The sequence below is a fragment of the Sulfitobacter sp. F26204 genome (assembly GCF_026410305.1).
Lineage (GTDB): Bacteria > Pseudomonadota > Alphaproteobacteria > Rhodobacterales > Rhodobacteraceae > Sulfitobacter.
Genome location: NZ_JAPMLQ010000006.1, coordinates 1 through 226,829 on the forward strand (window position 1 = coordinate 1; position 226,829 = coordinate 226,829).

Consider the following 226,829-nt stretch of genomic DNA (forward strand, 5'->3'; position numbering starts at 1 on the left):
CCAGCGTTGGTCGTTGGATTTTGTCTCCGACGCCTTCGAAGATGGGCAGCGGTTCCGTGTGTTATGCATTGTAGATGACTGCACCCGTGAGGCGCTGGCAACTGTCGTGGATCGTTCTTTGCCCGGGGATGAGGCATCTGATATACCCAAAGACCTTGCTCAACCCGCCATACATGTCTGACCGGTAGCGCCAAAAATTCCTGCAATCACGCCATTGGCCGCGGCTTCAATGTCGGCGTCTTCGAATACGATGTTCGGTGATTTTCCACCCAGCTCCAGTGTCACACGCGTGAAATTTTCAGCGCCAGCTTGCATCACACGTTTGCCAGTTTCGTCCGATCCGGTGAACGCGAGTTTATTGATGCCCGGATGTTTGGAGAGAGCTGCCCCGGCCTCGGCACCGCCAGTCACGATGTTGATCACGCCGGGGGGAAAGCCAGCTTCTTCGAACAGTTGAGCAAACCGGAGGGTCGAGGCTGGCGTGTGCTCGGATGGCTTCACGACAAGCGTGCAACCCGCAGCCAGTGCAGGGGCCAGTTTAAACCCCAACAGCAGAACCGGTGAATTCCAAGGGGTAATTGCACCGACTACACCAATCGGTTCATGGCGCGTGTAAATGTGAAAGTTAGGACGCTCAGAAGGGATGAACTCGCCGCCGATTTTGTCCGCTGCTCCCGCGAAATAGTACAACCACTCTGGAAGATACTTTGCCTGTGCAAGCATTTCCTTATAAAGTTTGCCGTTGTCGGTGCTTTCAACTTGGGCAATTTCTTCTGCGTTCTCTGCAATAAGGTCTCCGAGGCGGCGCATCAGTTTGCCGCGCGCCTGTGCACTCATCGAACCCCATTCGCCATCAAACGCGGATCTGGCTGCCGTCACAGCCGCATCAATATCTTGCGCACCACCATCAGGCACATTGGCCCAAACCTGGCCAACATATGGGTTTTCGGATGGGAGCACTTTTCCAGATTGAGCCCCAACCCACTCACCACCAATGAGCATTTTTAATTCTTCAACTGCGCCTGATCGCTTATCCAGCATCGCATTTCCTCCCGTGAAACATCATTTGCGGCAATGTGGCGAAACCAGTTGTTTTGGTGTCGCGGTTCTTGCCTATTCGAGGTTCATGTTGAGTTTTGCGAAATCAGAAAGAAATAGGTTAATGTGGAAGTTGGATTTTCAATATCGGAAAATGATGGCCAAAATTTCCCAAAACTTATTGATTTTTGAAACCTTAGGGGGCGGTCTTGATCAGGCCTTGCAATTGATCTGAGTGGCGGTTGATGACTGCAACGACATGGTCTGCAACCACCTTTACGCGCCGAGAAGCGGCAAGGTCACTATGAACCACCAGCCAAATCGGTTGGTCAAGTCCGACATCTTTCTTGACCGCTTTCAGCCCAGCGTCCGCTGCAATGAAATGTGGCAGAACCGAAAGCCCTAGCCCTGCTTTTGCTGCAGAAACCTGTCCAAGCAGCGAGGTTGTCACAATCGCCGGAGCATCGCCTTTTAGTTGGCGTTCGATCCATTGGGCAGCAGGTAACATCTGTTGCCGCTCTGACCAGCCGACATATCGATCGCGAGATATTGGGTTGCCAGGCATTTGAGTTGCCTCCGCATTCGCTTTGGGAGCTTGAGGAAAAGACCGTGATCCATAAAGGCCGTATCCAAGAATACCTATCTGACGCACTGTCAGGTTGCCACGCTCGGGCCTGACCATGCGCACTGCCAGATCGGCGTCGCGTCGGTGTAGGTTAGACGTCGCAATATCAGTTAGGACTTCAATGCTCAGCCCCGGATTGGCTTCCAGCAATTCCGGCAAACTCGGAATGATGAACTGGTTTGCTAGGTTTTCAGCCGTTGCCAGTCTGACATGGCCTGTTGCCTCTGCCTCGAATGCGGCATCGGCACGGAAACTTTGCGCTGCTTCTTCCAAGGCTTCAGCACGCGGCAGCAATGCCTGTCCTTCGTCGGTCAGTTTGTAGCCAGATTGGTGACGCACAAACAAGGGCACACTCAAAGCGTGCTCAAGCCGCTCTATCCGTCGTGAGATTGTGGCAATGCCCACGCCCAGCAGCTTGGCCGCTGCCGTCAACGTGCCGGTGCGAGCGATGGCTAAAAATGCCGGGGCGTCATCAAGGTTCAAGCGGTCCATAGGGGTTCCATATACGGAAACCAGACTTCCACATCCAGCCATTTATCTTTCGTTTGCGGAAATGCGAGTTAGGTCTTTGAAATGGAGAACAAAATGCAGAACAGAACTCTTTCGCCAGACCTGACGGTAAGCGCCATTGGCCTTGGCTGTATGGGCATGAGTGAATTCTATGGCCCGCGCAACGATGACGAATCTCTAGAAGTTTTGCACCGAGCTGTTGATTTGGGCATCACCTTTTTCGATTCCGCTGACATGTATGGATCGGGTCACAACGAAGAGCTATTGGCAAGGTTTTTGGGACAAACCGATGCCAAACCCACAATCGCGACCAAATTCGGCATCAGACGCGATCCGGGCGAATATGCCCGTTCATTGGACAATAGCCCGACTTACGCGCGCGCTGCCTGTGAGGCTTCGCTGAAGCGATTGAAGCTGGATCACATTGATCTTTATTATGTACACCGCCTTGATCAGAGCCGACCGGTCGAAGATGTGATGGGAGAGCTTTCGCGTTTGGTTGAAGAAGGGAAGATTGGCCATATCGGCCTGTGCGAGGTGAGTGCAGAAACCTTGCAGCGCGCCCATGCGGTTCACCCTGTATCTGCCCTGCAAACCGAGTATTCATTGTGGAGCAGAGATGTCGAAGACAGCATCCTGCCGATGTGCAAAAAACTCGGGATTGGGTTTGTCCCTTACTCTCCACTCGGGCGCGGTTTCTTGACCGGGACATTTGATAAATCGACCGAATTTGAGGGTGGTGACTTCAGGGTCGGGCTGCCACGGTTCGCACCAAACAATATAGAACAGAATCGTGGGATGGTTCAGGTCCTGCGAGAAATGGCGCGAGACAAAGATTGCACACTGGCACAGCTCGCGCTCGCTTGGGTTTTGTCAAAAGGTGACAATATCATACCCATCCCAGGCACGCGACGTGTAAAGTATCTAGAAGAGAACGCGGCATCGATCAGTGTTAACCTATCCCAGACTGAGATTAGGCGATTGGAAGACACATTGGAGAATGTCGAAGTGCACGGGCAACGTTATACCGAAGAAGGTATGAAGGGCGTAAACGCATGAACCATTCCGTTGGGTCTACGCGCCGCACGGCTGCTTTGCAGGTTCTCGAACAACTTGAAGCTGGGGCACCGGATAAAGTTGCGCAAAACCTGGATGAAGTCGCACCAGAGTTGGTCGAAATTGTCCTGGGTTTTGCTTTCGCTGATGTCCTGTCGCGGCCTGACTTGGACCTTGCGTCGCGCGAAATGTGTACTGTCGCAGCGCTAACCGCTATGGGAACAGCCAGCGGGCAGTTGGAGTTTCACATTCGTGCTGCGATGAATGTGGGGGTGACAAAAGAACAAATCATCGAAATCATTCTCCAAATGGCAGTTTACGCGGGAGTCCCGGCATGCATGAACGGAATTGCAGCCGCCAAGCGCGCATTTGCTATCGTAGACAATAAAACACAGGCCTAGCAATCTTCTAGTCTGTTGATCAAAAAAACCTGTGGAACATGTGATTGCAGCGCCAATGATATAGAACTGAGCGACTTTAGCGGAAAATACCCAACAAAATATCACTGGACGATCACTAGACTTGATTATTCGGCCGTGAACACCGCACTTATCAATATTATAACCTTGATGGGCGCGGAGGTCCAATTGGGATCTGCAGTTAATAGAAACGGTGGTGGAATACTCTTTGCTGCTCTAATTGCTCTATTTTCGCCGCAAATGGCGAAAGCCTATCAGGTCGACTGCGCCATTCTGCTTTGCCTGGCTGGTGGGTGGCCTGCGTCAGTAGAATGCGCTCATGCCCGTGCCGTGTTCATCCGTCGGATCACGCCCTGGCCGATTGAGCCGCCGTTGCAAATCTGGCGTTGTCCGATGGGTGTTTCTCAGCGTGCGCCTTTACAAAGTACGGCCCCGAAAATTTTGGAGGCCAGCAACCAAACAGGTCAGGCGCTAGGCCAAGTCATTTTGGCACAGGTGGTCGAAGGCGGAGCCGATATCGACATCAGTGGCTTGGAATTCGACTTCGTACGCTCGATCCGCGTTTGGGATGTGCGGCATTACAGCCACCGTGAACGCGGTCGCGACGATGATTGCTCTGAAAGTTACAACATGCGCCTCGGGACCTACGGCACGCAGGGCGAATTCGGCTGGCAGCGCACGACACCAGCGGCCGCTCCTCAATGGGTCCTGCCGTCACGGCGCTGTTCGTCATCGAATTGGCGGCGTGGAGTAGGTGTCGAATGGGTAGATCATGAGGGCAACCACGGATATGAGTGGGTGGCCTACTAAGGCTATTCGCCGATGTCCTTCATACGTTCCGCGATATCGCCCGCAATGCGCTCATACAGGGCGGCCTGCTTGTCTCGAGGTGTCCCAGGCTTTGGGTTTCTCCGGCGGATGCGCTTGGCGAGCCAGAAGAGCAACCGCGCGGCGGGATCTTCTAATTTTTCCGGCACAGGGGCTGGATAGTTTTCTTCGAGGAGGGCAACGACCTCAGCATTCATGCTGCGGTGGTTGGCTTCGGCCGCGAGGCGAATCCGATCGCGCAGGCCGTCGGGGAGCCGCACGATGAATTTCTCCTGATTTTGAGAGCTTTGTTCTGGCATAGTGGCACTGTGCCATAAATTTGAATTGACGCAATAATGGCTAAATGCCACTATTGGGGTGTGATTTCAATCTGGAGGCGTTTCATGAACAATCGTAAACCAATGCAGCTTCGGCTTCCACAAGAGCTAAAGGAGTGGATCAAGGCGGAGTCCGATCGAAATGGTAACTCTCAAAACTCTGAAGTAATCCGCGCAATTCGAGCGGCGAAGGACAGGCGTTCCGGCCCTGGTGTGATTGGAAATATCACTATGGATCAGGGCGATAATGCGCGTTGTTAACTGTGTGAGAGGGGTGTCGATACCATGACCAAAACAAGTGTGCAGACGAAGGCAAAGCAAGCGGCCTCGGCTTTTATCCGCGAGGCGCGGGAGGCAGGATGGCAGCGTGCGAAGTTCGAGATCAAGCCCGATGGCAGCGTCATCGTCGATGCCAACATGGTCGCGCCGGAGGCAGCTGACGACTTCCTCAATGGTGATTTGAGAATGGGCGAATGACTCGCAAGAGCCTGCCAAAATACGTCTACAATGACAGGGGTTACCTACGGTTCATCCGGCGATCGCGCGGCATCTCCGTTATGATGCACGAGGAAGCGGGCACGCCGGAATTTTGGGATCACTACAATCGCCTGTTGAAGGGAAAACCAGCGCCAGCGCCGGTGAAGCGAAATTTCGAAGCACTGATCCTCAGCTATTATGAGAGCGATGCCTACAAGAAGTTGAAGCCCCGCACGAGATCCGACTATCGGAGGTACATCAGCCACATTCGTGAAATCTGGGCCGAGAAAGACCCAGCGAGGATCGAAACCCATCACATTTATGAATTGCACCGGGCAAATGCGGATCATTGGCGGCAAGCCAACTATCTTGTCCAGGTCATGGTCGTCTTGATGAATCACGCCCGGTTGATCGGCTTCATCAAGAAAGAGCACGGCAATCCGGCGAAGGGTATTCCGCTTTTCAAGCAGCAAAGCGAAGGTTGGGAACCGTGGCCAGACGATGTTCGCGCTGAGTTCGAAGCGCTGGCTTCAAAACGGGCACGGCTGATCTACGAGCTTTGCGTTGGCACAGGCCAACGTATTGGCGATGTCGTGAAGATGAAGTGGGAGCACTTTTCCGATGAAGGTTTCGATTTCACACAGGGCAAGACCGACAAACCGCTTTGGATCCCTTTGACAGACCGGCTCAGAGAGCATCTGAACGTCAGCGAGCGTGGTGAGGGCACGGTCGTAACCAATACCAAAGGGCAGCCCATCAGTTATCGTATCGTTGCCGAAGAAATGCGTGCGATCAAAAGGAAGATGAAACACGAAAAGGCTGGTTATTACAAAACCCACGGTCTGCGGAAGAATGCGACGATCGAGCTCTACTTGGCAGGGTGTGATGACGAAATGGTCAAGGCTGTCACCGGTCACTCAGGCGTTGAGATGCTCAAAAATTACGGTGGGCCGATCCGGCAAAGGGAACTGGCGAAGCGCGCTCAAGAGGCAAGAAATCAAATGGAAAGAAGCAAGACCGAAACGTGAAAGTTTCAACGGTTGTTTCAAAAATGGCAGTGAAGGAGAGGAAGGATGACGCAAGTCATTGAAAATATTGGAGGCGAGTACCGGAATCGAACCGGTGTACACGGATTTGCAATCCGCTGCGTAACCACTCCGCCAACTCGCCGACCGGTGGTTTTTGCTTGCTATATGATCCCCTTTCCCGCTGCAAGCCGGATGATGCGATAAACTGCACCAAGAGGGCGTTGCTGAGGGTCGCGTGATGTGGCACATCTGGGGGATTAGAATCTGAACGGATGAGTCTAGCCAAATGAATGATTTCACCGCCCGACGCATAATGATGGTTGATACGCAGGTGCGCCCGTCCGATGTGACCAAATTTCCGATCATCGATGCAATGCTTACCGTACCGCGCGAAGAATTCGTGCCCGCGGCCAAACGCGAAACGGCGTATATGGGCGAAAACATTGATCTGGGGCAGGGGCGCATTTTGCTTGAGCCGCGCACATTGGCAAAGATGCTCGACGTTTTGGCCATTTCAAATACCGAACTGGTGCTCGATATCGGCTGTGCCATGGGCTACTCTGCCGCGGTGATCGCCCATATGGCAGAGGCGGTCGTCGCCGTCGAGGAAGACGAGGCCATGGCCGTAGAAGCGCAGGAAGCCCTGGTGCATGCAGGCGCAGACAATGTTGTGGTGCATACCGGTCCTCTGGCCGAAGGTGCGCCCGAACATGGTCCCTATGATGTGATCGTGATCGAAGGGGGCGTCAGCGAGGTACCGGAAAAGGTTGTGGACCAGCTCAAGGATGGGGGCAGGATCGCGGCACTCTTTATGCAGGGAGAACTGGGCGAAGTCCGTGTCGGTTATAAACGCGGTGGGGAGGTCAGTTGGCGCATGGCCTTTAATGCGGCGGCACCGGTTCTGGAGGGGTTCCAGCGCGAGAGTGCTTTTGTCCTTTGACGTTTTGAGGTCTGCGCGACGCAGGCAGTGGTGTAATAACAAAGAGGTCACGAGACCCATGCGGATCGACAAAATACAATTCGGAAAGCATCTGTTGGCCGGTGTCTGTGCCCTTGGTCTGGCGGTCTTGGCACCTCGAGGGGCCGCGGCTGAAACGCTGGCCGATGCCCTGGTCGGAGCTTATAATCATTCGGGGTTGCTGGAACAGAACCGCGCCTTGTTGCGCGCCGCGGATGAGGATGTCGCGATTGCAGCGGCCACGCTGAAACCCGTCCTGCGCTGGTCTGCCAGTCTGACGCAGGCATTCGGGCGTGTGCGCACCTCATCGTCACCGGTAACCATCGACAATGATAACCTGACCGCCGCGGTCAACCTTGTCGGTGAATTGGTGCTTTATGATTTCGGATCTCGCCAGTTACGGGTCGAAGCATCCAAAGAAAGCGTTCTGGCCACCCGCGAAGCACTGATCGAAATCGAACAACAGGTTTTGTTCCGCGCGGTGCGGGCCTATATGGGCGTCATCGAAGCATCAGAATTCGTAGCGCTCCGCCAGAACAACCTGCGGCTGTTGACCCAGGAATTACGTGCCGCCCAGGACCGATTCGAAGTCGGCGAAGTGACGCGCACTGACGTCGCGTTGGCACAGGCCCAACTGGCACAAGCCCGCAGCGGTTTGGCCCAGGCAGAGGGTAACCTGCTTTCTGCAACCGAAGAATACCGCAATGTCATCGGGCGCAAACCCGGTCGTCTGCAACAGCCTCCCGGATTGCCCAAAATCGAATCCAGCGTGGACAAGGCCAAGGCGATTGCCGTACGCCGGCATCCCTCCTTGTTGGGGGCACAACATCAGGTTGCTGCGGCTGATCTGCTGGTCCGCGCAACCGAAGCAGATATGAAACCGACCGTCAATCTCACGGGTCGTCTGGGCCTGACCGAAAACCTGAATGCCAGGGATTTCAATCGTGGTGGATCAATCGGGATCGAAGCGGGTCAGACAATCTATCAGGGTGGATCATTGTCGGCGACAGCCCGCCAGGCACGCGCACGCGCGGATGCGCAGCGCGGCAACCTGCATGTGGTGCGTCACGATGTTCAGCAAACCGTTGGAGATTCCTATGCCCAGTTGACCACGGTAAAGGCTCAACTGGAGGCATCGGAACGTCAGGTGCGGGCAGCAAGCATCGCTTTTCGCGGGATCCGCGAAGAGGCCACATTGGGAGCGCGGACAACGCTGGATGTCCTGGACGCCGAACAGGCGCTGCTGAATGCACGCTCATCACAGGTTTCCGCGCGCGTCAGCGTCTATGTCGCCGCCTATGGAATATTGGTCAGCACAGGCCGTCTGACAGCCAAGCAGCTGGGCTTGCCGGTCCAGATCTACGATCCCGCAGCCTATTACAATCTGGTCAAAGACAGCCCAGCGAAGAAGTCCAAGGAAGGGCAGAAACTGGACCGTGTGTTGCGGGCGCTGCAAAAAGACTGACAATTTTGCGCGCCCCATTGTGTGAAAAACAATCCGAGGTTAGTTTGATCACGAGAAAAGAGTGGTAAAAACTATGTCCGACCCAGTCACAAATGCTGAGGTAGAGGATGTGCTATCTTCGATCCGCCGTCTGGTGTCCGAAGACAAGCGTCCTGTACAGGTACCTTTGAACGAGGCCAAGAGCGCCGCAGTCAAGCCTGCTGTGGAACCGAGAAAGGATCGTTTGGTTCTGACACCGGCGCTGCGTGTCACTGATGCGCCGCGAGATACCGCCACCCCAGACAACAGCACCGCAGCCTCGCAAGAGACTGATACCGAAGAATCCCTTTTTGAGGCACCTCGTGACGGCGAAAACCGACTGGGTGCGACCGACAGAAATGATGGAATTGAAATCAACAGCCTGGTCAGCGATGATTCCCCGCTCGACCTGCCGGGTGGCTTGTCCTCAACTCAACAGGCCACAGACAAAGCCGATGTCTCGGCGGATGAAGACGATCAATTTTTCGATGATCTGTCGCAGGATTATTCTACTGATCCATATAACTTTGACGACGATTCTGACAACGATGGCGACAGCGATGATGATTTCAACCTGCGCCATTCAACGGATCAACAGAGACCGCCCGAAGGACCCGAAGACGATCAGGACGACGACGTAACTCTGGTTTCCGAGACTGAGATTCTGAAAGCGGACAAGGCAGAGGTCGCTGAGTCCAATCAGAGGGCGCAAAACGAACGGCTGGACGAAACCGGATCAGAGATGGAAAAGGCGGAATCAGCGCCGGGAGAGCAGTCGACGACCGATACGTCCATGGCCCAGTCACCGCAGGCTGCGCAAAAGGCCGCTACCTTGACGGCAAAGATCGCCGCGCTGGAAACGGCGATCGGTCAGATTTCCGAGACATGGGAACCCGACGACGCAGGCGAAAGCGATTACGCTGGCAGCGAACCGGAGGCGATGGCCTGGGAAGACGATGAACAGGAGGTGTCGCTGCGACGCAAAGACCGCGCCAGTGCCGACTTGGCTGCCGACGATGCCGGTTCTGCCGGTCCAGAAACCACGCAATCATCTGCCGAAGAGTTTTTCGCCAAGAAGCAACCGGATGCGCAAAGCCCGGCAAAGGCCGATATGCTTCATGAGCATATGACAGACGCCGGAGAACGGCAGGACACTGATGCCCAGCCAGAACCGGATGCTGGGCAATCTGCAGATGAAGACCCGGAATTTACGGCCGCACCGCTTGAAGACCGTTTGGGATATTCCGATGAAGATCAACTGATCGACGAAGAAGCGCTGCGTGATCTGGTGTCAGATATTGTCCGTCAGGAATTGCAGGGTGCCTTGGGCGAACGCATCACCCGCAATGTGCGCAAATTGGTGCGCCGCGAGATTCACCGCGCCTTGACCGCGCAGGAGCTTGAGTAAGAGAATACTCCCGGTTGGCGATCATACCTCGCCAGCCATTTCCAACATCAGGTCTATATCAAAATACTCTTCTATATGTGCCGCAAGGGCGTCGAGGGTTGCCTCAACGCCTGTTTCAAACGCCACCGACGAAGCAACGCCGAATTGCGCCAGATAGGCGGCGCGAAAGCTGTCCGAACTGAAAAGCCCGTGCATGTAACATCCTTGAACCAGACCATTCAGGCTGGTGGCACCTTCGTCCTTGCCGTCAAACGTCAACCATGACGCTGCAGTGTCTGGTCCGGTTGTTTCACCGATATGAATCTCATACCCTGACAGGGATGTACCGCTAGCGGGGTGATTGCCCTGCTTGAGCGACAAATGTTTGATCGGTGCCATCACGGTTTCAACGTCCAGATGTCCCAATCCCTCGACGCTACAGGGTGGGCCTTCGATCCCTTGGGGATCCGCGATGCGTTTACCCAGCATTTGATAACCGCCGCAGAGACCCAATACACGACCACCCCGCCGGATATGGGCGGCAAGATCGGTATCCCATCCCTCGGCCCGCAGCGCAGCGAGGTCGGCAATTGTCGCCTTGCTACCAGCGAGTATGACAAGATCGGCATCTCCAGGCAGCGGGCTGCCGGGCATGATGATACGCAGATCAACGCCAGATTCCGCTGCCAAAGGATCCAGATCATCGAAATTGGAAATCCGGGGCAAGCGCGGCACCGCAATGACACATCCCGCGCCGCCTGAACGCGACCGCGCGGGGAGGTCCATGACGTCTTCTGCGGGCAACCGATGTGCGCCGTCAAACCATGGGATCACGCCCAAGCAGGGCCAACCGGTTCTTTTGGCAATGTCATCGCGACCGGCATCAAACAGGCTTCGGTCTCCGCGAAATTTGTTTACGGCAAAGCCGCGCACCTGCGCATTGTCAGCGCTTTGCATCACTGCCTGGGTGCCGACGATCTGGGCAATGACACCACCGCGATCAATGTCACCCATCAGGATCACCGGCACATCCGCTGCAGTGGCAAAACCCATGTTTGCGATGTCGCCGCTGCGCAGGTTTGTTTCCGCAGGGCTGCCTGCGCCTTCGATCACAATCAAATCGCATTGTGTGGCCAGCCTGTTGAATGAGTCCAGAACCCGTGGCATCAGGGCTGCCTTGTTCCTGCCAAAGGCTGTGGCCTCCTGATGGCCGGCAATCTGCCCTTGAACGATGACTTGTGCCCCGGTAGCGGATTGAGGTTTCAGCAGGACAGGATTCATGTCCGTATGTGGTGCAACCTCGGCGGCGCGCGCCTGCAACGCCTGGGCGCGGCCGATCTCACCACCGTTCGACGTGACGGCTGCGTTGTTGGACATGTTTTGCGGCTTGAAAGGGCGCACCTTCATGCCACGGCGCACACAGGCGCGGATGATCCCAGCCACGATCATTGATTTTCCGACATTGCTGCCGGTGCCTTGAATCATGATGGCTTTGGTCATGTGGAAGCCTATTCAGTTTGGCAGCAGGCTGGTGATCATGTCCTGCCCACAAACGAAAAACACAGCCCCAAAGGGCTGCGTCTTTTCTCCCGTACTGGGATACCTATTAAGCGGCTTCTGCCTGTTGGGCAGCGTGGCGACGTTCCGATTCTTCGCGTGAAAGAGCAACGGATGTACGGACGCCTTTGCCGACAAAATCCATCAGTCCGGCCACAACGCGCTCGTTCGGGTCAATGCCCGCACAGCTCAATACTTCGCGGCCATCGCGGGAGCGTGCCCAGCGGGCGATCTGCTCTGGGCCGTTGCCATATTTCTTGTCATCAGCGATTGCATCATCCAGTGCTGCCAGTACAACAGCGGCGAAAAGCTTGCGAGCGCGATTGCCTTGCTCATTATTGAAAGCGGTGCCGTCAACGAAATCTCTCAACTCGTCGTCCTTTCGATTATTCTTGCTCTTGTCATTCGGGCGTGACGCTTCTTATGACCGATATACATCGATTCGGATACATCTTATTCGCATAGCAGCCATGCGGAGAGCGCATGCCCGATGATGAAGTCCGACAATATATCGCGAGCTTGCAGGGTTCCTTAACGCCAGATATAGGGTGCGTTATAATTTCATCAACCTTTTGCCTAGGTTTTGCCACATGCCCAAAATTAACGGAAACGAGATTCGCCCCGGTAACGTGCTGGAACACAACGGAGGCCTCTGGGCCGCGGTCAAAGTGGACCACGTTAAGCCCGGCAAGGGCGGTGCCTTTGCTCAGGTAGAGCTGCGCAATTTGCGCAACGGCTCCAAACTGAACGAACGTTTCCGCTCCGCGGACAAGGTCGAAAAAGTGCGTCTGGAACAAAAGGATCAGCAATTTCTCTATGAAGACAATGGGATGCTGGTTCTGATGGATACAGATACCTATGATCAGGTTCAGCTGCCTTCGGATCTGCTGGGCGAACGCCGTCCCTTCCTGCAAGACGGGATGATGGTTGTGGTAGAGTATAACGGAGATGAGCCGTTGAACGCCTCATTGCCGCAAAAAGTGGTCTGCAAGATCGCTGAAACAGAACCTGTGGTCAAAGGTCAAACAGCGGCGAATTCCTTCAAACCGGCGGTTTTGGACAATGGTGTTAAGGTTTCAGTGCCGCCTTTCGTAGGTCAGGACGAAGAAATCGTGGTAAATACAGAGACAATGGAATACGTCGAACGCGCCTGATATATGCCCAAGCTGGCGGATTTTGCTGACGCGACGTAAATCATATTAACGTTAAAAAAGCGTCACGGATCGAGGTTGGAAAGACGCTTTTCATGAAATCCTATACATTTTACGGGACATCGGCACGCGTAACCACGGCATCTCCTGCCTGCATCTGGCCGGTTGCGCGGTCAAATCGCAAATAGGCAATGCCCATTCCCCGGGCTTGTGTGAACAGGGTTCCTGCGGTTTTGCCCGCGCTTGTCAGTTCGGTTCCCACGGGCGCGCTGCCCTGCACATCGACCTGCGCCAACCCCTTGCGCAGCTCGGTCTTGTGTTTCATCCGTGCTGTAACCTCCTGACCGACATAACATCCCTTGCGAAAATCGACACCGTTCAACCGTTCAAACCCGGCTTCAAGGATGAAGGTGTCCGGAGTCAGTTCGATCCCGGTTTCCGGCACCAGATGGGCGACACGCAAAGCATCCCAGTCAGTACTGTCGTCAGTTTGGGGTGCGGCCCGATAGCTGCGCCAACCCAATGCTTCGCACCGAGGATCGGCAAATCCATCGGCAGGGCGCGCGCCCAGTCCACGGTGCAGATGCAGTTCCGTCGTGTCGATTTCGACAGCGGCACGCAGTTTATACATCGACAACCGCTGAACCAGCATGTCAGCCAGACTCTCAGCCACATCCAACAGGACATCATCGGCACTGGATACCAAAAAGAAATCTGCAAGGTATTTCCCCTGCGGCGTCAACATCGCTGCATAGACGATTCCTTGCGTTAGTTTGGCGATGTCGTTTGTGATCAAGCCCTGCAGGAAATCATGTGTGTCTGGCCCGCTTAGACGTAGGATACGGCGCTTGGTCATGGGCTGTCCTTTCAAGGTTCAGATCGCATATAGTGTTCCCACGTCACGTCAAAAGGGGCAAGCATGCGCGCGCCAATCTCTGTCATCATTCCAACGCTGAACGCCGAGAAGACATTGTCCAAATGCCTGGAAGGCTTGATGGAAGGGGTAGAAGCCGGGCTGATCCGTGAATTGATTGTCGCGGACGGGGGGTCATGTGATGCCACCGGTGCCATCGCTCAGGCATGGGGGGCCGAGATCCTGCAAGGCGTCGCATCCCGTGGCGGGCAATTGCGGCTTGGTTGTGCCGCGGCACAGGCGGAGTGGATGTTGGTGATTCACGCAGACTCGGTGTTGCAGCATGGATGGTGCAAAACAGTGCGTCTTCATCTGACAGATCCCGATCGCGCAGGTTGGTTCCGCCTTGCCTTTGAACATGCCGGTGTCGCCGGAAGGTTGGTTGCGGGATGGGCCAATCTTCGCAGCCGGCTGGGTTTGCCTTACGGTGATCAGGGGCTGCTGATTTCGGCGGAGCTATACGCCCGGATTGGTGGCTTTCCCGACCAGCCGTTGATGGAGGACGTTGCAATGGCGCGCCAACTCTCCGGGAAATTGACACCTCTCGAGGGCGTTGCCCGTACCAGTGCAGACAAATACATCGCGCAAGGCTGGATCAAGCGCGGGTCGCGAAACCTCTGGACCTTGATCCGGTATTTTGCAGGTGTCGATGTTGAAAAGCTCGCCGCTGGTTATCGACCCTAGCCAAAGAGCCTGCGCCACAGACTGAGTTTTGCAGCAGGTTTGCCCTGTTGCGAGCCTTGAATGCGCATCCGGCTTTTGGGCGCAGCTTCTGGCTGTGCCCCGTCCCGAAACTGCAAACGGTACAGATCTGCATAGAGGCCGCCGCGTTCCAGCAGTTCCTCATGTGTGCCCTCGTCCACGGTGCGGCCTTTGTCGAGCACGACAATTCGGTCCGCGCTGCGGATTGTCGCCAGACGGTGGGCGATTACAAGGGTTGTGCGCCCCTTTGAAAGTCGATCAAGCGCCGCCTGAACAACTTGTTCGGATTGCGCATCCAGAGCGCTGGTTGCCTCGTCCAGCAACAAGATCGGCGTATCGCGCAACAGGGCGCGGGCAATGACGACACGCTGGCGCTGACCGCCTGACAGGGCGGAGCCACGCGGGCCGACAAGGGTTTCCAGCCCCTTTTCCAGTTTGGGCAGAAAATCGGCAACATGTGCGGCGTCCAACACTTCTTGCAATCGTGCCTCGCTGACTCCCTTGTGATCCAGAACGATGTTTTCGCGCAGGGTCGCATCAAACAAGAGCGCCTCTTGCGTGACGACAGAGAACAACCCGCGCAGGGCGTTCAGCGACAGGTCCGTCGTGGGCACACCGCCGAGCGTGGCGGTACCGGCCTGTGGGTCGATCAAGCGTGTCAGGACATTGAAAACCGTCGATTTCCCCGCACCTGACGCCCCGACAAGCGCGGTGGTTTCTCCGGCTCTTGCGGTAAAGCTGAGCTGGTTCAAGACTCTGCTCTCGCCATAGGATAAAACGATATTGTCCAATACGATTTCCGGTGTTCCTGTCGGGGCTGCAATCGGGGTGGCCGGGTCCTGCAACAGCACCGGCGCGTCCAGCAGTTCACGAATGCGTTCCAGCGCGGCAGCAGCAATCTGCCAAAGGCCGGCGATGCCCCCCAACCGGCGCAACGGGCTAAAGGCGAACCCCATCGCGGTAAAAAAGGTCATGAACTGCCCGATGGTTTTATCGCCCGAGATGATCTCGGATCCGCCATAGAGGATCACGGCCATGAACCCGATCCCCGACAGAATATCGACCATGCCCGGAATCGCGGAATTGCCAAAAGCAGCGCGGACTTCGGTGTCAATGAACCGTGCAGTGAGGCTGCGATACTGTCGCGTCTGGTAGGCTTCAAGTGCGTTGAGTTTCACCTGAACGATCCCATGAAAAACCTCGTCCAGCCGTGTGGCAAGATCGGCACCGAGGTCGCGCGCTTCGCGCGCACGCTTGCGGACAAACCGCTGCGCCATAGCGGCGGGCAACACCATCACCGGAATGCCGATACAGGCCATCAGCGCCCAGATCGGATCAATTGAAACCGCCACGCCCAATAGGACCATCAGGCCGATGAAGTCCCGGCCTGCACCGGTGATCACGGCGCGCCAGACATCACCAACCGCATTTACGTCCGATTGAACCCGCTGGATCAGAAAACCGGGTGGATGGCTTTGATGAAAGGCACCATCCTGACGCATCATCCGTTCCAGCAGATCAATGCGCAAATCAGCCGCCGTGTGCTGCGCCACCTTGCTCAGCAATACTTTCTGGCTGACCCCGGCAATTGCGCGCAAGACAAAAATCCCGATCAAGGTCAGTCCGACCCAGATCAACGCATCTTCCTGCCCTGCGACAAACACCCTGTCGAACATCGGTTCCATCAAACGCGCGAGGGCACCCAGGCTACTGCCTTCGATCACCATGAACACCAGCGCAAGTGCCATCATGCCAACGTGCTTTTTCAAGTAGTCCCGCCACAGCCAGCTCAGCAACTCTTTGGAGGTATAGCTCTGATCATTCATAGGGAAACACACCACCCGGTTCGAAAAAACTGTCCCAACCTCTAGTCCCGTGACCGCTTCGGGGCAAGCAAAGCGTTCTGGTGTTGACGCTAGCCCGCGCAGGCCTAAGGTCGCCCTGATTGATGTTGCCAGAAGGCCTTGTTATGAAACCTCCCTCGCTTGCACATGGTCGGTCCTACCTGGCCATTCCCGGTCCTTCCGTCATCCCGGATGTCGTGTTGCAATCCATGCACCGCGCCGCGCCGAATATCTACGCCGGTGAACTTGTCAACATGATGCCAGGCTTGACTGCCGATCTGAAAAGGGTCGCCGGCACAAAGCATCATGTTGCGATGTATACCGGCAACGGCCACGCCGCATGGGAAGCATCGCTTGCCAATATCCTGGCACCGGGTGACAAGGTGCTGGTCCCGGCCACGGGCCGTTTCGGCGTTGGTTGGGGGGAAACAGCGGCAAGCCTTGGGGCCGAGGTCGAAACCATCGACTTTGGCAAGAGATCCCCGATGGACATGGGCCGCATCGAAGAATTGCTTCGTGCGGATCGGGCGCATCAGATCAAAGCAGTGCTGGCCGTGCATGTGGATACCTCAACCTCGATCCGCAACGATATTGCCGCCCTGCGCCGGGCCATCGACGCCGCCGGACACCCGGCGCTCTTGATGGCTGATTGCATTGCGTCTCTGGGCTGTGACCGTTTCGAGATGGATGCCTGGGGCGTCGATGTGATGGTGAGCGGGTGCCAGAAAGGCTTGATGGTGCCACCGGGGATGAGTTTCGTCTTTTTCAACGACAGGGCAGAGGCCGCACGCGCCAGATTGCCCCGCGTCAGTTGGTATTGGAATTGGACCCCGCGCGCCCATGCCGAGGAGTTTTTTCAATATCACGCGGGCACAGCGCCGACGCACCATCTCTATGGCCTGCGCACAGCACTTGATCTGATCCACGCCGAAGGCATTGAAAACGTTTGGTCCCGCCACGCCGTACTTGCCCGGGCCGTTTGGGCCGCCTGCGAAGCATGGAGCACGGTCGGGAGTTTCGCCATGAACGTCAGCGATCCGGCACATCGCAGCAACGCGGTGACCTCCCTGCGGCTGCAATCACCCGATGCCACGGCCCTGCGTGACTGGGTAGAAAGCCAGCTTGGCCTGACGCTGGGCATCGGTCTTGGCATGGCGACACCAGGTGATCCGGCATGGCACGGCTTTTTCCGGTTGGGTCACATGGGGCATGTGAACGGGCAGATGATCATGGGGATGCTGGGCGGGATCGAAGCCGGCATGCAGGCACTCAAGATCGCACATGGACCCGGCGCACTGGATGCCGCAGCAACGCAGATTGCGCAGGCCCAAGTCGTCAGTCCCGCAAGATCGCAATCCGCGTAATCAGCTTGTTGAGAAGCCAGCCGGTGGCAGCAACGGCAGGTATGCCCCAGATGGCCCAGATCACGATGAAAACCCAGGTGATGTTCACACCGAACATGACCACGCAGGCATGGGTAAAATTGGGGGCGGCAGGGCGGTCAAAAGTATTGCGCATTGAAATCTCACCTTCACTATACGGCCAACTATAGCTTGATTACTTTGCAGGTCAGCTTCTTGTTGCTTCGGCAAGGGCATCAGGCAGGGCGTTGGCGACTTGATCCAGTTGAGCAGGTGTGCCGCAACTGATCCGGATGCATCGATTCTGCGGGGCGACAAATGGCATGCGCACGAAAACACCCCGCGCGACAAGACCATCCAGAACAGCCTTGGCAAAATGGCCATCCCGCCCGCAATCTATCGTAACGAAATTGGCTGCCGAAGGCAAAGGGTCCAGCCCGTTGCGACGCGCAATACCGGCAATGCCTTCGCGGGCGTTCTTGATTTCGCCCAAGACCTTTGCCAGCCAGCCCTGGTCTTCCAGCGCGGCCAGCGCCCCGGCCTGCGCTGCACGATTCATGCCAAAATGATTGCGTACCTTGTGAAAGGCGGTGATCAGTTCCGGCGCTGCAATGGCATAACCCACCCGCGCCCCGGCCAATCCGTAAGCCTTTGAAAAGGTACGCATCCTGATGACTCTCGGGTCTCTCCATGCCAATGGCAAGGCAGTGCCTTCCGGCGCAGTTTCAACATAGGCCTCATCCAGGACCAAAACTGTCTGTTCCGGCAACCCTTGCAGGGCTGACATGATGTCGCTGCCCCGGTGCCAGGATCCCATCGGATTATCGGGATTGGCCAGATAGACCAGTTTGGCATCCACCTCGGCGGCCTTCGCGAACAAGGCCTCCGGATCTTCATGATCGTCGCGGTAGGGCACTTTGTGCAGCGCGCCGCCAAAGCCTGCAACGTGGTAGTTAAAGGTCGGATAGGCCCCGTCAGAAGTGACAACTGCATCTCCCGGCGCAACGAACAACCGCGTGACATAGCCCAGCAATCCGTCAATGCCTTCGCCCACGATGATATGATCAATCGTTGTGTCGTGATGGGCGGCAAGAGCACAGCGTAGATCATGGCTTTCGGGATCGCCATACATCCAGTGCCCCGCCTCGGCGATTGCCCGGAGCGCATGCGGCGAAGGGCCAAAGACGTTTTCATTCGCGCCAAGGCGTGCATCAAAGCGACGGTTGCGGGCACGTTCCTGGGTCTCAGGCCCGACAAAGGGGACAGTGGCAGGCAGGGAACGGGCAAGCGGGGTAAGGCGATACTGGGTCATACCGCTGTGTTAAGCGGCCCGTCGCATTTGGGCAAGGGCTTGGAAAAACGGGGTGCGCACCTATAAGGGGGCAAGCTGTATCTCGGAAGGATCCCGGAACATGACCAGGCTCACCCGCCGTGGCTTTATCGCCTCGACCCTTGCCGCCGGTGCCCTGCGGAGCGTGCCTGTGACGCTTGGCAAACCGCCTGCACGGCGTATCCTGACATTGGTTTATGACAAAAGCCTTGGCATGATGCGTGCGATCGACCGCCTGGTACCCTGATATGCCGTCACGTTTCGCTGGCCTGTCCCGGTTTGATCGGCTCAGATAACTCCGACCAAACCGGAGGATTCCATGGCCCGCGTTACCGTAACCTATGACAACCATATCGCTTTTGTTCGCTTGACCCGCGCGGACAAGATGAATGCCGTTGATCCCGAAATGATCGACGGAATTATCGCGGCAGGACAAGAGGTTGCCGCCTCCGATGCGCGTTGCGTCGTGCTCTCGGGCGAGGGCAAGGCCTTTTGTGCCGGCATCGACCTTACCAGCCTTGCAGGCATGATGGGCAAAGACCCCGCTGACGTCATCATGCCCCGCACCCATGGTGCGGGTACGACCAACCAATGGCAAGAAGTCGCAATGATATGGCACCGAATGGAGATTCCCGTCATTGCTGCGATCCATGGGGTTTGCTTTGGGGCAGGCATGCAGCTTGCCCTCGGGGCGGACATTCGCATCGCTGCGCCGGGGACACGATTTGCAGTGATGGAAATGAAATGGGGTATCGTCCCGGACATGGGCGGGATGGTTCTGTTGCCACAACTGGTGCGTTCGGACGTTTTGCGCCGCATGACCTATACTGCCGAACAGATAGATACCGACCAGGCGCTCGTCTGGGGGCTGATCACCGAAGCGGCGGCTGATCCGCTGGCAGCGGCAACTGAACTTGCCACGACCATCGCGGGCAAAAGCCCCTCGGCCATCCGCGCAGCCAAGCGTCTGATTGCAATTGCGGAATCCAATGATGCCGCATCGGTTCTCGAAGCAGAATCGCGCCTTCAATCCGAGCTCATCGGCAAGCCGCACCAAATGGAAGTCATCGCTGCCGAGATGGCAAAGCGCCCGGCGGTTTTCAAATAGCCCAAGGCCAGACCCGCCTGACGCCTTTCAAAGAGGCAGCAGGCGCGGGCTTCATCTTGCCCTTAAACTCATTTCCGACCTCTGCGCAGGGACGACGCTGTGCAGGGGGCAGCCGGCCTGCATCAGTCGATCTCGGCCAGACGGTCCAATGCGGCCTGCAATTGGTCGGCCTCTTCCTGGCGCGCATCCAGATTGGCGCGGGCTTCGGCGACCACGTCTTCGGGGGCGGAGGCAGCGAATTTAGGGTTGTTCAAACGCCCCTTGAGACCGCCTATTTCCTTGGCCAGTTTATCAAGTGATTTTTGCAGACGCGCCTTCTCTTCACCGATGTCGATCAGCCCGGCGAGGGGGAGTCCAAAGCTCGCACCCGGGGCCGGGATAGAGACACAACCCTTGGGAAAACTTTCCGCTTTTTCAAGGCTTTCTACCCGTGCAAGGCGCTTGATCATGGTTTCATTGCCATCCCATGCAGCCTGGGCCGAGGCGTCCATTTCAGTGACGATCATCGGTACCTTGAGGCCGGCGGGGACGTGCATCTGGGCGCGGGCGGATCGGATACCTTCGATCAGACCGATCACCCAGTTCAGTTCGCGGTCCGCCTCGGCATCCAACAGGTCAGCGGTGGTGTAGGTCGGCCAGTCGGCGTGGACCAGCATCTTGTCCCGCGCGACGGTGGTTTGCCAGAGTTCCTCGGTGATGAAAGGCATGATCGGATGCAGCAGGATCAGGCATTGGTCAAGCACCCAACCCATTGTTTTTCTTGTCTCCTCTGCTTCCGGTGCGCCGTCCTGTAACAGGGGTTTGGACAGTTCCACATACCAGTCGCAGACCTTGCCCCAGACAAAGGCATAAAGTGTGTTGGCGGCATCGTTAAAGCGGTAATTGGCGAGGGCGGCATCGACCTCTTCACGCACGCGGGCGGTTTCGCCGATGATCCATTTGTTGAGTGTGGCTTGGGGTTGCGTCGGGCGTACACCCCCTGTGCACCCCCCATGCACCCCTTGGTGCATCTCGAATACGCCATTCATTTCGGCAAAACGGTGGGCGTTCCACAGTTTTGTGCCGAAGTTGCGGTAGCCGGTGATGCGGGCTGTGGACAATTTCAAATCGCGCCCCATGGCGGCCATGGAGGTCACGGTGAAACGCACCGCATCCGCGCCGAATTCGTCGATCAGTTCCAGCGGGTCAAGGACGTTGCCGAGGGACTTCGACATCTTCTTGCCCTTCTCGTCGCGCACCAGCGCGTGGACATATACGGTGTCGAAAGGTTTCTGATCAACCACGGCATATTGCATCATCATCATGCGGGCGACCCAGAAGAAGATGATGTCAAAGCCTGTGACAAGGACGGAGGTGGGGAAGTATTTCTTGAGCTCTTCGGTTTCTTCGGGCCAGCCAAGCGTCCCGATAGGCCAGAGACCGGAGGAGAACCATGTGTCAAGCACGTCGGGGTCGCGCCAGACGGGATAAACAACATCGGTCGGATCCTGACTGCCAGTGTAAACCGCAAGGCTTTCGGCCAGAACATGCATGGCTTCGCTGCGCGAGGCGACTTCGACAACGCGGGCATGGTTCAACGGGGTTGGCAGCTTGACCAATACATCGGCAAAGCTGTCAGTGACCGCATCAAAATCGGCGGCGCAGTGATGGTGATCGCTGCTTTCCGGCAGGGATTGCTGCAATAAGAGGCGGGACAATTCGACCATGTCCAATGCGCCGTCGCCCTCGTCATCGGTAAAGCCGCGCCCTTTCAGGTCAAGCCCGTACCAAACCGGTATCTGATGCCCCCACCACAATTGGCGTGAGATACACCATGGTTCGATGTTCTCCAGCCAGTGGAAATATACCTTCTTGTCCTGCTCGGGCAGAATTTTCACATCGCCATTGCGCACGGCGTCAATCGCGGGCTGCACGATCTTGTCGGTGGCAACGAACCATTGGTCGGTGAGCATCGGCTCGATCACGACTTTGGAGCGGTCGCCGAAGGGTTGCATGATCTTTTTGGCCTCGACCAGCGGGACGGGGGCCGTATCAACGATTTCTTCTTCATCGCCCTTCTTCTTTTTCTTCGCAGGTTTGCCCAAACGCGGATCGTCATGGGCTGTCATCACGGCCAGCCCTTCGGCGGTGATGTCTGCGATCACCTTTTCACGGGCATCGAAGCGGTCAAGGCCACGGTAGTCTTCGGGCACAAGGTTGATTTCGGTGGCATCAAAGGGGGCTTCTTCGCGGCCTTCTGCGATGGCCTGGGCACGGGAGGCGGCAGCGTCATAAGGCAGACCATCGCTGCGCATCGCGCCACGGGTGTCCATCAGCGCGTAAAGCGGGATGTTGTTACGCTTGGCGACTTCGTAGTCATTGAAATCATGGGCACCGGTGATCTTGACCGCGCCGGACCCGAATGTCGGATCAGGGTATTCATCGGTGATGATCGGGATCAAACGGCGGTGTTCTTTGGGTCCAACCGGAATTTCGCAGAGTTTGCCGACGATGGAGGCATAGCGTTCGTCCGAGGGATGTACCGCAACCGCGCCGTCGCCCAACATGGTTTCAGGGCGCGTGGTGGCGATGGAGATATAGTCGCGTTCCTCGGAGAGCGTGACATTGCCGTCTTCGTCTTTCTCGACATAGGTATAGGTGGCGCGTTCTCCATTTTCTTTGGCCGCGAGCGGGTATTTGAAGTGCCACATGTGGCCGTCAACTTCGGTGCTTTCAACTTCGAGATCGGAAATGGCGGTCTCAAAATGCGGGTCCCAATTGACGAGGCGTTTGCCGCGATAGATCAGGCCCTTGTTGTACATGTCGACAAAGACTTTGATCACGGCGTCGTGGAAGTTGCCTTCTTCACCTGCTGGCGCATTTGGGGCACCGGACATGGTGAACGCGTTGCGGTCCCAGTCACAGGAGGCACCGAGGCGTTTGAGTTGGTCGATGATCGTGCCGCCGGATTTAGCTTTCCATTTCCAGATTTCAGCCGTGAAGTCCTCGCGGGACCACTCGCGGCGCGGCGGTTTGCCGTCCGCGGCCAGCTGGCGTTCCACAACCATTTGCGTCGCGATGCCCGCGTGATCCTGGCCAGGCTGCCAAAGCGTGTCAAAGCCGCGCATGCGATGCCAGCGGGTCAGGATGTCCTGAAGCGTGTTGTTGAAGGCATGGCCCATGTGCAAGACGCCCGTCACATTGGGCGGCGGGATCATGATGGAGAAGGTTTCATCGCGGGAGGCATTGGCACCAGCCTTGAAGGCACCGGCCTTTTCCCAAGCGGCGTAAAGGCGGGCTTCGGCCTCACCAGAGTCAAAATTCTTTTCCAGAGCCATGGTCATTGATCCTCAATCACGTTTGAGGGTTGATCTAACGGAGGTTGCGACCGAGGGAAAGGGCGGGCTGGACAACACGGTCTGGGCGGTTAAGTCTCTGTTCTCGTACCCCACCCAGAAAGAGGCAGTTTTCATGGAAAAATTCGGGAAGAGCCAATCGGTTGTTCGAACGGAAGATTTGCGGTTCCTGACCGGTGAGGGGCGTTATGTGGATGATATTGCGCCGACCGAGGCCTTGCATGGCTATTTCTTTCGCTCATCTGTCGCCCATGGTGTGATTACATCCTTGGATGTGAGCGATGCCGCGGCGGCCGAAGGGGTGCATCTGGTATTGACCTGTGCCGATCTGGAGGCGGCGGGCATGGATATTGCGATGGCGGGGGCGGTGGTCAAGAACCGGGACGGTTCTGACGGGGCACAACCCTTGCGCCCGATGCTGGCACGGGAGCGCGTCCGCTATGTGGGAGAGCCAGTGGCGATGATCGTAGCCGATACGCTGGCTGCGGCACGAGATGCTGCGGAATTGATCATGTTTGAGGTGGATGATCTGCCCGCCAAGGTGGATCGCGCGGTTGGCGGTGAGGCCCTGCATGCAGAAGCGCCGGACAACAAGGCGTTTGACTGGGGCATGGGCGACGAAGCCGCGACCGAGGCCGCCTTTGCCGCTGCGGCAAAAACCGTCGTGCTGGATGTGGAGGACAACCGGATCATCGTGAACTCGATGGAGCCGCGAGGCTGTTATGCGGAATGGCACGACGGGCGTGTGCATGTGGCCAACAACGGGCAGGGTGTCTGGGTTCACAAGGGATATATTGCAAAGGCTTTTGGGCTCGATCCTGAACTGGTGCATGTGACCAACCCTGATACCGGCGGTGCCTTTGGCATGAAGTCGATGACCTATAACGAATATTTCTGTGTTGCGCAGGCGGCGCGTGTCCTGGCGCGTCCGGTGCGCTGGATGTCCGAGCGCACAGAGGCGATGCTGACCGACAATGGCGGGCGTGACCTGACCTCTCTGGCGGAATTGGCCTTTGATGCCGATCACAGAATTACGGCCTATCGCGTCCGAACGATATGTAACCTTGGCGCGTATAATTCGCAGTTTGCCCAGTTCATTCAGACCCAGTTGTTCAGCCGGGTCCTGATGGGGGTCTATGATGTGCAGACCACATGGCTTCAGGTGGACGGTGTTTATACCAATACCGTGCCGGTGGATGCCTATCGCGGGGCCGGGCGTCCCGAGGCGATTTATGTGCTGGAGCGTCTGATGGACCGTGCCGCCCGCGAACTGGGGGTTGATCCATGGGAATTGCGTCGGATCAACTTTATCAAGCCGGAGCAGTTCCCCTACAAGGCGGCCACAGGGGAAACCTATGACGTGGGGGATTTCGAGCGACTGTTGCAGAGGGTCGCAGAAGAGGCTGACCATGCGGGGTTTGCGGCGCGCAAGGCCGCCGATGCCAGGCGCGGATTATTACGCGGTATGGGTCTGTGCTATTACATCGAAAGCATTCTGGGCGATCCATCTGAGGGGGCCAAGGTGGTATTCGAGGCAGAAGGCCATGTCACGATTTACGTGGGGACGCAATCGGGGGGACAGGGGCACGAAACCGTCTATGCCCAGTTCCTGAGCGATCAGACCGGCATACCGGCAGACCGGATACGTGTCGTGCAGGGGGATTCCGACCTGATCAAAACAGGCGGCGGTACCGGGGGGTCGCGTTCTGTCACGACACAGACCAATGCGACACTGGCGACAGTTGCCAAGATCACGGAGGTCTTCAGCGCTTTCCTTGCTGATGAACTTGGCGTGCCGGCGCGCGAGATCATGTTCGATGATGAAAGGTTCCGCGCCGAGGGCTCGAATCTGACGCCCACGATGCTGGAAGTGGCCGAAATGGCACGGGAAAAGGGCCGTGGTGACCTGCTGGAGCATCACGAACGCGATACGCTGCCGGCCCGTAGTTTTCCCAATGGTGCCCATGTTGCCGAAGTCGTGATTGACCCGGAAACCGGGATTGTCACGACAGAGCGTTATACGGTCGTTGACGATTTCGGCAATCTGATCAACCCGATGCTTGCCGAAGGGCAGGTGCATGGCGGCGTCGCCCAGGGTGTGGGACAAGCGGTGCAAGAGCGCGTTGTCTATGATGAAGACGGGCAGCTGCTCACGGCCTCGTTTATGGATTATGCCATGCCACGCGCCGCTGACCTTCCGTATATTTCCTTTACCTCGGAACCTGTGCCCTCGACTGCCAATGTCATGGGGATGAAAGGATGCGGCGAGGCAGGCACTGTTGGCGCTTTGGCAGCCGTTGCTAACGCGGTGCAGGATGCATTGTGGGAACATGGCGTGCGCCAGGCGGATATGCCGTTCACGCCGCACCGGGTCTGGGAGATGCTGAATGAGGGACGCCTCGCCGCAGAATAATGAGTCGACGACAGGCGGGCCAGCGACCCGCCCGCCCGTCAGCCATGTCATCGTGCTGGACGGCACATTGTCTTCGCTTGAGCCACTCTACCAGACCAACGCCGGGCGCACATATATGTTGTTGCGCGAAATGGGGGCGGCGGTTTCCCTTTATTACGAACCGGGGCTTCAGTGGGATAACTGGAGCACGATCTGGGATGTGGCCTCAGGGAAGGGGATCAACCGGCAAATCCGCCGCGCCTATGGGTGGCTTGCCTCACGGTATCGCACGGGGGATCGGATTTTCCTGTTCGGCTACTCCCGTGGTGCCTATGCTGTCCGGTCCCTTGCCGGTGTGATTGATCTGGTCGGTTTGTTGCGCAATGACTGTGCGACAGAACGCAACATCCGCGCCGCCTATCGCCATTATGAAAGAGCGCCCGACAGCGACGTGGCCAAGGTATTCAGCTCCCTGCATTGCCACGCTGAGATCGAGATCGAGATGATCGGTGTCTGGGATACGGTAAAATCCCTGGGACTTAATGCGCCGGTCCTGTGGCGTTTTTCGGAGCATCTGCACGCCTTTCACAATCATGATCTGGGGCAAAGCGTAAAGCACGGGTTTCATGCTCTGGCGCATGATGAAACGCGTGCGGCATTCGCGCCGGTGTTATGGCACACTGACACGGACCACGCCGCAAAGGTCGAACAGGTCTGGTTTCCCGGTGCCCATGGCGACGTTGGCGGCCAGTTGGGAGGGTTCGAGGCGGCGCGTCCGCTTGCCAATATCCCGTTGGTCTGGATGCTGGAACAGGCGGAAAAAACAGGTCTTCCCCTGCCGAAGGGATGGCGGGACCGCTATAAACAGGATGCCCTTGCGCCTGCACGCGGCACCTGGCGGGGCCATGGCAGAGTTCTGATGTCGCGCAAGAAGCGCATCATCGGCCGCGACCCGTCAGAGCGGCTGCATGAAAGTGTGCTGGCGCGACAGGGTGAGGCGAAAACCGAAGGTTTGAAAAATCCTGACCGCGGAAGTTGAGTTTCCGCCTCTGGCGGCTGGGTCAGGCAATCTTCATCACGATACAGGTAGTGGAGCCTGTGGCATAAAGTTTGCCGTCTTGGACACCTCTGATTTCACCATGTGCCACGCCTGTTGAGCGACCCACATGATCGGTGACGCCGATGCAATCAATCTGCGTCCCCAGGGGCAGGGCGCGCAGGATGTTGATCTTGTATTCCAGAGTTGTATAGACCGATCCCCGTGGCACCTTTGTCATCACGGCACAGGCCATCGCACTGTCAAGAAGCGTGCCGTACCAGCCCCCATGCACGGTGCCCATCGGGTTGGTGACGTTAAATTCCGGTGTACCGCGAAACACTGCGCGCCCCTCTTCAACGGCCTGCAGGGTATAGCCCATGGTGGCACCAATCGGCGGACCGGGATTGGTGCCGTCCAGGATGGATTGCATGAATTCCAGACCCGAGAGCGCCAGGGCCTCGGACTGGCTCAGCAGGTCTTGCGGTTTGGTGGCAATGCGGGGCATGTGCGTGGTCTCCGGTTGGGTGTCACCGGATGCTAGGGGGCATAGACCCGACTTGCCAAGCGGTTACGCCACGTCCCGTACGGCAATCTCTGGTGTAACGCCCAATGCGCGGCAGACATTTCGCGTCAACTCGGCACGGTTGAGCGTGTAGAAATGCAGGTTCTCGACGCCCTCGTTGATCAGCGTGTCGCACATTTCGGTGCACATTGCGGTGGCCAGCAGATCATGGCGGTCGTCGCGGATTGCCGCTTCGAAGGCGTCGTCCACCCATTTGGGGACCGGCGTGCCGCAACGCGTAGCGAAGTTGCGGGCGGATTTCCAGTTCAGGACAGGCATGATGCCGGGGGTGATCGGTTTGTCGATGCCGACCTTGGCGCAGGCGTCACGGAAGCGCAGGAAACTTTCGGGTTCAAAGAAGAACTGCGTGATCGCCTCGTCAGCGCCGGCTTCGAATTTGCGCTTCAGCCATTGCACATTGGCGTTCATGTCCGCAGCTTCGGGGTGGCTGTCGGGGTAGGCACCGACGCGGATGTTAAAGGTGCCTTTCTCTGCCAGAGCTTCGATCAGGGCGCAGCTGTCAGCAAAGCCTTCGGGGTGCGGAGTAAAGGTTTTAGCTCCATCCTGTGGGTCGCCACGCAGAGCGACGATGTCGGTCACGCCGATTTTGGCAAATGTTTCCGCAACCTCAAGTGTTTCGGTCTTGCTTGCCCCGACGCAAGTGAGATGCGCCGCAACCGGAAGGCCAGATGTCCGGCGCAATACATGGGCAGCGTCATGGGTGAGGTCGCGCGTGCTGCCGCCTGCACCGTAGGTCACAGAAAAGAAACGTGGGTTCAGGGGCGCCAAGGTCTGTGCCGTATCCCAGAGGTTGAACCCTGCATCGACATTGCGGGGCGGGAATACTTCGAAAGATACTTGAGGCGTGGTCATTGGTGTTGTCCTTTGCTGCGCGTTCTCTCTTGTTTCACACCTTGAGCTGTGAAACAAACTCATAACTTTCATCTTCAACATGAGGAAAGCCTCACGTGCATATTGAGTTCAGACATCTGCGGACCATTCAGGCCATCCACGAGGCCGGTGGGTTGGCGCGCGCAGCAGAGCAGATGAACATCACGCAATCCGCCTTGTCCCATCAGGTCAAAGGCCTGGAAGATCAGGCGGGGGTTGAGCTTTTTGTGCGGCGCTCAAAACCGTTGAAGCTGTCGCCTGCGGGGCAACGTCTTTTGAAACTGGCGCATCAGGTGTTGCCGCAGGTGCAGGCCTTGCAGGACGAATTCAGCGGATTGCGGGCCGGTAGCACGGGGCGCATGCATATTGCGATCGAGTGTCACGCCTGTTTCGAGTGGCTGTTCCCGGTGCTGGAACATTTCCGCCGGTCATGGCCGGATGTCGATGTGGATATTCGACCCGGTTTGGCCTTTGATGCCTTGCCCGCTTTGCTGCGCGAGGAGGTTGATCTGGTCGTGTCCTCGGACCCGGAAGATCTGGCAGGGGTGACTTTTGTGGAACTGTTTGATTACAAAGCAGTTTTCGTCGCGGCAAGCACGCATCCACTGGCTGCGAAACCCTTTGTCGAAGCTGGCGATTTTCGCGGTGAGACCTTGATTACCTATCCGGTGGAACGCTCGCGGCTGGATGTCTTCAGCCAGTTGCTGATTCCTGCCAAAGTGGACCCTGCTGCAATCCGGCAGGTGGAATTGACGGCGGTGATCCTGTTGCTGGTGGCATCAAATCGCGGTGTTGCTGTACTGCCTGATTGGGTGGTGCGCGAAGTACAGTATTCTTCGGATTATGTCACCCGCCCGCTGACGGCTGAGGGGGTGACACGGCGGCTTTATGCGGCGGTGCGCACGGATGATCTGGGCAAGCCGTTCATGGATCAGTTGTTGCAACTGGCAGGGGACGAGGCGCGGAAGCTGCAGGCGGTTTGAGGGGGAAGGCTGGTTTGAGCCGGCCTTGACCAAACAACACAGCGCGCGACGGATCAGCGCCTGCTCCGGGAAGGCGATCAGAGGCCTGTTCTCTGCCACTTTGTGGTGCGGCCTTGGGGTGTCCTGCCGATGCACCACCCGGCCTCTCGAAATCGCCTGCCCAAGCGGGGGGCAGGCGATGGCCCGGCGGCTACGCCTTGATTCCGGGCTGGTGTGGTGTCGTCGAGGGTTTGGCTGTGAGCCCAACCTACCGAATTCTGCATGATGACGAATGGCAGCTATTCCTTCACTTAGGCTTTTTCCTAAATATCTTGATCGTATACTCCCGAAGCATTACTTAGGGATATGTCTAAGTATGATTCGAACCTCGATCTCTGTTTCTCAGCGCTCGGTGATCCGACACGGCGTATGATCCTTCAACGTCTTGCTCGCGGCGAGGCGACTGTGAGCGAACTGGCGGAGCCCCATGACATGGCGCTGCCGTCGTTCATGGAGCATCTGAAGAAACTGGAAGCGGCCAGCCTCGTCACGTCGAAAAAGGAAGGGCGGACGCGGATATGCGAATTGGCCCCTGATGCCTTCACGCCTGCGAAGGACTGGCTGACCGAACAAAATGCAATCTGGGAAGGACGGCTCGACCGCTTTGACGATTACATCAAGAACCTCATGCAGGAGCGCAGCAAATGAAACTCAACCCGGAAACTGACCTGACCTTCACTCGCACAATAAACGCACCGCGTGCGCTTCTGTGGGAATGCTGGACAACACCGGAGCATATCAAGCACTTCTTTGTGCCCAAGCCGCACGGGATCGACACCTGCGAGATCGACCTTCGGGTCGGCGGCAAGTTCAACACGACGATGAACGTCGAAGGCAACACGATGGAAAACGAAGGCGTCTATCTCGAAGTCGTCGAAGGCGAACGCCTGGTTTTCACTGACACCTATAGCGAAGAATGGAAGCCCGCCGCCGATCCGTTCATGACGGCGATCATCGAGTTCGCTGACGATGGGAATGGTGGCACGACCTACACTGCTACTGCCAGACATCGTTCGCCCGAAGCCCGTCAAAGCCATGAGGACATGGGCTTCTATGATGGGTGGGGCACGGTCGCTACTCAGCTTGAGGAATACGCGCAATCACTCAAATAAACTGAAAGCGGACATTGCGCCGAAGTCGGCTTTGTCCGCACACCCGGCATTCGGCACCAAGTCGGCCATCCCAGGTCGCCCAGCCCCACGCGTTCCGTAGGGCGGGGTTGATCCCGCCCCCGTTGGGTCAGCCCACCTTCACAATCGCCTTGCCGGTATTGCCACCCGTCAGCAGGTCGATGAACGCTTGTGGCGCGTTCTCAAGCCCTTCGGTGATGTCTTCCTGTACGGCGATCTCGCCGCTGGCGACCTTTGGGGCGACCTCCTTGAGGAAGTCGGGGAAACGGTCCCAGTGGTTGGAGATGATAAACCCGTTAACGGAGAGGAAATTTACCAGAATTGTGCGCCAGAGTTTCGGGGCGGTAAGGCCTGCGCCGCCAGCGTTTTCGCCAAGGCCGCCTGCATTGTACCAGGCGATCATGCCGCAGATCGGGATGCGGCCATGGGGACGCATGAGTGGCAGTACCGCCTCCAGAACCTTGCCCCCGACATTCTCGAAATAGATGTCGATGCCTTTGGGGCATTCATCCTGGAGCGCCGCGCGCAGGGATTTGGCGTCTTCATAGGCGCGGTGGTCAAGGCAAGCGTCAAAGCCAAAGTGATCTACAGCGGTTTTACATTTGTCCGCGCCGCCGGCGATGCCCACGACCCGCAGGCCCAAGGATTTGGCGATTTGTCCGACCATGGAGCCCACTGGCCCCGTGGCGGCGGCAACCATCAGCGTTTCACCCGCCTTGGGTTTGCCATAGGCCATCAGGCCGTGCCACCCGGTCAGACCCGGCATGCCCAGAACACCCAGCGATGTAGTGATATGCGCCTGGTCGGGGTCCAGCTTGCGGCACATCTTGGCATTTGCAACGGCATGGGTTGCCCAGCCAAAGGGGCCAAAGACCATGTCGCCTTCCTTGAGGTGGGATGAATTGGAAGCAATGACCTTGCCCGCGCTACCGCCCTCCATCTTGCCACCAATCGGCACCGGTTCAGCATAGGATTTCGCGTCATCCATGCGCCCGCGCATGTAGGGGTCAAGCGACATGTAGTGGACTTCGACCAGGACTTCGCCTTCGCCGGGGGTGGGCATATCGGCCGTTTCCAGGCGGAAATTCTCAGATGTGGGCGCGCCGTCGGGACGGCTTGCCAGAACGATCTGTTGCATTTGGGTGCTCATGTTCATTTCCTTTGATGAAAGATGTTGGCGCTACCGTGACCTGTGTGTTCGAAATGACAAGGGATAAGGCAAATGACGTTGCGCTCTGGGTTGGGCGAAATGGCCTTGCCGCGATCTTGCCCTTGGCATTCGGCGGTCTGCGGCCTAAAGGAACATCTGAAAGACAAAGGGACTTACCATGGTTGGCAGCGCAAATCTCAATGTAATGATGAAAGCGGCACGCAGGGCGGGCCGCGCGCTGGTCAAGGACTTCCGCGAGGTTGAGCAATTGCAGGTCTCGGTCAAGGGGGCGGGTGATTTTGTAACCAAGGCGGATATTGGCGCGGAAAAGATCCTCAAGGATGATTTGATGGGCGCCCGCCCGACCTATGGTTGGCTGGCCGAGGAGGGTGGCTTTGAAGAAGGGCAGGACCCGACACGCCGCTGGATTGTCGATCCGCTGGATGGCACGACGAATTTTCTGCATGGTTTGGCGCATTGGGCGGTGTCCATCGCATTGGAACACAAGGGCGAAATCGTCGCAGGTGTTGTTTATGACCCGTCAAAGGACGAGATGTTCTTTGCCGAAAAGGGTGCCGGTGCCTGGTTGAATGAGACCCGTTTGCGGGTGTCGGGCCGCCACAAGTTGATCGAAAGCATCTTTGCCACGGGATTGCCCTTTGCAGGGCGCGCCGATCTGCCCGAGACACTCAAGGACCTGGCGCGCATACTGCCGGTATGCGCGGGCGTGCGCCGCTTCGGGGCGGCTTCGCTTGATTTGGCCTATGTCGGTGCCGGACGTTATGACGGTTTCTGGGAACGCCGGTTGAAGCCGTGGGATCTGGCGGCGGGTCTGGTGATCGTGCGCGAAGCCGGTGGCCTGGTCGAACCGCTGGACAAAGGGCGCGATATTCTGGCGGATGGTCAGGTGATCTGTGCCAACGAGCCGATCTTTTCAGGGTTTGCCAAGGCCCTGCGCGGGTAATCAACCGGCGTCAGATGGGTGGTTGATGCCGTCCGTCCATTGGATCGGCTCATAGTCCCAGGGCTTTGCCTGAGCGATGCATCCCAGGTTGATGCCGCATTCTGCGGGGTCTGATCTGCGTTGGTGGTGCGTGTAAATGCCACAGGTTTTGCAAAAGTAATGTTTGGCTGTTTTTGTACCCCAGCAATAAAGTGACAGGTTGTCCGCGCCTTTGGTCACCACCAGCGATGCGGTTGTCGCTGTGACGGCGGCTGCCTGTCTTCGGGCGCAGAACGAGCAGGTACAGCGGCTGATGCGAGAGAAGCCGAAAGGCAGTGTTGCCGTGAGTGTCACTGCACCGCAGTGGCAGGAGGCGGTGATGTCGCAGGAAGCGTTCATTTGCGTCTGACCTTTGGAATACGGCTGTTGTTGATCTCGGGGTAGGTCGCCTCTGGATGCGGAGGATGACCGTCGGTGCGCCGCCAGAAAGCCGGGCCGCCACGGTTGAACCAGACCGGTAGTGCACCCAACAGCCCGGCCACAAAGCCACCGGCATGGGCCCAGAAGGCAACGCCGCCGGCATCTGGATCAGCGCCGAGTCCTCCCAGGAACTGCATGCCGAACCACAGGGTCAGGATGATCCAGGCGGGGATCGGGAAAATGCGGAAAAACACGATGAAGATGATCAGGATGTCGATCTTGGCCTTGGGAAACAGCAGCAGATAAGCGCCCATCACCCCTGCAATGGCCCCCGAAGCCCCGACCATTGGCACGGTCGACGAGGGTTCAAAGGCGACCTGTGTCAGGGCCGCGACCACCCCCGCGGCAAGGTAGAATACCAGATAGGGAAGATGCCCCATCTCTTCTTCTATATTATCGCCGTAAATGTATAGGAACAGCATGTTACCCGCCAGGTGCATCCAGCCGCCATGCAGGAACTGGGAGGTCAGCAGGCTATGAAAACCGTATCCGTTGCTGATGCGGAGAGGCACCATGGCGTAGGAGTCATAAAAGGCATAAAGCGCAGGATCGTTTGGCAACAGGGGCACATAACTGAGGAAAAGGCCGATGTTGAACGCCATCAGGATATAAGTGACATAGGGTACCCGCCCGGACGGGTTATGATCGCGTATCGGAAACATTTTGCCACGCTGGGTGATTGCGCGGGCGGGGTCAAGAGCCTCCGCCTGCGCTGCTGCGCTTTTAGCTGGCTGCCCCCAAAAGGGCGGCATTTCCGCCCGAGGCCGTCGTGTCGACGCAGACATGGCGTTCCGCGCGCACGCGAGCAGGATCAGGCAGGCCCGGGATCAGCGGGATGATCGGGCCTGACCGTTTGGCCAGAGCCTGTTCGATGGCGCGACCGGTATCCGCATCACCCCACCAGAAGACGCCGCCAAAATTTGCTCCGCTGCTGAGGGTGGCCGGGTCGATCTGCCCGCTTGCGCGGATTGCAGTGCCGCCCAGTGCCTCGACGGCACGGGCCTGTGCCTCGGTCGCTTCCTGACCCGGTCCCATGCACAGGAGGGCCGCACGCGGCAGGGTGGTCAGGCGGTTGGATTCGCCTGTCGGGCCGGGCATCGACAGGGTTTCGATGGACGCGTTATGGGTGGTCTTGGGCAAGGGGGGAAGGACGGACTGGCGCGCGCTCCAGGCCTCTTTGGTCTGTTGACGGTCCGGTGCCGCAAAGCGGGTCAGGTAGTGCGGGCCGCCGGCCTTGGGTCCGGTGCCTGACAGGCCTTCTCCGCCAAAAGGTTGGCTGCCGACAATGGCACCGATCTGATTGCGATTGATGTAGATGTTACCTGCCTCGATCCTTTCGGACACATGCTGGACCCTGTCGTCAATGCGGGTGTGCAGACCAAAGGTCAGCCCGTAGCCAGTCGCATTGATCGCGTCGATCACGGTATCGAGTTCATGGGATTTGAAGGTGGCGATGTGCAGGATCGGTCCGAAGATTTCCTGTTTCATGTCGGCTATGCCCTGTACGCGCAGGATGGCCGGAGCCACGAAAGTGCCGGTTGCCGGTGCTTGCAGTTGCGCGACCAGACGACCCTGGGCGCGGGCGGTCTGGACGTGGTTCAAGATGGACTTGCGGGCAAGGTCATCAATAACGGGACCGACATCTGTACTCAGCTCCCAGGGATCACCCATTTTGAGGCATTCCATCGCCCCGATCAGCATCTTTATCAGGTCTTCGGCGATGTCTTCCTGAACATAGAGACAGCGCAGCGCCGAGCAACGCTGGCCAGCCGATTGGAATGCGGATTCAATTATGGCCTGAACCGCCTGTTCGGGCAGGGCGGTGCTGTCCACAATCATTGCGTTCAACCCCCCGGTTTCCGCAATAAACGGAGTGCCGGGCGCGCAGTGGTCGGCCATGTTGGCGCGAATGCGCTGGGCGGTTGCCGTTGATCCGGTAAAGGCCACGCCGTTGATGCGTTTGTCGCCCGTCAGGGCGGCGCCGATGTCCCCGCAACCGGGCAGAAGTTGCAGTGCTGAAACCGGGATTCCAGCCTTGTGCATCAGCGACACGGTGACATAGGCGATCAGGGGGGTCTGCTCTGCGGGTTTGGCGAGCACCGCATTGCCCGCGGCAAGGGCCGCCGAAATCTGGCCACAGAAAATCGCCATCGGGAAATTCCAGGGCGAGATGCAGGTAAAGAGGCCTGCAGGCGGTTCGTTGGTGGCCTGAGCGGCATAGTACCGCAGGAAATCAACACCTTCACGCAATTCTGCCACGCAGTCTGGCAGGCTTTTGCCGGCTTCGCGGGTCAACAGGGCAAAGATTTCGCCAAAGTTGTCTTCCAGCAGGTCGGCAGCCTTGAGCAGGACAGCGCGCCGTTCTGACAAGGGGGCCAGCCAGGGTGCGGCCTTGTCCAGTGCGGTGGCCACATCCGCCATCGACGCATTGCAGACAGTGCCGGGGGAGGCACCAAGATCGGCAGGGTTGGTCACGGCAACTGCGGCTTGTGGTTTGGCCTTGCCCGCGAGCAGCGGTCGCGCCTGCCATTGATGGTTGGCAAAGGGGGCACGGGCCTTTTCGATCTTGTCCAGCGTCTGGGTATGGGACAATTCGAAGCCTCTTGCATTGGCGCGCACCGGGGCAAAGATCTCGGGGCCTTTGGGGATTACCAGATTTGTCGGCAGCTCAAGCAGTTCAAAGGGATCGGCGGCGACGACTTCCGGGGGTACGTCCTCATCGACGATCTGGTTTACAAAGCTGGAGTTTGCACCATTTTCCAGCAAACGGCGCACCAGATAAGCCAGCAGATCCTTGTGTGCCCCGACGGGAGCATAGATCCGGCAACGGGTGGCGTGGTCCTTCATCACCAATGTGTGCAGGGTTTCGCCCATGCCATGCAGGCGCTGGAATTCGAAGGCTTCCTTGTCCGTTGCCATATGCAGGACGGCAGTGACGGTATGCGCATTATGGGTCGCAAATTGCGGGTAGATCCGGTCGGTCATGCCCAGAAGTTTGCGTGCGTTTGAAATATAGCTGACATCTGTCGCTGCTTTTTGAGTGAAAACCGGAAACCCGTCGATGCCTTCGACCTGGGCACGCTTGATTTCGGTGTCCCAATAGGCCCCTTTGACCAGACGTACCATGATCTTGCGATCGTGGCGGGTAGCCATGTCATAAAGCGCATCAATCACGGTGCCGGCGCGAGGGCCAAAGGCCTGAACAACGATGCCGAAACCATCCCAGCCTGCAAGGGCGGGCTCAGACATCACGCGGTCGATCACGTCCAGGGACAGGGCCAAACGGTCCGCTTCCTCGGCGTCAACATTCAGCCCCATGCCAGCGGATTTCGCCAGCAGGCACAATGCACGAAGACGCGGGACAAGATCGGTCATCACCGCTTCTTCCTGGGAGACCTCATAGCGTGGATGCAGGGCAGAAAGTTTGACGGAGATGCCGGGATTCTTGCGAATGTCGCTGTCGGTGCAGGCAAGCGCGATGGCGCTGATCGCGCGGGAGTAGCTGAGGTGATAGCGTTTGGCATCCGCCTCGGTACGGGCAGCTTCGCCCAGCATATCGTAGCTGTAGGTGAATCCCTTCTTCTCCATCCCGGCGGCACGTTCCATCGCCGATGTGATGTCTTCGCCCAGCACGAACTGACGGCCCATTTCCTTCATTGCGCGGCTGACGGCGGTGCGGATTACCGGTTCACCCAGGCGTTTGATCGCAGCGCGCAGATGGCGCACCGGGCCGGGTTGATCGTCGTCCAGAACCCGCCCTGTCAGCATCAATGCCCAGGTCGAAGCATTGACCAGCGAAGAGGTTGAATGGCCCATGTGGCGGCCCCAGTCGGAGGGGGCGATCTTGTCCTCGATCAGCGCATCGATCGTATCGGCATCGGGCACGCGCAGCAGGGCTTCGGCGAGGCACATAAGCGCGACACCTTCGTCAGTGGACAGGCCGTATTCAGCGAGGAAGACCTCCATCAGGCCCGGCTGTGTGGTGCCACGGATGGCGCGTACCAGATCGGCCGAATTTGCGGAAATCTGTGCGCGTGCTTGCGCGCTCAATTCGGCCTCTGCGACGAGGGTTTTCAATACGGTTTCGGGTGCCGCATAGGCGTCGGCATCAATCAGGTGGCGCAGCGTCGGGGTGGTTTTGGTCATGGCGTCCTCCATCAGGCGTTATTATTACATTACACTAGTCAATAAAGGCGTTTTGCCTTAGCTTGGCCTCAAGCGCAGATAAAATGTTATGTTCAGAAAGGTTTTTTGATGCAAAATGCACAATCTGCGCTGGATCGTTTCGATTATGCGATTCTGTCGGTTCTGGCCGAAGACGGCCGGATCAGCATCACCGATCTGGCCAAACGCATCGGTCTGTCCAAGTCGCCAACGCAGGCCCGCCTGCGCCGGTTGGAAGAACAGGGTGTGATCCTGGGCTATCGCGCGATGCTGGATCCGATCCGGCTGGGCCTTGATCATGTGGCCTTTGTCGAGGTGCGACTGACCGACACCCGGGAAAAAGCCCTGCGTGCGTTTAACGCTGCGGTCGTCAAAGTGCCGGAAATTGAACAGGCGCATATGATCGCCAGCCATTTTGATTATCTGCTGAAAGTGCGGACCCGTGACATGACCGCCTATCGCAAGTTTCTGGGCGAAACCATATCTGCACTGCCGCATGTGTCGAATACCTCGACCTATGTTGCGATGGAGGCGGTGAAAGAGACGATGTTGTCTGACGGAAGCTGACGGGCGGCCCTGTCCTCCGGCGGCTGGAAAACCGGGACGCTGACCATTTACATGGGGTGCCGGTTGCGCTTATCTGCGCCGCGATGCGGGCGTGATGGAATGGTAGACATACCAGACTTAAAATCTGTTGGGCCTTGTGCCCGTGTGGGTTCGAGTCCCACCGCCCGCACCATAATCCTTTCACGCAGTGGAACGATAACTCAGCCTACCCGATTGGGCTGAGCTGTAAACGCGCTTTTGGCGCGATAAAGGCCTGGCCGGTTTCAGTTATGTGACACACTTTGAACCTTAAGGCTTTGGCACCAGTTCCATACAATCTTTTCGGCCACGTATCATGGTTGTCGTGCGGCGCAACGGGGGGGGCGGCAACGGCTCTGTACAAACGGTCTTGCAAATTTGTGGGTTCCGGCTAGCCTCGCGCCTCTGGGAGGTACTTACATGAAACTAATGAATTCACTTTTGTCCGGCGTTGCCGTGGCATTCGCTTTTTCGCTGGCCGGGCCGGTTTTCGCGCAGGAATGTCCGCGCGGGGATCTGGATGCGCGGTTTTGCGATGTTGATGGCGATCTGATTGCTGATACGCCCACCGACCCCGCGCAACTGGTCGATCCTGACACATTGGTCTTTGCCTATACACCCGTCGAGGACCCGGCCGTTTACAAGGCGGCCTGGGCGGATTTTCTGACACATCTGGAATCGGAAACGGGCAAATCTGTAGTGTTCTTTCCGGTACAAAACAACGCTGCCCAGATTGAGGCGATGCGATCGGGGCGTTTGCATATTGCCGGTTTCAACACCGGGTCAAACCCGCTGGCGGTGAACTGTGCGGGGTTCAATCCCTTTACCATCATGGCCTCAAAGGACGGCAATTTCGGCTATGAGATGGAAATCATCACCTATCCGGGATCGGGCATCGAAAAGGTCGAAGACATCAAAGGGAAACAACTGGCATTTACCTCGCCGACATCGAATTCGGGGTTCAAGGCACCAAGTGCGATCCTGAAAAGTGATTTCGATCTGCTGCCCGAGCGCGACTTTGAGCCTGTTTATTCCGGCAAGCACGATAACTCGATCCTTGGTGTGGCAAACAAGGATTATCCGGCGGCCTCAATCGCCAATTCGGTCAAGACCCGGATGATCAGCCGCGACGTGATCAAAGAAGAAGACGTCAAGGTGATCTATAAATCGCAGACCTTTCCGACGACCGGTTTTGGGACCGCGCATAACCTGACGCCCGAGCTCAAAGAAAAGATCCGCAATGCGTTCTTTAACTTCGAGTGGGACGGGACCTCGCTGCAGGTTGAATTCGAAAAGTCCAACGAAGGCCAGTTCCTGCCGATCACATACCAGGAATTCTGGGAAGTGATCCGCAAGATCGATGCCGCAAATGGCGTCAGCTATTCTTGCGAGTGAAGACTGATCAGGCAGGCCTTGGGGTCTGCCTGATCCAACGACAACATCAGGGGCGGGGGGGCTTTCATGCTGCGGCTTGAGAAGCTAGTTAAGACATACAAGACCGGTGATCAGGCGCTCAAGGCCGTTGATCTGGAGGTGCCGGAAGGCCAGGTTCTGGCGTTGATCGGCCCCTCGGGAGCGGGTAAATCGACGCTGATCCGTTGTATCAACCGGCTGGTCGAACCGACATCGGGCAAGGTTTGTCTTGGCGATGTCGACCTGACCGGTTTGTCTTCGGGCCATCTGCGCCGCGAGCGTCGCCGGATGGGCATGATCTTTCAGGAATATGCGTTGGTGGAGCGGTTGAGCGTCATGGAAAACGTCCTGTCCGGGCGGTTGGGCTATGTCGGATTCTGGCGCAGCTTTCTTCGACGCTACCCGCAATCGGACGTGGACGAAGCCTTTCGTTTGCTCGACCGTGTCGGTCTGGCCCATATGGCGGACAAACGTGCGGATGAGTTGTCCGGCGGACAGCGCCAGCGGGTCGGTATTTGCCGTGCATTGATCCAGAATCCGGCGCTGTTGTTGGTGGATGAACCCACGGCCTCACTTGACCCCAAGACCTCGCGTCAGATCATGCGTCTGATATGCGAATTGTGCAAGGAGCGGGGCCTGGCGGCAATCATCAACATCCATGATGTCGCACTGGCGCAGATGTTTGTGCAGCGTGTCATCGGCCTGCGCCTGGGCGCGGTTGAATTCGATGGCCCGCCCGAAGGTTTGACGCCTGATGTTCTGACATCGATCTATGGCGAGGAAGACTGGGAAGCGACCATCGCACCTGTCGACGAGGATGACACGCTTGAGGCCGCGCAATGAGCGAGGTTGATACCCTGATCGGGAAAACCTGGCGCAAACCGTCGTTTATCAAAAGGCGCTGGTTGCGCTGGGCGCTGATACTCGGGGCGCTCGCCTATCTTGTTGCGGCCTATATGACGATCGACGTGAACTGGGTGCGGGTCTATGAAGGTCTGGAGCGCGGCAAGAAATTTGTGCTGGCCTTCACCAGCCCCGATTTCACCTCTCGTTCTTCCGATATTTACGATGGGATGCTGGAAAGTATCATCATGACGATCGCCGCATCTGTGGTGGGGATCGCCATTTCCATCCCGATTGCATTGGGTGCCGCGCGCAATATCGCCCCGTTGCCGGTCTATTTGATCTGCCGCGGCATCATTGCAGTAAGCCGCGCATTGCAAGAGATCATTGTGGCAATCCTTTTGGTTGCGATTTTCGGGTTCGGGCCGCTTGCAGGGTTTCTGACGCTGAGTTTTGCCACGATCGGATTCCTTTCCAAACTCCTTGCCGAAGACATCGAAAGCATGGACAAGGTCCAGGCCGAAGCGATCAAGGCCTCGGGAGCGAAGTGGACGCAATGGATCAACTATGGGGTGCAACCGCAGGTCATGCCGCGTCTGATCGGCCTCAGCATCTACCGCCTCGACATCAACTTTCGCGAAAGTGCCATTCTCGGGCTTGTGGGTGCGGGCGGTATTGGTGCCACCTTGAACACGGCCTTCGACCGGTATGAATATGACACGGCAGCGGCAATCCTGATGCTGATCATCCTGATCGTCATGGCGCTGGAATATCTGTCCGGGGTGATCCGGGCGAGGGTACAATAATGCCGGTGCAAGATCTCAAGGGCAGCAAGATATGGCAGCGACGTACAGGCCGCGAAAGTCTGTTCCATTGGGTGCTGTGGCTGATCGGTGTCGCCGTCTTCGCGTATTGCTGGCAGCAGATTTCGGCCTCGACCACATGGTTTTTTGTCTGGGATGCCCCGCGCATTGCCCATGACATCTGGACCCGCGCGACACCGCCGCGCTGGGAGTACATATCCCAATTGGGCAAACCGATCTGGGACACGCTGAACATCGCCACGCTGGGCACGATCTTTTCGCTGGTGCTTGCCGTGCCGGTGGCCTTTCTGGCGGCGCGCAATACCACGCCGTCGCGGTTTCTGATCCGGCCGATCGCATTGCTGATCATCGTGTCGACGCGTTCGATCAATTCGCTGATTTGGGCATTGCTGCTGATCGCCATAATCGGGCCTGGTGTTTTTGCTGGTGTGATCGCAATTGCGATACGCTCTGTCGGGTTTTGTGCCAAGTTGCTTTATGAGGCGATCGAGGAGATCGACCAGACCCAGGTCGAGGCCATCACGGCAACAGGTGCGTCACGTTGGCAGGTGATGGCCTATGGTATCGTTCCTCAGATTTTGCCAGCCTTCGCAGGCATTGCTGTATTCCGCTGGGACATCAATATTCGCGAATCTACGGTATTGGGGTTGGTCGGTGCTGGTGGCATCGGTCTGCAGCTCTCTTCGTCCCTCAACGTGCTGGCCTGGCCGCAAGTTTCCTTGATCCTGCTGGTGATCCTTGCTGCGGTCGTGATTTCGGAATGGGTATCTGCCAAAGTTCGGGGCGCGATCATTTGAACCTTACCGACGCTTTTGCCCGTTATGAGGCCGTGCGCCACCGTTTGCCGATGGTCCAGGCAGGCGTGACCAGCCAAAAGGTTGAAAACCTTGATTTCCTTGCCGAGCACATGGATGTTTTCCTGCTGGATGCCTTTGGGGTTCTGAACATCGGTGAGACCGCGATTGCCGGGGTGCCGGAACGGGTGGCGGCCTTGCAGAAGGCAGGCAAGCGGGTGATGGTCGTTTCTAATGCCGCAGGCTATCCTCATGCCATGTTGATGGAGAAATACAAACGACTTGGCTATGATTTTGCCCCGGAGGATGTCATCACCAGCCGCAAGGCGACACTGCATGCCCTGCATCAGACGGAACCGGGTGCCTGGGGGTTGATGGCCACCGAAAGTTTGGGGCGCGGCGATATAGAGCCGTTTGACATGCGCTATCTGGACGAGGATGCCGCAGCCTATGGCGAGGTTGAGGCCTTTGTTCTTTTGGGCAGTGCCAACTGGACCGAAACGCGCCAATCCCTGCTGGAGGCTGCGTTGAAAAGAGCGCCGCGGCCTGTCTATGTTGGCAACCCCGATATCGTGGCCCCGCGGGAGCACGGCTTTTCAGTCGAGCCGGGTCTTTTTGCGCATCGTCTGGCGGATCAAACCGGTGTCGAGCCGCAGTTTTTCGGCAAACCCTTTGGAAATATCTTTGACTTGGCCTTTGCGCAGCTTGGCACGGTCGACCGGGAACGGACGGTGATGGTTGGCGACAGTCTTCATACCGATATTTTAGGTGGGCAGGCCGCGGGGGTGAGAACCGCCTTGATCGCAGGATACGGCTTCTTTGCTGGTCATGATGTCGATGTGGCCATTGAGGCATCGGGAATTCGGCCTGATTTCATTTTACAACGTCCCTGACCCAAGGGGGGAAGCCGCAGCGTGGTTGGTGCTTAGATGGCGGGTAGGCTTGGGTCGCCGGCCTAGTCTCCCCTGGCATGTATTGCTCGCGGTGCGCCAATTGCCGCTGCGGTGAGTCCGGTCGGGTTATGCGTGATGCCATCAGTGAGGAGGTCAATCAGAAGTTTTGTAGAAACGGCGCAGTTGCCCGGCATACCGGTGAGATGTGGTTCACTGGGCCTGTCTGGTTCATCACGGGCCTGTGGGGCGGGGTGCCTCGGTCTTGTTCAACCGGACAGTGCCTTCCAGCGGTGGCAGGCCACGTTGTGCTCGGGACCGGCGGTTTCCAGTTTTGGTTCTTCGACGCGACAGCGATCAATTGCCATAGGGCAGCGGGTCTGGAACTTGCAGCCCGGTGGCGGGTTGGTGGGCGAGGGGATCTCGCCCTCCAACTTCTGCGCTTTGCCGCGATCGTCAGGATCAAGCGAGGGGATCGCCGACAGCAACGCCTGCGTGTAGGGATGGCGCGGCGTTGAAAACAATGTGCGCGTCGGTGCTGTTTCCACCAGACGGCCCAGATACATCACAGCCACATGATCACAAACATGGGCAACCACGCTAAGATCGTGGCTGATAAAGAGAAACGTCAGCCCCATCTCTTCCTGAATCGCTTTGAGCAGGTTCAAAACATCTGCCTGAATAGAGACATCAAGGGCAGCGACGCTTTCATCCGCAACAATGAAATTGGGACCGGAGACCAAGGCCCGCGCAATCGAAATCCGTTGACGTTGCCCGCCAGAGAACGCATGGGGAAAGCGGCGCAGGTGTTCAATGTTCAAGCGGCATTTTGCAGCAATCTCGCGCACACGTTCGTCGGTTTCGGCCCGCGATCCGGTCAGGTTCATCACGTCGAGCGGTTCGGCTATGATGTCACGGACTGTCATGCGCGGGCTTAAGGCAGCGTAGGGGTCCTGAAAAATCAGCTGCGCCCGTTTGCGGTAATCCTTGAGTTCTTTTTTGCCGAGGCCCTTAAGCGCATAGGACACTTCACCATCGTCAAACAGAACATCCCCTTTGGTGATCGGCGCGGCGCGCAGCATGGCGCGGCCCAGCGTGGTTTTGCCGGACCCGCTTTCGCCCACAAGGCCGAAAAAACTGCCCGGCGCGATTTCGATGGTGACGTTTTCGACCGCACCGACATAGGGCTTCGGTCCGATCAATCCGCCGCGCTGGGGGTAGTGAACGGAAAGGTTCTGCGCTGTGATGAGGGGTTTTTCGCTCATGCCGTTTCCCCTTGCTCGTCATGCAAATGACAGGCGGCGGCGTGGTCGGTATCTACTTGCGAAAACTTCGGAATTTCGTTGGCGCACCGCGCGCCGATCACTTCCTGACAGCGCGTGTGATAGACACAGCCCGAAGGCCGTTCGAGCGGCGACGGAATATCGCCCGGTATCGGCGTGAGCGGTGCGTCGATGTCCTCAAGCGTCGGCAAAGCGGCCAGCAATCCACGGGTATAGGGATGCGCCGGCCGGCGGATCACGTCGCGTACGGTGCCCTGCTCGACCAGCCTGCCCAGATACATTACCGCGACCTTATCCGCCGTTTGGGCAATCACGCCAAGGTCATGGGTGATGAAAATGATGCCCATGCCGAACTCGCTCACGAGGTCTTTCATCAGGTCAATCACCTGCGCCTGAATGGTGACATCCAGCGCCGTTGTCGGTTCATCGGCGATGAGGAGTTTCGGCTTGGTTGATAGCGCCATGGCGATCATGGCGCGTTGGCGCATGCCGCCGGAGAGTTCGAAGGCATATTGGCCAAAGCGCGTCGAGGCGTCGGAAATCCCGACGCGGTCCAGCATCTCGATGGACAACTCCCTGGCCTGCGCTTTGGAGAAATCGGTGTGGATCATAAGTTGTTCCACCATCTGTTCACCGATTGAAATTGCAGGTGCAAAGCTGGCCATGGGTTCCTGAAAGATCAGCGATATGGCTCCGCCGCGCACCACCTTCATCTCGGTATCGGTTTTCAGGGACATTACATCCACCGGCCCATCCTCCAGATGTAGGGTGATCCGGCTGTCAGGGCCGTAGATGGCATTGCCCGCGTTCAGCTTCATCAGCGACTTGGCGGTCACGGATTTGCCAGAGCCGGACTCGCCCACCAACCCCATGACCTCGCCCGCCTCAAGGCTGAAGGACACGTCTTCTACAGCGGTGATGCGCCCCTCGTCAGTGTCAAATTGCAGGGTCAGGTTTTCGACATCAATCAGACGGCTCATTTTTTGGTGTCTCCGTAGGGGTCCGCTGCATCGCGCAGCCCGTCACCGACAAAAACAAAAGCCATGACAAGAACGATAAAAAAGATCACCGGAATGAAATACCATTGATAATTCAACAGAACGTCGGCGCTGGTCACGTTTTGGAGCATCACGCCGAGCGAGTTCACAGGGTCCTTCAGTCCCAGTCCGATAAAGCTGAGTGCGGTTTCGGACAGCACCATATAGGGAAAGGATATGACCAGATCGACAATGATATAGCTGGTGAAACTGGGCAGCAGATGTTTGCGGATGACATGACCCGATGAGGCACCGCAAAGCTGCGCGGCGAGTACATATTCCTGATTTCTTTCGGTCAGCAGATGGGTGCGCACGCGCCGCGCCAATGTCGGCCAGCCGATGAAGCCAAGGATGATCGAGATGAAGAAAAACCTTTCTTCCGCGCTCCAGGTGTCAGGAATGAAAGCGGCCAGCGCCATGAACAGCGGGATAGCGGGAATCGTGCGCACGGCATCGGTGATCATTTGTATGATGGAATCTACCCAGCCGCCGTAAAAACCGGAAACCCCGCCGATAATGAGCGCGAGGACAAAGGCGATGAATACGCCGATCGTGCCCACGGCCAGCGACGTGTTGATGGCATGGAAGGTGCGCGAGAATATATCCTTGCCCGTGGAATCCGTACCGAAAAGATGTACATAGCCTTCATCCAGTCCGAATAGATGCCTATCAAAGGTCATGAAGAACAGCTGATACTCAGCGCCTTGAACGAAGAATTTCAGGTATTGGCGTTTGTCTTTGTTGACGGTTGTGACCCAGCGGAAATTTGTCGCAGCGGATCGTTCCCGTTCCAGTGCATAAACGAACGGTCGCAAGGAGCACCCATTGTCGTCGCAGAACTTCGGGATCGTCGGTGCCCCGTTCAAGTAATCCTTGTCGCGCCCCGCAATCGTCGGATCATAGGGCGTGAGGAACGACGCGAAAATGCCCGATAAGATCAGGATAACCAGCACCCAGGCTCCGACCATCGCGGCCTTTTGTTTCTTGAAGCGGGTCCAGATCAATTGCCCCTGTCCAGCCGTGAAATAGGCGTCCTTGGCGGATTGATCGACGTTCGCATCATAGATATTTGTTTCGGTCATGTAGTTACCCTAGAATGCTGCGGCGGATGCGCGGGTCGACAATGGCCAGCGTAATGTCGGTGATGAAATTGATCGCGACAATGCTGCCCGTGAGGAAGAAAATAATCGCGCCGGCAAGCTGTTGATCGTTGGAACGGGCCAGCGCCTCGATCAGAAGCGAGCCTGCTTCGGTCAGCGTCAGGATCAGCGCCACGATGGGCAGTTCGTTGAAGATGCGGTTCAGGTCAAACCCCAGCGAATTGATGATCGGGCTAAGCGCATGCCGCGCCGGATAGCGCATCAGCAAACGCCGTCCAGAGACCCCTCGTGCAGCGGCCGCGGTGACGTAAAGCTTGCCAATCTCGTCCGACATCAGTGCTCTTACGGTCTGGATCGCAAAGGCGGTTGCCGACCAGCCAAGGATGAACACCGGCAACCATACATGGCTGAGGAAATCCTTGATCCTGGGCCAGTCCCAGGCGGCATCGCGAAATTCGGGTGAGAACAGCCCGGTCAGGCTGTTGCCGAAAACCATCGTGGAAAACAACATGATCATCAGCGCCAGCAGAAAGTTTGGCAATGCAAGGCCAAGGTAGCTGATGATGCGCAGACCGTTGTTGAGGAAGGGATTGCGCGAAGTTGCGGCAATGATGCCGACCGGGATCGCAATGGCATAGGCCAGCAGCAGCGACCCAAGGCAGATGCCGATGCTGAGCCAAACCTTTTGTCCCAGCAATTGATTGATGTTCAGGCGTAAGATGCAGCTGTCGCCGAATTCCCCCTGAAAGGCGTTGAAAATCCATTTCACCCAGCGTTCAAAGAAAGGGCGATCGAGGCCAAGACGCACGCGTTCGGCTTCAATATCGGCGATGGATATTTGTGCTCCCTGTGAATTCTTGAAAGCGAGGTAGCGTTCGGCGCAATCGCCGGGCACCAGCTCCATCAGGGAAAAAACGATAAAAGAGACAAGACAGAGCGTGAAAAAGGCCAGAACCGCGCGGATGGCCGCAAAACGTAGAAATTGAACCATGCCTTCATGCGCCCCGTGGAAACTATGACCCTTGCGGGCCTCGAAATTGGTCATCATTGCGGGCAGCCCAGGCAACCCGCAATATCCTTGCTAGATCAGGGGTTTATTCGTCAAGAAACCACTGAGCTGGACGGTAGGGATAAGTCCGGTAATAGGCATAGGACGCGGTCTTGAACGGTGGTGCGTTCTTGAGCGCGGCGGATTTGTAGATCGGTTTCTGTTCTTTCACAGTACCGATGAACAGCAGATTGCCGGTCATGTTTTCAACCAGTTTCAGGCCAAGCGCGTCGGATTCAGGCGTGCCCACTGGTGATGCCTGAAACGCTTTGATGTCCTCCATCATTTGCTTTGCGAAAGCAGGTGGTTCGACACCGGATGCGCCATCAGAATCGACCCATTCGCCCCAAAGCATCGCGGTGCGCATGTTGAAATAGTTGTCATAGGGCGGGATGAATATCTCACCGTTGCCCAGTACGACTGCCAGCGGTACGGATTTCTCGAACATGGTCACATCAAGCTGGTTGGAGGACTGTGACGAACGGTATTCGTCCGTTGTGACCTCTTTCACCGTGTTGTTGATGCCCACGTCGCGCCAGCTTTGTCCGACCAGTTCGACGATCTTGATCGAGATGCCTTGCGTTGCAACCTGCAGGTTCAGCACCAGCGGCTCTCCGTTTGGTAATTCGCGCATGCCGTCACCATCCGTATCGACAACGCCGATTTCATCAAGCAATTGCTTTGCCAGGTCCGGGTCATATTGCGCAAAATGCTGTTCCCATTCCGGGGTCACAAAATCCGGGGTTGGGGAAAAGCCCACATATTGTTGCGGTGTGCCGAGGCCGAACATTGCCACTTCGTTGATTTCTTCCCGGTTCATGGCAACCGACATGGCCTGACGGAATTTGAGGTCTCCAAAGACCTTGCGCTTTTCAAGATCTTCGGCGGTAACGTTGAATGCAAAGGTCGGCATCGTGATGTCCGGTTTCAGATCAATGACAAATCCGGCCTTTTCCTGATTTTCCATCAGAAGCGGCACATAATCGATCTGCAAGGCCTGAGCTTTGTAATCGACTTCACCGTTGACCAGTTTCAGCAGGCGCACTTCACTTTCACTTACGAAGATCTCGTCCATTTCGTTGATATAGGGTAGCTGGTTTCCCGCCGTGTCGACCTTGAAATAATAGGGGTTGGCGACAAAGGTGCGCCCTTCGGTGGTCTCTGATGTAACGATGTGGCTTTCCAGTGTGGGGGCGGCATCAAGGGGCAGGCCTGCAACCTTGTCGGGATGGGCCAGCATCGGGGTTGGCGTATCCATCCAGTCGGAAGATCCGTAATAAGCCTTGACCAGCGCATAACCGTCCTCAAACCCGAGCGACTGTGCCAAACTGTCCGCATCAGGGTTGATGGCAGGATGGTATTGACCCAGGAAATGTTTGGGCTGGAAACCCTGGGCGTAATGGTTAGCAAAATGTGCAAGGAAGCCAGGCTTGGGCACCGGCATGTTGAAGCGCACGGTCTGTGCGTCGATCACGTCGACCGTCATCGGCTCGCCACCTGCCAGGACATAGTCTTTGGGGCTTTCGATCACATTCGGGTCAAGTTGCAGGTTCTCATACCAGAACTCGACATCTTCGGCGGTGAAGGGCTCGCCGTCGGACCATTTGTGACCCTTGCGCAGAACGAAAGTGAGCTGGGTAAAGTCGTCATTCCAGGACCAGCTTTTGGCGACATTGGGTACGATGGTTGTCAGATCGTCGGCGTAGCGCACAAGATTCACATGGCGCACGGACATGAAATCCGACGTGCCTGCCTCGGTGGCGTTGGACAAGGCATTGAAGGTGCCGCCGTATTTGCCGACCATGTCATAGGGGGCGACAACCAGCGGTTCGCTGGGCAAGCGCTCTGCCAGGGGAGGCATGTCCGGATTGCCGCGGATCTTGGCGTTCATTGCGGCGATGTCGGGATTCTCTGACAGTTCAAGAGTGCAATTGGCGGCGGTTTGGAACTCTGCCAGTTCGTATTGCTGCGGAAAGGCACCGGGTGCAACGCCCATCGGGTCGGCTACGGTGACAGCAGGGCAGGCGGCCAGTGCAGCCCCGCCAAACGCCACCATGGCCGCGCTGGATAATAGGATTTTCTTCATAGGTATCTCCTTGTTGGTTTTCGCGGTTTTTCCACGATTCATTACAGTGGGCATCTTGCCCGATTTGATGCCCCGGCGCGGGGGAATCCTGTCTGGGTTAGCAAAGCTTTGTAAGCCTTTTGTGACAGGCGATAATGTACAATTCCCCGTTGTAGAATGGGGTACACAGGTCCGGCCGTTTCAAAGACACACAACGGTTTCGCCCGAAAAAGGCGCGGCCCTGACAAGGCAGCCGGAGAAGGGATCTGGCATTAATTTTCCCAGCAGATTGGCGCAGTAGCCAATAATAATCCAACTGAGTCAACGGATTCTAAGTTTACGCGGTTTGAATGCGGCGGGTGCAGGGCCTGATTTGGCCGGGTGATACACCTATTGTCCGCCTCGCGGAGGGAGGCTACTGGCGGTTTCGCAAGGCTTCGCGCGGACCGTCTGGTGTGATCGACACCAGCGCAAGCGTATGGTCCATGTTTTTCATTCTGTGGCGCAGCATCAATCTGGACATGCGGGCCAGATCGGCCTGATATTCAGGGCGATCGGCAACATTGACAGAGTCTCCTCCGGCCTCGAAATCGTAGAGGATCGGAGGTAAATCAGCGGCGAATTCGACCAATGTGAACCGCCCATCGCGCAGGATCGACAGAGAGGAATCGCTGGGCCCGGTACGAAGCGCCTGTTCCCAGAGCGTGGGGGCTTGTGGTTCCGAGAAATCCAGTTCCGAAAATGATTGAATGCGCCAGTCTTGCGGCGTTTCGCCCTGCAACAGGGGCAAGAGCGACCTGCCATCCATTGAGTTTGGCACCCCTTGGCCCACCCAATCAAGGATGGTGGGCGTGATGTCTATGGTTTCGACCGGCTGGTTTACCACCGTACCTGCGCGTGCGACATTTCCCGGCTGGCGGATGATCAAGGGTGTATGAAAAGCCGCGTCATGGACGGTGAACTTGCTCCAGCTATGATGGTCCCCCAGCATCTCGCCATGATCTGCTGTTACAATCAGAAGGGTGTCGTCATATTGCCCGCTGTCTTTCAGGAATTGAACAACCCGTCCGATGTGCTGATCCACCTCGGTGATCAATCCCATGTAAATTGCGCGCAGGGCCTGGATGGTGTCATCCGTGGCTGCGAGCTCGGGGAAGCCGACAACATTGTCCGCAGGGGTTTTGGCCGCGATGGTCGGGCCAAAGAACGGATGGTTCGCGATCTCGTCCTCTGGTGTGTCCAGCCGTCGGGGCAGGGGCAGGCTGGCCGGATCATACATATCGTTAAAGGGCGCAGGTGCCACCAGCGGCGGGTGCGGCCGGATATAGGTCAGATGAGCAAACCAGTTGGCGTCGCGATAAGCGGGCATCACCTCTAGAAATCGATCGGTGAGAAAGGCGGTATCGCTGTCCTCTGCGCGGTAGAATGCCGGGTCATTGATGCGGCGGCTGCGCCCTTCGGGTGCAACAGGTTTGTAGACATCCGCATAAGTGTCGAAATCATATCCCCGATTGATCAGATGGGAACGCCATGGAAAGGACATCTCAAAGCGCATTTCGACAACTTCGTGAAAGCCGTTCATCGGGTATTCATAGCTGCGCAGCGCCGGATCGTTTTCATGCCGGACACGCGGGTCCTGCGCCGTGTCTGTATAGCCGAACAGCATTGGTACATAGCCGGCCTTGCGCATTTCGGTCGCCACATTGGGGGTGTCATGGCGCAGCGGGGTTCCGTTGCGCACTGAACGGTGGTTCATCGCATATTGGCCTGTCAACAAGGACGCCCGCGACGGCCCACATGGGTTTACGACAGAGAAATGGCGATCGAAGGTGACCGCATCGGCCATCAATGCGCGCAGGTTCGGGATTTCCATATGACGGGCCAGATCGCCAAAGACGCAATCCGCTCTGAGTTGGTCAATCACGATGAACAGTACATTTTTCCGTGGGCCCATCACGCGAATCCTCTTTGTTGTCGTTCCCAGATAACTCGCAAAGACGGCGCTCTGGAAAGGGTGATTTGAATTCGGGGCAATAGAGGGCATGTAATGGCGAAATAATCTGTTAACACTGTCCCAAGATTACGATTGGTTTCGTGCAGCCCAGTTCAGATTGATCAAGGACGGTCATGGCCCCTTCTATCATCGCGATTATCCTTGCTGCCGCGATGCTGCATGCTGTTTGGAATGCAATCGTGAAAACGGCAGCGGACCGTACGACGACATTGGGTTTGGTCGCCCTTGGACATACCTTGCCAGGCGTGGTGATGGTTATCCTCTTGCCTTTGCCGAACATCGAGAGTTTTGGTTATATCGCGCTTTCGACGGTGATTCATTTCGGTTATTTCTACTTTCTCGGGCGCGCCTATGCCCATGGCGACCTTGGGGTTGTCTATCCGATCGCGCGCGGCATTGTGCCTGCGCTGGTGTCTCTGTGGGCTTCCCTGTTGCTTGGCGAAGTGCTGGCCCCGCTGGTCTGGGCCGGGATCGGGTTGATTGTGGCCGGGATCGTCCTGAGCAACTGGCGCGCACTTAGGTCGGGGATCGGCACTTCTGCGCTTGGATTCGCGCTGTGCACGGGATTGTGTATTTCGCTTTATTCACTGGTGGACGGGATCGGTGTACGCCTGTCGGGCGCTACATTAAGCTATTGGGCATGGGGGGCGTTTTTACATCTGTTCATCGCCGGATTTGCAGGCTGGCGCAAACGTCGGACCCTGGCGCAATTGCCGGCCGGAATCTGGGCTGTTGGTATCGCCGGAGGGGTGGTGTCAATGATGGCGTATGGCCTTGTTCTATATGCGAAAAACTTTGCGCCACTTGGGGTTGTTTCCGCGTTGCGCGAAACGTCGGTGGTTTTTGCGACATTGATTGGGTACTTTCTGCTGAAAGAGGGCAATCTGACCCGTCGATTGTGCGCGGCGGTTCTGATGGCTTTGGGCATCGCCCTGATCGGGTTGAACACCTGAGAAGAAGATAGAATGTTTCGGCGATGTTTTTCCGCTTCCGCTATTGATTGTTTGCGTCGCTCCTCTAGGTCGCGCTAGATAATAGAAACGAGTTTCCAACCCAAGTATCAGCCAAGAATTGCGAAAAATCGCAGCTGCCTGATGCCAAACAAGGGTGTGCGGTGTGTGATGGTTGAGCAGAGAACAAGTAATGCAGTGACAGGGCCCCGCCGTTTGGCCCGGGTTTACATGACCGTTGCCGGTTTGTGTGTGGCATCTGTGGTTCAGGCGGCGGATGTCTCCTTGACGGGTATTCCAAAGGACAGCGACCTATACCAAACCCTTTCCGGCGGGTCGTTGCTTTTTGAACAGGCCGGGCAGGAACATATACCCTCCAGTCAGGAAGTTGTCGCCGCAGCGCAGGCTGATTACGGACGCTTGTTGGCGGTTTTATACGATAATGGATATTTCGGGCCAGTGATCCAGATCACGCTGGACGGGACGGATGCAGCGGCAGTGCCGCCGGTGCAGGCCCCGCGCAGTATCAGTCGCGCCGTGATCCGTGTTGATACTGGGCCGCAATTCCGATTTGGCGAGGCCGAGATTGCGCCACTGGCCGCAGGAACAGAGGTGCCGGAAGGTTTTGCAAGCGGGCAAACAGCAAGCCTGAGTGTGTTGAAAGACACGGTGAGTGCGGGCGTTGACGGCTGGCGCGCCCAGGGACATGCGAAGGCTGAACTGGACTCACAGAGGCTGACGGCGCGGCATGCGGATCGCAGAATCAACGCGCAATTGCGCCTCGCGCCCGGACCGAAACTGCGGTTTGGACCGTTGTCGGTGCAGGGCAATAAAGCTGTGCGGCGTGACCGTATCGTTGATATTGCAGGCTTGCCAGTAGGCGAGGTGTATTCACCGGACGAACTGCGGCTTGCCACCCGACGACTGCGCCGGACAGGGGCATTCAGTGCCGTAGCTCTGCTTGAATCAGAGCGGATCGGCCCTGGCGACAGCTTACCGATCACTGCGCAGGTCACCGAAGCCCTGCCGCGCCGGTTTGGCTTTGGTGCCGAGCTTGGGTCGCTGGAAGGGCTGACACTGAGCGCCTTCTGGTTGCACCGGAACCTTCTGGGCGGCGCAGAGCGGTTGCGGATTGCTGGTGAGATCAGCGGCATTGGCGGCAATTCCGGCGGCGAAGACTACACCCTTTCTGCACGTTTCGAACGGCCGGCGACCTTTAACGAAGACACAAACTTTTATGCGCTTGCGCAGATTGAACAATTGGATGAGGTGAACTTCTTTTCGCGCCAGTTTGATCTGGAAGCGGGAATTGAACGGATCGCAAGCGAAGAACGTACCTATAGACTTGGCCTTGGGCTGCGCCGTGCCAAGACACGCGATGCCTTTGGTGAAAACGACTATACCTTGCTGACATTGCCACTGGGGGCCGAATTTGACTATCGCGATGACCGGCTGGATGCCAAGAACGGCTATTATATCAATGCCAGTCTGACGCCATTTCTGGCAGTCAGCGGCTCGGATAACGGATTGCGCAGTTTTGTTGATGCCCGTGCCTATCGCACCTTTGGAAGCACTCGCCCGGTGACCCTTGCTTTGCGTGGTCAGTTGGGGTCGGTCTACGGGCCTGAACTAAGCGCGACACCGGCGGACTACCTGTTTTACTCCGGTGGTGGCGGAACGGTGCGCGGTCAGCCTTATCAAGCGCTGGGTGTGGATCTGGGTGGTGGCAATGTCACTGGTGGCCGCAGTTTTCTGGCTGTCTCTGCCGAAGCGCGGTTGGCTGTAACCGACAACATCGGGATCGTCGGCTTTGTTGATGGCGGCTACATCGGAGCAGAAGAATTCTATGACGGCTCGGGCGTCTGGCATTCCGGGGCTGGGCTGGGTTTGCGGTATCACACCGGTATCGGGCCGATCCGGCTGGATATTGCCGTGCCCACCTCGGGGCCGGAAACGGACGAGAATTTTCAGGTCTATATCGGTATAGGGCAGTCGTTCTGATGCGTTTTATCTGCTCTTTCCTCCTCACGGCTGCACTGTACCTCTGCACGCTGGTTGCGGCCTCTGCCCAAGAAGATGACAAGGGTTTCCTGACCCGCAAGATTCAGGAAGCTTTGAGTGGCGGCGGGCGGTTCGTCAGCATCGACGGTTTTCGCGGCGCGCTGAGTTCAGAAGCGTCCTTTGACCGGATGACCATCGCGGATGATGACGGCATCTGGCTGACTCTGGAAAATGTGGTGCTGGATTGGAACCGCTCTGCCTTGTTACGCGGGCGGGTCGAGGTCGAAAGTCTGACGGCGGAGCGGCTCGATTTGCCGCGCTTGCCCGTCGCAGAGCCGGATGCCTTGCCCGAAGCGGAGGCCGCGCCATTCCGCTTGCCGGAATTACCTGTGTCGATCCGAATTGAAACATTTTCAATCGGTCAAATCGCTCTGGGTGCGCCCATTCTGGGAGAGGAAGCCGCACTGACGGTTACGGCCTCTGCGCAGTTGAACGACGATCTGGGTAAAGTTGATCTGGAGGCCAGCCGCACCGATGGCAAGCAGGGCGATTTTGAAATCAAAGCGAATTTTGAACGCGACGACACCATTCTTGATGTTCTGCTCCGGTTGAGCGAAGGCGAAAACGGGATAGCGGCACGGCTGCTAAACCTGCCGGGGACACCGTCTGTTGACATGACGGTTGCAGGCAAGGGGCCGGTCGATGAATTCACGGCTGACGTTCAGGTTACAACGGACGGACAGGAACGGCTGGCCGGTGAAGTGGTCCTCAGCGCGCAAACACCTCAGCGCGCCTCTGACAAGCCGGACCGGCGCATCCAGGCCGATATTGGGGGCGATATTACCGCGTTGCTTGCCCCGCGCTACCGGGAGTTTTTCGGCGAAGACGTTGCCTTGAAAATCGATGCACTGGTTCAAGGCAACGGGGCAATTGAAGTCAGTGATTTTGCGCTGCAGGCCCAGGCTGCCAATCTGGCGGGGAAAGTGACACTGAACGCGGCGAAATGGCCGACCCTGATCGACATCTCGGGACGGGTTGCCAATCCAGACGGTACGCCGATCCTGCTGCCTTTGGGGGGCGAGGGGGCAACTGTTGAGACCGTTGATCTGCGGGTTGATTATGACGCAGCAGACGGCGAGGCGATCACAGCGTCCTTCGATATGGCCACCCTGTCGCTGCAGGATATGGAGATCGCGCGCAGCAAACTTGGACTTGAGGGAAAGCTGCAGTCCGATGCAGGGCGTGTCGGGCAGTTTGACGGCGACATTATCTTTGATGTTGCGGGGTTGTCACCGCGTGACGCTGCCTTGGCCGAAGCATTGGGAAGCCTGATCAAGGGGCGTGCCACGATACGTTATGTCGAGGACCAGCCTCTCAGCATTTCCGGTCTGGATCTTTCGGGCACCGATTACGGTCTCACGGGGAATGTGGTCGTCGGTGGCATCGAGACCGGCCTGCTCAGTCAGGTGGATGCCCTTCTGGAGGCTGGAGATCTCAGCCGCTTTTCCGCCCTGGCGGGCCGAGAACTGGATGGTCAGACGCAGCTCGCCCTGAAGGGCGAAGTGGGCCTGCTGAGCGGTCAGTTTGACCTGCAAGCCGCTGGCAGCACGACCGATCTGGCGCTGGGCATCGAACAGGCCGATGCGGTTCTGGCGGGGCGCACTGATCTGACATTGACGGTGAAACGCACCGAAGCGGGCACGCTCTTGCGCAATGTGGTTCTGGAGAATGATGCCTTGAGCCTGACTGGTGCGGCCACCCTGCGCACCAAGGACAGCAGCGCAGGCGCGAAGTTTCTGTTGAAAGACATCTCGTTGGTGGTGCCACAATATGACGGGCCGGTGCAGGTATCGGCCATCGCATCACAAGACAGCCGTGGGTGGACCGTCGATGCGCAGACCGACGGACCCTATGGCGCAGCCCTGACGGCCAGCGGTCTGGTCACTGGCCCGAACGCGACACTGACCTTTTCCGCCGACCTGCCCAATGTCAAACCCTTTGCCGATCAGATCGAGGGCCCCCTGCGCGCCGAGGGCACCCTGCGCAACACTGACGAAGGCTGGCAGATCACGACGGATGCAACCGGCCCCTACCAGACCCACGCCGCCATCGAGGGTTTGGTTGCGCCGGAAATCGATCTTCGGTTTGATCTGTCGATGCCCGATCTGGGCCCAGTTGTCCCCCAGTTAAAGGGTCCATTACGGGCCGCGGGCCGATTGCAACAGACCGACAATGGGTTTGTAGTCGATACGCAGGTCAGCGGCCCATATGGTGCCAGGGCCGCCATCGAAGGGCTGGCGACAGGGCCGAAGATGCAGCTCTCTTTCGATGTGTCGGTACCCAATGTTGCACCCCTCGCGCCCGGTGTAAGCGGACCGCTGGCGGCCAGTGGTGTGATACGCCAAACGTCACAGGGCCTTCAGGTTGAGACCAATGCCAGTGGTCCTTATTCCTCGCGCGCAAGGGTGAATGGTGTGGTCACGGGGCCGCAGGCCAACGTGCAGTTTGATCTGTCGATGCCCAACATCGGCGCGCTTGTGGACAAGATCAACGGCCCTTTGACCGTCGAGGGTTCGGCCCGCAGACAAGGCGATGCCTGGGCCGTCCAGACCGACGCCCGCGGCCCGGCAGGCACCCAGGCACAGGTGGCCGGTACGGTCGCGGCAAACGGACGTCTGAACCTTGATGTCACCGGCAATGCGCCTTTGGGCCTGGCAGGTCCGTTTTTGGGGCCACGTGATCTGCAGGGGCAGGCGCGATTTGATCTTTCAATCAACGGCCCTGCTGCGCTGTCGTCGGTCACCGGAGACATTCAGACCAGCGACGCGACACTTAGCGCGCCGAACCTGCGGGTGGCGCTGGAAGGGATCAATGCCGATATTCGTTTGGCCAATAACCGCGCCCAGATCAATGTGACAGGACAGTCGGTAAACGGGGGGAACCTGCGTGTCGGGGGCTCAGTGGTGTTGACGGGGGCATTGTCTGCGGATCTGGCCATCGCAATTGAGAACCTGGTGCTGATCGACCCCAAACTTTACCGCACCTCCCTGAACGGTGCCTTGCGTCTTGCCGGACCCCTGACCGGTGCGGCGCAGATCTCCGGGCGTGTCGACGTGGGGGAAACCGAAGTCAGTGTACCTTCGACCGGCATTACCAGCATCGGGGACATTCCCCCGATCAACCACATCGGGGCCACGCGCCCGGTGATCGCCACGCGCCGCAAGGCGGGTATTGAAGATGCGGCGGCAGGTGCCGATCCGGCCAGAGACCGTGGTGTCGGGCTTGGTCTGAATGTCCGCGTGAATGCCCCCAGTCGAATCTTTGTGCGTGGACGCGGATTGGATGCGGAACTCGGCGGCGCCCTGACATTGACCGGCACCACCAACCGCATCATCTCTGCCGGGCGGTTCGATTTGCTGCGCGGGCGGTTGGATATTCTGGGTAAGCGGTTTGATCTGGTCGAGGGTGCGATCCAATTCCAGGGGGATCTTGTTCCCTACATCCGCTTTGTTTCCTCTACGACCACAGCGACGGGCGAAGTCCGGGTTGTGGTGCAGGGCCCTGCGGATGCGCCCGAAGTCACCTTTGAGGCGACGCCCGAAGCGCCTCAGGACGAAGTGTTGGCGCAGCTTCTTTTCGGGCGCAACCTGTCCGAGATTTCCCCCATTCAGGCACTGCAACTGGCCAATGCGGTGGCGACCTTGGCAGGACGGGGAGGTACGGGTGTGATTGCGAATCTGCGCAGCAACTTTGGTCTGGATGATCTGGATGTGACCACAACCGACAGCGGTGCGACAGCGGTGCGGGCGGGAAAATACATTTCCGAAAACATCTATACCGACGTGACGGCAGCGTCGGATGGTACCGGCGAAGTGTCGCTGAATCTCGACATAACCACGCATCTCAAGGGCAAGGCGACCCTGGGGTCAGACGGCAATTCGGGAATCGGTATCTTTTTCGAGAAAGATTATTGACCGCAGGGCCGGTCCTACTTCGGGGTGAACGTGCCGAAACGTCCCTGGTCAAACAACAGACCCGCACCTTCCCCGCCGCGTTCTGCCGCATGTTCGATCCTGCCCACGATCATTGAGTGATCACCGGCGGGATGAACGGCGAACCGGGTGCAGTGAAAGGCAGCCAGACAACCTTTGAGCTGGGGTGAGCCTGTTGGCCCTGGAAACCAATCAAATCCGGTAAAATCATGGCCTTGGCTGGCGAAATGGTTCGCAAGCCTGTGCTGATTCTCGGCCAAAATGTGAATGCAGAATGTCGCGGCTTGTGCAAAGGCATCATGGCGTTTGGAGCGCAGTGCCGCCGACCAGAGCACCAGTGGCGGGTCGAGCGAAATAGAGGAAAAGGAATTTGCCGTCATCCCCAGTGGCCCCTGGGCCGTCTGGGTGGTGATAATGGTCACGCCTGTTCCGAAACGCCCGAAGGCGCTGCGCAAAGCCTGCCCATCGGTGGGGGGGAAAGGTGTCATTTCGCTCTTCATCGCGGCCTGCGGTGCCACGGCGGCAGTGATTTGTCCAGAGATGCCCATCTAGCGATCCTTATTTGACGCGTCATGCGCGCATTGCCTGTCTGATAACAGAGAGGCCGACGCATACCCAGGGTCGCAACCTATGACACGACCCGGACCTTTGCAGGCCCGGATCATGGCGATTTTGCGCCGATTTGCCGAAAAGGGCGTTCAGCTTCGGTTCATGCGGTTTTCGATCAGATCGTCCACAACCGCAGGTTCGGCGAGTGTCGAGGTATCGCCCAATGCGCCAAAATCGTCTTCGGCAATCTTGCGCAGGATACGGCGCATGATCTTTCCGGAACGGGTTTTCGGCAGGCCCGGTGCCCATTGGATCAGATCAGGGGATGCGATGGGGCCGATTTCCGTGCGCACCCAGTCGCGCAGTTCCTTGCGCAGCTCTTCAGAGGGTTCCTCGCCGCCCATCAGGGTCACATAGCAATAGATGCCCTGGCCCTTGATGTCGTGGGGATAGCCAACCACAGCGGCTTCGGCCACCTTGGCGTGGGCAACAAGCGCGGATTCGACTTCTGCCGTGCCCATGCGGTGACCGGAAACATTGATGACATCGTCTACACGTCCGGTGATCCAGTAGTCGCCATCTGCGTCGCGTTTTGCGCCGTCACCGGTGAAATAATAGCCGGGATAGTCGGAAAAATAGGTCTTTTCGAACCGTTCATGATCACCCCAGATGGTGCGCATCTGGCCAGGCCAACTGTTTGCGATGACCAAGACACCCTCGACTGGGTCACCTGTGAGCACCTGCGCAGAAGTCGGATCAAGGATCAGCGGTTTGATCCCGAAGAAGGGCTTCATCGCCGAGCCTGGCTTCATCGCATGGGCACCGGGCAGAGGGGTCATCAGGTGGCCACCGGTCTCGGTCTGCCACCATGTATCGACGACCGGGCAGCGCCCGCCACCGACAACTTCGTTGTACCAGTTCCATGCTTCGGGATTGATGGGTTCGCCCACGGTGCCCAAAATCCGCAGACTGGACAGGTCGTTGCCCTCAACAAAGGCATTTCCCTTGCCCATCAATGCGCGCAATGCGGTCGGCGCGGTATAGAACTGGTTGACCTTGTGCTTTTCGCAAACCTGCCAGAACCGGCTGGCATCGGGGTAGGTGGGCACACCCTCGAACATGACGGTGGTCGCACCATTGGCCAAGGGGCCATAGACGATATAGCTGTGTCCGGTGACCCATCCCACATCCGCAGTGCACCAGAAAATATCGCCGTCGTGATAATCAAAGGAAATCTCGTGGGTCATGGCGGCGTAGACAATATAGCCACCGGTGGTATGCACCACGCCTTTCGGTTGTCCGGTGGACCCGGAGGTATAAAGGATGAACAGGGGGTCTTCGGCGTTCATGACCTCGGGTTCACAGGTGTCTGCGGCATCCGCTGCCAGCGCGTTATAGTCAAAGTCGCGTCCGTCCACCCAGCTGATCTTGCCGCCTGTGCGTTTGACCACCAGACATTTGACTGAGTCCTTGCAATTCGCAAGGGCCTGATCCGCATTGCTTTTCAGCGCGGTATTGCGCCCGCCACGCGGAGCTTCGTCAGCGGTGATCACCACCTTGGCATCGGAACCGTTGATCCGAGCGGCAAGGGCATCTGGCGAAAAGCCGGCAAAAACGATGGAATGGATTGCGCCGATGCGAGCACAGGCCAGCATGGCATAGGCCGCTTCGGGGATCATCGGCATATAGATGATGACGCGATCGCCTTTACCGACCCCGAGGTCGCGCAGGATGTTTGCCATCCTGCAGGTATTGGCGTGCAGTTCCTTGTAGGAAATGTACTGGGCGGATTCATCGGGGCTGTCGGGTTCCCAGATGATCGCTGTTTGGTCGCCGCGTTTTTCAAGATGACGGTCGATACAATTGGCGGCGACATTCAACGCGCCGTCGGCGTACCAATTGATATGTACATTGCCGAGGGTGAAATCGACATCCTTGACCTTGGTGAAGGGCTTGATCCAGTCGACACGGGCTGCCTGCTCGCGCCAGAACGTGTCAGGATCCTTGATCGAGGCGTCGTACATGCGTGTGTAGGTCTCGGCGTTCACATGTGCATCTGCGGCCATGGCATCCGATGGTGGATAAGTTTTTGCAGCTGTATCAGACAATGTAGGTCCCTCCCTTGGCAGTCTTTCGGGCCAATGCATGAATTCGGTCATGTCCTTCGCCCGCTCCTCGACGCGATCATAGCGGGCTGTGAACGGAAGGGAATAAGCAACTGGAAAGAGGCGATTCCCTTGTAAAAATTTTTCCGCAGCTTGGTAAATTTTGTAAATTTCCTGCCTGATCGCCGCTGATTTCTTCTTTATTCACGCATTTTTTTTGTCAATTCCTCGCAGGAGGGCGAGCTTTCCCGGTCTTTCAATTTGCGGCCGATGGCGCGAGGCAAAGGCGCTGTTTCCAGCCGGCTCACCTGCATGATCCCGCGAGAAACGGGCGATGCAACCCCTTTTTCAACAGCCATGGCCGGAGAAAGGCGTCAAAGGCGCTGTTCGAAAGTGCGGCGGGGGTTGGCAGCGCTTGCCCCTCGCGGTAGCGTCTTGGCAAGCGCGCCGAGGAGGGTGCGCATTAACGGGAGAATACCAATGACCAAGTTTTTGAGCGGCGCGGCAGTCTGCGCCATCTCTTTCGCGTTTGCATCACAGGCTGCGGCCACAGAATGGAATGTATCCGTCTGGGGCAAGCGCCGCGCCTTTACCGAACATGTTGAAAAGCTGGCCGAACTTGTCAGCGAAAAGACCGGCGGCGAATTCACCATGAACGTCAGCTACGGTGGGCTGTCCAAGAACCGCGAGAACCTTGATGGCATCTCGATCGGGGCTTTCGAGATGGCGCAGTTCTGTGCGGGTTATCATGCAGATAAAAACCGTGTTGTGACCGTGCTGGAATTGCCCTTTCTCGGGGTTGAAAACCTTGAGCAGGAGCGTGCGGTATCTAAAGCGGTCTATTCACACCCCGCTGCCACCGAAGAGATGGCGCAGTGGAATGCCAAGCTATTGATGACCTCGCCCATGCCGCAATACAATATCGTCGGCACTGGCGAACCTCGCAGAACGCTGGATGATTTCAAGGGCATGCGGGTGCGCGCAACTGGGGGGCTGGGTCGTGCCTTTGAAGCTGTCGGAGCGGTGCCAACCTCTGTGACCGCGACCGAAGCCTATCAGGCGATGGAATCCGGTGTGGTTGATACGGTTGCCTTTGCGCAGCACGCCCATCTGTCCTTTGGTACCATCAACCAGGCTGACTGGTGGACTGCGAACCTGAACCCCGGCACTGTGAATTGCCCTGTTGTGGTGAATATCGATGCCTATGAATCCCTGTCGGACAAAGAGCGCGAAGCGCTTGATTCATCCGTAGAAGAAGCTCTGGACCACTATTTGACCAACTATGCCGCATTGCTCAAGCGTTGGGACGATGTGCTGGAAGAAAAAGGTGTCGAAAAGGTCGAGATTGCTCCTGAAGTGATTGAAGAGTTCAGGGCGGCGGCGGCGGTACCAGCACGGGATGCCTGGATTGCCGATATGGCATCCCAAGGCCTGCCGGGTCAGGAACTCTATGATCTGGTTGTAAAGACCCTGGCGGACGCCAAGGCTAACGGCAGCTAAACCGGCCAGTCGAGGCGGGCATGCACCGCCTTGTCGTCAAGCCGTGATATAAGGTGGGCGGTGTCACGCCCACCTTTCCAGAGATTCATTGAGGAGATGTGCGATGGCTGGATCAGCAGCTGTGTTGGAGGATTCCAGCCTACTAAGTAAACTTGATCGCATGTTGCTGCCGCTTGAACGGTTCTGCGCACTTCTATCTGGGCTTGCGATTTTTTCGCTGATGTTTTTAGCCGCCTATTCAGTCACGACGCGCAAATTCCTGGGCACGCCGATGATGGGATATGTCGACTATATCGAAGCGGCGATGCCGATCATCGCGATTATGGGCGTTTCCTATGTCCAGCGTGACGGCACACATATCCGCATGGATATGTTGGTTGGTGCCTTGAAAGGGCGCACATTGTGGCTGTTCGAACTGATCTCGGTCGTGATGATCCTGGTCCTGATGTTCGCGCTGACCTATGGCGCATGGGAGCATTTCAGCCGGTCATTCGATTGTGCGCGCCCGCTGTGCAGCCGGGACAGTTCGATTGATGTCGGCATCCCGATCTGGCCGAGCAAACTGGTCGTACCCATTGCCTTTGCGGTACTGGTGTTACGCTTGCTGTTGCAAGTCTGGGGCTATGGCCGTGCCCTTGTTCTGGGGCTTGAAAGTCCGGTGGCCGTGCCGCTGAACCTGACCGTCGAGGAACAGGCGATGATCGAGGCGCATGCGCTGGAAGGGGCCGATTGATGGAACCTATTGAGATTGGCATATGGGTATCCATCGGGATGCTGGTGTTTGTGGTATTGGGTATGCGCGTGGCTTTTGCCGCTGCAATGGCCGGATTTGTCGGGCTGGTGTGGCTGCGCTGGAACGGATTTGACTACGATCCCGACCGGTTTTGGAAAGCCGTTGAAATCAGCGTAAAAATAGCGGGCCTGACGCCACATTCCAAGGTATCGGCGCAGGTGCTCAGTCTGATCCCGGTTTTCATCATGATCGGGTATCTGGCCTATTACGCCAAGTTGACGACGGCATTGTTCGAGGCTTGCAAACGCTGGTTTGCCTGGGTTCCTGGCGGGCTTGCGGTGTCCACCGTCTTTGCCACCGCGGGCTTTGCCGCTGTCTCTGGTGCTTCTGTAGCAACCGCTGCCGTTTTCGCCCGTATCGCCATCCCAGAGATGTTGAAGATCGGGTACAACAAACAATTTGCTGCTGGCGTTGTTGCAGCAGGCGGGACGCTTGCATCCTTGATCCCGCCCTCGGCGATTCTCGTGATCTATGCGATTATCGTAGAGCAGGACGTCGGCAAGTTGCTCCTTGCGGGGTTCATTCCCGGCGCTTTTTCAGCCGTCGTTTATGCGGCGTTGATCATTGGTATCGCGATGATCTGGAAATCTGTCGGGCCGCCCGTCACGGGCTTTACCTGGCGCGAAAGGTTCGAAGCTTTGCCACCCGCATCGCCCATCGTCTTGGTTGTCGTGATCATCATCTTCTTTGTCTACAACCCTTTCGGGGATGCCTGGGGCACACCCACCGAAGGCGGCGCGGTCGGGGCGTTCATCGTTTTTCTGATGGCTTTGTACAAAGGCATGCGCTGGAATCAGTTGAAGGTCGCCTTGCTGGACACGGCCAAGCTGACTGTGATGATTTTCACGATCATCTGGGGTGTGCTGATTTACGTGCGTTTCCTCGGTTTTGCGGAATTGCCTGATGCATTTGCGACCTGGATCACCGGGTTGGATATGGCACCCCTGACAATCCTGGTCTGTATCCTGCTTGCCTATGCCGTTCTTGGGATGTTCATGGATGCGATCGGCATGCTGCTGCTGACACTGCCTGTGGTTTATCCTGCGGTTATGGCGCTCAACGGCGGTGAAACTGTTGCTGCTGCAGACTCTGCCTTTGGCATGTCGGGTCCGATGTGCGCGATCTGGTTTGGTATTCTGGTGGTCAAGATGGCGGAGTTCTGTCTGATCACGCCGCCCATCGGGCTGAATTGCTTTGTCGTAGCCGGGGTACGTGATGATCTGACCGTGCAGGATGTGTTTCGTGGTGTGACGCCATTTTTTATTGCCGACGGTATTACCATCGCCTTGTTGGTCGCCTTCCCCGGAATCGTCTTGTGGCTGCCCTCTCTCGCAGGCTAGGAGCAGCTGGCAGGTCATATCTGGTTGAGGTAGCGTCCCATGGCGTCAGAGCTGCGCCGGATCATTGGCGATCTCTGACCGGTCGCTGGGCCTGAAACACTGGGGGCTGACCCCAGAAATGGACTCATCCCGCCTCATGCGGCAAAAATAACTGAAAATTGTCTGCGCAGGGCTCCCGAGGCGTGCCACAAGCTGCTACCTGAAGGCAGGCATTTTCGGCGCATGCCGGATCCCTGCAGCAACCGCAGGATATGAAGACAGGCTTCGAGATTGAGGAATTTCGGGTATGAACGTGAAAAGAAAGACAGAAACCGCATCGCGCCTATCTGTCGCCCCCATGATGGACTGGACCGACCGTCATTGCAGATACCTGCATCGGCAGCTCAGCCGCGAGACTTTGTTATATACCGAAATGGTCACGGCACCTGCTTTGGTGCGGGGGGGCGCATTGCATTTGCTGGAGCATCATGATGCGGAGCATCCGGTGGCGTTGCAGCTTGGCGGGGCGGACCCGCGTGAGTTGGCGCAGGCGGCCAAACTTGGTGCCAATGCGGGGTATGACGAAATCAACCTCAATATCGGTTGCCCGTCGGACCGGGTGCAATCGGGTTGCTTTGGCGCGGTGTTGATGGAACGACCCGAACTGGTCGCGGAATGTGTTGCCGAAATGCGTGCTGCTGTTGACGTTGATGTGACGGTGAAATGCCGCATCGGTGTGGATGATCAAAACCCTGAGGAGATTCTGCCGGAATTTCTGGCGCGGATCGTTGCAACAGGATGCACGCGGGTGCAGATCCATGCCCGCAAGGCGTGGCTGCAAGGGCTGAGTCCCAAAGAAAACCGCGACATACCGCCGCTGGATTATCCTCTGGTGCAGCGGATGAAAGGATATTTCCCGAATTTGCACATCTCGATAAATGGCGGGATCACCTCACTGGAGCAGGCTGAAGCCCTGTTGGCAGGCGGTCTGGACGGCGTGATGGTCGGCCGTGCAGCCTATCACCAGCCAGCGGATGTCTTGGGCACGGCGGACAGGCGCATCTTTGGGCAGGGACAGGACACCAGCGCCGAAGAAGCGGTGCATGCGATGCTGCCCTATATTGAGGCGCATCTGACATCGGGGGGCAGGTTGAACCAGATCACGCGCCACATGATGGGGCTGTTCGCAGGTCGCCCCGGTGCCCGGCAGTGGCGTCGAATGTTATCGGAAAAGGCCTCCAAACCCGGTGCCGGACCTGAATTGGTTCTCGAGGCGATGAGGCAGGTTGAGGCATTGGCTTTGACACCGGAAGACGTGTAGCTAGAAGCAAAGTCAAACCGGAGAAAATAATGCCTGACACGTTGCTGTTGATCCAGATGGGTCTGTTTTTGCTGGCCGCTGGAGCCTTTGCCGGTGTCCTGGCCGGATTGTTGGGTGTTGGCGGCGGTATCATATTGGTGCCCGCGTTTGTTTTTGTATTTCAGACACTTGGCTATGACGGGCCGCAGATGATGCAAATGTGTCTGGCGACTTCTCTGGCGACCATCGTGATCACCTCGATCCGGTCGGTCCTGAGCCATCACAAGAAGAATGCGGTCGATTGGGAGATCCTGCGCGGTTGGGCACCGGGGATCGTGATCGGTGCGGTGATTGGTGTGCTTGTGGTGTCAACACTGCGTTCGGATACACTTCAGGTGATTTTTGGACTGCTTGGATTGACTGTTGGCTTCTACCTCGGGCTTGGCCGGACGGATTGGCGGTTGGGTCAGGCAATGCCAAAAGGCGCTGCACGGGCGGCGATGTCCCCGACGGTGGGCTTTTTGTCAGTGCTGTTGGGGATCGGTGGGGGCAGTTTTGGCGTGCCGGTCATGACGCTGTTCAACACGCCGATGCACCGTGCCGTGGCGACTGCTGCGGGCTTTGGCATGTTGATTGCCGTTCCGGCTGTGGTCGGATTTCTGTTGGTTGACATTGAAGGGGCGCCCCCCTTGACCCTTGGCAGCGTCAACCTTGTTGTCTTTGCGATCATCATCACGATGACGTTGATCACGGCTCCATTGGGTGTGAAACTGGCACATGCGATGGACCCGAAACCACTGCGACGCGTATTTGCGGTGTTCCTGATCATGGTTGCCCTGAACATGCTGCGCAAGGTGCTGCTTTGAACCCAAGTACCGCGGGCGATGGGGGCGCGGGTGTTGATCCGGTGCAGCGATTGCTGGCTGCGTGATCTTGGCCATTGCGGATGGCATTGCACCGTGCCTGTGACCGGAATTCAAACAAAGACCGCGTTGCTGCCCCATTGTCGCCATCCAGGCAACGATACTGATGCCTAACAAGAAACAATGTATCAGGACCGAGGCAATGGCAGCACTCATCACCGACGCAACAGGCAGCATCGCATATTGGGAAGGTTCACCCCATTCACTTGGCGGCAAGGCCTTTGATTTACAGGGCAGATTTCGCAAACCCGATGTGACAAGTTTTGCGCGGGTCAGCCTGTTTGCAGATAATAGCAATCACGCCCCGTCGGGGTATGACATCTCAGATTGCTGGGATGCGAGCATTGACCTGCTTTTTAGGATCGCGGGCGCGCGTTAACCGGCAAAGCCACACAGTAGCTTTCACCCTTTGGCAAGCCGTGCCGCGCGCCCGCCGCGCCGCTTGGTGATCTGTCCCGAGCGGTTCGGCAGGTCCGCCAGAATCGCGCGCCGCTCCTGGGGCGACATTTGCGACCAGCGGCCAATTTCATCAATGGAACGCAAACAGCCGGTGCAGAGCCGTGCTTCGGGATGCACCAAACAGATCTTGATGCAGGGGCTTTCGACCTCGTCGCGTTTCCAGACCTCATCGCTCATCTATCCACATCCTGTCTGCGCAGCACCGCCAATCGGTCCAGCACCCCTTGCAGGATATACCCCGCGGCGACATGATCAATCACCTCGGCACGACGTTTTCGGGTCGTATCCGCCTCAAGCAAGGCACGTTCGGCCGCAACGGTAGAGAGGCGTTCGTCCCAAAAGGTGATCGGAAGGGGGGTGAGGCGATCGAAGTTGCGGGCAAAGGCGCGGGTCGACTGGCACCGCGCCCCTTCGGTTCCGTCCATGTTGCGAGGCAACCCCAACACCAGACCTCCGATCTGCCGGTTCTTGATGATCTCGGCCAAACGGGCGGCATCGACGCCAAATTTCTTGCGGCGGATTGTTTCAAGCGGGGTTGCGACACTGAGGAAACTGTCACTGACCGCAACGCCGATGGTTTTTTCACCCAGATCCAACCCGATCAAGGCCCCCATTGGGGGCAGGACCGCAGCAAATTCCTCTATATCATCAAGGATCATTCGGCGACCCCTGCCTGACTCCCGGCAGCGGTAATGATGTCCAAGGCAGCCGCATCGCCTGCAAATACCTCCATCGCATTGTCAAAGATCGCACGTGCCTGATCCGGATCTCCCATCACCGACAGGGATGTTATCAAACGCGCCCAGTCCTGTGGCGGTCCGCCCTCAGTTGCCAATCGGTCTGACAATCCCGCGACCATGCCACCGATCATCGCCATGCGGTCTTCGGCCGTCATTTCAGATGCGGCCTGCATGTCCTCCAACGAAGGGCCAGGTGCCGCTCCGGCACCAATAGCGGGGATGGTATAATCGACACCGGCCAAACGCGAGACATCCTGGATCTGTGCCAGAATCGGCGCGATCCACGCAGCATCTTCCGGCCCCCGGCGCAGCAGCGCATCCCACAGGCGAAAGGCGATGTCAGGTCGCCCTGTCTGTACCATCATCAGGCCAAGATAATAGCGCGCGCGCGCGTCGGTTTCATCCCGGGTAAGGGCGGCGCGAAAGGCTGCTTCGGCCTCGGGCGACACATAGCCGCCTGCCGCCAGGACCAGCAATTCACCGTAATCAGCAATGTCATTGGCGGTCATCTCGTCGCCCTGAAGCCGCAAGGCTTTTTCCTGTGCTTCAGCCGCAGCGACAAAATTACCCATTCGCGCCTCGTTCTGGGCCAGCAAGAGATGACCCTGCAAATCGCCGGGGCGCGCCGCCACCGTTTCGCGCAGCCGTTCCATCAGGGCTCGGAATTCCTCTGTCGTTTCCGTTTCCAGTGCAAAGGGCGGCAAACTGTCGACTGCAGTCTTTTGGTCGGGCCGGTTTTCGCGCACTTCCTTGGCATAGGCGATGCGGTCAGCGAGGGCCAGATCACCATAGCCGGGTTGGCCCAGAGCGGCATAGATGGCCATTGACCCGCCAATCAGCCCGATCACCAGTATCAGGGCAATGACCCGTTGCGGTGCCGCGTCTGTCCCCGTGGTGGCACGTGGTGCGGCGTCAGCCGCAAGGATGCGGCGTGAAATCTCTGTCTGGGCGCGTTTTGCGTCTTCTTTTCCCAGCACGCCACGTGCGACATCGCGGTCCACCTCGGCCAGTTGATCGCGATAGACCTTGAGATCATATGCTACAGCATCCTCGGCACCGCCGGTTTGCGACGCCGTCAGGGCCCGCGCCAACAGAGCGACCACAAGCGCCGACATTGCCCCACAGATAATCCAAAAAATCATGTTTCGCCTGTTCTGTTCCGCTGCGTCGAATATATGCTGTGTATCTATGCCCAGAAGCGACGCGACAAAAGGGTGCAAATGTCGCGGGCACCAGGACATCGACGCCCTATTGCGGCAGATGTCGCAAAACTGATAGCAAATGCCGCGGAGAGTATCCTCTTTTCCGGCGATCCGGCCAGAACAGGGCATATCGCGGGTGCTGCCCGCCCAGAGTGCTGCATTCAAGGATTCGTGACATGAAAAAATATTCAGTCTTTGCCGTGGCCCGCGAGGCGATGCGTCACCACACGGGATGGGAACGTGCCTGGCGTGATGCGCAGCCCAAGGCAAAATATGATGTGATCATCATCGGGGCAGGGGGGCACGGGCTTGCCACTGCCTATTATCTGGGCAAGAATTTCGGCATTACCAATGTGGCGATCCTGGAAAAAGGTTGGCTGGGGGGCGGCAATACCGGGCGCAATACCACCATCATCCGCTCAAACTACCTGCAGGATCCCTCTGCCGCGATATACGAAAAATCGCGCTCGCTTTATGAAACTATGTCCCAGGACCTCAACTACAACGTGATGTTCAGCCCGCGTGGCGTGATCATGCTGGCGCAAACCGAACATGAGGTGCGTGGTTATAAGCGCACCGCCCATGCCAACGCACTGCAAGGGGTCCCGACTGAATGGATCACCCCCGCACGGGTCAAGGAACTTTGCCCGATCATGAACATTGATGGCCCGCGCTATCCAGTGCTGGGCGGCCTGTGGCAGGCCCGCGGCGGCACGGCGCGCCACGATGCCGTCGCCTGGGGCTATGCCCGGGCCTGTTCGGATATGGGCATGGATGTGATCCAGCAATGTGAGGTTACCGGCATACGTCAGACAGCAGGCAAGGTCACCGGCGTCACCACCACCAAGGGCGACATCGCCTGTGACAAGCTCGGCATGGTTGTTGCGGGACATTCCGGTCATCTCGCCGACATGGCAGGGTTTCGTCTGCCCATCGAATCCGTCGCACTGCAGGCACTGGTGTCAGAGCCTATCAAACCGGCGATGGACATCGTGGTGATGGCCAACACGGTCCACGGCTATCTGTCCCAGTCCGATAAGGGCGAGATGGTCATCGGGGGCGGCACGGATGGCTATAACAACTACACCCAGCGTGGATCCTTTCATCATATCGAGGAAACCGTGCGCGCCCTGATCGAGACTTTCCCGATGCTGTCGCGCCTCAAGATGCTGCGCCAATGGGGCGGTATTGTAGACGTGACAGGGGATCGTTCGCCAATCCTGTCGAAAACGCCGGTTGAGGGCATATTCATGAATGCGGGCTGGGGTACAGGCGGTTTCAAGGCCATTCCGGGGTCTGGTTGGGCCATGGCCGAACTGATGGCCAAAGGTCACTCACCGCTGACGGATGCCTTCGGGTTGGAACGGTTTATCGAGGGGCGCTTTATTGATGAAAGCGTTGCGGCTGGGGTGGCACATTGATGTCCTATGCCCCATTCATAATGAAAGCGCGGGCCGCCTGTATGCAGGTGCTTTACGATCGCTTCGGAGCGATTCCTCTCAGCCTTGGTGACTGCCGCTACTTTGCCATCTTGAGGGGCGCGCTGAGCATCATCAAGAATGATGCGAAGCCCCTTGCGACGCTCGTAGATCGCCAGAATGACCGCCCCAGGTGCCATCGCGAGAAGAAAGCACATCATCCATGCCATGCCTTTGACCCAAGGTTGGCCCTGACACTATCCAAGTCTGGAGCCGCTTCATGTTAAACATCCACTGCCCCAACTGCGGCGTCACCGCAGAAGAAACCGAATTTCACGCCCACGGCGAAGCGCATCTGAAACGCTTTGGCCCCGGCTCGACCGATGATCAGTTCGAATCCTACCTGTTCATGCGCAAGAATCCCAAGGGTGTGCATTTCGAACGCTGGCGCCACCAGAACGGCTGCGGCAAATGGTTCCATGTTGCCCGCTGCACCATGACCCTGGAAGTTTTCGGCAGCTATTCGGCCCAAACCTATACACCGCCCCAAGAGATCATCGAGAAAATCCAACACCGCCGTCCAGACTGGTCAGCAGAGGCAGAGGCATCATGAGCTATCCCTTCTTTTTGGCGTTATATACCGTCCGCACTCTCGACCTGCACAGGAAACCGCGTTCATGAGCACCCGCCTTGCCACACCCGGTCGACTTATCGACCGAAACAAACCGCTGAATTTCACCTTTAACGGCAAAAACATGCGCGGCTACGCAGGTGACACGCTGGCCTCCGCGCTTTTGGCCAATGACCAGATGCTGGTTGGTCGTTCCTTCAAGTACCACCGCCCGCGTGGCATCGTCGCTTCGGGAGCGGAAGAGCCGAACGCACTGGTCAATCTTGGCCGCGACGGGCGGTTCGAACCCAACCAGCGGGTCACAACAACCGAGCTTTTCGAGGGTCTTGAAGCGCAAAGCCAGAACCACTGGCCCAGTCTCGAATTCGACGTAGGTGCAATCAACAAACATCTCAGCCGCTTTTTGCCTGCCGGCTTTTATTACAAGATGTTCATGTATCCGCGGGCTTTCTGGAAACATGTTTATGAACCGGTGATCCGGCATTCCGCTGGCCTAGGCAAGGCTCCGAAATCGCGTGATGAAGACAGTTACGAACACTTTTACGCCTTTTGTGATGTGCTGGTTGTCGGCGGTGGTGTAGCGGGCCTTCAAGCGGCCCTGACCGCGGGACGCACGGGCGCGCGGGTCATTCTATTCGAGCAGACCGACCATTGGGGCGGACGTGCACCTGTCGATGGTGGCATGGTCGATGGTGCGCCTGTGGACAACTACGTGGACGAAACCCTGGCGGCGTTGAAATTAATGGACAATGTCCAGATCCGTCTGCGCACCATGGGGGCCGGGGTTTATGATCATGGCTATGTGCTGGGGTATGAACGCCTGAGCGACCATGCACCGGATCAGGCTGGCCCACGCCATCGTTTGTGGCGTGTCCGCGCCGCGCAGGTCATCACCGCAACCGGTGCAATCGAACGTCCGCTCAGCTTTGCGGGCAACGATATTCCCGGGGTCATGCTGGCTTCGGCCCTGCGCGATTATGTGGTGAATTACGGTGTTTCCGTCGGTGACCGGACCGTGGTGGTCACCAATAATGACAATGCTTACCTTACGGCAATTACGCTTAAAAAAGCGGGACTTGACGTACCTGTCATTCTGGATGCGCGTGTTCTGCCGGAAGACCGCGGGCTGGTTGCCCAGGCGCGGGCACTTGGTATTCGCGTGTTGATGGGCCATGCGGTTTCCTCGGTCATGGGGGGCAAGCGGGTGACGGGGGTAAAGATTTGTTCCCAGGCGGGCGAGGGGTCGGTTCTGGAAGAAATCCCCTGCGACGCGATTGCCATGTCGGGCGGCTGGTCTCCGGTTGTGCACCTATGGTCACATTGCGGTGGCAAATTGCGCTGGGACAGTGCGACAGCCTGTTTCGCGCCGGATGTAGATAACCCCCCCAAAGGCGCGGATGGAATGGGATTTGTCACGCCGGCGGGGGCGGCGGCGGGTGTCTTTGCACTGGATGACGTCCTGCATGATGCCCATGCCGCAGCTGAGGGTGCGGCGACCTGTCTTGATTTCAAACTGCCCAGGGATGTGACCTCACCAACTGCCGAACGGCGAGAGGAATCGCCTATGGCACCTGTCTGGATGATGCCGCAGGGCGCATCGGCGAAGCTGCGCGAAAAATCCTGGCTTGATTATCAAAATGACGTCAAGGTTTCGGACGTGCGTCTGGCGGCTCAGGAAGGTTTTGTCTCGGTGGAGCATGCCAAACGCTATACCACGCTGGGTATGGCGACCGATCAGGGCAAGTTGAGCAATATCAACGGTCTGGCAACCCTGGCAGGGGCATTGGACAAGGATATTCCAAGCGTCGGCACCACAACCTTTCGCCCGCCCTATCATCCTATTTCGTTGGCCTCGATCGCGGGTGAGGCCAAGGGGCATATCTTTCAACCGATCCGCCGGACGCCGATGCATGACTGGCACGCGGCAAACGGAGCAGAGTTCGAGCCTGTCGGCCAATGGCGCAGGCCCTATGCTTATAAGCGTGGCCTTGAAAGCACCCATGATGCTGTGATGCGGGAGGTGACCAACACCCGCGAGAAACTGGGGCTGCTGGACGCCTCGACCCTTGGCAAGTTGATCGTCAAGGGGCCGGATGCAGGGCGTTTTCTGGACATGATGTATACCAACATGATGTCGACGCTGAAGATTGGCAAATGCCGGTACGGCCTCATGTGTTCGGAGAATGGATTTCTGATCGACGACGGCGTTGTCGCGCGGATTGATGAGGACACATGGCTCTGTCACACCACCACGGGCGGGGCAGAAACCATCCATGCACATATGGAAGAATGGCTGCAAACCGAATGGTGGGACTGGAACGTCTATGTTGCCAATGTCACCGAACAATATGCACAGGTTGCCGTTGTCGGCCCAAACGCACGCAAAGCCTTGGAAAAGCTGGGGGGCATGGATGTTTCCAAAGAGGCGCTGGGCTTTATGGAATGGGTTGACGGAACGCTGGGCGGTTTCAAGGTGCGCGTCTATCGCATCTCCTTCTCGGGCGAATTGTCTTATGAAATTGCGGTTGATGCCGGTTACGGTCAGGCTTTCTGGGACGCGCTGCTGGCTGTGGGAACGGAGCTTGGCGCGATGCCCTATGGTACTGAGTGCCTGCATATCCTGAGGGCGGAAAAGGGATTTATCATGATCGGGGATGAAACCGATGGCACGGTGATCCCGCAAGATCTTGGGCTGGGCTGGGCGATTTCCAAGAAGAAGACGGATTATCTTGGCAAACGCGCCCAGGAGCGGTCGCATATGACCGACCCGGATCGCTGGAAGCTGGTGGGGCTTGAAACCGTTGATAAATCAACCTTGCCTGACGGGGCCTATGCAGTGGGCGAAGGAACCAATGCCAATGGACAGCGCAATATGATCGGGCGGGTCACATCGACCTATCATTCGCCCACCCTGGGGCGCGGGATTGCCATGGGGCTGGTGTTGAATGGACCGGAACGGATGGGAGAAATCCTGAGCTTTCCCGGCACCGATGGCAAGGACTATGAAGCCAAGATCGTGAACCCTGTGTTCTATGACCTGGAGGGAGAGAAGCAGAATGTCTGAACCAGTGACTGCTCTCAAAGGGGCCAGCGACACCAGTGGTATCGCTGTTGTTACCGAGCTGGGGCCGACAGGGATGATCACCCTGCGCGGCGATCTGTCGGCAAAGCCGGTCATCAAGGCTGCCGTCACGGCGAGCGGCGTCACCATGCCAGAGAAAAACCACTGTGCCACCGAAGGTACAGGTGGGCTGGCCTGGATGTCGCCGGACGAATTGTTGATCCTCTGTGCTTACGAAGAGGTTCACCAGCGGCTTGCCGATATGCAGTCCAGATTGGCCAAAATTCACGCCCTTGCGGTGAATGTGTCGGATGCACGGGCCCTGTTTCAGGTCAACGGGCCAAAGGCACGTGAGGTACTGGCGAAACTTGCACCAGTCGACCTGGCACCGGATCATTTCACACCCGGCATGTTCCGTCGCAGCCGCATTGCCCAGGTTCCTGCGGCATTTTGGATGCCGGATGCGCAATCGGTGCGCATCATCTGTTTCCGTTCAGTTGCGCAATATGTGTTTGACGTGTTGAATGTGGCAGCGCAGGACGGATCCGAAGTTGGGTATTTCAACGCCTGAGGCCCGGTAAACCCTGCATTCAACGGATAACGGGGCCGCAAGCCGGACGGGTCAGGTATAAAGAATCAAGACTTGCCGCTTTCGGGCAGGCTGCTAGGCTTGTGAGATATGTTGTACTGGGGATTTTCATGAAGCGGCTGATTTTTTGTGCGCTGCTGTCTGGTTTGCCTTTTCACTTGGCGGCCCAAACCTATGAATGTAACGTGACCAACCGTGGCGCGGGGGGGTGGATCCCGGAAAAGATATTCATAGAATTCAAGGCCGCCGAACAGAGGGCGTCGGTCTATGATTTTTTTATCAATCAGGTGCACAAAGAACCGATCGACGTCGCGCCGGAGAAGCGAGGCGAAACTTCCTATGAACTGAGCTGGAAAGTGCGCAATGTGAAGATCAGCAATGAAGGCTCGGGCATCCTGAGCCATTCATTGATTCTGAACACGGCCGCCAATACCTATACGATGAAGGGGCGGCTGCACGGGTATGACAACGTCATTCGGGGCAGTGGTACCTGCAAGGTATTGAAAAAATGACGGTCACAAGGGGCATGCGTAGAATTGTGGCGGGTCTGGGTTTGGCGTTGGTCTGTCCGGGGCTGGCGTTTTCGGCACCTGCATTCCTTTATGATTGCGACATGGATGGCACCGAATACGGGCGCGGCTGGCTGTCACCCAAAATCGCGATCGTCCTGCCCGAGGAAGGGGGGGCTACGATTGTCGATGCGATGACGCTGACGTTCTTGAAGGGTCCGGTGGCGGGTACGATCCTGCGCGACAACGACAGCCGGTTTATTGTCAAATGGACGTTGGAAAACGTACGTGCGGATTCGGGGCGCAGTTTCGCGCATTTCGACTATCGTGCATCCATTAGCAAAACCACCGGCAAGATCGATCTGACGGCAGGTCCTCGCACCTTTGATTCCGGCCTGCGCAGCCAGGGAACCTGCGCCAGGCGCACCCATTAGCGCCATTCAGCCGGCTTTTCAGGCTGCTGGCCTTGACGAACCCCCCATCAGCGCTTCATTTGATGGTGAGAACATTCACATAAAGGAGGCCCAGAAATGGCTTTTTCACTTCCCGATCTTCCCTATGCCCACGACGCCCTTGCCAGCAAAGGCATGAGCGCCGAGACGCTGGAGTTTCACCACGACAAGCACCACAATGCCTATGTCGTGAACGGGAACAAGGCGATTGAAGGCACCGAATGGGCGGATAAATCCCTCGAAGAAATCATCAAGGGGACCTATGATGAATCGGCCGTTGCGCAAAACGGAATCTTTAACAACATCAGCCAGTTGTGGAACCACAACCAGTTCTGGGAAATGATGGGGCCCAAAAGCTCGGCAATGCCCGGAGAGCTTGAAAAAGCGATCACCGAGAGTTTCGGATCTGTCGACAAGATGAAGGACGAGTTCAAGGCAGCCGGGGCCGGTCAGTTCGGATCCGGTTGGGCATGGTTGGTGAAAGACACCGATGGCGGTCTGAAAGTAACCAAGACAGAGAACGGCGTGAACCCGCTTTGCTTTGGTCAAACGGCGCTGCTGGGCTGTGATGTATGGGAGCACTCCTATTACATCGATTTCCGGAATGCGCGTCCGGATTATCTGACCAACTTCCTCGACAATCTCGTGAACTGGGAAAACGTCGCCTCCCGCTTGTGAGGATAGCTTTGACCGCCTGTGGTCCTGAGGCTGCCTTTGTGGCCGTGTGGATGAGGCGGCAATTCCTGGCCTTCAGATGCAGTGCAGGCGAGACTGAGGTATGAAACAGCTAAACCCCGCAGGGATTCTGCGGGGTTTTCTGTGACAATAGAGCCACATGGGTATCACGATCCCGAAGACATTGTCTGAGCACGGAAAGGACGGGTTTGAGGTTGGTGTCCGGCCTGCCGGCTATAGCCAATGCGCGGTGCAAGGCTGCGCCATGATTGGTTCGGGGCAGTGTCCGGGAGGTGTTCAGGAAGCCTGTGGTTGCTGCAAGGTCGAATGTCGGCCATGAGGTCAATTAAGCGCAGGTCGGCCGGGCGCGAGCCTGCGTCTGCTTATCCTGCGTCAGGCCAGGCAGTCTTGCAGCGCGGCCAGAGCCGATGGCGCATCGGCCACTTCGGTGATGTAGTCAAGTAGGCTGACATCGGCAAACCCACCTGCTACGACATTATCAAGAAGCCCCAAGAGAGAATCCCAGTACCCGTTTGAATTGACAATGAAAATAGGCTTTTTATGAAGTCCGAGCTGACGCCATGTCAGCACCTCGAACAGTTCATCCAATGACCCTGCGCCACCGGGCAGAACGACAACTGCATCGCAGTTCATGAACATCACCTTTTTTCGTTCGTGCATGGTTTCGGTCACGACATAGGTGGTCAGATCCGTCTTGCCGACTTCCCAATCCACAAGGTGTTGCGGGATCACACCAAAGGTCGCGCCTCCGGCTTGCTGAACCGCGCGCGCCACCGTTCCCATCAAGCCGACATCACCTGCACCATAGACCAGTCTGATGCCTGCCTTGGCCAAACCTGCCCCCAGTGTTTCGGCTGCCTGCGCATGGTCCGGGTCGTTGCCGGGGCGGGAGCCACAGAAGACGCAGACGGATTTGTTGAACATGACGCGGCCTTTTCGATGTAAAATCGCAAAGTTGTGTGGGAGGTGTTTTGACCCGTGTTAGCCTGCTTGCTAATAAGGCTCAACCTTTGGGGATGGTGTGAGATGCGCAATTTTTTTTCGGGACTGGGGAGTGGATCAGGTGCCATTGCTGCGGCTGCGCTCTGCGTGGTGCTGATCGCGGCCGGATTTTATATTCAATCCGCCCGCAAATCTGTAGATGTTTCAACCAAACTGGGGCTTGTCGCCGTGCCGGAAAAGACGGGCAAGACGGTTCCTGCTGCGGGCAAGGCGGTTGAGGAAAAATCGGTCGAGGATTCACCGCAAACACCTGATTCGGTACAGAAAACCGACAAGGATAATGCCTCTGCCGCGCCGGCGGCCAGGCTTAAGGCCGCACCGGAGTTTGACGAGGTGCGCCGCGAGGCCGACGGGGTGACCGTTATTGCGGGGCGCGCGACTCCTGGTGCCGAAGTGAACATCCTGCAGAACGGCAGCGTCATTGCACGCGCCACAGCGGATCCATCGGGAAAATTTGCGACCGTTGCGCTGACGCCACCGGATGGCAAAGGCCATGTCCTGAGCCTGTTGGAAAAGTCTGATGGCAATGAAAGGCTTTCTGATGATGAGATCATCCTTGCTCCGATCCAGCCGCTTGTCGTGGCAAATGCCGGGCCTGCCGTTGTGCCAGACGGAAAGGAAACAGCGGAAGATCTTCCTGCAGCCTTGGGGCAGGACACCGGCAACAGCAGCACCGTGACCCCAGAAGCGATTGCAGATCAAATGGTTGTCACGACCCAGCCAGGTGAAGAAGCCCAGCAGCAGGCGCATCTGGATCAAAAAGAGGCAGTGCAGGTGGGTGAAGGTGCAAGCACGGCAGCAAAGGATACCAATGCGCCCTCTGGTGTTCCGCCACAGAGCGAAGCACCAACCGAACAGGCGCAGACCAAACCGGATGCACCGGCGGCACCTGCGCTGCCCGCTCCGGTCAGCGGCACTGATATTGCCACAGCCGCAGGGCTGGCATCTGACCTGCCGGACGCTGATCCGGAATTGGAGACTGCGCCGGTTGCGGTGTTGAAATCCACAGCGCAAGGAGTTGAACTGCTGAATACACCCTCCCCGCAAGCGATGAGCAATGTCGCCATCGACACCATCAGCTATTCAGAAGTCGGCGAAGTCGAACTTGCGGGGCGCGCTCAAGCCGATACGGCGTCTGTGCGGGTATACCTCGACAATGCATCGGTGACCAATCTGCCTGTGGATGGTGACGGGCGTTGGCGCGGCGAACTGCCGGACATCGACGAGGGAATCTATACCCTGCGGGTTGATGAAATATCCACCAGCGGCAAGATCACGAGCCGTGTCGAAACCCCTTTCAAGCGAGAGTCGAGTCAGGTGCTGGCCGCTGCGGCGGCAACAGCGCAGCAGGATGGTCCACTAAAGGCGATTACGGTGCAGGAAGGGGCGACGCTATGGGCGATTGCCCGTGAACGCTATGGCGATGGGGCGCTTTACGTGCGGGTATTCGAGGCCAACAGCAACGCCATCCGAGATCCCGATCTGATCTATCCCGGGCAGATATTCGACCTGCCGGATTAAGTCTTTTCGCAAGAAGCCTGGGAATTTTGCGCATCCGCTGGCAACGGCTTGCCTGGGGGGGTATGTAGCCTTCAAAGAGACAGGAACCCGCATGCCCGCTGATACGACAAACACCGCAGCCAATGCGGCCCAGACCCCTCAACAGTCAAACACTCCGACGCCAGACCTCGATGAACAGGAACGCCAGTCCGGTTTCCTCGTCCTGCGCAAGGTTGCGCCCTATCTGTGGCCTGCGGAAATGCCCTGGGTCAAACGGCGTGTTGTCTGGGCATTGATCGCGCTTTTTGTGTCCAAGCTGGTATCGGTTGCGACACCGTTGTTTTACCGCGATGCGGTAGATGCCCTTGCTGGGGATGCGGTGCCAATGGTGGCTTTGGGTGCCATCGGCCTGACGGTTGCCTATGGCATGGCGCGTTTGATGACGGTAGGGTTCCAGCAATTGCGCGACGCAATTTTTGCCCGGGTAGGGCAGCGTGCTCTGCGCATGCTTGCGCTTGAAACTTTCCAGCATATTCATCGTCTGTCGATGCGGTATCACATCACCCGCAAGACCGGCGGGTTGAGTCGTATTATCGAGCGCGGGGTCAAGGGCGTCGAATTCCTGTTGCGGTTTCTGTTGTTCAGTATCGGGCCGCTGATCCTTGAACTTGTGATGATCGGTGCGGTCCTGACCTATCTGTTTGATTGGACCTATCTGGTCATCGTTGCTGTCACGATCGGGTTCTATGTCTGGTTCACCTTTTCTGTCACCGAATGGCGGGTACGACAGAGGCGCGAAATGAACGCGGCGGATACAGACGCCAATCAAAAGGCTGTCGACAGTCTTTTGAATTACGAGACTGTCAAATATTTCGGAGCCGAGTCCCGCGAAGCAGGTCGCTATGATGCCGCGATGGGCAACTACGAGGATGCCGCGATCAAGACAAGCCTGTCGCTGGCGTTCCTGAATTTCGGTCAATCCGTGATCATCACCGCCGGCTTGGTGGCGGTGATGGTCATGGCGGCGATCGGGGTGCAGAACGGAACATTGACGGTGGGCGATTTTGTGATGGTAAACGCTTACATGGTGCAGATCACCGTGCCGTTGAATTTTCTGGGAACGGTTTACCGCGAAATCAGGCAGGCTCTGGTGGATATGGGACAGATGTTTGGGTTGCTGGAGCAACCCGCCGAGATTTCCGACAAACCAGATGCGCCCGATCTGGTTGTCACCGGGGGCAAGGTCACGCTGGAATCCGTCGATTTCGGCTATGATCCCGACCGCAAGATCCTGCGTGGTGTCACGCTTGAGGCCAAGCCGGGCGAAACTGTTGCCATTGTCGGTTCCACGGGGTCGGGCAAATCCACCATCGGGCGGTTGTTGTTCAGGTTTTATGATGTCGGAGCCGGAGCGCTAAAGATTGACGGACAGGACGTGCGCGATGTGACGCAACTGAGCCTGCACAAGGCCATCGGTGTGGTACCCCAGGACACTGTGTTGTTCAACGATACCATAGGCTACAACATCGCCTATGGGCGTGACGGTGCCACCCAGGCGGATGTCGAAGCAGCAGCGCGAGATGCACAAATCCATGACTTCATCGTCAGTTTGCCCGATGGTTATGAAACGACGGTGGGGGAGCGCGGGTTGAAGCTTTCGGGGGGCGAAAAGCAGCGTGTCGGCATTGCAAGGACGCTTTTGAAAGACCCGCCGATTCTCTTGCTGGACGAGGCGACATCGGCACTGGACAGCGAAACGGAGCATGAAATTCAGGACGCGCTTCAGCGGGCAGGGCAGGGGCGCACTGTTCTTACCATCGCGCACAGGCTCAGCACCATTGCAGAGGCTGACCGGATTGTCGTGCTTGAGAAGGGTGTCATTGTTGAGCAAGGCACCCATGACGATCTGCTGGCGCGGGATGGCCGTTATGCGCAACTCTGGCAGCGGCAGCAATCAGAGGAAGTCGCCTGATCAAGAGGCCTGCAACGGCGCGGCGCGAGGGTCGTGCCGTCCAAGCATAACCGGTCAATCTTGCGCAATTGCCTTGGATGTGAGTTTGTCCATGGCACCGGTCATCAACTGGATGTATTTAGCGTCCGCAGGCAGCCCATGTGCCGCAGCAAGGCTCTCTGGTGCATGATAGTTGATATGCACCATGCCCTCACTATCGGCAAAGGCCAAGACCCGTAAAGGCAGGTCCAGACCGGCGCTTTGTCCGTCCAGCATAGCGGGTGTTCCCAGTTTGGGGTTGCCAAAAATCAACAGCTCGGTAGGCCGCAGGTCAAGATCGACCGAGCTTGCGCCTGCTGCATGATCAATGCGGGCGAAAATCGTGGCACCCGCGCCCTCAACAGCAGCGGCAAGGCGATCCATGGTGGTGGTTACACTGTGTGGGCTGATCTTTTCAATCAGGTCAGCGGCACAAGCGGGAAGGGTCATCGCAACGCTTACGATGGCGGCGGACAGGGTGGCACGGATCATTGCGGGTTCCTCCTGATGTTTCCGCACCACCTTAGCCGGGGACAGGACGAATGTGAGGGGGCGGCAGCCTCACATTCTCTTGATCGGCGTTATTGTGCTGCCGTGGCGTTGACCGCGGGTGACACTTGGGGGGCGGTCATTGGTGTGACAGCCACGACAGAGTCGTCGTCCCAGATGATTTCATCCGCCGTCTTGCGTCGGGCGTCGCGTTGCAGTGCCCAATCGCGGGCGGCCATGCTGGCGCGTCCCATCGACATTTTGGCCAGCAACCGTGCGATCCAGCGGATGTAGGTCGTGGCCCAGACCCGAATGGCCAGCATCGACGGCGTCACCAACAAGGTCAGAACCGTCGCAATACCCAGGCCAAAAACCACAGCAGTTGCCAGTTGTTTCCACCACAGGGCGGTTGGACTGTCGATGGTATAGCCACCATCCGCAAAGTTCAGGCTAAGGCCGAACATCATTGGGGCCAGCCCTGCCATGGTTGTAATTGTCGTCAGTAAAACGGGGCGGATGCGCGCCTGAGCCGTACGAATGATCGCCTCGATCCGTGGCATATAGCGTTCGTATTCCTGATAGGTATCAATCAGGATGATGTTGTTGTTTACCACGATCCCCGCAAGCGCGACAATCCCCGTGCCGGTCATGATGATGGAAAACGTCTGGTCCATCACCAACATCCCGATGAGAACCCCCGTGGTTGAAAGGACTACTGCCAGCAACACCAGTACCGCATTGTAGAACGAGTTGAACTGCGCCAGCAGGATGATGAACATCAGGCCAAGTGCTGCGGTAAAGGCGGAACTGAGGAACGCCTGTGATTCAGCCTGATCCTCCTGATCGCCGGTCCATTCGGTGGTCACCCCGAAGGGCAGTGGTTTTTCATCCAGCCATTTTGTGATCTCGTCAATCCGTTCGTTGGCATTGATCGGCAGCAGGCGCAGTGAACTGTCTTTCACTCCGCCGCCCAGATCAACATCTTGGGCTGCCTCGGTACGTCGGGTGATTTTATAGGGAACCCCATCAGGCGAGAGAAGATCGGGGTCGTTGCCCGCGGGGCGCAGGGTGGCAAGCGTGGTGTCAACATCCTCACCGTCGACGCGGGTGGTCTTTACCACTTTCATCAATCCCGGTGCCACATCTGCCTTGACGTCCAGATAGCGTTTTTGGTCTATCCGATTGATTTCAGCCAATTTGGGCACTGGTGTGCGGGTGATGAAATTGCTCAGGGGCACAAGCCCGTCCGCCGTGCGTACCTTGAGCGTATCCAATGTGCTGAGCACACGATCTTTTTCGGGAAGCCTTACGCGGATTTCGATCTCTTCATCCGAACTGTCGACTCGCATGTTATCAAGCAGCAAACCGCGCGTGACCAGTTGTACCATGGCACCGACCGTGACCACATCCGCACCATAGCGACCGGCCTTTTCCACATCCACGTCAATCTGCCAGTCAATGCCCGGCAGGGGGCGCGTGTCCTCGATCAGGGTGAGACCCGGCACTTGTTCGTAAAATGCCCGTACCTGTGCGGTCGCGGTCATCAGATCAACAAAGCTGTCGGATTTGATACGCATATGCACGGGCTTGGCCGAGGCTGGCCCCATCGCAAGGGGCAGGATTTCGACCCGAATGCCGGGCAATTCTGACATCTGTTCGGTAAGTTCTGCGATGATCACATCCCCGTCAAATGCCGGATCCTGGATGTCGCGATTCACATCGAAACCAAGCAAGGGGATCGTGAACAATGTGGTCACCTTGTGGGGCCGGTCTTCCCATGGGATTGTCTCGAACTGGATTTGGCCGATGCTGTCCTTGGGCGATTGTGCGCCTCCCGTATTGCTGTTCAGCCCACCTTCGCCGGCGAAGGCAAAGGCGGTCTGTACTCCGGGGTGCTGCAGCACAATGGCTTCGGCGCGCTTGAGCAGTGCGTCCTTTTCGCTCAGGGACAGGTTTCCACGTGCCAGAACATACACGATGGCTTGTTCCGGTTCGGATTCCACAAAGAATTCAACACCCTTGGAGTTATTGCCAAAGAAAATCATCACCGTGCCGACAAAGACAAAGACAAGGCCCGCCATCACCAGCGGCATCGCGGGATTGCCGACAATTGCTGCCATCACACTGCCGAAAGCGTTGCGCCGGTAGCCTGCTTCGATCCGGGCGGGCACGTTTCGAAACAGTTTCGCAGTGAGCCAGCGTCCGCCACGTCCCGCACGGGTAAAGACAGCAAAGAAGGCAAGCAGGGCCATCATGCCACCGGACAGACCGATGGTCAGAAGCGCCGCCAGTGCGAGGATACAAAGAAAGACGGTGGCAAATGTCGGGATCACGGAGCCAAGGACGTTTAATCCGTCCATTCCGGCAAATTGCGCTGAAATCACAGCGAACAGGGGCGCCATCACGGCGAACGGCAGCATGATCATCAGGATCGCCACCGGGAACAGCAGGGAATGAAGATACCAACGCAGGCCTGCAATCGCCTCCATGTTGTCCGCCATCCATCGTTCCAGACGTCCCGTCACGCCACCCATGACGGGCAGGTAGATCAGCGCGACAACCAGTGAAGCCGAAAGCACGAAGATCAGCGTAACCGGCAGCATCCCCATGAACTGCCCCGGCACACCGGGCCAGAATAGCATCGGCAGGAACGCACAAAGCGTGGTGGCGGTGGAGGATATGATCGGCCAGAACATCCGCTTGGCGGCCACGGTATAGGCCTGCATCGGGCCGTCCCCCTGTTGCTGGCGTGCATCGGCGTATTCCACCACGACGATGGCACCATCGACCAGCATCCCCACGGCAAGGATCAGGCCGAACATCACGATGTTGGACACCGAAATGCCCATCAGCGCGAGAAAAGCAAAACAGAGCAGGAAGGATGTCGGGATAGCGAAACCGACCAGCAGGGCCGCACGGATGCCAAGGGCGGCCAGAACCACAATCATCACCAGCGCAATGGCGGTAAAGACCGAACCCAAAAGCTGCTGAACCATTGAATCCACGACGCGACTTTGATCGTTCGAGGTACCCACTGTCACCGCTGCCCGCAGACCCTCAGGCCAGTCGGCGGACCGTTCATCCACGATTTCTTTTACAAGAGTCGATGTATCAATCAGGTTGTACCCTTTGCGTTTGACCACCTGAAGCGCCAGCGTTTTTTCACCGTTGAAACGTGCCGTGCCCTTGCGATCCTCGAATGTCAGGTTGATCTGCGCCAGATCGCCCAGCGTGACCACGCGGTCGCCGTTTGTCTTGACCGGAAGGGCATAGACGTCACGCGGTTCGTCAAAACTTGATGGGATCTTGATCGCAAACGAACCTTGCGCATTTTCGATCTCGCCCGCCGCGATCAGCTGGTTGTTGTTCTGCACCACATTGATCAATTCGCCCGCGGTCACGTTGTAGGCTTCAAGGCGCAGGGGGTCGATGATCACTTCCAGCATCTCGTCGCGGTCCCCGGCAAGGCCCGCTTCAAGCACCGCATCCAGCCCCTCAAGGTCGTCCTGCAAATCGCGCGCGACACGGGCCATCGTGCGTTCCGGCACGGGGCCGGTCAGGTTCACGATGATGATCGGAAATTCGGAAAAGTTGATCTCGTTTATCGAATATTTTTCATAACCATCAGGGAACTGCGATTCGGCTGTCGACATTGCATCGCGCACATCGGCCATGATCTTGGTCTTGTCCCAACCGAATTCGAATTCCAGCACCACGCCTGCATAATTTTCGGCCGCGGTGCCGGACATCTTTTTCAATCCATCCAGATCGGACAATTCGGTTTCCATCGGTTTGACCAGCAGCGTTTCACTGTCAGCCGCTGAAATTCCCGGGAATTGTACGGAAACGAACAGTGCGGGGATTTCGATGTCGGGTTCGCCTTCTTTTGGCAGGGTGGAATAGGCGTATCCCCCGACAACGAGGCTTAACAGAATAAAGGCCAGCACCATTCGGGCGCGGTTGGCGGCCCAGTCGACGATCCCGGTCATTGGACAGCCTCTTCCCAGGTTGGGGCGACCGTGACACCGGCGGTCACATATTCCTGCCCCAGGACAATCACATCCGCCTCCTCGGGCAGGCCCGTGACCCAAACGCCTTCGACCGTGTCGCGCATGATGTTGACGGGGGCAAAGGCGACCATTGACCGCGCATCGACCAACCGCACGCCCAGGGCACCGTCATCATTCAGCGTCAGTGCGGACTGCGGGATCAAATGCGCCTTTACCCCTTCAGAGGAGATGGCAATTTCAGTGGTTTGGCCGTCGCGGATGCCAAGGTCGGAATTATCGACATCAATCTCGACGCGAAATGTCCGGGTTTGAGGGTCTGCAGAGCGTGACAGGAAGGTAACGTTACCCATCACCTCGCGCCCGCCAGCCGCCAGCCGCGCCGCCGCCGTCGCCCCGAGGGTGACGCGATGCACCTCTGTTTCAGGGACGAATCCAACCAGCTTGATCGGATTCAACTGGATAATCGTGCCACATAGCGATCCAGGCTGCATGAGGCTGCCCAGTTCGGCGGTATCGCTTTCAAGCAGTCCGCTGAACGGGGCGGTGATGGTGAGTTGCGCAATTTCCTTTTCTGCCTTGGCCACGGCGGCGGTAGCTGCCTCGATACCCGCCCGTGCCGCACTGAGCCCGGAAGAGGCCGAGGTGATGCCGGCTTTGGCGGCGGCTGCCGCCGCATCCGCACCTGCCACCCGGGTCTGGGTTGCAAAACCATCCTGCCCCAGACGGGACGCTGCATTCTGGTTGATTTCGGCTTCTTCCAGACGGGCGCGGGCTTCTTCGACCCGTGCTTCGGCTTCGGGCACACGCGATTCTGCTTCCGAAAGACGCGCGCGGGCTTCGTCCAATGCGGCACCGCGTGTGCCGGGGTCCAATACGCACAGGGCGTCGCCTGCCTTGACTTCTGTGCCCTTGCGCAGGGGGTCCGAAATCACGATGGCGGAGGTTTCGGAGCGTACGTCCACCTCGCGGGCGGCCTTGGTTTCGCCGCGCAGAATCACGGCGCTGTCGACGTCGCGCCCCTGAACCTTTCGCACCATGACCTTGACAGTGTTTTCTGGGTCGGTCGCCGGTGCGCCGCTTTCTGCCGTTGGGGTAAGGGGCCCGCCATTATCCGCCTCAGTGGACGGGGCACCAAACAAGGCCGCAAGCTGTGGTCGAGCCAGGATTGACATGGCCAGAATAACCGTCACCGCAAGTGCGGCCAGTATGGAGAAAACACGCATGTCTATCCTCGCGTCGTATCCGCTGGATACCTTACCCAACGTCGTTGGGAGCTATGTAAAGTATGACAAGTAAACAGACCAGTTTAGATAAAAAAAATTTTAGCCTGCGACATGTCGGCCAACCCGGCCTCTTTGCCTACTGAATCAGGGCAGGTATCGCTGGGACTTGGCTTGGGCGGTCCTGCACGATAAGAGGGGGCAAACCAGCGGTGCCAGGGGCAGGAATTCATGAGTAATACAGACGGCTTTGTCGAAGAGGTCAACGAAGAGGTCCGCCGTGACCGGCTCTATGGGCTGCTGCGCCGCTACGGCTGGATTGCGGTTCTGGCGATCCTTGGAATCGTGGGCGGGGCTGCCTATACGGAATACAACAAGGCGCAAGCCCGTTCTCAGGCCGAAGAATTGGGGGATGCGATGCTTGCTGCGCTGTCGCTGGACGACCCTTCTCAGCGGGCCGTGACATTGACGGCGATTGATCCCGCAACTCCGACATCAGCCGCGATAGTGCGGATGATGACCGCCGCGGAGCAGGCGCAGGCGGGGGATGAGTCAGCCGCGGCAGAGACTTTGAATGCTCTGGCGATCGACAGCGATGTTCCACAGATCTACCGTCAGTTGGCCGGGTTCAAAGCGCTTACCCTGCAAGGCACCGATGTACCCGCTGGGGAGCGGCGCCAGTCGTTTGAAGCGATGGCCCAACCTGGCAATGCGCTGCGCCTTCTGGCGCAGGAGCAACTGGCGCTGATTGACATCGAGACCGGTGACACGCAGGCTGCCATCGACCGCTATCAAGCGATAATCGACGATGCAGAGGTCAGCACAGACTTGCAACAACGCGCCCTACAGGTGATTGTAGCCTTGGGCGGGGCGCCGGAGGTGCCAGATGCAGGTGATCTGGTGAAAGATGACGCTCTGATCCAGGGAAATTGACAGACCGATTTGGTTGCGAATTAATCGACGACCCGCAGCGGCACAGGCCAAACGGGTAAAAGAGCGACAAAGCAGAAGTGAGCAGGGCCATGATCTATCCGCGTTCTTTTGGAACCAAGGCGTTTGAGTCAAAGTTTTGGATCATACCGCTTTTGGCAGGAGGTTTGCTGCTGGCAGGATGTAACGAACGCGAGACCTATCTGCCCGGACCGCGTGAGGATGTCGGCGCGGTGCTGCAAAATCCGGAACTGGTTACCCCCGAAGACGAAATTGGCGGTGAAAACATCAGCCGCCCTATTTCTTTGGGCGCTGCCAAGAACAACGCCAGCTGGACCCATGCCACAGGCACTGCCAAATATCGCAACGCCCATCCCGCACTGCGTACAAACCCACAACTCGTCTGGTCTGCGGATATTGGCAATGGCGACAGCCGCCGGTTGCGCATCACGGCTGATCCGGTTGCCGATGCGGGGCGGGTGTTCACCCTGGACTCGGGTGCACAAGTGACGGCGACCTCGACCTCTGGTGCAACCCTTTGGACGCGCGATCTGACACCGGCCAGCGACAGGCAGGGTCAGGGGTCGGGCGGCGGTCTCGCGGTTGAGGGCGACACGCTTTATGTTTCCATCGGCTATGGCGTTCTGACTGCGCTGGATGTGGCGACGGGCATGCCGCGCTGGTCACAAGACCTTGACGCCTCCGGGTCGGGCGTGCCGACAGTATTCGGCAATCTGGTCTATCTGACAGCAGGCGATGATACCGGTTGGGCGGTCAACAAGACCGACGGCCGTGTTGAATGGCAGACCAGTGGCAGCACCAGCATCAATAATGTGCTTGGCACGCCTGCGCCCGTCGTCACCAATCAACTGGCGATATTTTCCTATGGCTCGGGCGAGGTGCAGGCGGTATTCCGTCAAGGTGGTCTGTCGCGTTGGACGACCTCTGTTGTGGGCAAGCGTCCCGGCCGCGCCCTGTCGTCGATTTCTGATGTGACTTCCCCCCCCGTTGTGTCGGGGGAACGGATCTTTGTCGGCAACCAGTCGGGACGGTTGTCCGCACTCAATCTTGGCAGTGGTGACCGGATTTGGTCGGCGCGCAGCGGTGCGATCACGCCGGTCTGGCCTGCGGGCGACAGCATCTTCTTGATCTCGGATCTGAACGAATTGCTGCGTCTGGATGCCTCGGACGGTAGCCGTATCTGGGGCGTGCAACTGCCGAATTTTGTCAAGGACCGCCCCCTGCGCCGTGCCGAGGTGTTTGCCCATCATGGTCCGGTGATTGCTGGGGGACGGGTGATCGTGGCCTCCAATGACGGCATGTTGCGCAGTTTCGATCCCGTCAGCGGTGCAGTTACCGGCACCGTTGAAATCCCGGGTGGAGCGACGACAGCACCGATTGTGGTGGGGGGCACCCTCTACGTGGTTTCCCGCAAGGGACAATTGCTCGCTTTCCGTTGAGCGTGAAATGGTCTAAAGCGCGGACTTGACCGGGCCGATTTTGGCCTTTGGAGCCGTGAAATGTCTTTTACTCTCGCCATCGTGGGCCGCCCGAACGTCGGTAAATCCACGTTGTTTAACCGTCTTGTTGGCAAGCGCCTTGCTTTGGTCGATGACCAGCCCGGTGTCACACGCGATCTGCGCGAAGGTGCGGCACGACTGGCCGATCTGCGCTTTACCGTGATTGATACAGCCGGCCTGGAAGAAGTCACCGACGATAGCCTGCAGGGCCGGATGCGCCGTCTGACGGAACGCGCCGTTGATATGGCGGATGTCTGCCTGTTCATGGTGGATGCGCGGGTGGGGATCACGCCCTCTGATCTGGTGTTCGCCGACATCCTGCGCAAGCGGTCCGCAAATGTGATTCTGGCAGCCAACAAGGCTGAAGGCAAAGCGGGCGAAGCGGGCGCACTTGAAGCCTATTCCCTGGGTCTGGGTGAGCCGATCAGCCTGTCCGCAGAGCACGGTGAGGGGTTGAACGACCTCTATGCGATGCTGGTGCCACTGGCCGATAAATACGCCGAACGCGCCGATGATGACGCACCTGAAACCGATGTGGACCTGAGCGAAGATGAAGCCGAAGATCCCGACGCGGTGCGCATGCCCACCAAGGCCAAACCGATGCAGGTTGCCGTTGTCGGACGCCCGAACGCCGGTAAATCCACGCTGATCAACCAGATATTGGGCGAAGACCGCCTGTTGACCGGACCAGAGGCCGGCATCACGCGAGATGCGATTTCCCTGCGCAAAGTGTGGAATGACGTTCCCATGCGTATCTTTGACACAGCAGGTATGCGCAAAAAGGCCAAGGTGCAGGAAAAACTGGAAAAGCTCAGTGTTTCCGATGGTTTGCGGGCGGTAAAGTTTGCCGAGGTCGTGGTGGTATTGCTGGATGCGGAGATTCCATTCGAACAACAGGATCTACGCATTGCCGATCTGGCAGAACGGGAAGGGCGCGCCGTTGTGGTGGCGGTGAACAAATGGGACGTGGAAGAGGACCGTCAAGCAAAGCTGAAGGGCCTAAAGGAAAGTTTCGAGCGTCTGCTGCCGCAACTGCGCGGTGCGCCTCTGATCACGGTAAGCGCCAGGACCGGCCGTGGGCTCGACCGTTTGCATGAGGCGATCATGAGGGCCTATGAAACCTGGAACCGGCGCGTGACAACGGCACAACTGAACCGTTGGCTGGCAGGCATGATGGAGGCACATCCCCCTCCCGCACCGCAAGGCAAACGCATCAAGCTGCGCTACATGACGCAGGCCAAGACCCGCCCACCCGGTTTTGTCGTGATGTGCAGCCATCCTGATAAAGTGCCTGAAAGCTACAGCCGCTATCTGGTGAACAATCTGCGGGTAGATTTCGACATGCCAGGCACGCCGATCCGACTCTGGATGCGCGGACAGAATGACGCCAACCCTTATAAAGGGCGCAAAAAGGCTCCGCCGTCCAAACTGCGCAAGCATACCGCCGGGCGGCGGCGCGACTGAGCTGCGGTTCTTGTCGCTTGCGTTTGGTTCTGCGGTCAACGCTGCACTGGTACTCTGGCTGTGTCATCCGTTGTCATGAAAACATGCCAGGGTTACATTGCTCGGAAGGACCGTAGGGTCGGCACCAACAGGACCAGCGCCCCGCCGCCTGCGACATAGGCGACAAGCGGCGCGCTTTCCATATTTTGTACCACCAGTGCAACCAGTGCCCAGATCACGCCGATGCCGTAGGTAGGCGCGCGGCCCAGAGCCCCTTGGACCAATCCTGCGATGACAATTGCAAGTCCGACAAAGACCAGTGCAGCGGTGGTTTGATCCATATAACCATATCCGGCTGCCAGCAGGCCCAGCGACACACAGGCCGCGGCCGACAACCATCCGGCATAGAGGCCCACAGGCCATGCCGCCCACGTCTGATCGTTTACGGGCGCAAGGAACAGGGCGGCAAGGGCAGCACCCAACATGATCCAGATCAGCAGGCTGGCCCAGACCGGACTGGACACCGCCACCGCAAGCCATGTGGTGCCGACTGCCAGGGACAGGCACAGGGGTTTGCGCATGTCGTGCCATTGCCCGTCAAACCGTGCCATGATCGCTCCCCAGCCGGTTCCGATGATCAGCCAGCCATAGATTACGCCCCAAATCGCAAATGCATAGCCGGCAGGCTGAACCGGCGGGTTTTCCTGCGGGACCGGAAACTGGTCGGGGTCGAATCCCGCAAAGCCACTGACCAGAAAAGGCGCGGCCGCAAAGGCAATGCTAAGAACAAAACAGAGCACTGAAATTGCCGGGCGAGAGCGCTGCATGGGAAAACCTTTCGCTTTGCATCTACGCAAGATAGCTTGCCATTGAAGCGCGTCAATGCAAAGCGATGTCAGTCCCGCAGGCTAAAAGAGCGTGGTTTACGCAAGAGCACCTTCGGTTGTCAGTCTTGTCTTGCCGCCAAGGTATTGGCCAAGTGCCTCGGGCAGAATGACCGAACCATCTGCCTGCTGCCCGTTTTCCAGTACTGCGATGAGGCAACGGCCCACGGCCAGTCCGGATCCGTTCAGGGTATGAACGAATTGCGGTTTGCCACCGTCCCTTGGTTTGAAACGTGCATTCATACGACGGGCCTGAAAATCACCCGTGGTCGAAACACTGGAAATCTCGCGATAGGTGTTCTGCCCCGGCACCCATGCTTCGATGTCAAAGGTGCGCCGCGCCCCGAACCCCATGTCGCCGGTACACAGAATTACGGTGCGATAGGGAATGCCAAGTGCTTCGAGGATGCCCTCGGCACAGCCCAGCATGCGCTTTTGTTCTGCGTCGCTTTCATCAGGATGGGTTACGCTGACCATCTCGACTTTCTCAAATTGGTGCTGACGCAGCATGCCGGAAGTATCGCGTCCGGCACTGCCGGCTTCTGAGCGGAAACACAGCGTATGCGCGGTATAACGCTTGGGCAGATCGCCCTCGTCCAGCACGTCATCCGCTGCCGTATACGTCAGCGGCACCTCGGAGGTCGGCACCAGCCACCAGCCATTGGTGGTCTGGTAGCTGTCCTCGCCAAATTTCGGCAGTTTGTCGGTGCCATACATGGCTTCGTCCTTGACCAGTACGGGGGTGTTCACTTCGGTCAGCCCGTTCTGATCCACATGGGTGTCCAGCATGAATTGCGCCAGAGCACGGTGGATACGAGCCACGGCGCCTTTCAGCATGACAAAGCGTGCACCGGAGGTCTTGGCCGCGGTTTCGAAATCCATCGAGGATGCGACACCTTTGATCTCGAAATGTTCGACCGGTGTGAAATCGAATGAGGGAATGTGGCCCCATTTCTTGACTTCAACATTGTCAGCCTCGTCGGTGCCCTGCGGCACGTCCTCGGCTGGGCTGTTGGGGATGCGGGCCAGCATGTCGGTGAGTTGGGCGTCCAACTCCTTGGCCGCGGCCTGCATTGCGGCGACCTCTGTTTTCTTCTCTCCGACCAAGGCACGCAGACGTTCGAATTCGGTTTCATCACCCTTGGCCTTGGCGGCACCGACCAGTTTCGAGGCCTTGTTCTGTTCGGCCTGCGCCGCCTCTGCCGCGGCGATTTTACCGCGACGTGCTTCGTCAAGTTTCAAGACTTCGGCCGAAGCAGGCGCATCCCCGCGGCGGGCAAGTGCGGCGTCAAAGGCGGCTGGGTTTTCGCGGATGGCGCGGATGTCGTGCATGGGGGCGGTCCTTGAATATGAATCGAGTTGATGCCTTATGCCGGATTGTGGCGAGGAGGGGTAGATGCGCTCTTGCTGTGTTGGGGGCCTTGATGGTGACGCGATGCGGCCGGTTCAGGCCATCGAGCTATCAGCGCCGAAACGGTTTCCCGGTGCGGGGGCCTGGCTGTTAATAGTGAATCACCTTGTTCTGATCTGTCGGCGAGCGCTGCAGGCCAGTGCGCGTGCAACGGGTTTCAAATCGGTCGAAGCAACAAAGCCAAGCTGGATCGCCTGTCATTCCTTGATAGACCGTCCAAAACCGTCCTTTCGACCTTGCGCCCATCCGTATGGGCACATAGGTTCTGCCAAACGCCAAATCAGGGTGCCAGACGGTGCCCAAGCCCACTCAAAAGGACCCATCCGATGGCCGGTATCGAGCAATTCATCCCCCTTATCCTAATCTTTGCGATTATGTATTTCCTGCTGATCCGCCCGCAGCAAAAGAAGGTCAAGGAACATGCTGCTATGGTCGCAGCCCTGCGTCGTGGCGATCAGGTGATCACCCAGGGCGGCGTGATCGGCAAGGTGGTCAAAGTCAAGGACGACGGCGAGATCGAAGTCGAGATCGCTGATGGCGTCAAGGTGCGCGTTGTGCAATCCACCATTGCCACAGTGGTCTCCAAGACCGAGCCGGCGAAGTAAACCGCCTGTCAAAATGACGACATTTCCAGCCTAGGAGAGGGCGCAGATATGCTCCAGATTGATCTGTGGAAACGGATTTTGATCGCGTTGACTTGTGCTTTGGGCATCTGGCTTGCACTGCCGAATGCGTTCTATGCGCCGGTCGAACAGCACAATGATGCCGTCGCCGAGATTGAATTATCCGGCAGCACGGCGGAGCTTGAAGCGCAAAAGGCACTGTGGCCCGAATGGATGCCGTCGTCGTTGGTCAATCTGGGGCTGGACCTGCGCGGTGGTGCACATCTGCTGGCCGAAGTGAAAGTCGAAGATGTCTACGCCAACCGGATGGAAGCACAATGGCCTGAGGTGCGCGATGCACTGCGCAGCCTGACACCGGTGCGCCGCCAACAATCCCCTGCCGACGAATTGCGCGTGCGTCTGAATGACGAAACCAAGATGGCTGAGGCGATGGAAATCGTGCGGGCCAATGCGCGCCCCGTTCAGACCCTGACCGGCGCTGGCGCAACGGACATCGACGTGCGCGGCGAAGACGGTGTGATCATCATCACACTGTCAGAAGCAGAAAAACAAGCGACCAATGAACGTACAATGCAGCAATCGCTGGAGATCATTCGGCGCAGGATCGACGAGGTTGGTACACGCGAACCGACGATCCAGCGTCAGGGGGCAGACCGTATTCTGATCCAGGTACCTGGTATCGGATCTGCGGCGGAGCTAAAGGCGATTATCGGGACGACGGCCCAGCTCAGCTTCAATCCTGTGGTGTCACGCGGGTCCGATGGCAACGCCAATCCGGGCATCGGCAACAAGGTGATCCCGTCAGTTGACGAACCGGGCGCATTCTATGTCGTTGAATCCGCACCGGTTGTAACCGGTGATCAACTGGTTGATGCGCAACCTGCTTATGATTCAAACGGCCGCCCGGCGGTCAATTTCCGGTTCGACACCTCGGGCGCCCGTAAGTTCGGTGACTATACGGCTGCCAACATCGGTGCCCCCTTTGCCATTGTTCTGGACGATGAAGTGATCAGCGCTCCGACCATCCAGAGCCATATTCCCGGTGGATCGGGCATCATCACCGGCAACTTCACGCTGGAAGAGTCAACCAACCTCGCAATTCTGCTGCGCGCCGGTGCGCTGCCTGCGGGCCTCGATTTCCTTGAAGAACGCACCGTCGGTCCAGAACTTGGCCAGGACAGTATTGATGCGGGTAAGGTTGCAACCGTCGTGGCCTTTGTCGCGGTGTTGTTTTTCATGTTTGTGAGTTATGGGCTGTTTGGTGTTTTTGCCAATATTGCCCTGATGATCAACGTCGCGATGATCTTTGGTCTGCTCAGCCTTGTCGGTGCGACGCTGACCTTGCCGGGGATTGCGGGTATCGTATTGACCGTTGGTATGGCGGTGGACGCCAATGTATTGATTTTTGAACGTATTCGCGAAGAACTCAAAACCGCGAAGGGACCGGCACGCGCCATTTCCCTGGGCTATGAAAAGGCACTGAGTGCGATCATTGATGCCAATATCACAACGCTGATCACCGCGGTCATTCTGTTTGCCATAGGCTCTGGCCCTGTTCGCGGTTTTGCGATCACGCTCGGGTTCGGCATCATTACGTCGGTGTTCACAGCCATTTTCGTGACTCGCCTGATGGTGGTCATCTGGTTTGAACGGGCACGTCCCAAAACGATTGAGGTATAATCCATGCGCTTGCGTCTGTTCAATGAAGCGCCGAATTTCGATTTCTTCAAACGCTGGAAAATCTGGCTCGGGATTTCCGCACTGATGATGGTTGTGGCCTTTGCGTCCTTCCTGATTCAGGGGCTGAACTACGGGATTGATTTTCGCGGCGGCACGACGATCCGCAGTGAAAGTCCCCTGGCGGTGGATATTGCGGAATATCGGGGGGCGATTGATGCGCTGGAATTGGGTGATATCAGTATCACAGAGGTATTTGACCCGTCGTTTCGCGACGACCAGAATGTGGCGATGATCCGTATCCAGGCGCAGGACGGTCAGGAAGCGGTGACAACAGATGTCATCGACGCCATAGAAGGGGCGCTGAAGGAAGTGCGCCCCAATATCAAGTTCACGTCGGTTGAATCCGTCGGGCCAAAGGTCTCTGGGGAATTGATCCAGACCGCTGTCATTGCTGTTGCTCTCGCGATTGGTGCGGTGTTGATCTATATCTGGCTACGCTTTGAATGGCAGTTTGCGGCGGGTGCGGTGCTGGCGCTGGTGCATGACGTAATCTTGACCATCGGCATCTTTTCGGAACTGCAGATCCGATTTGACTTGGCCATCATTGCCGCGCTTCTGACCATTGTGGGGTATTCGCTTAACGATACGGTTGTTGTTTTTGACCGGGTTCGGGAAAACCTGCGCAAATACAAGAAGCGCGACCTCAAAGAGGTGTTGAACCTGTCGATAAACGAGACAATGGCGCGTACTTTCATGACCTCTTTCACCACATTGATTGCGCTGATCGCTTTGTTCGTGTTGGGCGGGGATGTTATCCGCGGCTTTGTCTTCGCGATGATCTGGGGGGTGATCGTGGGAACCTATTCGTCGATCTTCGTCGCCTCTGCGATCCTGTTGTATCTGGGTGTCAAACGTGATTGGTCGAAACCGGATGCAAATGCGGGCAACCAATACGCCAATATCGACGCGTAAGCCTTTGCAGCGGCCCTTTGGTCAACAGGGGCGGTGCGTTGTGGTTGCAATGTCGCGCCGCCGGGCGATGTTGCCCCCTAGGCCAGGTAAAGAGCGGTGCGAAGATGATTGCCATGTGTTATTTCGCCCCGAGACCTGTATCGCGATCGTAGCCCCGGTTATCGTCGAGCGATCCCCGTGGAAAGGATGACCCATGCGTCTGAATGAAATCGAGTATAATGATTCGCAACCCGTTGACGGTTATGGACCGGGCTTTTTCCGCATTGGCGGTGACCTGTTTGACGGGCCGGTTATCACGGGACCCACGGGCACCCGTACCTGGGCAGGGTTGGAAGACGTGGATGCACTGCTCTTGTTCAAAGACCTGATCGATGTGTTGTTCGTCGGCACAGGCGCGCAGGTTTCCCATTTGCCCGACGCCCTGCTTGACCCACTGCAATCGGCGGGCATCGGGGTCGAAGCGATGTCATCTCCTGCCGCCTGCCGCACCTATAACGTTCTACTCAGCGAGGGTCGCAGGGTGGCGCTTGCGCTGCTTCCGGTCTGAGCGGCGATGCTGCTGCGCGTCCAGAACCTTACCCTTGCGCGGGGCGGTTTGCCTGTGATTGCAGGCCTGAGTTTCGCGGTGGGGCCGGGGCAGGCGTTGATCCTGCGGGGGCCGAACGGAGCCGGCAAGACGACATTGCTGCGCTGCATTGCCGGGTTGCAGCCACCACTTGCGGGCGACATCTCTGGCGCTGCGGAACGGATCGCCTATGCAGGGCATGCCGATGGCATCAAGGCGATGTTGAGCGTGTCCGAGAACCTGAGGTTCTGGGCGCAGGTGTTTGGGGGAAGCGATATTGCCGAAGCCCTCGATGCCTATGCATTGCATCCTCTGGCAGACCGTCTGGCAGGTACCCTGTCCGCAGGGCAAAAACGCCGCCTGGGACTGGCGCGGTTGTTGGTGACTGGCTGTCCCGTCTGGGTGCTGGATGAACCGACGGTTTCGCTGGACAAGGAGGCAGTCGCGATGTTTGCAGAGGCTATGCGCCACCATTTGCAAGCCGGCGGAACAGCTTTGATGGCAACGCATATAGACCTGGGAATCGAGGCGGAAGTGCTGGACATTTCACCTTTTCGCGTCACCGCCGGTCAGCGCGCCGGTGCCAGTGACGAGGCCTTTCTGTGATCGCCTTGCTGACACGGGATCTGCGTCTTGCCTTGCGGGCGGGAGGCGGGTTTGGCCTTGGGCTGGCGTTTTTCCTGATCGTGACAACTTTGGTGCCCTTCAGTGTCGGTCCGCATACTGACCTGCTGCGTGTCATTGCGCCGGGAATCTTGTGGTTGGGGGCGCTGTTGGCATGTCTGCTGTCGCTCGACCGTCTTCTGGCTCTCGATTATGAAGACGGAACGCTTGACCTGCTGCTGACCGCTCCGCTGCCGCTGGAGGCAGCGGTCAGCATCAAAGCGCTGGCACATTGGTTAACGACAGGCCTGCCATTGGTTCTTGCTGCGCCCGTCCTGGGGGTTTTGTTGAACCTGCAGCCTGCCGGCTATGGCTGGCTTGTGGTGTCTCTGGCGTTTGGAACGCCTGCATTGTCGGTGATTGGCACCTTTGGTGCGGCCTTGACCGTGGGCATCAAGCGGGGTGGGTTGTTGCTGTCGCTGCTGGTGCTGCCCCTGTATGTCCCGACCCTGGTTTTCGGGGCGGAGGTTGCGCGACGCGGTGCCTCGGGCCTGGATGTTTCAACGCCGCTGCTGATGCTTGCAGGGATTACCCTGGGCGTGATTGCATTGATGCCATTTGCCAGTGCCGCGGTCCTGCGCATGGGTTTGAGATAACATGGCGCAGCAATCTGTGATCATTTGCCCATTGAGGCGACGCAGCGGGCGGATTAGATAGCGGTTATGTCTATTTGGTCTTATGCAAATCCTGTCAAGTTTCTCGCCCTCAGCATCCGCGTGCAACCCTTTCTCTGGACCGCCGCCTTGATCTGTCTGGCAACAGGTCTGATTTGGGGATTTTTTGCGACGCCAGATGATTTTCGACAGGGATCGACGGTCAAAATCATCTATCTGCATGTGCCTGCCGCCCTGATGGCGATCAACGCCTGGTTCATGATGCTGATCACGTCATTGATCTGGCTGGTCCGACGTCATCACGTCAGCGCGCTGGCGGCCAAGGCGGCGGCTCCCGTAGGGCTGGTGATGACGCTGATTGCCTTGATCACCGGCGCGATCTGGGGACAGCCGATGTGGGGAACATGGTGGGAATGGGATCCGCGCCTGACCTCCTTTCTGATCCTGTTCCTGTTCTACCTGGGTTATATGGCGCTTTGGGAAGCGATCGAAGACCCTGATACCGCTGCTGATCTGACCTCTGTTCTGTGCCTTGTCGGGTCAGTCTTTGCGGTCCTGTCACGCTATGCGGTTCAATTCTGGAATCAGGGGCTGCATCAAGGCACGTCGATCCCTGTCACCACCGGGGCACGCACGGTATCGGATGTTTTTTTTGTGCCTTTGCTGATCTGCATGATCGGCTTTGGCTTGTTGTTCGCCGCCCTGGTTTTATATCGGACGGGAACTGAAATCAGGCTGCGCCGCATCCGGGCGTTGCGGGCACGAATGGAAAGGACGCTGTGATGCCGGATTTGGGCAAATATGCGGTCGAGGTTGTATCGGCCTATGGCGCATCGCTGCTGTTGTTGGCGCTGTTGCTTGGCCTGAGCCTGAGACGCGGACAAAGGGCACGTGCGGAATTGGCCAAGGCAGAGGCCGAGGCAGCGGATCATGGCTAAGATGCGTCCCCTGATGCTGGCTCCGCCGTTGGTTTTTGCAGGGTTTGTTGCCTTGGCGGCTGTCGGAATGTTTCGCGACGATCCAAACGGGCTTCCCTCGACAATGGTTGGGCGCTTGGCACCGGGGATCAGCGAGGAACAGCTTGAAGGTTTCCCGCAGGCAACCGCCGAGATGCTGGCCTCGGGAGAGGTGTCGCTGGTGAACTTTTGGGCCAGCTGGTGTCCCCCCTGTCGCGCCGAGCACCCGAAGTTATTGGAAATGCAGGCGCAGGGCATTCCAATCATCGGTATCAACATCCGTGATACCCAGGCAAATGCCGGTAAATACCTGCGTGATGACGGCAATCCCTTTATCGGCGTTGGATTTGATCCGCGTGGCCGCACCTCGATCGACTGGGGTGTGACTGCCCCGCCGGAAACCTTTATTCTGGACGGCAAGGGCAAGGTGCTGTTTCGCTTTGCCGGACCCTTGGTCGGCAGTGATTACGAACAGCGGTTTCTTCCGGCCTTGAAGGCAGCGATGGAACCATAACCGGCAGGGGTGCGGGGCGAGAGTGCGGACGGTATATAAGGCCAAAAAGAGGAGAACCCGTTGCCCCCGCTCAAAGCCTGTACCCGCCTGACACGGTGAGGGTTTCGCCGGTGATGAAGCCGGCTGCTTCCGAAGCGAGGAAACGGGCGACCTTTGCGATGTCCTGCGGGACACCGATGCGACCCAATGCTGTCATTTCCACGAAAGCCTTGACCTGACTGGCGGGGCGGGGTGAATCGATGGTTTCGATGGCCCCGGGTGCGATGCCGTTGACGCGAATGCCACGGGGACCAAGTGTTTTAGCGATGCCACTTGTCCATGTATTGAGCGCGGCCTTGCTGGCAGAGTAGGACAGGGCCCCCATTGCCGGGAACACGGCGTTGACGGAAGAAATGTTAATGATGCTGGCACCGCTTGCCAGATGGGGCAGGGCTGCGTCGAGCAGGGCCATGGGCGCGAGAAGATTGATGCTGTGGTTTTCGCCCTGGTCCTGGGCATCGGTCTTTATCGCGCCGGCGTTGTTGATGATGACATCTAACCGGCCAAATCGCGCAATGGTTCTGTCAATGACGGTCCGGGCGGCTTCGGGGAACGACAGGTCGGCCTGGATCATCAGCAGGTCTGCTGTGGCATCCTGTGCATCATCCGGTTCGGTTGTATGGTAGGTGGCGGCAACTGCGTGATCTTTGAGGAATTCCGCAACAATGGCGCGGCCGATGCCACGGGCACCGCCGGTTACGAGCAGGACTGGTTTCATGGCGGGATCCCTTGTTGACTGGCCTTCGGGCGAGGGTGAACGAAACAGGCCCCCACTGCAACATGCAGATGGGGGCCTGATCACCGGTCACGGGGGGGCGGTTTATTCAGCGGCAATTGCGCTGGATTTTGCAAGATCACGCAGCACGTAGTGCAGCACGCCACCATGTTCGATATATTCGATCTCGATTGCGGTATCGATGCGGCATTTCAACGTGATTTCTTTTACGGTGCCATCTGCCATTGTGATGGTACAGGGCACTTCCTGCAGGGGTTTGATGGTGTCGAGACCGGAAATGGATACTGTTTCCTCGCCCGTCAGACCCAGGGTCTTGCGTGTATCGCCATTTGTAAACTCAAAGGGGATCACGCCCATGCCGACAAGGTTGGAGCGGTGAATGCGCTCGAAACTTTCGGCGATGACGGCCTTGACGCCCAGCAACGCCGTGCCCTTTGCAGCCCAGTCGCGGGACGAGCCAGCACCATATTGTTCGCCACCGAAGATAACCAGGGGTGTGCCGGCCTCTTGATGCGCCATTGCAGCGTCAAAGATGGACGTCTGTTTGCCATCCGGACCTTTGGTATAGCCGCCCTCGACACCGTCCAGCATCTCGTTCTTGATGCGGATGTTGGCGAAGGTACCGCGCATCATCACCTCGTGGTTGCCACGGCGCGAGCCGTATGAGTTGAATTCACGCGGAGAAACCTGCCGCTCTGTCAGATACTTGCCGGCCGGAGTTGATTCCTTGAACGAACCAGCAGGCGAAATGTGGTCAGTTGTGATCATGTCACCGAGGAGGGCCAGAACCTTGGCTCCTTCGATGTTGGTAATCACGCCGGGTTCGGGCGACATGTTCTGAAAGTAGGGCGGGTTCTGAACGTAGGTCGAGGTTGGTGGCCAGTCGTAGGTCTTGGCGTCTGTTGTCTCGACACCCTGCCATTTCTCATCGCCTTTGAAGACATCGGCATATTTGGTCTGAAAGGCTTCACGGGTGACGGTCTTTTCGACCAGTTCGGCGATTTCGAGCGTCGTTGGCCAGATATCACGCAGGTAAACGTCATTGCCGTCCTTGTCCTGTCCCAAGGGGCTGTTTGCCAGATCGTGATTCATGTCACCGACCAGGGCATAGGCGACAACAAGCGGTGGCGAGGCCAGATAGTTGGCGCGCACATCAGGAGAAATGCGCCCTTCAAAGTTGCGGTTGCCCGACAGGACGGAAGTGGCGATGAGATCGCCCTCATTGATGGCTTTGCTCAGTTCGGGTGCGATAGGGCCCGAGTTCCCGATGCAGGTTGTGCAGCCATAGCCAACAAGGTTGAACCCGATGGCGTCGAGATCTTCTTGCAACCCGGCAGCTTCGAGATAGGCGGATACCACCTGACTGCCCGGTGCCAGCGATGTCTTGACCCAGGGTTTGCGGTTCAGGCCAAGTTCACGCGCCTTGCGCGCCACCAGACCCGCCCCGATCATCACATAGGGGTTCGACGTATTGGTGCAGGAGGTGATGGAGGCAATCACGATCGAGCCGTCGTTCAGCTTGTAATCCCGACCCTCAACCGGTGCCGAGTTTTGCGGACCGAATTTTCCGGGGATGTCGCCCGGCGAGACAGGCCCGCCTTCGGCTGTCATTTCGTCCTTTTCGGAGGCCGGTACTTTTTTCTGATGACGCTGGCCGTGAATATAGGCTTCGAAGGTTTCGGCCGCCTTGTCGAGTGCGATGAAATCCTGTGGCCGTTTCGGACCGGAAATCGCGGGTACGATGGTGCTCATGTCAAGGCTGAGCGTATCGGTGTAGATTGGCGCATAATCCGGGCCACGCCACATGCCGTTGGCCTTGGCATAGGCTTCGACCAATGCGATGCGGTCTTCGTCGCGGCCCGTGGTGCGCATGTAGCGCAGGGTTTCGCCGTCAATCGGGAAGAAGCCGCAGGTCGCGCCATATTCCGGTGCCATGTTGGCGATTGTGGCGCGGTCTGCCAGTGGCAGATGGTCCAGCCCTTCGCCATAGAATTCGACAAATTTGCTGACCACACCCTTTTCGCGCAGCATTTCAACAACCTTCAGCACAAGGTCGGTGCCTGTGGTGCCTTCCATCATCCGGCCTGTCAGTTCAAAACCGACAACTTCCGGGATCAGCATCGAAATCGGCTGGCCCAGCATGGCGGCTTCGGCCTCGATCCCGCCAACGCCCCAGCCCAGAACAGCCATGCCGTTGACCATTGTGGTGTGGCTGTCGGTGCCGACCAATGTGTCGGGATAGGCGACTTCCTGGCCGTTCTGGTCTTTGTCGGTCCAGACGGTTTGCGCGAGATATTCAAGGTTAACCTGGTGGCAAATACCCGTTCCCGGAGGCACAACGCGGAAGTTGTTAAATGCTTTTTGGCCCCACTTGAGGAAGGTATAGCGTTCCATATTGCGTTCGTATTCGCGGTCAACGTTCATCTGGAAAGCACGGGGATTACCGAATTCGTCGATCATGACGGAGTGGTCGATGACCAGATCCACAGGGTTCAATGGATTGATTTTCTCGGCGTCGCCACCCAGTGCCACCAGACCGTCGCGCATCGCAGCCAGATCAACCACAGCCGGTACACCAGTGAAATCCTGCATCAACACACGGGCCGGACGATAGGCGATTTCGCGTGGGTTCTTGCCACCCTTGGATGCCCATTCGGCAAAGGCCTTGATGTCATCGACGCTCACGGTCTTGCCATCCTCAAACCGCAGCATGTTTTCCAGCACCACTTTCAACGCGGCGGGGAGTTTTGAAAAATCGCCAAGCCCGGCTTCTTGTGCGGCGGGAATGGAATAATAGGCGACCGTCTGATCACCTGCGGTTATCGTTTTACGGGTATTGGCTGTGTCCTGACCTACTTGAATTGTCATGGATGGCTCCCTTTCTGGCTGATGGCGATAGGATGTTGATGCCTAGATGCCACTGTCGGGGGCTCTAATCAACCACTATTCGTGGGGTTTCGGCATTTTTGTACACCATGGTATACAAAAAAACGGCCAAATTTCAACAACTGATTACATTTGGCTCAACAATCCTTGATTGGTTATTTCGCACTGGCCTGTTTAGGTTTGGGAACACATATTTGCTCTGACACCGGAATCACATGAAACATTTTTTTGCTGCCCTTGCCGCTGCTGTAATTGCGTTGTCCTCGCCTGTTGCCGCGCAAGACAATCCAGTGGTTGTCGAACTGTTCACGTCGCAGGGATGTTCAAGTTGCCCGCCCGCGGATGCGATCCTGCATGAACTGGCGGCGCGGGAAGATGTTATCGCATTGGCCCTGCATGTAGATTACTGGGACTATATCGGGTGGAAGGATCCCTTTGCCGATCCGGCCCATGCGACCCGTCAGCGGGCTTATGCGGCTGCGGGCAAACGCCGATCGGTCTATACCCCTGAAATGATCGTTGGCGGCGCAACAGACATCGTAGGCGCAAAGCCAATGAAATTGTCCGAGGCCATTGCGGATCATGCCCGTCGGCCACGGCCTGTAAGTATTACCCTTGGTCGGAGCGGTGATACCTTGACGATTGAATCGCGCATCCTGGCGGCGGTTGGCGGCCCGATGACGGTGCATATGTTGCGCTATACTCCGATCCAGACGACCCAGATCAAACGTGGCGAAAACCGTGGCAAGACGCTGGATTATGCCAATGTGGTCGAGGGCTGGAAAGTGCTGGGGACCTGGGATGGTCACGCACCCCTGTCGATGTCGGTGCCTCTGTCGGGGGAGAAGCCGGTGGTTGTGATCCTGCAGGAAGAAAAGAGCGGCCCGATCGTTGCCGCAGCACGGCTGCGATAAAAGCAGAGCGCGGGCGTGTCAGATTAATCTTCGTCAGCCCGCCAGCGGCGATGTACCCAGAACCATTGTTCCGGCGTCTGCTTGATCCGTTCTGACAGGCTGTCATTCAGGGCCTGGGTCATGGTCATCGGATCGGAATGTGGAATGGGCGCTTCCAGAATGGCCTCAAAGCTCAGCCCGTCTGTCTGGCGAATGCCGTAAAAAGGGATCAGCAACGCATCATACCGCAGGGCAAGTTCAGCGGCGGAAAGCGCAGTGCGCGCCGGTTCGCCCATGAAATCGAGGATCGGCGCATACAACACATGCTGATCGAACAGCAAGACCAACTGTCCACCTTTCCTGAGGTGGCGTACAAAACCGGCGGTTCCCTTGCGCCCCTGCGGGAAGACCGGCCCGCCAAAAGCCTCCATCGTCTTTACATAATGTGCGTTGAAATATGGGTTTTTCATATCCCGGTACAGGCCGCCGATGTCATATCCCCGCGCCACCAATGTGGCGCGTGTCGCCTCGTAATTCCCAAAATGCCCAGAGACAAGGATGACAGGGCGCCCGTCCTGAACGGCCTGTTCCAGGGCACGGGCACCGGGACCTGTGGGCGTGTTTTCTGCCATGCGGGCGGGGAAATCCTGTGCGGAGTAGTTTTCGATAAAACTGCGTCCCAGATTGTTCAGGCATTTGCCGGCGATTTCAGCGTGGCGGGCGCCCGACATGTCCGGCCAGATCATCCTCAGATTTTGCAACGCCCGACGTCGGTAGCCGGCGACAGGCCCGATGACACGTTCCACCAGCCAACCAACAAAGCGGATGCGGGTGGCATAGGGCAACGCCAAGGCCAGCCGGATGATGCCGACGATCAGTGCATTGATGAGAAAGTCCCAAAACCGCTGAACGGGCTGTGCATGCGGGTCGTCGGAAGTGGTCTGGTTTGACATGAGGCTCTGTTGTTTGGGACGAATGGGCCAGACATAGCCTGACGTCGTCCGCGCAACAAGTGAGCTTCACCGCGCCCGGGCATCCTGTGGTTGAACCGGTCCAGTATAGATTGCCTGATTGCGCCATCCAGCGCCGCGAGGCTGGCATTGCCCGCGGCGGGAGTATTGTCAGCGGCGGACGACACATCACGTGAGAATGTGCTTACGCAGAAATACGCCGCTGCCGGAAATGCCGGACAGCGGCGTCAGGAGGCGTTTCAGGTGGTTCGATCTCGCAACAGCCGCGCTGTAGTGGTCTTGCAGCCGGTTGGCGTCACGGGATCAAACCGTGGCGATCTCAATAATCAAAGGTTTTGCCCGTTGCAATCGCGGTACGCAGTGACGCCTCGGCCCAAGTGCCACTGCCGCCCTGTGCACGGATCTCGCGCAACTGCGCCATGGCCTCTTGCATCTTTCCCTGCTCGACCAGGCCTTGTCCCATGTAAGATCGCGCAAGGACATTGGCGGGATTCACCCGCAGCGCCTTGGCATAATAGTCCATCGCGACGTCGATTTTGCCCAGCTTGCGATTGGTAAAGCCAAGGTATGTCAGCGTACGATCATCCTGTGCCGGCATTTGCGCCAATACGACCTGCGCATCAACGTAGCGCCCGGCATAGGCCAGTTCGCGGACATTCTCGTACAGGCTGTCTACATCCAGATTGCTTTCTTCTGCCTGAACGCAGGTCTTTGTCTTTTTGTCGTAAATCTCGCCCGTCTTGCACTTTGGCTTTTCAGGGGCAGTTTCTTCGCCACCTCCCGCGGCCAATGCGCCCGTTGCGGCAAATGGCAGGACGAGGGTGGTGGCGAGAATAAGTTGTTTCATGACAGTTTCCTTTTGGCCGTTACTGTGTCGCAGTCTAATCCTATTGCCCCTGAAAGGGGCACAGGTTTTCAAGAAAGCCACGCATTTGTGAAATCGTGCATTGGTTTTTGAAATAAATGTAAAAGCGCGGACCGAAACCGGCCCACGCTTTGTCTCAATCGAACAAAAAAGGTGGTTAGGTGCTGACAGGCAAACAGGAATTTGACACCGAGTCATAGGTTGTGCCAGCGGCACATGACATGGCCTGTTTTTGCTTGCTGTAGTTGCATCCCTCTGCAAAAGCCAGCGCGGGCGCGGTGGTCAGGATCAGGGCGGCAACAAGGGTCTTGATGGTCATGGTCAATCTCCTTTGTGAATTGCTGGACCCTACATGATTTTTTACAAAATTTCAAACCCTGGGCGTGGTGGCAGGACTGACGGCAGGCAGTCAGCCCCCCGGGCGGGCAATCAATCGCCGAATACGCGAGCGAAAATCGTGTCCACGTGTTTGGTGTGATACCCAAGGTCGAATTTCTCTTCGATCTCTTCCGCGCTCAGCGATTCAAGCACCTCGGGATCCGCAAGCAGTTCGGTTTTGAAATCCGCACCTTTTTCCCAGACCTTCATGGCATTGCGCTGCACCAGCTTGTAACTGTCCTCGCGGCTAACCCCGGCTTGCGTGAGGGCCAGCAACACGCGTTGTGACATCACAAGCCCGCGGAACTTGTTCATATTCGCCAGCATATTGTCGGGGTAGATCACCAGTTTGTCGATCACGCCGGTCAGCCGGGCAAGGGCGAAATCCAGAGTTACGGTGGTATCCGGCCCGATATTGCGCTCTACCGAGCTGTGTGAAATGTCGCGCTCGTGCCAGAGGGTGACATTCTCCATTGCGGGGATTACGGCCATGCGTACCAGACGCGCCAAACCGGTGAGGTTTTCGGTCAGGACGGGGTTGCGTTTGTGGGGCATCGCGCTGGAACCTTTTTGACCAGCGGAGAAGAATTCCTCTGCCTCCAGCACCTCGGTGCGTTGCATGTGGCGTATTTCAGTGGCGATGTTTTCAATGGAAGAACCGACAACGCCAAGGCAGGCAAAGAAGGCAGCATGACGATCGCGCGGGATCACCTGGGTCGAGATCGGTTCCGGCTTCAACCCCAGTTGCGCGCAGACGTGTTCCTCGATCGAGGGGTCGATATTTGCAAATGTGCCGACTGCGCCAGAGATGGCCCCGGTGGCAATCTCGTCGCGGGCGACGCGAAGACGCGCGAGGTTGCGGTCCATTTCGGCATAAAAGCGCGCAAAGGTCAGTCCCATGGTGGTGGGTTCCGCATGGATCCCATGGCTGCGCCCGATGCGAATGGTGTCCTTGTGTTCAAGCGCGCGCCGTTTCAGGGCGGCCAGCAAAGCTTCGACATCCGCGATCAGCAGGTCGGCGGCACGGGTCAATTGGACATTGAAACAGGTGTCCAGCACATCCGAACTGGTCATGCCCTGATGCACAAAACGGGCTTCGTCGGCACCGACATGTTCGGCGAGATGGGTGAGAAAGGCGATGACGTCGTGTTTTGTCACGGCTTCGATCTCGTCAATGCGGGCGACGTCGAATTCGACATCCCGGGCTTTCCAGACGGCTTCTGCATTTTCGCGGGGGATCACGCCGATGTCGGCCATGGCGTCACAGGCATGCGCTTCGATCTCGTACCAGATACGGAACTTGGTCGCGGCGGACCAGATTGAGACCATTTCGGGACGGGAATAGCGGAGAATCATCTGCGGCGCACCTTTTGTGGCTGTTGTCGGGATCAGGCGCGGCATAGACCGATGCGGCTGTGAGGACAAGGTCGCAGGAGATTGTCCATTGCCAGAATCGCAGTCCCGGCACCCGGCCACGGCCGCGGGAGGGGCGCTGCCCCGATCGGCCTGCGGCCGATCCCCCCGCGGTATTTACGGCCAAAAAGAAAGCCGGTCGGTGTCAGGTGACGATTTCGCTCACCACTTTGGAGGCGCGTTCAAGGGAGCGATGAACCGGGCATTTGTCGGCGATTTCCAGCAGGCGATCGCGTTGTTCCGGACTGAGGTCGCCGGTCAGTTTGATGCGCCTGTGCCATTGGTCGATCTTGTCCCCGTGGCCGGTTTGCGCATCCTGTGCATGGACCTTGTCGTGGCTCACGTCGACGCTGACATGCTCCAGCGGCCAGCCTTTGCGACGGGCATACATGCGGATGGTCATCGAGGTACATGCACCAAGGCCTGCGGAGAGGAAACCATAGGGGGACATGCCGCGGTTGGTGCCGCCATAGGCCAGAGGTTCGTCGGCGCGTACATGATGTGCGGGGCCGGCATTCACGTCCTGCAGGAAGCCGGACTTGTCGGCTTCGGATACCCGCACGATCCCTTCGGGTGCACCGGGCGGCGGGGCGGGAGGTGTCAGTTTGACATAGCGCCTGGCCCAGGTGGCAATGACATCTGCTGCATATTCCGCATCTGCGGCGCGGGTAATGAGATGATCGGAATCATCTAGTGTCACAAAGCTTTTTGGGTGTTTGGCCGCGTCAAAGATCTGACCGGCATTTTCAATGCCCACGATATTGTCCAGCGGGGCATGCAGTACCAGCAACGCCGCCTTCAGCGTGCCAATGGTGGTGGCCATGTCGCCCTTTGCAAGATCGTCAATGAGTCGCTGGCCGATTTTGATGGGACGCCCGCCAAGGCAGACTTCGGCGCTGCCTTTGGCTTTGATTTCGGTCAGGGCATCGGCGAAATTGCCGGTAACATGTTCCGGATCAAAGGGAGCCCCCAGGGTGGCGACGGCCTTGATCTGGTCCAACTGGCTTGTCGCCTTGAGAACCGCTGCACCACCCAGAGAATGCCCGATCAGCAGCGCGGGCGGCATGCCCTTGTCATTGAGATAGCGACAACCCGCAAGCAGATCTTCGACGTTGGAGGTAAGGGAGGTTTGCGCGAATTCGCCCTCCGAGTGGCCAAGGCCAGTGAAATCAAAACGCAAGACCGCGATGCCCATACCGGCCAGACGCGCAGAGATGCGGCGGGCGGCGAGGATATCCTTGCCGCAGGTGAAGCAATGGGCAAAGAGGGCGGTGGCCAGGTGAGGCCCCTCCGGCAGATCGAGCCCTGCGGCCAGTGTGGTGCCGTCATGTCCGGGAAAGGTGATGTGCTCTGTGACCATGGCTGGCTCCTTTGACTGTATCAAGAGTGGGGCAGGTGGTGTCGCTGTGCAAGCTCTGTGACGGGAGGCTCACGCGGGCGTGACGCAAACCCGGTGCAATTCACCCCGGCGGCAGGGGAGGACAGGCGATGATAACGAGATTGCCTGTGCCCAGAGGCAAGTGTAGCAACAGGCAGGCCAGAGCGCGAGGAAATCCAGATGACCCATCCCCCTAAACCAGAGTTGCACCCAGCCACGATTGCCGCCCAGGCCGCAGGTGCGATTGACACGGAAACCGGTGGCGTTGTCCCGGCAATTCACATGGCGACGACCTTTGTGCGCGATGCGGATTACGCGCCGATGAACTCTGAAAATATCTACCTGCGGTCGCACAATGAAAATACCCGGATCGCCGAACGGTTGCTGTCTGCGCTAGAGGGGGCGGCGGAGACCTTGTTGTTTCCCTCTGGCATGGCGGCTGTGGCGGCCGTGTTTCGTAGCATACCGAACGGTGCCAGCGTATTGGTGCAGCGTCAGATCTATTGGGGGACAACCGCATGGATCCGCGATTTCTGTGCACGACGCCATATCACCCTGCAGGAGGTCGAAGCCTCTGATCCGGAGCCGCTGGCTGCGGCATGCGCCAGTCTGCGCCCGGCGCTGGTCTGGGTCGAAACCCCGTCGAACCCGTGGTTGCGTATCACCGAGATTGCCGCTGCGGCCGATATTGCGCATGGCGTAGGGGCGAAACTGGTGGTTGACGGCACCGCTGCAACACCGGTGCTGAGCCAGCCGCTGGCCCATGGTGCGGATATTGTCATGCATTCCGCTACCAAAGGGATCAACGGTCATTCCGACGTTCTGGCCGGATCCCTATCCGTTGCGGACGCGGGCAGCGAGATGTGGGAGATGATCCGCACCGATCGTAATATGGCGGGGGCGGTATTGGCTCCGATGGAGGCCTGGCTGTTGACGCGGGGTATGCGCACATTGCCACTGCGTATACGGGAAATGTCGCGCAGTGCGATGACGCTGGCTCAATATCTCTCGGATCATCCCCAGGTCGAGACCGTGATGTATCCTGGATTGTCCGCGCATCCGGGGCACGACGTTGCAGCACGACAAATGACCGGCGGCTTCGGTTGCTTGCTGTCCTTTGTGGTGCGTGACGGCAGCACGGCAGCCTTGCGCGCCGCAGGGCGGTTACAATTGTTTCATCGCGCCACATCACTGGGTGGCGTGGAAAGCCTTGTCGAACATCGATTCACCATCGAGCCGCACACAGGTATTCCGGAGGGTTTGTTGCGCTTGTCTGTCGGGATTGAAGATGTGGAGGACTTGAAAATGGATCTGGCACAGGCGCTGGGGCAGTAAGACAGACCGCCCGCCATTGCCGGCTGCTGCCTTTGCCCCAGAGCGACTGGCGGGCCAAGGCCCGCACCCTGTCGGTTTGAAAAGCTATGCCTTTGGGATCACCAGACGCTGGCCGACCTGTATCTTGTCCGGGGATTGCAACTTGCTTCGGTTTGCCTCGAATATGCGGGTATATCCGTTGGTGTTGCCGTAAAATTGCAATGCGATGTAGGCAAGGCTGTCGCCGGACTCAACCGTATAGAAACGCGCGCCCAAAGTCGTGGCCGCCGGAGTGCCGCTGATGCCCTGGGCCAGCATGGCGACGGTTTCGCGTTTGAACCTTGCCGCTGCGGCCTTTTCTTTGTCGTTGCCGTCGAGCATGACACGTTCAAGCAGATCGAACAGCAGGATATTTCCGTTCACGGTGCCGTCCGCGTTGACCACGGCCTTGCTGTGCGTAACGATACCCTCGCCCGCGGCGCTGGACAGCAAACGCTCCAGTTCGATCTGATCATTTTCGCGGCCAACAAAGGTCAAGCGGATGCGCCCTGGGAGGGTTGAGTCCTTGTTGTTTGTGCGAATATCATATGTCCCGGCAACAACGAGATCGGCCAGTTCCTGCACAGCTTCCTGAATGGCGGCAAATGTTTTTAGACGGTTCAGCGTGGCGACCGCGGTTTTGTCCTTTCCGGCCATTACCGCGGGAACAGGGGCAGGGACAGCGCCCGGCCTGGCCGATACAAGGGCGCGCAACTTGTCTACCGTGGATCGTCCGGCGGTTGCAGGGAATTTGGGGATTGGAACCGGCACCAAGGCGGTTTGCCCAATCGGATCTGTCTGGGCGGGGGGGCTGGGACGGAGTTCCAGAAGATCAGCTTTTTGGTCGCGTGTTACGGTGTCATTTTCACGCGGTTGGGAAACGGGACGTTGTGCCATCCCTTCGACAAGTTGGGTCATCAGTGCCAATTGCTGTTGTTGTGAGTCCCATTTGACATAGCCAACAGCCAGGGCAATCCCGATTGCAAATGCGCCACTGCCTACGGTGAGGAGCACAAACAGACCTGGTCGATCACTTCTATCTGAGGGCGCTTTGGCCTGATAGCTACGCATTTTTCAATGAACCTCTTTCTTACGTTAATGTCTTGGAACTTGCCCGTTGCTCGTGAAGGGCAGTCTGAATTTTTCTTGCGGTGTCGAGCGACCAGATCTTGCGACCGGGCGCAGCGGTGTCGATTTGGGCTTGCGGATTGCACTATTTACCCGACCCGCACGCTGAGGCAGGGCAGGTAGCAGATCACAGCCTTCAAATTTGTTTCGCTGTTATGCGCCACTGTCCTAGCGAATCGTTTGTTACCGCCAAACGACTGACGAATCGTCATGCCCTACGGGCGTCAATTGCATTGGATTTACAGGTTAAAGTTGCGATTATATGCAAAGTTTTCATTTTCCCCCTGGTTATTTCTACCACATATAGCGTCTAAAGCGCTGATTTTATGTATTTGTGGTATCTCGGCCTTATACAGACTCCCGATAACGCGGGTCAAAGTATTTTTGGCGGCAATGGCCCATTCTACCTATGGTCGCATCTTGGGTCCGGTGCGGCCAAGCAAGACAGGATCGTATTCATAGGTGGTCAGGTTCTCGAAACCGTCTTCTGTCACCAGGACCTGATCTTCCAATTTGATTGCAAAATCGCCGCCTTCCGGCTGCACCAGGGCTTCGACGCATAAAACCATCCCGGCCTGCAAGGGGTAATCATATGCACCGGCAACGGCCTGATCCGGATAGGCCACCAGTGGCCATTCATCACACAGGCCGACACCATGCATGAGACATCCGTATTTACCTGCCTGAAACTGCGCGTCCAAAACATGTGTGCCTGCGCTCAGTTCGGGGATCATCACACCGGGTTTCAACATTTCCATGTTGGTCTGAATATGTTCCACGGCATGCTGCATGGCATAGACCATATCAGGGCGGGGTTTTTCATCCCCCAGCCACCAGGTGCGTGAAATATCGACGCAAATGCCGTAGCTGCCGACCAGATCCGTGTCAAAGGCGACGATTTCGTTGTTCTGAACGATACGCGGTCCACATTCCTGAAACCAGGGATTGGTGCGTGGCCCTGAGGTTAACAGACGCGTTTCGATCCATTCGCCACCGCGTTTGATGTTTTCGGCATGCATGATCGCCCATATGTCGTCTTCGCTTGTCTGCCCCTTTGGCACCTCGTTTCGGGCGAAACGCTCCATCTTGCCAATCGCGGTTTCGCAAGCATGGCTGGCACAGCGCATCGCCAGTATTTCATCCGGGCCTTTGACAGAGCGGCTTTTCTCCGTGACTTCCTCACCATCCACGATTTCGAAGCCTTGCGCCTCTAGCGCGCGTAATCCGTTCAGCATGATCTTGTCCACGGCTAGGCGTTTGATGCTGCCGGCATGTTCATTGATCAACTGGCGCACCTCGTTGCCAAAGACATCGGCCGCGACATCCACCTTGTCGCCGCGGTCAAAGTAGAAAAGATCCGCTCCTGACCGTTGTTCACGCACCAACGGGTTGAATTTGCTGAGGAAAGGGGAATTCTTGTAATCCCAGATCACCATATAACCATCGGCACAGAGCAGCACCGCACGAAACGGATTATGGGTATTCCACAACTGCATATTGGTGCTGTCGGTGGCATAACGGATGTTGAGCGGGTCGAACATCAACAGCCCGCCGAGCCCGCGATCCACAACGTGTTCTGTCAACCGTTTCCAGCGGTAGCGGCGCATGGCGTCAAGGTTGGGAAGAGCCAATCCCGCCGCTTCCCATTCGCGAAAGGCCAGCAACGTGGGGCCGATCTCGACCCTATTGGCGTCATTGGGCGTCCCGTCGGGCAGATGGCTTCCCTTGTCGGGGTCGATCTTGCGGATATTGCTGTAATGCGGGTTCATGATGGACCTCGTGATCTGACTGATCACCAGCCTGCCCGATTTTCCAAGTTGTGAATGTTACAGAGCGACGCATTGCAATGTCGTTTTAGGCGAAGTGAGGTCGCCGTCGCACGGCGACCTCGGATGTGTCAGGCTTGGCGCAGCACCATGTGGGGTTGTCCGTCCGACGTTTTCTGCGGTGACATTCCTTCGGTGTTTACGGTCGTGTTGACCTGTCTTCGAAATGCACTGAATTGCGTAGATGTCACAACGTCGATTGCCGCATCAAAGCGCAGGGTCAAAGACCAGAATCCGTTGGATGACTGGCGCGCGCCTTTCACTTCGCCGGTAAAGGGATGACCCAGATAGCGGCCCGAAACCCGTTGTCCGGGTGCCCAGCCAAGCGGCGAGGCCGTTGCCCTGGCGCTCAGTGTGTTCCAGTCACGGGCCCCCCATTGATGGGCGACAGTTTCCAGCGCTTGAGCATGGCTCATTGTCTGGCCCCGTTCCTTCAGATCGCCGCGCAGGCGTTTTGCCTGTGCCTTGAGCACGTCACGGGAGGGAATTTGGTTGGTCGTCATGTCAAACACTCCTGCTCGCAGATGAAAGAAAGGGGTCCGCGTTGCCTGCCAATCAGCGAGATTGAGAGTTTGGTATCATTCTACAGGACTTCACCGGAATGCGGACGGCAGGGGCCTGACCCTTGGGCGCAGCATATAGGAAGACGGGTGAAGCCGCGCAACCCCTGCCGCAACTTGAACCGGGCAGGGGCAATTTTGTCACGCAAGGAGATGTCAGCCGTCGATGCGGGCACCCATGATCGCGATCGCCTGTTGGTACACCGTCGCCGCATTCCACTGTTTGATGACATTGAAATTTGGCTGGCCTTCTTGATAGCCTTTGCCCGGCTTCCACCCCTTCTGGCGCAGAAAATTCGCAGTCGAAGCCAGCGCATCCGCCTGATTGTAGAAATCAACGCGCCCGTTGCCATCCGCATCGACCCCGTATTTCAATGCATTGCCCGGAAGAAACTGGGTATGGCCGAGTTCGCCATGCTTTGCCCCTTTGGTAGCATTGGTGATCGCGCCCTGATCAACCAGTTTCAGAGCACCGACCGCATGGGGGACAAAGAATGCAGAACGACGGCAATCATAGGCGAGGGTGGTGATCGCTGAAACGACCTGGCTTTTCCCCATAAAGCCGCCAAAACCGGTTTCCATCCCGTGAATGGCAAGGATCACTCCCGCAGGCACACCGTAACGCTGTTCAAGCGATTGATAAAAGCCAGCATTCTGCCCTTTGCGTTTGCGACCCTGGCTGACGATCGTATCAGCGCCGCGCACCTGCATGAACTTTGAAAGGGAATATTTGAAGGATTTCTGGTTGCGATCCGCCTGTATTGTGCCGGTTGCATATTGGGCATTGGCTAACGCCTGAAGTCCGCGTTGGCCGACACCTGCGGCTTTGGCTTCGGCAGCAAAAGCGGCTTTCCAATGGCCAAAGCCACTGGCGTTGTTACCACATTGCGCCGCCGCAACGGGGGCGGCAAGAACGGCGCTGGTCAGGCCGAAAAGTAGAAAGGTCCGAAAGTTACGCATGTGATACCCTCTGTAAAAACTGTTCATCGCAGCTTACCGAGGTTTGCGCTGGGTTCAACGGGGAACAGCGCGACAGATTTGTCCGTGAATGGGGATTGGGTCAGCCAGCGAGGGCGATGACCCACTGAATTTCCTGCTGGCTGGAGACAAAGGCATAGGCCGCGCCGCCTGTCAGGATTCCAAGACCGACGAAGAATGGAAATGTCAGACAGCGTGCACGCAGCGGGCGACGTTGTTTTTTGCCGCTGATCTTGGCGGCGACGCCACCCGTTTGCGCATTGTTGATACGCGCCAGGCGTTCTTCAAATGTTGTTTGTGAAATCGCCATGACTGACTCCTTTCGCTTCTGGTATGAAGGTCTAGGCAGGGTTCGCGGCTAAAGTGGGGCAGTCACCGGGCGATGTCTGGGCAGTATCACAAGACCGAGATCCCTCACTCTTTGGCGGTAAACGACAACAAGGGCGCCTCGCAGGACGCCCTTGTCTTGGATCACAAGGTCGGTTCAGCAGCTATAGTACATGCCGAATTCAACCGGATGCGGCGTGTGTTCGTACTTGTGCACTTCTTCCATCTTCAGCTCGATATAGCCTTCGACCTGATCGCGGGTGAATACATCACCGGCCAGCAGGAAATCCATGTCGCTTTGTAATTCTTCAAGTGCCTCGCGCAGGGATCCGCAAACAGTCGGGATACCGGCAAGTTCTTCTGCAGGCAGATCATAGAGGTTCTTGTCCATCGCCTCACCAGGGTCGATCTTGTTCTTGATACCGTCCAGACCGGCCATCAACAGCGCCGCAAAGCACAGATAAGGGTTGGCCGCCGGATCGGGGAACCGGGCCTCGACACGCTTGGCCTTGGGCGATTCCGTCCACGGGATACGGACGCAGCCTGACCGGTTACGGGCGGAATAGGCACGCAGAACCGGTGCTTCGAAACCTGGGATCAACCGCTTGTAGCTGTTGGTTGAAGGATTGGTGAAGGCATTAAGCGCCTTGGCGTGGTCAAGGATGCCACCGATAAACCACAGCGCTTCCTGTGACAGATCAGCATATTTATCACCAGCAAACAATGGCTTGCCGTCTTTCCAGATCGACATGTTTACGTGCATGCCGGACCCGTTATCACCATAGATCGGTTTCGGCATGAATGTCGCCGATTTGCCGTAGGCATGGGCCACATTGTGGATCACATATTTGTATTTCTGAATCTCGTCCGCTTGCTCGGTCAGGGATCCAAAGATGAGCCCTAACTCATGCTGGCAAGAGGCAACTTCGTGGTGGTGTTTGTCGACTTTCATTCCCAGCCGTTTCATGGTCGAGAGCATTTCGGCGCGCAAATCGTGGGCTTCGTCGGTCGGGTTCACCGGAAAATAGCCACCCTTGAGGCCGGGGCGGTGACCCATGTTGCCCATCTCGTACTCGGTATCGGAGTTCCATGAGGCATCTGTTGCGTCAACTTCGTAGGATACCTTGTTGATAGTGTTGGAGAACCGCACATCGTCAAAGAGAAAAAACTCCGCTTCGGGGCCAAAGTAGGATATATCACCAATTCCCGAGGACTTGAGATATGCCTCTGCCTTTTCCGCCGTGCCACGGGGGTCACGGTCGTAGGGCTCGTTCGTGTCGGGCTCAACAACAGAGCAATGAACGCAGATGGTCTTCTCTGCGTAGAAGGGATCGATATAGGCGCTGGACACGTCCGGCATCAGTTTCATATCGGAGGCTTCGATCGATTTCCAACCGGCGATGGAAGAGCCATCAAACATGAAACCCTCCTCGAGAAAATCTTCGTCAACCAAGTCGTTTACCACTGTCACATGTTGCAGCTTGCCCCGTGGATCGGTGAAGCGGATGTCGACATATTCAATGTCTTCGTCTTTGATACGTTTGAGAAAATCCTGGATGCTCATCTGGGAGGTTCCTTCTTGTGAATAGGAAAGGGAGAGTTTTAGAGCGCGTCCGAACCGGTTTCGCCGGTACGGATACGAATGGTTTGTTCGACGGGAGAAACAAAGATCTTGCCGTCGCCGATCTTTTCGGTCTTGGCGGCATCGACGATGGCTTCGATGGCGGCATCGACCTGGTCATCGTCCAGCACAACCTCTACTTTTACCTTGGGCAGAAAATCGACAACATATTCGGCACCACGGTATAGCTCGGTGTGGCCTTTTTGGCGGCCAAATCCTTTGACTTCGATGACCGAGAGTCCCTGAACACCAACTTCCTGAAGGGCCTCTTTGACCTCATCCAGTTTGAACGGCTTGATGATCGCTTCGATCTTTTTCATGGTGTGACCCTCCGAAAGTTGCTGTGGCTTCGTGGGTTCATTTCATTTTGTCCGCAGGGAATCCATAAATGGGGATAGGTTGGGCGCGGCGTTTCCAGGGAATCCGGGTGTCCCGCCCGTTTTTTGTGCGAAACGATTAAAAAATATGCACAACTGAATCCGAGCGAGGCTGAAATGACAGAACTCTTGACCGCACACCAGATGCACGCCCTTGAAAAAGCAGCGATAGAGAGCAGTGCGGTCAGCGGGCTGGCATTGATGGAGCGTGCGGGGCAGGGCGTGATCGAGGCAATGATGGCCGAATGGCCCGAATTGTCGCAAAGAGGACATACAGCGGTGGTGTTCTGCGGGCCGGGAAACAATGGTGGTGATGGTTTTGTAATCGCGCGACTGCTGGGGGAAGCAGGGTGGAACGTCCGGGTGCATTTTGCAGGCGACAGGCCGAAACGTTCGGCGGAAGCGCGGATCATGCATGGCAAATGCAGCGCGATGGTCGAAATTGCCCCACTGACCGTAGAGGCGGTCGTCAACGGTGCGCGTCCCGATGTGATCCTTGATGCGGTTTTTGGCATTGGCCTGACGCGCCCGCTATCGGATGGGTTGGCGCAGGCGCTTGATGTCAAGGCCATGCACGTCTGGAAAGAGAGGCATAAGATCAGACGGGTGGCGGTGGATTGCCCGTCGGGCCTTAATCTGGATAACGGGATGATCCCGACGGATTTACAGGCTTTAGCAGCAACCGACACAGTCTGGCCTGCCTATTTAAATGCGGCGGATCTGACCGTTACCTTTCATAGCCCAAAACCGGGGCATTATCTGGGGCTTGGTCCGACACTCTGTGGCAAGTTGGCGGTGGTGGACATCGGATTGCAAACCGATGCGCAGGAGCGGTGCATGGTCGGCCAGCCACCGGATGCCGAACGCGCGCGCCTTGTTGAACCTGTGTTCATGGGACAACCTCTTCGTCCAAAAATGTGGCTCGGGGCGGTGATGGGGAAACCCGGTGTAGCGGGACACAAATACGATTTCGGCCATGTTGCGGTTTTCGCAGGCGGAGTCGGGCGCGGGGGTGCAGCGCGCCTCGCTGCGCGTGCGGCCCTGCGTGCGGGCGCCGGGCTGGTCACTGTGATCTGCCCGCCTGCGGCCTTGATCGAGAACGCCTGCCAGTTGACTGCGATCATGTTGCGGGCCTTGAAACCGGATCAGCCGCTGCATGAGGTGGCAGATGACCGAGTAAACAGTTTTTGCTTGGGACCGGGGATGGGCGTGTCGGCGCGAACACGTGCGCTTGTCCTGGAAACGTTGACACGCCGAGCAAGTGAGCGCGATTGGCGCGACCCGGTAGTGGTGCTGGATGCGGATGCCCTGACTAGTTTTGCGCAGGACCCGGAAACGCTTTTTGCGCAGACCCACGCGCGGACGATCCTGACGCCTCATGACGGCGAATTTGCGCGGCTTTTCCCTGATCTCGGCACCTCCGCGCGTGGGGACATGTCCAAACTCGATGCGGTGCGCCTGGCTGCGGAACGGGCAGGCTGTCTTGTCTTGCTCAAAGGGGTGGATACGGTCATCGCGGAACCGGGCGGAGGTGCATCGATTCATGCGGCGGCCTATGAACGCACTGCGCCATGGCTGGCGACGGCGGGGGCAGGGGATGTGTTGGCTGGTTTGATCGCGGGCCTTGCCGCTGCGCATACCAGCGGTGACCTATTCAATGTGGCGGAACTTGCCGCCTATCTGCATGTAGAATTGGCACGCAGCTTTGGACCCGGCCTGACGGCCGAAGATTTGCCCGAAGAAATTCCAAAGGTGTTTCGCGCTCTCGGGCTATGACGTCAGGCGGTTCAGGCCGCGTGCAGAACCGCGCCGCGTGCACGTGCGCCATCTGCCGTGCTGAGTTCGAGACCGTCACAATACAGGATATGGGGGCCGTCACAGAAGATCTGATAGAGCGTGGTTTCCTGCATCCCCAGGTCGGTGATGAATTCGCCATCCACCAGGGTGCGCGCTGCCACCAATGCGCGTTCGGAATTGAACATCGCACGCGCGCGCCAATCACGGATCAGTACCATTTGATCACCCGCCAGAAGCGCATCACGTTCAGGTCGCGTATGTCCCAGAGACCCGGCAGAAAGCGCCACAGTATGCACTTCACGCGTGGTGCGTTGAATGTGCAACACCTTGGAAATGCCGGTGTCACGTGTAATCAGCTTGTCACCGACTGACAAAAACTCAACCGGCATCTCACCATCAAGTGTCAGCAGCATCGCACCTTTGATCAATCCTGTATCCAGGATCGCATAGGGGGTAAATTGGCCCGCATGACGATCATTGCCGTCTACGCGCCCGACCGTTTTCGGTTCCATGGGCGTATCTTTCTTTTTGTAACCTGCTCTGGTTATCCAAACTATATGACAACATCTTGTTAATGTCTTGCTCTTTTTTAGCCTCGCAAAAGCAGAAACACTTTGTTAATGAGCCGGTGTTGCCCGGTTTCAGGGCAGCTCGTGCGGGTGTGGCGGAATTGGTAGACGCACCAGATTTAGGTTCTGGCGCCTTTGGCGTGGGGGTTCGAGTCCCTTCACCCGCACCATTTTTCAGGATAAATGCCTTAAAAATAACGTGCTGACGGGGGGAGTGACCGCTTTCGCGGACATCCCGTTCCACTGCCGCGTCCCTGTGTGGCGCGTGGTGCCGTCCAGGGATGTTCCTGGCTTGGGTCTTTGCTCTGTGATCGCGGTTTTGAACAGCAGACGACCTTGCGAAACAATTGGGGCGTATTTTCCTGGGTGCAGACGTCAGTGACCGCATTTGCCAGAGCAACCTCGGGCGCATTTGTTCAGGTTAACCGGGTAGCAATCTATTCTAAGCGAAACTGGCCGGGTCAGGAGGATTACTTTGGCCGACTCCCTGCTCTGTGCAAAGGAAACCGACCGTTTCCAACTTAAGGACCTTTTCTTTTCGCGGACGGACAAGCGCGGTGTCATTTGTTCCGCCAATGAGGTCCTTCGTCACGTGGCCTTTATGGACTGGGACGAATTGATCGGGGCACCACACCGGGTTGTCCGACACCCCTTGATGCCGCGGGCTGTTTTTAAACTGATATGGCAAAGCATCCAATCGGGCACTCCCATAGGGGCCTATATTGTCAATCAGGCGAAAGACAAGCAATGCTATTGGGTTTATGCCATCGTCATCCCGGTTGAAGACGGATATCTTTCTATTCGCCTCAAACCAGGTACGGAATGGTTGGCGCGGATCAAAGAGATCTACGCGCAATTGCGTGCGGCAGAGGACAAGGGTGAGACCACGCTGGAGCAAAGCGAGGCAGCGCTGGTGGCGGCGACAAGAGAATTCGGTGCGACCGATTACCAACATTTCATGATTGCTGCATTGGGTGAGGAAATGACCCTGCGCGCCCGGCGACTTGAACGTCCAAGGATACCGAGGCTGGTTGCATTGCGCGACATTGAGGGGGCTGTCAATGCGATCGCCAGGGATGCACAGATTGTCGCCCACCTATTTGAACGCACAAGGCAGATTCCGCATAACATGCAGTTGCAAGCGCGCAGGATGGAGGGGAACAACGGGCCAATTGGTGTCATTTCAGGTAATCTCACGACAATCGCTCAGGATGTCGAACGACAGGTTCTTGACCTGCACAAGGCTGCGCATATGGGCACCCGCCCCCTGCGCGAGGCGCAGTTCACTTCAGGCGTCGCTGTTTTGATGGCAGAGGTTGTCCAACAGTTCTCTTTTGAAGAAACAGTGAACGCCCAACGCCGTCGGGAAGATATGCGGCTGCTGGAGCTGATTTCGAACCAATACAAGGATCAGGCCAGAACCACTGCCACCGAAGCCACCAACAGATCGAAGAAACTGTGGCGCTTGTGCAAAAGTTTACGGCGGGCAGTGATGGGTTTGCAGATGTCGCGCATCATGTGCACGATTGAAAAATCGACCCTGCAAAATAGCACGGTGGGCCTGGACGAGGTCGAAACCCAGTTGATGTCATCGGAAAGCGAGCTTCTGGAGGTGATTTCGCGTATCGAAAGAACTACTGCCGATATCGTTAACGCGGCAGACAGCATCAACAAGGATGGCCAGCAGACAGAGCCGCGGCAGATCTGCCAATCTTAACAGCGTCAGGGCGGGAGCCGACAAGGAAGAGGGGCGCGCCCGCCTCTGTTGTCCGGCCCGTTGCACAGCTAATGCGGTTTGTCATGCGCCCTGCCGCGTATCCGGTCAAACCGCCTGCCAGATGCCAGTCAAAGGGCAGCAGGGTGCATTGTGTGATGTCATGCGGGTTTGCCGCACCCCAAGTCCGCTATTTTGCAAAGCACCGCAATTTCGCGCCATTCCTCGACAAATTTGCGATCTTTGTGCAAGGCTTGTCAGATACTCAGAGCGGAAACCGTCAACAAAGGTAAAACCAATGAGCAACCCACTGCATGTTTATCAATCAATCGCCCGTGCGACACACGAACATGGGGTTGATACGATATTTGGCCTCATGGGCGATGCGAACTTGTTTATGGTGGACAGCTTCGTGCGCGAATGCGGAGGCCGTTTTGTGCCTGCTGCGCATGAGGGCAGTTCGGTGCTGATGGCATTGGCCTATGCCCATGTGTCCGGCAAAGTGGGGGTCGCAACCGTGACCCATGGCCCGGCTCTTACCAATTGTATCACTGCATTGACCGAAGGTGCACGCGGCCATATTCCGCTGGTCATTCTCGCCGGGGATACGCCGGTGGACAATCCGCGCCATTTGCAAAGCATTGATCAGCGTGAATTGGTCAAAGTGACGGGCGCAGGCTTCGAACAACTCCGCTCTCCGGAAACGGCCGCAAAAGATGTCGCACGCAGTTTTTATCGCGCCCGCGTCGAACGTCGCCCGATTGTTCTGAACATGCCCGCAGATTTCATGTGGGAAGAGATGGACCATCAAACCCAAGTTCTGGATGTGTTTACAGCACCCGGCGGGGTCGCCCAGGGTGAAATTCTGGACAATGCTATCGGTATGATCGCCTCTGCCCGCCGCCCTTTGATTCTGGCAGGTGGCGGGGCCGTCGCCGCGCGGGATCAATTGATCCGGCTTGCTGACCGGTTGGAAGCACCGCTTGCCACAACATTGAAAGCGAAAGGGCTGTTTAATGAACACCCTTACAACATTGATATTTTCGGAACTCTTTCCACGCCTGCAGCCTATGATCTGATTGCCCGGGCTGATTGCATTGTCTGTTTTGGGGCCGCGCTGCATGACTTTACGACGGACCGTGGCAAATTGATGAAAAACAAGCGGATCGTGCAGGTCGATGTCGAACCCACAGCCATCGGAGGCAGCCTGCATCCGGATGCAGCACTTGTCGCCGACGCGGGACTGACGGCAGAAACAATTCTGTACTGGCTGGACGAAGCAGAAGTGCCCGCAAGTGGCTTTACCCAAGAATTAGACGTGCCCACCCTTACCACCCACCCGGCAGAGCCGGAGAAGAAATCACCGGGGTTCGTAAACTATGTATATGCACTGGAACGCCTGGAAGAAGCCCTGCCACAAGACCGCGTGCTGGTGACCGACGGCGGGCGCTTCATGACCGAAGTCTGGTGCCGCATTTCGGCTCCTAATCCACAGAGTTTTGTCGGCACGGTGAACTTTGGTGCGATCGGACTGGGCCTGCAGGAAGCAGTGGGGGCTGGGATTGCTGCCCTTGACCGTCCGGTGGTTCTGTTTACCGGTGATGGCGGATTCATGATGGGTGGGATCAATGAATTCAATACCGCTGTGCGCCTCGGTCTTGACCTGATCGTTGTTGTGGCAAACGATTCAGCTTATGGCGCGGAGCATATCCAGTTCATCGACCGGAAAATGGATCCGAGCCTGACAGAGTTCCACTGGCCGTCTTTTGCTGAGATTGCCAATTCACTTGGTGGCACTGGAGTTGCGGTACATTCCAAGGAAGAGCTTGAAACAGCGATCGAGGCTCTCGAGGCCCGCAAGGGACCCTTCCTGATCGAGCTTCGATTGGACCCCAACGACGTTCCGCGTATGCGCATCTAAGGTTCGGCAGCGGTCTGATCCTTGTCGCTTTCAGCACGCCCCAACAGGCAGCGTCGGTGGGCGGTAGAGGATGGGTTGGTACCCGAAGATCCGCCGGCACCGCCGCAGGTAGCATGCGGTTGGCCGAAGGCGGCGCCTTCGGCTACCCCGGTTTGTATCCGCTATTTGTGCAAGGCGGTTTCAATGGCACCGGCCAGTTTTTGAATCAATTCGTCGATCTGATCGTCGGTGATGATAAATGGCGGTGCCAGCAGCACATGATCCCCGCGTTGACCGTCGATTGTGCCGCTCATCGGATAGCAGATCATGCCGGCATCGAAAGCTGCGGCCTTGATTTTGCCTGCGATCTTGCGCGAGGGATCAAAAGGTTCTTTGCTGTCACGGTCTGCAACCAGCTCGATCCCCTGAAACAACCCGCGTCCACGTATATCGCCAACATTCGGATGCTGGCCAAACTGTGCCTGTAGTGCTGCCATCAGCTTGGCTCCTTGTGTCGCCACGCGCGGAATCAGGTTGCGGTCCAACAGCGCATTCACAACCGCAACTCCCGCAGCCGCGGCCGCAGGATGGCCAAGATAGGTGTGCCCGTGTTGAAAGAATCCGCTGCCGTTTTCGATGGTGCGGTAGACCTCGTCGCTGCACAACATGGCTCCGATAGGTTGGTATCCAGCACCTAATCCTTTGGCGATGCACAAAATGTCAGGAGCGACGCCATCTTGTTCACAGGCAAACAGCGTTCCGGTACGCCCCATGCCGCACATGACCTCGTCCAGAATCAACAGGATCCCGAAGCGGTCGCAGATCTCGCGAATGCGCTTGAAATATCCCGGCACCGCCGCCACGGCACCAGAGGTGGCGCCCACCACAGGTTCAGCGACAAAGGCCATGACATTTTCTGGACCGACCCGCAGTATTTCCTGTTCAAGCAGGTTTGCTGACCGCAATCCATAAGCCTCGGCGGTTTCACCCTCCTGTTTCAACCGATATTCGTAACAGGGGTCGATATGGCTCATGTCGATCAGCAAAGGACCGAATTGCGCGCGTCTCCAGGCGTTGCCGCCAGCGGATAGCGCTCCCATGGTGTTTCCATGATAGCTTTGCTTGCGCGCAATCAGGCGTCCGCGTTTGGTCTCGCCTTTTTCGACGAAATACTGTCGCGCCAGTTTCAATGCAGCTTCCATTGCCTCCGAACCGCCGGAAACAAGGTAAACCCGGTCCAGATCACCGGGCGCATGAGCGATCAGCAAATCCGCCAGGGTTTCAGCCGGTTCGGACGTCAGGAAACCCGTATGCGCATAGGCGAGCGTGTCAAGCTGCGCCTTGACCGCGTCGATGATCGTTTGATCGCCATGGCCAAGACAGGACACAGCCGCCCCGCCCGAGGCATCAAGGTATTGCTTGCCGGTCGTGTCATAAAGATAACACCCCTCACCGCGCTGTGCGACAGGGGGTAACTGTTTGGTATGGCGCGGAAAAATATGGGACATGGTTGCTCCTCATGCGGCTCCGGTGATTTGTACCTGACGTGCGCCTTCGTTGAAATCGTCCATACCCAGATTCCACACCGTACCCGGCCAGCGTATTTCCATCTGCTGTAACCGGGGGCGGTAAACCGCGGTGTAAAGCGTGCCGAATCCCGCTGCGAAAGCGGTTGAATAGAGGGGGGGACGCAGAAAGGCGTTGATGAACTTGTCCTCAGGATCACGATGCAGCGTCAGGCGTTGCAACAGGAACCTTTCGCGTTCAACCGTCGCCGTGAACCGCGCATGGCTGACCCATTCGATGTTTTCCTGATGGTTTGTCGCGACAGCAGCATGGGTGATCACTGTCTGACGGTCCGGGGCCATCATTGCGGTCAAATAATGCCGTTTGGCGTCCAGTACAGTTACATTATAGCTCATGTGGGTCGGCACGCGTGCAAGGACTTCACCGGCTTCCTCGGCGGTTGTGCAGGTCTGCAGGACATAGCGCAGGATCAGCGGGACGCCAAATCCGTTCCCCACCACGCGCCGCCCTCCAAAGGTCAATGAGATCGCAAGACCCGCATCGTTCATCCCATCGACCAGCCCCCAAAGCCCGTCAGAGGTGCCCATCACACGGCGTCCCTGCCAACTTGTATGTAAAATCAAACTGTCAAAGGCGGCTGGGTTGTAATCATAGTTGCGCACCATGACCGGTTCCTTGCCGGTCCATATCGCCTGTGAACAACCCGCAAGATAAGGGGGGGGGCAATAGAAACTGAGGAACCGTGCAGCCTGATCGCCGCCCCCTGCCAGGTCGCACAGGGTATCATAAAGCGGCACGATCTCGGGCATATGGGTTTTCAGGGCGCGCCGGCTTTCCAGATAGTTGGCACGCGCGGCGTGCCCCTCTTTAAGCCACCAACGTTGATAGTCTGGCCAATATTCGGCGAAAAGCCCGGCCCATTTCGGGCCGGGCACGTCTTCGCTAAGGGCGCGCCAATGCATCTTTGCTCCTTACAGGATTTTGAACGCCGGATCAGCGAGAACCGGGCCAGCGTTCGCAGCAGGCAGGGGTTTGCCTTCCACGGTTTGCTTGATGCCGTGAATCCACTTTTTCGCGCGCTCGTTCAACTGGAAAGATTTGGTCATCGAGCGTCCCCTTGTCACCAGAATGCCAATGTCGGCACCTTCATAGCGATAGTCACCCGGTTGCAGAATGCGCAGGAAGAAGGCTTCGTTTTCGGATTCAACCGCCCGGCGGTGATAATCGAAACGGTCATAGACCACGCTGCCGTCCTCAAGCATCTTGTAAATGCCGGTTTCGGGCGCGGCCGTGCAGATGTCGACGCTGTCTGTGGTGTGTTTGATCACCATTTGCGACCAACTGTCGATCATGTTGGGATCCGCCCAACGGTCGTTCAACTCGGATGTATCGAGGTCGAATTTGCGTTTGGAGAACTCCAGCAGGTGAAACAGGAACAAGGGCGCATCCGCATGAGCAAAGGCCGCATGGTTGGTCATGGAAGAAGCACCGGTAATCCGCGGGTTGAGTTCACCCAGCCAGATGTCACCTGTTTTCTTGTCAATCAGGAAATCAAGCTCGAAATAGCCACGGTAGCCTTCCTTGCGCAGTTGTTCCCCGAATTTAAACGTCAGTTCCCGCGCCTTCTGGCGGACCTTGGGCGGGAAGGCGGTGGACAGGATCTCGTTGCCACACCAGCCACCCCGATAGGGGGTCAACTCCTTGAAACCGACCAGTTCCGTCATCAGCGGCCCGACAATCGTGCCTTGTTTGGTGGCACAGGCCTCGATCGCGGAACCTCGGCAATCGATCCGCTTCATGATCTTGATTTCGCCTTCGCCGATGATTTCATGTTCGTGGCGACGGAAATCTGCTTCGGATTTGATAAAGAAAGTCGTGTGACCGCTGTCGCCAAAGGCGGATTGCAGTACCAGATCATGACCGATCCCCGCTTTTTCACAGGTTTTTTTCAGGTCTTCATATGATTTCACCTCGGCCAGCACATTGGGCACAGAGGGAACGCCTGCCTTGTTGCCGATACGCACGGTTTCGATTTTGTTGTCCATTGCTGTGCGCAGCTTGGCCTTGGGGAACCAGACATCGGCTCCAAGTTCCTTGGAAAGTCGTTCGGTTTCTTCGTCAAACATGAGGAAGACAAACTTCGGCTTGCCACCGCGCCGCTTGATAAAGTCGATGACTTCCTTGTGTTGCAACAGATAGTTGTTGATGTCTTCGATGGACTGGAATTCCGCATGGGGCTGTTCGGAGGGACAGAACACGTTCGGATGCTTGCCATCGTAACAATCGATATAGCAGATATATTTGAAGTTTTTCACCCACTCATCAAGGCCCAGCAGGTTGAAGTTGGTTGCCGAAATGAAATAGATAGGATCCTCGTTCCGGTGAAAGAACCGGCGGATTTCCGAGATATTCTTAAGAACTGTTGTCATGATCTTTTCCTTTTCTTATTCGGCGGCAGGTTTGAGTTTCTTGGCACCGGGCAGGGCGGCCAGAGCTTCGGGCGTAAAAACCCGCAAGCCGAGATCGGCGCGGTATCCGTGGATTTCATTCACATCCAGAGCCCGCATAAAAGCGAGGATTTCCTGACTGATCACCTGTCCGGGGACAAGAATTGGAAAGCCGGGCGGGTAGGGGATGATGAAACTGGCCGAGACCACTTCCTTGCCCGCGTTCAAGGCCTCTTGCAGTGACCCATCCAGTTCCAGATAGTCGCAGTTCGCTTCGGTATAGCTGAGGTAATAGGCCGTGCGAATGTCACCTTCGGGGGTGATGTCATCCGGTCTGAAGGCATCATGGAAACGGCTGAAATCCGGAAGCGGTGGATAGTTCTCCGTCAGGTTTTTCACCCGTCTATCAAAGGACAACCGCTCCATCTTGGAGGCATCATCAAGCAATTCGTCCAGCTCATTGGCGATTTCCACCAGAACCTCGATCAGATAGGCGACGGAGGATCGCGTGGTACCAATGTTGGTCATGAACAGCACAGTGTTGCGCGATGTCTTGTTGATCTGGATGCCGTATTTATCCATCAGCACAGAGTTCTTGAAGGTGTCACCATCCCATCCCGTGCCGCCCACGGCCAGCGTGACACGGGTGGCGTCCAGAACAAAATCGTCCTGCTCCCAGCAATCCCACATGTCTGTCCATCCCTGGTCATTGTCGAAATAGCTCGACACGCCGCTTTGGCGGTGGTGTTCGGGGATCATGTCTCCGGCGGTCAAAACCTTGAAGTATTTTTGCAACATCGGATGGCTGCTGACCGCCTTGCGTAGCGACATTGCCGCTTCGATCTGGCGCTGCACAAATTCAAAGCCCTCCAGTTCGACCTGACGCCGGCCAACGTCCAAAGAGGCGATGATCTGATAATTGGGCGAGGTCGACGTGTGGGTCATATAGGCTTCGTGGAACGATTGTTCGACTTCGCCCTTAAAATCCTGATCGTTCACATGGATCATCGAACCCTGTCGCAGTGAGGTTAATGTCTTGTGGGTTGATTGCGTTGCATAGACCCTGACGCGGGCGTTGGGCGGCGGAACCAGGCGTGTCTCAAGCAAGACCTCATCCGAAGCATCTTCCAGCTCGGTTTGTTGCAGTTCGTATTCCCGTTTATGTTCGTCCGTACGCAGGCGCTTGCGCAGGTTGTTGGCGGTGCGCATGCCCGTGCGTTGACGGTAGGTCGGGCTGAAACGGGCAAAGGCGAACCAGGCCTCGTCCCAAAGGAAGACAAGGTCAGGTTTGATGGCAAGGCATTCTTCCATCACGCGTTGAACATTATAAACCAACCCATCGAATGTGCAGTTCGTCAGCAGCAGCATCCGCACGCGATCCAGCTTTCCGGCGGCTTTCAATGCCAGCAGTTGATGTTTGATTTCCCTAAGCGGAACAGCACCATACATTGAGTATTCGTTCAACGGATAGCTGTCGAGATAAACAACCTCCGCGCCTGCCAACACCATGCCGTAATGGTGTGATTTATGGCAATCGCGGTCCACCAGCACGATGTCCCCAGGGCGCACCAGGGCCTGCACCACAATTTTGTTGCAGGTTGAGGTGCCGTTGGTGGCAAAGAAGGTCTGTTTCGACCCGAAGGCCCGGCTGGCGAGCTCCTGTGCTTCCTTGATCGGGCCGTGAGGTTCCAGCAAGCTATCCAGCCCGCCAGAGGTGGCGGAAGTCTCGGCCAGAAAGATATTCGGCCCGTAGAATGCACCCATGTCTTGAATCCAATGGGAACGGGTGATCGATTTGCCGCGGCTGATCGGCATCGCGTGAAAGACACCCGTAGGCTGTTTGGAATATTCAACCAGTGCGGTAAAGAACGGCGTCTTGTTGCGTGCCGCCACCCCGCGCAGAATGTTGAGGTGCAATTCCATAAAGTCTTCCTGATTATAGAAAACCCGCCGGCAAATCCCCAGATCAAGTCCTGCGATGTCCTCGACCGACCGTTCGGTGACCAGATATGCGTCCAGTTCGGGGCGGACGCGGTCAATCAGGCGGCATAATTCGGGACCGTAATCTTCGGGCTGCATGCCTTCGATGTCGTCGGTATGGCTGGCGTTGTGGATGTATTTCGCCAGAATTTCGTTGTCATTGCTGGACTTGAGCACAAGGCCAGGGCGCACCACGATGGCCTGGATGTTGTGATTGAACAATACGGCAATCAGCGCATCTTCAAGGCTGGGCACCACAACCGCTTCGTAATGAAAAGGATCTTCGGGGCGGCGCATGCGCGTGACGTTGCTTTTCAACCAGCGTTCTTGCTGATCGCTGACATTGTCTACGATCAACACCTCGAAGTAGGGGCGTGCCATCGCACGTGCTTCGGGTGACAGCATCGCCTCATCGTTGTGTTCTTCGTCATCGGTACTGTCACGGTCCAATGGAATCGAACGCCGCCGGTAGGCTCCGGTTGTCAGGGCACGTTTGACCCTGTTTGTGGTAAAGGACAAATCGTCATAATTGCCGTGTTCGAACTGGCGACGCATGTGGTCAAAGGCGGCCATTCCGGGAAATGCCCAGTATGGCTCGATCAAAGCCAGAGAGTCGAAAAGATCTGTGACGTGCTTTTTGAGCGCCGTTGATTTTCTTGTCCCGTTGTCGCGGCAAAGAGTGGTCACGGACTCGCGTAACGCGCTCCATCTGTCGGCACGCAGTTGTGTTGCGGAATAATAGTCGCTGACGGAATCCATCGGTCGTACTCCCTTTGAGGGCTCACTCAACGTATGTCCGCAACCTGATGCCGTTAACGTATTGAGTTAGCCGCTTCTTATTTTGCCCTGTACGGAAGAAATTCCGTAGCCGAGCTTTGGTTCCGGATCAAAACTGTCACGCCCCGTTTCCAGGCCTGCGCGTGATCCTTGTTGTGGCACTTCCAGTGGACCGAGCGTGCTGAGATAGGCATCCACGCCACTGGTACGATCATAGACCGAAAAGTCGGTAGACCTGTCACGGAAGGATTTGAGAACCTGTCCAAGACCCTTCATCCCGGTTTCGCGTTGCCGACGTACCATCGACAGGTCGATCTCGATCGGGAACATATCCTCCTGGCCTTGCGACTGGTGCAGGACCAGCGAGGTCGGGTCGACGATGCAGGACCGGCCGACACCGCCGGCGCCCAGACCGTTGACATCAACAACATAGCACTGGAATTGCGCCGCTGTGGCGCGGGCAATAGCCAGTTCCGCATCACGGTCGGTAGTGCCGGTCAACACCGGATGCAGCAGAACCTCGACACCTTGGCTGGTCAACTGACGAGTGGTTTCAGGGAACCACATATCATAACAGATCGACAGGCCAAAGCGGCCCACGTCCGGCACATCAAAAACACAGAAATCTGTTCCCTTGGCCACACCCGCTTCGTAAGGAAGGAAGGGAAACATCTTGGAATAGCGACGGATGACCTCCCCGTCAGGGTTGATCACCAGTGAAGTATTGTAGACCAATCCGTCATCAGGGTTGGTCAGAAACATTGAGCCGGGGATGAGCCAGATCTTGTGGCGTCGCGCTGCCTCGCAAAAACTGTCGATGATGTCATTTTCCGGCGGCAGTTTATGTTCCTCCAGAGGGCCAAAAGGGGCCAGTTCACTGAACAAAACCATCTGGGTCCAGGGGAAACGCATCATCAGCACGTCAAGACGCTGCAACATGCCCTCAACATTAGGGTGAAGCGCGTTCACGTACATCTGCACGCCGGCGATCGCGAAAGGGGTCATAATAAAAAAACTCCGAAAAGGCAGAGGCGTCCCGTCAGGTCCGTCAAAATCTCTGCGTCCGGCACCTCTTAGGCCCTAACAACCAGAACGGAAATAGGTGATCTGCGCACAATTCTGTCAGCATTCGATCCGATCAGAAACTCGCGTACACGATCAGGTTTGGGTGATGCCATCACAACCAGATCACAGCCTATCTCTTCAATCGTTTTCAACACTTTACGATGAATCTTGCCAAAAGCGAGGTGTTGCTTGACGTCGACATCCTCCGGCACATTTTCGCTGACAAGTTTGTCCAGTGCCTTGCTCGCCGCGGCAACAGCCCGCGCTTCGAAGTCTTCGGGAAAGAACCCTTCGACCAGCGGCGTACCCATGTCAGGGACCACCGACATGATGTGGAGTTTGGTTTTGGATGCCCGCGACAATTCTACCGCCTGCGGCAATGCCTTTTCCCAGGAAGAAGAGTGGTTCAGGTCTACAGTCAGCAATACACAATTGAACATGCTATGTCCTTTCTATGCCTCGTTCGGCGTGCGCTCTGCGCGGCCATTGCGCCCGCGCTGCAGGAATACGACAAAGGCCAGCAGCAGCAAGGCAGGTAAGAACATCAGATATTTGCTGGGCTGTCCGACAGGGCGCAGCACACGCACAACTTCTTGATCCCAATCCAGTCCCGCAGTTTCCGCAGGGCTGCCGAAGGCGACGTCGTCGATGATCAGTTTGTCACCATCCTGTCGCAGCATGATGCCGGCGGCCTCCAGGCGGTCCTCACCTGTTTCGCCCTCTTTGATATTCAACAGAGCGACGAACTCGATCGGATCCCCCAGATCATTCAGGCCTTTCACGCGCAGACGCAGGTCTTCGCCAACCGGTGTCGCCATGGCTGCTGCCGCCAGTTCGGTCGGGGCTTCCTCGGCATAGGGCGGTGACACCATGTCCATCCAGAATCCCGGACGAAACAGGGTAAAGGCGATCAATAGCAGCGCGATGGTTTCATAAAACCGGTTTTTGGCCAGGAACCAGCCCTGGGTCGCTGCCGCGAACAACAACATCGCAAAGGTCGCGACAATGAAGACGAACAGACCTTGTGCCCATGTCACACCGATCAACAGCAGTTCGGTGTTGAAAATGAACAGGAAGGGCAGGGCGGCGGTACGCAAGCTGTAGAAGAAGGCAACAACACCTGTCTTGATCGGGTCCCCGCCCGAGACAGCGGCCGCGGCAAAGCTGGCAAGGCCCACAGGGGGCGTCACATCAGCCATAATGCCAAAGTAAAAGACAAAGAGGTGGACAGCGATCAGCGGTACGATCAGGCCGTTTTGCTGACCCAGGGTCACAATGACCGGGGCGAGCAGGGCCGAAACAACGATATAGTTCGCTGTGGTTGGCAGCCCCATGCCCAGGATCAGGGACAAAACAGCCGTGAGCAGCAGAATGGCCAGGATGTTGCCACCGGAAAGGACCTCGACCACATCGGCCAGGGCGGAACCCACACCTGTCTGGCTGACTGCACCAACGATGATACCTGCCGTCGCCGTGGCGATGCCGATGCCAATCATGTTGCGTGCGCCGGTTTCCAGACCGTCGATCAGGTCACGACCCCCTTGGGCAAAGGCGCGGCCCAAGGCATTGTCGCCACGCATGATTGCAGTCAGGGGGCGCTGGGTCACCAGAATGAACACCATATAGGCGGTCGCCCAGAAAGCTGAGAGACCAGGCGACAGGCGGTCCACCATCAATGCCCAGACAAGAACGACAACTGGCAGGACAAAGTGCAATCCTGAACGGATCGTCGGTCCCGGCAGCGGCAGTGCCGTCACCGGGGCGTTTGGATCGTCCAATTCAAGCGGCTCTTCGCGTGACGAGATATAGAGCAGACCGATGTAGACTACGGACAGGAAGGCGAAAATGATGTATCCAGCCGTCGCCGGGAAGGCAGGACGGATCCAGCCCATGCCGTAATAGACAGCAAAGGAAATCGCGCAAATCGCCGCGATGGTAAAGGCAATGCCGATCAAACGTTGCACAATCGGTTTGGGTGTATAGGCGCGGGGCAGCCCTTCCATACCGGCTTTCAGCGCTTCGAGGTGCACGATGTAGACCAGCGCGATATAGGAAATAACAGCAGGCAAGAACGCGTGTTTGACCACGTCAAAATAGGGAATGCCGACATATTCGACCATCAGAAAGGCCGCTGCCCCCATGACGGGCGGCATGATCTGGCCGTTCACGGAGGAGGCCACTTCAACGGCTCCAGCTTTTTCCGAGCTGAATCCGACTTTTTTCATCAATGGAATGGTGAAGGTACCCGTTGTCACCACATTGGCGATGGAAGAGCCAGAGATCAGGCCGGTCATGGCCGAAGACACAACAGCCGCTTTTGCCGGGCCGCCCTTCATATGGCCCATCAGGCTGAAGGCAACCTGGATAAAGTAGTTGCCCGCGCCGGCACGGTCCAGCAATGACCCGAAGAGCACAAAGAGGAAGACGAAAGAGGTCGAAACACCAAGTGCGATACCGAACACACCTTCGGTCGTGATCCACTGGTGGTTTACAATTTCAGATAGGGAATTGCCCTTGTGCGCGATGATACTGGGCATGTTCGGACCCAGCACCGTGTAAACAAGGAAGACCGAAGCCACGATCATCAGCGCAGGCCCAAGCGCGCGGCGCGTCGCCTCCAGCAACAACATGATCCCGATGACGGAAATGACGAAATCCTGCATGATCGGTGCTCCGACCCGCCCGGAAATATCGCGGTAATAAACAAAAAGATAGAGTGCAGCGATCGCACCGACGACCGCGAGGGCCCATTCCCAAACCGGCACGCGGTCTTTGGGAGAACCCAGAATGATAGCTGCAACCAGAACAATGGCGACGATGGGTATCCACCAGGTTGCCGTGTTGTCTTTTGCACCGGTCATGAACAGATAGGCCAGCACAAGGGGTACGACGATGCCCAACCCCAGTTGGAATTTCGTGCGTGCCGCAGGGAAGGCGGCAAAGGCAAGGAAAATGGCAAAGGCGAGATGGATCGAGCGGCTTTCGGTGTCATTGAACACGCCCCAGCCGACCATGAACGGAATGGGGGAGGCGATCCAGAGTTGGAACAGAGACCAGGCCAGTGCAACCGTGGTGATGAAAACGCCAACCGTTCCGGTCGAGCCGCGCCCGCCCGTATCCGAGGAGGCAACCAGCGCATCGAGTTCTTCCTGGCTCAGCCCGCCACGACCCGCAGCGGCATTTTCGACAGCGGCAGCTTGCTGTTGGTTTGGATTATCTGACATGTTTTCCCCCCTTAGCGGCCCGTTTTCAGGCACGTCGTGCTTTTTCAGCCCTTTCATGGACCGTGCCCGGTGCGGCAAAACGAATTCTGCCGCACCGGATTTCGTATTGGAGCGCTGCGCTTACATCCAGCCGCGCTCTTTGTAGTACTTCTCGGCACCCGGATGCAGTGGTGCGGAAAGACCGGCCTTGATCATTTCTTCTTCTTTCAGGTTCTCGAATGCAGGGTGCAGACGCTTGAACCGGTCGAAGTTATCAAAAACAGCTTTCACCACCTGATAGACCACATCATCACTGACGTCGGCCGAGGTCACGAATGTGGCCTTAACACCAAATGTATTGATGTCTTCGGGTGACCCTTCGTACATGCCACCAGGAACGGTTGCGGCAGCATAGTAAGGGTTATCGGCAATCAGCTTGTCGATTTCGGGACCGGTCACAGGCACCAAGACCGCATCAACCGTTGATACCGCTTCCTGGATGGAACCGTTTGGATGGCCCACGGTATAGATGATCGCATCAACCTTGTTGTCACCCAGGGCTGCGGCCTGTTCGGCGGGCTTCAGTTCCGATGCCAGCGCAAAGTCGGACAGAGACCAACCGAGTGCGTCCATCACAACCTGCATGGTGGCGTGCTGACCGGAACCCGGATTGCCGATGTTCACGCGCTTGCCCTTCAGGTCGGCAAAGCTTTTGATGCCGGCGTCCGCCCGTGCGATAACGGTGAAAGGTTCACCATGTACTGAAAAGACCGCACGCTCCTTGTCGAACTTGTCTCCTTCGAACTTTGAGGTGCCGTTGTAGGCGTGGAACTGCCAGTCCGACTGCGCCACGCCCATATCCATGTCACCGGCTTTGATCGCGTTGATGTTTGCGATGGAACCGCCCGTGGAAGGGGCCGTGCATTTGAGGTTGTGATCGGCAGTACCGCGGTTCACCAGACGGCAGATTGACTGGCCTACAACGAAATAAACGCCGGTCTGGCCTCCAGTGCCGATGGTGATGAACTGCTCTTGTGCGCTGGCGGCCGATCCGGCCATCATAGCGCCTGCAAAAGCAAGATGTCTTAGAAATTTCATAACTTTCTCCCTGTTAACGTCATTCGTAGCGGCCTTCCCTTTTGGGGATCGCTTTGCATTTGTGGTGTCCGCGGGCGCATACCCTTACCACATGCGCAGATCCCGATCCTTGGCAAACCTGAGCCAGTGATTCAGGAAGGGGTGATATCGATGAAGACTGACGAGTCAGTTCCCGGCTTGCAACTAATTTTATGGGATTTCTCTGGAATCGTTTATTATTTTAATCAACTCGGGCGTTAGTAGCTAGAAAATGCGCGTTTTGGCCTTTGCTTGATTGACCCGCGCCGCGCCGCGGTCGGAAAGAATCAGAGAGGTGCGGCCAAATACCCCGCCAATCCAGTCCTGGCGCGAACCTGGATCAGCCGTATTCAGCTAAAACAGCGGCTACAAAAAAGGGCAGACCGCAATGGTCTGCCCCCTGGTGTCATTCATTTCTTTTGATCAGGCTTGCTGTTCGGCAACCGCTGCAGTCAGAGCCGCTTCGAAAATTTCCAGCCCTTCTTCGATGATGGCGTCCGATGCAGTGAGCGGCACCATGATCCGCACTGCATTGCCGTGCATGCCGCAGGACAAAAGGATCAAACCGCGTGACAGCGCATGGGCAATCACGGATTTTGTCAGCGCTGCATCCGGTGTGGCGGTATCAAAGTCGGTTACAAACTCAACCGCGAGCATTGCGCCAAGACCGCGAATGTCCCACATGCGGAAAGGTGCAACCCGTGCACCGATCTCGGCAAAGCGGGCGCGGAAGGTTTCGCCCATCGCGGTCGAACGGGCCAGCAGCCCTTCTTCTTCAATCGCTTCGATGGCTGCCAAAGCTGCGGCGCAAGCGACGGGGTTGCCGCCATATGTACCGCCCAGACCACCGGGGATCAAGGCGTCCATCACCTCTGCTCGTCCAATCACACCTGCAATCGGATAGCCACCTGCCATGGATTTCGCGACGGTGATCAGATCCGGGACAACGCCAGAGTGTTCAACAGCGAACCATGTGCCGGTACGGCCGAAGCCTGCCTGAATTTCATCTGCGATCAACAGGATACCATGTGTATCACAGATCTCGCGCAGGGCTTGCATCATTTCGAATGGTACAGGTGTATAACCACCTTCACCCAGAACAGGCTCGATGATGATACAGGCGACACGCTCTGGCTGGGCATCTGTCAGGAACAGGTTCTGCAGGCCGGTCAATGCGTCCTGCACGGTGATCCCGTCACGGGCGTTCGGGAAGGGCGCGCGGAAAATATCGGAGGGGAATGGGCCGATGTCCTTTTTGTAAGGGGACACTTTGCCAGTCATGCCAAGCGTCATCAATGTGCGGCCGTGATAGGCACCGGAAAAGGCAATCACACCGGTACGACCGGTCGCGGCACGTGCGATCTTGACCGCGTTTTCCACAGCTTCGGCACCTGTCGTGACAAGCAGGGTTTTCTTGGCATGTTCACCGGGTGCCAATGCGTTCAGCTTTTCAGCAAGCGCAACATAGGGTTCGTATGGCACAACCTGAAAGCTGGTGTGCGTATACAAATCTTCCTGTGCCTTGGCGGCTGCAATTACCTTTGGGTGACGGTGGCCGGTGTTCAAAACGGCAATGCCGCCGGCAAAATCAACATACCGCTTGCCTTCGACATCCCAAAGCTCGGCATTCTCGGCGCGTTGCGCAAACACCGGTGCGGCAGAGGCAACACCCCGCGGCACCGCAGCTTCGCGGCGCGCAACCAGTTCGGCATTTGACTTGGTTGCTGTCCCTACATCGGGGACCACTGAAATGTTTGGCTTGGTCTTGGTTGCGCTTTTGCGCGATTTCTTTTTAACAGTGTTCGACATATCAAGGCTCCTTCAAGAGGCTGAACACAATACCCCCCAAGGGATGATCCCGCGTGGCGTGGTGTTTAAAATTCTCATAATGCGTTTATTATAGCTGTCAATACGCAAAAAGCACGCGTTCTATCGACGGGTCCGTCCCGAAAAACTTTTGGCAGGTTCGCATTTGGAAAACTGTTTGGAAGCCGGTTCAGATGCAGTATGGACCCATACAGAACTAACGAGCTGAGACCGCAAAGGAATTTGTCTTGAACATTGGCAAAAGGTTGCAAGAACTTCGGAAACTGCATGGTTTGTCGCAACGAGAACTCGCCGCCCGGGCGGGTTTGACGAACGGCACGATTTCGCTGATCGAACAAAACAAAACCAGTCCATCTGTCGCATCCCTCAAGAGTTTGCTGGATGCCATCCCGATGAGCATCGCGGAATTCTTTGCGATTATCGAGGAAGAAGAGCGCGCAACCTACTTTTACGGAGTCGATGAATTCATCGAGATCGCGCCACAATCCGGTGGTTCTGCCGTTTCCTTGCGCCAGTTGGGCGATGCCAGCACCCATGCACTGCAAATCCTGGATGAAACCTACCCGGCCGGGGCAGATACGGGGCCTGAATTGCTGACCCATGCTGGCGAGGAAGCAGGCATTGTAACAACCGGAGAGATCGAGATTACTGTCGCGGATCAGGTCAAGGTGCTGAGGGAGGGCGAGGGGTATCTGTTTGACAGCCGCCTGCCGCACCGTTTTCGCAACATCAGCGATACGACCTGCCGGATTATCAGTGCTTGCACGCCGCCAACGTTCTAGCCCGGTGTGCCCCGCTGCGTCATATCTTCCTTTTTCAGCGGCAGTGCTGTCATTCCACGGCCTGTAGGATAAGTCTGTCGCAAGTTGGGGGGAAGCGATGTTGCTTGAGTTTGATAGGGTGGAAAAGTCCTTTGCCGACAACGAAGGGCCGGTGCGTGTATTGCAGGGGGTCAGCTTTGATCTGGCACCAGGGCAGACGCTGGCGTTGACCGGTGAATCCGGCAGCGGCAAAAGCACGTTACTGCATATCGCAGCAGGGTTGGAGAGTGCTGATGGTGGGGCCGTCAGGATCGCGGGCCGTGACCTCCTACAGATGGGTGACGCAGAACGCGCCGCCCTGAGATTGTCCCAGATCGCCTTGGTCTTTCAACAATTCAACCTGATCCCGTCGCTGACAGTCGGTGCCAATATCGCTTTTCAGGCACGGCTTGCCCGTTGCGCGGATGCGGCATACATTGACCATATCGCGGCTGCCTTGGGCCTGACCGCCTGTTTGCACAAATATCCTGAAACCCTTTCCGGCGGGCAGCAGCAACGGGTCGCGATTGCCCGCGCCCTTGCGGCAAAGCCCAATCTGTTGCTTGCGGATGAGCCAACCGGCAATCTGGACGAAGGAACTGCGCATGAGGTTCTGGAACAGATGTTGAAACTGGTCGCACAAACTGGTGCAGCCGTGATGATCGTGACCCATTCGCCCGTTGTTGCAGCGCGTATGGATCGCAACCTGCATCTGCGCGGTGGTCAGCTGGTATGATGGGCGTCTGTCTGACTGCGCTGCTGTCGCATTGGTGGCGCAATCCGATTCAGCTTTTTGCCTATCTCGCCGGCTTGGCGCTGGCCACTGCACTCTGGTCCGGGGTTCAGGCAATCAACGCAGAGGCACGGGCAAGTTACGATGCCGCTGCGGGACTGCTGGATGACGGGCAGTTTGACCAATTGTTGCCCCGTCAGGGAACCAGTATTCCGCAAGAAGTCTACATCGCGCTCAGGCGTGCGGGGTGGGTAGTCTCCCCGGTGATCGAAGGTCGATTGGGCAAGCTACGCCTCCTGGGGATCGATCCTGTGACGGCACCGCGCGGGCTTGGACCCGGCGGTCCTGCCCGACTCTTGTCCCTGGAGGCCGGAGCGGGGGACAGGCTTTTCATGGCGCAAAGTACGGCACAGGGGGTTGATGTCGATGTTGCAGTGACGATTGACGCGGGCATTGCTCCGGGGATGGCGATTGCCGATATCGGAGTCACGCAGCGTCTGCTGAAACGCAATGACCTGTCGCGTCTGATCATCCTGCCGCAACAACCGCTCGGCCGGGTCGAGCTTGCACAAATCGCTCCGGAGCTGCGGCTGCAACCTGCGCAACAAACCGCCGACATCGGACAATTGACCGATAGTTTCCATCTCAACCTCTCGGCCTTTGGTCTGCTGAGTTTCGCAGTGGGGCTGTTCATCGTGCACAGCACCATCGGTCTGGCCTTCGAACAGCGACGCGGCATGATCCGAACCCTGCGGTCCCTGGGCGTGCCCCTGCGGGGCCTGATCACCTTGATCGCGGTCGAGATGATGCTGCTGGCGGCTGTCGGTGCGGTTGCAGGTGTTGTCGCGGGATATTTGATCGCGGGCCTGTTGCTGCCTGATGTCGCGGCCACTCTGCGCGGGCTTTATGGCGCGGACATAGCCGGGACGATCCAACTGCGCAGGTCATGGTGGTTGTCCGGTCTTCTGATTGCCCTGCTGGGCACGGCTGTAGCGCTGACCGGGCGTCTCTGGCAGATCGCTCATATGCCGCTTCTGGCCAGTGTCAGGCCGCGTGCCTGGGTCATGGCAACAGACGCCCGTTTCCGCCTGCAAAGCCGGGGGGCGGTCATATTGCTGGCGGGCGCGCTGGTTCTGGCCCTGCTCGGGCAGGGGTTGGTTGGCGGATTTGCCTTGCTGGGGTGCCTCTTGATCGGGGCGGCATTGATATTGCCGAAGCTGGCAGCGGTGGTGATAACGATGTTCGAAAGGAACGCCCGCAGTCCGTTATGGCAATGGTTCTGGGCGGATACGAAACAGCAGTTGCCCGGTCTTAGTCTTGCCCTGATGGCGTTGTTGCTTGCGGTTTCTGCGAACATCGGCGTGTCAACCATGGTGTCGAGTTTCCGACTGACCTTTGTCGGGTTTCTGGATCAACGTCTTGCCCCAGAGTTGTTTGTGCAGGTTGAAACCGCTGCCCAAAGTGCAGAGGTGCAGGCGTTTCTGGACAAAAACGCAACCGAGGTACTGCCCCTGTTGAAAACCAGGGCACGGACCGTCGGACCACCAACCGAGCTTTATGGCGTGCAGGTCGGGCCGACCTATCGCGAGAACTGGGTCTTTCTTGATGCAGGAAGGGCGCCCTGGGATACCGTTGCGGCCGGTCTGGGGGCAGTGGTGAATGAGCAATTCGCACGTCGCGCAGGTCTCTGGGTCGGAGACAGGGTGGCAATTGACGGCGACACAACCCTGCCCATTGCCGCAGTTGTAGGTGACTATGGCAACCCGAGCGGTCAAATCGTCGTTTCGGCGCAACTGCTGCAGACCTTTCATCCGGGCGTGATCCCGATGCAATTCGGAGTCCGCACTCAGAACACCCTAGCCTTGAGGCAATCCCTGCAAGACACTCTTGGCATTCCTGCGAATGCAATCGTCAATCAGGCCGCAATCAAGGCCCTGTCGATGCAGGTGTTTGAACGGACCTTTACTGTCACCGCAGCGCTGAATGCCCTGACCCTGCTGGTCGCCGGTTTCGCCATTCTCATGAGCCTGCTGACGCTGGCCGATCTGCGGGTGCCACAGCTTGCTCCCGTTTGGGCATTGGGCATCACGCGGCGCTACCTCGGCAGGCTGGAAGTCTTGCGCGCCCTTGCACTTGCCGCAGTGGTTTTTGTCTGCGCCGTGCCCTTGGGGTTGGCACTGGCCTGGGTTTTGCTCAGCATCATCAATGTCGAGGCCTTTGGCTGGCGATTGCCCATGTACCTGTTCCCGGCAGAATATTTGCGTCTGGGGGTCTATTCCCTTGGCGCTGCACTGCTGGCAGCGCTCTGGCCTGCCTTGCGGTTGATGCGCACGCCTCCCTCTGCATTGCTCAAGGTCTTTGCAAATGAACGCTAAACTTGTCTTGTTTCTGCTCGTGTTTCCGGTGACGCTTTGGGCGCAGGGGTTCTCGGGTCTTGGCGCGCAGGTCGACGGATTTGCGACGCCAGCGCCAAATCCCGTGTTCGATTTTCCCGAAGATCATGGCCCGCACCCTGATTTCCGCATCGAGTGGTGGTATGTGACTGCGAATCTGCAAGGGGCAGATGGACAAGACTATGGTCTGCAATGGACCTTGTTTCGTACAGCCCTTGCCCCAGGAGAAGCGGCGGGCTGGCGTTCTCCCCAGGTGTGGTTTGCCCATGCTGCTGTTACCACACCCAAGGCACATTTTGCCAGCGAACGCTTTGCCCGCGGTGGCATCGGGCAGGCGGGGGTCGAAGCTGCGCCCTTTCATGCCTGGATTGATGAATGGGCCCTTTCAGGTGCTGATTTCGACCGGCTGGACCTCAAGGCGCGGGGGGCTGACTTTGGTTTTGACATGACGCTTGATGCCCTCGGGCCGTTGGTATTTCACGGTGCCGACGGGTATTCGGTAAAATCGAGGGAGGGGCAGGCGAGCTATTATTATTCGCAGCCGTTCTTCGACATCGAAGGCAAGTTGATCCTGCCCGAAGGCACAGTTCCTGTTTCCGGCAAGGCCTGGCTGGACCGCGAATGGTCCTCGCAACCGTTGTCGGAAAATCAGACCGGATGGGATTGGTTTTCCCTTTCGTTTGATGATGGGGCCAAACTGATGGGTTTTTTGTTGCGCCAGAACGACGGTACGACCTTCAGCGCCTCGACCTGGATTACGTCCGAAGGCGAGGCCGTCACCCTGCCTGCCGATGCATTTCGTGCCGTCGCGCTGGAAAAACACCGCATCGCGGGCCGCGAGATCCCGACAAGTTGGCAAGTCACCTTGCCAGAGCGCGGCATCAATGTAACCGTTGCGGCGCTCAACCCAAATTCATGGATGGACCTCTCGATCCCGTACTGGGAGGGACCGGTCCGCATTTCCGGCAGCCATGCCGGCAAAGGCTACCTGGAAATGACGGGCTATGAATGACCCAAGTCATCGGAGGGCGATCCGATCGTCTGTGCAACTTGTTGGTGCCTCGGCTGCCGGAAGTGATGGCGCGTTAATCGCGTGGAAAGAGGTGCCAGCCTAGAAACGGCCAAAGGCTTCATAATGAGCCTCAGCAGTGTCAAGGAACCGCATCATGTCTGACAGCAACACTGGTGAAACCGGACGCCTGAGCCGTGTCCAGTTGATTCACAGTCTGTTTTTCAAATGCACCTTTATGGTGGCGATTTGTGTCCTGATGGTGGTTGCAGTGATCGAACTGCGCAATGGCCAGGACGTCAAGACCAGAACAATCAGGGCGATCGGCCACCGTGCGCAGGACGTGACAGACCTGTTGGCGATGCAAATGGGCGGCGCGATCAAGTTCGGGAATGTCGATGCGGTGACGCAACTTGTCGACGGGGTGATGGAAAACTCCGGTCAGGATCTGCTGGGGGTCATGGTCTTTGATGCCAATGAAACTGTGCTGTTTCGCACCGGCCACGGGATGTTCGAACCGGTTGCCGGGAAACTGACCGACCTGGCGCAGGAAAATATGGCCGCTCAATCTGGCATGGTTTCTGGCGATGGCCTGCGTATTGTTGCGCCCAGCCATTTCGGGTCTGAAAACCAACCGGTAGGAGGTGTGGTGACCCTCTGGACATCCGAGCCGGCACTTGCCGCGCTTGCCCGAGAAAGATGGAAAACGACCGGTATCGCCTTTGTTGTCTTTCTGGTGGCCCTGCTGGGTGCAGGATGGTTTTTGCGTTCGCGTTTGTCCCGGCCGCTGCGGCTTTTGGGAAAGGCGATGACCCTGGTTACCCTGGGTAATTATGCGGCCAGCGTGCCCTATGCCGCACGCCGGGATGAAATCGGCTTGATGGCCGGGCGCCTGGACCAACTGCGCAACACATTGGCCGAAGCCCGTGCGCAGCAATCGGAAAACATGTTCAAAAGCGCCGCTTTTGAAGCCTCGGCATCGGCGATGATGATGGTTGATGAATCCTTCAAGGTGCGTTTCGTGAACCCCAGATGCATCGAGTTGATCGAGCGCCTACAACCGGACATCGGCAGCTTCTGGCCCGATGTGACCTCTGACGCTCTGATCGGTCAGAGCGTCAAGCGCTTCAGCCTTCTCAACGAATCCCTGCTTGGGACCGTCGCGCGTGGGGAGGTGACATCGGGTGTGAACACTACGCTGAATCTACGTGTCGGGTCCCGCATTTTACGCCTGACGACAAGTCCGGTTTGCGGCGCTGACGGGCAGCAGGCGGGGTGTGTCGTTGAATGGATGGATCGTACGCAGGCTGCCCAGGACGCGGCATTGGTTGCCGCCATCAATGCGGCACAGGCGCGCGTCAGCTTTAGCAATGCGGGCAAGGTTACAGATGCGAACGAGAACTTTCTTTCGATGATCAATGGCAAATTGGAGGATACGTCGGTCTGCTCCCTGGCGCGGATGTTTGCCAACAACATCCCCGATGATTCCAGCGGCCTCGAATTCTCCCGCCGGGTGTTCAACGAAGAGATCCAGCCGGGCCGGTTCAAGGCGTTCAGTGTGCTTGCCGATACCACCTTTATCGTCGAGGGGTGTTTTGCCGTCGGCAAGGACGAGGAGGGCAACATTGAATATGTCAGCTTTATCGGATCGGATGTCACCGAACAGGATAAAGCGATCAAAAGCGCCGAGGCCGACCGCCAGCGTGTCGCCAAAGAACAAAACACAGTGGTCGAACTATTGGGAATAAGCCTGAGAAAGCTGGCAGACGGAGATCTGGAATGCGATATCGCAGAGGAGGTTCCCGAGGCCTATACAAAGCTGCGTGATGATTTCAACGCCACCGTTCTGTCGCTGCGCGATGCGATCTCTGCGGTGATGCATAATTCGGATTCGATCCGAAATGAAACGAATGAGATCACCGCAGCAGCAGATGACCTGTCGCGCCGCACCGAAAAGCAGGCCGCCACCCTGGAAGAAACCGCAGCGGCGCTTGATGAATTGACCGTGTCGGTCCATTCAGCCGCGGAGGGTGCCGATGAAGCCAGCAAGATGTCAGCAGACGCACAGCGCAATGCCGAACAAGGTGGAGAAATCGCCCTGAGAGCTGTGGCAGCCATGGATGGCATCAAAAATTCCTCGCAGGAGATTTCCAAAATCACCACGGTGATCGACGATATCGCTTTTCAGACGAATCTGCTGGCCTTGAACGCAGGAGTCGAAGCCGCACGGGCAGGCGAGGCAGGGCGGGGATTTGCGGTGGTTGCAACCGAAGTGCGCGCCTTGGCGCAGCGATCGTCGGAGGCAGCGCGCGAGATCAATGAACTGATCAGCGCAAGCGGCGAGCAGGTTCAGCAGGGTGTCGATCTGGTTGACCGTACCGGCAAGGCGCTGGCCTCCATCGTTGTCTCGGTTTCGGAAATTTCCAACCGGGTGTCCAACATTGCGGTTTCAGCACGCGAACAATCCAACGGGCTGGCTGAAATCAACACCGCTGTGAATGAACTGGATCATGTCACGCAGCAAAACGCGGCGATGTTCGAAGAAACGACAGCGGCAAGCCACGCTTTGACCGCCGAAGCTGACGCGCTGGTGAATGCGGTCTCCCGCTTCAAGATGAAGGCCACGCAACTGGGGGCTGCGCGCAGAGATTCAAACATGATGCCCCAATTGCGTGAGACAAGTGTGAATGGCAATCTGGCTCTGGATCGTCATGCGCAGATTGCTGTCGAAGGCTGGGAGGAATTCTAGCCTTTTGGCGTAAACCAGCGGTCCGCGTCGTCAGTCCCGTTTGCCGGCAAACCGTGCGCTCCATTCGGTGACATTGTCATCGGTGATTTTTGCAAACAGAACTTCGGGCACTTCAAAGCTGTGGCCAACCGCCAGGCGGGTCAGGGCAGCGGGAACATCATCCGGCCATGGTGCATCTTCGACCTTCATCGCGGCAAGCATGGAGGCCGAGGCATCTGGCATAAAGGGCGCGGCCAGAGTCGCGTAAAGCGGGATCAGGTTCAAAGCCAAACGTACCTGAGCCGCCGCTTTGTCGGGATCCGTCTTGAAGGTGGTCCAGGGCGCTTGGGCTTGCAAATATTCGTTGCCCGCCGCCCATATCGCCCGCAGTTCCTGTGCGGATTTGCGCACCTCGATGGCATCCATATGGTCCTGATACCGGGCCACACGTGCGGTCAGGTCCGCAATCAAGGCCTCTTCGGAGGCACCAAAGCTGCCCCCTGCTGGAACCGATTCACCGAATTTCGAGCGGCAAAACTTGGTGATACGACTGATGAAATTGCCCAGCACATCGGCAAGATCCTTGTTCGCCGAACTCTGGAAATTCTCCCATGTGAATTCCGCATCCGAGGTTTCGGGCGCATGGCTGAGCAGCCACCAACGCCAATAATCGGCAGGCAGGATTTCAAGTGCCTGATCCATAAAGACGCCGCGCCCGCGCGACGTGGAAAACTGCCCACCGTCGTAGGTCAGGTAGTTGAAGGACTTGATATAATCCACCAGCTTCCAGGGCTCGCCGGACCCCATGATCGTTGCCGGAAAGCTGAGCGTATGGAAGGGGACGTTGTCCTTGCCCATGAACTGGGTATAGCGCACGTCATCGGCACCTTTGTCGGTACGCCACCAGCGTTGCCAATCCCGGCCCTTGCCTGCATCGACCCATTCCTGGGATGAGGCGATATATTCAATCGGCGCGTCAAACCAGACGTAGAACACTTTGCCCTCCATCCCGGGCCAGGGGGCATCGCCCCGCTTGACCGGGACGCCCCAATCGAGGTCACGGGTGATGCCGCGGTCTTGCAAACCGTCACCGTCATGCAGCCATTTGCGCGCGATTGAGGTCGTCAGGATCGGCCAATCGTCTTTGGTGTTGATCCAGGTATCCAGCTGGTCCTTCATCTTGCTTTGACGCAGGAAAAGATGTTTGGTGTCGCGCATTTCCAGATCAGTGGAGCCAGAAATCGTGCTGCGCGGCTCGATCAGGTCGACCGGGTCGAGTTGTTTGGTGCAATTGTCACATTGATCCCCGCGCGCAGAGTCAAAACCGCAGTTGGGGCAGGTACCTTCGATGTAACGATCGGGCAGGAACCTGCCGTCGGCAATTGAAAAGACCTGTTTTTCGGTAACTTCCTCGATCAGACCCTGATCCGCAAGTACGCCTGCAAAATGCTGGGTCAAGGCATGGTTCTGCTTTGACGAAGAGCGTCCGAAATGGTCAAAAGACATGCCGAACCGGGTTGCGATATCCGCCTGGATCTCGTGCATTTCAGCGCAGTATTCAGCGACAGGCTGACCGGCTTTGGCCGCGGCAAGTTCGGCCGGGGTGCCATGTTCATCGGTCGCACAAAGAAACAGGACCTCATGGCCACGCGCCCGCAGATAGCGGGCATAAAGATCGGCGGGCAGTTGGCTGCCGACGAGATTGCCAAGGTGTTTGATGCCATTGATATATGGGATGGCGGAGGTGATGAGGTGGCGGGCCATGAATCTTCCTTTGGGCGGTTGTGCCTGACATAGACCGAGCGGACCGCAGGATCAATTGGCCATGGGCCTAACGTTTATTGCGATCCTTGCGCAGCAGTCGCCCCACAACAAAGGAGGTGCGCGGCGCATAGATATAGGGTGTGCGTTTGGCCCGTGCGGGACGGGCGCGCATCCGCAGGATACCAAACACAACCAACAGCGCATGTCCGACGGAAATCATCGCAAAGAGGGCTGCGGGCCCATATCCTTCGATCAGGACAGAGGCTATGTAGGGTGCAAAAATCGCACCCGTCGCGAACCAGAACATCAGGGCAGCAGAGAGTTCGACGCGTTCGTCATCGCTGGCAAAGTCATGGGCATGAGCGGCGGCAACAGAAAAAATCGGAAAGGTAGTAAAACCAAACAGCGCCGCAGACAGCATGACGCCATTGGTACCGAGGTCACTGGACATCATCGTGACGCCGCAACTGAAGATGGCTGCAACCGACAGCCAGACCAGTACCCAGCGCCGGTCGTATTTGTCGGCAAGCCAGCCGACCGGAAATTGCGCCAAGGCACCGCCCAGCACGAAAGCCGACAGAAACCAGGCGATTTGTCCGGCGCTTAGCCCGACTTCCTGACCATAGATCGGACCGACCATTCGAAACGAGGCGCTTGACAGGGCGGCGACAATGACCGCGGCAGCGGCAAGGGGCGAGCGATCATAGGCAAGACGAGGCCGCAATCGCGGGGATGCGGGGGTTTCGGGCGGTTTGATTGTCGTCAAGGTCAGCGGCAACAGGGCGGCGCAACACCCGATGGCCAAAAGGTTGTAGGACACATAAGATGCTGGTGCGAGGATACCGACGATCATCTGCGCACCCAGACTGCCAAGCATATCGACAACGCGGTAGATGCCCATGGTACGGCCGCGGGTTTCGTTTGTGACCTTGGCTTGTAACCAGGCCTCGATGACCGTGTAGCATCCGGCGACACAAAGACCGGATGCCATGCGCATAATACCCCATGCATAGGCATCAATCACAAGCATATGCGCCATCAACCCAATTGCGCCCATGGCCGTAAAGGCTGCAAAGGCACGGCTGTGTCCAACGGACCCCATCAGGCGTGGCGCCCACCAGCAGCCAATGAAGAAGCCCAGAAAATGTGCCGAACCCAGCATGCCGATTTCCTGGCGGGAGAAGCCGAGGACCGAACCCGACAAAACGTCAATTGGTCCGACGCCTCCTGAAGAAAGCTGCAGCAACAGAACTGAAAAGAATAGGGCAGCAAAGGATATGAGAAGGCGCATAAAAGGACTTAGGCATTTTTGGCAGGGGAACCAAAGTGAAAAACGCAAGGCATGTGAAATGGTGTCAGATCCTTGGGAGCAGACGGGTGAAAGCGTTTGTCCGGTTGCAGGCTTCGCACAGCGCTGTTTACGCTTGAAGGTGCGCAATAGGACCTTAGGGTGCAGTCAAAGTTTTACGGTGCCGACACAATGGGAATACAGAGATGAAAATGAACAATCTTGGTGGCAGCGGTCTGCTGGTTTCGGAGCTTTGTCTGGGATCCATGACCTGGGGGACGCAGAACACTGCGGAGGAGGCACACGCACAGATTGATCATGCGTTGGATGCCGGAATCAATTTTATCGACACAGCCGAGATGTATCCGGTCAATCCCGTCAGCGCCCATACCGTGGGTCGTACAGAGCAGATCATCGGTCAGTGGCTGGAAAAAGACAAACGTCGCAAGGAGGTGATTCTGGCGACAAAACATTCCGGTGAAGGCCTTGAACATGTGCGCGACGGCGCACCGATCTCATCCAAGACAATTGCGGCAACGATTGAAGGGTCGCTGCGCCGGCTCAAGACCGACTACATTGATCTCTACCAGTTCCACTGGCCCAACCGCGGAAGCTATATGTTCCGGAACAACTGGCGGTTTGATCCTTCAAATCAGGACCGGACTGAAACGATTGCCCATATGGAAGATGCGATGGCGGCCCTGCAGGCCGAGGTCGAGCGTGGCACGATCCGGCATTTTGGATTGAGCAATGAAAGCGCCTGGGGCATGACGATGTGGTCGCAGATGGCAAAGCAAACGGGCGGGCCCCGGCCGATTTCGATTCAGAATGAATATTCGTTGATGTGCCGCATGGCGGATACGGATGTGGCAGAGGCGTGTATCAATGAAAACATTGATATGTTTGCATTTTCTCCGATGGCGACCGGGTTGTTGACGGGCAAATATCAAGGTGGCGCTGTACCTGAAGGGTCGCGTTTGTCGCTGAATCCCGATCTTGGTGGACGCAAGGGGCCGCGTGCTTTCGAGGCAGTCGATGCCTATTTGAAAGTGGCAGCAGATCACGGGCTGGATCCGGTGCATATGGCGCTGGCATGGTGTTGTCAGCGTTCCTTTGTCGGGTCCGTGATCTTTGGTGCGACATCGATGGGGCAATTGGAAGTGGCTCTTGGGTCAACACAGGTAACGCTGGATAACGCGGTTTTCGAAGCGTTGGACGAGGTCAACAGGACACATCCCTTGCCCTATTGAGCGCGGCGGAAACTTCGCGACGTTTCCCACCGGATTCTTTGAAGGAACACCCATCGGCCATCTGTGTCGTTACGGATGTTTCAAGCAGTCGTTTTCGGCATGGCCTTCGGACGCTGCCTGTCGCATGCTTTGACCCAAATGCTCTGATCAAGGAACGCCTCCTATGCCTCTCACGATGAACCGCGACGTTTTTGTCACCTGTGCCGTGACCGGCTCTGGCAGTACTCAGGACCGCAGCCCGCATGTGCCGCGCTCACCTGAACAAATTGCTAACAGTGCGATTGCGGCGGCAAAGGCGGGGGCGGCGGTGGTGCATTGCCATGTGCGCGATCCGGAGACAGGGCAACCAAGCCGAGATCTGAAACTATATCGTGAAGTCACCGAACGCATTCGCGACAGCGACACGGATGTGGTGTTGAACCTGACCGCCGGCATGGGCGGTGACATCGTGTTTGGCGATGTGGAAAATCCGTTTCCAACCCGCGAGGGGACGGACATGGTGGGGGCGAGCGAGCGGGTGGCGCATATCGCCGAGTGCCTGCCGGAAATCTGCACGCTGGACTGCGGCACGATGAATTTTGCCGAAGCCGATTATGTGATGACCAACACGCCGGGCATGCTGACCGCCATGGGCGGGATGATGACCAAGCTGGGCGTGAAACCCGAGATCGAAGCCTTTGACACGGGCCATTTGTGGTATGCAAAACAATTGGTTGCGGACGGTGTTCTGGACGCGCCTGCGCTGGTGCAATTGTGCATGGGGGTGCCATGGGGCGCGCCGGATGACCTCAATACCTTTATGGCGATGGTCAACAATGTGCCGTCAGACTGGACGTTTTCGGGCTTTGGTCTGGGGCGCAATCAGATGGCCTATGTCGCGGCATCTGTGCTGGCGGGCGGCAATGTGCGCGTGGGGCTTGAGGATAACCTCTGGCTTGAGAAAGGTGTGCTGGCCGAGAATTACCAACTTGTCGAACGCGCGGTATCCATCATCGAAAACATGGGTGCGCGGGTGATCGGGCCGGAAGCGGTACGTGAGAAACTGGGGCTGAGCAAGCGTGCACCGAAGTGAACGCAGACGCAGAAAATGGCCTGAAAACGGGGCGGCATCCTGCGTGCACCCCCGGTACACCCCCTGTGCACCGCCGCGGTGCAGCAGTGCTGGCGGCTTTGGCGCTGGCTGGTTGCGTGGCTGAACCCCCTGCGGATGTGGAAATCGGTTTTCGCAATCCGACAGCGGTGATTGCAGGGACCAGCCGGTTTGATGCGGCACGATTTGCCGGAGAATGGCAAACGGTGGCGTGTTTGGGACGTTGCGCCGGGTCGGTGCGTTATCTTGCGGCAACGGACGGCGTGTATCTGCGCCGCACTGCCGGGGGTGATACGCCCTATCTGATTGCGGCACCGGGCGTGTTGCGCCGGACGGGTGCGGAGGAAACGCTGGTGGTGATGTGGGTTGATGAGGGCTTTCGCACGGCGGCCATCGGTGATGCGGATGGGCGCTGGGCGGCGGTGCTGGATCGTTCGGGCAAACCGGGAGCGGACCGCGTCAAAGCGGCGATGGAAATTCTGGATTTCAACGGCTGGGATGTCAGCCAATTACGAAAGATCAAGTGATGACAAGAACGGCAGCGATTATTGGGGGCGGCGTGATCGGCGGCGGCTGGGCGGCGCGGTTTGTGCTGAACGGCTGGAACGTACAGGTTTTTGACCCGGACCCGCAGGCGGAGCGCAAGATTGGCGAAGTGATGGCCAATGCGCGGCGCTCCCTGCCGGGGCTGACCGATGTGGCCCTGCCGGATGAGGGGCGTTTGAGCTTTCACGCCACGATTGCCGAGGCTGTCGCTGGTGCCGAGTGGATACAGGAGAGCGTGCCGGAGCGGCTGGAGATCAAGCACGCGACGTTTGCAGAGGTGCAGGCGGCCTGTGACGAGGGGGCCGTGATCGGGTCGTCCACGTCTGGTTTCAAGCCAAGCGAGTTGCAACAGGGCGCGGCAAGGCCGGGGCAGATCATGGTCGCGCATCCGTTCAACCCGGTGTACCTGCTGCCACTGATTGAACTGGTGCCGGGTGAGGCCGGGGAAGCGGCGCTTATCGAGCGCGCCAAGGCGATACTTTCTGCGCTGGGGATGCATGCGCTGCATTTGAAGAAAGAGATTGATGCCCATGTGGCGGATCGGTTTTTGGAAGCGGTCTGGCGCGAGGCACTGTGGCTGGTCAAGGACGGGATTGCGACAACCGAGGAGATCGACGACGCAATCCGGTATGGCTTTGGCATCCGCTGGGCGCAGATGGGATTATTCGAGACCTACCGCGTGGCCGGTGGCGAAGCAGGGATGAAGCATTTCATCGCGCAATTCGGTCCCTGCCTGAGTTGGCCATGGACCAAGCTGATGGATGTGCCGGAGTTGACGGACGAATTGGTGGATAGGATCGCGGAGCAATCGGATGCGCAGTCTGGGATGCATTCCATTCGCGAATTGGAGCGCATCCGCGACAACAATCTGGTGACGGTGATGCGGGGGTTGAAGGCGCAGAACTGGGGCGCGGGAGCCTTGTTGAATGCGCAGGAAAGAATCATGCGCGAGGGCACAATATTGGGTGCGCATGCAGATGAGGTTGATGCGGATCAGCCGGTGCTGACGGCACGACGCACGGTGCCGCTGGATTGGACGGATTACAATGGTCACATGACCGAAAGCCGGTATCTACAGGCCTTCGCCGATGCGACGGACCGGTTTATGGAAATGATTGGCTGTGATGCAGCCTATATTTCCAAGGGCGGGAGCTATTTCACTGCCGAGACCCATATCCGGCATCTGGACGAGGTGCATGCAGGCGCGGTGATCGAGATCACGACGCAGGTGATTTTGGGCGCAGGCAAGAAGATGCATCTGTTTCATACCATGCGAGAGGGTGAACGGGTGCTGGCGACGGGAGAACATTTTCTGCTGCATGTGAGTTTGGAAACCCGCAAACCCTCGGTCCCGGCGCCGCAGATCGAGGCCGCCCTGACGTGGATTGCTGAGGGGCATGCGGGTTTGGCACCGCCTGAAGGTTTGGGACGTGGGATCGGCGCTGCGCGTTAGCGGATCAGTTCGCGCATCTCTCGCAGCAGCTTCGGCGCATCGCGGGCAGTATGCTTGGCTTCCCGGATCAGGGTATCAAAATCGCCGGTAAAGGTTTCGACGCGGCGGCGGTCGCGAAACGCCATGTAATGACCACCTGTATAAAGCACGGCAAGCAGGGGACCAAAGATCGTGACCGGCGCGGAATAGAGGCGGCGAGCGTCGAATTGGTAGATCCGCAAGCGCGGATAAAGCTGTTCTGTCAGATGGATAAGCTGATCTGTCTGCTCCATGCGGGTGGTGGCGGGCAGGCCCGCATAATAGCCCGTTCCCCGAATGAAGCTGTCGAATTCATAGAGGGGCAAGGCGATTTCATATTCGGACCCCGCATCATGCATCCATTGAAGCCGGTCGCGTGATGCATTGATCGCCTGTTGTCTGGTGCGACCCAGATGCGGCCCATATTCCCAGTTCAGCATGGACTCCGTCTTGAGCATGTCAGGCAGGGTCGCTGGAACATGGCGTATCTTGTATCCTGCCGCCTCCCGGTGCCAGGCATAGATCTGTTCGTCGGCCTGGGCACGGGGGGCATGGCTGACTTCGAAACTGTTGGAAAGCAGGTCAGCCGCGGTTTCGGGGCGGTCGGACAGACCGAGCAACCAATCACAGGACACGCCCAGAACGCTGGCGCAGGCAGCAACCACATGGGCGCTGGGCAGGCGGGTGCCCTTGTCACCCAGTGCCTGAGACAGGGTGGAGCGGTCGGTCTTGATCGCGCGGGCAAGCGCGCTTTGCGTCATATCCGACGCCTTGAGTGCCTGAGCGAGCCGCAGGCGAAAATCCCGTGCACGGCCGATTCTGTCGGAAATTATCTGCATACGGTGATAAATATCACGCCTTCATGGCATTGTTAATCATTATTGGAATATCCAGACCATGAAAATTCACCCAATCTGACACGAGGCCATCAGAAATGGCAGGTTTTATAGGGATCTCTATGACGCAGACCGAAATGAGCGACATCCAACTGCCCCCGATTGCGATGAGCCAGCTAAACTGGCGCTGGCCGACCCTGGGAGTTTTGCTGGTTTGTCTTGTGGTCTGGGCCGGTGCCTTGATGTTGCCTGCAGGCTGGGGCGAGGTGCAATGGCTGATGCTGGTTCTTGCCCTGACGCTGCATTCCTCCTTCAGTCATGAAATCCTGCATGGCGGGCTGTTTCGCAAAACCTGGGCCAATACCCTGTTAGGGATATTCCAGCCCGGATTATGTGTACCCTATCTGCGGTTTCGGGCGTTGCATCTTGCGCATCACAGAGAGGCGCACCTGACCGACCCCTATGACGATCCCGAAAGTGCCTATCTTGATCCTGCGGTCTGGTCCCGTCTGCCTGCCTGGCAACAGAACCTGTTGCGGTTCAACAATACGTTGTTGGGGCGCATGATTGTTGGACCGGTGATCGGGATCGGGGCCTTTTTGCGCGATGATCTGCGGCGCATGAGGCGCGCAGAATGGGACGTGGTCTGGCATTGGCTGGCGCATCTGCCGGGGGTCTTGGTGACACTTTGGCTGGTGCACCTGTCTACGGTGCCGCTGTGGTCCTATGTTCTGGCCTGTTTCGGGGCGATGTCAGTGCTGCGGATCCGCACCTTTCTGGAGCACCGCGCCTATGTTCAAGCGGCCGGGCGCAGTGTCATCATCGAGGATCGTGGGATTCTGGCGTTTCTGTTTCTCAACAACAACTTCCATGCGGTCCATCATATGCATCCGCAGGTCGCCTGGTATGAACTGCCCCGCCTTTATCAGGCCCGCAAGGACCGGTTTGTGCGGATGAACCGGGGCTATGTCTTTGGATCCTATTGGCAGGTTTTTGCATTGTATTTTCTGCGCAGCAAGGACCCGGTTGCGCATCCGCTCTGGCAGGCCCCTGACGAATAGGCCTATAGGGAGGCATGATAGCCACCCAAACCGAGGCCTGGATGACGGATCTGTGGATCTTCATTTCCGTGACTGCAGCCGTGTTCCAGACGGTACGATTCATGCTGCAAAAGCATCTGGCCACGGCAACCCTGACGGCGGCTGGGGCGACGTTTTCACGGTTTTTCTATTCATTGCCTTTCATCCTTGTGATGGTGTTGGGGTATCTGCTGTCTACCGGGGCCACGGTACCGGCCATTGAACCCGGCTTCTGGGCATTTGGCCTGTTGGGGGCCACGGCCCAGATCACGGCGACAATCTGTGCGGTCTTGTTGTTCAAGCAGCGTAATTTTGCGGTAGGCATGACCTTTACCAAGACCGAAGTGATCCAGACAGTTATTGTCGGATGGCTATTGCTGGGAGAGGGCGTGTCTGCCCTTGGTTTCGGGGCGATTGCCCTGGGGATTGCCGGCCTGATATTACTGTCGGCGGCACCGACGGCCACGGGATTCAAACTGCGTGATCTGGGAAACCGGGCATCGGCGCTGGGCATTGCGTCTGGCCTATTGTTTGCCTTTTCCGCGGTAAGCTATCGTGGTGCGACACTCGCCGTGGTGTCGCTGGATCCGGTCTTGCGGGCGGGGTTGACGCTGGCCGTAGTGGTGGCCCTGCAGACAGCCATCATGCTGATCTGGTTGCGGCTGCGCGAACCGGGCCAAATCGGAGCAGTTTGGCGCGCGCGTCGGATTGCCCTCTGGATCGGCTTGACCTCGATGGCGGGGTCGCTGTGCTGGTTTATTGCCTTTGCCATGCAGAACGCGGCCTATGTCAAAGCGGTGGGTCAAGTGGAGATCATTTTCAGCATTGCGGCCTCGGTATTGTTTTTCCGCGAAAAAATCTCGGTGCGGGAAGGGGCTGGGATGGCAATTCTGGTGGTGTCGATCCTGATGTTGATCCTGGTCCTACAGGACGGCGAAGCTGCACGCCTGTCGTAAAACTTGACCGATTTACGCGAAAAAGCCATCTTTCCTGTGCGGGCGTCGTATTTTTGGCTGCCAGTTTGCACTATTTTTAGGATTTATTGACATGGCAACAAAAACAAAAAACCAACACCAAATTTTTCTGGAGTCAAGACCGGGTAAGGTTCTCGTCAGTACGTTGATCGTACATATGGATGCAGTAATCGCCAATGCGAAACGGCTGCTGGGCACCAGTGCGGCGAAGGGCGGAAGTGGCAAGGATGTTGCGTCCTGGAAGAAAGACATAGCCTATCTCAAAAAGTTGCGGGCAGAGTTTGTCGCAGAGGTGAAGGACATCAAAAGCGGGAAGGTTGAATCGTTTTCGATACTGGACACACTGCATGAGCAATGTGGTGAGGTATTGGAATGGGTCGAACAACGCAATCATGTCTATCAGGTAATTTATGACGCCCAGATAGATGTCAAGATTGCAGCATTCATGCCGTTGCTTGGCTTGCTTACTTCAGAAGGCGCCAAGGCGATTGTGCAAAAGCGCACGCTGGAACAAATCATCAAGGATTTGAAGGCGGCAGAGAAAACAACCAAGAGCAAATCCGCCAAGGCGGCCCTTGCGGTTGTTCTGGTGGGGGCGGGCACGTTGCTCCCGCCATTGGGTGTCGCAGGCACGATGTTCGCGCTGACGGCGACACTTGTCGCGTCGGATATTGGGGGGCGTGCCATCGATTACGCTGTGGGCGAAACCTCGGGTCCGCCGGATGCGTTGAAAACCGTTTATACTGTGGCTGACGGGTCGATTGCCGCCGCCGGACAGCAAAGCAAAGCTGCCGAAGCTCTGGGCAAGAAAACCGCCGCCTTCGGTCTTGTCTGGGAGGCGGGAGATGCGGGGCACGCGCTGTACAAGCAGAAGAACCTAGAAAAGCGGCTGAATGATCTTTGCAAGGAAATCAAGGCAAGTGCCGCCGCCACACAGAAGAAAGCGAAGAAGGTTCAGGCACTGCAAAAAACCGCTCTGGCGAGTTTGAAAAAAGCACGCAGCAACGCGGCGTCTTTCAGTACGTCAAAAAAGACAAGAGGCCGTATTCAACAAGATTTCAACAAGTACCATGACATGAATTGACCGGAATTCGGCTGAGGTTTGAGTCTTTTGATGTGTAGGCCGCACGTGGTCGCGGCCGGGACGTTCCGCGCAAGCGGGCTGTAGCAGTCTGTTGGCGCGTTTGGCGGGATCTGTTATCCGTCCATCGGTTTGCCGCGCAGGCGCAAAAACAGGCTTTCTTCATCGTTATTCTTGAAAAAGGGGACGCTCGCAGGCGGGTTGAGGTCGGTTGCGCGGGCTTCGACTTCGGCCAGGACAACTTCAGTGATGAAAGGCATGTCAAAGGCGCGCGCTTTGCTCAGCGGCACCCATTGCAGATGTGAGAGTTCGTCGCAAGCGGCGTCAAAGTTATCGAGATCCGACGCGATGTCATCTGCGTCCACCAGAAAGAAGCGGGCATCGAAGCGGCGCGGTCGCCCTGGCGGGGTCAGGGCGCGGAAAGTGAATTGCAAGGGCGCGGCATGAGGCACATAGCCGGTGGCGGCAAAACTTTCCCAGTCGGGGGGTGGGGGCATATCCCAAGTGCCGGGTCGTCCAAGGATCAGACCGGTTTCTTCCCACAACTCCCGGATGGCGGCAACAGCGATGGCATGGGCCAGGGCTGGATCGGCGTCTTCGGTCAGGCGGTTTGCGCAGAGGTCGGGCAGGGGAGCAGCCAGTGGAATATCGGCATCCGTGTCATCGACGGCACCGCCGGGAAACACGAACTTGTTAGGCATGAACACGGCTTTGGCTCCGCGTTGCCCCATCAGGATGCGCGGTGCTGTCAATCTGTCGCGCAGGACGATCACGGTGGCTGCGTTGCGAATCTGGCTCTTGTCGGTGGTCATGGTCGTTCCCTTAATGCAAGGGATGTCAGCTATCGTCGCCGAACCCGCCCATGCCTTTGGCCCATTGAAAGCCGATCATGGCCCCCTTCAGTCTGGGCAGAAGGTAAAGCGACAAGCCGACACATCCAACCGCAAAAATCGTGAACAGCGTTAAAGGTTCGGGGCGCCAGGTGACAAACACGATGTGCAGCAGTGGGGCCATCAGATGACCAACGAACAGTATCGTGAGATAGGCAGGCCCATCATCGGCGCGGTGGTGGTGAAATTCCTGGCGACACACGGCGCAATCGTCGTTCACCTTTAGATAGCTTTTCAGCAGGGGTCCGCCACCACAATTCGGACAATTCCCGCGCCAGCCTCGCAGGATTGCGCCCCAGAGGGGGTGCTTGACCCTGGCGGGTATGAGTTTGCTCTGGTCGGTTTCGGGCAAGGCTTGATAAGTCATGACTGGTCCTTTGGATCCGTTTCGTTTGCCCCGCTTGGGTCAGAAAAGAAAGGGGTGAGGTGGTGAATGCGGCGCGATGTCGCAAAAATCCGCGCAAACCCCGGAATTGTTGCGACGGAAATCAGTCTCTGATGCGTTTGATGATCACATGGCCCGAAAGAACGGGTCACAAGATCAACAAATGGAGAAACCGATGATCAACGCTTCACACATGAAGATGGTACTTTTGGCAGGCCTGATTGCAGCGGGCGGCATGGCAACAAGCGGGGCGGCTTCGGCCAAGTCGAACGACACTTCCGAGCGCCGTGCAGAGATGTTCAAGGAGATCGATGCAGATGGCAGTGGTGCGATCACCCAGGAAGAGCTGAAGGCGCATGCCGCCGCAAGGTTTGCAACAGTCGATACCAACAAGGACGGGTTTCTGACCCCCGATGAGATGCGGGGCCACCGAGGCGGGAAACGCGCCGAAAAGATGTTGAAACGTCATGATACCAACGGCGATGGCAAGCTGGATGCAGCAGAGTTGGAGAAAGCTGCGGAAGGGCGGCACGGCAGACGCGCCGCCAAGATGATGCAGCGTGCGGATACCAATGGTGACGGTAAGTTGTCCCTGGAAGAGATGAGCGGGCGCCATGATCCGGCAAAGATGTTCGAGCGTCTTGATGCGGACAAGGACGGTAGTTTGAGTGCGGAAGAATTTGCAAAGGCCAGCAAAGGTCATGGTCATAAGCGCCACGCGGATTGATACGCTGTTCGGGGGTGCTTGTCTTGTGCCCCCGAGCCGCTTAGCCAAGATGGATATGTCGACCAGACCCCCTTTATCTCCCGCGGAGGAGGATGACGAAGCTGCATTGCTTGCGCGGTATGCGCAGGGCGATGCGGTTGCTGCGCGAAGGTTGACGACCGCGTTGACGCCGCGCCTGTTCGGGCATGCCCTGCGGGTGTTGGGGGATCACGCGGAGGCAGAAGATGTGGCGCAGGAGGCGATGTTGCGGCTTTGGCGGATTGCCCCCGCGTGGCGCAGGGGCGAGGCCAAGGTTACAACCTGGCTGTATCGCGTTGTGGCAAATCTCTGTACCGACCGATTGCGTATGCGGCGCAGTACCAGGCTGGATGACATTGACGAACCCGCCGATCCGGCGGCGCATGTGGAGCAGGGCCTGCAGGATGCTGCGAGAGCGGATGCCTTGCAAAGGGCGCTCGACGCATTGCCGCATCGACAGAGACAGGCAGTGGTGTTGAGACATATTGATGGATTGGCCAACCCTGAGATTGCGGTCATTCTGGACACGGGTGTCGAAGCGGTGGAAAGCCTGACCGCTCGGGGGAAACGCGCCTTGACGCAGGCGTTGATCGGGCAGCGTGACGCATTGGGGTATGACCATGATGGATGATGACAAGATGGCAGATGTCGCTCTTGAAGCGATGTTTCAGGAAGCGCGCCGCACCCCGGCCGAGGTTCCAGCGCGCTTGATGGCGCGGGTGCTGGCGGACGCCGAAGCGGTGCAACCCATGGCACCGCGCGGCGAATGGCGCAGGTGGTTGGGTGGATTGGGCGGCCTGCAGGGGCTGGGCGGGTTGATTACCGCCTGCTGCATGGGGTTTTGGCTGGGTGTTGCGCCGCCACAGGGCCTGCCGGATCTGGCCGGGGCGATGTTCGGAGTTCAAGCGGATCAGGTTGACGCGTTGGACGAGGATTTCGACGGGGGCGTATTGACGGCGTTCGGCTGGGATATTGAAGAGGGTTGAGATGAGTGAAATCGACAGTTCGAAACACGCAAGAGCCCGTGGCCTTAAATGGGCCTTTGGGATTTCCCTGGCGCTGAACCTTGTTTTCATAGGGGTTTTTGCCGGTGCCGCACTGCGTCTTGCTGGGCATGAAAGAGGCGGACACAAGATGGGCCAAAGGATGCCGAGCTATGGTGCGCCCTTTGTGCGGGCCTTGCCGCGGGCCGACCAGCACCGGTTGAACAATCTGTTGAAAGCCCACGGCGGTGGATTGCCGAGCCGCGCGGAACGGCGGGTGCTTCACCAGCAGTTGATTGATGAAATGCGGGCTTCGCCTTTTGATGCAGACCGTGTCGCAGGGTTGTTCATGGCTCAGAACAAGGCCGCCCAACAGGTCATGGGTAAAGCGCAGGATGCCTGGCTGGAAATCGTGCGTGAAATGACTGTTGCGGAACGTGCCGCTGTGGCCGACAGGTTGGAAGAGCGATTAATGCGGCGCGGACACAGTGGCCGCAAACGTCACTGACGGGCATGGATGCTTGCCCATGGGGCGGCTGCAGGATACGTGATCCGTGAACCAGAGCGGAGCATCACTGTGAAATTTGAAGACGAGAATGAAGTTCTGGCCGTGGTCCGTGCCTCAATGGGACGCCGTATTCTGGGGCTGGTATCCCTTGGCTTTCTGGGGGTCTTGTTGATTTATGTTGCCTTTGCCAACCCGCCTTCCATCGGGTGGCAATTCTTTTTGATCCTCGTGGGGGGGGCATCATTGTGGTGCACACAGGTGATGCGCAAATCCACCTCAAGCTGGGTGGAACTGACCCCGAAAGAGCTGCGCGATGGGGATGGCACGGTGATCGCGCGGATTGAGGATATTCAAACCATGGATCGCGGGTTTTTCGCCTTTAAGCCGTCAAACGGGTTCCTCTTGAAGACAAATGTTGTCCAGTCGCGTGTCTGGCGGCCGGGATTGTGGTGGCGCATGGGGCGGCGCATCGGTATTGGCGGGATGACACCTGGCAGCCAGACGAAATACATGTCCGAAATCTTGTCGGCCTTGATAAATATGCGCGACCCACACCATTAGGCGGGATCGCGCAAATCTCGGTGGTCTGGGCAATTTTTTCGCCAGGCGGGCATCAGTCGCATTCTGTCCAACAAACGCGGGGCGCAAAGCGCGGGCGTGTGAAGACAAAATTCTTGATCTCGCGTTCTTCAAGACCGGTTTTGAACGGCGGGTCATATCTGCTCCAGGTTTCGACGAGCGTGATCCGTTCATTGTCGGGTATCACCGGCAGTTTGGTGGTCCAGCCGGCAACGGCATCGTCTGACAGCTCCGGTTTGCTGCCGCTGACCTTGGACCAATCGGTTTTGAATTTGTCCTGATCAGCGTCATAGTACAGCGAGGATACGCGCAAGGTCGATTTGCCCTGACTGCGGGACAGATATTCAAAAAGCTGCAGCGAACCGTTCAGGTAAGCTTGATCAATCGGGGCTGTTTCGCGCGAGATCGAGTCGCCGATGGTATAGGCCGCCTTGTTGTTGATGCTGTAGGTGCGGAAGGCGTCAAAGATCGAGAAGACCGACAAGAAGGTCCAGAACATGACCGGCAGTACGATCATCGCTTCCATTGCGACGTTGCCTTCATCGTCGCGCAGGAAACCGATCAGGCGAGATCTAATGTATGAGATATTCATCATGATGGTTCCTGTACGAAGGCGGCGGTGGAGATCATTCTGGCCCGGCCTGTTCCGTCTTTTTCAAAGGCATGGCCCAATCCGCTGGTGGGGTAGACCGGCTTGAATCTGACGCAGGCGCGCAACATCATCAGCTCGTTCTGACGACCAAGGGTAAAGCCGCGCACCGGCTGTACCGGTTGAGAGGTATCGACACAGTCTGCGTCTTGATCGAATTGCGCAAACTGTCGCGGGTTGATCGCGGTCATTTCGAGGCGCAGGGTCTCGTCGCAATTTTCCAGCCAGCCTGAATTGTCGCAGATCATCTGTTTGATGTCATCATGCGTGTATTTCGTGTTGGTATTCAGGCGAATAAAGCGCACGGCAATGTCGAGACCGCGATCCAAATACATCTGGCGCATGGAGTAGATGCCCATCTCGACCGACATCAGGAATGCACCAAACAAGAGCGGTACAAAGATGGCGAATTCGATCAGGAGGGCAGAGCCGTCCTCGTCGCGGCGGAACCGCCGCAGGATCTTGTTCATAGGCCGTATCATTGTGTGAGCCTCAACTGGTTAATCTGGCGTGCAATGGATTCGAACGCTTCTTTGATCTCGACGCCTTCCACCCGGAAGAAGTGGCTTGGGGAAGAGGCACAGTCACGCATGACGTCGGCACCGTGGTCGGTAACTTCGAACCCGATGGACCAGATCACGATGTTATTGTCCTTGGCTGCATCGCAGATGTTGCTCAGCAAGGAATCAGCATGGCCTGGCGTGTATTTGGTATATTTCCATTTCCAGTGGTCGCGTGAGCGCACGTATCTGTTCAGGTACCAATTCAAAGGATAGTTCGACCAGTGACGCCAGTGGTTGTAGTTGGCGTAATAATTGTCGTTGATACGTTGGGTTGTTACGTTTTCACCGTCCGTCATCAGAATGATGGTTTTCAGGGTCTCGTTTGAACCCGGCACATCTGGGTCAGAATAGGCGGCCGGACGGCTGCGGAAGGCAGCGTCGATGTCCGGCAATACCGCGTTGAACGACTGCCATTCAGGATCAAGCATCCCGACACCCCATTTCATGCCGAGGTGGATCGCCGTGTTGGCACGGGGCTGGAACTGGTTGATACGCGCTTTCAGCAAGGCCTTGTTCTGCGAAAACGGATATATTGTTTCAAAATCGCGTTTCGGGCAGCCGGGGTTTGAAATGTTGTCAGTGCCGCTGCTTTGGCCATTGAAACTGCCGCTGACATCGAAATGCTGCATGTGTTTGTAAGGCTCGCTGCCACCAAAACCGGCATAGATCGCGCTGTTGTTGAAATCGGCATCGGTAAAGTCGATGCAATAGGACCAACTGTGGTCCTGTTGCACATCCATCAGGTCGAAGATGTCTTCGCCTGCGTTGACCTGAGCGGTATAGGGAATGACCGAGACCGAAATCAGGTCTTCGTTTTCCGGTTTGAGAACCGCATCAAGAAATGCGCCCGCTGCCTCACGCAGGTTCGGCATCTTGTCGTTGTAGCGCATGGACCCCGAAATATCGAGCACCATGGAAATCTCAACCTTGTTGACCTTTTCCTCGGCGGCAGAAATCGCCGGCACATTCAGTGTATCCACACCCATGAAATCCATGAACTGGGTATTGATCGTGGTCGATGCATCCACCGTCACGGTACGGTAGTTGAGGCCCTGGTCAACAGATACCTGGGACACGAAATCGGCCATGCCGGATTTGGCAAAGTAGTCCTGAACAACCGACGTCGGGTCCAAGGTCTGGTCAAGGTCGGCGGCCGCAAGCACCGCGCGGTCTGCGACGGCTTGAATGCGCGTGCGCTCCATCTCGTGGCGCATCATGTCGACGCCAATGCCGCCGATCAACAACATCATGAAGATCATGAAGCAGGCAAACGCGGTGATGATGCCGTCCTCTTCCTTGGCAAAGGCGCGGTAGAATGCAGTGAAATCGCGCAGGTTCGGGCGCGGTTTGCGGTGTTCATGTGTCATCTTCATTAACCTCTCCAGTCAAACCCCCTGAGGGCATCCCATACCTTTGGGCGGACTTTTCCTTCCGTTGGTTGTGCGCTTCGAACATGGCGGAAATGGGGCAAAGCGTTGGCAAATATAGGCATTTTACAGGCAATTTGCTCACCAGTGCTGCCGAAACGGGGTGGCTGTTTCAATGTTGCGAACAATTACAGAAAAATGCCGTCCATTTTTCGCCAGAGTCCATTTCTCCGGCGTTAACGATTATTAAAGTCGCACCTTGCAAATGCGCCCGTTAGGGTGGCGTCAGGATTGTATTGCCGAACCGAGTCGCCAGGGGAAGAACGAGACCCGAAGCGCGCGCCGGTTTTCGCGTGATATGTCCATAGCAGAATGACAGGAGTAACCGATGCAGCCTTCCAACGAGCCGAGTTTTCGCGAAAGTGTGGATATCATGTTTAACCGCGCTGTGGCGCTGATGGACTTGCCACCGGGTTTGGAAGAGAAGATCCGCGTCTGCAACGCGACCTATACGGTGCGTTTTGGCGTACGTCTGCGAGGCAAGATCCAGACCTTTACCGGATACCGGTCCGTGCATTCGGAACATATGGAGCCGGTCAAGGGCGGCATCCGCTATTCGCTGGGTGTGAATCAGGACGAGGTCGAGGCGCTGGCGGCCTTGATGACTTATAAATGTGCGCTGGTCGAAGCTCCCTTTGGTGGCTCGAAGGGCGGGTTGTGTATCGATCCGCGTGATTATGACGAACATGAACTTGAATTGATCACCCGCCGGTTTGCCTATGAGTTGATCAAGCGTGACATGATCAATCCGGCCCAAAACGTGCCCGCACCGGACATGGGCACGGGCGAGCGCGAGATGGCCTGGATCGCCGACCAATACAAACGCATGAACACCACGGACATCAACGGCGTGGCATGTGTGACAGGCAAACCTACCAATGCAGGTGGCATTCAGGGACGCACCGAAGCCACCGGGCGCGGCGTGCAATATGCCCTGCAGGCGTTCTTTAAAGATGAAAAGGGGATGGAAAAGGCCGGCTTGAGCGGAACCTTGCAAGACAAGCGGGTGGTGGTGCAGGGCCTTGGCAACGTGGGGTATCATGCGGCCAAATTCCTGTCCGAGGAGGACGGGTGTAAGATCACCGCGATCATCGAGCGCGACGGAGCATTGTTTGATGATGCAGGGCTGGATGTGGAATCGGTACATCAGTGGATCGCCAAACACGGCACCATAACCGGCTATCCCAACAGCAAGATGGAAGCCAAGGGTGCCAAGTTGCTGGAGGCGGAATGCGACATTCTGATCCCGGCGGCGCTTGAAGGCGTGATCAACCTCAGTAATGCGGCGCGGATCAAGGCACCGCTGATCATCGAGGCTGCCAATGGTCCTGTCACCGCAGGTGCGGACGAAATCCTGCGTGAGAAGGGGACGGTGATCATTCCCGACATGTATGCCAATGCCGGTGGTGTGACTGTGTCTTATTTTGAATGGGTCAAGAACCTCAGTCACATCCGCTTTGGCCGCATGCAGCGTCGTCAGGAAGAGGCGCGTCACCAGTTGGTGGTGGATGAGCTTGAGCGACTTGACCGCTATCTGGGGGATGCCTGGTCGATGTCACCGGACTTTAAAAAGAAGTATCTGCGCGGTGCCGGCGAACTGGAGCTGGTGCGCTCGGGTCTCGATGACACAATGTCGACGGCCTATCAGTCGATGGCGGAAGTCTGGCACGGTCGCGACGATGTCAGCGACCTGCGCACCGCAGCCTATCTGGTGTCGATCAACAAGGTTGCAGCAAGCTACAAGGCCAAAGGCCTTTAGTGGCCTGCGCGGCGGGCAGAACGATGCCACGCCGCGCATTCATCCCTTTTGCATGACGTCCGGTTCCCTGGCGCATGGGGTCTAGCCAGCGCTGTTAACTGGCGGGCGTCATGCACTTATGAACATCGCGATGAAGTGGCGCTCTCTGCGGCCTTGTTGGCGCGGCAGCAGCGTTTTGACAGGCGCTCCCTGGTCAAGGTGACAGCAAGCTGAGATCCTGTGGCACCTTTGGATTGGCGCACAAAGGTTGCGCCGAGGCCCCGGTTTGGCGTGGGTTCAAGCAGAGGGGGCGGCGGCGGCGGATTCATGTCGCTAGAGGACAAGTCGGTGCAGAAAGCCGTTGTACCCTCGGCGCGGTGCTGGCTTTATGGTGGCAAGACCAAGGGGGATTTGTATCATGCGGTTTTCAGGGTTGCGCGTGTTGCGTGAGGGGCTGACCGGTAACAAGGGCTGGACGCCCCATTGGCGCGACCCCGAACCCAAGGCCGAATATGACGCCATCATCATTGGCGGCGGCGGGCATGGGTTGAGCACCGCCTATTATCTGGCCAAGAACCACGGCATGACAAATATTGCCGTTCTTGAGAAGGGTTATCTTGGCGGTGGTAATGTCGGGCGCAATACCACGATTGTTCGGGCGAATTACGGACTTGAAGGCAATTCGCAGTTTTATTCCCATTCCCTGAAACTCTGGGAAGGGTTGGAACAGGATCTGAATTACAATGCGATGATGTCGCAGCGCGGGGTCTTGATGCTGTGTCACTCGGACGGGCAGCGCGATGCCTTTGCACGACGCGGTAACATGATGGCGGCGCAAGGGGACGATGCGGAACTGTTGAACGTTGATCAGGTACGCCATCTGCTGCCCTATCTGGATTTCGACAACACACGGTTTCCGATATACGGCGGGCTGCTGCACCGGCGTGGCGGCACGGCGCGCCATGATGCAGTGGCCTGGGGCTATGCTCGCGGTGCGGACCAGCGCGGAGTGGATCTGATCCAGCAATGCGAGGTGACGGGGATCGACATCGAGCAGGGGGTGGTGATGGGGGTACAGACCACGCGCGGTCCTATTCGGGCCAGGAAGGTCGGTATGGTGGTCGCCGGGCGGTCTTCTCAAGTGGCGGCAATGGCGGGCATGCGCCTGCCAGTGGAGAGCCATGTCCTGCAGGCCTTTGTGACCGAGGGCATAAAGCCGGTGATCGATCATGTGATCAGTTTCGGCATGGGACATTTCTATATCAGCCAGTCAGACAAGGGAGGTCTGGTCTTTGGCGGGGATCTGGACTTTTACGCCTCTTACGCGGCGCGCGGTAACATTCCGATGATGGAACATGTGATGGAGGCAGGCATGACCCTGATGCCGATGATCGGCAAGGCCAAGGTCCTGCGGTCTTGGGGCGGCATCATGGACATGACGCCGGACGGATCTCCGATTATCGACAAGACCCAGACGGAAGGTTTGTTTCTGAATTGCGGCTGGTGTTACGGCGGGTTCAAGGCGGTGCCGGCCTCGGGGGATGCCTTTGCGCATCTGATTGCCACCGGCGAGCCGCATGAGGCGGCGGCGGCCTACAGGCTCGACCGGTTCCGCAGCGGGTACGGGTTGATGGATGAAGAGGCGACAGGGTCACAGCATAATCTGCACTAGATCTGGGCGCGCGCGATGGCATGGATTTCGGCGGCAGAGGATTCAGGGGCTGTGCCAGACGACTGTTGAGGTCGCACGAGAGCGAGGATGAGTTTATGGGCAAGATGAAGTTTGGCATGGGACTGCGACGGGAGGATCGGGCATGAGAATTGAGTGTCCCATTTGCGGGGAGCGGGACCGGCGGGAGTTTTATTATCAAGGGGCAGCGGTGATGTTGGCGCGCCCCGGTGACGCGGCGACGGAGGCGGAGTGGCAGAGCTATCTGCATCTGCGCGAAAACCCGGCGGGTAGAACGGACGAACTGTGGCAGCATGAGGCGGGCTGCCGCGCCTGGGTGGTGGTGACGCGGGATACGACAACGCATGTGATTGCGACCGTGCGGCTGGCAACCGATGTGGCGCAGACCAGGGAGGCGACAGGATGAGGATTTCCGGCAAGGGCATGGTGGATCGCAGCAAGCCTGTGACCTTCAGGTTCGATGGCGTGCCCTACGGCGGGTTTGCGGGGGATACGGTGGCCTCGGCCTTGCTGGCCAATGGTGTCACCCTGATGGGACGCTCGTTCAAGTATCACAGGCCGCGCGGAGTATTGAGCGCGGGCAGCGAAGAGCCCAATGCCCTGATCACGGTGGGCACAGGCGCACAGCAGGAGCCTAATGTCAGGGCGACACAGGTCGAGATTCATGACGGATTGAGTGCGCGGTCACAAAACGCCTGGCCGACGCTGGATTTTGACGTGATGGCGGTGAATGATCTGGCTGCCCCGTTTCTGGGAGCGGGATTCTATTACAAGACTTTCATGTGGCCCCGGCGGTTCTGGGAGAGCATTTACGAACCGGTCATCCGCAAGGCGGCAGGGCTGGGCGCGCTTTCGGGGCAAAGCAATGGGGACACATACGAAAAAGCCTTTGGGTTTTGCGATCTTCTGGTGATCGGTGCCGGGCCGGCGGGATTGATGGCGGCGCTGACAGCGGCGCAAGGCGGCGCGGATGTGATACTGGCGGATGAAGACAGTCTCATGGGCGGTCGCTTGAACGCTGATTCCGCTGGCGTCGCAGAGCAGGCGGGCAGCGACTGGGCCGCCTCGATCGTCGCACAGCTGGCGGCGATGGAAAATGTCCGGCTGATGCCGCGTACCACGGTCACGGGTGTCTATGATGGCGGCACCTTTGGTGCCTTGGAGCGGGTGAACCAGCATCACGGCGCGCGTTCGGGTGGTGCGGCGCTGGAGTGTTTCTGGCGGATCACGGCCCGGCGGTCCGTGTTGGCGGCGGGGGCCATCGAGCGGCCTGTGGCCTTTCGCAACAATGACCGGCCCGGGATCATGACCGCGGGTGCCGTGCGTGCCTATGTCAACCGCTGGGGGGTCGCGCCCGGAAAACGGGTGGCGGTGTTCTGCAACAATGATGATGCCCATCAAACGGCGCGGGATCTTGAGGCTGTTGGCCTGCATGTGGTCGCGGTGATCGACAGCCGGGCGGATGCCGTGGTCGAGGATTTTGACGGACAGGTGTTTGCCGGTGCGCAGGTCTGCAATGCCGGGGGGCGCAAGGCGCTGGAGAGCATCACGCTGCGGACTGCCGGAGGTCGGGAGGAAACCCTGCAGGTGGACTGTCTGGCCATGTCGGGTGGCTGGAACCCGACGGTGAACCTGACCTGCCATTTGAACGGGCGGCCTGCATGGCGCGAGGATATTCATGCCTTTGTGCCAACCGAAGGCGCGGTACCGGGGATGGCGGCGGCGGGAGCCTGTGCCGGGGTCTTTTCGACGGCTGGGTGTCTGGCGGATGGTGTCAAGGCCGGCAAGGCGGCCCTTCAGGCACTTGGCCGCAAACCTGTCGATGTGGACCTTCCGGCAGCGGAGGATGCGCCTTATCGGATCGCGCCTCTGTGGGCGGTGGCAGGCGGCGGGCGGGCATGGTTGGATTTCCAGAATGACGTTACCGTCAAGGATGTCAGCCAGGCTGCGGTGGAGAACTTCAAATCTGTTGAGCACATGAAACGCTATACCACCCAGGGCATGGCGACGGATCAGGGCAAGAATTCCAATGTCGCGGCCCTGGCAGTGCTGGCGGATGCCACGGGGCGCGGAATCCCCGAGACCGGCACGACGACCTTTCGTCCGCCCTATGTGCCGGTGGCGATTGCGGCGTTGGGCGCGGGGAGCCAGGGGCATGGATTTGCGCCGGAACGCTGGACCACCTCACATTTCCGGTCAGTCGAGATGGGGGCACCGATGATCGAGGCAGGCCTGTGGTACCGGCCGAGCTATTTCCCCAGGGCGGGCGAGCAGACCTGGCGCGAGAGCTGTGACCGTGAGGTGGGCTATGTACGCAACAGCGTTGGCGTTTGCGATGTGTCGACTTTGGGCAAGATCGATATTCAGGGACCGGATGCGGCCAAGCTGCTGGATTTTGTCTATACCAACATGTTTTCGACGCTGAAGGTCGGGCGGGTGCGCTATGGGCTGATGCTGCGCGAGGACGGGCATGTGATGGACGATGGCACCTGTGCGCGGCTCGGCGCGCAACATTATCTGATGACAACAACAACCGCAGCCGCGGGGGCCGTGATGCGGCATCTGGAGTTTGTGACGCAATGTCTGCGCCCCGATTGGCAGGTGACATTTACCTCTGTCACCGAGCAATGGGCGCAATTCGCTATTGCAGGGCCGCAGGCGCGGGTGCTTGTGAACGAGGTGCTGGACGTACCGATTGACGGGGAAAGTTGGCCTTTCATGGCCTGTGGCGCGGTAACGCTCGGTGGTATTGGCGGGCGGCTGTTCCGGATTTCGTTTTCGGGGGAACATGCCTATGAACTGGCGGTGCCTGCGCGGTTCGGCGCGGCGCTGTTTGATGAACTGGCCAAGCGGTCGCAGGCGCTGGGCGGTGGGCCATATGGTATGGAAGCGCTGAATGTACTGCGGATCGAAAAGGGGTTCATCACCCACGCGGAGATTGAAGGCCGCACGACGGCCTTTGATGTGGGAATGGGGCGGATGATCTCGGCAAAGAAGGACTGTATCGGCAAGACCATGGCAGCGCGCCCCGGACTGGTGGATGTCAACCGGCCGCAGATGGTGGGTTTGAAACCGGTGGATGCACAGGCCAAGCTGACCGCTGGGGCGCATCTGTTTGATGCAGGTGTCGAAACCATACGTGAGAATTATCAGGGGCATGTGTCATCGGTTGGCTATTCGCCTGATCTGGGCAGGATGATCGGGCTGGGATTTGTGCGCCGCGGTCCGGAACGGATGGGCGAGGTGATCCATCTGGTGGATCGTATGCGCGGTGTCGAAACTGAGGTCGAGATCTGCGGGACGGTGTTTCTGGACCCAGAAGGGGAGCGGGTACGTGGTTGAATTGATCGCCAAGAGCGCTTGTGAAGGGCTGTTACCGCTGAGCATCGGATCGGTCACGGCAGAAGAACCCGAATATGCAGTGATGACGTCCTTGTCAGCCTTTGCAGACCCATCGGCACTGGATGCTGCGCTGTCCAAAGCGCATGGGCTGGAACTGCCGTTGCCAGGGCAAAGCACATCGAAGGGAGGGCTGCGCTGTCTCTGGTTCGGGCGGGATTCGGTGATGTTGATCGGTGTCGCGCCTGATCCCGCCTTGGTGGAACATGGCGCGGTTGTGGATCAGTCGGATGCCTGGGCAAGGGTGACACTGAGCGGGGCAGGAGCAGTTGACGTGCTGGCGCGTCTGGTGCCGGTTGACTTGCGGGCGGCTGTGTTCAGGCTGGGGCAAACCGCGCGGACACAATTGGGGCATATGCAGGCCTCCATCACCCGAACCGCGCCGGATGGGTTTGAAATCATGGTATTTCGTTCGATGGCCGGCAGTCTGGTGCATGACCTGAAACGGGCCATGGCGGCGGTGTCGATGCGCGGTTAACCTTTTGGCAAACTGCTGGTAACTAACGAATCTGTTCTCTTGGAGTAATGTATGAAACGTTTTCTGGTAATGGCTGTTGTAGCGGCGTCATCGCTGGGCGGGATCGCCCGTGCACAAGATAACGCAAAGGTCGAGAGTTGTGGCCATCAGGCGACTGTCGTGGCAGCAATCCAGCAAGCGCGGCTGGATCGTGTAAAAGAGCGCAAGGTGCATGAACATGTGTTGGCCAAGGCCACATGGCCGGAGAATTTCAACACTGCCATCCCGCTGTTGACGCCTTGGGTTTACGAGATGAAGATGCGCGACATCCGTGAAAAGGATCTTGCGGCAGCCTGGACGGAGCTTTGTTTGCAGCAATAATGTGGGTATGCTGGACTCCTCTCGTTCGCGACCAATATAAAGCCCCATGAGCCTGCCACCCGGATTTTTGGACGAATTACGCACGCGGTCGAGCCTGTCACAGGTCGTCGGGCGCAAGGTCGTATGGGATGCGCGCAAGTCCAATCAAGGCAAGGGCGACATGTGGGCCCCATGCCCCTTTCATCAGGAAAAATCTGCCAGTTTTCATGTCGATGACCGCAAGGGATTCTATTATTGTTTTGGCTGTCACGCCAAGGGGGATGCCATTTCCTTTGTGCGCGAGACCGAGAATGTCGGTTTCATGGAAGCGGTCGAGATTCTGGCACGCGAGGCGGGAATGCCGGTGCCCAAGCGTGATCCGCAAGCGCAGGAGAAAGCGGACAAACGCGGCGACCTGAGCGAAGTGATGGAACTGGCCGTGCGCTGGTTTCGGCTACAGCTCAAGACCGCGGCGGCAGAAGAGGCGCGGGCCTATCTGGCGCGTCGGGGCCTGGATGCAGGCGCGCTGGAGCGTTGGGAAATCGGCTTTGCCCCCGATGCCTGGCAGGGGCTGTGGGATGCGCTGAAAGGCAAGAACATCAGTGATGATCTGATTCTTGGTGCGGGACTGGCCAAGCCGTCAAGCAAGGGCGGCAAACCCTATGATACCTTTCGGGGCCGGATCATGTTTCCGATCCGTGACGCGCGGGGGCGGGCGATTGCCTTTGGGGGCCGTGCGATGGACCCCAATGACAACGCCAAATATCTGAATTCACCCGAGACCGAATTGTTCGACAAGGGGCGTTCGCTTTATAATGTGAAAGAGGCGCGGGTTGCGGCGGGCAAAGGGCAAAGCCTGTTGGTGGCCGAGGGCTATATGGACGTGATTGCGTTGCAACAGGCAGGGTTTGAGGCGGCCGTGGCACCATTGGGCACGGCAATTACCGAAAACCAGCTGGCGATGCTATGGCGGATCGATCCCGAACCGATCATCACGCTGGATGGCGACACGGCAGGGCAACGCGCGGCGTTGCGGCTGATTGATCTGGCACTGCCGCTGTTGGAATCTGGCAAATCCCTTCGGTTCGTGATGATGCCCGAAGGACAGGACCCTGATGACCTGTTGAAATCTGCTGGCAAGGGTGCCTTCCAAAAGCTGGTCGACGGGGCAGTGCCGATGGTGCAATTGCTGTGGCAACGCGAAACCGAGGGCCGCGTGTTTGACAGCCCCGAACGCAAGGCGGCGCTGGACAAGGCCTTGCGTGAAAAGATCATGTTGATCAAGGATCCGTCGATCCGCAGTCATTACGGCCAGGAAATCAAGGATTTGCGCTGGAAGCTGTTCCGCCCGCAGGGAGGGGAGCGCAGGCCGACGGCGCGCAGCGGCGGCAAATGGCAGGCCGCGCCGCAGGGACCGTCACCGACCACAAAATCCTCTGTGCTGGCGGCTGGCACCGATCCACGCATGACACAACATCTGCGCGAGGCCGTGATCCTTGCTGCCTTTGCAACCTGTCCGCAGATCATCGAGGACTTCGAGAGCGGACTGGAAATGATGGTCTGTGCCGATCCGACGCATCGTGCGTTGCGCGATGTGCTTTTGCGCCATGCGCATCAGGATCCAACGAGGATGCGCGAAAAAATTTCCGAAGTGCTGGGACCGGACGCCCTTGAAAACCTGCTGTCCCAACGCCACGTTGCGATCACACCCTGTATCCGTCACCCAGGTGACAGGGAAATGGCCAGCCTTACCGTTGCAGAGGAATTGGCCAAGCTGGAGGCCGCCAGGGGGCTTGATGCCGAAATCGCGGAAGCCATGGAGGATCTGAGCGGTGTCGCGGATGAAGGTGTCACCTGGCGGTTGTCAGAGGCTGCGCGTGCCGCTGAACTGGCCAGCCGGTCGGGACATGAGGATACGGCTGAATATGACCGCGGCGACAACGGCGCGGACATCAACAAGGACGAACGCAGCCGGTTGGATAAGCTGCTGGGAACGATCAAATTCGATAAATCAAAGCGCTGAGGCCAAAAAACAGTGTCTTTTTTGGCAGGCACTTTAGGAAAAAGCAGGATATCGGGTTTAAGAATCATCGCGAAACCCGCATGATTCGGAGGTACGAATCACCTGCACTGATTCGCGCGTTTGCGCCGGAGGAACTTACATGGCCGCTAAAGATACCAACGAAGATACCAAACGCGACGATGCCGACAGCGGTCATTCGCTGGATATGAGCCAGGCCGCCGTCAAGAAGATGATCTCGGAGGCGCGTGAAAAGGGCTATATTACCTATGGCCAGTTGAATACGGTCCTGCCGCCGGATCAGGTTGGATCAGAGCAAATCGAAGACGTGATGTCGATGCTTTCGGAAATGGGCATCAACATTATCGAAGACGAAGACGCCGAAGAAGAAGAAGCCAAGGGCAGCACCGAGCTTGCCACCACCGACAGCAACAAAGAAATCACGCTGTCCGCCGGCACCGCAGAAAAGCTGGACCGTACCGACGACCCCGTGCGCATGTATCTGCGCGAAATGGGCTCTGTCGAGCTGTTGAGCCGTGAAGGCGAGATCGCGATTGCCAAGCGCATCGAAGCAGGCCGCAACACGATGATCGCGGGTCTGTGTGAAAGCCCGCTGACGTTTCAGGCTATCACGATCTGGCGCGACGAACTTCTGTCCGAGGACATTCTGCTGCGCGATGTGATCGACCTTGAGGCGACATTCGGCACACAAATGGGCGAAGAAGAAGCAACAACGCCGGTTGTTCCTGTCGCCGGTGCCGTGCCGGAAGCAAAGGGCGAGGCCAAGCAGGAGCTGGATGCGGATGGAAATCCCATCACCGGTGACGATGACGACGATGATGAAGACGAACAGGCCAACATGTCGCTGGCGGCAATGGAAGCGGCGCTGAAACCGCAGGTTCTGGAAGCGCTGGACATCATTGCCGATGATTACGTCAAGCTGAGCGAGATGCAGGACAGCCGGATTTCCGCGACGTTGAATGAAGACAATTCATTCACCAAGAAGCAGGAAGACAAATATCAGAAGCTGCGGGCGGAAATTGTGTTGCTGGTGAATGAATTGCATCTGCACAACAACCGGATCGAAGCCTTGATCGACCAGTTGTACGGCATCAACCGCCGCATCATGCAGATCGATTCTGCCATGGTGAAGCTGGCGGATCAGGCCCGGATCAATCGTAAGGAATTTGTCGACGCCTATCGCGGGTACGAACTTGACCCGAACTGGATGGAGCGGATGGCTGAAAAGCCCGGTCGCGGCTGGGCCATGTTCATCGAGAAATCAACCGACAAGGTAGAAGAACTGCGTGCCGACATGGCGCAGGTTGGTCAGTATGTGGGACTGGATATTCCCGAATTCCGTCGGATTGTGCAACAGGTCCAGAAGGGCGAAAAAGAAGCCCGTCAGGCCAAAAAGGAAATGGTCGAAGCGAACCTGCGATTGGTAATTTCGATTGCGAAAAAATACACCAACCGCGGCTTGCAATTCCTTGATCTTATTCAGGAAGGGAACATTGGCCTGATGAAGGCTGTCGACAAGTTCGAATACCGCCGTGGCTATAAATTCTCGACCTATGCGACATGGTGGATCAGGCAGGCAATTACCCGATCGATTGCGGATCAGGCCCGCACCATCCGTATTCCGGTGCATATGATCGAAACCATCAACAAGCTGGTGCGCACAGGCCGTCAGATGCTGCACGAGATCGGGCGCGAACCGACGCCTGAAGAATTGGCCGCCAAACTGCAAATGCCGCTTGAGAAGGTGCGCAAGGTGATGAAGATCGCCAAGGAGCCGATTTCGCTGGAAACTCCCATCGGCGACGAAGAAGACAGCCAGTTGGGCGATTTCATCGAGGACAAGAATGCGGTTCTGCCACTGGACAGTGCGATTCAAGAGAACCTCAAGGAAACCACGACACGTGTACTGGCATCTCTGACCCCGCGTGAGGAACGTGTGTTGCGCATGCGTTTCGGTATTGGCATGAACACCGATCACACCCTTGAAGAAGTCGGGCAGCAATTCAGCGTGACCCGTGAACGCATCCGCCAGATCGAAGCCAAGGCGCTGCGCAAGCTCAAGCATCCCAGCCGGTCGCGCAAGCTGCGGTCATTTCTCGACCAGTAAAGCCCGCAGCAGGGCGCATTGAATATGGGGCCGCCTTTTGGGCGGCCCTTTTTCGTGTCATGCTTGGCAAAAGTAGGTCATGCACGTCCTCGTGATTTTGCCCTTGGACGAATGTACCTTAGATAAAACCGTATCAAGCCGGAGGACCATCCCATGCGACGTCTATGCCTTGCTTTCATTTGTGCCACGCTTGCCGTGCCCGCATATGCGCAATCTTATCTTGCGGTGAACCGTTTGCAGGTTGTGCCTGTCGGCAACAATGCGTTCGAAGTGATCGAATCCCGTGGTGAGGGCGCGCGTGGCATGTGGTGCGCGGCGGCGGATTTTGTGCTTTACGGGCAAGGGAAGAAGGGCAACCAACGGCTTTATGTGAAGGTGCCGCGCGGTCCGTCCGCAACCGTTGCAGGACGCAAGGGCGCAGTTTTCACGACAGATGTGAATAGCCTGCCCAATGGTCCCAAGGAATCCTATTCCGTCAGTGTCAGGATTGCAGGCCTCGGATTGCCGGTGCTGCATGCCTATCAATTCTGCAAGGATTACCAGATTGAACTGGAAGACATCCTGTTGCGCAGATCGGGAGATTGATCAATGAAAACCACGTTATCCGCTTTTCTGATGCTACTGGCCTATGCCGCTCCCGCTTCTGCCATGGAATTCCGTGCCGAAAATGATGTTGCGGTCAGGGCGGTTACAGGGGGCTTTGAAGTCATGAGTGATGGCGGTTACGGCGCGCGGGGCATGTGGTGCGCTGCGGCCGACTATGCGCGCAAGGCCAGAGGCGCACATGGTTTTGCACGGCTGTTCATTGCCGAGGGCCGCGCCCCGGGCATTGGTCAACGGGCACCAGTGCGTTTCACCCTTGATCCAAGTGGCCTTAACCCGGTGCCGGTGACAATTGTCGGTGCATCTTTGCGTCGTGCCGGGTCGTCGCTGTCGGTCGATCATGCACATCAGTTTTGCACGGATGCCAGAATCATAAACCGGTAATGACAAGATGAACAACAATCGGGCACTGTGACCGAGCAGGCCGGTTGCAGAGGGGCGGCGGAAACTCCAGACTGGTTCCATGCAGACGACATTCCAGATCAGCACAAATGGCCAGGGGCTTGTCGAGTTCACCCGTGATGTCGCGAGGTGGCTGGCAGGTCAGGAGGATGGGCTGCTGACCTTGATGCTGCGTCATACCTCTGCATCGCTGTTGATACAGGAGAATGCAGACCCTGAGGTGCAAAGCGATCTATTGGCATTCTTTCAGCGGCTTGTCCCGCCGTCTACGGACCCTGCGATGGGGTATCTCACCCATCGGTATGAAGGCCCGGATGATATGCCGGGACATATCAAGGCCGCACTTCTGCCGGTGAGCCTGTCGGTTCCGGTCAGGGCGGGTGAGATGTGTTTGGGCAGGTGGCAGGGCATATACCTGTTTGAACACAGGGACGCCCCGCAGATACGCAGCGTGGCTGCGCATTTTCGTGCAGATTGACCCGTTGCCGGCATTGGATGCGAAGCAGTGCAGCCAGGCAACCCCAAGATATTGCGCCGCATTTCGCCTCTACCCAAAACTTCGCGGTTCGCCTATACCTGTGGGCAAATCGGGGGGAAGCCCCACAAGTGCGGTTGTAACACTAACAAAGAAGGGGGATGGTCAATGCGCTGCCCGTTTTGTGGAAACATTGATACCCAAGTAAAGGACAGCCGTCCGGCCGAAGATCATGTGTCGATCCGTCGGCGTCGGTTCTGCCCTGCCTGTGGCGGGCGGTTCACGACTTACGAACGGGTGCAACTGCGCGATCTGGTGGTGATCAAGACCTCTGGCAAACGAGAGGATTTTGACCGTGACAAGCTGGAACGCTCGATCCGTATTTCGATGCAGAAGCGTCCGATTGACCCCGAGCGCATCGACCAGATGATCAGCGGCATTGTTCGCCGGTTGGAAAGCATGGGTGAAACCGACATTGGGTCCAAACAGATCGGCGAGATCGTGATGGAAGCACTGGCGCGGATCGATACCGTGGCCTATGTACGTTTTGCCAGCGTTTACAAGAACTTCCAGGCTGCGGATGATTTCGATAAGTTCGTTCAGGAATTGCGCCCGGATTCAGCACCTGAAGAAGAGTGAGTGATCAGAGCCGCATGGACGCCCGTTTCATGGCGTTGGCACTGAGCTTGGGCCGGCGGGGGCAGGGCCGGGTCTGGCCCAATCCTGCGGTCGGTTGTGTGATCGTAAAGGCAGGCCGCCTTGTCGGGCGCGGATGGACACAGGATGGTGGCAGACCCCATGCAGAGGCGATGGCGCTGACCCAGGCCGGGCCTGCGGCAGCAGGGGCCACGGCCTATGTCACGCTGGAGCCCTGCGCCCATCACGGACAGACCCCGCCATGCGCCGAGGCACTGATAAAGGCGGGTATCGCGCGTGTTGTCGTGGCCCTGGCCGATTGTGATGCGCGGGTTGATGGCAAGGGACTTGAGATGCTGCGCAGCGCTGGCATCGAGGTTTCCCTGGGCGAAGGGGAAGCGCGGGCGCAGCGCGATCACGCAGGTTTCTTTGCCCGCTCCGAACTGGGTCGTCCCTTTTTGACACTGAAGCTGGCGGGATCGTTCGACGGGCGGATCGCAACCGGCACCGGCGAAAGCAAATGGATCACCGGCCCGGCGGCGCGCCGTCAGGTTCATGCCATGCGCAGTCGTCATGATGCGGTCATGGTGGGCGGTGGCACGGCCCGCGCGGATGATCCGGGGTTGACCGTGCGCGATCTGGGCATCACGCATCAGCCTGTCCGCGTGGTGGTGTCACGCAGGCTTGACCTGCCATTGATGGGGCAATTGGCCCGGACGGCCAAGGATGTGCCGTTGATCCTGTGCCACGGCACGGATGCAGAACCGATGTTGGTGCAGACCTGGCGTGATATTGGTGCGACCTTGCTGCCCTGCGCGGTCAAGGCGGGCCAGTTGGATACAGTGGATGTGATGCAACAATTGGGTGCATACGGGTTGACCCGTGTCTTCTGCGAGGGGGGCGGCGCGCTGGCGGCATCCCTGCTTGAGGCTGATTTGGTGGATGATCTGATCGGCTTTACTGCGGGCATCGTGATCGGTGCCGAAGGGGTGCCTGGCATCGGCGCAATGGGGCTGGCAAAACTGGCCGCTGCCCCGAAATTTAGCCTGAGATACGTAGAACCGGTTGGCAAGGATGTCCTGCATGTCTGGACACGGAACTGAACCTAACTGCGCCGCCAAAGGTGTGATTGTGTTGCGAAAAGACCTTGAAGTTTGGACAGCAGGCGGTTGGCCGGCCCGGGGCGCGGGATGTCATCGGTCGAAAGCCGTTCGACAATGATCTCGACCGGGCAGGGCAGTCCGGTTTTCGGATCGCGGTAACGCGGGTAATCGATCAATGCCGCATGCACCAACCCTTCAAGTGCGGGCTCTGCGCGGCGTCTTGGCGGGACATCACCCAGATCGGTGGTCAGACCCCAACCTGCGTAAAACGGCACACCCAGGGTGGTGACAGGCAGCCCGCGCAACAGGGCTTCGAACCCCAGTAGCGAAGTCATGGTCCAGACTTCATCAGCCACGTCCAGCAGGGCAATCGGATCGCTCTGATGCAATGTTATGTCGGCCAGACCGCTGGTGTCGATCTTGCCGCTGCGCAGGCCCGCTTCCACATCAGGATGTGGCTTATAAAGGATCACGGCATCGGGATTCGCATTGCGCACTGCCTGCAAAAGGGCGCGATTGGTTTGTACATGGTCGGTGCCGGTGCGGATCGAGGCATCGTCTTCGACCTGTCCGGGAACGAGGATGCGCCGCCCGTCGGGCAGGGTGCCGAGATCGGGCGCTGCGGCGGCAAGGTTGTATTTGCTCAGACCCGCGGCAGTGAGCTGTTCAATCAGCTTTCGCGCCCGTAGATGTTGATCCGGGCGGAGTTTGCTGCGTTTTTCGATGTATTTCTCCAGCCGGCTGGGGCGGGACGGGTCATAGTAGATTCCCAGATCATCACAGACCAGCGACAGGGGTGGGACCAGTTCGGCACCCAATCCCTTGGAACGCAGGAACCCGTCCTCGACCAAGAGGGCCTCGGCATGGCCTACTTGTGATTTGCCAGCCCAGACCATCCACGGTTTGCCGCTTTGACGGGCAATGACAGGATCATCCTGAAAAATCACTGGCTTGTAGCGGCCAAAAAAGCCTTGCAAGGGTTTGCGTTTCCACATGCGCATGGCCGAAGCGGTCCAGCCAGCGCGATCCTCTCGCCAGCAACGGGTTTGGGCGGCCAGTGTTTCGATTGCATCTTCGAGGGTGCCAAGGCGGTTGCGATAGGGATCGTACCATTTCGGGTAGAGGATCATCGCCCCGGCAAAGAGTTGCGGGCGGGTCAGTTTGCGCTGCCGGCGCGGCACCGGGAATTCATCAGAGGTCAAGCCCCAACCGGCATAGAAAGGTTGGCCGAAAACCCGCGGTTTGTGGCCGGCAAAGATCGCTTCGAAACCCATTTGCGAGGATACGGTGTAGACGGCGATGGCACCTTCGAACAGCGCCCATGGGCACACCGGATCGCTAAGGAATGTCACCCGGTCGGACAGGTCGCCGTCGGTGAAATAGCCCTTTCGATAGCCTTGTACGGTTTCGGGATGGGTTTTGATGAGGACGCGGGCCTGGGGATGTTCCTCCTGGGCAAACACCAACATTTCCAGAAAGCGGCCTCTGTCTGCACCGGAGGCTGCAACGGAGGCATCCCCGAAAGTCTGGTCGATCACCAGAACATAGCCGGGATCAGGGGGGAGGATATCCGGGTCGAATCCGCTGTATTTGGTCAACCGTGCCTCTGTGATGCGCGCGATGGCGCCGCGGGCGCGGTTCAGCAGGTCGGTGTTATCCAGAGGATGGGTGGTGAGTATTTCTTCGAGATCGCTGATCGTGCTCGGGTCGAAATGCACCCCAGCCTTGTCGAGCAGCAAGCCCAGCGGCGGTTCTCCCGCGCGGCCCGGATGCAGGGAGCGCAGGAAGGCATCCTCGACCCGCAGGACGGGGGTGTCATATTTCTCGGCTACGGCGAGCCCGCGATGTGCTGTGGGAGAATTGCCCCAGATCGCAACGCTGTCGCCGGGACGGGGGAGGCCGAGGTGCAGCGAATAACCTGACAGGTGCAAAATGCGCCGCAGCCGCCGCTGGGTCAGAAAACCGCCATTATAGACAAAAAGACGCCGGTCCTTTTCAGGACCGGCGGTTGGTGTGTCATATGTCTCGGGCCCGAGAGCCACGTGGATCAGCCGCCCGACAAGGTCGTCAGGCCTGCAGCGGAAGACGCTGTGCCGGTGATCGCCGAGATAACCTTGTTCCACTGGGTGAAGGGGGCCTCTGTGACATAAAGTGTATCGCCGTCACGGATCACAAAATCGCGGGCCATGAACATGCCGTTTGGTTTGGTCAGGTCGAGGACATAGACCATACGCTGCGCGCCCTGCAGATCGTTGCGTCCCAAAACCTGTGCGGCGACCTCTTCGGGTTCATTGCGAAAGACAAAAACGCCGGTGGGATCAGCCGTAGCGGCGTTAAGGCCGCCGACCTGTGCGATGCCCTCCAAGGCCGAAAGTGTCTGACTTTCAAAGGGGACCTGGGCCTGGCCACCCGTCGCGCCCAGAGCGGTGAAGGAACGCGTGTCTTCTTCGACCAGAATACGGTCACCACCGCGCAGGGCGATGTCGAGTTGCGGGTGATCGTAGAGATCCTGCAACCAGACCTTGCCACGCTGGGTGCCGCGAATGACGGTCACCTGCGCGATTTCCGGCTGGATCGTGACGCCACCGGCCTGCGCCAGCATCGTGCCGAGGGTCCGTGTGGGACGCTGGATGGCATAGACGCCCTGTCCGCCAACAGCGCCAATCAGTGAAACAGTTGAGCCGTCACCGGCTGCACGGCGCACCTCGACTTGTGGGTCTGGGGTCTGTTCACCAAGTTTGTTGGTAATGATGCGGCGGATGGCATCAGGGGTATTGCCGGCCGCCTTGATTCGGCCCGCATAGGGAATAAAGATAAAGCCAGCTCCGTCGACCTGAACTTCTTCGAGGACGGTGGCCGGGGCACCTTCGACGCCGAGCAGGGGATCATCGACGTTTTCATAGACGGTAATGCCAAGAACGTCGCCCGCGCGGATCGTGTCAGAGCCAAGGGTCGCCGCGTTCTTGAAAGCATCCGAGAAGCCAAGCGCAGGCACAACAGCGGTTGCGCGTGTTACACGGTCATTGACAGAGACAACAAAGGCGTCGCCTTCCTTCTGGACCGATCCAGCAAAGATTTGCCGTTTGTTGGGGCCAACTTGCGGCAAGCCACATGATGATACAGCGGCCAAGGCTGCAACGGTTACGATGGGACGTGCCCACCGGAAATATACGGATTTCACTGCCCGGTCTCCTCGACCTATTCAACTCTGCCTCAAAAATTCGCCAATTGTTTCGACGTAATTGCGGCAACGCTACCCTAGGGTGATTTGAAAATCCAGTGGGATGAAGTGGTTAACTCAGGTGACAACACGCAACTGTTGCCGAGGAGCCGCGGTGCCCGATTGCAATGCATCATAGGGATCTTCTGCTGCGAGCATCATATCGACCACTTGGCGCAGCAGCTGGCGGCGCCCGCGTGACGAATAGAAACCGCCAGGAATTTGTGATGTTTCAAGGAGATAGCGCCGGTAATCCTTGTAAGCCTTGTTGTCGGGGCGGGAGGCGGCGGAAAAAAATTCGGGCAGGGGTTGATCCGAGACGAACTCGGGCTGGGCATAGACCGCCCGGCCGAAGACCTTGAGCGGAATCCCGCGCCAGAGCACCTGCTGACCGGCTGTGGAGTTGACGGTAACTGCGGTTCTTGCGTCGTTGAGAAGCTGGGCCAGTTTGCCGCCCCGCACATAGTGCACGCGGGCGGAGACCTCCATCTTGCGGGCCAGTCGTTTGACTTCGCGGCGTAGGGGTACGCGACCATCCTCAAGCGGATGTGCCTTGATGACAAGGTGGTGGTGGCCGGGCGCACCCTTGGCGAAACTCTCGATGACCAGTTCCAGAAAATCGGACATCGTGTCAAAGGGCGAATGCATCTGGAAGGAACTGTCGTGTTCAAGCTGCAGGAGCGCGAGGTGGTAGGGAAACCCGCCCAGCCGAATGCGCATGGTTGACAGCAGGCGATCCGCCCAAAGCGCGGGCATCAGCAGCAGGCGCTTGACATAGAGCGCGAATTCCTTGGTCACGGGCAGGCTGCGGTGGGGACGGAAGTTGCGATAGTCGCCGTTCCTGAACATCACGAACCAATGATAGAGCGCGCCATAGAATATGTGTTGGCGCATGTCGCCCCAATGACCGGGCGGCAGGGGGGNGGGGGGCCTCCATATCGGAGCGGGCCAGCGCGGACTGCATCTGCGGGATCGTCATGTCCATCAGGCGGGAATTGCCGTTTGAGCCGCCACGTTCGTAGCTGACCCAATAGGGGCGCATGTAGCCTTCTTCGAAAACATGCACGGTGATGCCGCGTCGTTTGGCTTCGGCCACCGCATCGGCGTGGATCGGGCGGGTATCACCGTAGAGAACAATATCGGTGACGCATTTCTCTGTAAGAATCTGACAGAATGTGGTGCCCCATTCCGCGGCGGTCCCACGATAGGGGATGTAGCTGTGCGGATGAAACCAGAAGGCGCGGTCACCGGCGTTGAAACCGACACGCCAGACCTCTGCCCCAGCCAGCCGCAGCATCTTGCCCAATCCGTGAAAGAACGGCCCATGCGGCCCTTGCAGGAACAGAAAAATCCGTTTGTCGGCGGCGGTGGCAGTCATTTTCATCCCAATTGTGCGACTCTTTGGCGATATTTCGCATGAAATACAGGCGAAATTGTGACGGGGCTCTCCTGGCCGGCGGCTGGCTCTTGCCAGGGAGCTGCGCCAGAGATACCTCAATACCAAGCGAAAGAAAGGGCGACAAATGTTCACGGGGATAATCACCGACATTGGCACCGTGGCAGCGGTTGAGCAACAGGGCGATCTGCGGGCACGGATCAAGACTGGCTATGATACGGCCACCATCGACATGGGGGCATCGATTGCCAGCGACGGGGTGTGCCTGACGGTCGTCGGGCTGGGCACGGATTGGTACGAGGTGCAGATCTCGGCCGAAACATTGGACAAGACCAATATCGGCGCAAACCGGTGGCATGTTGGTAAACGGCTGAACCTTGAACGCGCCCTGAAGGTTGGTGATGAGTTGGGCGGGCATATCGTGTCGGGCCATGTGGATGGTGTGGCCGAAGTGGTTGCGATGGTGAATCAGGGGGACAGCACACGCGTGACCCTGCGAGCGCCAGAAGAACTGGCGCGTTTCATTGCGCCCAAGGGATCGGTGGCGCTGAACGGCACTTCTCTGACCGTGAACGGGGTGGAGGGCTGTGATTTCGGCATCAACTTCATCCCCCATACCAAGGAAGTCACGACCTGGGGCGAGGTGACCGTTGGCGACCGTGTCAATCTGGAAATCGACACCCTGGCGCGCTATGTGGCGCGGCTGGCCGAGATGTCATGACCGCGGGCATCGGACATAACCGAGGGCCAAGCATGGAGCGCGGCGCAAAATGGCGGGCCTTTCAGTGGCAGAAGGCGCGGGATGCGGCGATGCCCAAGGCGATTCCGCTGATGGTGGTCAGAATGCATGTGGCACGGGCCGCCCAGCTTGGCCTTGACTATCCAACCTACGCGGCGGTGCGAAAAGCCACTGGGCGCGACATCATGGGCTTGCTGTTTTCATCCAATGCCCTGCGCGTGGTACGCGCGGAAGCGCCGCAAATGCCTGTTGCACGCGGCGAGATCCTTGCGACGCTGCGCCAGGCGAAAAAACTGGCCTTGGTGCATGCCCCCTTGCAGGTGGATGCGATCAAAACGGCGAATCCCGTGCTGGACGCCGTGGACCGTGCACCGAGGTTCACCGAGAGTTGGGGAGACATGCGCGCGCATCTGGGCCGCTTTGTTACCCAGCAGAGTCTCAACCGGGATCAGGTTTTGATTATTGGCGATACAGGGATCGAGCGGGACTGGAGCACGGCGGCCCAGGCGGCCGGGTACCTTGACTCAACGCGGTATTTTGCAAAGGGCAGGGCGGGAGGTTCCGGGCTGGCCGCGGGGTGAACGCGACCGGTTGGTGGGCTGGCCAGGGGCGGGATTGAGTTTAAAGGCAAGATGAAGCCGGCTGTGGGCAGGTGTCAAATGCGACGCAACGGCGGATTGCGTGCGGTGGTGCGGCTCTGGTCAAGACAGTTGCGCTGGGGTATCAGCGGGGCATAGACGCGAGGAAATGCCATGAACTTTGAAACACCCGGGCCTGTGGAAGAGAAGCTGTCTGCGGCGATCTCTCCGATACAAGAGATCATCGAAGAAGCGCGGGCCGGCCGGATGTTCATTCTGGTGGATCATGAGGACCGTGAGAACGAGGGTGATCTGGTGATTCCGGCGCAGTTTGCCGATGCGGAAGCGATCAACTTTATGGCGACCCACGGGCGCGGCCTGATTTGCCTGCCAATGACAGCCGAGCGGATCGCCACCCTGGAATTGCCGATGATGGCGATGAACAATTCCTCGCGCCATGAAACCGCTTTTACCACCAGTATCGAGGCGCGTGAGGGGGTGAGCACGGGGATATCGGCAGCGGACCGGGCGTTGACGGTGGCTGTTGCGATCAGCGAGCAATCCGGTGCTGCGGATATTGCCACGCCCGGTCACGTCTTTCCCTTGCGCGCGCGCGACGGCGGCGTTCTGGTGCGGGCCGGCCACACGGAAGCAGCGGTTGATATTTCGCGTTTGGCGGGGTTGCATCCTTCAGGTGTGATCTGTGAAATCATGAAGGACGACGGGACCATGGCGCGCTTGCCGGATCTTGTTGCATTCGGGGCGGCGCATGGTCTGAAAATCGGTACCATCAGCGATCTGATTGCCTATCGCCATACCCACGACAACCTGCTGGTGGAACGCGACAGCCGCGCAGTGCATTCGGCCTACGGGGGGGACTGGCAGATGCGCATTTTTGCAGATCAGATCACCGGCACGGATCATGTGGTGCTGAGCAAGGGGGATATTTCGACCCCTGAACCGGTATTGGTACGCACCCATGCGATCAATGCACTGGAAGATATTCTGGGCCTTGGCCCAAGCCCTGCGGGTGAGGTGGCGCGCGCCATGGAGATTATTGCGGCCGAAGGACGCGGCGCCGTGGTGCTGTTTCGCGATCCCTTTCCCAGGCTGCGGCTGGATGCCGATGGCGAGGAAGGTCCGCGCACGGTCAAGAACACCGGATTGGGCGCGCAAATCCTGTCCACGCTGGGCCTGAACAAATTGGTGTTGCTGACGGACAATCCTGAAACACGGTATCTGGGACTGGATGCCTATCACATAGAAATCGTGGGCACCCGTCCCATTACGCAGGGGTAAATCATGGCAAGTTCAGAAGAACATACCGTCCTGGCGCGGCCTGTATTCGATCGTCCGGTGAAGGTGCTGATCGTGCTGTCCCCCTATTACAGCGATATTGCGCAGGGATTGCTGCGTGGTGCCAGGGCCGAGTTGCAGGCAGCGGGGGCGGATTTCGAAGTTGTGGAGATGCCCGGTGCGCTGGAAATTCCCACGGCGATCGGGATCAGCGATCGGCGCAGCAACTTTGACGGCTATGTCGCGCTGGGCTGTGTCATTCGCGGTGAAACGACACATTATGAAACCGTCTGCAATGACAGCAGTCGCGCGCTGCAACTGCTTGGCTTGCAGGGATTATGCATCGGCAATGGCATCCTGACGGTCGAGAACAAGGCGCAGGCCGAAGTCCGCGCCGATCCCGACGGGCAGAACAAGGGAGGCGGCGCTGCGGCAGCGGCCTTGCATCTGATCGCGCTCGCCCGTAGATGGGCGCACACCAGCAAGGGCATAGGCTTTAGACCATTGGGTGAGGATACGCTGATGGCGGGCGATATGGATGGAAATACGACAGCATGAAAACCTCTGCCACCGGTATTTCCGGCAACCAGAAACGCAAAATGAGGTCAGCTGCGCGGCTTTATGCAGTGCAGGCCCTGTTCCAGATGGAGCATTCGTCGCTGACCGTCGACAAGGTGCGTTCCGAATTTGTCGAACACCGGTTCGGGGCCACCTATGACGGCACCGAAATGCAGGATGGTGATGTCGCGCTGTTCAGTCAGGTTCTGGAAGAGGCCGTAACACATCAGGCACCAATCGACCAGCTGACCGACCGGGCGCTTGTTGCCAAATGGGCGATTGCACGGATCGATCCGACCATCCGCGCCTTGTTTCGGGCCGCTGGGGCCGAGCTGCGCGACGACTCTACCCCGCCCAAGGTCGTGATTGCCGAATATGTCGACCTGGCGCGCGCTTTTTTTCCAGAGGGGAAGGAGGCGTCTTTTGTGAATGCTGTGCTGGATCACATGGCCCGCGAGGCCCGCCCCGAGGCGTTTTGAGCGTGCTCTGACGCGCTGTGCTGCTTTGAAAAACCTGTAACCTGCGCTATATTGAGGCGAAGGGGGCAAGAACATGCCTAAGATATTTCGATTTTATTTCAAGAATTGCCTGATTGGCTTTGGCGTTGCCGCCGCTTTTGTTGGCGGGGTTTTATGGTTCAATGTCGCTAATCTATGGCATTTGATCAGCACTTCGGACGTCGGTTTGATGGCGGTTGTGGTGTTCTGGGTCTTGAACGGCATTGTTTTTGCCGGGGTTCAGACCGGAGTCGCCGTGATGTTGATGACGGAGGACGAAGATCAGGGGCCGATGAGCGGAACGCCGGTTGGCTTGATCCCGATCAGACAAACCGCCACCTCGGCACCCGACAGAAACCGCTAGGCACGGGGAGATCCATCTCCGCGTGCTGCGCGAAGTCTGTTCCGCGACGCGCGGTTTTGGCAGAAATTGGTGTGACAGACTGCCACTGTGCAGGCCATGGCCGTAATTCTTGACTTGGGTCATATGTCGGGAAGACAATCAAAAGAGCGCTGTCCGCTAGCCCCTGTCGGGGGCAGGGACGGCGGGTCTGCGCAAAAGAGTGACGGGACCACCGTTGCCGGTCTGTTGTGTATTCCCGGGGACCTGTATGTACAGGTGGGCGCCAGATAATCGAACCAGGGCTCGAACAGAGCCAGCTCCCTAGGGTTTGCTTAAGGCCACTGGAATGTAACGTCTCACGAACAGGGTAGTACCCGCCACAGCCTATAGGTAGGCGCATGGCAGGTCCGCGGCAAGGGCTAGTCCTTGTTGTTTTCGTGTATATCGCTGCGCATGCGCGCCATGTGATCTTCCCATCCCTTGTCGAGCGAGAAAATCAGATCGAAGGCCGCGGCACCATCGGGCAGTCCGGCATGTTCAAGCGAGAGCCTTGTGCCACCGGCAACAGCTTCGAGGGTCCATCTGACGTGACTGGTCGCCTCCCCCATGGGTCTGATAGTAAAGGTATATTCCAGGTATTCGGGGGGGCGGGCGGTGATCACATCCCCCCAGATTGTCAATGTGCCACTTTCTGCGCCGATCATTTCGAAAGGCTGGCCCTGCACCAGCGGTGCCTTGGGCGCATGAAACCAAAGCGCAAGCTTTTCGGGCTGGGTCAGGTAAGCCCAGACATCGTCGCGGCTGGCGCGGAGCATGATGGACTTGGTCAAGGTTGTGGTCATGAGTGTTCCCTTTCAATGGCGGTTTTCAATGCATCCAGACGCAGGTCCCAAAACCGGTTGAACGTTTCCAGCCAGGTCAGAACTGGCGCGAATCCCGATGGGTTGATCCGGTTGATGCGTTCACGGCCCCTGGGGGTGACAGTGATCAATCCTCCATCACTGAGGATGGTCAGGTGTTTCTTTACCGCGGCACGGGTCATGTCGAATCGGTCTGAGACATCCGTGATGGTCATATCCTGCTGGCTCAGAAGTTTGAGGATGTCGCGGCGGGTCGGGTCGGCGAGGGCGCGAAAGGCGTATTGGTTGGGCGCCGGCATCTGCTGGTTCCTTTATATGATACCTTTTGGTATCGCAAATAAATAGATACCATAAGGTATCATGTCAACGGAAAGATCGGCCTGACAAGGCCGAGCGGGTGCCGGACAGAGAGCCTCCGATGCTGTGCAGCGCTTCAACTGGCGGGAAAGGCCGCGCGTGGGCTTGTCAATGTTCATGGAATGTTCATAGTTATCCCATGACCCATGTTGATCTTTCGCCGCAGCCTTCGCCGCTGCAACCTGGACAGCTATTGGCGCGGGGGGTGGCACGGCATCTGGCCAGCCACGGTTTTGCCTGTGTTGAGGAACTGGTGCCCAAGCGCGGTCTGCGCGTGGATGTCATGGCCCTTGGACCCAAGGGTGAGATCTGGGTGGTGGAATGCAAGTCATCCCGCGTCGATTATATGTCGGACTGCAAATGGCAGGGCTATCTGGAATGGGCCGACCGGTTTTTCTGGGCGGTCGATTCGGATTTTCCGGTGGAGCTGCTGCCCGACGAGACAGGGCTGATCATCGCGGATGCCTATGGCGGGGAGATTATCCGTATGGGACCGGAGACAAAGCTGGCAGCTGCGCGGCGTAAGGTGATGGTTCAGAAATTCGCCATGCATGCGGCGCGTCGGTTGCACCGCCTGCGTGATCCCGACATGCGCACTCAGCGCGGCTAGCGCATTTTTCCGCCGCCGGCGCGCCGTGCCGCGGCAGTAATCTCTTCTGCAATTTCAATAGCTTCTTCAGGGGTGAAGTCCATTGGAATCTCGATGCCGTTGCCTTCGACAAACAGCCGGACCATGCCTGCATCGGTCGGCCCGATCTGCAGGTTGGCTTCGATGTCGCGTTCGTCGTTGATACCCATGGCGGCCTCCGTGATCTGGGGAGCATCGCTAGCGCGGGATGGCTTGAAAGGCAAGGACTTGCGGATGCAAAGTGAGTCCATGGAAAATGTGGAAATGCGCAGATTTACAGCGCGGGATCGGGATTGGCTGGTGGCCGCGCATCGTGATGCCTATGCCCGCGCCGAAGGGTTTGACGACAGTTTTGCTGTGCTGGTCGCCAGTATTCTCGATGAATTCCTGTGTGATCATGATCCGCTCTGCGAAACGGGCTGGATTGTCTGGCAGAAGCGCAGGCGGTTGGGCAGCATTTTTTGTGTGAAGCTGGATGACAGCACCGCCAAGCTGCGGCTGTTCATGCTGATCGAAAAGGCACGGGGCAAAGGGTTGGGTCAAAGGATGCTGGAGACCTGCATGGGCTTTGCGCGCGAACAGGGGTACCGCGAGATGAAGCTCTGGACCCACGAATCCCACCGTGCGGCAGGGGTACTCTATGCCAGGAACGGCTGGACCTTGCTGTCATCGCAGCCGGTTGTATCATTTGGTCGGCCATTGATCGAACAGCATTGGGAAATCACATTGTAGGGCGGTCCTTGGCTATTGCAATCTGTGCGAGGGGCGGCTAAATCCCCCTCGTGTGCCGCCTTAGCTCAGTTGGTTAGAGCACTGGTTTGTGGAACCAGGGGTCCCCCGTTCAAGCCGGGGAGGCGGTACCATCCTCAACATGGTCAAGACTGGACGCGAAGCGGTGCAAGGGATTGCGGTGTGGTTGTCTGCGTCTTTGCGGGGGTGTCCGGTCAATCAGGCGGAGTGCGGGAACCACCCTTGCCGGGGCGCTGCCCCGTCGCGCAGGCGCGACTCCCCGGAGTTTATTGGCAAGATGAAAAATGTTTGCTTGAAGTGTCAGGGGCTTTGGTAGGCTGCAGTCTGACGCGCCGGGCCAGACCCCGGCGTTGCCGGCCGTATGATGGGAGCCTCAGTCGATCTGGAGGGTTTGACGCAGGGCGCCGGTGAGGCGGTCGTAAATGAGGATTTTGTCATCGCTTGTGACAATGGCATACCAGTTGGTCCCCTGGGTAAAGGCCTGTGCCCTCGACCCCGGGGGCAATGTGATCTGATCGGGTAGTGATGGTGCATCGCGGTTCAAGCGCGTGACAAGCAGAGCAATCACCACTAGAACCCCGCAAATCATCACGACGGTCAGTACCGTCACCAACCGTCGCAAGAACCGCAGGTTCGCAGGCTCAATCGGATCATCCATGTCTTTGCACCGCACCATTACCTTTTTGATTGGCGACAGTCCGCCATCGCGTCTTGATAAGGCGCTTGCCCGGGATGTGCCAGAGGCGGCCAACCTGTCGCGCACCCGACTTGGCAGATTGTTGGAGCGCGGGGCGGTCAGGGTGGCAGGTCAGGTGGTGCGCGATCCGCGCGCAAGGGTTTCTGAGGGACAGGTTGTCGAGATCGGCGTGGAGGAGGCGGAGGAAAGCCATATCCTGCCCGAGGCGATCGCGCTGGAGGTTGTTCATGAGGATGAGGATCTGATTGTCATCAACAAACCCGCGGGCATGGTGGTGCACCCGGCCCCCGGATCGCCCTCGGGAACGTTGGTCAATGCGCTGATGGCCCATTGCGGCAAGAATCTGTCGGGGGTTGGCGGGGTGAAACGGCCCGGGATCGTGCATCGGATCGACAAGGAAACCAGCGGTCTGCTGGTGGTGGCCAAATCGGATGTCGCGCATCACAGCTTGGCCAGGCAGTTCGAGAAACATACGGTTGAGCGGTATTACAAGGCGCTGGTTTACGGGGTGCCTGATGCCAATGATCCGCGTCTGCGTGGCATCAGGGGGGCATCGTTCGAACCCGGTAATATCCTGAAAATGACGACGCAACTGGCGCGTCACAAGACCGACCGGCAACGACAGGCGGTGCTGTTCAATGGCGGCCGTCATGCGGTTACACGTGCCCGTACCGTCGAAAGTTTTGGCGCGCCTGCGGTGCTGGCTCTGATGGAATGCTGGCTGGAAACCGGGCGTACACATCAGATCCGCGTGCATATGGCCCATGCAGGTCATGCCCTGGTTGGGGATCCGACCTATGGGGGGCGGCGAAAATTGCCCAAGGCTGCCTTGCCTGAGATCGCGGCGGTTGCGGTCAGCCGGTTCCCGCGACAGGCCCTGCATGCAGCGGTTCTGGGATTCGAACATCCGGTATCGGGCCAGTTGATGCGGTTCGAGGCCCCCTTGCCGCAGGATATGGAGGACTTGCTGGAGGCGGTGCGTCTGGCGGTCTGAACTGATCTACACCACTGCGTGAAAGCCCTGAAATGTAACTTTTCATTCATTTTTCTTATGCCATTGTCAACAAATCCGCATTGCAAACTCTTGTAACGCCTTCGTGCGCTGCCCATATCGATGTTAAGCCCGTAAACATAGCTGTTTGAGACGCGGGAAATTGAGGGAAAAGGACAACTACATGGCCAATTATGCAAATTTGCCGGCACCGACGCCGGAAGGCGGGTTGAACCGATATATGCAGGAAATCCGCAAATTCCCCCTGTTGGAGCCGGAAGAGGAATACATGCTGGCCAAGGCATGGGTGGAACAGGAAGATACCGAAGCAGCCCATAAGATGGTCACATCGCATCTGCGGTTGGCGGCCAAGATCGCCATGGGCTATCGGGGGTATGGATTACCTCAGGCTGAAGTGATTTCGGAAGCCAATGTGGGATTGATGCAGGCGGTGAAGCGATTTGATCCTGAAAAGGGCTTTCGCCTCGCCACTTATGCCATGTGGTGGATCAGGGCCTCAATCCAAGAATATATCCTGCGCTCGTGGTCGCTGGTCAAACTCGGGACGACCTCTGGACAGAAAAAACTGTTCTTTAACCTGCGCAAAGCCAAGAACAAGATCGGCGCGCTGGAAGAGGGCGATCTGCGCCCGGAAAATGTAAAAACCATCGCGACGCAACTGGGCGTGACTGAAGCGGAGGTGATTTCGATGAACCGGCGCATGTCGGGCGGGGATGCCTCTTTGAATGCGCAGGTCGGTTCGGATGGCGAAGGCACGATGCAATGGCAGGACTGGCTGGAGGATGAAGACGCTGATCAGGCCGGCGACTATGCGGAAAAGGATGAGTTGGAGACCCGCCGTGAAATGCTGGCCGAAGCGATGGATGTGTTGAACGAGCGCGAACGCGATATTCTGTCCCAGCGCCGGTTGAGCGATGAAACGATCACGCTGGAAGATCTGAGCGCCAAGTATGATGTCAGCCGCGAGCGCATCCGTCAGATCGAGGTGCGGGCCTTTGAAAAGCTGCAGGCGCGGATGCGCGAACTGGCGAACGAAAAGGGCATGCTGATCTCTGCATGAACCATCCCGCAGCTTGACGAAACGACAGCCCCGCCCGCACCATCGGGCAGGGCTTTTTCATGACAGGAGATGAAAATGGCAGGTGGTTGGGCAAAAGATGGCGCAGTGGCCGAACAGATTGAGGCCTCTATCAATGATGAACTTGCGCGGCTCAAACTGCGCAAAACGCCTGTGGGTGAGAGTCTCACCCATTGCGCGGAATGTGAAGAACCGATTCCTGAGGCGCGCAGGCAGGCCTTGCCGGGGGTCAAACTATGTATCGATTGTGTACGTGAACGTGATGCCAACTTTCAGGCACGCGGCGGCATCAACAGGCGCGGATCAAAGGACAGCCAGTTGAAATAGGGCGGGCAGGCGTGGCGCGAGGAGGAGAACTCTGGTAATATCTGCGATATTCCAGAGGTTGATTGCCGCACTTGAAGGAAATTTCATGCCCTTTCGTTTTTTCCTGTCATTTTTATTATCCAGTTTTTTTGCGGTGGCGGCCCTGGCGGGGCCGTCCTGTGCTCCGCATCCTGGATTTACGGTGATCGATGCTTCGCATCCTTTAACGGATCTGGGGCCGCGTGACGGTACACCCGGGATGACAGCGCTGCGCAATCTGGGGGTGGAAACAATCATCCGGTATTATGATAATGTCGCTGAAACGTTGCCTTGCAAGACATTGGTGCCCGAAGAAACCCGCGCCGTATTGCAAGCCGGGTTCAGCCTGTTGGCGGTGTTTCAGCACAATAATGACAATCCCATGACCTTTGTCACGCCGGGGCGCGGCACGCTGGATGCGCAACGCGCGATCGAGCTGGCGCTAGCCAACGGGCAACCCAGCGGTTCGGCAGTATATTTTGGTGTCGATGGTGTTGACGGGGCACTGCAATCGGCCAACTACGAATTTGCCAAGAGCAATGGCGGGCCGATTTCGCAGGCGCGGGAGCAAACGCTCAAGACCAGCATGGGAACTGGATCATTCCGCAAGCATCAGGAATTTTATGACATCTACCGCGAGGAAGCGGCGACCCAGTTCGGAGGAATTGCAGGGCAGCACAGAGCTGAGGACATCCTGCCCTTCATCGACAGCTATTTCCGCGAGATCGCAACGATTTTCAACAATTTTGGTGATCAGACCGGCATCCGCTACCGTATTGGCGGCTATGGAGGCGGGATGGTATGTGACCATTTGCTGAACAGCCGGCTGGTTGCCTTTTGCTGGCTGTCGCAATCCAAGGGTCTGGCGGGCTATCAACAATTCGAAGCCTCGCAAAAATGGGTCATGCGGCAAGAGCTAACAACTGTCTGCAAAGGTTGGAAATTTGGCAGTGGTGGCGATTTTCAATTCGATTACAACACGGTAAACCCGCGTACACCGGATTTTGGTCAATGGAATACCCAGGTGGATTACGCCATCCCCTTTAGCAGGCCGCTGAAAAGGGATGGCGTTGGGTGTTATGCTTGGCGCGATTAGTCTTCCATCGCTTCCAATTCGTCGATGAAGCCGGAAATCATCGACAGACCCTTGTCCCAGAACGCCGGATCACTTGCATCGAGGCCGAAGGGGGCCAGCAATTCCTTGTGATGCTTTGAACCGCCGGCCTTGAGCATGTCGAAATATTTCTCCTCGAACCCCGGTTCACCCTCTGCATAGACCGCATAAAGCGCGTTCACGAGGCCATCGCCAAAGGCATAGGCATAGACGTAGAAGGGTGAATGTACGAAATGCGGAATATAGGCCCAGAAGTGTTTATACCCCTCCATAAACTCAAAGGCGGGGCCAAGGGATTCACCCTGTATCGACATCCACAGTGCGTCGATGTCATCGGGGGTCAACTCGCCACCGCGCCGCGCGGCATGCAGTTTGCATTCAAAGTCGTAAAAAGCGATCTGGCGGACAACGGTGTTGATCATGTCTTCGACCTTGCCCGCGAGCAGAACCTTGCGTTCTGCTTGCGTCTTGGCCCCGTCCAGCATTTTGCGGAAGGTCAGCATCTCGCCGAAAACACTTGCGGTCTCGGCCAATGTCAGTGGGGTTGAGGAGAGCATTTCGCCTTGGCCAGCGGCCAGCACCTGATGCACACCATGGCCAAGCTCATGCGCCAGGGTCATGACATCGCGTGGTTTTCCGAGATAGTTCAGCATCACATAGGGGTGCACATCTGTCACCGTGGGATGCGCGAAGGCTCCGGGGGCTTTGCCCGGTTTCACCCCTGCGTCGATCCATCCATCGGTAAAGAAAGGTTTGGCCAATTCGCCCATTCGGGGGTCAAAGGCAGTGTAGGCCTCCATGACGGTCTTTTCCGCCTGTGCCCAGTCGACGACACGTGTGTCTTCCATTGGCAGCGGTGCGTTGCGGTCCCAGACCTGCATCACGTCCAACCCCAGCCACTTGCGTTTGAGTTCGTAATAGCGGTGGCTGAGCTTGGGGTAGGCGTCGACAACCGCGTTGCGCAAGGCCTCGACCACTTCGGGTTCTACCTGATTGCTCAGGTGGCGTCCTGTTTGGGCGGTTTCCATGCCGCGCCAGCGGTCGATGATTTCCTTTTCCTTGGCCTGGGTGTTGTGTACACGCGCGAAGGTCTTGATATTACGCCCCATGACAGCCGCGATTTCGCGCACACCTGCCTCTCGTTTTTCGCGGACGGGATCGGTCATCAGATTCAGCGTGCCTTCCAGACCCAGAACCTCGCCGTCTACGTCGAATTCCAGACCGGCAATGGTTTCATCGAACATGCGTTCCCACGCGTCACCAACGACCCCCAGATCATGCATGAATTTCTCAAGCTCGTCTGACAACTGGTAGGGTTTCATGGCGCGGATGCGGTCAAAAACTGGTTTATAACGCGCCAGGTCGGCGTTTTTGTTGAGTAGCGTATCAAGATGGTCGTCGGGCAGTTTGTTCAGTTCCAACGTGAAAAAGACCAAGGGTGTGGTGAAATTGGTGATCTTTTCCTGCATGTCGGACATGAATTTTGCCCGTCCTGCATCCGTGGTCAGTTGATAATATCGCAATCCGGCAAAGGACATGATGCGCCCGGCGATCTGGTTGATCTTTTCGTTGCGTAGCACGCACTCAAGCAGGCCAGGGGCGTCGAGTGCTTCCAGTTTCCCTTCGTATTCGGTGGCGAAGCTGGCGCAGGCCTGTTCCAGCCAATCCAGATCACGCTTGAGTTCCGGGGCGTCTTCGCCGGTATAGAGATCATTCAAGTCCCATTCGGGCAGATCACCCAGGTTCTTGTTGCCACCGGCGGCATTGGCGTCACGGACTGGAAAAGGGAGTTGGAACATCGGTTACCTCATTTGTTTGCATCTACTTAAGCTTCGTGAGGCAGGGCGACAAGCACCCCTGCCGTCATGCCGCTGCATTCATTGGGTGCGCGGGGGGGATGTCGCGGCGGTGCAGACCTGCGCCCAGGGCGCGGCAAGGTTCAAGGGAGCAATCTTGACGGGAGGAAGGCGCGATGGTTCGCGAGGGTCAGGTGGTAACTGTCCCGAGGAAGTGTTTCTCGATGCCGTCAAACACTGGTTTCCTGATGCCGGGTTGTTCCATGAGAATTTCGTGTTCCGCCCCTTCGACCAGTTCAAGGCGCCCGCCGACCCAATTATCCATTCGTTCGTAAACAGGCGGGACATCGACGATGCGTTCGTTGGTGCCGAGGAAAGTCACGGCCGGCAGGTTGGGCGCAGCACGTTCTGAAAGGTGGCGCGTTTCGGCAAAGGCCTCTCGCAGCCAGACGTAGCTGGGCCCGCCCAGGGCCAATTCGGGGTGAGCGACAAGTTGATCGCGCATCATGTCGTACATTTGGTGATCGGTGGTCAGCAGATTGTCCTCAAAGTCCGCGCTGAGCACATAGGATGCCTTTGTGGTGCCGGGAGGCAGCCCCTGTCCCTTGCCGAGGTGCGGCATGATATTGGCCAGGACCCTGGCCAGCCCTCTCAAATGGGGTTTGACATAGATGCCCCACATCGGACCGGTAAAGGCAGCAGCGCGTACGCTCATGCCCTCCATCACCGCACGCATGCCGATGCAGCCACCCATCGAATGGGCCAGGAGAAAATAAGGCCTGGGCAGATTGAGACTGCGCGCTACCCGCATCAGGGCGGCGACATCTTTCTGGTAGTCGGAAAATGCGCCAACATGGCCGATCAGTGGATCGTCCAGCAGGCGGTCGGCCAGCCCCTGACCACGCCAGTCGATGGCAATCGTGGCGAGACCACGCGCGGCAAGTTCGCCTGCGGTCACGCCATATTTTTCAATGTATTCTGTGCGACCGGGGAACAGCAGAACTGTGCCCTTGGCCTTGTCCACCGGCCAGTGACCGACCCTGATCCGCTTGCCATCCGACGTGATGGCCCAATGTGCAATGCCGCCCTCGGGGCCGGGAGACACATCGGTAAAAAGGGGGGCCGGCGTCAGATCCATCAGGCGAGGACAGTCGCCAGCTTCATTGCCATGCCCATGTCGCCGTCAATCTTGAGTTTGCCTGTCATGAAGGCTGAGGTCGGGTTGGTTTCACCTTCAAGGATTTCCTTGAACGTGTCCGCATCGGCACTTAGCGTGACATCGGCATCTTCATCGCCGGCGCGCGCACCAGTGCTGTCGATCATCACGGCACCTTCGCCCGCAATATCAAACTTGGCAGAGCCGTCAAAATCAGCCCCTGCAAGTTTTTCGTTCAACGCTACTACTGCTTCGTTTACAATATCGCTCATCTTCGGCCCTTTTTGGCAAAATGGCGCCGTTCACATCTGGAAAAGTGGCGGCAGCCTGTTACATTCACTCTTGTTATGCGCAACTTACCCGTCAACCTCAAACGTCACCTTGCGGCACTTGTGCCTTTTGTGTTGCTGTGCAGCACAGGTTTTACGGCACCTGCGTCGCCGGAACTCATGGAAAGGTTGCAAAACGCAGATGAAGCAGAGGCGCGCCGTATCACCAAGGAAATAGAACTTGAGTGGTCAAAATCGGGTTCTGCCGCGATGGATTTGCTTTTGCGGCGTGGCAGGGAGGCGGTCCGGGAGGGCAAATTCGGTCTTGCGATCGAACATCTGACAGCCTTGACGGACCACGCCCCCGCATTTGCCGAGGGTTATCACGCACGTGCCGAAGCCTATTTCCGCAGTAATCTTTACGGTCCGGCGCTTGACGATCTGGAAATCGCACTGGCATTGGACCCGCAACACTATGAGGCGATGTTCGGGCTGGCTGTGATGCTGCATGAATTTGGTAATTTGCGACAGGCCGCCAGGCTTTATCGCCATGTGCTGGCGCTGAATCCCAATCACAAGAATGCGGCAGAGGCGTTAAGCAGCCTCAAGCGCGACGGCATTGGCCGCGAACTCTGATCGGGGACCAAAGTGTCAGGACAAGGTAGGGTTGTGGCCGTTTTGGGCCCGACCAACACAGGCAAAACCACTTATGCGATCGAACGGATGCTGGGGCATCGAACGGGGGTGATCGGTCTGCCTTTGCGGCTTTTGGCGCGTGAGGTTTATGACCGGATTGTCGCCTTGCGCGGCCCGTCGATCGTTGCTCTGGTCACTGGCGAGGAACGCATTGTTCCGCCGCGCACGCAATATTGGGTTTGTACCGTCGAAGCGATGCCGGAAGGCATGGGTGCCGATTTCATCGCCATTGACGAAATCCAGCTCTGTGCTGATCCTGAACGCGGGCATGTGTTTACCGACCGTCTGCTGCGTGCACGCGGCCTGCATGAAACGCTGTTCATGGGATCGGACACCATGCGCGCCACCATCAATGCGCTGGTCCCCCGAGTCGAGCATATCCAGCGCGAGCGGATGTCGGAACTGGTTTATTCGGGTCAGAAAAAGATCAGCCGGATGAAGCCGCGCTCGGCCATTGTCGGGTTTTCTGTCGAGAACGTCTATGCGATTGCCGAATTGATCCGCCGCCAGAAGGGCGGCGCGGCTGTGGTGATGGGGGCCTTGTCGCCGCGCACCCGCAACGCTCAGGTCGATATGTACCAGAATGGCGAGGTTGATTATCTGGTTGCCACCGATGCCATTGGCATGGGGCTGAATCTGGATGTGGACCATGTGGCCTTTTCTGCCCTGACCAAGTTCGACGGGCGGCGGATGCGCCCGCTTGCGCCGAATGAGCTGGCCCAGATTGCCGGTCGGGCCGGGCGCGGTTTCAAAAGCGGTACCTTTGGCACCACGGGCGATGCTCCGGCCCTGGATGACAGCGTGGCGCGGGCGATCATGGATCACAGCTTTACGCCACAGAACAAGATCAACTGGCGCAATCATGCGTTACAATTCGGCTCCATCGACCGGCTGATTTCAACCCTGGAGGTCAAGCCCGAGGACGAAAGGTTGGTCCGTGCGCGGGAAACGGACGACCTGAAGGCATTGCGCACACTTGGTCAGGTGGATGAGATTTTCGCCCGATGCAGCGACGGACCATCGGTCAGATTACTGTGGGATACCTGCCGGATTCCCGATTTTCGCGGTATCAGCAGTGCAGAGCATGCAACGCTTTTGGAAAGCATTTTCATAGACTTGCATCAACATGGGGAGATTTCGGAAGACTGGCTGGCGCGTCAGGTGAAGCGTATCGACCGCATTGATGGGGACATCGATACCTTGTCAAAACGGTTGGCGTTTATCCGCACATGGACCTATGTGGCACAGCGCAAGGGCTGGACCCGCGACGAAAGCCATTGGCGCGGGGCAACTCGTGTCGTAGAAGACCGCCTATCAGATGCCCTTCATGCGCGTTTGACAGAAAAATTTGTAGATCGGCGCACTTCCGTTTTGTTGCGCCGGCTAGGACAGAAGGAAGCCATGGTGGCCGAAGTTAGCGATACTGGTGAAGTGACTGTAGAAGGCGAATTTGTAGGCAAGCTGGACGGTTTCCGTTTTCGTGCCGACAAAGGGGCCGGCGGTGCTGAGGAAAAGACAATCAAGACAGCGGCATTGCAGGCCCTGGCACCGCAGTTCCATCTGCGCGCAGATCGTTTTTACAATGCGCCTGATACCGAGATTGATTTTACCGAACAGGGGGGGCTGATGTGGGGTGCCTCTGCGGTGGGCAAGTTGGTTGCAGGTCAGGATGCGCTGAAGCCTCAGGTGGATGTATTTGTCGATGATGTTGCCGGTCCCGAAGTCGCTCAAAAGGTACAGCGCCGTTTGCAGCATTTCATTGATCGCAAGGTCGCCGCCCTGTTTGAGCCGTTGCTGGCATTGTCCAAAGATGAAACCCTCAACGGACTGGCGCGCGGTTTTGCGTTCCAGATGGTCGAGAACTTTGGCATTCTACCACGCGCTGCTGTTTCCGATGATGTGAAGGCACTGGATCAGGACGCCCGCGGCGGCCTGCGCAAACATGGTATCCGGTTTGGTCAATTCACCATCTTCATGCCGCTATTGCTGAAACCTGCTCCGACCCGCCTGCGTCTGGTCTTGTGGTCCCTGTCCAAAGGCCTGTCAGAATTTCCTGAAGCGCCGCCCCCCGGTCTGGTCACCATTCCGGTCGAGGCGGGTGCGCCCGAAGGAGCCGACACGATGTCGGGTTATCGCAACGCTGGCACACGGGCGATCCGTATCGATATGCTTGAACGCCTTGCGGACATGCTGCGCAGTGAGGATTCGCGTGGCGGTTTTGAGGCCAAGGCGGATATGCTGTCGATCACGGGCATGACGCTGGAACAGTTTGCGGATCTGATGGTCGGGCTGGGTTATAAGGCCGAAAAAGGCGAACGCGCAAAGGTAAAACCTGTTACCGCTGTTGTGCCGGATGCCGGTGAAGTTGCACCTGATACGCCCATCATGGACGTGGCGGCAGAACCGGTTGAGAAGGCTGCGCCGGAAGAGTCTGAAAACGTCGCGGCGATTGTAGACGAGGGCATCGCCCCTATTGCCGCGGAAGCTGCGGAAACCCCGGAAGTAAAAGCGGCGATTCCAGAAACCCCGGCAGAAGAAATCCTGCCCGGCACCGCCCCAGACGCTGATGTGGCAGAGGTCGACATGGAAGTGTTTTATACCTTTACATGGGGCCGCGCAGCACGTCCGAACCCGAACCGCCGCAGTAATGACAAACCGCGAGGCAAAGGAAAGCCACAGGGCAAGGGGCGCAAGGGAGCTGCACGAGGTGACAAGGGCGGCAAAGCGCAGAATTTCTCGGCCAGACCACCCAAAAAAGAAAAGGCCATCGACCCGGACAACCCTTTTGCCGCCGCCCTTATGGGGTTGAAGGACGGCAAGTAATTGACTGAAACAGTGGAAAAACTGCGCGTCGACAAATGGTTGTGGCACGCGCGGTTTTTCAAGACCCGTAGCCTGGCGGCCTCCCGTGTGAAGACGGGGGCTGTCAGGGTCAACGGCACCACCACCCATAAACCGTCCAGCATGGTTGCCCCTGCAGACGTGCTGACCTTTGCCCAGGGGGATCATATTCGCGTGATCCAGATCGTTGCCCTTGGCTTTCGCCGCGGACCGGCTCCCGAAGCACAAGCGCTATATACGGATCTGTCTCCGCTGCAGCCCAAAGAAAAGAACAAACAGCCTGACAATCCCGGCTTTGACGGGAAAGGGCGCCCAACAAAGAAGGATCGTCGCACCCTTGATCTTTCTAAGGCGCGCCACCTTGAATGATTGCGCCCCCTGAATTAGGTCAACGGCAAGCTAACCTGACAGAGACTGCCCCATGACATATATCGTGAATGACGCCTGCATCGCCTGCAAATACACTGACTGCGTCGAGGTATGTCCTGTAGACTGCTTTTACGAGGGTGAGAACATGCTGGTGATCCATCCTGACGAATGTATTGACTGTGGTGTTTGCGAACCTGAATGCCCTGCCGATGCGATCCGTCCCGACACAGAGCCAGACGCGGAGAAATGGGTTGAGTTCAACCGCAAGTATTCGGAACTGTGGCCGGTCATCATTACCAAGAAAGAACAACTGCCCGATGCCGAAGAGCGCGACGGCGAAACCGGTAAGCTGGAAAAGTACTTTTCCGAGGCACCAGGCGAGGGTGGCTGATTCGTGCAGGCCAATATGCCGCGCCCACTGGTTTGATTAAAACAGTTGTATTACAGCATCTTATCAGGTTCGGACGTGAACTTCCGGAAACCTGTTTTTTATGGTATGATAAGTGAAAGCTGAAACAGACGAACGGTCAACATGCATCTGATCCCTTTACATCTCTGCTGCCCCATTTGACCGCGCCATCCTGAAACACACGCACCCCAACGCGGGCCATATGGCCGCGTTTGGCTTGCGTGTTTTTGATGTCTGATCCAGTCCACCATTTTCTGCGGGTTCGCCCGCGCCTTGAGGAGCACTACATGTCTAAGTCAAAAAAGCTTGATTTCAGCCCGAAGGAATTTGTTGTCTATCCGGCGCACGGGGTCGGGCAAATCGTTTCGGTTGAAGAGCAGGAAGTTGCTGGGATCACGTTGGAATTGTTTGTGATTGCCTTTGAAAAAGACAAGATGACCCTGCGTGTACCAACGCACAAGGCCACCGAAATCGGCATGCGGTCCTTGTCGTCGCCTGACGTGATCGCCCATGCGATGAAGACCCTCAAGGGTAAAGCCAAGGTCAAGCGTGCGATGTGGTCCCGTCGTGCCCAGGAATACGAACAAAAGATCAACTCGGGTGACTTGATTGCGATTGCCGAAGTTGTGCGCGACCTGCACCGCACCGACGACCAGCGCGAGCAAAGCTATTCCGAACGTCAGCTTTATGAAGCAGCGCTTGAACGTCTGACACGTGAAGTCGGCGCTGTGGCTGGCGGTGATGAAATTGCGGCGGCCAAGCAGATCGGTGATGTTCTGGAAAGCCGCATCGCCGCCTAAGGCGCGAAATTGTTAGATCAGTGAACGCCGCGCCTGAACAAGGGGCGGCGTTTTCTATGGCAGGGCGGTGAGGCAGGCCAACAGAACTGTAATCTCGGTAATCTGTTGTGTCGCCCCCAGTACATCACCGGTCTGACCAGCGATCTTGGCCTTGGCGATTATACCACAGGAAAACAGAGCGGCGGTGATCATCAAAACCGATAGCCCAATTGGCGCGGGCGTGAGGAAAAGCAAAGTGATAAGGCCAATGACACCAGCAATCATGACCGCGCCGCGTGGTGGTCTACCTGTTTGCTGAGACAGCCCCGAACGACGGGCATTCGGCAATGCGAACATCAGTCCAACCATCGCGGCTCGCGAGATCACAGCCGACGCCAGCAGAGCAGCTAGCAGGACGCCGGAGTCCAGCAGGGCCGACATCGCCAGCCATTTCAGTCCCAGCCCCAGAATCAAGGCAATCACGCCGTAGGTTCCTATCAGGCTGTCTTTCATGATCTCCAGACGGCGTGTGCGCGTCCATCCGCCCCAGAATCCGTCAGCGCAATCGGCCAGGCCATCCTCGTGCATGGCACCCGTGACCACAATCCCGGTCAGCAAAACCAGCATGGCGGCGACCGTCGCGGGCAGGTGTATTGCAAAGGCGGCCCAGCCCACCGTTGCAGCAAGGCAAGCCACAACAATGCCGACAAGCGGATAGGCCCAGGCAGCGAAGGCCATGGGGCGCGCACCCGTAGCTGTCTGCGCTCCGGCGGGCAAGGGCAACCGCGTCAGCAGGGACATAGCCGTGATCAGATCGGCGGGTCGGGGGCGAAAATCAGTGATGTCGTTTCCGTTCATTATTCTGCCTTTCGGCCCCTTTCGGTGGTCCGTTTCAATGGGTAGACACGACGCAACAGTAAACCCAAGCGCGAGCATGCCCATGACCCCTGAATTTGCAACCCTATCCGAGTTTCGCGCCCTTTTGTCCAGCCAAACGGAGGCCGATCAGGATGCGCTTTCCGCGGCGGCTGATCATGATCTGCAACTAACCAAGCCGCCGGGCGCTCTGGGGCGTCTCGAAGAGCTTGCCTGCTGGTATCGCGCCTGGCGTGGCGGTGAAAACACTGAAATCAACACGCCACAGGTGATTGTTTTTGCGGGCAACCATGGTGTTGCCGCCCGCGGGGTGTCTGCCTTTCCAGCGGAGGTGACCGCGCAGATGGTGCAAAACTTCCAACATGGCGGTGCCGCCATCAACCAGATTGCCCGGGTCAACGGTGCAACGCTGGACGTTGTACCCCTTGATCTGGAGCATCCGACACAGGATTTCACACAAGGACCTGCGATGACGCAAGACGGTTTTGTCGCGGCGCTGAAGGCCGGTTGGAACGCCGTGAACATTGACACCGATCTGTTGGTTGTGGGTGAAATGGGCATCGCCAACACCACCTCTGCCGCTGCATTGGCCTGTGCCCTTTTGGGGGGGGGTGCCGCAGACTGGACAGGACGTGGCACTGGTGTCGATGATGCCGGACTGGCCCTGAAAACACAGATAGTCGATGAGGGCGTCAAGCTGCACAAGGGGCAGGGCGACGGATTGGAAACCCTGCGCCGCCTCGGTGGACGTGAACTGGCTGGGATGGTCGGTGCAATGGCACGGGCGCGTGATCTGCGTATTCCGGTGATTCTGGATGGCTTTATCTGTTCAGCCGCAGCTCTTGCACTCGCTCACACGCAGGAAGGTGCCCTGGATCACGCAGTCGCCGGCCATCTCAGCGCGGAAGGCGGTCATGGACAGTTGCTGGACGCCCTTGGCAAAACACCGTTGCTCAACCTTGGTTTGCGCCTGGGCGAGGCCTCCGGTGGCGCGCTTGCCATTGCCGTGTTGAAGGGCGCCATGGCCTGTCATGCCAGCATGGCGACATTTGCACAGGCTGGCGTGAGCGATCACTAGATCGGTGCATCCGGTCAGGCCGCCAGCAGGGCCCAAGCGAAATGGTCAAAGGCTCAGGCGCTTTTCCTTTCAACATCGTCATTGCGGTTCAGAAAGGCTGTTTCCAGGTCCTTCTGGAGTTCCTTGGCGCGGGCGACATATTCCTTGTTGGCGGAAGGTGCCACATCTGCCCGCCAGAGTGAGGCCAGCTCGCGCACGGACATGCGGTCATGACTATAGAACATGCGCTCTGCCTCATGGGCCTCGAACTCGGACAGGCCCATGTTTTCCAGCACATACCGTCCTGCCCGCAAGGAGCCGTCGAACATTTCGCGCACGATGTCGTTCGCGCCGGCTTGATACTGGCGGTAGACCTCTGTGCGGTCCCGGGCGCGGGTAATGATATGCAGATCGGGGCGTTCTTTGCGGGCATAGGTGATCAGGGTTAATGCCGCCTTGGGATCATCCAGGGCGACCACCAGAACCCGCGCATTCTTGAGCCCGGCCTTGCGCAGGATGTCCGGGCGGGTGGGATCCCCCAGATAGGCCTTGAACCCGAAACGGCGCATGACCGCAATGGTTTCGGGATTGTGATCCAGCACGACGGTTTGAAAGCCGCTGGCCTGCACCAGACGGTTTACGATCTGGCCAAAGCGCCCGATTCCGGCAATCAGAACCGGACCTTCGGTGTCGATGTCATCGGGAATGACAGGTCCACCGGCGTCGTCCATGCGTTTGGTGATCACATCGTGCAGGATGAACAACAGCGGTGTAATGAGCATCGACAGGGCAATGACAAGCAACAGGGTTTCGGCAACCACCACCGGCATGACGCCAGTGGTGACGGAAAAGCTGACCAGCACAAAGCCGAATTCACCTGCTTGGGCAAGGCCCAGTGCAAACAGCCATTGGTCACGCCCGCGCAGTTTGAAAATGCGTCCCAATGCAAAGAGAATCAAACCTTTCACAATGATCACCATGAGCGCCATTCCCAGAATGATCACCGTATCCGCGAACAGTAATTCAAAGTTGACGCCGGCCCCGACGGTGATGAAGAACAGCCCCAAAAGCAGTCCTTTGAAGGGTTCGAGGTCGGTTTCAAGCTCATGACGGAATTCGGAACTGGCCAGCACCACACCGGCGAGAAAGGCCCCAAGTGCAGGCGAAAGACCCACAAGCATCATCAGAAAGGAAATGCCCGTGACAATCAACAAGGCCAGGGCGGTATACATCTCGCGCAGCTTGGCGGCGTGAATAAAGCGAAACACCGGCCGTGTGAAAAACACACCGACAATAATGATGCCCGCAATGGCACCGATCGTGACCAGGGTGACACCCCAGCCCGGCAGGTTCTGAACAAAGTCGAAAGCGGCTTCAGCGGCGGCGGGGCCGTGGTGGTCATCAACGGCCTTATGGGCGGCGTCGACTTCCTCACTGCTGAGCGAGATGGACCCGTCCGGCATCATGCCGGTGACCGTCGAAAGGGCCAGAAGCGGCAGGAAGGCCAGGATCGGAATGACCGCAATATCCTGCGTTAGCAGCACCGAAAAGACCGACCGTCCGCCGCTGGTTTGCATCAGATTTTTTTCGGACAGGGTTTGCAGCACGATCGCGGTAGAGGACAATGCCAGCGTCACACCGATGGCAAGTGCGACGTTCCATGGCTGGCCATAGGCCATGGCCACGCTCATAAGTGCAGCGGTGGTCACGCCGATCTGCAGACCGCCCATCCCCAACAACCGGTGGCGCATGTCCCACAGGGCGCGGGGTTCAAGTTCGAGTCCGATCAGGAACAACATCATCACCACGCCGAATTCGGCAAAGTGCTGCACATCCTTGGTTTCCGAACCGACCAATCCCAAGACCGGTCCGATCAGGATTCCTGCCGCAAGATAGCCCAGCACAGAGCCCAGCCCCAGCCGCGAGGCGATGGGCACCGCAAAGACCGCGGCAGCAAGATATATGGTCGCTTGGAACAGGAAGCCTTCCATGGTGGTCCTTTCAGGGGATCAGGTGGTCGTCGTTCGGTCGGGTTTATTGGGTTGGCAGCGGCCCGTCGCGTTTCGGCTGGTCCATTACAATCTGGCTGTGAACCCGTGAAACCGCAGGGTGGGGCAGCAGAACCTCGTGAATCAGCCGGTTCAGACCAGGCAGATCTGCACAATAGACCCGTAAAAGGTAATCTGCATCACCTGTCATCGTCCAGGCGCTCACGATTTCGGCACGCGAGGCCAGCAAGAGTCCAAAACTGCGCGAATGTTCCGGGCCATGAGTGCTTAGATGGACCTGAACGAATCCCTGTACATTCAATCCCAGACGCAAGGGGTCAAGGCAGGCTGTGTAGCCTTGGATATAGCCTTCGGCCTCCAGTCTTTGGCGGCGTCGCCCGGCCTGGGAGGCGGACAGGTGCAAACGCTCGCCCAGTTCCTGCGCGGTCAAATGGGCATCCTTCTGCACAGCGGCAAGCAGCCGGGCATCTACTTCGTCGATCATGGTGCGGGTTTCTCGCGTAAACTTGCCGAATTATGCGGGAAACCCTCTGAAAGCACCAGATCAAAGCCACATAATGCGCGAAATTAGCGGCGATCCGCGCATAGACTGGGTAGGAACCATATCCCGACACTCAGGAGACTTGAATGGGCCCTTTTCCACATGACGCACCGAAATCCGTAATTTCGCCAGACAACCCCGCGGGCACGGACGGTTTTGAGTTCGTTGAATTCGCCAGTCCGGATCCAGAGGACCTGCGCGATCTGTTCGCGCGGATGGGCTATACCCATGTGGCCAACCACAAGACCCAGCAGGTCGAGCTGTGGCAGCAGGGTGACATCACCTATGTGCTGAACGCCGAACCTGATAGTTTTGCAGCGAAATTCGTTGCCGAACATGGTCCCTGTGCGCCCTCGATGGGCTGGCGCGTTGTCGATGCACAGGCGGCGCTGGCCCATGCCGTCGCGAAGGGGGCAGAGGAATATACCGGCCCCGGCAAAATTCTGGATGTGCCGGCGATCATGGGGATCGGAGGGTCGCTGATCTATTTCGTCGATCAATATTACGATACCTCGCCCTATAATCACGAATATGACTGGATTGCCCAGTCCAAGCCGGATGGTGTGGGATTTTATTATCTCGACCATCTCACCCACAATGTCTTCAAGGGCAATATGGATATCTGGTTCCGTTTCTATGGCGACCTGTTCAATTTCCGCGAGATCCGGTTCTTTGACATCGAAGGCAAGTTTACCGGCCTGACCAGCCGCGCCCTGACGTCGCCCTGTGGGCGTATTCGCATCCCGATCAACGAAGACCGTGATGAGAAAGGCCAGATCGTCGCCTACCTCAAGAAGTACAATGGTGAAGGCATTCAGCACATCGCCGTTGGTGCGCGTGATATTTATGAGGCGACGGATGAAATTGCCGACAAGGGGATCAAGTTCATGCCCGGTCCGCCTGCGGTTTATTACGACCTCAGCAAAACCCGCGTGAAGGACCATGAAGAGCCGCTGGACAGAATGCGAAAGCATGGCATCCTCATCGACGGCGAGGGTGTCGTCGATGGTGGCGAAACCCGCATCCTGCTGCAGATCTTCTCGAAAACCGTGATTGGGCCGATCTTTTTCGAATTCATTCAACGCAAGGGGGATGATGGTTTTGGGGAAGGTAACTTCAAGGCTTTGTTCGAAAGCATCGAACAGGAACAGATCGACAATGGTGAACTGCAGGACGCTTCCTGAGAAAGGATGACTTTTCTGACCTTGCTAAAGGCGCGGGCGCTGGAACATTTTCTGACGCCCGCAGCCCCTTTCTTTTTGGCCTTATATACCGTGCACAACAGCAGCAGCGGTTGGCGCATTCGCTGTTATATGCAGGGCTGGCCAAGATCGCAAATCCACTGAAATCCATGCTCAGGACCCGCTGTTTTGCGCCTCAACGGGGCATCTTCAAAACCAGATCCCGGCCCCGCTTGTTATAGCGCAATTCATTCTCACCAATGGCAGACACGCGCCCGCCGTCGATGCGGTCGCCCACAACAACCTTCTTGTAGCGGCCGTTGCCCAACCGGACCAGGGCACGCCGGCTTGAGGGTTTGCCGTAAACACCGATCAGATTGACCTTGCGCAGGTTCAGTGCGTTTTTCACCGTCGCCTGACGCGAGACCGAGGCACTTGATGGGATTTTGGGCGTAACGCTGCGGGGTGCGATTGCCGCACTGCTGGCGACGCGTACAGGTGCCTCAGGGGCGGTTTTCTGAGCGCGTTTGACGATGCGGCTGAAATTACGTGGCCGCCCGTCCGGGCGCACCGAGGCGCGTACAGCAAGTTTCGTCGCATTTTCGATCGGCGTCGCCGCGGCAAGGGCGGCGGCCACGGCCTCGTCCGTGCTGATCGGAGTGGTGTCGGGCTCCTCTTGGGCGGGGCCGGCGATTGCAGCGCGTTGTTGTAGTGATGCTGGACGCAGGGAAGGGCGATAACCTGCCAACTCGCGCCGCGTCAGCCCGTCAAGCTGCGCACGTTCGGTGTTTTCAACCAGATCATTGGGGCGCGGGCGCGGGCGCGCAGCGGCAAGGGCGCTGCGAATTGACGTATCCTCAGGCTCGCTCTGCAGCCGGGTTGGGGTGATCGGGGGTACGCGGGGTGGCGGGCCAAGATAAACGGTAAACCCGTCTGGACTGAGCGCGCCGCTTGCTGTCGGGATAACCAACCCCTCGGCATCCAATGCAAAAGCGGTGCCTGCAGCTGCTGGTGAAGATAAGGCAGGCAAGGGTATGTCGGTGCCAAAGCTGGCCATTTCCGGCAGGGCCACAGCGTCTGTGGTGGTGCTGACAGGGTCGATGCTGGTCAGGTAAAGGTCTTCGATGTTGATCAGCCCGGCCGGCTCCGGTGGTACATGGGGGGCGCGTGGCCAGATTCCGGTCGTCGCATAGGCCGCTTCGATCTGTGCCTCGGTCGGTGGAACGGGGGGGGAAGGCGGTTCCGCTACATCGCGCAGTGCATCCAGCACTGCCGCATCTTCGGCGCTGAGGCTGGGGTCAAGTGATACGGTTCTGACCTCGGCAGCTTCAGCTTCGGCCTCGGCCATGGCCTCTGCTTCGGCCTGCTGTTCCAATACGGCTGTCGTGGTTTGCGGCATGCGGTCGCCAAACAGGCGCGACAGGCTGATCCCCTCGTCCAGAAACACAGAGGCCCATGCCGCGATGCCTGCCAGAAACACCAGCAACGCCGCAGTCAGGATCAGACCCAGAAAGCGTGGTTTCCCCCTGACCGTTTTGTTGCGCGCACCAAAGATGGTCATCCGCTCGGTTTCTGAGCCGGCGGTTACGTCAGGGGCGGGCGGTGCGGCCGGGATTGGTGGTGGTGTGGCATCCGGCGCGGCCTTGCGTCTGCTGAGGAAACCGGCTTTCGACTTTGATGCGGATGGCTCCGGTGGCTTTGCTGCTGGCGGCGGGGTGTCGGGTTCGATGTCGATATGGCCTGCCGTCACCGACCCTTCCGGCGCAATCAGGTGATCACGCTTCACCCCTTCGAGGCGTGGCAACGCCGTCTTTTCGGGCGCACGGCGGCTGGCGAAACCGACGGCCGGTGGCGCGGCCGCTTCCGATGGCGTGGCAGTTACAGAGGGTTTTGGCGGCAGCACAGCGACCGGATCGGGAACGCGGCTGACTTTGATGGATTCCTCGGTTGGGGGTGTAACCTGCTGGAATTCTGTCTCAACCGTTGCCGCGTCATCCGCTGTCTCGTCAAGCGCCGCGTCGCGGGGCGGTGTTACGGCGGTATCTTCATTGTCTGCCTGATCTGGGGAAGGCTCGTCAGCCTCTGCCGGCAAGGGGATGACCTGCGCTGATGCTTCTTCGTCCGGGCCGACAACCGGGCCTGTAGGCGCGTTGATATTTCCGATCACAACCACCGCGATTCCATCAGGTTCGACGGTCTCGTCAGGGTCCAATATATCCGCGGCAACCGTGGTCACACCGAAAAAGGGTTCTCCCAGATAGGGATGGTCGCCGGGGATTGCAGCGAAACTGACAGGATGAAACAGATGATCCTGAGCAAAGGATTCGGCTTCTGTCAGTGTTTCCTTGGCGACCGCGGCGATGTGGGTCCGGTCAGCATCGACGCTGATGTCAAAGGCCAGTTCATCCACTGCATAGGGCGTGGCCCCCTCAAGCGCGGCGCGCGCTGCGCCCTTGCGGTCTGCCTCGCTCTGGTTTGGGGTGTCGATGCTGAGATATTTGATTTGTTCATTAGGCAGCAGCACCTTGGTGCGCAGATTGCCCGGTTCAAGGGCGCTGGCGGTCTTGCGTAGAACCGCCAATTCTGCAGCCATGTCATCGGCGTCCAGCGCCACATCACCGACAACACGCCATCCTCCCGCAGCGCGATGCAGCAGGCGGATTCCGTCAAAGGAAAGGGAAAGGGCGAAACGGGGCTTCATCACGATATACTTTTACACAAGGCATGATGGCATTTTTTGCCATCACTTCAGTTAAATATAGCTGGTGATAGGATGCATGAAAAGGCCTGCGGCGGGTCTGTGCCTGCCGCAGGCGCGGGTTCCTGTCCGGATGGGGCAAAACTGGCCCCGTTCGGGATCAGCTTGTGGCTTTGTTGAGGGCCTGATCAAGGTCCGCAATCAGGTCATTTGCATCTTCGGTGCCAATGGAAATGCGTACCACGTTTTGCCCGGCCCCGGCGGCTTCTTGCTGTTCCGGTGAAAGCTGGCGGTGCGTGGTCGAAGCGGAGTGGATGACCAAGCTGCGTGTGTCCCCCAGGTTGGCCACATGGCTGAAGATTTCCAGCGCATTCACAAGTTTGATGCAGGCTTCATAGCCACCCTTGACCGAAATCGTGAACAGGGCACCGGCCCCTTTGGGGCATACCTTTGCGACACGCTCGAAATAGGGAGATGATTTCAGCCCAGCATAAGTCACCTTTTCAATCCGGTCATCGTTTTCCAGCCATGCCGCCACCTTCATGGCGTTTTCCACATGCCGTTCCATCCGCAGGGACAGGGTTTCGATTCCCATCAGTGTATAATGGGCCGCCTGCGGGTTCATCGTCATGCCCAGATCGCGCAGACCGATGGCGATACCGTGGAAGGTAAAGGCGAGACTGCCGAAGGTTTCATGGAATTTCAGCCCGTGATAGGCGGGTTCCGGCTGGCTGAAAGAGGGAAATTTGTCATTTGCAGACCAGTCAAACTTGCCCGAATCTACAACACAGCCGCCTGTGACCGTGCCATTGCCAGTCAGGTATTTCGTGGTTGAATGCACAACCAGTGTCGCGCCAAGTTCGATCGGGCGACACAGGTATGGCGTGGCGGAAGTATTGTCGATGATCAATGGAATCTCGGCCGCATCTGCAATGTCGGCAATGGCGCGTACATCCATGATATAGCCGCCGGGGTTGGCGATGGCTTCGCCAAAAATCGCGCGGGTATTGTCGTCGACGGCGGCTTTTACGGCATCCAGATCGTCAAAATCGACGAATTTGCATTCCCAGCCGAAACGTTTGATCGTTTGGCCGAACTGCGTGACCGTGCCGCCATAAAGCCGTGTTGAGGCGATGATGTTCTTTCCCGGACCCATCAACGGGAACAGGGCCATGATCTGGGCGGCATGGCCGGACGAACAACAGACCGCGCCAACACCGCCTTCGAGCGTGGCAATACGCTCCTGCAACACCGCAACTGTCGGGTTGGTCAGGCGGGAATAGATGAAACCGACTTCTTGTAGATTAAAGAGCGCGGCGGCGTGATCCGCATCGCGAAAGACATAGCCCGTCGTTTGATAAATTGGGGTCTGGCGTGCGCCGGTTGCTGGGTCGGGCCGGGCGCCGGCGTGAATTTGCAGGGTATCAAAGCCGTAGGTTGTATCGGTCATGTGTCTCTCCTCCAGAGTATGATCGCATGGTTAAGGGATCAGGTTTGCGCGCACAAGAGAAGCCACAAGCAAAGGGAAGAAGTTCACAAATCAGGCCTTGCACCAATACGGATGTTTCGTGTTTCAACGCCTGAAGAGGCCTTACCGGATCCAGAAGCCGTTTTTCTTGATCCGGTTGCGGATCATCTGTTCGCGGCTCGGTAGATTGTTCTGGTCGAAAAGCGCCCGCACCTTGTGGCCGCGCCCCTGATAGACCGTGCGTTTGATGGCGTTTGATCCCTTGAGTACTTTCTTGAGCTTGTTGGGGGCGGTGACCGTTTCCAGCACCTCGATCGCACGCTCGCTTTCGCGGGCATAGAGCAGCGGAAGGAAACGGTAATGGCAACTGACATCACCGTCGAGATAGCCTTGAGGTAAGGTGTCACGTCCACCTCCCAACGCATGGATCACCAGAGGCAAGGCGACCTGATCAAGCCAGGGATCAAAGGTTTGCGCACATAGTTCGACCGGGGGCGTATCGCGGATCGCCAGCGCGTAATGCAAAAATTTAGCCCCGAATTCACGAGGACACCGATAGTAGAAGAAACCGGCATTGAAATAGAGATAGCGACGCCAGTATTCATCCGGCTGGCTCAGATCGAGGCTGCTGTCGAAATCCAGATCAAACATGTCATACAGCGACTTCCAGAGACCTGTATAGCCGGGCCCGTAGATCTGCGGGGTCGGCCAGGTGCCCTCACGTCGCAGTGACGCGCTGGGGCGGTCGAAATCAAAGGGAACGGTGGCGAGGTCACCGGTGATCAGCGTATCCGTATCAAAGAACACAAAGGGTTCGCCCTTGGGCAGCACCTTGAGCATCTCGATCTTGTTTCCATAGGGGTAAGATTCGCCAAAGTGGTTGTTCTCAAAAGGAATAATTTCTGCGCCCAATAGCTCAAGTGCGGCCCTGATGTCGGCGTTCTTGATCGACGGGTCGTTCTTCCAGAGCACACCGGCCTGGGGTTCGGCGACAATCAGGCGGCCTTTGAAATCGGGGCTGGAATGGCGCAGCGAGGCCGCAAAAATCAGCGCTTCATAGGCCAGGCGGCCGTGTTGGCCGACTATGACCACGTTGAAAACCTGATCAGAAGTTTTCGGGCTTGCCTGTTCACGTGCCATATTATTGCTGCGCCTCTTTTTGCGAGGACTATAGGCGCAATCGAACCTGCACAAAAGATAACTTTTGTATCGAAAATTTCGAGGACGGTTTGAACAATTTTCCTCGACCATCGCGAAGGCCGGATGATACGACGCTTGCCGCTGCAAAAGTGGCACCGATCCTGAATGTTCTGGCAAGCGAGGCCCCATGGTGTGTAAAGGCGTGAAAAATCTGGCGTGACACCGGGGGGCACGGCCCTATGTGTAGCACAGACTGCAGTGGCATCAGAGGGAACAGGAGGGAGCACCTGATTTCAAATGGGTTGTCGATGTTAAACGAGATGTTGCTTGACCTTCCCGCCGCTGGAAGGGGCAGGCTGACAAGGCATGAATGCGTGCCTGCCCAGATGACGCCCTAAAAGAAGGAGCCTGTAAAATGGTAAAAGACAGCACACCCCCCACGGCGAGGCTTTACCGCATGGTGATGTCCGATCACATCTGCCCTTACGGATTGAAATCAAAAGATCTTCTTGAGCGACAGGGGTATCGTGTCGATGACCATCACCTGACGACACGCGCACAAACAGATGCGTTCAAGGATGAACACGGGGTCAAGACGACGCCGCAAACCTTTATCGGTGGTGAAAGGATCGGGGGATATGATGACCTCGAGGTTTTCTTTGGCAAGACGCCGGAAGATGAAGATGCGACATCTTATCAGCCCGTCATCGCGATTTTCACGGTTGCTGCGCTGCTCGCTTTGGCGGTGAGTTGGGCCGCCACTGGCACTGTGTTCGCCGGGCGAACCATTGAATGGTTCATCGCGATTGCCATGGTCCTGTTGGGGCTGCAAAAGCTGCAAAACATTGAACAGTTTTCTACGATGTTCCTGAACTATGACCTATTGGCACAGCGCTGGGTCCGTTACGGATATGTCTATCCTTTCGTCGAGACCGGGGCCGGCCTGCTCATGATGGCGGGGGTGTTGACATGGCTTTCCGCCCCGGCAGCCCTGTTCATCGCCAGTATCGGTGCGATCAGCGTGTTCAAGGCGGTTTACATCGACAAGCGTGAACTCAAATGTGCCTGTGCGGGCGGCGACAGCAGGGTGCCACTGGGATTTGTGTCACTCACCGAAAACCTGATGATGCTTGGCATGGCGGTCTGGATGCTCTCGAAACTGTGATGAAAAAGGGTTTGACCCTCCACCCGCTGGAAGGCTTAGCGCTAGCAAAAAACAAGATGGGCTTAGTGCTTTTATGAAACCGACCACCGTTATTGCCGCCACGCTGATTGCTGTCGGATTGGGCTACGTTCTGTGGTCGGCTGTTTGGCAACGAAGCGCAGAGCAAAGCCAACCCGTTCTTGAGGCGGGCGCCCTGGTCAATGTCCTGCTGCCTGAAAGCTTGTCGCCCGAGGCGCAGCTCGGGAAGCGTGGGTTTGATGCAAAATGTGCGGCCTGTCACGGGCGCAATGCGGCTGGGCGGGATGGGGTGGCCCCTCCGCTGGTTCATATCATATATGAACCGGGTCATCACGGTGACGAATCCTTTCAACGGGCCGCGGCTTTGGGAGTGCGTGCACATCATTGGCGGTTTGGGGATATGCCGCCCGTGACAGGCGTAACGTCGTCGGATGTTGCGAAGATCACGGCCTACATCCGCGCATTGCAGCGCACCAACGGGATCAATTGAGCCCTGACAGGAAAACAAGGACTGGGAAACAGATGAAGCATTTTCTACGCGCTGCCATGGTCGGGATCTGGGCCACGGCCGCGATGGCGCATTCGCCCCTCGACGCAACGACCCCCGCACATGACGCCGTTATTGCAGAGATGCCAGCTGAGGTGCTGTTGACGTTCAAAGGCGAGATTCGCCTGACACGGGTTTCGATCAGCCAAGCCGGCGCAGAGCAGGTGGATATGGACCTGGGTCAGCAGACGACTTTTGCACAGGAATTTGCACTGCCGGTGCAGGACATGGGCGCAGGCACCTATCAGGTTGAGTGGCGCGGTCTTGGCGCGGATGGTCATGTGCTGAAAGGCAGTTTCAGCTTTACCGTCGAATAACCATGCCGGATCTGTTCGAGTTGGCGGCAATCGCCACCAAGTTTGCGCTTTACCTGGGCGTCATGACATCGGTTGGTAACATCATGGCAACGTTGCTGTTCCGTCTGGAGCGCATGGATGGTTTTATCCTGTTGTTCGCCCTGCTTGGATTGGGTGCGACGATCCTTGGATTTATGCTGCGCGGTGCAAACCTGACCGGTGATCTGAGGGGCATGAGCGATCCTGAAATGCTGGGCCTGTTGTGGAACACCGCTGTTGGCACGGCTTTGCTGTTGCGTTTGGGCGGGCTGGGTCTCGTGATTCTGGGATTGTTTCTTTGGCGCTGGGGCATATGGGTTTCCCTGGCTGGTGGACTGATCGCGCTCTGGTCTTTTGATCATGTGGGACATGTGTCCGGGCGCGACACGACATTGCTCGATGCCGCCTTGACCCTGCATCTGCTGGCCGTTGCGCTTTGGATCGGGGTTCTGTCTCCTTTGAAACGCATGGCCGCGTCGCCCGAAACCCATGCTGCGGCTGCTGATCTGGGGCAGCGGTTTGGTGTTGTCGCTTCCTTCACCGTGCCGGTGTTGATCATAGTGGGGGGATATATGGGGTATCAGCTTGTCGGATCTTTCGCGGCCCTGACGGGTACAGGATATGGCCAGGCCTTGATCATCAAGATTCTGTTGGTTGGCGGGCTTCTTGGCCTGGCTGCAGGCAACAAGATGCGGTTCATCCCTGCCTTGCGGGCCGGAGATCCGGCCGCGGCGGGCCATCTAGTCAGCGCCATTACCGCCGAATGGCTGCTTGTCCTTGTTATTCTGGGAACAACGGCCGTTCTGACCTCAATACTGACATTACCGACGTGAGGGAGTTTATGAGCAGACTGGATTTTCGGGTTTTGGCCGTGGTCATGATATTCCCGCCGCTGATACCAATGGTGCCTGCAGCGGTTGCGGATCACGACTGGGCGCAACGCGACATCCTCGCCGGTCAAAGCCTTTATGGCGATCATTGCGCATCCTGCCACGGGGCAAACCTTGAGGGGCAGCCGAACTGGCGGTCGCCCGATGCTGATGGTCGGCTGCCCGCCCCACCGCATGACGGCACCGGCCACACATGGCACCACGATAACGCATTGCTGTTTGAATATACCAAGCAGGGTGGAAAAACCGCGCTGGAGGCACGAGGTGTAACTGGTTTCAACAGCGGCATGCCTGCGTTTGGTGAAACGCTTAGCGATGCGGAAATATGGAATATTCTTGCCTATATACGGTCGAACTGGTCCGCATCAGAACAGAACGCCCAGGACCAGCGAAATCCGCCACATTAGGGGGCGGGTTTGACCGGATCACGCACAGCAGGATTTGCCTTCCTGAATCGGTGGGCAAGGAACCGTGGCGTAGGAACAATAGACACAGCAATCTCCGATCAGCGGTTTGAGAACGGTTTGACAGCCCTTGCATTCATAGAACCACTGACAGGCGTCGGTCGGCATGGATTCGGTTTCGACATGCCCGCAATGGGGACAGGTGAGGGTGGAATCGAGAATGACCATTTTTTGCCCTTGTCAAATTGCCCGCCCCATGGCGGAGAAATGCTACCACCGAGGCCATCAAACTTGCACCAATATACAAAACTTCGGCTGTCTGGTAAGATCTGGTGCAAGCAAAAGGGCTGGCAGGACCAAATGTGCAGGCTCTTTTCCGGTAACGCAACCGCGCACTGACGAGCAGAATCCGAAACCCGCCCAAATATTGTGCATTTGGCCGATGTGCAGTGGTTTTCGTGGAAAAAGCCGCCTGCATTCAATATCCTGGAAAAGTGGTGGGCGACCCTGGAATCGAACCAGGCGTGCGTCTCCGCGAGGGAGTTACAGTCCCCTGCCACACCTTGCGGCCTGTCGCCCACTTTGTCCTGCGCATTGCGCTGAACGTGAGGGCGTGATTACAAGCGACCCTGAGGGGCGTCAAGGCAAAATGCGGCTGTTGTTTGTCGCGTTATCATGCCGGTTTGATTTGGGCGGCCAAAGGTGAGGGCAAGACGATGAAGAAACCCAAATGGGTGGTCCAGAAAGAACAGGACAAAAAGGCCGAAGCAAATGTGACGGTCTGGCTGTTCGGGCTGCATGCGGTGCGCGATGCATTGATGAATCCGGAGCGCGAAAAACTGCGCCTGATGGTAACCCCGAATGCCCGCGCCAAGCTCGACGAAGCGATCGACCTGGCGGGAATCACACCCGAGGTGGTGGATCCGCGCAAGTTCAGGCCGCCGCTGGATCAAGGGTCGGTACATCAGGGTGCGGTTCTGGAGGTGAAACCGCTGAACTGGGGGCGACTTGAGGATGTATGTATCAGTGATGCCGCGCCGCGTGTGATGCTGTTGGACCGGGTGACGGATCCCCATAACGTCGGCGCGATCCTGCGCTCTGCGGAGGTGCTGGGGGCCTCGGCGGTGATCGGCACGCGGCACCATTCGGCACCGGAGACCGGAGCATTGGCCAAGACCGCCTCGGGTGCGCTGGAACGTCAGCCCTATCTCAGGGTGCGTAACCTGGCGGATGCGATCCGTGCATTGCAGAACATGGGGTATCTGGTGCTGGGACTGGACGGCGCGGCAGAACAGAGCATTGAGGCCGCGGTTGAAGGCAAGCGCCACCGGCCGGTCGCATTGGTGTTGGGGGCAGAAGGACCGGGGCTGCGCGAAAAGACCCGCGATACCGTCGATGCCCTGGTGCGGATTGACGCGCGCGGGGCGTTTGGGTCTCTCAACGTGTCAAATGCGGCTGCAATTGCGCTGTATGCCTCGCGGCCCGAGGCCTGAGGCTGGCTCCGGGCAATCGGGTTTGTGCTGCAGAGCCGACAGCGGTGACCGGCGGAGGTCTTTTAGGCAAGGTTTCGCCGATGCAATAAAGTATTTGTTCACGGTGTCGCGATACCCCTTTTTCGAGACAGGGGCGCATCCTATCTCTGTCTCAAGACGCACGGGTCTGGAACACCTGTATGTCCTTAACTGTCCCTCGTTCCACACTTTCGCGCCCTCGGCCCTGTTTCGAGGGCGCTTTTTTTCGGACCCGGCCCAGGGTAGGATGAAAATATGGAATATTCGGATGCCCTATTGCGCGATGTCTTGTTGCGCACCAAACGTGTGGCGATGGTCGGCCTGTCGAAGAACCCCGTGCGCGCAAGCTATTTTGTTGCACGCTATCTGGAATTGCGCGGCTTTGACATCGTGCCGGTCAACCCGGTCTATGCGGGCGAAGTGTTGTTCGGAAAGCCCGTTGTTGCAGCACTGAGTGATATTGAAGGCGAGGTAGATATGGTCGATATCTTCCGCCGCTCCGATGCGGTCCCCGAGATCGTCGAAGAGGCTTTGGCTGCCTTTCCCACGCTGCAAACGATCTGGATGCAGATTGGTGTGGAACACGCCGCGGCGGCAGAGAAAGCCGAGGCGCGAGGGGTCACCGTGATCCAGGACCGCTGTCCGAAAATTGAATACCAGCGTTTGTTTGGCGAGCTGCGCAAGGGCGGCTTTGCAACAGGTGTGATTTCAAGCAAATTGTGAATCAAAGGCCGCGCTGGCGCGCGACGTGATCTGTTTGGGGGCTCTGCCCCGTCGCGCAAGCGCGACTCCCCGCGGTTTTTACGGCCAAAAAGAGACAGGCCAAGGTCAGCGATTGGCCTTTTCGGTGAGGCCGGATTGCGACTGGCGACGGGCGAGTTCATCCAGCACATCGGTGAAGGGCACATCGCGGGCGGCGAGCATCACCAGAAGGTGGTAGAGCACATCGGCGGCTTCTGATGTCAGGGCTGTTTTGTCGTCCCTGACGGCCTCGATGATGGCTTCTATCGCTTCCTCACCGAATTTTTCGGCACATTTTTCGGGGCCTTTTGCGAGCAGTTGCGCTGTCCAGCTGCTGTCGGGGTCGCTGCTTTTGCGTGAGAGAATCGTTGCGTAGAGGTCGTTCAGGGTCATGTCAGCCTCATCGGGATGCCGGCGGCTTGCATATGCGCCTTGGCCTGTGCGATGGTGAATTCGCCGAAATGGAAGATGGATGCAGCCAGCACGGCCGAGGCACCCCCAAGGGTCACGCCATCGACCAGATGATCCAATGTGCCGACGCCACCGGAGGCGATGACAGGAACCTTTACGGCATCCGAGATGGCGCGCGTCAGGGGCAGGTTGAAACCCTGCCTCGTGCCGTCACGGTCCATGGAGGTCAGCAGGATTTCTCCGGCCCCTTTGGCCGTAACGGTACGCGCAAATTCAACCGCGTCGATGCTGGTGGGTCTGCGGCCGCCGTGGGTGAATATTTCCCATTTTCCGGGGGCTGTGGTCTTGGCGTCGATGGCACAGACGATGCATTGGCTGCCGAACTGGTCCGCGGCGGTGGCGATGACATCGGGATCGGCAACCGCGGCCGAGTTGAAGCTGACCTTGTCTGCCCCGGCGAGCAGCAGGGCGCGGACATCGGCGGCGGTGCGGACCCCGCCGCCGACGGTCAGCGGAATGTAGCAATGTTCCGCCGTGCGGCGCACCAAATCAAACATTGTGCCGCGATTTTCATGTGTGGCGTGGATGTCAAGGAAGCAGAGCTCATCAGCCCCTGCGGCATCATAGGCAATGGCGGCATCCACCGGGTCGCCGGCATCACGCAGACCGACGAAGTTCACGCCTTTGACAACGCGGCCGTCGGCCACGTCAAGACAGGGGATGATGCGGGTTTTGAGCATGTGGGCGTTCTATCTGAAAGTGTCTATGAGGCTGGTGTTGTGCAGTTGAGTTCAAGGGCAAGATGAAGTCAGGTCTGTAAGGATTCGAGTGCTGTTTTCAGATCGATGGCACCGTCGTAAAGGGCGCGTCCAGAGATGGCACCGCTGATCACGCCGGTGGATTTCAGAGCGATGAGATCGCAGAGCGAAGAGACGCCGCCAGAGGCAATTACCGGGATGTCGACGGCACGGGCAAGGGCGGCGGTGGCGTCGATATTGGGCCCGCCCATGGCACCGTCGCGATTGATGTCGGTATAGATGATCGCGGCCACGCCGGCGTCTTCAAATGATCTGGCAAGATCGGTGACCATCACATCGGTCTCTGTGGCCCAGCCCTTGGTGGCGACGCGACCCTCGCGGGCGTCGATCCCCACAGCGACCTGAGAGGGGAAGGCGCGGGCGGCCTCGCGCACCAGAGCGGGGTTTTCTACAGCGACCGTTCCGAGGATTACACGGGCAAGACCCTTGTCCAGCCATCCTTCGATTGTGGCCATGTCGCGGATGCCGCCGCCAAGTTGGGCTGGTACCTTGCAGGCTTTGAGGATCGCCTCGACCGGGGCAGCGTTTACTGGAGTGCCGGCGAAGGCGCCGTTCAGATCAACCAGGTGCAACCATTCACATCCCGCGTGCACAAAAGCCAGGGCCTGGGCCGCGGGATCGTCATTGAAAACTGTCGAGCGGTCCATATCGCCATGCACAAGGCGCACGGCCTGGCCGTCTTTGAGATCGATAGCAGGATAGAGGATCATGTGAATGCCCTTGGGGTTGCCTGTGCGGGGGTTTTGCATGCCATGATGCGATTTGCAACGCGACCTGAGGTTAAGCTTGCCACAACGCGGTGCTTTGGCCCAGACTGACCTCGAATTTGGGAGGATTTTCGATGAGAATAATGATTTTGGCGGCAATGGCCGCGGTGATGAGTACAGGTGCGGCCTGGGCGGCGGATCCGGTGTTTGGGCTTTGGCAAACGCAGGCGAGCAAGGGTGTTTACTATCACGTTGAAATGAAGGCCTGTGGGGCGAAGATCTGTGGCGTTTTCAAGCAAAAATTCGAGAATGGTGCCAAGGTTGACAGCGATGTGGTCGGCAAGAACGCGGTCTTTGATATGACGCCCAAAGGCGGTGGCGCATATGAGGGCAAAGCTTGGAAGCCCTCGAACGGGAAAACCTACAACGGATCCGGTACCTTGAAAGGGAACAGCCTGAAAATCGGCGGTTGCGTTCTGGGTGGCTTGATCTGTTCCAAACAAACCTGGCAGCGGATCAACTAAACCGGCTTACGCCATAGCCGGGACTGGATATGGCACCCTGTACCATGAAATATTGAGTTCGGGCAGCGGTGAAAGCCTTTGGCCTGTCCGAAAAGGCACTGCCCACCGCAGGTGCAGCGCTTGAATCGCCCCTGCAGCGTCCTGGATCCGGAAGGAAAGGGGGTAGACAGTGTTTTTTCGGCGTTGTTTTGTGTTGCTTGCCCTTGCAGTGGCCGGGGATCTGGCCGCGCAGGCGGGCGAGCGGGCCGAAGTGCCAAAGAGGTTGTGGCAAATTGAACCCGATCTCTTGGGCGCGGTGTTGCTGGTACCTACCGGAGCCCGTGGGCATGGGCTCTGGGTCGGGTGGAGCGGGCATTGAACCGAAGCGGTTATGTCACCCCGTCAGAGGCCGTGGGGCAGGTCATGCTGGAAAGACTGAAACCTCAGCCTGTTGGGAGCTTGTCGGGGGTATTCCGTGAGGCCAGGCAACGGATCTTTGAGAACAGCAGGGTCGAGTTTCCGGGCGGTAACTGAGGTTGCGGGCCTGTGATCGCGAAGGCTGCCTGCAGCAGATCTGGAGGCGAGTCCGGTAGGCCGGGAGCAGCGCGAAAATACCATTTGCCAGAATGAAAAAGCAGGCGTAATGCAAGGTTTGCACCCTGTCGGCTGTTGACGATCGACAGATCAAGGGTGCGGTCCGTGTCGCTTTGGGGAGTGATGCATATGAAAATCTGTAATATATTGTTTCTATTTGGTTTTGTCCTGCTTCCAGCCACATGGGCACTGGCCGAGGTACCGATCGGGCTGTGGGAGGCCAAACCGGACAACCGCGGCGTGGTTGTGCATGTCCGCACCAAACCTTGCGGGTCCGCGATATGCGGGCGTATCGAACGTGCAAAAGACCTGCGGGGCTATGATACGCCATCCACCGATTTGGGGCGGCGCATGTTGCTGAACATGCGCGCCGAGGCCGATGGCAGCTATGCCGGCCAGTTGTGGGAGCCGATTGCCAACAAGATGTTGTCAGCCCGCATGCGGGTGCATGGCAACAGGATGGAATTATCTGCTTGCGATGGTGCCGACTGTGCCGATGCGGTCTGGAACAGGTTGCGCTAAGGGGCAGGACGGCTGGTCCTGCCTCAGGGTTTCCAGGTTAGAAAATTGGCGATCAGGCGCAAGCCGGTGGTCTGGCTTTTCTCGGGGTGGAACTGCATGCCCAGCATCGTATCACGCCCGATGACGGCGGTGACCTCGCCTGCGTAATCGACATGGGCGAGGCGCTGGGCCGGATCACTGACGGCCATATGATAGGAATGCACAAAATAGGTGTGATCGCCGCTGCGCAGGTCTGCAAAGACAGGATGCGGATGATCGATGACGAGATCATTCCAGCCCATATGTGGGACCTTGAGTACCGGATCGGCAGGGGTGATCAGGGTCACTTCGCCGTCAATCCAGCCAAGACCTTGGGTGGTTTCATATTCGCGCCCGATAGTGGCCATCAGTTGCATGCCGACACAGATGCCCAGAAAGGGGCGCGCCCTGACCTCGACGGCCTCGACCATCGCGTCATACAGGCCTCCGGATCCTCTGAGCGCGGCCATGCAGGCGGGAAAGGCACCGTCACCGGGCAGCACGATACGATCGGCACCTGCAACAACATCCGCGTCGCTGGTTACGATTACTTCGCCCGCATTCTCTTCGCGGGCCATACGTTCAAACGCCTTGTGGGCGGAATGCAGGTTGCCGGATTCATAGTCGATGATTGCGGTCAACATGAGAGGTTCACAATGCGCCCTTGGTTGACGGGATGTCATCGGCCTTGCGTGGGTCCACCTCAACCGCCTCGCGCAGGGCGCGGGCCACGGATTTGAAGGCTGCCTCGGCAATGTGGTGGCTGTTCAGCCCGTGCAATTGATCCACATGCAGCGTGATGCCGCCATGGGTACTGAACGCTTGAAAGAATTCGCGTACCAATTCGGTGTCAAAGGTGCCTATCCGCGCCGTGGGTAAATCAACATTCCAGATCAGATAGGGCCGTGCCGACAGGTCCAGCGCGGTGCGGATCTGGGCGTCATCCATCGCCAGCAGACAGGCACCGTAGCGCCGGATGCCGCGTTTGTCTCCCAGCGCCCTGGCCAGCGCCTGTCCCAGGGTGATACCCACATCTTCAACCGTGTGGTGGTCGTCAATATGCAGATCGCCCTTGGCGCGAATGGTCATGTCTATCAGCGAATGGCGTGCCAGTTGATCGAGCATGTGGTCAAAGAAGCCCACACCCGTCTGGTTGTCGTAAACACCGGTGCCATCGAGATTGATTTCAACGCTCACGTCCGTTTCGGCGGTGGTGCGGGTCAGGGTTGTGGTACGCATGTGCTCTCTCCGGAGGACCATTGTTCGCCGTCCTTATAACAGGCGGGGCGGGCAGGCCAAGGTGCATCCACCCCACATCAACCATTGCGGGCGGCAAGGCTTCGTGCGAGTTTTGCTTATCCCAGTCATGAGGTATCCATGAGCACCTGCGTTTTTATCCAGATCCGTTGCAAACCCGGCACCACCTATAGTGTCGCTGACAAGATCGCCCTGCGTGAAATCCATTCCGAACTCTATTCAACGTCAGGTGATTATGACCTGTTGATGAAGCTGTATGTGCCAAAAGGCGAGGATGTCGGGGTTTTCATCAACGATAACCTGCTCGACATCGAGGGGATCGAAAGGTCGCTGACCACGATGACCTTCAAGGTCTTTTAGTGCGGTTTCTTTCCTTTGCGCTCGCTTTGGGTTGTGTTTTGGCATTTCCGGTCCTGGCTCAGGGCAAGCTGGTTTATGAGGGTGAAGAGGCCGCTGCCTTGCGTTGTTCGAACACGCTGGCGCTGACAGCGGTGGCGCTGTCACGGGCGGGGCTGATTGACGAGGTTGAAAAAGAGGTCATGCTGGGCATTACAGTGCTGATTCTGGAACGTCATGTCAGAGGAAGCTGGGCGCAGAAAAAACGCGCCCTGGAAGTCATGCGCAATCGTCGTTCCATCCCGGACACGCTGGCAGATTATCACCGGAATGCCGCCCGTTGTCTGCGGCAATTTCCGATCAACTGAACCTCGACTGGTTCGATCCGGCGCACCGCGCCATGACTGTCTGTACGGGCAGAAGCCCCCAAGAGGTGCCTGTTGTGGCGGCAGGCGAGGCAGGTTTAGCGATGCGTAGATCGTTCACGCAGTGCGATCACCGTCAGCATGATCCCCATCAGCAGCAACACCGGCCCCAGCAGGGATACCGGCAATGATCTGATGTCGGCTGCGCGCAGGATCACAGTGGTCAACAGGCCGTGCGCACTGACCACCAGAACCCCCGCGAGCAGCAACTTTGCCTCCAGCGGTTTGGCAAAGCGTCGTACCGTCGGCATCAAGAGCGCCATGGCCATGCCCAGCATTGCGAGATCATAGTCATAGTTGTACGGGCTGATCATTGCAGAGACATAGACCCCTGCACCGATCTTGACGGCGGGTGGTAGTGTCGAAAAACACAGAACCGCCAAAACCGCCACCGCAGCGCAGGCAACGATAAGGTGCAGCACCAGCGCGGTCTGGTCTTCAAGACCGACGGTAACGCCAAAGACATAGAATGATGTCATCCGGTAAAGTGCAAAGTTTCCGTCGCGCAGGATTTCACCGGTCTCGCGGATCGCCGTGAGCGATTGCGGCCAGACTTCTGTCCCGAGAACAAGCGTTGCCAGGGCGCAGATCAATGCGACAACGGTGAGCGAAACTGCGGCAATAGACCATTTACGGTCAAGCAGCGACCACATGCCGAGGCCCAGCGCCAGATGCGGCTTGATCACCATCAACCCCAGGGGCACACCTGCCCAAACCGATGAACGAAGCCCGTAAACGCAGGTCAGCCCGACCAGCGCACCGGTGATGAAACTGTTTTGCCCGGTTCTGATACAAAGCGCCATCAGAGGCAGCATCAACAGCAGAACAAGGTGAAAGTCCGGCCCGGCAAGACGGCGCAGGATTGCGACATAGGCAGCAAGACTGGCACCTATGAAAAGGATGTAGGAGAGCCAGGCCGGCAGCCAGGCCAAAGGTGCCACAACCAGGTTATAGGGCGGTGGATAGCTCCAGAACATCGCGGCCCCGTCGTGGCCGGGCAATGTTTCAAGACGTGCCAAAAACTGTGGAATATCATAGGCTGCCGCCAGATTGCCTTCGCCGATCATAGTGCCGGCAAGATGGAAAATATCGAAATCGATCAGGTTCGCCTTGCCGGTTTCCACCGGAAAAGCGATTTGAAAGGCTACATAGAGCACCAGTGCCGCCGCGGCGATGCAAAGCGCCAACATTGTCGTGGGTTTGAGATTTATCTGCATGCCGTGACCTCCGGGCAGGTGAACGGGTCGGCGCGGAACGCCGGAACGGTTGCAGTCAGGTCAGCGATCGCCCTGTGGTGCAAGGACCAGTTTAGCGGGCTGGAGAAGATCATTCCGTATCTCATATACTGTTGGCCGTTCTGTGAGGGGGGATACAAGCGCTGCACATCATTTGATTGCAACGCGGTCAAGGGAAAGTGTTGACAACGTCTGTGAAGGGATTACCGGATGATCGTCGCGTATGATCTGTTAACCAACTGCTGCAGAACGTCTTTTTTGCTGAGATTGGAATGCGAAGTCAATAAAATTTTGGTGTAGCGGATCAAGTACGGGCGGGGCGCACGGGATGCAGTAGGTCAAAGCGGCTGCGCCAGCGCGGGACGCATTGACAGACCGACAGGTTGTTGGGTGGTCTCGGTCCATCCACGCTGCGGTGTCGGGGCAGGGCGCGCGCCTCTATTCTATGCCGGCGATCTTGTAGGACTGGCGTAGATGCGCGCGCATTGCCGGGTCCCGTTCGATCGCTGTTTTCATAAAGGCTTCCAAGGTGGTTTCCTGGCCGAGGATTCCATATTCCTCGATGGCCCATTCCGCATCATCCAATTGCCCAAGGCGGGCAAGAACCGCGATGCGTGTGCGCAGGCAATAGGGACTGGTCGGCATTTGTTGTAGACATCTCGAGGCGGCATCTGCTGCTTTTTCATAGTGTTGTTGATGGAACAGAAGATTTGCCCAGCCAAGATAGTACCAGAAAGGCGGTTGCGGGTGGGTTGCCATCACGCTTTCGAAAATTGCGGCCCCTTCGTCCAACTGTCCTGACATGGCCAGCACGACCGCAAAATAGACCCGAGCATCGTCGTTTGCTGGCTGAAGCGACATCGCCTTGCGCAGATGCAGGAGCGCGGCCTCTGTATCGCCGTCGGGCGAGACAGAATGAAGCCGTCCCAGGGTATAATGGACAAACCAAAGAGTCGGATCCAGCTCCAACGCCTTTTGGGCAAAGTAGAAAGCCTTGTCCCTGTCTGCGCTTGAAATGACGATCCAGTCGTTTTCCATCCGCACTGCGAAAGCAGAGGCCAGTTCCGCATAGGCGCGGGCATATTCCGGATCGAGCGCGATGGCGCGACGCAAGTGACGTTCTGCGACGAGACTGCCTTCGTAGGAAAACAGGCTAAGAGAGCGCCGGGCATGCAACAGTTCTTCGAATGCCAATGGGTCGTTGGTGTCTCGCACTGCGAGGCGCTGGCGATCCTGCGCGTTGAGTTCGATGGACATGGCATCGACAAGGGCATCAGGCAATTGGTCACGAAAGGTCATGAGTCCCTTGCGCGATCCTTCGTAACGATCCGCCCACAAAGTGGCACCGTCCGAACCGTCAATCAGCCGAAGCGACAGCGCGATATTGTCGCCATTCTGGCGCACATTGGTGAGCACCAGATATTTGGCATCCAGCGTGTCAGCGAGAATAACAAGACTTTGGGAAGTTTGCGCAATAGCTGCAGATTGGGGTGGCGAGACCACCCTGATCCCCGACATCTCGGCCAGATGGATCTCAAGGTCATCCGCCAGGCCGGCAGCCAGAAATTGGTCTGCCTCAGTACTGGCGGTGAAGGGCAGGATGGCAACCGCTTTGCGCAGGGCGCGGGTGTTCGTGGTTGAGACAACCGGATCATCCTGCGTCCTGCTTGGGTAATCTCTGGTCACCCACGCAAGACCAAGGGCGGCAAAAATGAACGCCGCTATGGACAACAACACCCAGTTGCGTCGCGAGGATTGCCCCGAAATGTGTAGTTTGCGCGTGGGAGCGGCAACATTAAGCCTGTAGCCTTGTTTGGGGAAGGTCTGGACGATGCGGTGCCCCTGGTCCTGTAGAACCTTACGCACATCGGCGATACATCTTGCAATGCTTTCGTCAGTCGCCACTGTTTCAGGCCAGACCAGATCGGACAAGCG

Annotated in this window: 210 protein-coding genes, 5 tRNA genes, 1 other RNA gene and 2 pseudogenes (1 of these 218 running past the window's edge); 126 read left to right on the forward strand and 92 right to left on the reverse strand. The window is 57.7% G+C overall.

The annotated features are described in order from the left end of the window. Positions 1-127 (forward strand): annotated as a pseudogene (locus tag OS190_RS14090) (IS3 family transposase); the annotation flags it as partial. Positions 128-159: 32 nt separating this feature from the next. On the opposite strand, the gene OS190_RS14095 reads toward OS190_RS14090, so the two are convergent. Next, positions 160-1,041 carry an aldehyde dehydrogenase family protein gene (locus OS190_RS14095; RefSeq protein ID WP_267159362.1) on the reverse strand — a complete coding sequence of 294 codons (882 nt, stop codon included), beginning with the start codon at positions 1,039-1,041 and terminating at the stop codon, positions 160-162. Positions 1,042-1,234: 193 nt separating this feature from the next. Further along, positions 1,235-2,155, reverse strand: a complete 921-nt coding sequence (locus OS190_RS14100) for a LysR family transcriptional regulator (RefSeq protein WP_267159363.1) — start codon at positions 2,153-2,155, stop codon at positions 1,235-1,237. Between the two features lie 93 nt (positions 2,156-2,248). On the opposite strand from OS190_RS14100, the gene OS190_RS14105 reads away from it, so the two are divergent. Genes OS190_RS14105 through OS190_RS14115 form a run of 3 tightly spaced genes read left to right on the forward strand, consistent with a single transcriptional unit; the run spans position 2,249 to position 4,458 of the window. Next, positions 2,249-3,232 carry an aldo/keto reductase gene (locus tag OS190_RS14105; RefSeq protein WP_267159364.1) on the forward strand — a complete coding sequence of 328 codons (984 nt, stop codon included), beginning with the start codon at positions 2,249-2,251 and terminating at the stop codon, positions 3,230-3,232. Further along, positions 3,229-3,630, forward strand: a complete 402-nt coding sequence (locus OS190_RS14110) for a carboxymuconolactone decarboxylase family protein (RefSeq protein WP_267159365.1) — start codon at positions 3,229-3,231, stop codon at positions 3,628-3,630. Before OS190_RS14105 ends, OS190_RS14110 begins: the two co-directional genes overlap by 4 nt. 15 nt (positions 3,631-3,645) lie before the next feature. Continuing rightward, positions 3,646-4,458 carry a hypothetical protein gene (locus OS190_RS14115; protein WP_267159366.1) on the forward strand — a complete coding sequence of 271 codons (813 nt, stop codon included), beginning with the start codon at positions 3,646-3,648 and terminating at the stop codon, positions 4,456-4,458. A gap of 2 nt (positions 4,459-4,460) precedes the next feature. Here the strand turns inward: OS190_RS14115 and OS190_RS14120 are convergent, their stop codons facing one another. Beyond that, positions 4,461-4,775 (reverse strand): Arc family DNA-binding protein, encoded by a 315-nt coding sequence (locus OS190_RS14120; RefSeq protein WP_267159367.1) that lies wholly within the window; start codon positions 4,773-4,775, stop codon positions 4,461-4,463. A gap of 102 nt (positions 4,776-4,877) precedes the next feature. On the opposite strand from OS190_RS14120, the gene OS190_RS20575 reads away from it, so the two are divergent. The 3 genes from OS190_RS20575 to OS190_RS14130 are packed head-to-tail and all read left to right on the forward strand — an operon-like array spanning position 4,878 to position 6,298. Further along, positions 4,878-5,054: an Arc family DNA-binding protein gene (locus OS190_RS20575; protein ID WP_416237413.1), complete on the forward strand. Its 177-nt coding sequence runs from the start codon at positions 4,878-4,880 to the stop codon at positions 5,052-5,054. A gap of 24 nt (positions 5,055-5,078) precedes the next feature. Continuing rightward, positions 5,079-5,270, forward strand: a complete 192-nt coding sequence (locus OS190_RS14125) for a hypothetical protein (protein WP_267159368.1) — start codon at positions 5,079-5,081, stop codon at positions 5,268-5,270. Beyond that, the gene (locus OS190_RS14130) at positions 5,267-6,298 is read left to right on the forward strand and encodes a site-specific integrase (protein WP_267159369.1); all 1,032 of its coding nucleotides are present in this window, start codon (positions 5,267-5,269) and stop codon (positions 6,296-6,298) included. The genes OS190_RS14125 and OS190_RS14130 overlap by 4 nt, the downstream gene beginning before the upstream one ends. A 68-nt stretch (positions 6,299-6,366) precedes the next feature. On the opposite strand, the gene OS190_RS14135 is transcribed toward OS190_RS14130, so the two are convergent. Further along, positions 6,367-6,440 (reverse strand) — tRNA-Cys (locus tag OS190_RS14135). Positions 6,441-6,584: 144 nt separating this feature from the next. On the opposite strand from OS190_RS14135, the gene OS190_RS14140 reads away from it, so the two are divergent. The 3 genes from OS190_RS14140 (at position 6,585) to OS190_RS14150 (ending at position 10,147) form a co-directional block, all read left to right on the forward strand. Then, positions 6,585-7,238 carry a protein-L-isoaspartate O-methyltransferase family protein gene (locus OS190_RS14140; RefSeq protein ID WP_267159370.1) on the forward strand — a complete coding sequence of 218 codons (654 nt, stop codon included), beginning with the start codon at positions 6,585-6,587 and terminating at the stop codon, positions 7,236-7,238. 58 nt (positions 7,239-7,296) lie between these two features. Next, positions 7,297-8,721 carry a TolC family outer membrane protein gene (locus OS190_RS14145; protein ID WP_267159371.1) on the forward strand — a complete coding sequence of 475 codons (1,425 nt, stop codon included), beginning with the start codon at positions 7,297-7,299 and terminating at the stop codon, positions 8,719-8,721. 73 nt (positions 8,722-8,794) lie between these two features. After that, a complete protein-coding gene (locus OS190_RS14150; RefSeq protein WP_267159372.1) occupies positions 8,795-10,147 on the forward strand; it encodes a hypothetical protein in 1,353 nt (450 codons plus the stop codon). Positions 10,148-10,168: 21 nt separating this feature from the next. Here OS190_RS14150 and OS190_RS14155 read toward each other — a convergent pair whose 3' ends face one another. Together OS190_RS14155 and OS190_RS14160 are read right to left on the reverse strand one after the other, a co-directional pair. After that, positions 10,169-11,626 carry a cobyric acid synthase gene (locus tag OS190_RS14155; RefSeq protein ID WP_267159373.1) on the reverse strand — a complete coding sequence of 486 codons (1,458 nt, stop codon included), beginning with the start codon at positions 11,624-11,626 and terminating at the stop codon, positions 10,169-10,171. Positions 11,627-11,732: 106 nt separating this feature from the next. Further along, a complete protein-coding gene (locus tag OS190_RS14160) occupies positions 11,733-12,053 on the reverse strand; it encodes a DUF6280 family protein (protein WP_164355141.1) in 321 nt (106 codons plus the stop codon). A 220-nt stretch (positions 12,054-12,273) separates the two neighbouring features. On the opposite strand from OS190_RS14160, the gene efp reads away from it, so the two are divergent. Next, complete coding sequence (gene efp, locus OS190_RS14165) at positions 12,274-12,837, forward strand: elongation factor P (RefSeq protein ID WP_267159374.1); 564 nt, start codon at positions 12,274-12,276, stop codon at positions 12,835-12,837. Positions 12,838-12,946: 109 nt separating this feature from the next. Here efp and ygfZ read toward each other — a convergent pair whose 3' ends face one another. After that, positions 12,947-13,690, reverse strand: coding sequence for a CAF17-like 4Fe-4S cluster assembly/insertion protein YgfZ (ygfZ, locus tag OS190_RS14170; RefSeq protein WP_267159375.1), 744 nt, complete (start codon positions 13,688-13,690; stop codon positions 12,947-12,949). Positions 13,691-13,753: 63 nt separating this feature from the next. Here ygfZ and OS190_RS14175 point away from each other — a divergent pair, with 63 nt between their 5' ends. After that, positions 13,754-14,431: a TIGR04283 family arsenosugar biosynthesis glycosyltransferase gene (locus tag OS190_RS14175; protein ID WP_267159376.1), complete on the forward strand. Its 678-nt coding sequence runs from the start codon at positions 13,754-13,756 to the stop codon at positions 14,429-14,431. On the opposite strand, the gene OS190_RS14180 is transcribed toward OS190_RS14175, so the two are convergent. After that, positions 14,428-16,275: an ABC transporter ATP-binding protein gene (locus OS190_RS14180; RefSeq protein WP_267159377.1), complete on the reverse strand. Its 1,848-nt coding sequence runs from the start codon at positions 16,273-16,275 to the stop codon at positions 14,428-14,430. The two genes, OS190_RS14175 and OS190_RS14180, sit on opposite strands and share 4 nt — an antisense overlap. A 143-nt stretch (positions 16,276-16,418) precedes the next feature. Between OS190_RS14180 and OS190_RS14185 the strand changes: the two genes are divergently transcribed. Then, a complete protein-coding gene (locus OS190_RS14185; protein WP_267159378.1) occupies positions 16,419-17,657 on the forward strand; it encodes a pyridoxal-phosphate-dependent aminotransferase family protein in 1,239 nt (412 codons plus the stop codon). Here the strand turns inward: OS190_RS14185 and OS190_RS14190 are convergent. Both OS190_RS14190 and OS190_RS14195 read right to left on the reverse strand, forming a co-directional pair. Further along, positions 17,629-17,811 (reverse strand): hypothetical protein, encoded by a 183-nt coding sequence (locus OS190_RS14190; protein ID WP_267159379.1) that lies wholly within the window; start codon positions 17,809-17,811, stop codon positions 17,629-17,631. The two genes, OS190_RS14185 and OS190_RS14190, sit on opposite strands and share 29 nt — an antisense overlap. Positions 17,812-17,862: 51 nt before the next feature. After that, positions 17,863-18,966: a pyridoxal phosphate-dependent aminotransferase gene (locus OS190_RS14195; RefSeq protein WP_267159380.1), complete on the reverse strand. Its 1,104-nt coding sequence runs from the start codon at positions 18,964-18,966 to the stop codon at positions 17,863-17,865. 100 nt (positions 18,967-19,066) lie between these two features. Between OS190_RS14195 and OS190_RS14200 the strand changes: the two genes are divergently transcribed. After that, entirely contained in the window at positions 19,067-19,231 is a 165-nt protein-coding gene (locus OS190_RS14200) for a Tat pathway signal protein (protein WP_267159381.1), read from the forward strand. 72 nt (positions 19,232-19,303) lie between these two features. Beyond that, a complete protein-coding gene (locus OS190_RS14205) occupies positions 19,304-20,092 on the forward strand; it encodes a crotonase/enoyl-CoA hydratase family protein (protein WP_267159382.1) in 789 nt (262 codons plus the stop codon). 122 nt (positions 20,093-20,214) lie between these two features. Here OS190_RS14205 and OS190_RS14210 read toward each other — a convergent pair whose 3' ends face one another. Then, a complete protein-coding gene (locus OS190_RS14210) occupies positions 20,215-23,409 on the reverse strand; it encodes a valine--tRNA ligase (RefSeq protein ID WP_267159383.1) in 3,195 nt (1,064 codons plus the stop codon). Between the two features lie 133 nt (positions 23,410-23,542). On the opposite strand from OS190_RS14210, the gene OS190_RS14215 reads away from it, so the two are divergent. Further along, positions 23,543-25,840: a xanthine dehydrogenase family protein molybdopterin-binding subunit gene (locus OS190_RS14215; protein ID WP_267159384.1), complete on the forward strand. Its 2,298-nt coding sequence runs from the start codon at positions 23,543-23,545 to the stop codon at positions 25,838-25,840. Next, positions 25,815-26,858 carry a T6SS phospholipase effector Tle1-like catalytic domain-containing protein gene (locus OS190_RS14220; RefSeq protein WP_267159385.1) on the forward strand — a complete coding sequence of 348 codons (1,044 nt, stop codon included), beginning with the start codon at positions 25,815-25,817 and terminating at the stop codon, positions 26,856-26,858. Before OS190_RS14215 ends, OS190_RS14220 begins: the two co-directional genes overlap by 26 nt. A 22-nt stretch (positions 26,859-26,880) precedes the next feature. Here OS190_RS14220 and OS190_RS14225 read toward each other — a convergent pair whose 3' ends face one another. Next, positions 26,881-27,363 carry a PaaI family thioesterase gene (locus tag OS190_RS14225; RefSeq protein WP_267159386.1) on the reverse strand — a complete coding sequence of 161 codons (483 nt, stop codon included), beginning with the start codon at positions 27,361-27,363 and terminating at the stop codon, positions 26,881-26,883. A gap of 63 nt (positions 27,364-27,426) precedes the next feature. Further along, positions 27,427-28,293, reverse strand: coding sequence for a methylenetetrahydrofolate reductase [NAD(P)H] (metF, locus tag OS190_RS14230; protein ID WP_267159387.1), 867 nt, complete (start codon positions 28,291-28,293; stop codon positions 27,427-27,429). A 95-nt stretch (positions 28,294-28,388) separates the two neighbouring features. Between metF and OS190_RS14235 the strand changes: the two genes are divergently transcribed. From OS190_RS14235 to OS190_RS14245, 3 genes are all read left to right on the forward strand, one after another. Further along, a complete protein-coding gene (locus tag OS190_RS14235; RefSeq protein WP_267159388.1) occupies positions 28,389-29,294 on the forward strand; it encodes a LysR family transcriptional regulator in 906 nt (301 codons plus the stop codon). A gap of 345 nt (positions 29,295-29,639) precedes the next feature. Then, positions 29,640-29,981: an ArsR/SmtB family transcription factor gene (locus tag OS190_RS14240; RefSeq protein WP_267159389.1), complete on the forward strand. Its 342-nt coding sequence runs from the start codon at positions 29,640-29,642 to the stop codon at positions 29,979-29,981. Beyond that, complete coding sequence (locus OS190_RS14245; protein ID WP_267159390.1) at positions 29,978-30,445, forward strand: SRPBCC family protein; 468 nt, start codon at positions 29,978-29,980, stop codon at positions 30,443-30,445. The genes OS190_RS14240 and OS190_RS14245 overlap by 4 nt, the downstream gene beginning before the upstream one ends. Positions 30,446-30,572: 127 nt before the next feature. Here OS190_RS14245 and OS190_RS14250 read toward each other — a convergent pair whose 3' ends face one another. After that, positions 30,573-31,613, reverse strand: coding sequence for an NADP-dependent oxidoreductase (locus OS190_RS14250; RefSeq protein ID WP_267159391.1), 1,041 nt, complete (start codon positions 31,611-31,613; stop codon positions 30,573-30,575). A gap of 178 nt (positions 31,614-31,791) precedes the next feature. Here OS190_RS14250 and OS190_RS14255 point away from each other — a divergent pair, with 178 nt between their 5' ends. Next, positions 31,792-32,577 (forward strand): inositol monophosphatase family protein, encoded by a 786-nt coding sequence (locus OS190_RS14255; protein ID WP_267159392.1) that lies wholly within the window; start codon positions 31,792-31,794, stop codon positions 32,575-32,577. Here OS190_RS14255 and OS190_RS14260 read toward each other — a convergent pair whose 3' ends face one another. The 3 genes from OS190_RS14260 to putA form a co-directional block, all read right to left on the reverse strand. Then, positions 32,578-32,955: a GFA family protein gene (locus tag OS190_RS14260; RefSeq protein WP_267159393.1), complete on the reverse strand. Its 378-nt coding sequence runs from the start codon at positions 32,953-32,955 to the stop codon at positions 32,578-32,580. Continuing rightward, the gene (locus tag OS190_RS14265) at positions 32,952-33,698 is read right to left on the reverse strand and encodes a rhomboid family intramembrane serine protease (protein ID WP_267159579.1); all 747 of its coding nucleotides are present in this window, start codon (positions 33,696-33,698) and stop codon (positions 32,952-32,954) included. The genes OS190_RS14260 and OS190_RS14265 overlap by 4 nt, the downstream gene beginning before the upstream one ends. A gap of 61 nt (positions 33,699-33,759) precedes the next feature. Then, entirely contained in the window at positions 33,760-37,182 is a 3,423-nt protein-coding gene (gene putA / locus OS190_RS14270; RefSeq protein ID WP_267159394.1) for a bifunctional proline dehydrogenase/L-glutamate gamma-semialdehyde dehydrogenase PutA, read from the reverse strand. A 108-nt stretch (positions 37,183-37,290) separates the two neighbouring features. Between putA and OS190_RS14275 the strand changes: the two genes are divergently transcribed. From OS190_RS14275 to OS190_RS14305, 7 genes are all read left to right on the forward strand, one after another. After that, positions 37,291-37,767 (forward strand): Lrp/AsnC ligand binding domain-containing protein, encoded by a 477-nt coding sequence (locus tag OS190_RS14275; RefSeq protein WP_267159395.1) that lies wholly within the window; start codon positions 37,291-37,293, stop codon positions 37,765-37,767. An 85-nt stretch (positions 37,768-37,852) separates the two neighbouring features. After that, positions 37,853-37,939: transfer RNA gene (locus OS190_RS14280), tRNA-Leu, on the forward strand. A 266-nt stretch (positions 37,940-38,205) separates the two neighbouring features. Continuing rightward, a complete protein-coding gene (phnD, locus tag OS190_RS14285; protein WP_267159396.1) occupies positions 38,206-39,180 on the forward strand; it encodes a phosphate/phosphite/phosphonate ABC transporter substrate-binding protein in 975 nt (324 codons plus the stop codon). Positions 39,181-39,246: 66 nt separating this feature from the next. Continuing rightward, a complete protein-coding gene (gene phnC / locus OS190_RS14290) occupies positions 39,247-40,041 on the forward strand; it encodes a phosphonate ABC transporter ATP-binding protein (RefSeq protein ID WP_267159397.1) in 795 nt (264 codons plus the stop codon). After that, positions 40,038-40,847, forward strand: a complete 810-nt coding sequence (gene phnE / locus OS190_RS14295; RefSeq protein WP_267159398.1) for a phosphonate ABC transporter, permease protein PhnE — start codon at positions 40,038-40,040, stop codon at positions 40,845-40,847. The genes phnC and phnE (OS190_RS14295) overlap by 4 nt, the downstream gene beginning before the upstream one ends. Then, positions 40,847-41,662, forward strand: a complete 816-nt coding sequence (gene phnE, locus OS190_RS14300; protein ID WP_267159399.1) for a phosphonate ABC transporter, permease protein PhnE — start codon at positions 40,847-40,849, stop codon at positions 41,660-41,662. The genes phnE (OS190_RS14295) and phnE (OS190_RS14300) overlap by 1 nt, the downstream gene beginning before the upstream one ends. Beyond that, the gene (locus tag OS190_RS14305) at positions 41,626-42,552 is read left to right on the forward strand and encodes an HAD-IIA family hydrolase (RefSeq protein ID WP_267159400.1); all 927 of its coding nucleotides are present in this window, start codon (positions 41,626-41,628) and stop codon (positions 42,550-42,552) included. The genes phnE (OS190_RS14300) and OS190_RS14305 overlap by 37 nt, the downstream gene beginning before the upstream one ends. Positions 42,553-42,818: 266 nt before the next feature. Here the strand turns inward: OS190_RS14305 and OS190_RS14310 are convergent, their stop codons facing one another. The 6 genes from OS190_RS14310 to OS190_RS14335 form a co-directional block, all read right to left on the reverse strand. Next, positions 42,819-43,814 carry an ABC transporter ATP-binding protein gene (locus OS190_RS14310; protein WP_267159401.1) on the reverse strand — a complete coding sequence of 332 codons (996 nt, stop codon included), beginning with the start codon at positions 43,812-43,814 and terminating at the stop codon, positions 42,819-42,821. Next, positions 43,811-44,812, reverse strand: coding sequence for an ABC transporter ATP-binding protein (locus tag OS190_RS14315; RefSeq protein ID WP_267159402.1), 1,002 nt, complete (start codon positions 44,810-44,812; stop codon positions 43,811-43,813). The genes OS190_RS14310 and OS190_RS14315 overlap by 4 nt, the downstream gene beginning before the upstream one ends. Next, the gene (locus OS190_RS14320) at positions 44,809-45,951 is read right to left on the reverse strand and encodes an ABC transporter permease (RefSeq protein WP_267159403.1); all 1,143 of its coding nucleotides are present in this window, start codon (positions 45,949-45,951) and stop codon (positions 44,809-44,811) included. The genes OS190_RS14315 and OS190_RS14320 overlap by 4 nt, the downstream gene beginning before the upstream one ends. A gap of 4 nt (positions 45,952-45,955) precedes the next feature. Continuing rightward, positions 45,956-46,960 carry an ABC transporter permease gene (locus OS190_RS14325; RefSeq protein WP_267159580.1) on the reverse strand — a complete coding sequence of 335 codons (1,005 nt, stop codon included), beginning with the start codon at positions 46,958-46,960 and terminating at the stop codon, positions 45,956-45,958. Positions 46,961-47,063: 103 nt separating this feature from the next. Further along, positions 47,064-49,103 (reverse strand): ABC transporter substrate-binding protein, encoded by a 2,040-nt coding sequence (locus OS190_RS14330; protein ID WP_267159404.1) that lies wholly within the window; start codon positions 49,101-49,103, stop codon positions 47,064-47,066. A 394-nt stretch (positions 49,104-49,497) separates the two neighbouring features. Next, entirely contained in the window at positions 49,498-51,036 is a 1,539-nt protein-coding gene (locus OS190_RS14335; RefSeq protein ID WP_267159405.1) for an alkaline phosphatase family protein, read from the reverse strand. A gap of 173 nt (positions 51,037-51,209) precedes the next feature. Between OS190_RS14335 and OS190_RS14340 the strand changes: the two genes are divergently transcribed. From OS190_RS14340 to OS190_RS14350, 3 genes are all read left to right on the forward strand, one after another. Further along, positions 51,210-52,049: an EamA family transporter gene (locus OS190_RS14340; RefSeq protein WP_267159406.1), complete on the forward strand. Its 840-nt coding sequence runs from the start codon at positions 51,210-51,212 to the stop codon at positions 52,047-52,049. 228 nt (positions 52,050-52,277) lie between these two features. After that, positions 52,278-54,047 carry an autotransporter assembly complex protein TamA gene (locus tag OS190_RS14345; RefSeq protein ID WP_416237414.1) on the forward strand — a complete coding sequence of 590 codons (1,770 nt, stop codon included), beginning with the start codon at positions 52,278-52,280 and terminating at the stop codon, positions 54,045-54,047. Further along, on the forward strand, positions 54,047-58,021 hold the full coding sequence (locus tag OS190_RS14350) for a translocation/assembly module TamB domain-containing protein (RefSeq protein WP_267159408.1): 3,975 nt from the start codon (positions 54,047-54,049) through the stop codon (positions 58,019-58,021). Before OS190_RS14345 ends, OS190_RS14350 begins: the two co-directional genes overlap by 1 nt. A 14-nt stretch (positions 58,022-58,035) precedes the next feature. On the opposite strand, the gene OS190_RS14355 is transcribed toward OS190_RS14350, so the two are convergent. Continuing rightward, positions 58,036-58,587, reverse strand: a complete 552-nt coding sequence (locus OS190_RS14355) for a flavin reductase family protein (RefSeq protein ID WP_323370722.1) — start codon at positions 58,585-58,587, stop codon at positions 58,036-58,038. Positions 58,588-58,737: 150 nt separating this feature from the next. Beyond that, positions 58,738-60,735, reverse strand: coding sequence for an acetate--CoA ligase (gene acs, locus OS190_RS14360; protein WP_267159582.1), 1,998 nt, complete (start codon positions 60,733-60,735; stop codon positions 58,738-58,740). 438 nt (positions 60,736-61,173) lie between these two features. Between acs and OS190_RS14365 the strand changes: the two genes are divergently transcribed. The 6 genes from OS190_RS14365 to OS190_RS14390 all read left to right on the forward strand — a co-directional run bounded on the left by OS190_RS14365 (position 61,174) and on the right by OS190_RS14390 (position 66,907). After that, entirely contained in the window at positions 61,174-62,193 is a 1,020-nt protein-coding gene (locus tag OS190_RS14365; protein ID WP_267159409.1) for a C4-dicarboxylate TRAP transporter substrate-binding protein, read from the forward strand. A 103-nt stretch (positions 62,194-62,296) separates the two neighbouring features. Continuing rightward, entirely contained in the window at positions 62,297-62,926 is a 630-nt protein-coding gene (locus OS190_RS14370) for a TRAP transporter small permease subunit (RefSeq protein WP_267159410.1), read from the forward strand. Continuing rightward, entirely contained in the window at positions 62,926-64,326 is a 1,401-nt protein-coding gene (locus OS190_RS14375) for a TRAP transporter large permease (RefSeq protein WP_267159411.1), read from the forward strand. Before OS190_RS14370 ends, OS190_RS14375 begins: the two co-directional genes overlap by 1 nt. A gap of 286 nt (positions 64,327-64,612) precedes the next feature. After that, positions 64,613-65,626 carry a tRNA dihydrouridine(20/20a) synthase DusA gene (gene dusA, locus OS190_RS14380; protein ID WP_267159412.1) on the forward strand — a complete coding sequence of 338 codons (1,014 nt, stop codon included), beginning with the start codon at positions 64,613-64,615 and terminating at the stop codon, positions 65,624-65,626. Positions 65,627-65,655: 29 nt separating this feature from the next. Further along, entirely contained in the window at positions 65,656-66,471 is an 816-nt protein-coding gene (locus tag OS190_RS14385; RefSeq protein WP_267159413.1) for a sulfite exporter TauE/SafE family protein, read from the forward strand. 199 nt (positions 66,472-66,670) lie between these two features. Then, positions 66,671-66,907, forward strand: a complete 237-nt coding sequence (locus OS190_RS14390; protein WP_267159414.1) for a hypothetical protein — start codon at positions 66,671-66,673, stop codon at positions 66,905-66,907. A 23-nt stretch (positions 66,908-66,930) separates the two neighbouring features. On the opposite strand, the gene OS190_RS14395 is transcribed toward OS190_RS14390, so the two are convergent. Genes OS190_RS14395 through ccmI form a run of 3 tightly spaced genes read right to left on the reverse strand, consistent with a single transcriptional unit; the run spans position 66,931 to position 68,869 of the window. Next, entirely contained in the window at positions 66,931-67,164 is a 234-nt protein-coding gene (locus tag OS190_RS14395) for a DUF1289 domain-containing protein (protein WP_267159415.1), read from the reverse strand. Further along, positions 67,161-67,646, reverse strand: coding sequence for a Holliday junction resolvase RuvX (gene ruvX / locus OS190_RS14400; RefSeq protein ID WP_267159416.1), 486 nt, complete (start codon positions 67,644-67,646; stop codon positions 67,161-67,163). The genes OS190_RS14395 and ruvX overlap by 4 nt, the downstream gene beginning before the upstream one ends. Beyond that, entirely contained in the window at positions 67,643-68,869 is a 1,227-nt protein-coding gene (ccmI, locus tag OS190_RS14405; protein WP_267159417.1) for a c-type cytochrome biogenesis protein CcmI, read from the reverse strand. The genes ruvX and ccmI overlap by 4 nt, the downstream gene beginning before the upstream one ends. A 236-nt stretch (positions 68,870-69,105) precedes the next feature. On the opposite strand from ccmI, the gene OS190_RS14410 reads away from it, so the two are divergent. The 7 genes from OS190_RS14410 to OS190_RS14440 all read left to right on the forward strand — a co-directional run bounded on the left by OS190_RS14410 (position 69,106) and on the right by OS190_RS14440 (position 76,267). Next, positions 69,106-70,350 (forward strand): sarcosine oxidase subunit beta family protein, encoded by a 1,245-nt coding sequence (locus OS190_RS14410; protein ID WP_267159418.1) that lies wholly within the window; start codon positions 69,106-69,108, stop codon positions 70,348-70,350. 277 nt (positions 70,351-70,627) lie between these two features. Beyond that, on the forward strand, positions 70,628-70,960 hold the full coding sequence (locus tag OS190_RS14415; protein WP_267159419.1) for a sarcosine oxidase subunit delta: 333 nt from the start codon (positions 70,628-70,630) through the stop codon (positions 70,958-70,960). A gap of 64 nt (positions 70,961-71,024) precedes the next feature. Then, positions 71,025-74,042 (forward strand): sarcosine oxidase subunit alpha family protein, encoded by a 3,018-nt coding sequence (locus tag OS190_RS14420; RefSeq protein ID WP_267159420.1) that lies wholly within the window; start codon positions 71,025-71,027, stop codon positions 74,040-74,042. Beyond that, positions 74,035-74,610 (forward strand): sarcosine oxidase subunit gamma, encoded by a 576-nt coding sequence (locus tag OS190_RS14425; RefSeq protein ID WP_267159421.1) that lies wholly within the window; start codon positions 74,035-74,037, stop codon positions 74,608-74,610. The genes OS190_RS14420 and OS190_RS14425 overlap by 8 nt, the downstream gene beginning before the upstream one ends. Before the next feature lie 128 nt (positions 74,611-74,738). Next, on the forward strand, positions 74,739-75,140 hold the full coding sequence (locus OS190_RS14430) for a hypothetical protein (protein ID WP_267159422.1): 402 nt from the start codon (positions 74,739-74,741) through the stop codon (positions 75,138-75,140). Continuing rightward, positions 75,137-75,571 (forward strand): hypothetical protein, encoded by a 435-nt coding sequence (locus OS190_RS14435; RefSeq protein ID WP_267159423.1) that lies wholly within the window; start codon positions 75,137-75,139, stop codon positions 75,569-75,571. The genes OS190_RS14430 and OS190_RS14435 overlap by 4 nt, the downstream gene beginning before the upstream one ends. Positions 75,572-75,667: 96 nt before the next feature. Beyond that, positions 75,668-76,267: a superoxide dismutase gene (locus OS190_RS14440; RefSeq protein ID WP_267159424.1), complete on the forward strand. Its 600-nt coding sequence runs from the start codon at positions 75,668-75,670 to the stop codon at positions 76,265-76,267. A 390-nt stretch (positions 76,268-76,657) separates the two neighbouring features. On the opposite strand, the gene OS190_RS14445 is transcribed toward OS190_RS14440, so the two are convergent. Then, positions 76,658-77,209, reverse strand: coding sequence for an LOG family protein (locus OS190_RS14445; protein ID WP_267159425.1), 552 nt, complete (start codon positions 77,207-77,209; stop codon positions 76,658-76,660). A 102-nt stretch (positions 77,210-77,311) separates the two neighbouring features. Between OS190_RS14445 and OS190_RS14450 the strand changes: the two genes are divergently transcribed. Both OS190_RS14450 and OS190_RS14455 read left to right on the forward strand, forming a co-directional pair. After that, positions 77,312-78,808 (forward strand): Ig-like domain-containing protein, encoded by a 1,497-nt coding sequence (locus OS190_RS14450; protein WP_267159426.1) that lies wholly within the window; start codon positions 77,312-77,314, stop codon positions 78,806-78,808. Positions 78,809-78,899: 91 nt separating this feature from the next. Next, positions 78,900-80,759, forward strand: a complete 1,860-nt coding sequence (locus OS190_RS14455) for an ABCB family ABC transporter ATP-binding protein/permease (protein WP_267159427.1) — start codon at positions 78,900-78,902, stop codon at positions 80,757-80,759. Positions 80,760-80,813: 54 nt separating this feature from the next. Here the strand turns inward: OS190_RS14455 and OS190_RS14460 are convergent, their stop codons facing one another. The 3 genes from OS190_RS14460 to OS190_RS14470 all read right to left on the reverse strand — a co-directional run bounded on the left by OS190_RS14460 (position 80,814) and on the right by OS190_RS14470 (position 86,499). After that, positions 80,814-81,269, reverse strand: coding sequence for a DUF302 domain-containing protein (locus OS190_RS14460; RefSeq protein ID WP_267159428.1), 456 nt, complete (start codon positions 81,267-81,269; stop codon positions 80,814-80,816). Positions 81,270-81,358: 89 nt separating this feature from the next. Next, positions 81,359-85,255, reverse strand: a complete 3,897-nt coding sequence (locus OS190_RS14465) for an efflux RND transporter permease subunit (RefSeq protein ID WP_267159429.1) — start codon at positions 85,253-85,255, stop codon at positions 81,359-81,361. Beyond that, positions 85,252-86,499 (reverse strand): efflux RND transporter periplasmic adaptor subunit, encoded by a 1,248-nt coding sequence (locus OS190_RS14470; RefSeq protein WP_267159430.1) that lies wholly within the window; start codon positions 86,497-86,499, stop codon positions 85,252-85,254. The genes OS190_RS14465 and OS190_RS14470 overlap by 4 nt, the downstream gene beginning before the upstream one ends. A 228-nt stretch (positions 86,500-86,727) precedes the next feature. Between OS190_RS14470 and OS190_RS14475 the strand changes: the two genes are divergently transcribed. The 3 genes from OS190_RS14475 to der all read left to right on the forward strand — a co-directional run bounded on the left by OS190_RS14475 (position 86,728) and on the right by der (position 90,410). Beyond that, the gene (locus tag OS190_RS14475) at positions 86,728-87,429 is read left to right on the forward strand and encodes a hypothetical protein (RefSeq protein WP_267159431.1); all 702 of its coding nucleotides are present in this window, start codon (positions 86,728-86,730) and stop codon (positions 87,427-87,429) included. 89 nt (positions 87,430-87,518) lie between these two features. Continuing rightward, complete coding sequence (locus OS190_RS14480) at positions 87,519-88,886, forward strand: PQQ-like beta-propeller repeat protein (RefSeq protein ID WP_267159432.1); 1,368 nt, start codon at positions 87,519-87,521, stop codon at positions 88,884-88,886. Positions 88,887-88,946: 60 nt separating this feature from the next. Beyond that, entirely contained in the window at positions 88,947-90,410 is a 1,464-nt protein-coding gene (gene der / locus OS190_RS14485; RefSeq protein ID WP_267159433.1) for a ribosome biogenesis GTPase Der, read from the forward strand. 92 nt (positions 90,411-90,502) lie between these two features. Here der and OS190_RS14490 read toward each other — a convergent pair whose 3' ends face one another. Beyond that, on the reverse strand, positions 90,503-91,216 hold the full coding sequence (locus OS190_RS14490; protein WP_267159434.1) for a TspO-related membrane protein: 714 nt from the start codon (positions 91,214-91,216) through the stop codon (positions 90,503-90,505). Positions 91,217-91,312: 96 nt separating this feature from the next. Continuing rightward, positions 91,313-92,605: a serine--tRNA ligase gene (gene serS / locus OS190_RS14495; protein ID WP_267159435.1), complete on the reverse strand. Its 1,293-nt coding sequence runs from the start codon at positions 92,603-92,605 to the stop codon at positions 91,313-91,315. Between the two features lie 405 nt (positions 92,606-93,010). Between serS and yajC the strand changes: the two genes are divergently transcribed. The 9 genes from yajC to OS190_RS14540 all read left to right on the forward strand — a co-directional run bounded on the left by yajC (position 93,011) and on the right by OS190_RS14540 (position 99,271). Further along, positions 93,011-93,289 carry a preprotein translocase subunit YajC gene (gene yajC, locus OS190_RS14500; protein WP_267159436.1) on the forward strand — a complete coding sequence of 93 codons (279 nt, stop codon included), beginning with the start codon at positions 93,011-93,013 and terminating at the stop codon, positions 93,287-93,289. A gap of 48 nt (positions 93,290-93,337) precedes the next feature. Then, entirely contained in the window at positions 93,338-94,987 is a 1,650-nt protein-coding gene (gene secD, locus OS190_RS14505; RefSeq protein ID WP_267159437.1) for a protein translocase subunit SecD, read from the forward strand. Between the two features lie 3 nt (positions 94,988-94,990). Continuing rightward, positions 94,991-95,959 carry a protein translocase subunit SecF gene (gene secF / locus OS190_RS14510; protein ID WP_267159438.1) on the forward strand — a complete coding sequence of 323 codons (969 nt, stop codon included), beginning with the start codon at positions 94,991-94,993 and terminating at the stop codon, positions 95,957-95,959. Positions 95,960-96,152: 193 nt separating this feature from the next. Beyond that, a complete protein-coding gene (locus OS190_RS14515; protein WP_267159439.1) occupies positions 96,153-96,506 on the forward strand; it encodes an Mth938-like domain-containing protein in 354 nt (117 codons plus the stop codon). Between the two features lie 6 nt (positions 96,507-96,512). Continuing rightward, on the forward strand, positions 96,513-97,130 hold the full coding sequence (ccmA, locus tag OS190_RS14520; RefSeq protein ID WP_267159440.1) for a heme ABC exporter ATP-binding protein CcmA: 618 nt from the start codon (positions 96,513-96,515) through the stop codon (positions 97,128-97,130). Continuing rightward, a complete protein-coding gene (gene ccmB, locus OS190_RS14525; protein WP_267159441.1) occupies positions 97,127-97,783 on the forward strand; it encodes a heme exporter protein CcmB in 657 nt (218 codons plus the stop codon). Before ccmA ends, ccmB begins: the two co-directional genes overlap by 4 nt. Positions 97,784-97,849: 66 nt before the next feature. Next, positions 97,850-98,584, forward strand: a complete 735-nt coding sequence (locus tag OS190_RS14530; RefSeq protein ID WP_267159442.1) for a heme ABC transporter permease — start codon at positions 97,850-97,852, stop codon at positions 98,582-98,584. Then, complete coding sequence (gene ccmD / locus OS190_RS14535) at positions 98,584-98,739, forward strand: heme exporter protein CcmD (protein ID WP_267159443.1); 156 nt, start codon at positions 98,584-98,586, stop codon at positions 98,737-98,739. The genes OS190_RS14530 and ccmD overlap by 1 nt, the downstream gene beginning before the upstream one ends. Next, the gene (locus OS190_RS14540; protein WP_267159444.1) at positions 98,732-99,271 is read left to right on the forward strand and encodes a DsbE family thiol:disulfide interchange protein; all 540 of its coding nucleotides are present in this window, start codon (positions 98,732-98,734) and stop codon (positions 99,269-99,271) included. Before ccmD ends, OS190_RS14540 begins: the two co-directional genes overlap by 8 nt. A 70-nt stretch (positions 99,272-99,341) precedes the next feature. On the opposite strand, the gene OS190_RS14545 is transcribed toward OS190_RS14540, so the two are convergent. Both OS190_RS14545 and acnA read right to left on the reverse strand, forming a co-directional pair. Beyond that, positions 99,342-100,028: an SDR family NAD(P)-dependent oxidoreductase gene (locus OS190_RS14545; protein ID WP_267159445.1), complete on the reverse strand. Its 687-nt coding sequence runs from the start codon at positions 100,026-100,028 to the stop codon at positions 99,342-99,344. A gap of 102 nt (positions 100,029-100,130) precedes the next feature. Next, on the reverse strand, positions 100,131-102,914 hold the full coding sequence (gene acnA, locus OS190_RS14550; protein ID WP_267159446.1) for an aconitate hydratase AcnA: 2,784 nt from the start codon (positions 102,912-102,914) through the stop codon (positions 100,131-100,133). Positions 102,915-103,147: 233 nt separating this feature from the next. Between acnA and OS190_RS14555 the strand changes: the two genes are divergently transcribed. Then, positions 103,148-103,846 (forward strand): DUF1223 domain-containing protein, encoded by a 699-nt coding sequence (locus OS190_RS14555; RefSeq protein WP_267159447.1) that lies wholly within the window; start codon positions 103,148-103,150, stop codon positions 103,844-103,846. A gap of 23 nt (positions 103,847-103,869) precedes the next feature. On the opposite strand, the gene OS190_RS14560 is transcribed toward OS190_RS14555, so the two are convergent. From OS190_RS14560 to OS190_RS14580, 5 genes are all read right to left on the reverse strand, one after another. Continuing rightward, entirely contained in the window at positions 103,870-104,778 is a 909-nt protein-coding gene (locus OS190_RS14560; RefSeq protein WP_267159448.1) for a lysophospholipid acyltransferase family protein, read from the reverse strand. 337 nt (positions 104,779-105,115) lie between these two features. Next, the gene (locus tag OS190_RS14565) at positions 105,116-105,643 is read right to left on the reverse strand and encodes a tetratricopeptide repeat protein (RefSeq protein WP_267159449.1); all 528 of its coding nucleotides are present in this window, start codon (positions 105,641-105,643) and stop codon (positions 105,116-105,118) included. A gap of 175 nt (positions 105,644-105,818) precedes the next feature. Beyond that, positions 105,819-105,980, reverse strand: a complete 162-nt coding sequence (locus OS190_RS14570; protein ID WP_267159450.1) for a hypothetical protein — start codon at positions 105,978-105,980, stop codon at positions 105,819-105,821. 110 nt (positions 105,981-106,090) lie between these two features. Then, positions 106,091-107,395, reverse strand: a complete 1,305-nt coding sequence (gene purB / locus OS190_RS14575; protein WP_267159451.1) for an adenylosuccinate lyase — start codon at positions 107,393-107,395, stop codon at positions 106,091-106,093. 202 nt (positions 107,396-107,597) lie between these two features. Beyond that, positions 107,598-108,812: a bifunctional alpha/beta hydrolase/OsmC family protein gene (locus tag OS190_RS14580; protein WP_267159452.1), complete on the reverse strand. Its 1,215-nt coding sequence runs from the start codon at positions 108,810-108,812 to the stop codon at positions 107,598-107,600. A gap of 198 nt (positions 108,813-109,010) precedes the next feature. Here OS190_RS14580 and OS190_RS14585 point away from each other — a divergent pair, with 198 nt between their 5' ends. Beyond that, positions 109,011-110,165: a trans-sulfuration enzyme family protein gene (locus OS190_RS14585; protein WP_267159453.1), complete on the forward strand. Its 1,155-nt coding sequence runs from the start codon at positions 109,011-109,013 to the stop codon at positions 110,163-110,165. Between the two features lie 84 nt (positions 110,166-110,249). Here OS190_RS14585 and OS190_RS14590 read toward each other — a convergent pair whose 3' ends face one another. The 7 genes from OS190_RS14590 to OS190_RS14620 form a co-directional block, all read right to left on the reverse strand. Continuing rightward, positions 110,250-111,197: a LysM peptidoglycan-binding domain-containing protein gene (locus OS190_RS14590; RefSeq protein WP_267159454.1), complete on the reverse strand. Its 948-nt coding sequence runs from the start codon at positions 111,195-111,197 to the stop codon at positions 110,250-110,252. A 521-nt stretch (positions 111,198-111,718) separates the two neighbouring features. Further along, positions 111,719-113,080: a dimethylsulfonioproprionate lyase DddP gene (gene dddP / locus OS190_RS14595; RefSeq protein ID WP_267159455.1), complete on the reverse strand. Its 1,362-nt coding sequence runs from the start codon at positions 113,078-113,080 to the stop codon at positions 111,719-111,721. A gap of 128 nt (positions 113,081-113,208) precedes the next feature. Then, complete coding sequence (locus OS190_RS14600) at positions 113,209-113,640, reverse strand: glyoxalase superfamily protein (protein WP_267159456.1); 432 nt, start codon at positions 113,638-113,640, stop codon at positions 113,209-113,211. 213 nt (positions 113,641-113,853) lie between these two features. Beyond that, the gene (locus OS190_RS14605) at positions 113,854-114,657 is read right to left on the reverse strand and encodes a lytic murein transglycosylase (RefSeq protein WP_267159457.1); all 804 of its coding nucleotides are present in this window, start codon (positions 114,655-114,657) and stop codon (positions 113,854-113,856) included. Between the two features lie 100 nt (positions 114,658-114,757). Beyond that, the gene (locus tag OS190_RS14610; RefSeq protein ID WP_267159458.1) at positions 114,758-114,985 is read right to left on the reverse strand and encodes a hypothetical protein; all 228 of its coding nucleotides are present in this window, start codon (positions 114,983-114,985) and stop codon (positions 114,758-114,760) included. Positions 114,986-115,159: 174 nt separating this feature from the next. Continuing rightward, positions 115,160-116,566 carry a type I glutamate--ammonia ligase gene (glnA, locus tag OS190_RS14615; protein ID WP_267159459.1) on the reverse strand — a complete coding sequence of 469 codons (1,407 nt, stop codon included), beginning with the start codon at positions 116,564-116,566 and terminating at the stop codon, positions 115,160-115,162. A 38-nt stretch (positions 116,567-116,604) separates the two neighbouring features. Continuing rightward, complete coding sequence (locus OS190_RS14620) at positions 116,605-116,943, reverse strand: P-II family nitrogen regulator (protein WP_267159460.1); 339 nt, start codon at positions 116,941-116,943, stop codon at positions 116,605-116,607. A gap of 174 nt (positions 116,944-117,117) precedes the next feature. On the opposite strand from OS190_RS14620, the gene OS190_RS14625 reads away from it, so the two are divergent. After that, positions 117,118-118,776 (forward strand): NAD(P)H-hydrate dehydratase, encoded by a 1,659-nt coding sequence (locus OS190_RS14625; RefSeq protein WP_267159461.1) that lies wholly within the window; start codon positions 117,118-117,120, stop codon positions 118,774-118,776. Between the two features lie 11 nt (positions 118,777-118,787). On the opposite strand, the gene OS190_RS14630 is transcribed toward OS190_RS14625, so the two are convergent. Further along, positions 118,788-119,309 carry a Hint domain-containing protein gene (locus OS190_RS14630; protein WP_267159462.1) on the reverse strand — a complete coding sequence of 174 codons (522 nt, stop codon included), beginning with the start codon at positions 119,307-119,309 and terminating at the stop codon, positions 118,788-118,790. Between the two features lie 143 nt (positions 119,310-119,452). Between OS190_RS14630 and OS190_RS14635 the strand changes: the two genes are divergently transcribed. The 3 genes from OS190_RS14635 (at position 119,453) to OS190_RS14645 (ending at position 123,001) form a co-directional block, all read left to right on the forward strand. Further along, positions 119,453-119,536 (forward strand) — tRNA-Leu (locus OS190_RS14635). A gap of 305 nt (positions 119,537-119,841) precedes the next feature. Further along, positions 119,842-121,083 (forward strand): PAS domain-containing protein, encoded by a 1,242-nt coding sequence (locus tag OS190_RS14640; RefSeq protein ID WP_267159463.1) that lies wholly within the window; start codon positions 119,842-119,844, stop codon positions 121,081-121,083. A gap of 295 nt (positions 121,084-121,378) precedes the next feature. Then, positions 121,379-123,001 carry a thiamine pyrophosphate-binding protein gene (locus OS190_RS14645; protein ID WP_267159464.1) on the forward strand — a complete coding sequence of 541 codons (1,623 nt, stop codon included), beginning with the start codon at positions 121,379-121,381 and terminating at the stop codon, positions 122,999-123,001. A 161-nt stretch (positions 123,002-123,162) separates the two neighbouring features. Here OS190_RS14645 and OS190_RS14650 read toward each other — a convergent pair whose 3' ends face one another. The 9 genes from OS190_RS14650 to gabT all read right to left on the reverse strand — a co-directional run bounded on the left by OS190_RS14650 (position 123,163) and on the right by gabT (position 136,904). Next, complete coding sequence (locus tag OS190_RS14650; RefSeq protein WP_267159465.1) at positions 123,163-124,488, reverse strand: aspartate aminotransferase family protein; 1,326 nt, start codon at positions 124,486-124,488, stop codon at positions 123,163-123,165. A 9-nt stretch (positions 124,489-124,497) separates the two neighbouring features. Next, a complete protein-coding gene (locus tag OS190_RS14655) occupies positions 124,498-125,469 on the reverse strand; it encodes a C45 family autoproteolytic acyltransferase/hydrolase (protein WP_267159466.1) in 972 nt (323 codons plus the stop codon). 9 nt (positions 125,470-125,478) lie between these two features. Continuing rightward, a complete protein-coding gene (locus OS190_RS14660; protein WP_267159583.1) occupies positions 125,479-126,939 on the reverse strand; it encodes a biotin carboxylase in 1,461 nt (486 codons plus the stop codon). A 12-nt stretch (positions 126,940-126,951) separates the two neighbouring features. Beyond that, the gene (locus tag OS190_RS14665; RefSeq protein WP_267159467.1) at positions 126,952-129,693 is read right to left on the reverse strand and encodes an aminotransferase class I/II-fold pyridoxal phosphate-dependent enzyme; all 2,742 of its coding nucleotides are present in this window, start codon (positions 129,691-129,693) and stop codon (positions 126,952-126,954) included. 66 nt (positions 129,694-129,759) lie between these two features. Further along, on the reverse strand, positions 129,760-130,716 hold the full coding sequence (locus tag OS190_RS14670; RefSeq protein WP_267159468.1) for a carbon-nitrogen hydrolase family protein: 957 nt from the start codon (positions 130,714-130,716) through the stop codon (positions 129,760-129,762). Positions 130,717-130,784: 68 nt separating this feature from the next. Then, positions 130,785-131,216 carry a universal stress protein gene (locus OS190_RS14675; protein WP_267159469.1) on the reverse strand — a complete coding sequence of 144 codons (432 nt, stop codon included), beginning with the start codon at positions 131,214-131,216 and terminating at the stop codon, positions 130,785-130,787. 12 nt (positions 131,217-131,228) lie between these two features. Further along, entirely contained in the window at positions 131,229-134,000 is a 2,772-nt protein-coding gene (locus OS190_RS14680; RefSeq protein ID WP_267159470.1) for a TRAP transporter permease, read from the reverse strand. A gap of 120 nt (positions 134,001-134,120) precedes the next feature. Continuing rightward, positions 134,121-135,077: a TAXI family TRAP transporter solute-binding subunit gene (locus tag OS190_RS14685; protein WP_267159471.1), complete on the reverse strand. Its 957-nt coding sequence runs from the start codon at positions 135,075-135,077 to the stop codon at positions 134,121-134,123. Positions 135,078-135,518: 441 nt separating this feature from the next. Next, the gene (gene gabT / locus OS190_RS14690) at positions 135,519-136,904 is read right to left on the reverse strand and encodes a 4-aminobutyrate--2-oxoglutarate transaminase (protein ID WP_267159472.1); all 1,386 of its coding nucleotides are present in this window, start codon (positions 136,902-136,904) and stop codon (positions 135,519-135,521) included. A 245-nt stretch (positions 136,905-137,149) separates the two neighbouring features. Between gabT and OS190_RS14695 the strand changes: the two genes are divergently transcribed. The 5 genes from OS190_RS14695 (at position 137,150) to OS190_RS14715 (ending at position 144,606) form a co-directional block, all read left to right on the forward strand. After that, on the forward strand, positions 137,150-137,704 hold the full coding sequence (locus tag OS190_RS14695) for a cupin domain-containing protein (RefSeq protein WP_267159473.1): 555 nt from the start codon (positions 137,150-137,152) through the stop codon (positions 137,702-137,704). Between the two features lie 97 nt (positions 137,705-137,801). After that, positions 137,802-138,458: an ABC transporter ATP-binding protein gene (locus OS190_RS14700; protein WP_267159474.1), complete on the forward strand. Its 657-nt coding sequence runs from the start codon at positions 137,802-137,804 to the stop codon at positions 138,456-138,458. Continuing rightward, positions 138,455-140,830: an FtsX-like permease family protein gene (locus OS190_RS14705; RefSeq protein WP_267159475.1), complete on the forward strand. Its 2,376-nt coding sequence runs from the start codon at positions 138,455-138,457 to the stop codon at positions 140,828-140,830. The genes OS190_RS14700 and OS190_RS14705 overlap by 4 nt, the downstream gene beginning before the upstream one ends. After that, positions 140,820-141,860, forward strand: coding sequence for a lipocalin-like domain-containing protein (locus tag OS190_RS14710; protein ID WP_267159476.1), 1,041 nt, complete (start codon positions 140,820-140,822; stop codon positions 141,858-141,860). The genes OS190_RS14705 and OS190_RS14710 overlap by 11 nt, the downstream gene beginning before the upstream one ends. A 154-nt stretch (positions 141,861-142,014) precedes the next feature. Beyond that, complete coding sequence (locus OS190_RS14715) at positions 142,015-144,606, forward strand: methyl-accepting chemotaxis protein (RefSeq protein WP_267159477.1); 2,592 nt, start codon at positions 142,015-142,017, stop codon at positions 144,604-144,606. 30 nt (positions 144,607-144,636) lie between these two features. Here the strand turns inward: OS190_RS14715 and metG are convergent, their stop codons facing one another. Then, positions 144,637-146,349 (reverse strand): methionine--tRNA ligase, encoded by a 1,713-nt coding sequence (gene metG / locus OS190_RS14720; RefSeq protein WP_267159478.1) that lies wholly within the window; start codon positions 146,347-146,349, stop codon positions 144,637-144,639. A 67-nt stretch (positions 146,350-146,416) separates the two neighbouring features. Continuing rightward, the gene (locus tag OS190_RS14725) at positions 146,417-147,640 is read right to left on the reverse strand and encodes an MFS transporter (RefSeq protein ID WP_267159479.1); all 1,224 of its coding nucleotides are present in this window, start codon (positions 147,638-147,640) and stop codon (positions 146,417-146,419) included. A 203-nt stretch (positions 147,641-147,843) separates the two neighbouring features. Between OS190_RS14725 and OS190_RS14730 the strand changes: the two genes are divergently transcribed. From OS190_RS14730 to OS190_RS14745, 4 genes are all read left to right on the forward strand, one after another. Then, entirely contained in the window at positions 147,844-148,887 is a 1,044-nt protein-coding gene (locus OS190_RS14730) for an aldo/keto reductase (protein WP_267159480.1), read from the forward strand. A gap of 163 nt (positions 148,888-149,050) precedes the next feature. After that, the gene (gene bcoG / locus OS190_RS14735) at positions 149,051-149,959 is read left to right on the forward strand and encodes a 3-dehydrocarnitine:acetyl-CoA trimethylamine transferase BcoG (RefSeq protein WP_267159481.1); all 909 of its coding nucleotides are present in this window, start codon (positions 149,051-149,053) and stop codon (positions 149,957-149,959) included. Positions 149,960-150,075: 116 nt separating this feature from the next. Next, positions 150,076-150,504: a lipocalin gene (locus tag OS190_RS14740; protein ID WP_267159482.1), complete on the forward strand. Its 429-nt coding sequence runs from the start codon at positions 150,076-150,078 to the stop codon at positions 150,502-150,504. Further along, positions 150,504-151,976 (forward strand): carnitine 3-dehydrogenase, encoded by a 1,473-nt coding sequence (locus OS190_RS14745; protein WP_267159483.1) that lies wholly within the window; start codon positions 150,504-150,506, stop codon positions 151,974-151,976. The genes OS190_RS14740 and OS190_RS14745 overlap by 1 nt, the downstream gene beginning before the upstream one ends. Here the strand turns inward: OS190_RS14745 and OS190_RS14750 are convergent. Continuing rightward, a complete protein-coding gene (locus OS190_RS14750) occupies positions 151,973-152,833 on the reverse strand; it encodes a helix-turn-helix domain-containing protein (RefSeq protein WP_267159484.1) in 861 nt (286 codons plus the stop codon). The genes OS190_RS14745 and OS190_RS14750 overlap by 4 nt on opposite strands. 119 nt (positions 152,834-152,952) lie before the next feature. On the opposite strand from OS190_RS14750, the gene OS190_RS14755 reads away from it, so the two are divergent. The 3 genes from OS190_RS14755 to OS190_RS14765 all read left to right on the forward strand — a co-directional run bounded on the left by OS190_RS14755 (position 152,953) and on the right by OS190_RS14765 (position 155,967). Further along, positions 152,953-153,891, forward strand: a complete 939-nt coding sequence (locus tag OS190_RS14755) for a fatty acid desaturase (RefSeq protein ID WP_267159485.1) — start codon at positions 152,953-152,955, stop codon at positions 153,889-153,891. Between the two features lie 14 nt (positions 153,892-153,905). Next, complete coding sequence (locus OS190_RS14760) at positions 153,906-154,865, forward strand: EamA family transporter (protein WP_267159486.1); 960 nt, start codon at positions 153,906-153,908, stop codon at positions 154,863-154,865. Between the two features lie 91 nt (positions 154,866-154,956). Beyond that, the gene (locus OS190_RS14765; protein ID WP_267159487.1) at positions 154,957-155,967 is read left to right on the forward strand and encodes a hypothetical protein; all 1,011 of its coding nucleotides are present in this window, start codon (positions 154,957-154,959) and stop codon (positions 155,965-155,967) included. Between the two features lie 113 nt (positions 155,968-156,080). Here the strand turns inward: OS190_RS14765 and OS190_RS14770 are convergent, their stop codons facing one another. Beyond that, positions 156,081-156,776, reverse strand: coding sequence for an NUDIX hydrolase (locus OS190_RS14770; RefSeq protein WP_267159488.1), 696 nt, complete (start codon positions 156,774-156,776; stop codon positions 156,081-156,083). A 25-nt stretch (positions 156,777-156,801) separates the two neighbouring features. Continuing rightward, the gene (locus tag OS190_RS14775; RefSeq protein ID WP_267159489.1) at positions 156,802-157,221 is read right to left on the reverse strand and encodes a DUF983 domain-containing protein; all 420 of its coding nucleotides are present in this window, start codon (positions 157,219-157,221) and stop codon (positions 156,802-156,804) included. Between the two features lie 193 nt (positions 157,222-157,414). On the opposite strand from OS190_RS14775, the gene OS190_RS14780 reads away from it, so the two are divergent. The 5 genes from OS190_RS14780 (at position 157,415) to OS190_RS14800 (ending at position 160,036) form a co-directional block, all read left to right on the forward strand. After that, positions 157,415-157,966: an EF-hand domain-containing protein gene (locus OS190_RS14780; protein WP_267159490.1), complete on the forward strand. Its 552-nt coding sequence runs from the start codon at positions 157,415-157,417 to the stop codon at positions 157,964-157,966. A gap of 49 nt (positions 157,967-158,015) precedes the next feature. Next, positions 158,016-158,615 (forward strand): RNA polymerase sigma factor, encoded by a 600-nt coding sequence (locus OS190_RS14785; protein WP_416237415.1) that lies wholly within the window; start codon positions 158,016-158,018, stop codon positions 158,613-158,615. Then, entirely contained in the window at positions 158,605-158,970 is a 366-nt protein-coding gene (locus tag OS190_RS14790; RefSeq protein ID WP_267159492.1) for a hypothetical protein, read from the forward strand. Before OS190_RS14785 ends, OS190_RS14790 begins: the two co-directional genes overlap by 11 nt. Before the next feature lies 1 nt (position 158,971). Further along, positions 158,972-159,475 (forward strand): periplasmic heavy metal sensor, encoded by a 504-nt coding sequence (locus OS190_RS14795; protein WP_267159493.1) that lies wholly within the window; start codon positions 158,972-158,974, stop codon positions 159,473-159,475. Positions 159,476-159,538: 63 nt separating this feature from the next. Then, positions 159,539-160,036 (forward strand): hypothetical protein, encoded by a 498-nt coding sequence (locus OS190_RS14800; RefSeq protein WP_267159584.1) that lies wholly within the window; start codon positions 159,539-159,541, stop codon positions 160,034-160,036. Between the two features lie 52 nt (positions 160,037-160,088). Here the strand turns inward: OS190_RS14800 and OS190_RS14805 are convergent, their stop codons facing one another. From OS190_RS14805 to OS190_RS14815, 3 genes are read right to left on the reverse strand one after another with little or no spacing between them, the layout of a single operon-like run. Continuing rightward, positions 160,089-160,649: a TadE/TadG family type IV pilus assembly protein gene (locus OS190_RS14805; protein ID WP_267159494.1), complete on the reverse strand. Its 561-nt coding sequence runs from the start codon at positions 160,647-160,649 to the stop codon at positions 160,089-160,091. After that, the gene (locus OS190_RS14810; RefSeq protein WP_267159495.1) at positions 160,646-161,173 is read right to left on the reverse strand and encodes a TadE/TadG family type IV pilus assembly protein; all 528 of its coding nucleotides are present in this window, start codon (positions 161,171-161,173) and stop codon (positions 160,646-160,648) included. The genes OS190_RS14805 and OS190_RS14810 overlap by 4 nt, the downstream gene beginning before the upstream one ends. An 8-nt stretch (positions 161,174-161,181) precedes the next feature. Beyond that, positions 161,182-162,639 (reverse strand): Tad domain-containing protein, encoded by a 1,458-nt coding sequence (locus tag OS190_RS14815; RefSeq protein ID WP_267159496.1) that lies wholly within the window; start codon positions 162,637-162,639, stop codon positions 161,182-161,184. Between the two features lie 382 nt (positions 162,640-163,021). Here OS190_RS14815 and OS190_RS14820 point away from each other — a divergent pair, with 382 nt between their 5' ends. The 13 genes from OS190_RS14820 to ribD all read left to right on the forward strand — a co-directional run bounded on the left by OS190_RS14820 (position 163,022) and on the right by ribD (position 177,704). Beyond that, positions 163,022-164,452, forward strand: a complete 1,431-nt coding sequence (locus OS190_RS14820; protein WP_267159497.1) for a Glu/Leu/Phe/Val family dehydrogenase — start codon at positions 163,022-163,024, stop codon at positions 164,450-164,452. 397 nt (positions 164,453-164,849) lie between these two features. After that, positions 164,850-166,103 carry a sarcosine oxidase subunit beta family protein gene (locus tag OS190_RS14825; protein WP_267159498.1) on the forward strand — a complete coding sequence of 418 codons (1,254 nt, stop codon included), beginning with the start codon at positions 164,850-164,852 and terminating at the stop codon, positions 166,101-166,103. 142 nt (positions 166,104-166,245) lie between these two features. Continuing rightward, on the forward strand, positions 166,246-166,527 hold the full coding sequence (locus OS190_RS14830; RefSeq protein WP_267159499.1) for a sarcosine oxidase subunit delta: 282 nt from the start codon (positions 166,246-166,248) through the stop codon (positions 166,525-166,527). Further along, positions 166,524-169,463, forward strand: coding sequence for a sarcosine oxidase subunit alpha family protein (locus tag OS190_RS14835; protein ID WP_267159500.1), 2,940 nt, complete (start codon positions 166,524-166,526; stop codon positions 169,461-169,463). The genes OS190_RS14830 and OS190_RS14835 overlap by 4 nt, the downstream gene beginning before the upstream one ends. Next, the gene (locus tag OS190_RS14840) at positions 169,456-169,998 is read left to right on the forward strand and encodes a sarcosine oxidase subunit gamma (protein WP_267159501.1); all 543 of its coding nucleotides are present in this window, start codon (positions 169,456-169,458) and stop codon (positions 169,996-169,998) included. Before OS190_RS14835 ends, OS190_RS14840 begins: the two co-directional genes overlap by 8 nt. A 51-nt stretch (positions 169,999-170,049) precedes the next feature. After that, entirely contained in the window at positions 170,050-170,358 is a 309-nt protein-coding gene (locus OS190_RS14845; protein WP_267159502.1) for a hypothetical protein, read from the forward strand. A 46-nt stretch (positions 170,359-170,404) separates the two neighbouring features. Further along, entirely contained in the window at positions 170,405-172,360 is a 1,956-nt protein-coding gene (dnaG, locus tag OS190_RS14850) for a DNA primase (protein WP_267159503.1), read from the forward strand. A 139-nt stretch (positions 172,361-172,499) separates the two neighbouring features. Beyond that, positions 172,500-174,485: an RNA polymerase sigma factor RpoD gene (gene rpoD / locus OS190_RS14855; RefSeq protein WP_267159504.1), complete on the forward strand. Its 1,986-nt coding sequence runs from the start codon at positions 172,500-172,502 to the stop codon at positions 174,483-174,485. Between the two features lie 153 nt (positions 174,486-174,638). Further along, positions 174,639-175,070 (forward strand): hypothetical protein, encoded by a 432-nt coding sequence (locus tag OS190_RS14860; RefSeq protein ID WP_267159505.1) that lies wholly within the window; start codon positions 174,639-174,641, stop codon positions 175,068-175,070. A 3-nt stretch (positions 175,071-175,073) separates the two neighbouring features. Continuing rightward, entirely contained in the window at positions 175,074-175,472 is a 399-nt protein-coding gene (locus OS190_RS14865; RefSeq protein ID WP_267159506.1) for a hypothetical protein, read from the forward strand. Between the two features lie 79 nt (positions 175,473-175,551). After that, positions 175,552-175,968 (forward strand): secondary thiamine-phosphate synthase enzyme YjbQ, encoded by a 417-nt coding sequence (locus OS190_RS14870; RefSeq protein WP_267159507.1) that lies wholly within the window; start codon positions 175,552-175,554, stop codon positions 175,966-175,968. 165 nt (positions 175,969-176,133) lie between these two features. Next, positions 176,134-176,604, forward strand: coding sequence for a transcriptional regulator NrdR (nrdR, locus tag OS190_RS14875; RefSeq protein WP_267159508.1), 471 nt, complete (start codon positions 176,134-176,136; stop codon positions 176,602-176,604). A 14-nt stretch (positions 176,605-176,618) separates the two neighbouring features. Further along, positions 176,619-177,704, forward strand: a complete 1,086-nt coding sequence (ribD, locus tag OS190_RS14880; protein ID WP_267159585.1) for a bifunctional diaminohydroxyphosphoribosylaminopyrimidine deaminase/5-amino-6-(5-phosphoribosylamino)uracil reductase RibD — start codon at positions 176,619-176,621, stop codon at positions 177,702-177,704. Positions 177,705-177,706: 2 nt separating this feature from the next. On the opposite strand, the gene OS190_RS14885 is transcribed toward ribD, so the two are convergent. The 3 genes and pseudogenes from OS190_RS14885 to OS190_RS14895 form a co-directional block, all read right to left on the reverse strand. Continuing rightward, a complete protein-coding gene (locus OS190_RS14885) occupies positions 177,707-179,746 on the reverse strand; it encodes a capsule polysaccharide biogenesis protein (protein WP_267159509.1) in 2,040 nt (679 codons plus the stop codon). Between the two features lie 5 nt (positions 179,747-179,751). After that, positions 179,752-180,885 carry a polysaccharide biosynthesis/export family protein gene (locus OS190_RS14890; protein ID WP_267159510.1) on the reverse strand — a complete coding sequence of 378 codons (1,134 nt, stop codon included), beginning with the start codon at positions 180,883-180,885 and terminating at the stop codon, positions 179,752-179,754. Positions 180,886-181,002: 117 nt separating this feature from the next. Beyond that, positions 181,003-182,302: pseudogene (locus OS190_RS14895) on the reverse strand (capsule polysaccharide biogenesis protein). Between the two features lie 145 nt (positions 182,303-182,447). Here OS190_RS14895 and OS190_RS14900 point away from each other — a divergent pair. The 6 genes from OS190_RS14900 (at position 182,448) to OS190_RS14925 (ending at position 186,352) form a co-directional block, all read left to right on the forward strand. Beyond that, positions 182,448-183,041: a riboflavin synthase gene (locus OS190_RS14900; protein ID WP_267159511.1), complete on the forward strand. Its 594-nt coding sequence runs from the start codon at positions 182,448-182,450 to the stop codon at positions 183,039-183,041. After that, on the forward strand, positions 183,038-183,640 hold the full coding sequence (locus OS190_RS14905) for a hypothetical protein (protein ID WP_267159512.1): 603 nt from the start codon (positions 183,038-183,040) through the stop codon (positions 183,638-183,640). The genes OS190_RS14900 and OS190_RS14905 overlap by 4 nt, the downstream gene beginning before the upstream one ends. A 171-nt stretch (positions 183,641-183,811) precedes the next feature. After that, positions 183,812-184,936 carry a 3,4-dihydroxy-2-butanone-4-phosphate synthase gene (gene ribB / locus OS190_RS14910; protein ID WP_267159513.1) on the forward strand — a complete coding sequence of 375 codons (1,125 nt, stop codon included), beginning with the start codon at positions 183,812-183,814 and terminating at the stop codon, positions 184,934-184,936. 3 nt (positions 184,937-184,939) lie between these two features. Then, positions 184,940-185,491, forward strand: a complete 552-nt coding sequence (locus OS190_RS14915; RefSeq protein ID WP_267159514.1) for a 6,7-dimethyl-8-ribityllumazine synthase — start codon at positions 184,940-184,942, stop codon at positions 185,489-185,491. After that, the gene (gene nusB, locus OS190_RS14920; RefSeq protein ID WP_267159515.1) at positions 185,488-185,970 is read left to right on the forward strand and encodes a transcription antitermination factor NusB; all 483 of its coding nucleotides are present in this window, start codon (positions 185,488-185,490) and stop codon (positions 185,968-185,970) included. The genes OS190_RS14915 and nusB overlap by 4 nt, the downstream gene beginning before the upstream one ends. A gap of 73 nt (positions 185,971-186,043) precedes the next feature. Continuing rightward, a complete protein-coding gene (locus tag OS190_RS14925) occupies positions 186,044-186,352 on the forward strand; it encodes a hypothetical protein (RefSeq protein WP_267159516.1) in 309 nt (102 codons plus the stop codon). A gap of 201 nt (positions 186,353-186,553) precedes the next feature. Here OS190_RS14925 and ssrS read toward each other — a convergent pair. The 3 genes from ssrS to OS190_RS14940 all read right to left on the reverse strand — a co-directional run bounded on the left by ssrS (position 186,554) and on the right by OS190_RS14940 (position 187,490). Next, a non-coding RNA gene (gene ssrS / locus OS190_RS14930) (6S RNA) lies at positions 186,554-186,708 on the reverse strand. Positions 186,709-186,750: 42 nt separating this feature from the next. Next, complete coding sequence (locus OS190_RS14935; RefSeq protein WP_267159517.1) at positions 186,751-187,173, reverse strand: SRPBCC family protein; 423 nt, start codon at positions 187,171-187,173, stop codon at positions 186,751-186,753. Beyond that, positions 187,170-187,490, reverse strand: a complete 321-nt coding sequence (locus tag OS190_RS14940) for an ArsR/SmtB family transcription factor (RefSeq protein WP_267159518.1) — start codon at positions 187,488-187,490, stop codon at positions 187,170-187,172. Before OS190_RS14940 ends, OS190_RS14935 begins: the two co-directional genes overlap by 4 nt. A 197-nt stretch (positions 187,491-187,687) precedes the next feature. On the opposite strand from OS190_RS14940, the gene OS190_RS14945 reads away from it, so the two are divergent. Next, positions 187,688-188,158 (forward strand): MmcB family DNA repair protein, encoded by a 471-nt coding sequence (locus OS190_RS14945; RefSeq protein ID WP_267159519.1) that lies wholly within the window; start codon positions 187,688-187,690, stop codon positions 188,156-188,158. On the opposite strand, the gene OS190_RS14950 is transcribed toward OS190_RS14945, so the two are convergent. Next, positions 188,155-188,346 carry a DUF6324 family protein gene (locus OS190_RS14950; RefSeq protein ID WP_267159520.1) on the reverse strand — a complete coding sequence of 64 codons (192 nt, stop codon included), beginning with the start codon at positions 188,344-188,346 and terminating at the stop codon, positions 188,155-188,157. The two genes, OS190_RS14945 and OS190_RS14950, sit on opposite strands and share 4 nt — an antisense overlap. Before the next feature lie 64 nt (positions 188,347-188,410). On the opposite strand from OS190_RS14950, the gene OS190_RS14955 reads away from it, so the two are divergent. Beyond that, on the forward strand, positions 188,411-188,908 hold the full coding sequence (locus OS190_RS14955; RefSeq protein WP_267159521.1) for a GNAT family N-acetyltransferase: 498 nt from the start codon (positions 188,411-188,413) through the stop codon (positions 188,906-188,908). A gap of 54 nt (positions 188,909-188,962) precedes the next feature. Further along, positions 188,963-189,039: transfer RNA gene (locus OS190_RS14960), tRNA-His, on the forward strand. Between the two features lie 260 nt (positions 189,040-189,299). Here the strand turns inward: OS190_RS14960 and OS190_RS14965 are convergent. Continuing rightward, entirely contained in the window at positions 189,300-189,584 is a 285-nt protein-coding gene (locus OS190_RS14965) for a DUF6476 family protein (RefSeq protein WP_267159522.1), read from the reverse strand. Between OS190_RS14965 and OS190_RS14970 the strand changes: the two genes are divergently transcribed. The 4 genes from OS190_RS14970 to OS190_RS14985 all read left to right on the forward strand — a co-directional run bounded on the left by OS190_RS14970 (position 189,583) and on the right by OS190_RS14985 (position 193,154). Further along, positions 189,583-190,617, forward strand: coding sequence for an RluA family pseudouridine synthase (locus OS190_RS14970; protein WP_267159523.1), 1,035 nt, complete (start codon positions 189,583-189,585; stop codon positions 190,615-190,617). The genes OS190_RS14965 and OS190_RS14970 overlap by 2 nt on opposite strands. Positions 190,618-190,798: 181 nt before the next feature. Continuing rightward, positions 190,799-191,695: an RNA polymerase sigma factor RpoH gene (gene rpoH, locus OS190_RS14975; RefSeq protein ID WP_267159524.1), complete on the forward strand. Its 897-nt coding sequence runs from the start codon at positions 190,799-190,801 to the stop codon at positions 191,693-191,695. A 75-nt stretch (positions 191,696-191,770) separates the two neighbouring features. Further along, entirely contained in the window at positions 191,771-192,040 is a 270-nt protein-coding gene (locus OS190_RS14980; RefSeq protein WP_267159525.1) for a DksA/TraR family C4-type zinc finger protein, read from the forward strand. Positions 192,041-192,125: 85 nt separating this feature from the next. After that, complete coding sequence (locus OS190_RS14985) at positions 192,126-193,154, forward strand: glycoside hydrolase domain-containing protein (protein ID WP_267159526.1); 1,029 nt, start codon at positions 192,126-192,128, stop codon at positions 193,152-193,154. Here the strand turns inward: OS190_RS14985 and OS190_RS14990 are convergent. The 3 genes from OS190_RS14990 to OS190_RS15000 form a co-directional block, all read right to left on the reverse strand. Then, positions 193,151-194,971 carry a M3 family oligoendopeptidase gene (locus OS190_RS14990; RefSeq protein WP_267159527.1) on the reverse strand — a complete coding sequence of 607 codons (1,821 nt, stop codon included), beginning with the start codon at positions 194,969-194,971 and terminating at the stop codon, positions 193,151-193,153. The genes OS190_RS14985 and OS190_RS14990 overlap by 4 nt on opposite strands. 187 nt (positions 194,972-195,158) lie before the next feature. Beyond that, positions 195,159-196,106, reverse strand: coding sequence for an alpha/beta fold hydrolase (locus OS190_RS14995; protein ID WP_267159528.1), 948 nt, complete (start codon positions 196,104-196,106; stop codon positions 195,159-195,161). Next, positions 196,106-196,396 (reverse strand): SCP2 sterol-binding domain-containing protein, encoded by a 291-nt coding sequence (locus OS190_RS15000; protein ID WP_267159529.1) that lies wholly within the window; start codon positions 196,394-196,396, stop codon positions 196,106-196,108. Before OS190_RS15000 ends, OS190_RS14995 begins: the two co-directional genes overlap by 1 nt. 75 nt (positions 196,397-196,471) lie before the next feature. Between OS190_RS15000 and OS190_RS15005 the strand changes: the two genes are divergently transcribed. From OS190_RS15005 to OS190_RS15025, 5 genes are all read left to right on the forward strand, one after another. Next, on the forward strand, positions 196,472-197,029 hold the full coding sequence (locus tag OS190_RS15005; protein ID WP_267159530.1) for a tetratricopeptide repeat protein: 558 nt from the start codon (positions 196,472-196,474) through the stop codon (positions 197,027-197,029). 12 nt (positions 197,030-197,041) lie between these two features. Then, the gene (locus OS190_RS15010) at positions 197,042-199,912 is read left to right on the forward strand and encodes a helicase-related protein (RefSeq protein ID WP_267159531.1); all 2,871 of its coding nucleotides are present in this window, start codon (positions 197,042-197,044) and stop codon (positions 199,910-199,912) included. Beyond that, the gene (locus tag OS190_RS15015; protein ID WP_267159532.1) at positions 199,913-200,299 is read left to right on the forward strand and encodes an RNA-binding S4 domain-containing protein; all 387 of its coding nucleotides are present in this window, start codon (positions 199,913-199,915) and stop codon (positions 200,297-200,299) included. Between the two features lie 52 nt (positions 200,300-200,351). Next, complete coding sequence (gene fdxA / locus OS190_RS15020) at positions 200,352-200,690, forward strand: ferredoxin FdxA (protein WP_267159533.1); 339 nt, start codon at positions 200,352-200,354, stop codon at positions 200,688-200,690. 305 nt (positions 200,691-200,995) lie between these two features. Next, entirely contained in the window at positions 200,996-201,508 is a 513-nt protein-coding gene (locus OS190_RS15025; protein WP_267159534.1) for a CarD family transcriptional regulator, read from the forward strand. Positions 201,509-201,562: 54 nt separating this feature from the next. Here the strand turns inward: OS190_RS15025 and cobS are convergent, their stop codons facing one another. Next, positions 201,563-202,345 carry an adenosylcobinamide-GDP ribazoletransferase gene (cobS, locus tag OS190_RS15030; RefSeq protein WP_267159535.1) on the reverse strand — a complete coding sequence of 261 codons (783 nt, stop codon included), beginning with the start codon at positions 202,343-202,345 and terminating at the stop codon, positions 201,563-201,565. A gap of 82 nt (positions 202,346-202,427) precedes the next feature. Between cobS and cobT the strand changes: the two genes are divergently transcribed. Further along, positions 202,428-203,441: a nicotinate-nucleotide--dimethylbenzimidazole phosphoribosyltransferase gene (gene cobT, locus OS190_RS15035; RefSeq protein WP_267159536.1), complete on the forward strand. Its 1,014-nt coding sequence runs from the start codon at positions 202,428-202,430 to the stop codon at positions 203,439-203,441. Positions 203,442-203,494: 53 nt separating this feature from the next. Here the strand turns inward: cobT and OS190_RS15040 are convergent, their stop codons facing one another. Further along, the gene (locus OS190_RS15040; RefSeq protein WP_267159537.1) at positions 203,495-205,411 is read right to left on the reverse strand and encodes a cation:proton antiporter domain-containing protein; all 1,917 of its coding nucleotides are present in this window, start codon (positions 205,409-205,411) and stop codon (positions 203,495-203,497) included. 43 nt (positions 205,412-205,454) lie between these two features. Beyond that, positions 205,455-205,913 carry an Lrp/AsnC family transcriptional regulator gene (locus OS190_RS15045; protein ID WP_267159538.1) on the reverse strand — a complete coding sequence of 153 codons (459 nt, stop codon included), beginning with the start codon at positions 205,911-205,913 and terminating at the stop codon, positions 205,455-205,457. 143 nt (positions 205,914-206,056) lie between these two features. Here OS190_RS15045 and hppD point away from each other — a divergent pair, with 143 nt between their 5' ends. Next, positions 206,057-207,154: a 4-hydroxyphenylpyruvate dioxygenase gene (gene hppD / locus OS190_RS15050; RefSeq protein ID WP_267159539.1), complete on the forward strand. Its 1,098-nt coding sequence runs from the start codon at positions 206,057-206,059 to the stop codon at positions 207,152-207,154. A 193-nt stretch (positions 207,155-207,347) separates the two neighbouring features. Here hppD and OS190_RS15055 read toward each other — a convergent pair whose 3' ends face one another. From OS190_RS15055 to OS190_RS15065, 3 genes are all read right to left on the reverse strand, one after another. Then, positions 207,348-209,852 (reverse strand): hypothetical protein, encoded by a 2,505-nt coding sequence (locus OS190_RS15055; protein ID WP_267159540.1) that lies wholly within the window; start codon positions 209,850-209,852, stop codon positions 207,348-207,350. A gap of 157 nt (positions 209,853-210,009) precedes the next feature. Beyond that, complete coding sequence (locus tag OS190_RS15060) at positions 210,010-211,299, reverse strand: O-acetylhomoserine aminocarboxypropyltransferase/cysteine synthase family protein (protein ID WP_267159541.1); 1,290 nt, start codon at positions 211,297-211,299, stop codon at positions 210,010-210,012. Between the two features lie 141 nt (positions 211,300-211,440). Beyond that, on the reverse strand, positions 211,441-212,457 hold the full coding sequence (locus OS190_RS15065) for a GT-B fold glycosyltransferase domain-containing protein (RefSeq protein WP_267159542.1): 1,017 nt from the start codon (positions 212,455-212,457) through the stop codon (positions 211,441-211,443). Positions 212,458-212,872: 415 nt separating this feature from the next. Between OS190_RS15065 and OS190_RS15070 the strand changes: the two genes are divergently transcribed. From OS190_RS15070 to OS190_RS15090, 5 genes are all read left to right on the forward strand, one after another. Continuing rightward, the gene (locus OS190_RS15070; protein WP_267159543.1) at positions 212,873-213,622 is read left to right on the forward strand and encodes a glutaredoxin family protein; all 750 of its coding nucleotides are present in this window, start codon (positions 212,873-212,875) and stop codon (positions 213,620-213,622) included. A gap of 73 nt (positions 213,623-213,695) precedes the next feature. Further along, positions 213,696-214,130, forward strand: coding sequence for a c-type cytochrome (locus tag OS190_RS15075; protein ID WP_267159544.1), 435 nt, complete (start codon positions 213,696-213,698; stop codon positions 214,128-214,130). Between the two features lie 32 nt (positions 214,131-214,162). Next, positions 214,163-214,504 carry a copper resistance CopC family protein gene (locus tag OS190_RS15080; RefSeq protein ID WP_267159545.1) on the forward strand — a complete coding sequence of 114 codons (342 nt, stop codon included), beginning with the start codon at positions 214,163-214,165 and terminating at the stop codon, positions 214,502-214,504. Positions 214,505-214,506: 2 nt separating this feature from the next. Further along, positions 214,507-215,355, forward strand: a complete 849-nt coding sequence (locus OS190_RS15085; protein ID WP_267159546.1) for a CopD family protein — start codon at positions 214,507-214,509, stop codon at positions 215,353-215,355. A gap of 68 nt (positions 215,356-215,423) precedes the next feature. Further along, positions 215,424-215,819: a c-type cytochrome gene (locus OS190_RS15090; protein WP_267159586.1), complete on the forward strand. Its 396-nt coding sequence runs from the start codon at positions 215,424-215,426 to the stop codon at positions 215,817-215,819. 18 nt (positions 215,820-215,837) lie between these two features. Here OS190_RS15090 and OS190_RS15095 read toward each other — a convergent pair whose 3' ends face one another. Further along, a complete protein-coding gene (locus tag OS190_RS15095) occupies positions 215,838-216,044 on the reverse strand; it encodes a GDCCVxC domain-containing (seleno)protein (protein WP_267159547.1) in 207 nt (68 codons plus the stop codon). A 267-nt stretch (positions 216,045-216,311) separates the two neighbouring features. Continuing rightward, positions 216,312-216,395 (reverse strand) — tRNA-Tyr (locus OS190_RS15100). 137 nt (positions 216,396-216,532) lie between these two features. Here OS190_RS15100 and rlmB point away from each other — a divergent pair. Both rlmB and OS190_RS15110 read left to right on the forward strand, forming a co-directional pair. Then, positions 216,533-217,309 (forward strand): 23S rRNA (guanosine(2251)-2'-O)-methyltransferase RlmB, encoded by a 777-nt coding sequence (gene rlmB, locus OS190_RS15105; protein WP_267159548.1) that lies wholly within the window; start codon positions 216,533-216,535, stop codon positions 217,307-217,309. 273 nt (positions 217,310-217,582) lie between these two features. Continuing rightward, the gene (locus OS190_RS15110) at positions 217,583-218,050 is read left to right on the forward strand and encodes a CoA-binding protein (RefSeq protein WP_267159549.1); all 468 of its coding nucleotides are present in this window, start codon (positions 217,583-217,585) and stop codon (positions 218,048-218,050) included. Positions 218,051-218,155: 105 nt separating this feature from the next. On the opposite strand, the gene OS190_RS15115 is transcribed toward OS190_RS15110, so the two are convergent. The 3 genes from OS190_RS15115 to hisA all read right to left on the reverse strand — a co-directional run bounded on the left by OS190_RS15115 (position 218,156) and on the right by hisA (position 220,007). Beyond that, positions 218,156-218,461 carry a phosphoribosyl-ATP diphosphatase gene (locus tag OS190_RS15115; protein WP_267159550.1) on the reverse strand — a complete coding sequence of 102 codons (306 nt, stop codon included), beginning with the start codon at positions 218,459-218,461 and terminating at the stop codon, positions 218,156-218,158. Then, entirely contained in the window at positions 218,458-219,219 is a 762-nt protein-coding gene (hisF, locus tag OS190_RS15120) for an imidazole glycerol phosphate synthase subunit HisF (protein ID WP_267159551.1), read from the reverse strand. The genes OS190_RS15115 and hisF overlap by 4 nt, the downstream gene beginning before the upstream one ends. 68 nt (positions 219,220-219,287) lie before the next feature. Further along, entirely contained in the window at positions 219,288-220,007 is a 720-nt protein-coding gene (gene hisA, locus OS190_RS15125; RefSeq protein ID WP_267159552.1) for a 1-(5-phosphoribosyl)-5-[(5-phosphoribosylamino)methylideneamino]imidazole-4-carboxamide isomerase, read from the reverse strand. Between the two features lie 131 nt (positions 220,008-220,138). Between hisA and OS190_RS15130 the strand changes: the two genes are divergently transcribed. The 3 genes from OS190_RS15130 to OS190_RS15140 all read left to right on the forward strand — a co-directional run bounded on the left by OS190_RS15130 (position 220,139) and on the right by OS190_RS15140 (position 221,623). Then, positions 220,139-220,528, forward strand: coding sequence for a DUF2147 domain-containing protein (locus OS190_RS15130; protein WP_267159553.1), 390 nt, complete (start codon positions 220,139-220,141; stop codon positions 220,526-220,528). A 169-nt stretch (positions 220,529-220,697) separates the two neighbouring features. Beyond that, complete coding sequence (locus OS190_RS15135) at positions 220,698-220,886, forward strand: hypothetical protein (protein ID WP_267159554.1); 189 nt, start codon at positions 220,698-220,700, stop codon at positions 220,884-220,886. A gap of 344 nt (positions 220,887-221,230) precedes the next feature. Beyond that, positions 221,231-221,623 (forward strand): DUF2147 domain-containing protein, encoded by a 393-nt coding sequence (locus tag OS190_RS15140; protein ID WP_267159555.1) that lies wholly within the window; start codon positions 221,231-221,233, stop codon positions 221,621-221,623. Positions 221,624-221,646: 23 nt separating this feature from the next. Here the strand turns inward: OS190_RS15140 and hisH are convergent, their stop codons facing one another. Both hisH and hisB read right to left on the reverse strand, forming a co-directional pair. Then, the gene (gene hisH / locus OS190_RS15145) at positions 221,647-222,285 is read right to left on the reverse strand and encodes an imidazole glycerol phosphate synthase subunit HisH (protein ID WP_267159556.1); all 639 of its coding nucleotides are present in this window, start codon (positions 222,283-222,285) and stop codon (positions 221,647-221,649) included. A gap of 7 nt (positions 222,286-222,292) precedes the next feature. Continuing rightward, complete coding sequence (gene hisB, locus OS190_RS15150; protein WP_267159557.1) at positions 222,293-222,880, reverse strand: imidazoleglycerol-phosphate dehydratase HisB; 588 nt, start codon at positions 222,878-222,880, stop codon at positions 222,293-222,295. A 138-nt stretch (positions 222,881-223,018) separates the two neighbouring features. Here hisB and OS190_RS15155 point away from each other — a divergent pair, with 138 nt between their 5' ends. Next, complete coding sequence (locus tag OS190_RS15155; protein ID WP_267159558.1) at positions 223,019-223,258, forward strand: Lrp/AsnC ligand binding domain-containing protein; 240 nt, start codon at positions 223,019-223,021, stop codon at positions 223,256-223,258. Beyond that, positions 223,258-223,602 carry a hypothetical protein gene (locus OS190_RS15160; protein ID WP_267159559.1) on the forward strand — a complete coding sequence of 115 codons (345 nt, stop codon included), beginning with the start codon at positions 223,258-223,260 and terminating at the stop codon, positions 223,600-223,602. Before OS190_RS15155 ends, OS190_RS15160 begins: the two co-directional genes overlap by 1 nt. Positions 223,603-223,697: 95 nt before the next feature. Here OS190_RS15160 and OS190_RS15165 read toward each other — a convergent pair whose 3' ends face one another. Beyond that, on the reverse strand, positions 223,698-224,876 hold the full coding sequence (locus OS190_RS15165) for a glycosyltransferase family 87 protein (RefSeq protein ID WP_267159560.1): 1,179 nt from the start codon (positions 224,874-224,876) through the stop codon (positions 223,698-223,700). 456 nt (positions 224,877-225,332) lie between these two features. Then, positions 225,333-226,829 carry the 3' portion of a tetratricopeptide repeat protein gene (locus tag OS190_RS15170; RefSeq protein ID WP_267159561.1) on the reverse strand. 177 nt of this gene lie beyond the right edge of the window, so the window shows 1,497 of its 1,674 coding nt (coding positions 178-1,674); its start codon lies off the right edge, out of view; it ends in the stop codon at positions 225,333-225,335.

Excerpts from the sequence above, each read along its gene's own strand:
- OS190_RS14095 (WP_267159362.1), bottom strand. The coding sequence starts at position 1,041 with ATGCTGGATAAGCGATCAGGCGCAGTTGAAGAATTAAAAATGCTCATT.
- OS190_RS14100 (WP_267159363.1), bottom strand. The coding sequence starts at position 2,155 with ATGGACCGCTTGAACCTTGATGACGCCCCGGCATTTTTAGCCATCGCT.
- OS190_RS14105 (WP_267159364.1), top strand. The coding sequence starts at position 2,249 with ATGCAGAACAGAACTCTTTCGCCAGACCTGACGGTAAGCGCCATTGGC.
- OS190_RS14110 (WP_267159365.1), top strand. The coding sequence starts at position 3,229 with ATGAACCATTCCGTTGGGTCTACGCGCCGCACGGCTGCTTTGCAGGTT.
- OS190_RS14120 (WP_267159367.1), bottom strand. The coding sequence starts at position 4,775 with ATGCCAGAACAAAGCTCTCAAAATCAGGAGAAATTCATCGTGCGGCTC.
- OS190_RS20575 (WP_416237413.1), top strand. The coding sequence starts at position 4,878 with ATGCAGCTTCGGCTTCCACAAGAGCTAAAGGAGTGGATCAAGGCGGAG.
- OS190_RS14125 (WP_267159368.1), top strand. The coding sequence starts at position 5,079 with ATGACCAAAACAAGTGTGCAGACGAAGGCAAAGCAAGCGGCCTCGGCT.
- OS190_RS14130 (WP_267159369.1), top strand. The coding sequence starts at position 5,267 with ATGACTCGCAAGAGCCTGCCAAAATACGTCTACAATGACAGGGGTTAC.
- OS190_RS14140 (WP_267159370.1), top strand. The coding sequence starts at position 6,585 with ATGAATGATTTCACCGCCCGACGCATAATGATGGTTGATACGCAGGTG.
- OS190_RS14145 (WP_267159371.1), top strand. The coding sequence starts at position 7,297 with ATGCGGATCGACAAAATACAATTCGGAAAGCATCTGTTGGCCGGTGTC.
- OS190_RS14150 (WP_267159372.1), top strand. The coding sequence starts at position 8,795 with ATGTCCGACCCAGTCACAAATGCTGAGGTAGAGGATGTGCTATCTTCG.
- OS190_RS14155 (WP_267159373.1), bottom strand. The coding sequence starts at position 11,626 with ATGACCAAAGCCATCATGATTCAAGGCACCGGCAGCAATGTCGGAAAA.
- efp (WP_267159374.1), top strand. The coding sequence starts at position 12,274 with ATGCCCAAAATTAACGGAAACGAGATTCGCCCCGGTAACGTGCTGGAA.
- ygfZ (WP_267159375.1), bottom strand. The coding sequence starts at position 13,690 with ATGACCAAGCGCCGTATCCTACGTCTAAGCGGGCCAGACACACATGAT.
- OS190_RS14175 (WP_267159376.1), top strand. The coding sequence starts at position 13,754 with ATGCGCGCGCCAATCTCTGTCATCATTCCAACGCTGAACGCCGAGAAG.
- OS190_RS14180 (WP_267159377.1), bottom strand. The coding sequence starts at position 16,275 with ATGAATGATCAGAGCTATACCTCCAAAGAGTTGCTGAGCTGGCTGTGG.
- OS190_RS14185 (WP_267159378.1), top strand. The coding sequence starts at position 16,419 with ATGAAACCTCCCTCGCTTGCACATGGTCGGTCCTACCTGGCCATTCCC.
- OS190_RS14190 (WP_267159379.1), bottom strand. The coding sequence starts at position 17,811 with ATGCGCAATACTTTTGACCGCCCTGCCGCCCCCAATTTTACCCATGCC.
- OS190_RS14195 (WP_267159380.1), bottom strand. The coding sequence starts at position 18,966 with ATGACCCAGTATCGCCTTACCCCGCTTGCCCGTTCCCTGCCTGCCACT.
- OS190_RS14200 (WP_267159381.1), top strand. The coding sequence starts at position 19,067 with ATGACCAGGCTCACCCGCCGTGGCTTTATCGCCTCGACCCTTGCCGCC.
- OS190_RS14205 (WP_267159382.1), top strand. The coding sequence starts at position 19,304 with ATGGCCCGCGTTACCGTAACCTATGACAACCATATCGCTTTTGTTCGC.
- OS190_RS14210 (WP_267159383.1), bottom strand. The coding sequence starts at position 23,409 with ATGGCTCTGGAAAAGAATTTTGACTCTGGTGAGGCCGAAGCCCGCCTT.
- OS190_RS14215 (WP_267159384.1), top strand. The coding sequence starts at position 23,543 with ATGGAAAAATTCGGGAAGAGCCAATCGGTTGTTCGAACGGAAGATTTG.
- OS190_RS14220 (WP_267159385.1), top strand. The coding sequence starts at position 25,815 with ATGAGGGACGCCTCGCCGCAGAATAATGAGTCGACGACAGGCGGGCCA.
- OS190_RS14225 (WP_267159386.1), bottom strand. The coding sequence starts at position 27,363 with ATGCCCCGCATTGCCACCAAACCGCAAGACCTGCTGAGCCAGTCCGAG.
- metF (WP_267159387.1), bottom strand. The coding sequence starts at position 28,293 with ATGACCACGCCTCAAGTATCTTTCGAAGTATTCCCGCCCCGCAATGTC.
- OS190_RS14240 (WP_267159389.1), top strand. The coding sequence starts at position 29,640 with ATGTCTAAGTATGATTCGAACCTCGATCTCTGTTTCTCAGCGCTCGGT.
- OS190_RS14245 (WP_267159390.1), top strand. The coding sequence starts at position 29,978 with ATGAAACTCAACCCGGAAACTGACCTGACCTTCACTCGCACAATAAAC.
- OS190_RS14250 (WP_267159391.1), bottom strand. The coding sequence starts at position 31,613 with ATGAGCACCCAAATGCAACAGATCGTTCTGGCAAGCCGTCCCGACGGC.
- OS190_RS14255 (WP_267159392.1), top strand. The coding sequence starts at position 31,792 with ATGGTTGGCAGCGCAAATCTCAATGTAATGATGAAAGCGGCACGCAGG.
- OS190_RS14260 (WP_267159393.1), bottom strand. The coding sequence starts at position 32,955 with ATGAACGCTTCCTGCGACATCACCGCCTCCTGCCACTGCGGTGCAGTG.
- OS190_RS14265 (WP_267159579.1), bottom strand. The coding sequence starts at position 33,698 with ATGTTTCCGATACGCGATCATAACCCGTCCGGGCGGGTACCCTATGTC.
- putA (WP_267159394.1), bottom strand. The coding sequence starts at position 37,182 with ATGACCAAAACCACCCCGACGCTGCGCCACCTGATTGATGCCGACGCC.
- OS190_RS14275 (WP_267159395.1), top strand. The coding sequence starts at position 37,291 with ATGCAAAATGCACAATCTGCGCTGGATCGTTTCGATTATGCGATTCTG.
- phnD (WP_267159396.1), top strand. The coding sequence starts at position 38,206 with ATGAAACTAATGAATTCACTTTTGTCCGGCGTTGCCGTGGCATTCGCT.
- phnC (WP_267159397.1), top strand. The coding sequence starts at position 39,247 with ATGCTGCGGCTTGAGAAGCTAGTTAAGACATACAAGACCGGTGATCAG.
- phnE (WP_267159398.1), top strand. The coding sequence starts at position 40,038 with ATGAGCGAGGTTGATACCCTGATCGGGAAAACCTGGCGCAAACCGTCG.
- phnE (WP_267159399.1), top strand. The coding sequence starts at position 40,847 with ATGCCGGTGCAAGATCTCAAGGGCAGCAAGATATGGCAGCGACGTACA.
- OS190_RS14305 (WP_267159400.1), top strand. The coding sequence starts at position 41,626 with ATGGGTATCTGCCAAAGTTCGGGGCGCGATCATTTGAACCTTACCGAC.
- OS190_RS14310 (WP_267159401.1), bottom strand. The coding sequence starts at position 43,814 with ATGAGCGAAAAACCCCTCATCACAGCGCAGAACCTTTCCGTTCACTAC.
- OS190_RS14315 (WP_267159402.1), bottom strand. The coding sequence starts at position 44,812 with ATGAGCCGTCTGATTGATGTCGAAAACCTGACCCTGCAATTTGACACT.
- OS190_RS14320 (WP_267159403.1), bottom strand. The coding sequence starts at position 45,951 with ATGACCGAAACAAATATCTATGATGCGAACGTCGATCAATCCGCCAAG.
- OS190_RS14325 (WP_267159580.1), bottom strand. The coding sequence starts at position 46,960 with ATGGTTCAATTTCTACGTTTTGCGGCCATCCGCGCGGTTCTGGCCTTT.
- OS190_RS14330 (WP_267159404.1), bottom strand. The coding sequence starts at position 49,103 with ATGAAGAAAATCCTATTATCCAGCGCGGCCATGGTGGCGTTTGGCGGG.
- OS190_RS14335 (WP_267159405.1), bottom strand. The coding sequence starts at position 51,036 with ATGGGCCCACGGAAAAATGTACTGTTCATCGTGATTGACCAACTCAGA.
- OS190_RS14340 (WP_267159406.1), top strand. The coding sequence starts at position 51,210 with ATGGCCCCTTCTATCATCGCGATTATCCTTGCTGCCGCGATGCTGCAT.
- OS190_RS14345 (WP_416237414.1), top strand. The coding sequence starts at position 52,278 with ATGACCGTTGCCGGTTTGTGTGTGGCATCTGTGGTTCAGGCGGCGGAT.
- OS190_RS14350 (WP_267159408.1), top strand. The coding sequence starts at position 54,047 with ATGCGTTTTATCTGCTCTTTCCTCCTCACGGCTGCACTGTACCTCTGC.
- OS190_RS14355 (WP_323370722.1), bottom strand. The coding sequence starts at position 58,587 with ATGGGCATCTCTGGACAAATCACTGCCGCCGTGGCACCGCAGGCCGCG.
- acs (WP_267159582.1), bottom strand. The coding sequence starts at position 60,735 with ATGCATTGGCCCGAAAGACTGCCAAGGGAGGGACCTACATTGTCTGAT.
- OS190_RS14365 (WP_267159409.1), top strand. The coding sequence starts at position 61,174 with ATGACCAAGTTTTTGAGCGGCGCGGCAGTCTGCGCCATCTCTTTCGCG.
- OS190_RS14370 (WP_267159410.1), top strand. The coding sequence starts at position 62,297 with ATGGCTGGATCAGCAGCTGTGTTGGAGGATTCCAGCCTACTAAGTAAA.
- OS190_RS14375 (WP_267159411.1), top strand. The coding sequence starts at position 62,926 with ATGGAACCTATTGAGATTGGCATATGGGTATCCATCGGGATGCTGGTG.
- dusA (WP_267159412.1), top strand. The coding sequence starts at position 64,613 with ATGAACGTGAAAAGAAAGACAGAAACCGCATCGCGCCTATCTGTCGCC.
- OS190_RS14385 (WP_267159413.1), top strand. The coding sequence starts at position 65,656 with ATGCCTGACACGTTGCTGTTGATCCAGATGGGTCTGTTTTTGCTGGCC.
- OS190_RS14390 (WP_267159414.1), top strand. The coding sequence starts at position 66,671 with ATGGCAGCACTCATCACCGACGCAACAGGCAGCATCGCATATTGGGAA.
- OS190_RS14395 (WP_267159415.1), bottom strand. The coding sequence starts at position 67,164 with ATGAGCGATGAGGTCTGGAAACGCGACGAGGTCGAAAGCCCCTGCATC.
- ruvX (WP_267159416.1), bottom strand. The coding sequence starts at position 67,646 with ATGATCCTTGATGATATAGAGGAATTTGCTGCGGTCCTGCCCCCAATG.
- ccmI (WP_267159417.1), bottom strand. The coding sequence starts at position 68,869 with ATGATTTTTTGGATTATCTGTGGGGCAATGTCGGCGCTTGTGGTCGCT.
- OS190_RS14410 (WP_267159418.1), top strand. The coding sequence starts at position 69,106 with ATGAAAAAATATTCAGTCTTTGCCGTGGCCCGCGAGGCGATGCGTCAC.
- OS190_RS14415 (WP_267159419.1), top strand. The coding sequence starts at position 70,628 with ATGTTAAACATCCACTGCCCCAACTGCGGCGTCACCGCAGAAGAAACC.
- OS190_RS14420 (WP_267159420.1), top strand. The coding sequence starts at position 71,025 with ATGAGCACCCGCCTTGCCACACCCGGTCGACTTATCGACCGAAACAAA.
- OS190_RS14425 (WP_267159421.1), top strand. The coding sequence starts at position 74,035 with ATGTCTGAACCAGTGACTGCTCTCAAAGGGGCCAGCGACACCAGTGGT.
- OS190_RS14430 (WP_267159422.1), top strand. The coding sequence starts at position 74,739 with ATGAAGCGGCTGATTTTTTGTGCGCTGCTGTCTGGTTTGCCTTTTCAC.
- OS190_RS14435 (WP_267159423.1), top strand. The coding sequence starts at position 75,137 with ATGACGGTCACAAGGGGCATGCGTAGAATTGTGGCGGGTCTGGGTTTG.
- OS190_RS14440 (WP_267159424.1), top strand. The coding sequence starts at position 75,668 with ATGGCTTTTTCACTTCCCGATCTTCCCTATGCCCACGACGCCCTTGCC.
- OS190_RS14445 (WP_267159425.1), bottom strand. The coding sequence starts at position 77,209 with ATGTTCAACAAATCCGTCTGCGTCTTCTGTGGCTCCCGCCCCGGCAAC.
- OS190_RS14450 (WP_267159426.1), top strand. The coding sequence starts at position 77,312 with ATGCGCAATTTTTTTTCGGGACTGGGGAGTGGATCAGGTGCCATTGCT.
- OS190_RS14455 (WP_267159427.1), top strand. The coding sequence starts at position 78,900 with ATGCCCGCTGATACGACAAACACCGCAGCCAATGCGGCCCAGACCCCT.
- OS190_RS14460 (WP_267159428.1), bottom strand. The coding sequence starts at position 81,269 with ATGATCCGTGCCACCCTGTCCGCCGCCATCGTAAGCGTTGCGATGACC.
- OS190_RS14465 (WP_267159429.1), bottom strand. The coding sequence starts at position 85,255 with ATGACCGGGATCGTCGACTGGGCCGCCAACCGCGCCCGAATGGTGCTG.
- OS190_RS14470 (WP_267159430.1), bottom strand. The coding sequence starts at position 86,499 with ATGCGTGTTTTCTCCATACTGGCCGCACTTGCGGTGACGGTTATTCTG.
- OS190_RS14475 (WP_267159431.1), top strand. The coding sequence starts at position 86,728 with ATGAGTAATACAGACGGCTTTGTCGAAGAGGTCAACGAAGAGGTCCGC.
- OS190_RS14480 (WP_267159432.1), top strand. The coding sequence starts at position 87,519 with ATGATCTATCCGCGTTCTTTTGGAACCAAGGCGTTTGAGTCAAAGTTT.
- der (WP_267159433.1), top strand. The coding sequence starts at position 88,947 with ATGTCTTTTACTCTCGCCATCGTGGGCCGCCCGAACGTCGGTAAATCC.
- OS190_RS14490 (WP_267159434.1), bottom strand. The coding sequence starts at position 91,216 with ATGCAGCGCTCTCGCCCGGCAATTTCAGTGCTCTGTTTTGTTCTTAGC.
- serS (WP_267159435.1), bottom strand. The coding sequence starts at position 92,605 with ATGCACGACATCCGCGCCATCCGCGAAAACCCAGCCGCCTTTGACGCC.
- yajC (WP_267159436.1), top strand. The coding sequence starts at position 93,011 with ATGGCCGGTATCGAGCAATTCATCCCCCTTATCCTAATCTTTGCGATT.
- secD (WP_267159437.1), top strand. The coding sequence starts at position 93,338 with ATGCTCCAGATTGATCTGTGGAAACGGATTTTGATCGCGTTGACTTGT.
- secF (WP_267159438.1), top strand. The coding sequence starts at position 94,991 with ATGCGCTTGCGTCTGTTCAATGAAGCGCCGAATTTCGATTTCTTCAAA.
- OS190_RS14515 (WP_267159439.1), top strand. The coding sequence starts at position 96,153 with ATGCGTCTGAATGAAATCGAGTATAATGATTCGCAACCCGTTGACGGT.
- ccmA (WP_267159440.1), top strand. The coding sequence starts at position 96,513 with ATGCTGCTGCGCGTCCAGAACCTTACCCTTGCGCGGGGCGGTTTGCCT.
- OS190_RS14530 (WP_267159442.1), top strand. The coding sequence starts at position 97,850 with ATGTCTATTTGGTCTTATGCAAATCCTGTCAAGTTTCTCGCCCTCAGC.
- ccmD (WP_267159443.1), top strand. The coding sequence starts at position 98,584 with ATGCCGGATTTGGGCAAATATGCGGTCGAGGTTGTATCGGCCTATGGC.
- OS190_RS14540 (WP_267159444.1), top strand. The coding sequence starts at position 98,732 with ATGGCTAAGATGCGTCCCCTGATGCTGGCTCCGCCGTTGGTTTTTGCA.
- OS190_RS14545 (WP_267159445.1), bottom strand. The coding sequence starts at position 100,028 with ATGAAACCAGTCCTGCTCGTAACCGGCGGTGCCCGTGGCATCGGCCGC.
- acnA (WP_267159446.1), bottom strand. The coding sequence starts at position 102,914 with ATGACAATTCAAGTAGGTCAGGACACAGCCAATACCCGTAAAACGATA.
- OS190_RS14555 (WP_267159447.1), top strand. The coding sequence starts at position 103,148 with ATGAAACATTTTTTTGCTGCCCTTGCCGCTGCTGTAATTGCGTTGTCC.
- OS190_RS14560 (WP_267159448.1), bottom strand. The coding sequence starts at position 104,778 with ATGTCAAACCAGACCACTTCCGACGACCCGCATGCACAGCCCGTTCAG.
- OS190_RS14565 (WP_267159449.1), bottom strand. The coding sequence starts at position 105,643 with ATGAAACAACTTATTCTCGCCACCACCCTCGTCCTGCCATTTGCCGCA.
- OS190_RS14570 (WP_267159450.1), bottom strand. The coding sequence starts at position 105,980 with ATGACCATCAAGACCCTTGTTGCCGCCCTGATCCTGACCACCGCGCCC.
- purB (WP_267159451.1), bottom strand. The coding sequence starts at position 107,395 with ATGATTCTCCGCTATTCCCGTCCCGAAATGGTCTCAATCTGGTCCGCC.
- OS190_RS14580 (WP_267159452.1), bottom strand. The coding sequence starts at position 108,812 with ATGGTCACAGAGCACATCACCTTTCCCGGACATGACGGCACCACACTG.
- OS190_RS14585 (WP_267159453.1), top strand. The coding sequence starts at position 109,011 with ATGACCCATCCCCCTAAACCAGAGTTGCACCCAGCCACGATTGCCGCC.
- dddP (WP_267159455.1), bottom strand. The coding sequence starts at position 113,080 with ATGAACCCGCATTACAGCAATATCCGCAAGATCGACCCCGACAAGGGA.
- OS190_RS14600 (WP_267159456.1), bottom strand. The coding sequence starts at position 113,640 with ATGACGACCAACCAAATTCCCTCCCGTGACGTGCTCAAGGCACAGGCA.
- OS190_RS14605 (WP_267159457.1), bottom strand. The coding sequence starts at position 114,657 with ATGCGTAACTTTCGGACCTTTCTACTTTTCGGCCTGACCAGCGCCGTT.
- OS190_RS14610 (WP_267159458.1), bottom strand. The coding sequence starts at position 114,985 with ATGGCGATTTCACAAACAACATTTGAAGAACGCCTGGCGCGTATCAAC.
- glnA (WP_267159459.1), bottom strand. The coding sequence starts at position 116,566 with ATGAGCATCCAGGATTTTCTCAAACGTATCAAAGACGAAGACATTGAA.
- OS190_RS14620 (WP_267159460.1), bottom strand. The coding sequence starts at position 116,943 with ATGAAAAAGATCGAAGCGATCATCAAGCCGTTCAAACTGGATGAGGTC.
- OS190_RS14625 (WP_267159461.1), top strand. The coding sequence starts at position 117,118 with ATGACAGAACTCTTGACCGCACACCAGATGCACGCCCTTGAAAAAGCA.
- OS190_RS14630 (WP_267159462.1), bottom strand. The coding sequence starts at position 119,309 with ATGGAACCGAAAACGGTCGGGCGCGTAGACGGCAATGATCGTCATGCG.
- OS190_RS14645 (WP_267159464.1), top strand. The coding sequence starts at position 121,379 with ATGAGCAACCCACTGCATGTTTATCAATCAATCGCCCGTGCGACACAC.
- OS190_RS14650 (WP_267159465.1), bottom strand. The coding sequence starts at position 124,488 with ATGTCCCATATTTTTCCGCGCCATACCAAACAGTTACCCCCTGTCGCA.
- OS190_RS14655 (WP_267159466.1), bottom strand. The coding sequence starts at position 125,469 with ATGCATTGGCGCGCCCTTAGCGAAGACGTGCCCGGCCCGAAATGGGCC.
- OS190_RS14665 (WP_267159467.1), bottom strand. The coding sequence starts at position 129,693 with ATGGATTCCGTCAGCGACTATTATTCCGCAACACAACTGCGTGCCGAC.
- OS190_RS14670 (WP_267159468.1), bottom strand. The coding sequence starts at position 130,716 with ATGACCCCTTTCGCGATCGCCGGCGTGCAGATGTACGTGAACGCGCTT.
- OS190_RS14675 (WP_267159469.1), bottom strand. The coding sequence starts at position 131,216 with ATGTTCAATTGTGTATTGCTGACTGTAGACCTGAACCACTCTTCTTCC.
- OS190_RS14680 (WP_267159470.1), bottom strand. The coding sequence starts at position 134,000 with ATGTCAGATAATCCAAACCAACAGCAAGCTGCCGCTGTCGAAAATGCC.
- OS190_RS14685 (WP_267159471.1), bottom strand. The coding sequence starts at position 135,077 with ATGAAATTTCTAAGACATCTTGCTTTTGCAGGCGCTATGATGGCCGGA.
- gabT (WP_267159472.1), bottom strand. The coding sequence starts at position 136,904 with ATGTCGAACACTGTTAAAAAGAAATCGCGCAAAAGCGCAACCAAGACC.
- OS190_RS14700 (WP_267159474.1), top strand. The coding sequence starts at position 137,802 with ATGTTGCTTGAGTTTGATAGGGTGGAAAAGTCCTTTGCCGACAACGAA.
- OS190_RS14705 (WP_267159475.1), top strand. The coding sequence starts at position 138,455 with ATGATGGGCGTCTGTCTGACTGCGCTGCTGTCGCATTGGTGGCGCAAT.
- OS190_RS14710 (WP_267159476.1), top strand. The coding sequence starts at position 140,820 with ATGAACGCTAAACTTGTCTTGTTTCTGCTCGTGTTTCCGGTGACGCTT.
- OS190_RS14715 (WP_267159477.1), top strand. The coding sequence starts at position 142,015 with ATGTCTGACAGCAACACTGGTGAAACCGGACGCCTGAGCCGTGTCCAG.
- metG (WP_267159478.1), bottom strand. The coding sequence starts at position 146,349 with ATGGCCCGCCACCTCATCACCTCCGCCATCCCATATATCAATGGCATC.
- OS190_RS14725 (WP_267159479.1), bottom strand. The coding sequence starts at position 147,640 with ATGCGCCTTCTCATATCCTTTGCTGCCCTATTCTTTTCAGTTCTGTTG.
- OS190_RS14730 (WP_267159480.1), top strand. The coding sequence starts at position 147,844 with ATGAAAATGAACAATCTTGGTGGCAGCGGTCTGCTGGTTTCGGAGCTT.
- bcoG (WP_267159481.1), top strand. The coding sequence starts at position 149,051 with ATGCCTCTCACGATGAACCGCGACGTTTTTGTCACCTGTGCCGTGACC.
- OS190_RS14745 (WP_267159483.1), top strand. The coding sequence starts at position 150,504 with ATGACAAGAACGGCAGCGATTATTGGGGGCGGCGTGATCGGCGGCGGC.
- OS190_RS14750 (WP_267159484.1), bottom strand. The coding sequence starts at position 152,833 with ATGCAGATAATTTCCGACAGAATCGGCCGTGCACGGGATTTTCGCCTG.
- OS190_RS14755 (WP_267159485.1), top strand. The coding sequence starts at position 152,953 with ATGACGCAGACCGAAATGAGCGACATCCAACTGCCCCCGATTGCGATG.
- OS190_RS14760 (WP_267159486.1), top strand. The coding sequence starts at position 153,906 with ATGATAGCCACCCAAACCGAGGCCTGGATGACGGATCTGTGGATCTTC.
- OS190_RS14765 (WP_267159487.1), top strand. The coding sequence starts at position 154,957 with ATGGCAACAAAAACAAAAAACCAACACCAAATTTTTCTGGAGTCAAGA.
- OS190_RS14770 (WP_267159488.1), bottom strand. The coding sequence starts at position 156,776 with ATGACCACCGACAAGAGCCAGATTCGCAACGCAGCCACCGTGATCGTC.
- OS190_RS14775 (WP_267159489.1), bottom strand. The coding sequence starts at position 157,221 with ATGACTTATCAAGCCTTGCCCGAAACCGACCAGAGCAAACTCATACCC.
- OS190_RS14780 (WP_267159490.1), top strand. The coding sequence starts at position 157,415 with ATGATCAACGCTTCACACATGAAGATGGTACTTTTGGCAGGCCTGATT.
- OS190_RS14785 (WP_416237415.1), top strand. The coding sequence starts at position 158,016 with ATGGATATGTCGACCAGACCCCCTTTATCTCCCGCGGAGGAGGATGAC.
- OS190_RS14790 (WP_267159492.1), top strand. The coding sequence starts at position 158,605 with ATGATGGATGATGACAAGATGGCAGATGTCGCTCTTGAAGCGATGTTT.
- OS190_RS14795 (WP_267159493.1), top strand. The coding sequence starts at position 158,972 with ATGAGTGAAATCGACAGTTCGAAACACGCAAGAGCCCGTGGCCTTAAA.
- OS190_RS14805 (WP_267159494.1), bottom strand. The coding sequence starts at position 160,649 with ATGATGAATATCTCATACATTAGATCTCGCCTGATCGGTTTCCTGCGC.
- OS190_RS14810 (WP_267159495.1), bottom strand. The coding sequence starts at position 161,173 with ATGAACAAGATCCTGCGGCGGTTCCGCCGCGACGAGGACGGCTCTGCC.
- OS190_RS14815 (WP_267159496.1), bottom strand. The coding sequence starts at position 162,639 with ATGAAGATGACACATGAACACCGCAAACCGCGCCCGAACCTGCGCGAT.
- OS190_RS14820 (WP_267159497.1), top strand. The coding sequence starts at position 163,022 with ATGCAGCCTTCCAACGAGCCGAGTTTTCGCGAAAGTGTGGATATCATG.
- OS190_RS14825 (WP_267159498.1), top strand. The coding sequence starts at position 164,850 with ATGCGGTTTTCAGGGTTGCGCGTGTTGCGTGAGGGGCTGACCGGTAAC.
- OS190_RS14830 (WP_267159499.1), top strand. The coding sequence starts at position 166,246 with ATGAGAATTGAGTGTCCCATTTGCGGGGAGCGGGACCGGCGGGAGTTT.
- OS190_RS14835 (WP_267159500.1), top strand. The coding sequence starts at position 166,524 with ATGAGGATTTCCGGCAAGGGCATGGTGGATCGCAGCAAGCCTGTGACC.
- OS190_RS14845 (WP_267159502.1), top strand. The coding sequence starts at position 170,050 with ATGAAACGTTTTCTGGTAATGGCTGTTGTAGCGGCGTCATCGCTGGGC.
- dnaG (WP_267159503.1), top strand. The coding sequence starts at position 170,405 with ATGAGCCTGCCACCCGGATTTTTGGACGAATTACGCACGCGGTCGAGC.
- rpoD (WP_267159504.1), top strand. The coding sequence starts at position 172,500 with ATGGCCGCTAAAGATACCAACGAAGATACCAAACGCGACGATGCCGAC.
- OS190_RS14860 (WP_267159505.1), top strand. The coding sequence starts at position 174,639 with ATGCGACGTCTATGCCTTGCTTTCATTTGTGCCACGCTTGCCGTGCCC.
- OS190_RS14865 (WP_267159506.1), top strand. The coding sequence starts at position 175,074 with ATGAAAACCACGTTATCCGCTTTTCTGATGCTACTGGCCTATGCCGCT.
- OS190_RS14870 (WP_267159507.1), top strand. The coding sequence starts at position 175,552 with ATGCAGACGACATTCCAGATCAGCACAAATGGCCAGGGGCTTGTCGAG.
- nrdR (WP_267159508.1), top strand. The coding sequence starts at position 176,134 with ATGCGCTGCCCGTTTTGTGGAAACATTGATACCCAAGTAAAGGACAGC.
- ribD (WP_267159585.1), top strand. The coding sequence starts at position 176,619 with ATGGACGCCCGTTTCATGGCGTTGGCACTGAGCTTGGGCCGGCGGGGG.
- OS190_RS14900 (WP_267159511.1), top strand. The coding sequence starts at position 182,448 with ATGTTCACGGGGATAATCACCGACATTGGCACCGTGGCAGCGGTTGAG.
- OS190_RS14905 (WP_267159512.1), top strand. The coding sequence starts at position 183,038 with ATGACCGCGGGCATCGGACATAACCGAGGGCCAAGCATGGAGCGCGGC.
- ribB (WP_267159513.1), top strand. The coding sequence starts at position 183,812 with ATGAACTTTGAAACACCCGGGCCTGTGGAAGAGAAGCTGTCTGCGGCG.
- OS190_RS14915 (WP_267159514.1), top strand. The coding sequence starts at position 184,940 with ATGGCAAGTTCAGAAGAACATACCGTCCTGGCGCGGCCTGTATTCGAT.
- nusB (WP_267159515.1), top strand. The coding sequence starts at position 185,488 with ATGAAAACCTCTGCCACCGGTATTTCCGGCAACCAGAAACGCAAAATG.
- OS190_RS14925 (WP_267159516.1), top strand. The coding sequence starts at position 186,044 with ATGCCTAAGATATTTCGATTTTATTTCAAGAATTGCCTGATTGGCTTT.
- OS190_RS14935 (WP_267159517.1), bottom strand. The coding sequence starts at position 187,173 with ATGACCACAACCTTGACCAAGTCCATCATGCTCCGCGCCAGCCGCGAC.
- OS190_RS14940 (WP_267159518.1), bottom strand. The coding sequence starts at position 187,490 with ATGCCGGCGCCCAACCAATACGCCTTTCGCGCCCTCGCCGACCCGACC.
- OS190_RS14945 (WP_267159519.1), top strand. The coding sequence starts at position 187,688 with ATGACCCATGTTGATCTTTCGCCGCAGCCTTCGCCGCTGCAACCTGGA.
- OS190_RS14950 (WP_267159520.1), bottom strand. The coding sequence starts at position 188,346 with ATGGGTATCAACGACGAACGCGACATCGAAGCCAACCTGCAGATCGGG.
- OS190_RS14955 (WP_267159521.1), top strand. The coding sequence starts at position 188,411 with ATGCAAAGTGAGTCCATGGAAAATGTGGAAATGCGCAGATTTACAGCG.
- OS190_RS14970 (WP_267159523.1), top strand. The coding sequence starts at position 189,583 with ATGTCTTTGCACCGCACCATTACCTTTTTGATTGGCGACAGTCCGCCA.
- OS190_RS14965 (WP_267159522.1), bottom strand. The coding sequence starts at position 189,584 with ATGGATGATCCGATTGAGCCTGCGAACCTGCGGTTCTTGCGACGGTTG.
- rpoH (WP_267159524.1), top strand. The coding sequence starts at position 190,799 with ATGGCCAATTATGCAAATTTGCCGGCACCGACGCCGGAAGGCGGGTTG.
- OS190_RS14980 (WP_267159525.1), top strand. The coding sequence starts at position 191,771 with ATGGCAGGTGGTTGGGCAAAAGATGGCGCAGTGGCCGAACAGATTGAG.
- OS190_RS14985 (WP_267159526.1), top strand. The coding sequence starts at position 192,126 with ATGCCCTTTCGTTTTTTCCTGTCATTTTTATTATCCAGTTTTTTTGCG.
- OS190_RS14990 (WP_267159527.1), bottom strand. The coding sequence starts at position 194,971 with ATGTTCCAACTCCCTTTTCCAGTCCGTGACGCCAATGCCGCCGGTGGC.
- OS190_RS14995 (WP_267159528.1), bottom strand. The coding sequence starts at position 196,106 with ATGGATCTGACGCCGGCCCCCCTTTTTACCGATGTGTCTCCCGGCCCC.
- OS190_RS15000 (WP_267159529.1), bottom strand. The coding sequence starts at position 196,396 with ATGAGCGATATTGTAAACGAAGCAGTAGTAGCGTTGAACGAAAAACTT.
- OS190_RS15005 (WP_267159530.1), top strand. The coding sequence starts at position 196,472 with ATGCGCAACTTACCCGTCAACCTCAAACGTCACCTTGCGGCACTTGTG.
- fdxA (WP_267159533.1), top strand. The coding sequence starts at position 200,352 with ATGACATATATCGTGAATGACGCCTGCATCGCCTGCAAATACACTGAC.
- OS190_RS15025 (WP_267159534.1), top strand. The coding sequence starts at position 200,996 with ATGTCTAAGTCAAAAAAGCTTGATTTCAGCCCGAAGGAATTTGTTGTC.
- cobS (WP_267159535.1), bottom strand. The coding sequence starts at position 202,345 with ATGAACGGAAACGACATCACTGATTTTCGCCCCCGACCCGCCGATCTG.
- cobT (WP_267159536.1), top strand. The coding sequence starts at position 202,428 with ATGACCCCTGAATTTGCAACCCTATCCGAGTTTCGCGCCCTTTTGTCC.
- OS190_RS15040 (WP_267159537.1), bottom strand. The coding sequence starts at position 205,411 with ATGGAAGGCTTCCTGTTCCAAGCGACCATATATCTTGCTGCCGCGGTC.
- OS190_RS15045 (WP_267159538.1), bottom strand. The coding sequence starts at position 205,913 with ATGATCGACGAAGTAGATGCCCGGCTGCTTGCCGCTGTGCAGAAGGAT.
- hppD (WP_267159539.1), top strand. The coding sequence starts at position 206,057 with ATGGGCCCTTTTCCACATGACGCACCGAAATCCGTAATTTCGCCAGAC.
- OS190_RS15055 (WP_267159540.1), bottom strand. The coding sequence starts at position 209,852 with ATGAAGCCCCGTTTCGCCCTTTCCCTTTCCTTTGACGGAATCCGCCTG.
- OS190_RS15060 (WP_267159541.1), bottom strand. The coding sequence starts at position 211,299 with ATGACCGATACAACCTACGGCTTTGATACCCTGCAAATTCACGCCGGC.
- OS190_RS15065 (WP_267159542.1), bottom strand. The coding sequence starts at position 212,457 with ATGGCACGTGAACAGGCAAGCCCGAAAACTTCTGATCAGGTTTTCAAC.
- OS190_RS15070 (WP_267159543.1), top strand. The coding sequence starts at position 212,873 with ATGGTAAAAGACAGCACACCCCCCACGGCGAGGCTTTACCGCATGGTG.
- OS190_RS15075 (WP_267159544.1), top strand. The coding sequence starts at position 213,696 with ATGAAACCGACCACCGTTATTGCCGCCACGCTGATTGCTGTCGGATTG.
- OS190_RS15080 (WP_267159545.1), top strand. The coding sequence starts at position 214,163 with ATGAAGCATTTTCTACGCGCTGCCATGGTCGGGATCTGGGCCACGGCC.
- OS190_RS15085 (WP_267159546.1), top strand. The coding sequence starts at position 214,507 with ATGCCGGATCTGTTCGAGTTGGCGGCAATCGCCACCAAGTTTGCGCTT.
- OS190_RS15090 (WP_267159586.1), top strand. The coding sequence starts at position 215,424 with ATGGTGCCTGCAGCGGTTGCGGATCACGACTGGGCGCAACGCGACATC.
- OS190_RS15095 (WP_267159547.1), bottom strand. The coding sequence starts at position 216,044 with ATGGTCATTCTCGATTCCACCCTCACCTGTCCCCATTGCGGGCATGTC.
- rlmB (WP_267159548.1), top strand. The coding sequence starts at position 216,533 with ATGAAGAAACCCAAATGGGTGGTCCAGAAAGAACAGGACAAAAAGGCC.
- OS190_RS15110 (WP_267159549.1), top strand. The coding sequence starts at position 217,583 with ATGGAATATTCGGATGCCCTATTGCGCGATGTCTTGTTGCGCACCAAA.
- OS190_RS15115 (WP_267159550.1), bottom strand. The coding sequence starts at position 218,461 with ATGACCCTGAACGACCTCTACGCAACGATTCTCTCACGCAAAAGCAGC.
- hisF (WP_267159551.1), bottom strand. The coding sequence starts at position 219,219 with ATGCTCAAAACCCGCATCATCCCCTGTCTTGACGTGGCCGACGGCCGC.
- hisA (WP_267159552.1), bottom strand. The coding sequence starts at position 220,007 with ATGATCCTCTATCCTGCTATCGATCTCAAAGACGGCCAGGCCGTGCGC.
- OS190_RS15130 (WP_267159553.1), top strand. The coding sequence starts at position 220,139 with ATGAGAATAATGATTTTGGCGGCAATGGCCGCGGTGATGAGTACAGGT.
- OS190_RS15140 (WP_267159555.1), top strand. The coding sequence starts at position 221,231 with ATGAAAATCTGTAATATATTGTTTCTATTTGGTTTTGTCCTGCTTCCA.
- hisH (WP_267159556.1), bottom strand. The coding sequence starts at position 222,285 with ATGTTGACCGCAATCATCGACTATGAATCCGGCAACCTGCATTCCGCC.
- hisB (WP_267159557.1), bottom strand. The coding sequence starts at position 222,880 with ATGCGTACCACAACCCTGACCCGCACCACCGCCGAAACGGACGTGAGC.
- OS190_RS15155 (WP_267159558.1), top strand. The coding sequence starts at position 223,019 with ATGAGCACCTGCGTTTTTATCCAGATCCGTTGCAAACCCGGCACCACC.
- OS190_RS15165 (WP_267159560.1), bottom strand. The coding sequence starts at position 224,876 with ATGCAGATAAATCTCAAACCCACGACAATGTTGGCGCTTTGCATCGCC.